Origin of the sequence: Bacillus cereus group sp. BfR-BA-01330 (assembly GCF_022663885.1) — a bacterium.
Taxonomy (GTDB): Bacteria; Bacillota; Bacilli; order Bacillales; family Bacillaceae_G; genus Bacillus_A; species Bacillus_A cereus.
In genome coordinates, this window is sequence record NZ_JAKUGK010000008.1 from 115344 (window position 1) to 346029 (window position 230686).

The following is a 230686-nucleotide window of genomic DNA, read 5'->3' on the forward strand; positions in this document are numbered from 1 at the left end:
AGATCTCTCTATTAAAGGCATTATTTTAGACATTCATAATTATACTTAGATTGCTTACAAATTAAATTTTTTAATCTTGTATAAAGAGGGGGGTCACTCTTTCTATCCATGTATGATTTTTTAAAACTTCTTTCCTTCCTTGATTAGCTATATATAATCTCTTCTCAGAATCATTAAGAAGATTCTCCAGAATCTTCTCTGTATGCTCTTGACCCGTTGTATAAACTACACCTACTTCATTCGGAAACATCTCCATCATTACAGGATGTGGATCAGAGACTAATACTTTTCCAATTGATAATGCATGAAAAACTCTATTTGTTACTAGTCCGTACTTTTCCATATAGGCTTTATTGTGTATACATAAAACTATTTTTGTCGATCGATATACATCTACCATATCATCAATATTGATGATACCCCTATAAAATGAAACATAGTCTTTATAACTTTCTTGATCCCAACCATTCCCATAAATATCTAAACTGAATTTTGTAGCTGGTTTTAGGTATTGTTCATAACAATTATCGCCTCGCATCTTAGTATTTCCGATAAATACTACATCAGATTTCAAAGATTCAACTACCTTGCCAGGAGAAAATAATTCTGCATCTACTGCTAAGGGAAAGTAATGTATATTTGCGTATTTTTGAGAAATACAATAACTATTAGTAATAACCAAATCATAATTATGAAAATCATTGAGTGCTCTTTGTATAAAAATATCCTCATAAAATTGTTGAAAAAAAAGTATATTTTTACAATTTTCAATGCGATAAGACGGCCAATCGAAGTGTATAGCAACACTAATTTTCTTTTCACTTAATCGATTAGTATCTTCTAGATATCTAATAATATTTGATGTTAAAATTTCACAATTATAACCATCTAAACTTTCAATAGCTTTTTTAATTCCTAGAGAATCAATATCTTCTCCCCAAACCTCTCCATGCACAAAAGATTGATATGCTTTTTCAGGAAGAATTAATGCAACATTCATTGTCATATCTCCTTTAAATAGATAATATTTTATTTGTTTGGAATAGCATATAAAATGGTTTCATACGGCAGATTACAATGGTGTCCTAAGTAAAAAGTATATTCCTGATTAAACTTATTAATCAGTAAAGGTATATCCCAAAGATGTTCTGCTTCATGATATAAACAAATAGCCAAAAGTGGATTATAGTTCTTTATAGCTACTTCACTTCCAAGTAAGGCCTCGTATTCAGCACCTTCAATATCTAATTTTATATAGTCTAATCTTTCTAATTTTTTCTTTTCAACAAACTCATCAATAGAAATTACTTCTATGACATTACGACCTACTCTAGAGATTTTTTGAGATCCTAAATCAAGGGTAGAGTCAAAAACTAGGTTATCCCTCTCTTTCCATAATCCTAAATTATATTCTTCCACTATTTCACTTAAATTCTTATTTACCACATTTTTGCTTAATCTATCGAATAAAATTGTAGAAGGCTCAAAAGAAAATATTCTTATATTACTACTATTAGACTTTGCAAATTTAACAGCAGTATCTCCGTCATATGCTCCACCATCTATAATATGATAGTTATCTTTAATACTTATTCTTTGATGAAAATATTGATCATAGTTTGATATTGGGAAAAAAGCGCCCCCTACCATTCGGTGGTATAAAATTTTAAGGTAGATAGACTTTGACTCCTCATCATTCAATAAATTATATACATTGAAAAACTTTTCAATCCCTTCTTTATTATTTCTCGCTATTAAAGTTTTTCCCTTATCATATTGAATGACTGGACAAAGTTCTAATACTATTAAAAAACCCAAAAGCGTATTTCTGGCACTTTGAATCAAATCACTAGTACTAGATAAAATCACTACATATTCTTTATAATTAGCTAGTTCTTCTTTAGTTATGATCTTAATATCATCGGGAATATTAGTAGTATTGTTATCTAAGCTAAAGTAATACGAGACCTTAAAACCTAGTTCATTTAAATAATTAATTGCAGTAATACCTTCTTCGTTGGTTCCAACAATTAATATTTTTCTTTTATTGTTCTCCTTTATATATTTCAAAAACTCTACATCTTTAATTAACTGTGAACTACTGGTTTTCTCTATAAACTCGTCCCATAATAAGTAATTATTCATACAATCTCATCCTCGATTTCTATTTTTTATTAAGATATTATATTTTAAATATATAACAATGTATCCTGCCTATATATTTTCTAATTTACAAGTAGAATAATCTGTATTAAGAGTTAAATGCCTTGTTTTTACTATATATTCCTTCAACAAATCCCTTATAGTGTAGGGTTCTAGTACAGGTTCACTCGAATTCCTAAGAGGGAATAACTTAGGATGACCAAAAGCTATAAAATCATTCGAAACGATACTGTATTTTTTATTATCATCCCAATCACCTTTATCTAATTCTAAATTAATAACTTTTGATCCATCATCTCTCGAAGAATCATATACAACCTTTAATCCTGCAAAACACATTGTACCTAACTTATGTTCGTAGTCTGTAATCCTTCTGTTTTGTACTTCTTGGGTTAAAAACAATTCAATAGCCTCTTTTAAATGCTCTCCTCTTACATTAATCACAGTAGGTTGGAGAGCATATGGGAGCATATCCCAAAGGTGCTGATCTTTAATTTCCCCTGTAGATAAACTAGTGAAAAGGAACCCTGTATTCATCATACCTATATCAACATTTGTTTTTTGCTTCATTAATTTTGCAATTAAATGTGCACATCCTTCTTTACTAGGATCGTCAGAATTACAATAACCCAGTTCATATGCTAATGATTCCGTTAACTGTATTTGGATATTTCTAATATTTTCTAAGGTAAAATAATCTGCATCTAATTCTTCAGTTGAGATTACTTTATTCTCAAACTTGAGTGTTTTTCCGCTTATATTATCTATCTCAACACTTAATACTCCAATATGCTTTAATTTTTCTCCCGCTTGAAGGATAAGAGTATCCTTCTTTTTCATTGGCGCTTCTAATAAATCATGAGTATGTCCACCAATTATTAAGTTGATATCTGGAAATTCCTCAGGTATTTTCAAATCCGTTGGTAATCCTAAATGCGATAAAAGAACTATAAATCCTATCCCCTGAGATTTGAGTTTTTTAATCTCTTCGTGCAATACAATTTTCCAATCTCTAATGTTTCCACCTAACGCTTTAAAAAGCCTTTCAGAGAAATTGTAGGATATTCCAATCACACCAATTTTCATCGAATCTAATTCGATTATTATAGAGGAGTTTACCCCATTAAGTAATGAATTGTTATCCGCACTATAGAGATTAGCCCCTAGTAAAGGAATATTTAATGCTTCTCTTAGTTTAGCGATATTATTTAACTGAGAAACACCTATATCATGATTCCCTAACGTAATTGCATCGTAAGGAATATTAGATAATATCTGTGCCATACTTAAACCATTTGTTGAGTAACATTCTAGAACTATATCATCCAAGAAATCCCCTGCGTCTAGTACTATGACCTTTTCGCCTTCTGTTTCCTCACTATACTTCACAGATTTTATAAAACTTGATAATAACGGTACATTTTTTATATTGGCATGGATATCATTTGTGTAGATAAATTTTACTTTAGATACTCCCTCTTTCATGGCTAAACACCTCTCTAAGCTATTAATTTAGAACTTATACATACCAGGATGATTGTGTACTATATAGAGAATAGTATTCTTTCTTTTTTCTTAGCAATTCTTCATGATTACCAGACTCTACAAGATTCCCTTCTTTCATCACTAAAATTCTATCTGCATATCTTGCCCACCCTAACCGATGGGAAATCAATAATACTAACTCATCACTTAAGAGTTTATTGTAATTATTGAAAATTTCAATTTCAGCTAGTGGATCTAATGAAGATGAAATTTCATCTAAGATGACTAAATCTGTTTTTTTTATAATTGTTCTAGCTAAAGCGAATAAACTCCATTGTCCTCCAGAAAGATCAAAAGAATTTTCTCCATAATTACCTAGTATCGTATCCCATCCTTTTGGAGAGTTATCTATAATATCGGCAAAACCTATTTCATTTATAAATTCATTTAATCGTTTCAAATTTATATTCTCCTGTCCCCTTGCAGAACCCACTTCTATATTTTCTTTAAAACTTAGGGGGAATTTAGTGAAGTTCTGTAAAACAACTGAGGCATTTTGATAAATAGACTCTAAATTTATATTATGTAATGGAATATTATTGATTAATATTTCTCCACTAGTAGGTTTATATATACCCAGAGCTAGCTTAACTAATGTCGTTTTTCCGCTACCGTTTTCACCAACTATTGCAACCTTTTCGCCTTTATTGAGAGTAAAATTAACATTATTAAGGATATTAGTCTTACCTTCTGAATATCTGAAGCTTACGTTTTTAAACTCGATGCACTGAATTCCTTCTATATTCACAAAATTATTCTCTACATCGCTTTTACTATAAGTATCTTCCACTTCTAAGAATTCTACTAAGTCCTGTGCATTTAAAGAAGAAATAGCGAAATTTTGAATAGGGGTAATTATCTGAAACATCATTCTCTGTATAGCTGCGATAGCCCATATGGTTATAGTAATGTTACCAATATTTGAAGCAGTATAACTTATATTGTGAACTAGTAAAAAAAGACTTACGGAAAAAGCAATAATGTTTATAATGCCTACAATAAAACCAATTTTGATCTCATTCCTTCTTAATTCTCCACGGGCAAATAAACTTTGATTAAGATATTCTCCCCATTGTTTAATTAAGAAAGGTGCATATTTAAAAATTCTTACTTCTTTCGCTGATTCTGGTAAAGTAAGTATACTACTAATGTAATTTGCTTTTCTTCCGCTGGTAGTAGTATTCCTATCAAGTTTTTTTACGGCTATCTCAGTCCTAATTTTAATTAATAATGCTGGGGCTGCAGCTACTATAAGGATGATAGCAATCCAATAGTTGATTGTGAATATTATTCCAAAAAGAGACAAGAGTGTAATAAGTATTCTAATCGTTTCTGTCTGGCTACTAATAAAGTTTAATAGTTGTTCTCCAACAAAATCAGTACCTCTTTTTAACTTATCCTGTACCTGTTTATTCTCCAGCAAGCTATATTTCATACTAAAAACTTTTTTCCAAATTTGAGTTTTTATTATAACATCTGCTTTATTCTTTAATGCTATCCCATGAACATTCATCACAAGGAGTAAAACATATTGGGAAATACCCGCAATGAATATTATTAGTAAAGTTGGATAAATCCCTGTCACAAAACTATTAAATGAAGAATCCATGTCAAGAAATTGTGCTGTAAAAGTTATTAAGTCTTTACGACTACTGTAGACAGGATACGTTAATAAACCACACATAATGGGTATTACTAGCCAACTTAAAGTAATAATAGGATGCTGCCTAAATATTAAAGTGAATATTTTGAAACTATTACGTGTGACCTTCCACATCATACTTAATCCCCTTATCGCTTTTTAATCTTATGATGTATACCATTGTGCTTGACTGTTAAACATCATATTATATTTACCATCAACTATACTAATTAACTCTTCGTGTTTACCTGTTTCAATAATCCCTCCTTTATCCATTACAATAATTACATCTGCACTTTTAGCAGCTGCTAGTCGGTGTGTTACTATAATTTTCGTTTTCTCTTTTGTAGCTTCTAAAAATTTATTTATTAATAATAACTCCGATTTGGCATCTAAAGCGGATGTGGGCTCGTCAAAAATAATAACATTTTGATCTTTCCACAGTCCTCGGGCGATAGCTAGTTTTTGCCACTGCCCTCCTGATAAATCTGTTCCCCCAAAGGTTGTTCCTAATTGTTGCTTTAAATCCATCGAAATATTAAAATCAAGAAAATTTAGCAACTCAAGTAGTTCTTGTTCATTACGTACTCTGTTTATATCTCCAAGTATAATATTGTTTTCTAAAGTAAATTGATAACGGAGGAAATCTTGAAAAACAACAGAACATTTATTTTCCTTAATATTAATAAACCCTTCTTCCGGATGAATTAAACCAGAAAGTACTTTTGCCAATGTAGATTTTCCACTACCAATTTCCCCAACTATAGCGATGGTTTGTCCATTTATTATTTTTAAATTAATGTCTTTTAGGGCGAATTGTGTGCTAGAAGGGTACTTATAACTAACACTTTTTAATTCCAGATAGTTACTATCTACAATAGCGTAGTCCTTGCTTGATGATGGAATATTTAAAAATTCATTTAGTTCACTAGCTAAATGAGAATCTCTAATAAAAGTATTAAGTTTGAAATTTATTCCCTGTAATAATTCATTAAATAAATTAAACAATGTCAAAAGCAATATAAAATCTCCTATTGATTTCCCTTCAACTATAGCCATCCAACCTATAAAGAAAGACATCAGCACTTGAATAGCGATATAGATTATAAATGGTATAGCTTTTTTTCTTGCAACTATTCCTTCTTGTTTGATTAGACCAGAAGATAAAATATTCATTTTTTGAACAAATTTATTTAATAAAAATTTGTTAGCAAGGAGAACTCGTATTTCCATATTAGCTTCTTTGTTAATCCCCTGTGAAAATATTGATTCTACTAACCTATATTCTCCCCCCTGTTTACTGATAAGTTTAGCAACCTTCTTATTCTGTTTAACTTGAATTATAAGTTGTATCCAAGCAAAAATTAGTGTTATTAATGCAATTGCAGGAGTACCAAACCAACAAAATAGTAAAACAATTGAAAATACAGAAACACTGTCAACGATTAGGCTATAAGCGTTGACCATTGCCTTCGACAAATTCAGATTTTTGCTTTTAAAGATTAAATCCTGAATTCTTGGGTTTTCAATTTGAGTAAGAGCTAAAGATAAAGCTTTATCAATTAATTTTTTTTCAAAAGTATATGGAATTGTATCTTGTAATTTAGTTCTTGCTAAAAGCTCTATAGTACCTACTATCTGTTTAAAAAACATAAGCAATAATAATATTGCAAGGGCCATATACAAGGAACTCATTTCTTTACTTGAAAAGCTATTAATTAAATTCCTTAGAGCAAAGGGTTCTAATAAACTAAGTAAACTAAAGGAAGTGAAAAAAATAAAGAAACTGTAAGCTTGAGATTTGTTTGCACAAATTATTATTTTAAGACATATACTTAATCTTTCCTGTAATGTTTTATAACGATTTAACAAGTGAAATCTCCTATCTTTATTTATATTTAAGAATATAAATTTTTATATTCTTAAAATTAATAAATATTTTCTTTACATAATTGACTTGGACGATTCATTTTAAAAACACGGTCTAAGATTTCATCATTCCATTCAAACTTGAGTTCTGTCCCCTTATAAACTTGTTGTAAATAGTTCAAGCTCGATGGCTTCAATTGCTCCAAAAATTCATGTGGGACAATATTTCCAAATATAGATTCAACATAATACAGTGCATAGTAAATTGCTTCTGTAAATCCATAACTTTTAGTACGATTCACAAATTCCTTCCAGTTTATTTTTATACTTGGACTAGTTAAAATATAATATAAATCGCAAATCTTATATAAAAGTAAGTCTTTATATTTTAGTACCTCAGATAAAATTGCAGCTTCTTTATAGAAATGAATACTAGTAAAAATAAGTAGATCTTCCCAATCTGTTGTATATAAAATACTGTCATTTATTTTCACCTTTTTTCTCCTTGCTAAAATTTCTTCTACTATAGAATCTGTTCTAACGTTCGTCATTAAGTCTACAGAAAACTGTATATCAACTTGATGGGATTTCAATACGTTATATTCATTTGTTACTTTTGTAAATGGATATACCTCGTGGGACACTAAGGTTGACATAACTATTTCTTTTCTCTCAGCAGGGACGAGCTTATTATTTACAAAATCATAATTACCTTGACTGTATCCCAATGATTTTAAAATACTCTGTACTTCCATAACATCATTCATATGGACAATAATATCTGTGTCATTCGATATTCTGGAAGCTATGTCTTGATAGGCAAAAGAAGACAAAATAATCCCTTTCTGAATCACGTATCTTATATTTACTTTCTCAAATGCAGTACAAACTTTTTCTATACAATGAAGTTGCTCTAGAGCTTTGACTTCTTGTGATGAGTAAATAAATTCTAAATAATTTATTAAGTGACCACATTTAAATCGTTGAGAGGCATCTGCTAAAATATATTTCTTTATATTCTTCCAAGCTACAGCCGAGATACGATGAAAACTTAATAACCCCATAACTTTACTCCAATCCATATGGGTATTCATCAAGTTTCTTAATAATTCAATTTCTACATCATTAAGTGGATTTTTAGATAAAAGCAATATAATTGAATGTTCTAAGTCATTTTTATCTATTAACTCATGCATTAGACTCTCACCTTCTCATGAGATGTTTTTTCTTGTAAATATTCATCATACCAATTAATAGTATTCGCCAATCCCTCTTCTATGGAATATTTAGGTTTCCAATTCAATAAATTTTCCGCTTTTTTTATATCTAAAAATTGATTATTTATTTCACATTTAGCTATATTTAGTATTTCAGGCTCAATGTGATCAATGTTAATAATTTCAATGATTTTATTCACTAAATCTAAAACACTAAGGGGCTTACCACTACTAAAATTAAAAGCCTCTCCCCATATCTCCTTGTTTATTTGCATATTTTCTGCAAGAGTGAGATAAGCGTCCACTGCATCAAGTACGTACAGATAGTCTCGAGTGGAACTACCATCGCCACGAATTAAGGGTTTCTCACCTTTTAAAACAGACATGGCACTACTAGGAACAATTCTTGTTAAGTTAAGGTCTCCTCCGCCGTATATATTTCCGCAACGTGTAACACATACCGGTAAACCATAAGTATGAAAATAGGTAGATGAAAGTAAATCAGTAACACTTTTCGAAACATCATAAGGAAATATGCCATTCATCTTAGTTTTTTCAGTATAAGGTAAATTTTCAACATCCCCATATGCTTTATCACTAGATGCTACTATTATTTGCTTAACAGTATCAAACTTCCTAGAACTTTCCAACAAATTGCAAGTTCCTAAAATATTTGTTCGAAATGTATCTACAGGATTTGCATGGGCAATTTTCACATCCGTTTGAGCTCCTAAATGAAATATTGTCTCAATTTGATATTTACACATTATACGGTCAATTAATGCGCTATCCTCTAAGTCCCCCTGAATCATCATAATTTTATTATGAACACCGGAGCGCACCAATTCTGAATCTTTATGAAGATTTCTATACAACCCTATTACCTCTGCATCTAAATCTATTAAACTTTTACATAAGTGTGATCCTAAAAAACCATTGCTACCTGTAACTAACACTTTGCGATTCTTCCACATACTTATCGTTCCTCCTATTATGTATTACCCAAGGCGCATTTCCTTGACTCCAAATTTTATTTAAACGCTCTACATCTTTAACTGTATCTATACTACTCCAAAAGTCATTATGTTTAAAAACAGCTAACTGTTTTTTTGAAGCTAGGAATGTAAGAGGCCCCTCCTCAAGGGAAACATGACTATTAAAATATTTTAATGCTTCTTTCTTAATCACCATAAATCCCCCATTAATTAATTCCCTCATTTTCGCTTTCTCTTTAAAATCAATCGCAAAACCATCTTTAACGTCAATTACACCATATGAAGATATTGGATGTACTCCTGTAATAGTTATTAAAGTTTCCTTAGTTCTATGGTATTTTAACAGGTTACATAAGTTTACATTACTAACTCCATCACCATAAGTTAGAAAGAATTCATCTTCTAGATGAGAAGCAACCTGCAAAATACGACTAGCTGACTCAGCTTCTTCACCTGTATCTAAAATTGTAACGTTCCAATTAGGATTACTTTCTTTACTAAAATACTCAAAAAAAGCATCCTTCTTATACCCAGTACACAAAATAAAATTGTTATATCCATAGCTTGAAAAATGGTTCATGATATGAACTACAATTGGTATTTCACCTACATTAATCAGGGGTTTAGGCATGTCTTTGGTTAAACTAGACATCCTTGTACCTTTACCACCACATAGTATTACAACCTGCATAACATTACCTCTCCTTTTGTCATTTATTACTGTCCAATAATCCTTTTACATAACCTATGCACATATAGTAGTAATGAATAATACAAAAAACAAAATAACCCGTTCCAAATTCACGTTTATACGGAAAAGGAGGTAAGTATTTTAGTAATTTTTTTTTTGACTTATCTTGATCCATCCAATATCTAAATCCATATCCTTTACCATAACCTATCCAACTTCTTTTTAACTTTTGAAAGTTTGTATCTTCTGTATGGATTACAACACTTTCATTTAGATGTAGCAAAGGAATGGACATATGCTTTTTAAGACGTTGAGATAAAATATAATCATCTTGTTCATCAATATTATCTTTAGTCCATCCACCATTCGTTTGCAAGAATGTTTTCTTTATAATAAGATTAGGTGTAAAAGTTTCATTGACAAATAATATATTGTCAGCAATATGTCTATAATAACTGTTCATAGTTCCTATCCAACTTGTCCCTTTTAGATACCGAACAGATCCCCTAATTACTTCGTGATGGTTTAGATGTGGTTTTAAAAAATTATAGTATTCTGAATCAAATACACAGTCACTATCTACAAAGCATACATAATCTGCCAATGAGTTAGCTACACCTATGTCTTTCCTCTCGCACCTAGTCTTACCTTTAGCCAGAATTATTTTAAACTTACCTTTAGCCTTCTCAATCAAATTATTTATAGCCTTAAAATAATTTTCAGACTGGATATCTAAAACTATAATACACTCTAGGTATTCTACACCTTGCATTTGTTCTATACTATGAATCAAGTTAAACAGACGTTCATCCTCATTCGATGTTACTACTATAGATAGCTTTATTTTTCTTCTCAATCCTAATCAACCTTTTAATTTTTATATTTGTAGCATTTTTTTATACAAATCTTCTACAAAGCCTATTATTTCTTTGTAGTTATAGTCTGTAAATATTTCAATAATTTCTTTAGATTTACATATGTGAAGCCGTGTTAAAGTAGGTACTAAAAAATGATGAACAAACACCCAAATATCCATCCTCTCATTAAAAACCCCATGATTATTAGGTATCATTCCTAAAAGATCAATAATTACAGGATCTTTTGTAGATCTTCGAACCATTACATTAAAATCCGTTAAATCTGTATGTATTAAGTTAAATGAATGTATTACACAAAGTGATTTAATAATGGTTTTTATAGAATTTAAAAGCTCTCTTTTACTACAAATGTCTAGGTAATCTAATTGATATGCTTTATCAAATAAAATATATGATGGTTTATGAGAATTAAAAATCCATCCATCAATATACTCCACCTCAACAGAACAATTACAATAACTATAGATTCTCATAATATTTTTATGATTGATCAAAGAAATTTGATCTAGCAACCAATTATCCCGTCTTAGTTTATCCCGGTTTATAGCAACACCATAAAGATGTTCTTCTGTCCAATCCTTTGCTTCTCTTTCTATAATAAGTGAATTATCATGGACGTATCCTATATTTTTATTTTTACTACTTCCTAACTTAATAACCTTATTACAATTTTCTTCGGGAAAATATTTGTGTAAGCAAGTGGATGAACAGTATTCCATAATGTTTACCTCTAATTTCTATTCTTGTTTTAATTAAGCTTTTATAATTTCATATATGCCATAATCAAAAGAATATTTAGGAAACCAGCCTGTTAATTTTTCCATGTTATTCATGGATAAAGTTAAATTTTGGCTGGACTTTCTTGTACCTAAATTATATACAGCATGTTCATTGTGTAACTGATTATACATCGTAACGATGGTATCTATTACTTTATGAGTGGTTATACCACACCCACCCCCTAAATTTAGCACTTGACCAATTATATCTGATTTACCTAATTGTACTAATTTTATTAGGTATACTATGCATTCTATGACGTCTTCTATATATATAAAATCTAATATACCCTCTCCGTTACTTAATATTGAAGGTACTTCATTGTCATATAAAGCTGTTAATATTGAAGGTACCAACCTAGATTTATTATGATCCCCTTTGCCAAAAACATTTGCAAAACGTAGAATCACCAAAGGAATATCGTAAGTGTTATAATACCTCCTACATATATCTTCGCAGCAAACTTTATATTTACCATATAGTGTAGATGGATTAACTTGATCGTGCTCACTAACCGGACCATCTTCCCGATCATCATAAACTTTAGAACTAGATGCTAGGATTAATAACGGTTTATTAGGAACATGTTTAATAGCACTTAGTAAATTATCTAAAATCGATATACCTTCAACAAAATCTATCTCTGTTAAATTAACATTACTAGGACCAGCTAGATGAATAATCGAACTTATCTGATAATTAACAATTAAAGATACTATCTCTTCTTTATCCATTAAATTACTAACATAAGGTATTACTCCTTGGCTTGTAATACCGCCAAATCGACTTTGTCCTACTACAGTATATCCCTCTCCTACAAGATATCCCACCATTTCTTTGCCAATAAAGCCATTAGCTCCTGTTACAAGTACAGTTTTCTTCATAAGCATTATTCAACATCCGAAACAATTAAATTAGGGCTTAAATGCTTAGTATCATTAAGTTTTGAGATAAGTATAGAATTATCTTCGTAAATTCTAATATTAGTAACTCCTGTTGGATAGACACCATAGTTTATCTTTATATCATAATGTTGTTGCAATAATTGTTTTAAAATTGTTTGTATTACCCTTCCATGAGTTACTACTAATATTGTTTTATCCTTGTATGTTCTAACTAATTTATCAAATGCATTCTTAATTCGATTTTGAAAATATTGATAGCTTTCTCCTTGATCTATGCAATACTGATTATCTTCCAAGTACTTATTTATATTTAACCTCTCAGCTTCCTCTTGTGTTTTTCCTATTAGAATTCCATTGTTTATAGTTCGAAAGTCGTCCTCATAATGCAGGGGTGAATTTAAATGATCTGCAATAATTTCAGCCGTCATCGAAGCCCTTTTCAAAGTACTCGTAATAATGCTATTTATTTCTAAATTGTTTTCTAGGTCATTAGCTAGAGCTAATGATTGGTATTCTCCTATTTTTGAAATAGTTGAATCAGTCCAACCTCCTGTTAGATGTTTATCATTAAAATCAGCATGACGTATAAGGTAAATATCTGTGTAATTTAAGCCTAAATAGTTATCTAACATTTTGTTCAGATTCCTCTTTACTCACATTATAAAATTTATAAAAACCACACCTTCTACACACAGAATCTTCCGATAAATTGTTTGTAATAAAATCCTTCCGAAATTCCCTATACGTTTCACCATTCCAAATTTCATCTAAAGAATTCACGTTAACATTCCCAAGATTGATTTCACCATTGTAATCCGAGCAGCAAGGTACCACTGTCCCATCCTTCATAATAGTCATAGATGTAAACGGGAATGTACACCCTTTAAAAAACACATCCTCATTTTCAATTTTAAATTCTTCATGATTAACATCCGGATATGGGAAAAAGTGTTTTATATAGACATTTACTCCTTTACTCTCCCAAAAGTCTTTAAATTCCTCAATACTTTCCCTAGTACGTGACATTGAAACCATTTGTAAATCAATAATAAGCGCGGGGTTAAGCTCATCACGCAATTTAATAAATGCTAAAATATTCGAAACCGCCTTTTCATAATTAACAGTTTTACCACGTATTTCTTTGTATTCTTCATCATTTGTTCCATCGAGTGCGATTAGTAGCCGCTTTATACCTGATTTTATCAAACGTTCAGATATCTTCGGTTTTAACTTAGTTGGATTTACTGAAAAATGAACATCCACATTTGAGTTTTCTCGTGAATATGTAACTCTCTCACATAACTTTGGATCTAATAATGGTTCACCAAAATGGTGTAACCTTATACCTGTAATTTCGTAATTACTACTAACCATTTCCTCTATCGGTTGAGACTGCTCCACGAATTCGGGAACATATCCATTTGGGAAAAATTCGTTCACTTCATTTATTATCTTCTCATATAGGTCCATAGACATTGGAGAAACAGCTCTATCCATTAATCCTATCCCTCTAGGACACATTACACAAGTGCAATCACAGGCATTGGTAGTCTCAATTTGTTCAACAAATGGCCTTCTAGAACGAATAGAGTCAAGATAATCAAATTGTTCTAAATGATCCATATTACTAATTTTAGATTTATCTATCTTCTTTAAAAAATCTGTATCCATCATATTTTTATTCTGTCCTCTCTAAATTCAGGTAAGTAACCTTTAATTTTTGTATATAATTCCTCGTATTGAATGTCTAACTCTCCTCTGATTTCTATAATATCTTTTATTTCAGTTACTTTCCTAGTATAGATATCCCAAAATATCTCTAACTTCTTTAAATCTAATTGCGAAAGCTTTTCAAGCCTCCACTTCTCATTAGGATTAGTATCTCCTAGAGTAATATTAGTTAACTGAACAGATATATCTAACAAATTTATACAATTTATATATGAACTATATAATTTTCTATCTAGTAAATTCCCTTTTAAATCCTCGTATGTATCTCGGTATTTAAGCTCTAAATCTTGAATCAAGAGCATTCTTAAATTTTCAAAATTTATATGGGAGATTAGAGAATTATACTGCTCAGAATTATAAAGTACATAACTATTAAGTAGACGATGTATAATACGTTTTTCTTTAATATTTAATACTCCTACAGCATTAACACGTTTTACATTTGCAATTTTTCTAATTATAGATAAAACATCATCTTTTAGCAGGTAATCTACGTCTATTAAAAAATCTTTTGATCCAATAATATCTACACATTCTTTAGGATTTGAAATGTCCATTGGAATGCTGTTGCATATTACATAGAAATCCAAATCAGATAATGAGTTTCCCACTCCTTCTATTAAAGAGCCACTTACATATACAGTGTCTTCACTTTTATATGATAAAAATTCAAGTTTTTCTTTTGCCTTCTCAATATATTTCTTATCCATTATTTTCACTAGCTCCTAACACTATGTGATCAAAATTATCAGTAATAAGTAGTTTTAACGTTTGCCTCTTTAATCATTTGCTTGATAGGATTTTCAAAGGATACGCATAATGAGCCCACAGGACAAGTTATTTTATATGAGGGTTCGAATTCTGAAATCGGACTTGCACCTTCTTTATATTGCTTTAAGCAAATACCACCCTCTTTAAAGCAATAACCCCTCCCTAAGTGCCATAGGACCTCGTTGATTTCAAATAAAGTGGCATATTCCCTCAGCTTATCACCAACTATAGCCATCTTATTTCTTATTAAATTATCTATTTCCGGGTCAATTTCTTGACCTGATTGCAACTTATCTAATAAGGATTCATCTTTAATCTCAAGTAAATTCAACCTAAACATCACACGCTCAACATGATAATCAATTGGTATTTTTACTAAAGAAAAATCTAGAAAATCAAACAAATTAGCTTGCTGTAAGTATATAGCTAATACACGTGATTTTTTTTGTTCACTATCACTAAATGAATTAATTCTCGAAAGAATATTAAACAGACCGTTATTTCCAAATATCCTAAATTCTGCGTTACATATGAGATTCCGCATACTACCACCGAAGTATTTTAGTAAATAATTTGCGGTTTCTATAAACTGACAAAACCTTTCATCAACCTTATCTAAGTTACAGTTACCTAGGTCGTCTCTAAATATTTCTTTAAAATCTTCAATCGTAATTCCACTAAGATGCAAACAATTTAATTCATCTGAATGTTTCATAAAATATAATTGCGAGGAAAGAAATAGATAATCAGTCCCTCGAACACAACGACCACTTATAGTGCCGTAAATACTTGAAGTGTTTTGACAACAAGATACCAGCAATAACCAGTACAAAGACCATTTTTCAGCATTATCTGGGTAACCTTCCTTTGGTATTATATTTAGTTTAGGTATTTTTCGATTTATATTTTTTATATTTTTACCGAATTTCCTGATTTCATATTCATTTATATGAATGGCAACATTTATACTCATAAGATAACCAGCTTACTATCAACCCATTCCAGATTAAGATCATGGTTTGGAATTAATTTTTCATGTACTTCTGAAAATATTTCTAAGGAAACGCCAAACCTTCCCACAGATGATACTCCTCCGCTTCCACCACTCATTGTAAGTCCTCTACCTTTGATTTGTTCACGTAAAAAATCTGTTTCTTTTAAAGAGTATCTAGGATGATAAACTACGCCGCCTTCCAATCCCTTTTCTTTCAGTTCTATAAAATATTCTTCATTGTAATCAAATAAATGGTTTGTTGGAGATAAAAAAGGAACACCATTTGACTCAACAATCATATCAATTAACTTGTCTACATCTTCATAAAACACATTTTGATGATTTTTTATTCCTTTTAATCTATTTTCAAGAGGATAATAACCGAGTAACTTGAAATCATAGCCCCTTAAATTAGTATAATATTCAGCTCCTAGGCATAAAAATGGACTTTCACCTTTGTTTTCTTCTGAATATTCCAATAAATAATCTTGTAGCATAAGAAAATTATCATTAGGAAGTACTAATGCCAGAGCATTACTATGACAATTACTAAAAATATGATTAACCTTTTGAACAAATTCAATTTTATTCTCCGGGAGCTGCTCTTTAACATACATATCACCAAAGAGATTAAAATTATTAACAAACATTTCAGGAAAACAAGCCTTAACTTGTAAGTCATATTCGTTTCCAGCTTCAGATGAATGAAGAATATTTTCAACGTCTTCTCCACCTAGATATTCCCTTATTAGAGGTTTTAAAACCCTTAATTTATGAAAAGCGTTATGTCCATAGAGTAACACAGCAGTTATCGGACCACGGGACATATAATTCAAAAATTCCTGATGGCTATGAATGAAAATATTCTTTACATCCAGTGGAGTAAGTTGTAAAGAGTTTCTTTTCACTTCTTTCAAACCATGATTTTCCAAAATCAACAGAATTCTTTCGAGTAATTCCCTTTGAACTCCATCTGGTTTTAGTACAAGTAGAGCATATTCGTGTGTATTTATATTTTTAAACATAATTCAACCACCTAAATCTTATATTTAGTAATAATAAGCATATCTATTTAAACATATGCCCAAATGCTTTTTTGGCTTCTAGATATTTAAAGTTATCTGAATTGGAAAACCCTTCAATCTTCTCGATAGCTGAGATTTTCAATCCATTCTCACTTAATTGTTTCATTTTATCTGGGTTATTAGTTAACAATTTAACCGAATTATAATTTCTTAAATAATTAATAACTTGAGCGGCTTCAGAAAAATCACGGACATCGTCCTTAAACCCCAAAACCCTGTTAGATGTATATGTATCTAATCCTAAGTCCTGTAACTGATTAGTCATTGCTTTTGCCAGTAATCCAATCCCTCTTCCCTCATGATTAGACATATAAACTATTGCTCCAGAACCGGAATGTGTAATTTTTTCTATAGCTATTTCTAGTTGCGGACCACAATCACAGCGACTAGATTTAAAGATATCACCAGTAAAACAACAAGAATGTACCCGGACTAACGGATCTTCAGAGGAACAGAAATTACCATAAGTTAATATACTATTGTAATTTTCGTTAATATACTCCTCTTGATATATGTTATTGATAAACTCTCTTGCATTCAGATGGTTTTCCGAAACTTTCCATACATACCAATTGTAAACATGCCTTGTTGAATCCTTATATGTAGGGAATAGAGTTGGTCCAAATAAGTACAAATATTTCCCATTACTTGTAGGTAATATATTTAAAGATTTCTCTAAGTGTTGTAAATACTTATCCGATTTTGATACTTGAATTACGTTCATCTAAATTATCCTTTCCTGCATAAAAACTATAATTAAATCTTAAAGTCTAAAACATTAAAGTCTACATTCTTTATATTAGAGTCAACGGTTATATTATTTTTTTCAAATAATAGGGAGTAGTTTAGACGATTAAATGGCTTAGTTTCTTAGTCACCATAGCAATGTAACTTTATATTGTTTATGGAATAACCTAGTTTACTATTTATTTCATATGGCTTCTCTAAAATAACTTTTGTTTTCTTTATTGCTGAAATATAATTAGGATGGTTAAGGTTAAAATTTAATTTCTCTTTAATGATAGAATATTCTTTATCGTAATAACTAGCGTTTTCATCTAACTTATTTCTGTGATTTATAAGGAGTATCACATACTTCTCATCTCTTTCAAGAACCTTATCCAACAATCTTCTTATCAACCCGAAACGTTTGAGGTCTTCAGTAATCGAGTCATCTTAAAATCTAGATAAAATAATAAAACATTTCTTATCTTATTACGTATATTACTTAATTCCTTGGACATTATTACAGAGTCAATACCCCCTGAATAATTTGAAACTTATCCTTTCCAAACCCTAATTTATTTAATCTGGCATTTTCTTGTACACCTCTTGAATACGCCCTATCGCCATAACCTAATCTATAAGAGGTCTCCATTTTTTGTAGTACATGTATAAAGAAGGTAAACTAAAATACGCAAAAGACCCAGTAACACTTACCCAATTTTATAATATTTTGTAAACTTCCCTTTTCATAGTTTCATTCTGTTCATTATTCTTAAAAAAAGTTTCCATGGATTTATCCTTTATCATCTTCATAGCACCCTTTAAATTTATTTACATCTGCCTGTTCTTCCTTATAAGCTGTCAGGTAAATTGATTGATCGAACTACGAACTTTATTTCAAGATCCCTGTAAACTTCTAAAGCCAATTCTTTTGAATCTTTCATAGTCTCACCTTTAGTTAAGATTCTAGCTATTATATCTCTGTTAGATTTTGGTAATTTTACATAAGAGTCATCATCAATATTCTTTATAATTTTAATATCCGGATTATTTACCCATTCTTTTTTTATGGATAATCCTTTAAAATACCCTTCTATAGGGGGGACAACTTCTAGACAAGTTGAATAACATTTTGGCCCTAAATTTAGTTCATTTATTTTCCCTGTAATATATAGTTCATTAATTAAGGAAAAAATATCACAGTTTAAAGTCTCATTAATCATCCAATAATTTGGCCATCCTACTAGTCTAGGATTGACTTCCAGTATATAAATTTCACCATTTTCATTGATAATATATTCTATGTGACATGGACCAAAATCATAGTTAAAGTCAGTTATAAATTTTTCAGTTGTTTCTATAACAAGTTTGTTGATATCCTTATCCATGTAAGGAAATGTATAACCTAATTCAATAAAATATGGTTTTGGACTAATAATCCTATTTGTTACACCTAATATCGTCAACTTGTCTTGATCTTTAATAAATTCACAACTATATATTTTACCCTCAATATATTCTTCGAGAATGTATGAACTACTATCAATTAGATTGTTAGTAAATCTAGATAACAGGGATAAGTTCCTATAGCTTTCTTTAAGCTCGTCTTCCGTAGAAACTAATTTTACCCCTAAAGATTCATTTCCATTAATGGGTTTGAATATATATTGTATTTCTTTGTTTTTTATAATCTCTAATCCCTGCTCCAAACCTGTTAGAACGTGGAAATCAGGATAGGGATAACCTAAATACCGCTGCTTCTCCCGAAAAACATGCTTCTTTGAAAAAGTATACGCCGATGTATCATTGAGATTATTTAAGTTGAATTCTACAGATAGTTTCGAAACATGATACACATAAAAATCACTCGTAGTAAACATAGTTAATATATTATATTTTTCAGCTATCCTTTTAACATGGTCCCGCAGTACTTCGTATCTTGTGATGTTTTTGTCCTCTATGTACTCTAATAAATTTACTTTATTATCTAAGTTAAAAGGTAAAATACCAGAACTTAAGTAAATTATCTTGTATCCTTTTTTAGCAATACTTATAATTTCTGAACCCAGGTTTCCTGATTCAATTAACAAAATCACCTCTGTTTTACTCATCCTTCAATAACCCCATAGTTTTCTAGTAATAAATTTGAAAGGCTTTCTACATTATCAAATATATCTAGCATTAAATGTTCATCATTGAAGGCTATACCTAAATCACCCTCTAAAGCTACAACCAATGATACAATCATTAAAGAGTCTAATCCATGCGAAGTAAGTTTTGTGTTCTCAGAGATATTAATCTCTCTTTCCAGTACAGAACATATCACGGACTTCAAATATTTTTTTAACAATTCTTTGTTTTCAAATCTCATTTTCACTAACACCTCTAAATTTTTTGTGATAATTTATAATTAAGATTAAATTCCATTTCCAGTAATTGATCATATATAGCTAATAGTTGTGTTATGTCACCACTATTTAATGAATACCTTATTAGGTAATTTGCTAATTTCAACCACATACCTTCCAGCTGTTTGAATTCTTCTTCTAATTGGTTAGATAGGTGATAACAAGTTTCAGACATGAGTCTTCGAGTCATGATAGTACCGTGAGGACCTCTTAATTCCCTAGATAATCCTATACATGCAATCTTCTTTATAGTTCCTTCACAACAATCTATATTCTCTAGTTCACTCCTGAAATTCTGCATATTTTTTATATCTTCTGATATGTATTTTTTAGCATTTAATAGGACTTGGCTCCTTATATTTTCTTTTAACATATCATCACTCAGAATGGCATCAGTATTTATACTAAAATATTGAAACTTACTTTGTAGAGTTTTGCTCCTAGCAAAAATTAGGTCATCCTTAGAAATTTTGCTTTTATGGATGGCATCAGAAACCCAAAAACTGTTATCAATATTATCAAATTCATGTATTATTATCATATGATTATCAGAGTTTTTTCGATAATTAACTGTATCATAGGGTAGGTGATAACAATTAGTCAAAACTAATTGATAGCCTTTTCTTGCTAGCTCAGAAAATGTATTATTTAGCGCATCTTCCTTGGTTTGTTCTTCAACTCTTCTAACGTCTACTCCCGTATTCTTGAAAAAAATATCAAAATTTATTGTATTGCCTCTAATAGCATAACTTGGGACAAAACTTTCATATTTAAAGAATTTAAAACCATATCCCCCAAGGCCATGAAAAATATAACATTCAGGTATACAATAATTTGTTTCAATATTAAATATCTCACTTAGACAGTAATATAAACAGTGTTTATTATTATCTATACCCATATATTAAACCTTACTCCTTAATAATTCTGGCCAATTATTATAATCTTTTCCAAACGTACTAATGATTAAATTTATCCAGCGATCCAATCCAAATGCTGTGCATCCTGAGAAAAGATACTCTCCTTGCAAACCTCTAATGTTATAATTCTCACATAATTTATCGCTACAAAAATTAAATGAAGCAATTGAAACTTCTTCTCCTCTTGGGGCTGATGCTACTAGTTCATACTTTGCATCTGTCATTAATTGGTAGGTTGATTTCTTCATATCATCATAAAAGAAGAAAGGATCATTGGCCGTTATAATTTTACCTGCCAATTTAATCTCTGTGAAGAAATCCCATATTTTTTTCATTAGTTTATCACGTACTGCTAGCACATACTCCTTCTCTCCAAAACATACTATTTCCCGCATATAAAATTCATTTTTACGAAATTTATTCTTTTTCCATTCAACTTCATGCCTAAAGCATTTTCCCTTAGCAGTTAGCACTTTACTTTCTAGGGTATTATTATGCAACTCCTCATAACAATGATAACAAATGCAAGGTTGTAGAAAGTAACCACTACTTCTAAACAATTCATCTTGTGTATTAGTATTATCCTCATTTCTAATCGCTTCTATTAGTTCATAATTATGTTCAATCTCAAAGACAGAATATATATTCTGAGGGAAATTTTTATGATATTTATTCTTTTCCATATTGTAATAACTCATTAATGTAGGGTATTCTCTGACTGTTGCTTTGCATTCTTTTGCAAAATCAACTAAATAACTATCAACAATATTTAATAGAGTAAGGTCCACCTCATTAAAATAATTCGACTCCATTTTGTCGCTTGATTTATTTTCTACTTGAAATGCTATAGAATTATCATTACTAAATAATATTTTTTGTTTGATTGATCTATGATTCTTTACGTTCTTCACTAATTCCATGAATACCTTATTAAAATAATCTAAATCAGCATCTGGTTTAAAAGACATTATTATTTTATCATTATTTAATGAGACAGATAAAATATCTTCACAAAGATACGGTATTCTGCTAATAAGTTCATCCAAGTTTTCTTCTTTTAGATTAATAGGCACTGTTAATTCTTTTATCATAAAAAACTCCTTACTACCATCTATTTCTTAATGAAATGATACCAAAATGTTGCTTAGCAATTATTTCGTATATAACATCCCTTTGAGGAGGATGAAATTCACCAGCTTTGACATCAGAGTACAAATTAGCTAGTAAATTATCCTTATCTAAACTTCTTATCCCTTGTATCTTCATAGCTGCATTAACAACTTCTTGAGCACTTTTTACTACATAATCCTTAGTTATTAAACTAGATATGTTTAACTCATTATTTTTATATAAATCCCCTTTATCTAAATATTCTTCTAATTTGGTACAATAATAATCAATTTGAGAATAAGAAGTATTTAGATTTATAAGCATTTCTGCTAATGAATATTGTACTCCTGGAAAAAATGCTAGTGGTTTATTAGTGTGAGGTACTTTGGCTGTCTTAGAATAATCCGTTATATAACTTAATGCTTTATGTGCCATGCCATAGGATACAGAACTTACACTTAATCTAAATAAATAACCTAATATCTCTGTTTGTTCGAGGCCCTTTCCCTCAGGACAAATCCTGCTCGCTTTGTCGACAAAAACATCTTTTAGTAAAATACTATTACTACTAGTATCAGCCATAGATATACTATTCCAATCATCTTCAACTATCACACCAGGAGAGTTTTTATCAACTATTACAACCGCTATTCCATTAGGTTCATTATTTTCAGATTCCACTAATACATACACCGGCAAAAAAGTAACATACGGTTCAAAGGAAACGAATTTTTTTCTTCCATTCAATATATAACCTTCATGAGTTTTTTTAGCAGTTATCGGAAAATCACTAGGATTGATTTGTTTAGGATTGACAAAATACAATCCAGGTTCATTCAGCGATGCAAAAAGTGCATTTTCATTACGAACACGGTTAAAATAAATATTTTTTTGCTCTTCACTCATTAAGTAATTTAATCCCCAAGTTGTATACAAATGCATTGAGATTCCAAGTGAAACAGAGGGATATTCTAATGCTAACTCTTTTAGTAAACTAAAATAATCCTTTGGCTTAAAACCTTTCCCCCCATACTTTTTTGGTAGAGTAGTTAAATGTATCTCTCTACTTATAATATCGCTTATAATATCCATTCCTATTTTTTTCTTCATTATATTGTCTCCTAAAATTAAGATCCTTAGAAAGTGTTGCTAGAGAAAGGTAATTTTAATATTTATTTAAAGATTCTCTTTTTTATATCTATTAATATGTTTTCATACGACGAATTTGACCAACTTTTTTAATAGTTAAACGTTTCATACAATCCCCTCCTTTATGTATGCAATCTACTCTAGTTTACGGTATCTATTAATATGTTTTCATACGACGAATCTGACCAACTTTTTTAATAGTTAAACGTTTCATACAATCCCCTCCTTTATGTATGCAATCTACTTTAGCTTACGATATCTATTAATATGTTTTCATACGACGAATTTGACCAACTTTTTTAATAGTTAAACGTTTCATACAATCCCCTCCTGTACTTCTTTCCCTAACTAACACTTTTTAAATACCCTATTATCCTTTTTTCACCAGAACATTTTTACTTATTAAATCACAAATAAATTCCTCTAATTCTTCTGATGTATATTCACCTGAATATATATTGTTAATATGTATAAACTGCTCCTTAGCACATTCAATAAGACTATATGCTTCATTATCAATGACATATCCTTCACCAGAATTCATTTCAATTAAAAGTTTTTCGTCTCCTAAATCTTCTACTACTACGTCTATATTAAAACGTACATACATATAACTCCTCCTTCAACAAATAAATCAAGTAAACTATTAATTTGATTAATCAGATTTTTTTGTACATTCTTTATTATATACAAAATTCCATTTTTTACAATCTTTTTTTGAATTATTCAGAAGTTTTTTTATATAAAGTCATTTAAGGGCAATCCCTTAAACTTGGGTACACTGATACTTCTACCTTTTATGCAGATTTCAAACAATTATAAGTCAACTCCATGTGGATAGCTGGTTGCTTTTAAATTATTCATACCTATTTTTGTGCTTAGCGATATTTATTTGTATTCTAATCACACAAGTTTTATATTTATTTTTCTCATATGTAAAGGTAACATTCTGGAAATTCTCAAAACACAAATAAAAATAATTTCAAATAACCTTATATAAATACTAAAGTCCATTTCAATTGAAATGGACTTTAGTATTTATATAAGAAATCTTCTAATCATTTTTTTGTTACAATATCTTTTGGATCGCCCTTTACTTTGTAATACTTAATGTTAAGACGAATAGCTACTACAGAGATTACAATAAACCCTATTACGTATACATGTCTCTCTTTCCCCATTTCTTATTGTTTAGCGAACTTATTATGTAAATACTTCACATGTTTCTTTTCAATATCCTTATCCATAATGTTCGCTCGTAATATTGTTTGGTAGATGTGCTGAACCTCATCATTTGTAAGTTGCGCTTCAGTATATGATTCAATACATTTTTGTAGATCGTTATAATACAGGACATGTTTATCTTTAGATTGAACATTTACTCTTTTTAGACTGCATTTTGGATGGAACGCTGCAATAGAGATGCACGGTAGCTGTTGTTCCATTACCCATTCGATTGCTTTTATATGTTTATAGTTTTGTCGAAATGGATTTTGAAAAGAGGATTTTTTTCTAAAAATACCCTGTATCCACCTTGCAGATTTCTCATTTCCATAGATCCATCCCTCGTAGTTTTTCGTCTCTATAACAAATACACCTGTTTCAGCGATAACAATATGGTCAATTTGCGTTGTATCACCGTACTCCGTATTAACCGTTACATTATGTAATACAAAGTAACTTTTTGGATCTAATTTACTTAGTATACGTTTCACCAGTTTCTCTCCAGCTTTTCCTTTCCATTTCGGTACATGTTTTTTCACAACACTATTCAACGGAATCAGGACCGCAATGAGAATTAATTCAAATATCAATATTTTCATGATAGAAGCCTCCTTTTCACACTCTTGCGTTTCTGCGCATTAGACGATAGATGTACGTTTCTAATCCTAAAATAAAATATGAGATACATAAGCCTTTTATCACCATCTCTACAAACCCTAAGGCTAATGAAACAATGAGCCCACCCCTAAACGGAAACGGTCTTGTCACTCTTCGATTTACTGGTTTTTCAATAACCCCAAAATTTGCCCAGGTAGGCAAACGTTTTTCCACATTCTTTACGGTACCCATTAATCCGTATTTTAACGATAGAATGAAACATCCGATTAATAAATAAACAACAGAAGAAAAATAGATAGATAGGCCTATTACGAAGCATGTCAGTAACCAGCCTATTAATATAGAATTTCGCAAAGCAATATATTCTCGATTTCTATTCAATACAAACAGTCCTTTCAAAATTAATAAGGTTATTTTAATTTGGAAAATATTTACATTCGTTTATAAACATGATATGATACGTCTATATTAATTTACGAATTAGCCTAAAAAGGATTGTGATAGACATGTTAAAACTTGTAATAAATAATACCGGAACAGAACCAGAAAGTGATTCAGCTTTTTCAAACTATTTCACTTGCAAAGACTGTGTATATTATCTTTCAAAATCAGATTCTTGCAGTCTGCAATTAGCAGCTGATTCAAATAATCCCCTTGTCCCTTATGAGTGTGGTAACTTTGAGGAAACCTATGAAATCGGAACGGAAGATCCATTGAATTCACACATACATCAGCAACTTCGTGAAGAGAAAGCGCAAATACTAGCTGAAAGCTATCCAGCACAACTTTCTATTGATCCAATTCATAAAGACGCTATATGGTATGGATCAGTAAACTATGGTTGTTGGATTATAAATGATTCGAAGAAACGTTTTGCACTTGCAGAACAAGTTCCTTTCGGTGATAATAATATGTCATCTAAAAAATACGCATCTCCTTTTCCTTTACATGACCATGGTGCAAAAGAAGGTATCCGACACTATATGTGTTGGTACGTAAATGAAAAAGGAATTGGCGAATACCATCTTCTTATTGGTGGTGTCATCATGAAAATTGCAGAAGGGGTTAAGAAACTTGGATTCAATTACTAATCGTATCTACAAGAAAAGAATGTTAGAACATACCATACTATTTAGTTTGGTACAGCTGGTACCACTGATCGTATCTACCGGTATCATATATATATTGCTAGAACTTACTGATACGGAGTGGAAAACCTGGTTTAGTTATGAAGGAATCTTTGTAATTATTTTTCTTATAACAAGGTTCCAGGTGTTTCCGAATAAGAAAAGTATTATCTCTTTAAATCAACACGAAAAATGGTTTTCAAAGTTAAATATCTTCTTGGTCTCTATATTTCTAGTATTATTTGCATCCATACCAACTCTATTAAAAATTGCTTTTATTCTACAAATGACTGTTATTCTATTTCTACTAGAGTACCTTTGTTTGTATATTGATCGTTTACCGATACATAATTTATATAGAGTAAAAGAGATCATTTGTGATAAAAAACAACTCAAAATTGAACGAATTATTCCAAACAATGAGGAACACGGTACTCATACAATTAAAACAAGGGATGAGCAATACTTTTTATATACCGCTGTGTATTTGAGCGGCATACTATCGCCAATTTCAGAAGAAGTATTTGAAGAATATGAAAGAAAGAACCTAATGGGTAGATAAAAGGTACTGAATGTAGATTCAGTACCTTTTCTATCTTTATATATAGTTCTTTACATATTAGCAAATAGCCATGGAGCGAGTACGGCTAACATACACAGCAAACAAGATCCTGTTATGACACGGTTAGACCAACGATAATACTCAGGCTGTTTCGTACTTTCATGAATCTTTCTTAAACGAATACCTGCAATTAACATAAATGGTGTGAAAATAAGTGCTGTTGCTTTAAACAGGTCTAAAAAATCTGTGAAGATGTTCATAAACGAAAATACATCGGAACTAAACAAGAAGTACACACTTAGTCTCATGGACATCATGCTAATAAACGAGAAAATCATACTTCCAGTTGCCCACTTCATCCATTGACCATTCTTTGTAATTAATGCCATAACCATAACAATAACGCCTAATACGAATGAAATAGAAAAGATATTTACTCCTACTTTAAAAGCCGGTGCATACATACCTTCAATCTTTTGTATGATTGATGAGCCGAATGAATCATCTTTCTCTGTTTTTTTCGCTCGATTATTCAATCCCTCTTGAAAGGATGACGAAAGGTCATTCCCGTTCGATTTATTAAAATCTACTTTTACAGAAGCCTGAGCTGCTTGTAAGGGCATAAGTAGTAAAATCATTAAAATGAGCGTACATAGGACTCCAATCATCCCTTTTTCTTGTTTCATCATACATCACCCGCTAATTTCGGTTTAACGCTTTTTAATTTGATTTGATTTCCTTCCGCAACATAATAAAGATCTGCTGCATAATAGATATTTGCCTTCGTATATGCTCCCATAATAGCATTCGCAATTTCTTCCTTCTCTACTGCAATGTATGTTTCATTTTCATTGTAAAATTCAATTTCAATTCGATTAATATTATTATTTAGTACTGTGATATGTAACTCTTTTAGGCTATCTAGACGATTTCCTAATCCACATACTAATTTAAATACTTTATTTGCAATTGTTGGTGGTTTAACATAAGTCGTATTAAAATGAAGAGTTTCATCATCTATCACACCATCTTCCTCAACTTCACACGTCATAATGAAAGAATGATTTTGCTTTTCGATTTCTTGTTGACTCAACTTACGGTCAATAACATACTTCACGCTTGTTGACAGGTTTTCTATATATTCATCCAGTTCGGCATTTGAAATTTTAACCTCTGAGAATTCCGGAAAAATCATGTAAGCATGTACATTTGAGCTACTTTTACTTACACGTAATACCTGAACTTGTTTCTTTTCATAGCGCACCGTTTGTTCTAATTTTTCTACTACATTGTTACTTAGGGAATTAATAATCATTTACATTCACCTTTCAAAATTGTTATTTTTTTAACTCATAAATATTTTTCACTTCATATAATCCTCATGTTTGGATTTAATCTATTTTAAGCATTGTAATATTGCGAAGAGTTCTCAGTTCTCCTGTATTAAGATTATAATCACTTAATCTTAATACATTTTAATATTACAATGACGTACAATGTCTCATTATAGTCGAATATTCTTATATGGTGAATCATTCTGTCCCACTCATTTGTACAAAAATAAAAAAATGTTTCATTCTTGTACAAATGAGTGAGAAAATGCTGTATATCATGCTATTTAACTAAGAAAATACAACTAGGAAATAAATTTATATATTTCCTAATTATCTATTACTCCATTCAACTAGTGTATAAGAATAAGGTGAATCGACCTCTAATTCCATATACAGTAATTGATTTTTCGGTAATATCTCTCCCTCTGTATGAATCCAATAGCGCTTCTTATTAGACATATTTATGACACGTGTCAGTCCTTGTTCTCGCCTTATTACTTTTGCAGTCCACCCGATCTAATGCATATCTTCTACCTCTGATACTCCTTGTAGAAAAGGTAGATTCTGTTCTGTTTCTAGTGGGAATGGCAACTGTTCCAGTTCCGAAAACGTCTCCTCATGTTCAAATACTTCCTCTGGTATATCCTCATCGCTCGGAAAAGGAATTTCATATTCTGCTTCAGAAGCAGGAGTATGATGAAATTCTTCAGCATACTCCACTTCTTTTGCAACTTCCTTGCTCTGTTCTAACGCTTTTTCTTCTTCACCTACATTTATTCGAATAGATGTAGCAACTAAATCGTATATATTTTCTACATCCTTTTCTAAGGTAATTTCTTTCGTTGGAACAGTAACTCGTTCTTGTTCCCTCCCAATAGGCTTATTTTCTCTCGGACACCAATAAACAGGTCTTTCCACTGGTTCTGATCTTTTTTCTTTTTTCTTCTCTTCTATCAACATGTTTCTTTTTGTTTTGCAAACTACATAAACCATATAGCAAATTAGTGCGATAAGAAGTTTCGTAAACATGACTTTCCCCTCTCGTTTAACCAAATAAAGCAAACTCAAATTGTCCTTAAATTACTTTACTTTTTCTTTTTCCTTTTCCTTTCTTTTGAGAACCATCTACTTCCACAATTAATTCATCTCAGAGTGTAATGTCTTGTTTTTGTACAAGCATACGCTTATCGGCATTCAATGTTGTTAAAGTACGTATGATATCTTCTACATTCCCGTCAATTTCAAGTTTATGTTGCTTTACTACAACGCCAGGAACTTTTTCTTCTTTGATATATTCAACGGCTTTTTGCACAAATTTTGCATCTTCCATATACGATACGTCAGATGTACTCGGTAATGTTTTCACCCAGTTTGTAAATTGGATCTCAATTGATTCAAACACTGGTGTAATTACTTTACCGATATTTGCAAGTACTCGCTTAGATTCTTCCGATGCTGCCTGTATCCACTCTTCTGTTGAACCATTTAATTGATTCCCACTTTTAATATTTTGAATTAATAACGTCTGAAGGTCTCCTGTATCACCAAGCATTGCATTAAGTCCATCACTTGTTGCATCACCATTCATTGCTTCAACAGCTGTATTCTTTTGGGCGATTAATTGCGCCATCTGCTGTTAGAACGTTTCTCGGTAGCGGAGGTAGAAGGTTCTACATTGCTTTGTTTGACCAATGCGCCAATGTCTTCTTGTAGCTTGGTTTAACGTAAATAAGCTAAATGATAGTTGGTAGAAAATTAATGTTGGCGTGGCCAGCAAGTCCAATCCTACCCTAACTAATTCTTGGGAACAGATGATCGCATTCACACCGCTACTTACTTGTTCTTCTAACCATTGACTACGTTTTGGCGTAGCAATTGTATTTGTAATAACTGTATTAAATGTGTCCCTTCTGTTAGTGGGGTTGGATAAAAAACCGCCGCTAAATCATTTCCTATACGCATAATAATTCCCTTCAAGTTCTTTTTTGCAATAAAAAAAGAAAGATCCAAGTATATGCATCACTTAGTTCTTCCTTTTACCCTCTATAAACTACCTCTTCTTTATTAAAATGGTAGCTCTTCATCTGTAATCTCCGATAGCTCATCCATCCCAGCAAAAATATCATCCAGCTCTAGGGATTGCTCCCTTATTTCCTGCTCTTTTGGCTCATCTAATACTGTCCAAATGTTATCTTTTTTCATTTTTATATCCCTCTTCCTGCTTATTTTTCATTTTCATATCTCCTCTAATTTGCAATTTGTTATGATTCATAACCCAACCTGCGAACTTGAAAACAACACAAAAAGGGCTTCTTCAAGTCGATTAAAAATGTGCATAGCAAAATAAGCTATATATACACTAATCGGCTCAAAGAAGCCCTTTCACAAATGAAACAAGACGCAACTTGCTTCTACAACTCAACCACAACACAAAAAAGGTGTGGGAATAAACGGAATCAAATAAGCTAACAATATACCTATATATTATATAATATCGTTATATATTTCAAGAAGGTTTTAATTAAAGTTAACGCATTACCAAAAGAATCCTTTTCCCACAAGATTGTGAAGGACGTTAGTCAAAAGTATTTGGGTAATGCGTTAAGGCTTAATAAAATGCTATCAAGTATCTTACCAATTTCAATCCAAACACCTACTAAAGGTGTTACGCCCATACAATTTCTTTAGATGTTTAGCACTAGTGATTTCAATTCACGCACCTATATATGGTGCGACTAAACTTCAATATTTTAAGCCACATGCTCTTAATATTTCAATCCACGCACCTACAAGAGGTGCGACCCCGATTTGTGTTCAAAATCACACACAAATACTTTAATTATTCTTCTCTTTATTTGTGTTCATCTTTTAATATATAACTTGATATTATTAAGGATTTCTTGATTTAGTATATCTATTGGCTTTTCTTCCATCTTGATGGGTAACGGTTCCATTTACTTATTTTTCTTAGTTATTAACTCTTCTTGTAATTTAACAAGTTCCCTTGCAGGAGAAATAATTACTTTTATTATTAAAGTGGCCCACCTTCAAAACCAATAGGCCATCCATCGTCTTTAAATTTTACTTTATACTGAAACTCAAAGTGACCATCATAAATAAAAGCTAAACTAAACCCAGAAAATATATAATCGTCAAAATTAACCATCTTTCCAAAACATATTGTGGATAGATAGTAGTTCTTCATTTCTTGATTAGGGAAGAATTTCTGTAAATATTTTAATGCACAGCTTATATATAGATGGAGTTCATCGAATGTTTTTTCTGCCATTTCGATAATCTCCACATCGGGATTTTCATTATTCCCTTGAATAATAATATCCACATCTTCCCATTCTCCAATATTAATACTATAAAACCACCGTTTTTGAATGAGATACTTCTCATTTTCGTATATAGGGGGATTAACTAGGTTTAATTTTTTCTCCTCATCTTTAGTTAACGGTTTATCAAGAATAAGCTTTTTATGCAAAATTTCTTTGATATTAGAGACAATATATTTAGATTTGTTTAATTCTAAAGAGTCCATTTTCCACCTCATAAATTATAGAATAAAGTAAATTCTCCCTTAAGTATATCATCTTCCTTATTCAACTATCCTGCACCGTTAGTTCAATAAGAATTAAACAACTATATTATTTTTCAATGGACTTTATTGTAAATTAAACAACTTTATTATCTCTTAACAACAACTCTATTCACATAAATTTCTTTATAAGCAAGGCTATATTCTTTGTCTGCATATACATATGATTTACAAATTTCTTACATAATGTATGTGTTCCTATTTCATCTAGTTCAAACTCTGTCGCAGTGTTACTAAGTAACTTATATGCTGTACTTCTTTCTATTCTTTCCCTACCTACTCTTAATTAGATACACATGGTCTTCCATATCTTCAATGTACCTATTTAAATCTCTTCTTAATGTCGCAGTAATCTAGATACATTACTGCTTACCGCTCTTCATTTCAAGCATTAAGATATAACTCCCTTTCAAGCTTGCAACCTTTAGTTTTAAGAGGTCACTAATACGTAAACCTATATTGTATAACAACTTTACTACATTATTTGGGACAAATTTTAATTTAAACCATATATTATCTATATTTATTAAACCTTTTCTGTTTTTGGGAAAGAGATACCAAAAACTGTTTTATTCCATGGACTACTTTCAACCCATATCCTGCCCTGGTTTTTTTCTACTAAGGATTTAGCAATAGCAAGCCCTAATCCGCTACCTCCATTAATAGAATTTCTTGATTGGTCACCACGATACATTCGTTCAAATACATGATCTAAATCATGTTCCGCGATTCCCTGTCCTTTATCCCAAACAAGCAATTGGAATTCTTGATTTGATTCCATGAGTTCTATTCCAAGTACTTTTCCTTCTTTCCCATATAAAATAGCATTTTTTATTAGGTTATCTATAATTCTTATAATACTTAGATAATCAGCCGTGATAAAACATTTTGTTTTTGGTAAACTAAGCTTTAACTCCAAATTATTCTTCTTGATTTCAGGCAAATACTCAATTAATACTTCTCTGGTAATTTCAGTTAACTCTAGAGATTCAGGATTTATTAAAACTTCATCTGCATCTAGCTTTGCCATATTAAATATTTCATTGATTAATTGCTTTAAGTTGCTGGATTTTTTTGAAATAATTTCAAGATACTCTTTTTTCTCTTCTCGAGAAACAGCTATATCATCTTTTAAAGCATCAATATATCCTATAATAGATGTAAGAGGAGTTCTGATATCATGAGAAATACTTGATAAGAGCCTTTTTCTCGCATTTTGAGCTTTAATGGATTCGATTTGAACTCTCTCTAACTGTTCAATTAATTCATTCACAGAAAATATCATTTTATTAAATACATTATCTTCATTTACAATTAACCTTGTTGTTAAATTCCCTTTAATTACACGTTGTAACTCCTCAATCATTATTTTCAAACGATTAATGAAGTGGAACCTTATAAGTAAGAGAAAAGTCGTAAAGAAAAATAGTACTATGTACAAAACAAGTTTATTTATTCCTAATAGCTGATTATTTAAATCTGTAAAAAAAAGTCCTATAATACATAATAATTGAAGAATATTAAGCAAGATAATTTTATCGCTATACATTTTGGTCACCTACAAACTTATATCCGATTCCCCAAACTGTTTGTATTAATTGAGGATTAGAGGGATCCACTTCTATTTTTTTTCTAAGTTTTCGAATATGGACCATGACAGTATTATCATCTTCTAAATAGTTGTCCCCCCAAACATTACGGAACAACTGAGATTTTGTAAACACTTGCTCCGGATTTAAAGCAAAAAACCTTAGTAGTTCCATCTCTTTTGCAGTTAAAGGAATCTCTTTCCCCTCTTTGAAAACAGTATATTTTTTCATATCAATTGAGATTTCTTTAAACTCTATACGTGTTTGTTCTCTATCCCCTGCTTCACTTCCTAAAACTAAAAATCTCCTCATAAGAGCTTTAACTCTAGCTACTACCTCATTTATACTAAAAGGTTTTGTAATATAATCATCTGCGCCCATACTTAAACCTAATATCTTATCAGTTTCATGATTTTTAGCAGTGAGCATTAGAATAGGAACATTCGTTTTTTCTCTTAATTTTCTGCAGACCTCAATCCCATCAATTTTTGGCATCATAAGATCTAATATAAACAGATCATATTTGTTTTTATTAAATAACGAAAGAGCGTGCTCGCCATCTATAGCAACATCAACCTTATATAATTCTCGCTCCATATATTTTTTTAATAAATCTCTAATTTCTTTTTCATCATCCGCTATAAGAATTCTAATTTCTCGCAAAATAACACCTGCTTTCATAACTTCTATTATACATGTCCAAAATTATTGCGCTTATTCTCTTTAATTTACAAGTCATCAAAATAAGAAAATTGGCATTTCTTTAAAGAAATGCCAATTCTCAAAAATTAAACTGTTTCAAACGCCAATATGTCGTTTATTATATTAGCATTCTTTTTAAGAATATCTAGCTTTGAATTTGATAACATTTCCATATGGGTTCCGTACCCTTGAATTATCCTGAAATTCTTCGTAGTAGCATTCTCCCACAGTAAATTATTTTCATCTTCTTTTTCTTTTACTGATTTTATATAACTTATATTTCCATCAATACTGCCATTTGTTGTTGTACTCTGTACATACATATAAGACTTCATAATTAATTCTATCAAATAATCACTAGCTAATTTTTCTAAATCTTTATATTTTTTCAGATTGAATTTTTCATGAAGTTCTCTTTTACACTCTTCCTCTGTATAAAGATTCTGTTCTACAATCGTACGGTATTTTGAATCAATAAGAATAAGATTTTCTACTTCTAAACCTTGTCTATTCAATTCTTTTGCCACATCGAAGGCAAGAATTCCACCAGCTGAATATCCCACTAATGTGTACGGTCCTTCTGATTGAATATCTTTTATTATTTTAACATATTGTGCAATTCTATTTTCAGATTTAATAAAATTAAAACTGTAAACCGAATATGACTCAATATGCTTTGCTAGCCCCATATATGCTATTCCTATTGAAGCAGCAGGTGGGAAACAAAATAGTTTTTTATTGGTGCTTGTTGAGCTACTAAGTTGAATACAATCCTCTGTATAATCCTTTAACATTTCTTTTGCGCCTTCTAAGAACGCTGAAAAACTTCGGACTGTAGGTTTATCAAATACATCTTTAAACGGTACTCTAAAGTTTAACTCTGCAACTATCCTTGAAACAAATGTCATAACGTTTAAAGAGTTCGCTCCGATATCAAATAAATTAGTATTCATACCTATTTTTTTGATATTTAAAATTTCTTCCCATATGCTAACAATTTTTTCTTCTAAATCATTTCTTGGCGGTTCGTATTCTAATTCATATTTGACATTTCCATCTGGTGCTGGTAATGAATTTACATCTATTTTACCATTTGTTGTCAACGGTAATTCCTTAAGCTGTGTAAAAAATGCCGGTATCATATAATTTGGAAGTTCTTTTGATAAATATCTTCGCATCTCTGTAACAGTAATTGCTTTTTCTTTATTCTCTAAAACAACATATGCACAAAGATACTGACTATTCTCACCGTCTATTCTTGCAACAACTTTTGTTTCTTTTATATTATCTAATTTTAGAATTTGATTCTCTATTTCTCCTAATTCAATTCTATAACCACGAATTTTTACTTGATGGTCAGTTCTTCCTATAAATTCGATATTTCCACTAGGCAACCATCTTGCAAGATCCCCTGTTCGATACATCTTTGCTCCAGGCACATATGGATTTGATATAAATTTTTCTGCTGTCAATTCAGGTCTATTTAAATAACCTGTAGCAACACCATCTCCACTTATATAAAGTTCTCCTTCTATTCCTACTGGTAATATCTTTTGATTATCATCCAATAAATAAATTTGAACATTATCAATTGGCTTCCCAATAGGTACCGATATGTGTTTATCGTCATTAAGGCTATATTTATAAATCATACAGCCAATTGTTGTTTCTGTCGGACCATACTCATTATAGATTTCAACATTATGATTGAAACTTTTTGAAATCTCTCTTGCTAACTCAGTCTTTAAATCTTCTCCACCCACTATTAATCGTTTTATACTTGAATTGCTGTTATCAATATCTCTTATCAACCTTAAATGGGATGGTGTCAATTTTACTATACCTACTCTATTATCCTTAAAAATTTTTCTTATAATTGGTTCATCCCCATCATTATTGTAAATAACTATTTTATTTCCAGAAATTAATGGTGTGAATAATGATGTAATTGTAAGGTCAAATGAGAAAGATGAATACAAGGCAAAATCTAAGGCCTCTCCTTTGACATATTCCTTATTTGCCCATGTTATATAATTGACTAGGCCTCGTTGCTTCAGCATAGTTCCCTTTGGCATACCTGTAGAACCCGAAGTATAAATCATATAAGCTAGATTGTTAGTATTACTTGTTACTTTTATATTTTCAGTAGAATAATGATTATACTCTTCATCTAAAAATACTATTTCTTTGCTTAACCTCACTGCATCTTTACCTTTTGTAAGTATTATATTTGTTCCACTATCCTCTACTATATACTTAATTCGCTCTTCAGGATATTCAGGATCTATTGGTAAATATGCTGCTCCAGATTTTAAAATCCCCATAATTCCTATAATCATCTCTAGAGAACGTTCAAGCATGATACCTACAACTGTGTCTGGTTGAACTCCTTTATTCTGGAGTATCCTAGCTATTTGGTTAGATTTTTCATTAAGTTCTTTATAAGTAAGTTGCTGCTTATCAAATACCACAGCTACCTTATTTGGAGTCCGTTCTACCTGTTCTTCAAATAAGCGATGAATTGTTTTTTCTTTTGGATACTCTGCCTTTGTTTCATTAAACTCATTCAAGAAATAATGCTTTTCTTCTTTTGAAAGGATTTCTAATTGATTCACATTTTTATGTTCATCCTGCACAACTTGGTCCGTAACATTTTTCAGATGATTTGCTATGTTCTGGATGAGTTTTTCTGAATAGAGATTTCCATCATATGATATTTTGAGAACAAGCTGTTCACCTGGAACGACAACTATTGTAAATCCATAGTTGGTTTGTTCAATCCCTTTAATATCCTTAAATACGAAACTACTCTTACTTTCTTCTTCCTGAAGTAAACGTTCATCAAGTGCATAATTCTCAAAAATCATTACATGATCAATTAAATCCCTTTTTAAATCACTAAGAGACTGTATATCTGAAAGATTCATATAGTTGTATGCTTGGCTTTCTATTGCTTGTTGCTGTACCTCTTTTAAAATATTTTTAAAGCTCTTCTGTTCTTTTATATTAATTCTCGTTGGAATTGCATTAATGAATAATCCAACCATTTTTTCAATTCCAGCTACTTTGGCATCTCTACCAGAAACGACAGAACCGAATACAACATCGTCTGTATGATTATACTTGGCTAAAATAATCCCCCATAAAGTTTGTAGCACAGTGTTTAACGTAACATTATTTTGATTAGCCAATTCAGTCATTTTTTTCGTAAGTTCCCTTGAAAATTCAATGAGCGTCTCTTGTCCATGGTACTCTCTTGTACTATCAATTTTGAACGATGGAACTTTCGCAGGTTTTTGATATCCTGCTAAATATTGTTTCCAATATTGAATTCCCTCTTCTTTTTCCTGTTCTCCTAACCATCTAATATAATCACTATATGGTCTTGGCTCTTCTAAATTAGGATACTGTCCTACTTGTTTGTTTCCATAGATATAGAACAATTCTCCCAAAATAATACCTCTGCCCCATCCATCGAACAAGATGTGATGATTACTCCATATAATTGTATAAGCCTTATCATCAGTTTGAATAAGTTCCAGTCTAATTAAGACATCTTTACTAAAATCAAAACCTTTTTCTCGATCTTGTTCAATGTAGGTTGTTATACTTTCTTTTTGCTGAACTATTCCTTGCTGTCTAATATCTCGGTATCTAAAGCCAATCTTTCGACCTTTTATAATTACATTTTTTGGTTTTTCTGTAATTTCATATTCAATTGCTGTCCGAAGGATTTCATGTCTTTTCATAATATCGTTCAAACTTTCCTCGAATAAGTTGACATCAATAAACCCTTTGACATCAATGACAAGTTGTTCAAAGTATGCACCTGATTGTGGATCTTCTAATGCATGGAATAGCATACCCTGCTGCATATTAGCTAATGGATAAATCTTTTCTATTTCTCCCCACCTATTTTTCGCCTTGATTTCCTCTAGTTGTTCGAAGCTTAATTCTTTGTCTCCATAGTCAAATGGTGTTTTTTCAGCCTGTTCCTTAGAAATGCAATGATGGATTACATCAAGAAGAGCAGCCTTGAAAGCTTCTGTAAACTCCACTACGACATCCTCTGCATATACTTTTGTATTATAAGTCGTATCAATAGTGAGCTTTCCATCTAAGACAATAGCATTCATTTCTATAGGTGTTTCTCTTGTATGTTTACCTCCAATCGACTCTCCTGTCGATATCCAAGAAGAAGAAAAGATTGTATTATTGAGATCTGCATCCATTTGACCTAAGTAATTAAACAAAATAGGTGGCTGTTCAATATTCCATAAATCTGGATCTCCACTCAATTGTTTTAAAACCCCATAGCCTATTCCCTTATTCGGAATTCTTCTAAGAGACTCTTTCACTGTTTTAATAGTCATTGAAAGGTCCTTTTCATCTCCTAAATTGATGTATACAGGATATTTGGTTGTAAACCATCCAACTGTTCGGCTAATATCTACATTTTTTATAATCCGTTCTCTACCATGGCCCTCTAGACTAATCCTAATTTTATTTTCACCAGTTACTCTCCTTGTAGCTATTAAAAGAGCACTAATCAGTAAATCATTGATTTCAGTATGATATGCTTGATTTGTTTCTCTTAACAATCGGCTTGTTTCCTCTATTCCGAGAGCGGTACTAAAAGTATCACTATCCTCATATCGGAATAGTCCAACTTCCTCTTTTTTCTCTAAAAAGTTAACATTATCCTTTAATGTGTTCACCCAATATTGCTTTTCTCTAAGGATTTTTGCACTCTTAGCATACTCGTTAAGCTGAGTAGCATACTCTTTATAAGAAGTCGTTTTTGGATAAAACGCTATTGGTTCGCCTTTCATTAGCTGGCTGTATCCAAGTGCAAAATCTTCAAATAGGATTCTCCAAGAGATTCCATCCACCACAAGGTGATGAATAATAAGTAACAGATGGTCTCCAACATTCGTCTTAAACTGTGCTACATTTACAAGAGGTCCTTCTTGTATATCAATTTTCTTCTGTAATATTGTCGCAAGTTCTTGAATTTTCACATCTGGATTATCTTCTCTCGAAACGTCATAAACATTAAAACCAAATTGATTTTTTTCCACTTCTCGATTGAATTGAAGTACTTCATTATTCTCCTCTTTATAAATCATTCGTAATGCGTCATGATGTACAAAAATTGCTTCCATAACTTCTTTTATCATTTCCTCACGGAATCCATCTTTCCTATACAACATAACTGCATGATTATAATGATTTACTTCTTCTTTTCCATTTATAAAATACGCTTTTTGAATTGGAGTGAGCAACACATCTCCTGTTTCAATTTCATAAGAGCCTTCTTGTATTGTCTCAATATTGACATAGTTGCTTAAAAACTTGATTTCCGGATAGGTAAATAGATCTTTCATCTCTAACGTGATACCTTCTCGTGATAAACGTGAGATAATTTGTAAAGCTTTAATAGAATCTCCACCCGAAGCAAAAAAGTTATGGCTAATCCCAATTGGCTTGACTCCTAATATATCTTCCCATACCTTCACAAGTTTTTCTTCCACCTGATTTCTTGGTTTTTCATAATCTACTCCCTTACTCACATCTGGCTCTGGTAAAGCTTTTTCGTCTACTTTTCCATTTGCCGTAAGTGGAATACGCTCCATCTGAACAAAATAAGATGGAATCATGTATTCAGGGATTTCTACTTTTAAGTACGCTCTTAATTCTTCAAATGATAGGTCCCTCTGGGACGTAATATATGCACATAGATATCTTCTTCCGTCCTGACCTTCTCGATCAATCACGAATGCTTCTTTAATTTGTTCGTGTTTAACTAAATGACGCTTAATCTCTTCTGTTTCAATTCGATAACCTCTTATTTTCACTTGACCGTCAATCCTACCTGCAAGCTCAATTCTACCATCTGATAGTCTTCGAGCAAGATCCCCTGTCCGATACATTTTTTTATTTGGTTCAAACGGATTTTGAACAAATTTTTCTTCTGTCAAATCTGCTCTGTTTAAATATCCACTTGCTACGCCATCTCCTGATAAGCATAATTCACCATAAACACCTTCTGGGACAAGTTTCATTTGTTGATCCACTACGTAAGCCTTCATATTCTGAATTGGTCTTCCAATCACAGGGCATTCTTTGAAAGCTGCCATTGTATCATATTCAATAACTTGATATACCGAACCAATTGTCGCCTCTGTAGGTCCATAGTGATTCATTACCGCATGATTTGGGTAATGTGTATAGAATTTTTCAACATCTATTGGATTGATTTTCTCTCCACCTAACACGACTAATCTCAAAGTTTTACAGCTCTGATTATTTGAGAAACTCGGATCATTCACCAAGACGTTAAAGAGAGACGGTGTTAATTTCAAATAAGAAATCCCTTGTTCTTCTATATACTGTAATGCCTTCTGAGCATTAGTATATACTTCTTTTGTAACGAGATGCAGTTCACATCCATTTAAAAGTGATGAATATAGACTTGTATAGCCCAAGTCAAATGCATAGGAAGATACTAACATTGCCTTATCTGTTTCTTTTAGATTCGCTTCCTTTGTAAACCAAGTCATATAGTTTACAACGTTGTTATGCTGAACACATACACCTTTAGGTGTACCAGTCGAACCTGATGTATAGATGATATACGCATTATGATTCCATTTATAATTGACTAATAAATTTGATGTATCCCTCTCTTTTATAGAATCATCTTCCATGGAGATTATTTCTCCATTAAATTGGAGAGTTTCTTTCCTTTCTCCTTTTACTATCAATAGGCTAGCATTACTATCCTTTAAAATGACATTCGTTCTTTTATCCAGTTGTTCAGGATCTATTGGTAAGTAAGTCGCTCCTGCTTTTAATACGGCCATAATTCCAATAATCATTTCAAGAGATTCTTCCACTAACATACCTACTGTTATCCCTGGCTTTGCTCCTTTTTCTTGAAGCAACCTTGCCATTTGATTCGCTCTTTCATTCAGTTCCAGATACGTAAGTTTCTGATTTTTAAATACCACGGCTACATGGTGAGGTGTTCGTTTCACCTGTTCCTCAAATAATTGTGAAATTGTTTTATCTTTCGGATAATCAGCTTTTGTATCTTTATCATCCTGCAATAGCATCTGCACTTCTTCTTCTGAAAGCAACATAATATCCTGAATGCTTTGTTCTGGCTTCTCAATAATTTCTTTAAAAACCTGGATTAAATGTTTAGCTAATCTTTCTACAGTTTCCTTCTTAAATAATTTAGTTCTGTAATTTAATACACATTTGATACTACGCTCTTCTTCAACAGCGGTAAGTGTTAAATCAAATTTAGAAACATGCGCCTTCATTTGATATGGTGAGAAAGTTAAACCTTGTATTTCAAAATCATCATAGTCAAAGTTTTGTAAGACGAGCATTGTATCAAACAAAGCACTTCTGCTCATATCTCTCTTTAAATCTAATTTTTCAACTAATTCATCAAATGGATAATCCTGATTTTCATAGGCTTTTAAAGCATTCTCTTTAACTTCTTTTAAATAATCTTGGAATGAAACGTCTCGTTTTGGATAATTTCTCATTGCAAGAGTATTAACAAAAATACCCATAATCTGTTTCAAATCATCATGAGGTCTTCCTGCGATTGGAGATCCCACTACGATTTCCTCTTGCCCCGTATATTTTGAAAGCAGTGTTGTGTATCCCGCTAACAGAAGCATATACAGCGTCACACCATGTTCCTTCGCCATCTTCTTAAGATTAACATATATGTCACTATCGATTTCAAAATGTACAAGGTCACCTTCTGTACTTTGAATTGGCGGTCTTTTATAATCTGTCGGCATATTTAGTACTGGTACTTCTTCTTTAAATACATGCATCCAATACTCTTCTTGTTTTTTCATTTCTTCTTGAGTAAACAATTCTCTTTGCCATACAGAATAATCTTTATATTGAATGCTTAATGGAGATAATTCTTTCCCGTTGTATAACTCAGCTAATTCCTGTGTAAAGATCCCCATTGATACACCATCTGATATAATATGGTGCATATCTAATACAATCACGTGCTCATCATCTGTAACATGTATGATTTCAACCCGTAAAAGAGGAGCCTTCTCCAAATCAAACGGTTTAACAAATCCATTGATCATATCATCTAGCTTATTGGTACCCATTTCTCTATACGTCACTTGGAAATCTATGTCTTTTTCAATCTTTTGAACTGGTTCACCATCTACCATTACAAAAGAAGTTCTTAAAGCTTCATGTCTTTCGATTAATTTATGGAAAGCCTTCTCAAGTTGCTGAACATCCAAATCACCTTTTATCTTCATGGCGAACGGTATATTGTAAGATACTCCGCTACCCTCTATTTTATTTAAAATATAGAGTCTTTTTTGTGCAGATGAAAGTGGATAATAATCTTGTTCTTCTACTTTTTTGATCGATGCATATACACTTTCTTTTGTAGAGTCAATAAATTCTCCAATCCCTTTTATAGTAGGTGTTTGGAAGATTTGTCGTAAAGGTATCTCCACCATAAGTTCCTTATGGATTTTAGAAACCATCGTAGTTGCTTTAAGAGAATGACCTCCTATTTCAAAAAAGTGCTGGTTGATACCGATTTTTTCTACTCCTAAAATTTCCTGCCAAATGGATACAAGTCTTTCTTCGACTTCATTCCTTGGTGCCTCATACTCTACTCCCACAACCGCACTTTCATCAGGTTCTGGTAAGGCCTTTCGGTCCACTTTTCCATTTGCTGTAAGTGGTAGTTTATCCAACTGAACGAAAAACGCAGGAATCATATACTCTGGAAGCTCTTGCGCCAAATCCTTCCGAATTTCTTGTAATTTGGATTCTTTCTTACGTGTTTCAGACGTAAAATAAGCACATAAATATGGTTGACCATTATTATCCTCTCTTGCGATGACAACGGCTTCTTTAATCTCTTTCTGTTTCAAAAGTTGATTCTCTACCTCACCAAGTTCAATCCTGAAACCTCGAATTTTCACTTGATGGTCAATTCTACCTAAAAATTCGATATTCCCATTAGGCAATAACCTTGCAAGATCTCCTGTCCGGTACATCCTTTCCCCTGGAATGAATGGATTTGGAACAAACTTCTCCGCTGTGAGCTCTGGTCTGTTTAAATAACCACGTGCCAAACCTTCCCCACTTACACAAAGTTCACCTGCAACTCCTAATGGCACTAAATTATTTTCCATATCAAGGATATAAACCCTGTTATTACTTATTGGTTTACCAATAAGTACCTTCTGATCTTCCTGTTTTAATTCACATATTGTAGAACAAACACTATTTTCTGTTGGACCATATTCATTAAACAATTTTACGTGAGGCATTTTCTGAAAATGTTTTGTAATTAGATTTTCATTAAAACCTTCACCTGCAATTGTCACAAATCTCAAATCTACTAAAGGCTTATCAATAGTGTTTAATAGATTATTATAATAACTTGGAACAGCTAACAAATTAGTTACTTTATTATTTTGAATAATATTTATAAATTTACTGAAATTCATTCTTATATCTTCTATTAAAATTAATTTACCTCCAGAAAGCAAAGTAGTAAAAATATCTTCAACAGAGCTGTCAAAAGAGAAAGAAGGCATCTGTAACGTAATATCACTTTCACTATATTGATATGATTCTATTCTCCAACATAACGTATTGAGAATAGATTTATGATTCACCATAACACCCTTTGGTTTTCCAGTTGAACCTGAAGTGTATATTATATAAGCCATGTCAGAGGACTTATTTAGACTAGGCAAGTTTTCTGTAAATCTATCCTTAATCTTTTGTACATTTATATCAATACAAGTTAAATCATAATCTACATGTTTATTTTCTTGTTTTAACAATATTTCTATACCACTGTCTTCTAACATATATCTTCTTCTATCCTCTGGATACTCAGGATCAATTGGAAGGTATGCCCCCCCGGCTTTTAATATCGCCATCATACCAACTATCATTTCAATCGAACGTTCAACCATAATACCAACCACAGTATTAGATTTCACACCTTTTTCTCTTAGCAGAGCAGCGACTTGATTAGATTTTTCGTTCAGTTCCCAATAAGTCAATTGTTTATTTTCAAACACAACTGCAATATTTTCAGGTGTCCTTTCTACCTGTTCTTGGAACAATTGATGGATCGTCTTCTCTTTTGGGTAATCTACTTTTGTATCATTAAATTCATACAATAAAGTTGTTCTTTCTTCTTCTGCAATTATGTCTATTTCATTTATTTTCTTATTCTCATCTGCAATCACTTGTTCAGTTACTTTTTTAATGTGCATTTCGATATTATCTATTATTTTGTCATCATAAATATTGCCATCATAAGTTAAAACTAAATTTAACTTCTCACCTGGAGTTGCAGCAATACTAAAACTATAATTGCTCTGCTCTTCTGCATGTATATCTTCTACCTCAAAACCTATATCCATTTTTTCATTTCCGGCAATACGTTTATCAACAGCATAGTTCTCAAACACAATTATATGATCAATAAGATCATTCTTTAATTTACTCATTGCTTGAACTTCAGCTAAATTCATATAGTTATAATTATTGCTAGCTATAGCTTCACTCTGTACAACCGTTAAAACCTCTTTAAACTTCTGATTCTTTCCAAGGTTTATTCTAGTTGGAATGGCATTAATAAATAAACCAATCATCTTTTCAATTCCGTCTACTGGTGCTTCCCTTCCCGATACAATAGTTCCAAATACTACTTCGTCTGTATTATTATACTTCGCCAAAATAATACCCCAAATACTCTGGAATACTGTATTAAAGGTTACGCTATTCCTATTAGCAAGCTGTGTAATTTTATTTGTTAGTTCGTTCGAAAATTCAATTACTTTTTCTCTTCTTAAATACTCACTATCATTCTTAGTAATCTGTAATTTTGGTATTTGCGCTTTCTCTTCATAACCATCTAAATATTGCTCCCAATAACTTTTACCTTCTTCTTTATCTTGCTCTTCCAGCCATTTTATATAATCGCTATAAGGTTTCGTTTCTTCTAACTCATATTCTTCACCATTTATTAATTTTCCATATACAGTGAATAACTCACCTAATACGATTCCAAGACACCAACCGTCCAATAAAATATGGTGATGACTCCATACCAATTTATATAAGTTTTCATCTGTTCTAATCAAACATACTCTCATTAAAGTATCTTTACTTAAGTTAAATCCCTTTTCTGTATCTTCTTCTCTATAATTTTTTATGAATAACTCTTTTTCTATAGTTCCTCTTTCACTTATATCGCAATATTGAAAACCTATTTCTCTATCAGCTATTATTATTTGTCTAGGCTCCTCAACTATTTCATATTCAAATGATGCTCTTAGTATTTCGTATCTTTGCATGATTTTATTAAAACTTGTTTTTAATATCTCTACATCAATGTATCCTGTTATATCCATGACAGTTTGTTCAAAATATGCTTTTGAATTTTTGTTTTCCAAAGCATGGAACAGCATTCCCTTTTGCATATTTGCTAACGGGTAAATCTTTTCAATTTCAAAATCTTTATACTTCTCTTTAATATCCTTAAGTTCACTTAGAGTTAATTTAGTATCCCCATAGTCATAAGGCGTCTTTTCCACCTCTATTTGACTAACACAATGATCAATTATAGTTTCAAGACTTTCTTTAAACTTATCATTTAATTTCCTGATTGTTAGTTCATCAAACTCTAGCTCATTAAAGGTAGTATTTATAACCAATTCATTATTAATAATTATCGAATTGATTTCTATCGAATTATTTCTTGAAATCTTTCCTCCAATTGTTTCCCCATAAGAAAATTTCGATTCAGAAAATTCATTTCTGTTAACATCATTATCCATTTCACCTAAATAGTTAAATGAAATTGGTGCTTTTTGTTCATTTAATAGATACTTCTCTTTTGATAAATATTTTAGTATACCAAATCCGATTCCCTTGTTAGGAATTTTCCTTAAAATTTCTTTTACCATTTTTATATTAGTAGCAAGATCGGTCTCATTGCCTAAATCTATAAGTACTGGATACATAGTTGTAAACCAACCTACAGTCCTACTAATATCTACATTTTCTAAGATATCTTCTCTTCCATGTCCCTCCATATTTATTTTTATACAATTTTCACTTGTTATCTCTCTAGCACCTAATAATAAGGAAGTTAACAATATGTCATTTATTTCTGTATTGTATGCTCTATTAGATTCTCTTAATAAACTTATAGTCTTTTCCTTATTTAAAGAAATACTAACTGTTTTACTATTTTCGAATGTGTCACTTTTGAGCTCTGTTTTTCTAGGTATAAATGCAACCTCAGTATTTGCTATTTCTTGCCAATACTCTTTTTCCTTTAATAATTTATTGCTACTAGCATACTCCCTCAGCTTAGAGGAAAATTCTTTAAAGGATTCAGTTTTGAATCCAACGTCTAACTTCTCACCTCTTAAATCCTGAGAATATAGAGTTTCAAAATCTTCTAATATTATTCTCCATGATACTCCATCTACTACAAGATGATGAATGGTAATAAGCAGATGATCACCTTGATTCGTTTTAAATAAACAAAGATTAACGAGTTTACCATTTTTGATGGAAGATTTCTTTTGGATATTTGTCGCTAATTCATATATTTTCTCTTCCTTATTCTCTACTCCCTCAACATCATGAACGTATAAATCAAAGAGGTTATCCTTATAGCCTCTATTATACTGAATGATCTCTCCATCATTTTCTCTATAAATCATTCTAAGGGCATCATGCTGCTCTAATATCTTATTAAAGACTCTCTCTATTCTCTTTCGATCAAATCCATCTTCCCTAAACAGCATAAATGATTGATTAAAATGATCTAGTTCTTCTTTATTTTTCTCAAAATACCATTTTTGAATTGGAGATAATATTACTTCTCCTGTAACTATTTCATAAGGTTTTAACTGTTTGTTTTGCTTTTTTACATACTTACTAAGATCTTTAATTTTAGGGTTTGCAAATAGATCTTTCACTTCTAACTTAAGATTTATTCTAGACAACCTGGACACAATTTGCAGAGCCTTAATAGAATCTCCACCTGATACAAAGAAATGATGATTTATCCCTATATCCTCTATGCCTAGGATATCCCTCCAAATCTCAACAAGATGTGTTTCAACTTCATTTCTTGGTGCCTCATATTCTACCCCTGATTGACTACTTCTATCTGGTTCTGGAAGTGCTTTTCGATCCACTTTATCGTTTGATGTAAGTGGTAACTGGTCAAGTTGAACAAAATAAGAGGGAATCATGTAATCAGGGAGTTCCTTTTCTAAAAATTCTCTTATCTTGGCTGAAGATATTGCTTTTTCAGACACAATATAAGCACTTATATACGTATGATTTTCCTTATCCTCTTTTGCTACTACTACGACCTCTTTTATATCTTGATGTTTTAACAACTGGCTCTCTATTTCACCAAGTTCTATTCTATACCCACGTATTTTTACTTGATGGTCAATTCTTCCTATGAATTCAACATTTCCATCAGGCATCCATCTTACAAGATCACCTGTACGATACATTTTTTCCCCACTGACGAAAGGATTTTCCACAAATTTCTCGGCAGTTAAGGCTGGATTATTTAAATAACCTCTTGCCAATCCAACTCCAGATATACATAACTCTCCTGTTACTCCAATTGGACAAAGCTGATTATACTTATTTACTATATAAACTTTAGTATTATACACCGGTTTTCCAATTGGAATATTATCATCATTTTTATTCATTAAGAAACTTGTAGTTACTACTGTATTTTCGGTTGGACCGTAGGCATTTACAAGCTGATAGCGGGTATTCTTATTTAAAATTAACTTTTCGCCACCGGATACTAACATTCTTAAAGAATGATTATCTTGTAATATAAATTGTTCACTTACCTTAGATGGGAATGTTGCAACTGTTATGTCTTTACTATTCATATATTCATTTAATTTATCTAGATCAAGCCTAATATCTTTTCCTAAAACATGCAAAGTAGCTCCGGTGATTAAACAAGGGAAAATTTCTCCAATAGATGCATCAAATGAGACTTTCAAATAGTTTGTAATTCGATCTCTTTCTGTTATTTTATGAAAATCTACATACCAATTACATAAATTGACTAAGGAATGATGTTCCACTAACACCCCTTTTGGTAAACCCGTGGAACCAGACGTATAAATGACATAGGCTAAATCATTTCTATTATTACGCTTTTCCATATTAATTTGCTCTTGATTTTTTATTGTTTCATCATTAATTGAGATTTTAGTTATACATTCATTATTGATAAAATGAAGTTTATCGTATAAATGAGTCTGCGTTAATACGAACTTTGTGTTACTATCTTCTACCATATATTTAATTCGCTCTTCAGGATATTCAGGGTCTATTGGTAAATACGCTGCCCCTGATTTTAATATCCCCATGATACCGACAATCATATCTAAAGAACGTTCCACCATAATTCCTACAATCATTTCTGGATGAACACCCTTATCATAAAGTACTCTAGCTACTTGATTGGATTTTTCATTGAGCTCCTTATAAGTAACTTGTTGCCCCTCAAATTCTACGGCAACCTTGTTTGGAGTTCTCTCTACCTGCTCCTCAAATAATTGATAAATGGTTTTATTCTTTGGATAATCCATATAAGTTTCATTAAATTCATTCAAAAGAATGTGCTTTTCTTCTCCCGAAAGCATATCTATTTGACCTAAACAAACTTCCTGATTATTAGTAATTTCTCTTAAAATACTAACAAAGTGCTCTGATATTTTAGCTATTGTCTCTTTCTTAAACAATTTTGTACAATATTCTAAATCAAATTTTATGATGTTATTAGTTTCTACTGCTGATAATGTCAAATCAAAATTTGCTATATTAAGTTCACTATCATATGTTTCAAAACTTAACCCTTTAATCTCTTCATTAGAGGTATCTAAGTTTTGTAGCACAAACATCGTATCAAATAATGCACTTCTACTCATATCTCTTTGTAAGTCCAGCTTTTCAACCAGTTCATCCAAAGGATAATCTTGATTTTCATACGCCTTTAATGCATTTTCTTTTACTTCTCTTAAATAATTACGAAATGTTTTATCTTCATTTGGATAATTTCTCATCGCAAGGGTATTCACAAACATTCCGACAATATTTTCAAAATCATGATGGCTTCTTCCTGCAATTGGAGATCCTACCACAATATCATCTTGACCCGTATATCTTGAAAGTAAAGTTGTATATCCAGCTAACAGAAGCATATACATGGTAACCCCATTTTCTTTTGCAATTCTATTAAGCTTCTTTGTCAACTCACTATCTATTTCAAAACTTCTTCGGGCCCCTTCAACACTTTGTGTCGGCGGCCTTTTATAATCTGTTGGCATATTTAAAATAGGTACTTCTTCTTTAAAAACATTTATCCAATATTCTTCTTGCTTCTTCATTTCCTCTTGAGTAAACAAGTCTTTTTGCCATACTGCATAATCTTTATACTGTAGGTCCAATGGGGATAACTCTTTCCCTTCATACAGTTTACAGAGCTCTCTATTTAAAATGTTCATTGAAACTCCATCTGAAATGATATGGTGCATATCTAGGACCATCACGTGCTCATCATCTGTGACATGTATAATTTCAACCCGTAAAAGAGGAGCTTTCTCCAAATCAAACGGTTTAACAAATCCATTAATCATATCATCTAGCTTATTGGTACCCATTTCTCTATACGTCACTTGGAAATCTATCTCTTTTTCAATCTTTTGAACTGGTTCACCATCTACCATTACGAAAGAAGTTCTTAAGGCCTCATGTCTTTCGATTAGTTTATAGAATGCATTCTCAAGCTGATGAACATCCAAATCACCTTTTATTTTCATAGCGAAAGGCATATTATAAGATACTCCGCTACCCTCTATTTTGTTTAAAATGTAGAGTCTTCTTTGGGCAGATGAGAGCGGATAATAATCCTGTTCTTCTACTTTTTTGATCGATGCATATACACTTTCTTTCGTAGAGTCAATATATTCTCCAATTCCTTTTATAGTAGGTGTTTGGAAGATTTGTCGTAAAGGTAGCTCCACCATAAGTTCCTTATGGATTCTAGAAACCATCGTAGTCGCTTTCAGTGAATGGCCTCCAATTTCAAAAAAGTTGTGTTGAATTCCTATGTTTTCTATATCTAAAATATCTTGCCAAATGGATACAAGCTTTTCTTCGACTGTATTCCTTGGTGCCTCATACTCTACTACTCCTGCAACCGAACTTTCATCAGGACTTGGTAAAGCCTTTCGATCCACTTTCCCATTTGTAGTAAGTGGTAGCTTGTCTAGCTGAACAAAAAAAGCAGGAATCATATACTCTGGTAACTCTTTTGCCAAAAACTTTCGAATTTCTTGAACCCTAGTCTCGCCCTTCGATGTTTCGGAAGTAAAGTACGCACATAAATATTGATGATTATTACTATCTTCTCTTGCGATAACAACAACTTCTTTTACTTCCTTATGTTTTAGAAGTTGACTCTCTATCTCACCCAGTTCAATCCTGAAACCACGAATTTTAACTTGATGGTCAATTCTTCCTAAAAACTCAATATTTCCATCAGGTAACATTCTCACAAGGTCTCCTGTTCGATACATTCTCTCTCCTAGAATGAACGGATTTGGAACGAATTTCTGAACTGTTAATCTCTCGTTATTTAAATACCCTTTACTTAATCCGTCTCCAGAAATACATAGTTCTCCAGGCACACCAAGTGGAAGCAGGTTAGAATTTTTATCTACTACAAAAACCGAAGTATTTGCTAACGGTTTTCCTATTGGGATAACCTCAGTTACTTCATTAACAAAATAATAAGTAGCATATACCGTGCTTTCAGTTGGACCATAAACATGAATAATTTTATCTTTGCCCAATTTCTCAAGGGCTTTGTTCACATGTGAAACTGAAACTCTTTCACCACCGAATAATATTTTTCTTATTTTATCTAAACAATCTATTTCTAAATCTACAAGCGCATTAAATAAAGCTGTGGTAATAAACATAATACTTATTTGTTCTTCCTTTATTAACTTAGCTAGTTTAACAAGACTTAATACAGTGTCCTTCTCAACCATTATTAACTTTGCACCATTTAGAAGCGCACCATAAATATCAAATATAGACCCATCAAAAGCATAATTCGAAAGTTGTAGTATCGTATCATTCTCATTAATTTCAATATAATTTGTATTCTTAACTACTCTAATTGCACTATAATGCGGAATAACTACTCCTTTTGGTGTTCCTGTTGATCCTGAAGTATAAATGATATAAGCTGTATCACTTGAATGATTTATCAAATTCAAATTATCTGTACTTAGCCTTAAAAAATTCTCTTGATCTAAATTAATTAACTCCACATTCAAATTAAGTTGACTTATACATCTATCTTGAGTCAATAAAACTTTTACATTACTATCTTGTAACATGTAGTCAATTCTCTCTTTAGGAGTCTCAGGATCAATTGGTAAATAAGCCGCTCCGGATTTTAAAATCCCCATAATTCCTATAATCATTTCTAAAGAACGATCGACCATGATTCCTACAATTGTGTTTGATTGAACACCTTTTTCTCGCAGTAGTCTAGCTATTTGATTTGATTTTTCATTTAATTCCCTATAAGTTAGGTTATTACTTTTAAAGCTAACTGCCACACGGTCAGGTGTCTTCTCAACCTGTTCCTCAAACAATTGATGTATCAACCTATCTTTAGGATATTCAACGGTTGTTTCATTAAATTTATAAAGAAGGATGTTTCTTTCCTCTTCTGAAATTAAATCTATATCGATCAATTTCTTAGCATCATTTTCGATAACTTGCTTCGTTACATTTTGAATATGACACTCTAGATTATTGATTAGTCTTTCTTCATATACATTTTCATCATATACAATTGTTAGTTTCAATTTCTCTCCTATTCCTACAGTAAGGCTTAGGCTATAATTACTTCTCTCTTCGTCGGTTACAGATACAACTTCGAACCCTAATCCACTTTCCTTTTCTTCCAATCCTTTTTCATCAATAGCATAATTTTCAAATACTAATATATGATCAATAAGATTACTTTTTAAGTTGCTAAGAGCTTGAACTTCGGCTAGATTAATATAATTATAATCATTACCCTCTATTGCATCATGTTGAGTTGCTTTTAAAACTTCTTTAAATGATTTTTCACTTTGCAGCTTTATTCTAGTTGGTATTGTATTTATAAATAAACCTAACATATTCTCTATACCTTCTACAGCTGCATCTCTGCCTGAGACAACTGTTCCAAAAACAACATCCTCACTATTGTTATACTTCGCTAGAATAAGCCCCCAAATACTCTGCATCACTGTATTTAAGGTGACGTTATTTTTATTTGCCAGTTGTGTAATCTTATCAGTTAACTCTTTTGAAAACTCTATCACTTTTTCTCTTCTCTGATACTTTCCAGCACTAGAGTTATTAAATTTAGGGAGGGTAGCATTTAACTCATACCCCTCCAGATACTTACTCCAATACTTCAATCCTTCTTCATTATCCTGATTATTTAGCCAATTTATATAATCACTATAGGGTCTAGGATCTTCTAATTGATGCTCTTCACCTTTCATTTTATGTGAATAGATAGTAAATAACTCATCTAATATAATCCCAATACACCAACCATCAAGTAATATATGATGAAAGCTCCAAATTACTTTATATGAGTTATCATTTGTTTTGATCAAACAAATTCTCATAAGGGTTTCTTTTGTTAGGTCAAAGCCCTTCACCTTATCATCTACTATATATTTTTCCACATATAAATCTTTAGTGTTTAAATCTAAATCACTTACATCATTATAGCTAAACTTAATTTTTCTATCCCTTAATATTACATGTAATGGCTCGTCCAATTTATAATTAAATGATGCTCTTAACACTTCGTGCCGTTTCATAATCTCGTTGAAACTTTCCTCAAAAATAGTTTCATCTACATAACCTTTTATATCCAATATAATTTGTTCAAAATATGCATCTGAATTTTTATCTTCAATAGCATGAAACAGTATCCCCTTTTGCATATTTGACAATGGATAGATTTTCTCAACTTTATTAACTTTCATAAATTTATCCCCCTAAATAGTTTCCGTCGGAAAAGGCACAAAAATTATAAATATGATTTGTACAATTAAGTAGTCGCTATGATTGTATTTTGCCTCCAGGCTTTAATTATCGATGAATTCATATTCACCTAGTAACTCATCAAGCTCTTCTAGTGACATTTTATTGTAACCATAATCGGAAGCTGTTTTTTCTGATTCCGTTTGATTAATACAATGATCGATTATCATTTCAAGATTCTCTTTATACTTTTGGTTAAAATCAGCGATTAAAAATTCAGAATATTCCCCTTCGTTGAAGGTAGTGTTTATTATTAATGTATCCTCTACAATTATTGAATTAATTTCTATAGAAGCATCTCTTGCATTTTCGCCACCTATACTTTCGCCAGGTGATAGCCACGATGCAGAAAATTCTTCATTGGTCGCTTTTTTACTCATTTCTCCCAAATAATTAAATAATATAGGTGCCGGCTCATCATTTAACAAATCTTGATCCTTTTTTAGGTATTTTAAAACCCCATATCCTATTCCGTTATTAGGGATTTTTCTTAAAGTCTCTTTTACCAATTTTATACTCATAGAAATTTCTTTTTCTTTACCTAAATCAAAATATACAGGGTATATTGTAGTAAACCACCCAATAGTCCTACTAACATCTATGTTTTCAATGACTTCTTCTCTTCCATGACCTTCCATGAGAATTTTCAGCCTGTTTTCTCCTGTTAAATCTCTTACTGTTACTAACAAAGCCGCTAAAAGAATATCATTTATTTGAGTATTATATGTTTTGTTTGTTTCTCCCAATAACTTTTGAGTGTTCTCCTTATTTAGTGAAATGGTTAAGGTCTTGCTATTTTTATAATCGGTCACATCTATTTCTTCATTTTTCGCTAAAAAATCTACTTTCATTTTAGATATGTCTGCCCAATATTTTTTTTCTTTTAGAAGTTTATTACCTACCGCATAATCCATTAACTTTTCTGAAAACTCCTTAAATGAATCCGTTTTAAAACCTATATCAAGTTTTTCATTGAGATATGCTTGTTTGTATAACATTTCGAAATCTTCGAATAATATTCGCCATGATACTCCATCTATTACAAGATGATGGATAGTAATAAGCAAATGATCACCCTCATTTGTTCTAAAAATGCAAAGTTTTAACATTTTACCGTCAGTAATCGAAATTTCTTTTTGTATATTTGTTGCTAGTTGACCTACTATCTCCTGTTGATTATCTTGATTCTTAATATCATGGACATATAAATCAAAGAAATCCCCATTCAAATCACGATTATATTGAATAATTTCACCATTTTCCTCTTTATAAATCATTCGTAAAGCATCGTGTTTTTCACAAATTTTACGAAACACCTTTTCTACAATCTGTTCTTCAAATCCATTTTTTCTATACAGCATAAATGATTGATTATAGTGATTTAGCTCTTTATTATTTAATGCTTCGTTTAATACAAAATGTCTTTTCTGTATTGGCATTAAAGGAACATTTCCCTGAATTATTTCATAGTTTTTCTTTACTCTCGATTCATTTTTTACATACTTACTAAGATTTTTAATTTTCGGGTTTTCAAATAAATCTTTAATTTTGAGTTTAAGATTCACTTTCGATAGTTTAGAAACTATTTGTAACGCTTTTATAGAATCTCCACCAACCTCAAAAAAACTATCGTTAATTCCAATTTCTTTAATACCCAAGACATCCTGCCAAGCTGATACAAGATGTTGTTCCACTTCATTTCGAGGCGCTTCATAATCTGTTCCCTTAGAAAGATCCCCCTCTTGTACAAGAGGCAATGCTTTTCTATCTATTTTTCCATTCGGTGTAAGAGGCATTTTATCTAATTGAATAAAAAATGAAGGGATCATATAATCTGGTAAATAATTTGACAAGTAGTCTCTTAATTCACTTGTAGTTAGCTCCTCTTTAGCTATTATGTATGCACATAAATAGGTAAAACCAGCATTATCTTTCCGATCAATTACTACCGCCTGATTTATATTTTGATTACCTAATAGTTTAGCTTCAATTTCTCCTATTTCTACCCTAAACCCTCGAACCTTTACTTGATTGTCTATTCTTCCTAAAAACTCAATATTTCCATCTGAAAGCCATCTTGCCAAATCTCCTGTTTTATACATTTTTTCACCAGGTATAAAGCCATTTGAAACAAACCTTTCATGAGTAAGGTCTGGTTTGTTTAAGTATCCTTTTGCAAGGCCTTTTCCACCAATGTACAATTCACCATACACCCCTATAGGTTGTGGTTCTAATAAAGAATTTAAAACATAATATTTTGTGTTATTTAATGGCTTTCCTATAGGAGTATTTACCATTTGTGGTATATAATCGTACTCTTCTTCATAATAGCTAGAATCAATAGTTGCTTCTGTAACTCCATAGCTATTAATTACTCTCATATTCTCCCCATATCTTTCAACCAAATTTTTGTACTCATGTATAGGGCAGCTATCAGAACCTAATATTAATAATCGTAATGTCGTGAGATCAAAATTATTTTCATATACATAATTCATAAAAGGTATAATAAGACTTGGAGTAGATTCAAAAATATTAATCTTATACTTCTTAATTGTCTTATATAATAAATCCAGTTCTAGCTTGATATGACTCGGTACTATATACATTGTCCCACCATTTAATAAACTTCTACATAAGTCCCCTGCAAATACATCAAACGACATACTAGCCATTTGTAGTAAATTGACTTCATACTTTGACAATTCATAGTGATCTCTCCAAGTGTAATGGGCATTAACCAAATTTTTATGCTCTACTAACACACCTTTAGGGTTTCCAGTTGTTCCTGATGTATATATGATATACACTAAATCATCTGGTGAATTGATATGATTTAAATTATCTTCATCAATATCATATATATCTATATGATTTATATTTACTACTTCACCGTAGGAACCATTTTTATCCATTAGATGCTCTTGGGTAATAATAATGTCCGCATTACTATCCTCAAGCATAAATTCTATTCTCTCTGTAGGGTATTCTGGATCTATCGGCAGATATGCTCCTCCAGCTTTTAGAACCCCCAATATTCCTACAATCATTTCTACTGATCTATCCACCATTATTGCAACTATGCTATTTTGTGCAACACCTTTTTCTCTCAAAGTTCTAGCTAGTTTATTTGCTTTTTTATTCAATTCCTCATAGGTCAACTGCTTTTCTTCGAACACTACAGCTATATGATTTGGTGTTTTTTTAACCTGCTCTTCAAAAAGTTCGTGTATAGTACCTACTGGATATTCAACAGCAGTATCATTAAACTTGTTTAATATCATTTCTCTTTCTTCTTGTGAAAGCAAATTTATTTCACTTAATTTTTGTTCAGGATTATTAACAATTTCTTTTAAGATATTAACTACATGATTTCCAATTCTTTCTATTGTTTCTTTTTTAAATAATTTTGTGCAATACTCTAAAATAAATTCTATATGATCTGTATTTTCAATTGCCGATAAACTTAAATCAAACTTTGCCGCTTTAAAATCAATGTCATACGGTTCGATTTTTAAGCCTTTTATATTCAACTCTAGATTATCTGAATTTTGAATAGAAAACATCGTATCAAACAATGCGTTTCTACTAATATCCCTTTTTAAGGCTAGCTTTTCAACTAACTCATCAAATTGATAATCTTGATTTTCATAAGCATTTAAGGTATTTTCTTTTACTTTCTTCAAATAATCAATGAATCTACTGTTTGCTTTAGGACGATTTCTCATTACAAGAGTATTAACAAACATACCAATAGTATTTTTTAAATCATCGTGCTGTCTTCCTGCAGTTGGCGAGCCAACTATAAGGTCTTCTTGTCCCGTATATTTTGAAAGTAGCGTTGTATATGCTGCTAAAAGTAGCATATACATAGTAACTCCATTTTCCCTTGCAAACATTTTAAGCTTGTTTGTTAGTTCAGAATCTATTTCAAAACTTAATCTATCTCCCTCGCTACTTTGTATTTGTGGTCTTGGAAAGTCAGTTGGCATATTCAGAACTGGTATCTCATCCTCAAATACTTTAAGCCAATATTCCTCCTGTTTCTTTATATTATCACCATCGCAAAACTTTTCTTTCCATTCTGAATAGTCTTTATATTGAATTTCTAATGGCGCTAATTTTTTTTCTCCAAATATATCTGTTAACTCTTTCATCAAGATGCTCATTGATACTCCGTCTGAAATAATATGATGCATATCAAGCATCATGATATGCACATCCTGACTAACTTGTACGATTTCTACCCTTAGAAGAGGAGCTACCTCTAGATTAAAGGGTCTTATGAATCGCGCCACTCGTTCTGATACATTCTCTTTCCCTAATTCACCATATTCAATTTTAAAATCTATTTCTTTTTCTATCTTTTGAACTGGTTCTCCATCAATCATTACAAAAGAAGTTCTTAATGCTTCATGTCTATCAATTAATGCTTTAAAGGCTTTTTCAAAAGTGTCCAATTGAAAGCGCCCCTTCATTTGTATAACAACTGGTAGATTGTAAGTAATTCCACTATCCTCTATTTGATTTAAAATATATAGCCTTTTTTGAGCCGATGAAAGATTATAAAATTGCTTTTCCTCAGCTTTCTTTATTTTTGAGTAAGTACTCGTTTCTTTCCCTTTTATATATTCACCAATGCCTTTGATAGTAGGAAAATTAAATATTTGTTTTAATGGTATTTCAACATTTAATTCTTTGTGTATCTTTGATACCAATGAAAAAGCTTTTAGTGAATGTCCTCCAGCTTCAAAGAAGTTATGATTTATTCCAATTTTCTCTATACCCAAAACGTCCTTCCACACTAAAGCCAACTTCTCTTCTACTAGATTTCGAGGTGCTTCATAATGATCTTCTATAAATTTATTGAAATCTGGTTCCGGTAATGCTTTCACATCCACTTTTCCATTAAGTGTAATCGGCAATTTTTCCATCTCTATGAAATGCAAAGGAATCATGTAACCAGGAAGCTCTTTGGCAAGCAACTCTCTCACTTTATCTATGTTCAGTTCTTCATTCAAATCATTAACTGTAATAAATGCGCAAAGATATCTGTTTCCATCTATCCCCTCTTTATCAATTACTTTAGCTTCTTTTATGTTCGATTGTCTTAATAAGTGATATTCAATTTCTTCCAGTTCAATTCTAAAACCGTGAATTTTCACCTGATTATCTATTCTACCTAAAAATTCAATATTTCCATCAGGTAGCCATCTTACTAAATCTCCAGTCCGATACACTCGTTCTCCAAAACTAAAAGCATTAGACTTGAATTTTTCTTCAGTTAATTCTTTTTTATTTTTGTATCCTCGTGCTACACCTTCTCCACCTATATATAATTCACCAGGTATTCCTATCGGCAGTAATTGAGCGTTATTATCCAAAACATATAATTTATAATTGCTTAGTGGTTTACCTATAGGTACACTCATTCCCATACAATCATTGAAACTGACCTTATAATATGTTGCGCAAACAGTTGTTTCTGTAGGACCATATGAATTATAAACATCGGCAATCTCAATAATATTTTTTATATATTCATACTTTAAAACATCTCCACCACTAATAAATTTCATATTTTTATTAAGTATTAAATGCTTATTTTTATCAATTTCATTGAGTAACAGTGGTGAACAGCTTACTAAAGTCACATTATATTTTTCAATATTTCTAACTAACTCATCTATGTTCAGATCACCAATTTTTTTACCAATGATTAATTTCCCTGAATTAGCCAAAATAGGAAATATTTCTTCCGTAAAAGCATCAAATGAAAATGAAACTACTTGTAATATAGAATCTTCTTCATTTAAAGGAATTTGTTTTGAAAATGCATAAATATAGTTAATAACGTTACGATGTGTAGTCATAACCCCTTTAGGCTTTCCACTAGAACCTGACGTATATATTAAATAAGCTAAATCAGATGAATGATTTAAATTTTCTAGGTTGTCCTTATTTAAAGAACTAATTTCTTCATCATTAAATAAAATACTTGGAACTGTTCTTACTTTGAATTGTAAGTGCTCCTGAGTAACAACTAATTTTGCTTCACTATCTTTTAGCATATATTCAATTCTTTCTTCAGGATACTCAGGGTCAATTGGTAAATATGCTGCTCCAGCTTTTAAAATCGCCAATATGCCTATTATCATTTCTGGGGATTTATCCGCCATAATTCCTATTACAGTATCCGGCTTTGCACCATTTTTTCTAAGCAACCTTGCCAGTCGATTTGCTTTTTCATTTAGTTGTGTATATGTTAATTGTTCCTCTTCAAATATAACTGCAATATGATTTGGTGTTTTTAGAACCTGCTCTTCAAATACATGGTTTAAGGTCTTATTTTTAGGAAATTCAGCCATAGTATCATTAAATTTGTGTAATATGATTTCCGTTTCTTCTTCTGAAAGTAAATTTATTTCTCCTAATTTAAGCCCCGGATTATCGGTAATTTCCTTTATTACATTTACTAAATGACCTGCAAGTCTTTTGATTGTTTCTTTTTTAAATAATTTTGTGCAATATTGCAAATCAAATTTCAAATGATCTGTATATTCTATCGCCGTAAGACTTAAATCAAATTTCGCCACATTAAAATCAATATCGCAAACCTCAGTGGTTACTCCATTTATATTAAACTCAAAATTATTTTGAGTTTGTATATCAAACATCGTATCAAACAATGCGCTTCTACTTGTTTCTTTTCTTAAATTTAGTTTCTCTACTAATGTATCAAATTGATATTCTTGATTCTCATAAGCATTTAATGTGTTTTCTTTTACTTGTTTTAAATAATCAATGAATTTAGTATCTGCTTTTGGATGACTTCTCATTGCAAGGGTATTGACAAACATGCCAATTGTATTTTTTAAATCATCATGTGTTCTTCCCGCAATTGGTGAACCAACTATTATGTCCTCTTGCCTTGTATATTTAGAAAGAAGCGTTTTATATACTGCTAAAAGAAGCATATACATAGTAACTCCATTTTCCCTTGCAAGAAATTTAAGTTTATTTGTTAGTTCAGAATCTATTTCAAAACCAAGCCTATCTCCCTCACTACTTTGTATTTGTGGTCTTGGAAAATCAGTTGGCATATTCAGAACTGGAATGTCACCCTCAAATACCTTGAGCCAATATTCCTCCTGCTGCTTTATGTTATCTCCTTTATAGTATTCTTTTTGCCATTCCGAATAGTCTTTATATTGAACTTTTAATGGTGCTAATTCTTTTTCTCTAACTAAATCAGCTAACTCCTTCATCAAAATGCCCATTGATACTCCATCTGAAATAATATGATGCATATCAAGCATCATGATATGCTCATTCTGATTAACACGTAAAATCTCTACCCTTAGAAGCGGCGCTATCTCTAAATCAAAAGGTCTTATAAATCGTGCCACTCGTTCTGATACGCTATCTTCTCCTAATTCACTATATTCAATTTTAAAATCTATTTCTTTTTCTATCTTTTGAACTGGTTCTCCATCAATCATTACAAAGGATGTTCTTAATGCTTCATGTCTATCAATTAGTACCTTAAAAGCATTCTCAAAAACTTGCATTTGGAAATCGCCCACGATTTTGATAACTAAAGGAATATTATATGTCGTACCTTTAGATTCCAAATTATTTAAAATAAGCATCCTTTTTTGTGCCATTGATAAGGTATAACAATCATTTTCTGATTGTTTCGCTTTTGGAATTTCATTCTTTTTTTCTATATCTTCATTTTTTAAAGCTATAATAATTTTTTCTTTATATAACTTTATTTTTCCCTTTAATTCAGCTGTTATTAGTTCACGAGGTCCAATAATTTTTATCTTCCCTTGATTCTGATATAAGAAAATGTTTGATTTTTTCAAATCATTTATAAACCCTTTAATATCCATAACTAGAATCATTCCCTTCGCGGTGCCCATTCAATTTCTCACACTGTTAGTAAATAACTAAAACAACTATCAAATTTCATATACATCTTTGAAATTTAAACCATTGGGCCTAGTTTAACTGCACAATCTATTCCTTTTTCTCTGCTGAGAAGAAGTATAGATTGTACAGTTTTCCTAGGATAAATCCCCTTTTCTTATAATTGAATCTTAAATCTCAAAACAATCAACATTATAGAAAATGTGCCTTTTTACACCTAGTACTAATATCTTTTACCTCCAAAAGAAATGAATTTCATTTTAAACCGTTATACCTCTTCCTCAACATAATCATAAGAACTATTTTGACGATCATGTTCAGTTGATAGGATATAATTTGCTAAACCCATTACACTTGGATTCTCAAAGAAATTGTGAATGCTTATATCTGTATTTAAAACTTTATTAATAGCAGCAACAGCACTCATTAACTTCAGTGAATTTCCTCCTATTTCAAAGAAGTTATGAGAAATTCCAATAGATTTGATGCCTAGGATTTCTTCCCAAATTGAAATAATAGTCTCTTCTACAAAATTACTTGGTGCCACGTACTCTACCTCAGTTGTTACGTTCCCATCAGGCTTTGGTAATGACTTTCGGTCTACTTTCCCATTTGTAGTTAGCGGTAGCTTATCAAGTTGAACAAAAAATGCAGGAATCATATACTCTGGAAGCTTTTTAGTTAGATACTTTCTAATTTCTTGAATTATTAATTCATCTTTCCATGTTTCAGAAGTAAAGTAAGCGCATATATATTTTTCACCATGAATATCATCTCTTACGATAACAATAGCTTCTTTTACTTTTTTATATTTAAGTAGCTGACTCTCTATCTCACCAAGTTCAATCCTGAAACCACGAACTTTCACTTGATGATCTATTCTACCTAAGAACTCAATATTTCCATCAGGCAACATCCTAACAAGATCCCCTGTTCGATACATTTTTTCTTCTGGTATAAATGGATTTGAGACAAACTTTTCTGCTGTCAAATCTGGTCGGTTTAAATATCCTTGAGCCAATCCTGCTCCACTTAAACAAAGTTCTCCAGCTACGCCGATTGGAAGTAGTCTCTGATTTCCATCTACTATAAATGCTGAAGTATTTGCTAATGGCTTCCCAATTGGTATTGTGTCGAATTCTTCCTTGATTTCATTTATACAATAATACGTAGCAAAAACAGTACTTTCTGTCGGACCGTATACATGAATCAGCTTATCTTTCCCTAGATACTCCAATGCTCGTTTTGTATGTGATACTGAAATTCTTTCACCACCAAAAAGGATTTTTCTTATATTAGATAAACACTCTATTTCTAAATCAACCACCGTATTAAATAAGGCTGTAGTTATAAACATAACACTAATTTTTTCTTCTTTTATTAATTTTGTTAGCTTACTTAAATTCAATACTGTATCTATTGATACCATCACTAATTTTGCACCATTTAACAATGCACCGTAGATGTCAAATACGGATCCATCAAAAGAATAATTTGAAAGCTGTAAAATAATATCATCTGCATCAATCTTAATATAGTTTGTGTCACGAACAACTCTTACTGCATTAGAGTGTGATGTAACCACACCTTTTGGTATTCCAGTAGAGCCCGATGTATATATGATATAAGCTATGTTCCCAGAATCATTGATAGGAGCTAAATTCTCTTTACTCAATTGAAAATTCTCACTCTTATCTAAACTAACCATCTCTACATCCAATGAGGAATCATTAATGAACTTCTCCTGCGTTAATAGAATTTGAATATCACTATCTTGTATCATAAATTTGATTCTATCCTGCGGAGATTTAGGATCTATCGGCAAATAAGCTGAACCTGATTTTAAGATACCCATTATTCCAATTATCATCTCAGGGGATCTCTCAACCATAATTCCCACAATTGTATTTGCAGTAATCCCTTTATCTCGTAACCATCTAGCAACTTGATTAGACTTTTCATTTAATTCTTGATACGTCATTTTAGTGCCTTCAAATTCAACGGCAATATGATTAGGCGTTTTCTCTACCTGTTCCTCAAACAACTGATGTATAGTCTTATCCTTCGGATAATTCGTCTTTGTATCATTAAATCCATACAATAATGCATTTCGCTCTTTCTCTGGGATTATATCTATCTCATTTAATTTCTTATCCTCATTTATAACAACTTGTTCGGTTACTTTTTTAAGATGCATTTCTATATTGTCTATTATTTTCTGTGGATAAATCTTTTCGTTATAAGTTAATTTTAATACTAACTGTTCTCCAGGAATTGCTACAATGTTGAATCCATAATTGGTTTGCTCTTCTCCCCTTATATTTTGACACATAAAACCTGTATTACTTTCTGCATGATTAAAACTACTATCATCCAGTGAATAATTTTGAAATACCATTACATGATCAATTAGATTTCTTTTTAGATCATGTAAAGATTGAATTTCAGCTAAATTTATATAGTTATATTTATTATTTTCTATTGATTCATCCTGGACATTTCTTAAAACCTCTTTAAAACTACTATCTTTTTCCAGTTTAACTCGAGTCGGAATTGTATTAATGAATAATCCTACCATCGCTTCAATTCCTTCTACTTTTGCCTCTCTTCCTGATACGACTGTTCCAAATACAACATCTTCTATATTATTGTACCTCGCTAAAAGAATGCCCCAAATTGTCTGCAGTACGGTATTAAAAGTAACTTGATTTCTATTTGCGAGTTGAATAATGTTACGAGTCATTTCTTTTGAAAATTCTATCATTTTTTCTTTTCTTTTATACTCATTAACTTTATTCAAGATTTTAGGAACCTGTGCTTGTTCTTCATATCCATCCAAATAGCTCTTCCAATGTGCTAATCCTTCTTCTTTATCCTGTTCTTCCAACCATCTTATATAATCACTATATGGTGTTGGCTCCGCTAAATGGCTATCTTCACCTTTCATCTTTCTTCCATAAATATCAAATAACTCACCTAATATAATCCCAAGACACCATCCATCTAACAATATGTGATGATGACTCCATACCAATTTATATGAATCCTGATTCATTTGAATTAAGCTAATTCTCATTAATGTGTCTACACTTAAATTAAAGCCTTTTTGTTTATCATTTTGTAAATAATTCTCTATAAACTTTGTTTTCTGCTCAATGCTTTCGTCTTGAATATCATAATATTTGAAACCTACTTTTCTATCTTGAAGTATGACGTGTCTTGGTTCCTCCACTAATTCATACTCAAATGCTGCTCTTAATATTTCGTGTCTCCTCATTATTGTATTAAATGATTTTTCTAAAATATCTACATCTACAGTCCCTTTTATATCCATTACAATTTGTTCGAAATACATACTTGAATTTTTATCTTCTAATGCGTGGAATAACATCCCTTTTTGCATATTTGCTAACGGATATATTTTCTCAATAATAAAACCATTGTATTTTTCTTTTATTTCTTCAAGTTCTTCTAATGTTATATTTATATCTCCATAATCAAAAGGTGTTTGATCTGGTTCTACTTTATTCGCACAGTGATTAATTATCATTTCAAGACTTTCTTTATATTTCTGATTTAAGTCCTTTATCATTTTTTCACTGTATTCTAATTTATTAAATGTTGTATGAATAACCAATTCACCATTTAAAACCATTGAATTCATTTCTATAGATGTATTCCTATTAATTTTCTTACCCACTGTTTCACCTATAGACCATTTCGATGCAGAGAATTCTCTCCTGTTAATATCTTGATCCAATTCACCTAAATAGTTAAATGAAATTGGTGCCTTTTCTTCATTCATAAATCCCTTATCTTTTGCTAAATGTTTTAATACTCCATAACCTATTCCTTTATTTGGTATTTTCCTCAAAATTTCTTTAACTGTCTTTATGTTGGTCGAAAGTTCATTTTCATTCCCTATATCTAAAAGCACTGGATACATCGTCGTGAACCATCCAACAGTCCTATTGATTTCGAAATTCTCTATTACGTCCTCTCTTCCATGCCCTTCCATATTTACTTTTAGCTTGTATTTCCCCGTCAATTCTCTGGTTCCAACTGCTAAAGCTGTTAATAAAATATCATTTATTTCTGTGTTATATGCCCTATTTGTATTTCTAAGTAAAGATGTAGTGAGTTCTTTATCTAATGTAATACTTACTGTACTACTATTTTCAAAGTTGTTTTTTGTGATTTCTTTCTTTTTAGGGATAAACTGTACATTCTCTTTTGATATACTTGTCCAATATTCCCTTTCTTTCATTAATTCCCTACTCACGCTATAAGCTTTTAACTTTGATGCAAATTCTTTATAGGAATCTGTTTTGAATCCTATTTCTAGCTTTTCACCCTTTTCTAGTTGTGAATATAAAGTCTCCAAATCTTCGAGTAGGATTCTCCATGATACTCCATCCACTACAAGGTGATGAATCGCAATCAGAAGATGATCTCCTTCATCCGATTTAAATAAACAAAGCTTTACAAGTTTACCTTCTTTAATATCCATCTCTTTTTGAATATTTGTAGCAATTTCATATACCTTCTCTTCCTTATTCTCAATGCCCTTAACATCATGAATATATAAATCAAATAGGTTCTTGTCATAACCCCTATTATATTGAATTATTTCTCCCTCTTTTTCTTTATATATCATGCGTAAAGCATCATGATGTTCCATAATTTTATTAAATACTTCTTCTATCTGTTTTTCATCAAATCCATTTTCTCTAAATAGCATGAACGATTGATTAAAATGATGTATCTCTTCTTGGTTTTTCTCAAAATACCAGCTTTGTATCGGGGTTAATTCTACTTCCCCCTTTACTATTTCATGAACCTTTTGTTCTTTCTTTTCTCGTTTTATATATTTTCCAAGATTTTTAATTTTTGGATTTGCAAATAAATCTTTCATTTCTAGTTTAAGACCAATTTTAGATAATCTAGATATAATTTGGATTGCCTTAATGGAATCTCCTCCAGATACAAAGAAATTATGATTAATCCCTATATCCTCTATCCCAATAATACTTCTCCAAATTTCAACGAGCTTTTCTTCCACTTCATTTCTCGGTTCCTCATACTCTACCCCAGTATTAATACTTCCATCTGGTTCAGGAAGTGCTTTTCTGTCTACTTTCCCGTTCGTTGTCAACGGAAGTTTATCTAATTTCACAAAATATCCAGGAATCATATAATCCGGAAGTTTCTGTTCTAAATATTCTCGAATTTCCCTTGCATGTAATTCTTTTTGTGAAACAATATACGCACATAAATATTGATTACTTTCCTTATCTTCTCTAGCTATAACAATCGTTTCTTCGATATCTTGATGAGTTGACAGTTGACTTTCTATTTCTCCAAGTTCAATTCGATAACCACGTATTTTCACCTGATGATCTATCCGTCCTAAAAATTCTATATTCCCATCAGGTAACCACCTTGCAAGATCTCCAGTTCGATACATAGATTTACCGTTATTAAATGGATTTTCAATAAACCTTTCAGCTGTTAATTCTAGATTATTCAAATATCCTCTTGCTATCCCCTCACCTGATACACACAGTTCTCCAGCTACTCCAATTGGCTGAAGATTATTTCCCTTGTCTAATATATATATATTAGTGTTTAAAATTGGTTTTCCAATCGGAATTACCTTATCACCGCTTATTTGATCAAACTCAATTCTATAACTTGTGGAATCTACACAACACTCTGTAGGCCCATAAACATTTGTGATATTAGGTTTAAAATCAGCAAATTTTTCAAATAAACCTTTGATTAAATAAGGCGTTAATGCCTCTCCTCCTACAATAAATTCTTTAATTTCTAATTCTTGTTCTATTTTATTTACATAGCTAAGCGTTGTTAAATGTGCCGGAGTAGCATCGGATACATGTATTTTATTTGCTGCATAATACTCAATTAAACTCATTGCATTCCAACTTACTTCCTTTGGCACAACAAATAAGGTATGTCCTAAAAGTAATGTTGCAAATATTTGTTTCACCGATGCATCAAATATAAATGGTGCTAGCAACGCGACATTAACATTAGTATTGAATCTTTTATAAATTACATCATTTAACCCATTGACTAAGTTATTTACACTATTTTGTTCTATCATTACACCTTTAGGATTCCCTGTAGAACCCGATGTATATATTACATAAGCTAAATTTCGGGGACTATTTATTTTACTGATATTCGTTCTATTTTCTTTATATTTTAATTTATCTAATTGTATAATTTGTCCATGAAAAGATATATCGCTATGAACCTCATTCGTTACGCATAGTATCTCTATATGGCTATTACGTAACATATATTCTTTTCTTGTCCTAGGATAAGTTGGATCAATCGGTAAATAAGCTCCTCCAGCTTTTAAAATCCCCATTATACCTACTATCATTTCAATAGAGCGTTCCACCATTATTCCCGTTACTACGTCAGGACCAACTCCTTTTTCGCGAAGTATATGCGCAAGGCTATTTGCCCTTTCGTTTAGCTCTTTATATGTTATACTTTGATTTTCAAAAACAAGTGCCACATTATTAGGTGTCTTCTCTACCTGTTCTTCAAAAAGCTCTGGAAGTGTTTTTTCTTTATCATATTTTCCTTTTGTATTATTAAATTCGTTTAATAACTTACTTTTTTCTTTCTCTGTTAATATATCTATTTCACTTAATTTCTGTTCTGGATTTTCTACTACTTCTCTTAAGATATTTATAAAATGCTCTAAAAACCTCTCTATTGTTTCCTTTTTATAGAGAGCCGTACAGTATTCAATTTCTAATCCTAATCCGTCCTCTAACTCACTTACATGTATAGTAATATCAAACTTAACTATTTTCCTCTGATCTTCTAACATGCTAACCTTTAGTCCATCCAAATTTAATAGCATATTATCAGTGTGTTGAAATACAAGCATCGTATCAAATAGTGGATTTCGTGAAATGTCTCTTCTCACATTTACCTTTTCTACCAATTCTTCAAATTGATAATCCTGATTTTCATATGCTTTCAATGTATTTTCTTTTACTTCTTTTAAGTACTCTCTAAAAGATCTATTGCCCTTTGGATAATTTCTCATCGCAAGGGTATTCACAAACATTCCCATTACATTATTTAAATCTACATGTTTTCTTCCTGCAATTGGTGATCCTACTACTATATCCTCTTGCCCTGAATATTTAGAAAGCAAAGTCGTGTATCCTGCTAACATCAGCATATACATAGTAACTTCATTTTCTGTAGCCAACTTGTTTAACTGATTATAAGTTTCACTATTGATTTTTAAATTGATTCTATCTCCAGCAAAACTTCTTCTTTTTGGCCTTTTATAGTCCGTTGGCATATTTAGTACGGGTACTTCTTCATTGAACACATTCATCCAATACTTTTCTTGCTTTGTGATTTCTTCTTGGGTAAACAAGCCTCTTTGCCACGCAGAATAATCTTTATATTGAATGCTTAATGGAGATAATTTTTGACCATTATATAATTCAGCTAATTCCTGCATGAAAATCCCCATTGATACACCATCTGATATGATATGATGCATATCTAATACCACCACGTGCTCATCATCTGTAACATGTATGATTTCAACCCGTAAAAGAGGAGCTTTCTCCAAATCAAACGGTTTAACAAATCCATTTATTATATCATCTAGCTTATTGGTACCCATTTCTCTATACGTCACTTGGAAATCTATCTCTTTTTCAATCTTTTGAACTGGTTCACCATCTACCATTACAAAAGAAGTTCTTAAAGCTTCATGTCTTTCGATTAATTTATGGAAAGCCTGTTCAAGCTGATGAACATCCAAATCACCTTTTATTTTCATAGCGAAAGGCATATTATAAGATACTCCGCTACCCTCTATTTTGTTTAAAATGTAGAGTCTTCTTTGGGCAGATGAAAGTGGATAATAATCTTGTTCTTCTACTTTTTTGATCGATGCATATACACTTTCTTTTGTAGAGTCAATAAATTCTCCAATCCCTTTTATAGTAGGTGTTTGGAAGACTTGTCCTAAAGGTATCTCCACCATAAGTTCCTTATGGATTCTAGAAACCATCGTAGTCGCTTTCAGTGAATGGCCTCCAATTTCAAAAAAGTTGTGTTGAATTCCTATGTTTTCTATATCTAAAATATCTTGCCAAATGGATACAAGCTTTTCTTCGACTGTATTCCTTGGTGCCTCATACTCTACTACTCCTGCAACCGAACTTTCATCAGGACTTGGTAAAGCCTTTCGATCCACTTTCCCATTTGTAGTAAGTGGTAGCTTGTCTAGCTGAACAAAAAAAGCAGGAATCATATACTCTGGTAACTCTTTTGCCAAAAACTTTCGAATTTCTTGAACCCTAGTCTCACCCTTCGATGTTTCGGAAGTAAAGTACGCACATAAATATTGATGATTATTACTATCTTCTCTTGCGATAACAACAGCTTCTTTTACTTCCTTATGTTTTAGAAGTTGACTCTCTATCTCACCCAGTTCAATCCTGAAACCACGAATTTTCACTTGATGGTCAATTCTTCCTAAAAACTCAATATTTCCATCAGGTAACATTCTCACAAGGTCTCCTGTTCGATACATTCTCTCTCCTGGAATGAACGGATTTGGAATGAATTTTTCTGCTGTGAGCTCTGGTCTATTTAAATAACCACGGGCCAAACCTTCTCCGCTGATACAAAGCTCGCCTGGCACTCCCAATGGACAAAGCCCATTAGATTCGTTTAAAATAAAGACTTTTGTATTACATATTGGTTTTCCTATCGGTATATTGTCATAAGAATTTTCTATAATAAAGCTTGTTGTTACTACTGAATTCTCTGTAGGACCATAGTTATTAACAATCTGGTAACTTTTATTTTCAAAATAATTTAGTTTATCTCCACCTGTTAATAATCTCCTTAAAGATGTATTCTCAAGCATTAAAAATTGTTCACATACTTGTGTAGGTAAAAAGCTTATTGAAATCTCTTTTTCAATAAAATATTTGTTTAATTTTGTAATATCTAATTTTAAATTATCATTTATAATATGAATCTCTGAACCCGCTATGATATAAGGAAATACTTCCCAAGCAAATGCATCAAAACTTATACTTGCATAACTAGCATTTTTATCAGTTTCACTTATTTTATTGAAGGAATTATGCCAATTACATAAGTTCACCAATGAATGATGCTCCACCATAACTCCTTTTGGCTTTCCAGTAGAACCAGATGTATAAATGACATAGACTAAATCTTTACTGCTGCTATCAATACGTAAGTTCTCGGTTCCGTATTTAAACAAATGCTCATTATGAATATTAATAATGCTAATATCATCAACTTCTGTACAATCAACCAAATTAATTAATTTATCCTGGGTCAATAATATTTCAGTTTGACTATCTTGAAGTATATATTTAATTCTATCTATAGGATATGTAGGATCAATTGGTAAATACGCACCACCAGCTTTTAAAATCCCCATAATTCCCACAATCACATCAACTGAACGTTCTAATAATATTCCTACTATTTTATCAGAACCAACACCATTTTCTCTTAACGCTCTTGCCAATTGATTAGATTTTTCATTTAACTCCCTATATGTCAACTTCTTATCTTCAAAAACAACTGCAATGCTATCTGGCGTTCGTTCTACTTGTTCTTCAAATAACTTGTGTATTAACTGGTTTTTAGAGAAATCTACATTTGTATCGTTATGTTCATACAATAAAAAGCGCTTTTCTTCTTGTGGGATCATATCTATTTTATTTACACTTATCGAAAGATTCCTTGATATTTCCCTCAGAATATTAATATAATTTTCTGTCATTCTTAATATTGTGTCTCTTTTGAATAATCCAGTACTATATTCGACATTTAACACGATCTCATCGTCATAATCTAAAATATTAAAAGTGATATCGAATTTTGCATTATCTAATTCAAATATTATTGGACTAAGATTTAAAGCACCTTGCTTCTTAGTAAATAATTTAGCGTCTTCCAATACAAACATGGTATCAAATAAAGGGTTTCTATTAGAGTCTCTTTCATAGTCTATACTGCGAATTAGTTCGTCAAACTGATACTCTGAGTTTTCAAATGCTGTAATTGTATTTTCTTTTACCTGTTCCAAAATTTCTTTAAAACTTTTTGTAGCATCTATATTGTTTCTTAAAGCAATAGTGTTGACGAACACACCAAAAATATTTTGTAAATCTTGATGTAACCTACCTGATGCTGCTGTTCCGACAACAATATCAGTTTTTCCAGTATATTTGTGAAGTAATATATGATAAGCGCTAAGCATAAGCATATATAAAGTTGACCCTGTATCCTTAGCTACCCTTCTTATCTGTTCAGATAACTCTTTTTCTATATGAAAGTATGCATTTTCTCCTGCAAAGGTATCAATATTTTCTTTTCTATAATCATAAGGTAATTCTAATTTAGATGGCAGATGACTGTATAAATTCAGCCAATATTGCTCTTGTTTTTTTATAGCATTAGATTGATTATACGTATTATTCCATTCTACATAATCCTTGTATTGTATATTTATCTTAGGTAGATCAAGATTGTTATATAAATCGAGTATTTCATTCATAAATATTCCTTGTGATACCCCATCTGCTATTATGTGATGGAAGTTAACAACCAATATATGCTTCTCTACTCCGATTTTAATTAGTTTAGCTCTCATTAATGATGGTTTACTTAAATCAAAAGGCTTTGTTGATTCCTTACACATTTTGCTAGTTAAATCTCTTAAACCTTCATCATCTGTTACGACTATATCTAAACATTGGTATTCCAAATCAAAATCAACTTTATCATAAACCCTTTGAACTAATTCATTATCTAATACTTCAAATCCTGTTCTCAGGATTTCATGTCTATCTATAAATTTTCTAAATGCATTTTCAAGTCTATTACATTCGATTTCACCTTCGACAAGTAACGCCATAGGAATATGATATGCTCCTCTATTATTTTCCATCATAGAAAGCATGTACATTCGTTTTTGAGAAGGTGATGTAGCATAATAATCCTTTTTCGATACCCTTTCAATCATATTTTCCCTATGATTGTCTTGGCTATTTTTCAAATATTGATCTAATACCTTTATAGTGTCATTTTTAAATATTTCTCCTATCGGCACCTCTATATTCATTCTCTTTTTAATTTCAGTAACAATCGATATCGCTTTTAATGAATCTCCGCCTATTTCATAGTAATTAGTATCTATTCCTATGTTTTCTATTCCAAATACGTCTTTCCATATATCTAATATTTGGGCTTGAGTTTCATTTTCTGCTTCTTCACATGTAGTTGCTGCAACTTCATCTAGTTCATGATTTTTTATTAATTCCCCCAAAATACTCTTATTTACTTTCCCATTTACAGTCAATGGTATTTCATCTATTTTGAAAAATCTTGATGGAATCATATAATTCGGGAGCTGATTTTGCAAATATTGTTTTAGTTCATTTGGGTTTATGTCTTCATCTGAAACTACAAAAGCATATAGGCTTTTCATTTTATTATCGTTTGTATAGTCAATTACTACTGTTTTATTTACACCTTTATATTTGATTATGCAATTTTCAATTTCCCCTAATTCTACCCTATATCCCCTTATCTTAACTTGACTGTCTTTTCTTCCTAAAAATTCGACATATCCGTCCTCTTTTAACACGCCATAATCACCAGTTTTGTAAATATATCCTAATTCATCGTGCAAAATAAATGACATCTTAGTTTTTTCAATATCATTTATATACCCACTTGCTACTCCCACTCCACCAATGTACAATTCTCCCTCTACATCTACGGGACACAATTGCTTATTTTGATTTAATACATAAATTTTCTGGTTAGCCAACGGCATTCCATATGGTATACTTTTCCAATCATCCTTAATTTCCTTAATAGGGTAATATATGGACCATATTGACCCCTCAGTTGCTCCACCTAAGCTAATAACTTCCGCATTTTTGAAAGTTTTCTTTATCTTCTGAGGAAGTTCCAGCGGTATCCAGTCCCCACTAAGCAATACAAGCCTTAGACTATCATCCTGTTCACTATCATTATATAAGTCCACTGTCAGTTCCATAATTGCTGGAACTGAGTTCCAAATTGTGATTCCTTCTTTCTTTACAACTTTTTTTAGGTTATATGCATCCCTTTGATCATCTATAATTACAAGGGCCGCTCCACAGCTCAATGCACCAAAAACATCATAAACTGACAAATCAAAGCACAGTGAAGAAATCCCCATAATTTTATCATTTTCTGTCACACAGAATTTTTCGTTAATATCTATAATTGTATTTGTTGCTGCACCATGAGTTATTTGAACTCCTTTAGGTTTTCCTGTACTACCAGAAGTAAAAATAACATATGCCATATCTGTTTCATCTACTTTAATATTGACTTCATCATCAGAATATTCCCTAATATTTTCATCTTTATAGGTAGAAGGTGTTATAAAGAACTTACAATTACTTTTCTTTTTTATATATTCTTTTCTTTCTTCAGGATAATCAGGATCAAGCGGTATATATGCTGCTCCAGCCTTTAAAACAGCAAACAAATTTATAATGGTATCTATACATCGCTTACCTATCACACCAATGTAATCACCTTTTCTAACTCCCTTATCCATTAAGTATCTTGCAATTTGATTTGATTTTTCATTTAGTTCTTTATAAGTTATCGAATCATCATGATGAATTACAGCTACCTTATCTGGTACTAGTTTTGCTCGATTCACAAACATTTCATGTAAAGTACACTTATCAAACTTTTTGTTTGTATCATTATAGGTTTCAATAACTTTTATGCTATTCTCACTAAGGTTAATACCTGACACTTGATCATTAAATATAACCTGATTTAATACATTTATATATTGTTCAAACATTGATTTAATAACATTGATCTCAAATAATTGTTCAACGTAATCCCATGTAATATATAAACCTCCATTTAATTCATAAACTTGGTTATCTATATAAACTTGGGATGTTCTTGTACTAAAAAATTTAATTTTTTCAAAATCTATCAAATGATTAAATGAATCATCTGAGTCCTCACTCAATACACTTGTAAATACAATAGGCATTATAGCTTGATTAACCATTCTATGTTTTTTCCCAATAGCTCTTATAAAATCCACACCATCATAATGTCTATGTTCAAGGGCTTCTAACAATGTATCCTGTACCTTCGTAGCAAATTTCCAAAATGACTCAATACTATCTTTCGCATTAATATCTAATAACATTAGAGTTGTGAAATCCCCAATGATTTTTTTTACGTCTTGATGGAACGGTATCCGATTAAAAACAGTTAAATTTACTGCAAATTGACTCTGATTACTCCAATATGCTAAGACGTAAGCATATGCAGCACATAAAACCGATGTAGGGGTAAGATTTTTTTCTCTTGCTTTTTGTTTTAATCTATTCCACGTTTCACGTTCTAAAAATTCCGAACATTTATTAAATGTAGGTTTTTCAATTTCTAATGGGTTGCATTTTAAAGGCAATGCTGGTGCACTTGGGAAATTATCCAATTTATTTAACCAGTACTTCTCATCTTTTTTATATCGATTAGATTGCCTAAATTCATTGGTTGCTAAAACATAGTCTCTAAAATTATACTCCAGCTCAGGCAGCTGCAGACTTGGCTGATTGTAAAACATTTTAAATTCCTTGATTAATATTTTCATGCTACTGTCATCACAAATTAGCGGATCTATATTTAAACAAAAATATTTTTGATTATTGGGTAATATAAATGCTTTTATCTCAAATAATGGCCAAGTACTTGGATCTATGATTTTAGCTATCATTTTTTGTCTTTGTTCCAATATACGTATCATTATATCTTCTTGATTTAAATGCCTTACATCTACTGTGTCTACAGAATAAAGAAGTTCTCCTTCTAAGATTCTTTGTGTTCCATTTTCAAAAACTATTGTTCTTAGTATTGGATGTCTATTAATTAATTTTTGTAATGCACTATTAAACCTATCTATATTAATATCTATTTCAAATTCAACCGTTAAATTTGTAGCTGCTCCACCAATTTCAAAAGCCGGATCTCTACCTATTAAATAGGCTAATTGTATACCTGTAAGTGGGAAAGGTTCATGTAAATTCTTTAAATCTGTAGTTTTTGTAAATTGTCGGTTCTCAATAATTTCTCCCTTGTTTGTTTCGATGTAAGCACTTATTTTCTTTATTGTGGATAATCTAAACAGTTCCTTTAATGGTAAATCAACACTTAACCTATCATTCATTTTAGATAAAAGCTCCATTGCGTTTATCGAATGTCCACCAAGAACTGCAAAACTGTCATTAATACCAACTTTATTTATATTCAAAGTTTCCTGCCACATTAAAACGAGCTGTTTTTCAATCTCATTTCTTGGTTCCTCATATTCAACCTCGGTATTAAAACTTCGATCTGGTTCAGGTAAAGACTTTTTATCTATTTTTCCATTTGCTGTTAACGGCATTTTATCTAACTTAAGAAAATAAGTAGGAATCATATAATCAGGTAACTTTTCACCTAAAAATTTTCTTAATTCTTCAACAGTAACTTCTCCTACTAATGTTAGATATGCACAAATATAATTGCTCTTGTCCTTTTCTTCTCTTGCTACAACTACAGTTTCTTTTACATTTGGATGCTTTAATAACTGACTCTCTATCTCTCCAAGTTCAATCCTAAATCCCCGAACCTTTACTTGATGGTCAATTCTTCCTATAAATTCAATATTCCCATCAGGTAACCACCTAGCCAAATCTCCTGTGTGGTATAAACGCTCTCCTTCTGCAAATGGGTTTTTAACGAATTTCTCTAATGTTAGCTGCTCATTATTTAAGTACCCTTTAGTTAATCCATCACCAGAAATACAAAGTTCTCCAGGTTCACCAATAGGAAGTAAATTTTTCTTTTCATCTACTATGTAAACTGAAGTATTTGCTAACGGTTTACCTATAGGTAGAGTGTCAACATCCTCATCTATTTCATTTATAAAGTAATATGTGGCAAAAACAGTACTTTCCGTTGGTCCGTATACATGAATGAGTTTATCTTTCCCCAGAAATTCTAATGCTTTTCTTGCATGGGAGACTGAAATTCTTTCTCCACCAAATAATATTTTTCTTATATTGATTAAACAATCTATTTTCATACCTACAAGCGCATTAAATAAAGCAGTTGTAATAAACATTACGTTTATGTTTTCTTGCTTAATTATATTTCCAAGCTTATTTATATCCGTGACTGTATCTTTTTCTATCACTACTAATTTCGCCCCATTTAACAGAGCTCCATATATATCAAAAATTGATCCATCAAAAGAATAATTCGAAAGCTGTAGAATGGTATCATTATTTTTTATTTCTATGTAATTTGTATTTCGAACGACTCTGATAGCACTATAATGCGAAATGATAACTCCCTTTGGTATTCCAGTAGAACCCGATGTATAAATAATATAAGCTGTATCATCAGAACGATTTACATGTTTCAGATTATCTGTACTTAAGTCACTTGAATCTAGCTCGTCCAAATTGATTATTTCTAAATCATATTCGATTTTCTTAATGAATTTCTCTTGAGTCAATAAAATCATGGTATGACTATCCCGTAACATATAATCAATTCTTGCTTTTGGAGTATCAGGATCAATTGGGAGGTAAGCTGCTCCAGATTTTAAAATACCCATTATTCCAATTATCATTTCAAGTGATCTATCAATCATTAATCCTATAATAGCATCTGTATTAACACCCTTATTCCTTAACATCCTTGCTAATTGATTGGATTTCTCGTTAAGTTCCCTGTATGTGAGTTGTTTATCTTTAAACACAACTGCAATATTTTCAGGTGTTCTCTCCACTTGTTCTTCAAATAGCTGGTTTATGGTCTTATTTCTTGGATATTCGGTTTTTGTGGAATTGAATTTATTTAATATCATATCTTGCTCTGCTACTGTAATCTCATCGTAAGTTCTTGTCCCATCCTTGTTTATTTCACCAGAATTCTTAATAGACATGTTGGATTTCCCCTTTTTTAGTAATTATCCATTACCAAAATTATTTATTATTTTATTACTGTTAAAAATATAGAGAATGAATTAAATAAAAAATTCATCGTTCATAACAAGGTATACAATCCCCCCTATTTAGAAGTTACTAAAAGGAATTCTATAAAAAAATTTAACTTACTACGAGAAAAATTTCCTTATTTTCATACAAAAAACATATGATAAAAATTTATCAAAAAAGTTAAAATAATCAGAAATTTTTACGGTAATTTAATTAAAGACAAATATTAAAACTCATATCAAGTTACAGATAACGCTACTACAGCACATAATTAAGAAAATGAGTAAGTAAGGATAACTATTGGTATATATCTGAGGAATCTAATTTAAAACCCCAGTTAACGTATCATTTATTATTGTTGTAATTTTTTCCACATTGTTATTTATAAAGAAATGATTTCCTTCCAAATTATAAATCTTAAAATTTCCACAAGTATGCTTCTTCCAACCAATTATGCCTTTTAGACTAATTAAATCTTCTGTTCCGTTTAATACAGTAATATCGCATGTGATTTTATCCGTTTTTTCTTTATATTCATATGTTTCAACTATTTTAAAATCATGTTTTAGTAAAGGGATGAAAAATTCGAACAATTCTTCGTTATGAATTAATTCTTCTGGTGTTCCCCCTAATTCTATAACTCTATTTTTAAACTCGTTATTTGGTAAATTATAAGTTATCTCCTTCTTTTCCCTTTCACTCGGTGCTTTGTATCCAGAAAAAAAGATATGCTTGGGTTTCTTGAATCCCATTTCTATTATTTTATAGTATAATTCATACGCTAATAGGCTCCCCATACTATGTCCATAAATTGCATAATCTTCCTCACCTATTTTATCCCGAATATTATCAAAGATGTCATCTACCGCTTCTTCTAAGCTATTATAAAATGGTTCATTGAATCTTTTCCCTCTTCCCTTTAACAGTACTGGACATAGATTTATAGATGGGGTTAGATAATCACCCCATTTATAATATAACGCTTCGGACCCTCCTGCATAAGGCAAACAAAATAACATCATTAAAATGCACCTCTATCTGATAAAAGTTTGTAAAAATCATTAATAATAATATCTTGGTTAATCACTGTTATATTACTAGAAATTTCTTCATTTAATGAACATACAGCCATTTTGTATTCTAACTCTATATCAAAAATCGCCATTGAATAAGAATTACTCTTTTCTCTATTATCGGAAAGTATACGAACAGCGTTGTGACTATCTATATTAATAGAAAATGATTTTAGTGACATTGATAATCCGCTTCCATAGCATTTAATATAACTCTCTTTCAATGTCCATACCTCATAAAACTTTCTCAATTGATAATTAACATCACCTTTTTGTATATAAGCATATTCACTATCACAGAAAAAACTTTTTGCTATTTCTTCGTATTCAATATGTTTTATTTGTTCAATGTCAATTCCAACAGGGTTATTACTAATTGCACATACTACAAATTCTCCCGAATGTGAAATGTTAAAGTAATAATTCGGATACCCCTTTAAATAAGGTTTTCCATAATGATTTTTCCCCCATACTATTCTTTCATTACCGATTTTAAGCTTTTTATTTGTTAGAGTCCTTACTAGTAATTCACCAATCAAGGTTCTAATTTTATCTTTTTTATTAATAAATTTTTTTATTCTATATCTTTTCTCTTCATCTATCCACGAACAAATTTTTTCTAATTTTCGATCATTTATATCTTTAATTTTGGTAACAAAAATTTCCATAAAACCCCTCACAAATCCTAGTTAAATTAATTGATCAACTACAATTATTCGAGCGTTATGCTAGCTGATTTTTCTACTTTCATTAATCGTGGAATGCTAATCATGTAAAAAACTCCTACAAATATTAAACATCCGCCAACTATCCAAAAAAGAGTTTCAACTGCAAGAATACCTGGGTAAAATCCAGCAATAAAAAGTAAGGTTAGTGACTGTGAGAGCATCATCAAAGGATTAATACACCCGTGTACTCTTCCCATCATTTTTGGATTTACTATTTTCGGAATCCAACCTCCAATAGCTACATTAATCATCGGAAGTGCTAGGGCAACTATGCCCGTACAAATAACATACAGCCAAACTGTATTGACTAATGAGCTCAAAATAGTCGCTCCTCCTCCAATAAACAAAGCTAAAATTAGTAAATGATAAAGCTTTATTTTTTGAGAAAGTATAGATGCTATAACACTACCAAGTAAAATCCCGATACCAAAGACTATACTTAATATAATTGAAACTTCTTCATAGTTTCTTGGGGCTAGTTTGTATTTTAAAATAAATACCTGCATCACTGAGAGCCCTCCATTTAAAATTCCGAAAACTATAAATCCGGAGATAAGTGTAAGTAACAAGTTGTGGTTCAAAATATAACGTATTCCCTTCACAAAATCCTTCATTACAATTGAAATGTTCAAATCCTTGATAGTATGTTTTCCGTTTGGCATACGAATTTCTTCTGACATTCTACAAGATTTTATAAGAAGAGCACTAATAAAAAAACTAATTGCATCAATTAAGATTGCACCATAAATACCGATTACCCAATAACAATAAATCCCGATACCACTACCAAAAAGCATAAACAAACTTGTAACCATCTGATTCAAACCAACTGCAGTAGCATAATCATCTCTTGTTAAAACACCTTGTACAAGGGATGATTGCGCGGGTGTAAAAAAGCTCTTTACCATACTTCTTAAAAATAACAGCGCAAATGCTACTGGCATCCAGTTTAGAAAAAGAGACCACAATAATAAAAGCGATAATATAGAACAAATCCAATCACAATTTTGAGCTATTTTTTGTCGATCAATCCTATCAGTAACTACACCAACAAGAAAAAATACTACTAATGTGGGCAAAGACAACATCAACTCCGTAATAGTAGCATATGCAGGTTGGTGCGAAAAACGATTTAAAAAATAAAACATAAGTGCAGTTAAACCAATTGTACTACCCATTTGTGAAGTAAAAGATGCAAAAAATAGCCTCGAGTAATTCCCATTTTGAAATATAACTAAAATTTTCTTCATAAGGACTCCCCATTTAATTTGACTTAATTCTAATTATTCAGATTTTAACACCTTTGCTATGTTTGAAACGTAGAATATCTAAATCCCTAACGTTCATGGCAGTTCCTGTGGTTAGAGCCTAACACACTACTTTAAGAAATAATTTGCCACTAGGATTTCTATCGCGAATTACACGTCCAAATGTACACTACCACTCATTAAATTGTATAGTTTTTTATTCTGATATTCATAATCCAAACATAACTATCCAAAATCATCCTCCTTTTGATATGCAGTTTATTTTCTCTAACTTTCCACGCTGCATTCTAATACTACCTTATATTGTAATCAAAATAATAAACGAATTATTTTCTCAAGTTGTCAAAATCACTAATAAATCATATTTATTAGTGATTTTGACAACTTGATTTCTCCTCTAAAAAACGTAATATTACTGTAAATTGTTTTCAAAAAAATAATTATGTATATCCACAATTATTACAAAAAGGAATGAACACCAATGTTATCCTATCCCTTATAACTGTTTTAACTTAAGTATGAAATTCATTTTTGGAGTGAAAATGATGTGGGGTATGTCTATGAGGTTTAGTCTTCCAAAAAAAATTGTAATGAGTAAATTCTTACCAAGAAAACGTTATTCGTATTTATGATACATATATAAACCATATTTTTACTCAGTTATTCTAGGGCAATTGAAGTGGCAAGTTTAAGCCACTTCAATTGTCCTAGAAATGTTACATTTTTATCTAACATCAAATTAACAATATAAGCAAAAAGCTACTTATAATTCAGATGTTTTTCCTTAAAAATTTTTTGATTTATCTTTTGCAGGTAAAATGTAGTTTTCCCCTTTTTCATATATAGAAAGTATTCTTTTCAAGAAAGTAACTTTTGGTACTAACCAATAAGCAATTATCGCTGAAACAATCCCTAATATAGCACCTGTTATAACATCGAAAGGATAATGAACTCCTACCCAAATACGAGAAATGGCTACACAGAATGCAAGTGTAATCCATAGCCAACCAATCTTTTTATGAACAAGCCAAAATGAAAAACAAATTGAAAAGAATAAAATTGTATGGTCACTTGGAAATGAATTATCAACAGCATGCTCTACCAATTTATTAACATTGGGTAACTCTGCAAATGGTTGATAATTTGAATGTAACTTTCCTGCTATTTTCCCGATAACCTCAGCAATCACAAAAGCAATCATCGCTTGAACAACCATCATTCGATTTTGGTTAGATCGAGTAAACCAATACACTACAATAATTAAAGCTAAGAAATATACCATATATTCTGCCACGAACGTCATAGTAGAATTGAGAAATGGGTACTGTTTACCTAAATCGTTAACGGCTCGAAAAGCATCAATATTGAACTGAGAAAAAGACATTTTCAAACTCCTCCTTACCATATATATAAATCAAACGCTAATTAAAATTTTTTAATCTACTTTTTGTTACTACCTAATAGTTTTAGATGGTCCCATTTTATTATTCTTAATGAATATCTACCTTTTTAAAATATGAAATCAATAATACTAATCCAATAATAGATGTTCCGAATATACCTATATAGGAGTACTCGGGAGGATAAGTGGGCTGAAGCGTATTTCTTGAGATATCACCTGCTGCTGCCCATGGAAACAATCCTCTATGTTCTGAATTTGCTGTCATTAAATTAATCATGGTTATTACAACTGTAAATACAATGGTCGGTACGTAATTCTTAAGTACAATTGTTAAAAGTATGATTGGTGTTGATAAAATAAAAAGCAATAATCCACCTATCAAAAACTGTACAAAAGATTCCCTTATTAAGGATGAACTTAGTCCATCAAATTGAAATATTATCCCTAATAATAATGTTAATCCCCATGCTACAAAAGTTAACATCATAATCCACGAAAATAGAAGTAGGAATTTACTTATAAGAAAATTCATACGTGATACAGGTATAGTTAATAAATTCTTTAATGTATCTTCTGTATATTCCCGAATAAATAGGTAGGCGGTTACTACCCCATATAGTGGTACTCCTATTATTAGAACAGTATATAAATTTACTTCACCAAACAATTGACTAAATACAATAGTAGGAGTAGGATGTTTAGTTTTTAAGCTTACAAATGATGCTACTACTACCATAAAAGGTACTACCGATGCACCGAGAATACTAATTAAGAACATATGGGATCGTTTTAACTTTAATAATTCTGTATATAACAGATTAACCAATTGTTCCACCTCCAACTAATTTTGTGAAGTAATCTTCTAATCTGTCTTCACTCATCAAGATTTTCAAAACCTGAATATCATTTTGTACAAATATTTTATTAATATCTCCTTGTTGCCCAAGTTTAGAATAAACGCGAATAATCCCCTCATTATGAACTTCATAATCAAAAATACCAAAGTTTTTCTCTAAGATTTTTGTAGCTTTATTGTCATTCGATACTTGAAACTCAATATATTTGCGATTCTTTTTTCTAAGGCTGTTAAATTCGATTTCCTCTAAGAGCTTACCTTCATGAATGATCCCCATATGATCTACTAACTGTTCTATTTCCGATAAAATGTGGCTGGATATTAATAAAGTAATTTTTCTTTCTTTAGCTAAATTTTGTATCAATCTTCTAATTTCCTTAATTCCTATTGGGTCCAAACCATTAGTAGGCTCATCTAATATTAATAATTCTGGGTAATGAAGAAGAGATCTAGCAATCCCTAATCTTTGCTTCATCCCTAAAGAATATTTACCCACAAGCTTTTTAGTTTCATGTTGCAATCCCACGATTTCTAACGCTTCATCAATTGCATTTTTTTTGTGTATCCCAATAATTTTTGCATTAATTAGTAGATTTTCCCGTGCTGTAAGATTCTCATAAAATCCAGGAACTTCAACAATAGACCCAATTCTTTTAAGGATTTCTTTTTGATTTTTTAATAAATCTTCTCCAAATATTTCAATCTTTCCATGGGTGGGCTTTATCAATCCTAATAACATCCTAATTGTAGTCGTCTTCCCTGCACCATTTCGACCTAAAAAGCCGTAAATTTCTCCTTGATTTACGGTTATATTAAGATTATCCACTGATTTCTGATTGCCATAAATCTTTGTTAAATTTGTAGTCTTTATTATTGCGCTCATGTAAGAACACCAACTTTCTTGTATGCTTATGTTTTTAGTATAGAAAGCAAATTTTAAACCGGGCTTAACTATTTCTTAACTATTTCTTAATTATGAAATTAACTATTCATCATTAACTCCATCTTGCTCCCTTGTACAATAAAGATAACCCCACTCTCCTTTGACTTTGATATAAGTCTCATCTATATGCCAAGTATAGTGTGCAAATTTGTTTTTCTTTTTCCAAATCTGATTAACATCAGGGTATGTTACAATTACTTGACCTTTATGTAATAAGTCTTCAAACACTACTATTTCTCTTTCTTGCTGTTTAGTACCAATGAAAGTAATAGCTAGCTTTACAAAACCTTTTTTCTTTTTCTTTTTCAGTAAACTTAGTCTCAACAGTTACTTCTTTACCCTCAATTAATAATTGAGGGTAATTAGTATACAATTGATAAATAGAAAAAAGAAGACGTGAAATTCAAAATTTAATGAATAAACTATTTGAATATTAATTCTTTAAACGAGAAGAGCCCTCCAAATAGGACGGCCCTTCTTTATTTCACATATAAATAGGCTTGCTTACAGTAATTTTTTGTATAGGACTTTTTCTTAACACATATACTATTTTTGAACCTGTTTACCAATACGCGTCCTGTTGGTATCTTGAATTCCTCCTAAAAGGGCGGCAGTTACGACTGCATGTCCTTTTTATTTATATTGGTGGCTTTTATCTACCAATATAGATACAGACTAACAAATGCAATATTACATATTAATCTCTTTCCAGATGATGTTAGAATTTCTTATGTTGTTTATTCCATAGTAGAGTTATGGTTTCTGATCTAATTCATCAATATGTGAGTGAGCTTTTTACCAACAAGAAAAGACACTCTGAAAAATTGACCTATAATCCTAAAATTTCTACAATCTGACGAGCTTTAGCATTCTCAATATAATAGTGCATCTCTAAACCTCTTCTATCTGCACGGAGTACGATTCCTTTTAATTTTGCTAAATGTTGTGAAACAGTGGACTGTGGAAGTCCTAATATTTCTGTTAACTGTGTAACATTACACATTTTATGATGCATTAATTCACTTATGATTTTTAATCGAACCGGATGCGACATTACCTTTAATACATCTACATCTTCTTCACGGATTTTAGCTAGATCACTATTAGATATTACTGTTAACATTTCGCATTCTCCTTTATCATTAATTTCTATTCTCCTATTATCCCTATAAGTAACACTTATAGATAATTACTATTTGTCCTGTTGAGAAAATATATTCTTTTTTTAATACAAAAAGGACATCTATCCTGAAAACATTTTTTCTGCTTCAATGAATGGATGTCCTCTAATTTTTAGCTAGAATATTTTTTGTTAATTTTATTAATGTTTATGATATTATTCTTTTACATAACTTTGAATAAGGCTTAATAAGCTTCATTAAGCAATTGTCTCCTTCTTTAAAGACAATTTTAAATTCAATATTTAACTTTTTATATTGAACACGTATAAGAATCTCTGTTCATCTCACCTTTTATAGATTTTCCGAACGAGAAAGCCCACTACGGTATGATAGCACCTTGAATGAGAGTGAGGTCAAATACGATGTACAAATAAAAAACCGAAGGTACATTCCGTACATCAAGAATTTGAAATGGTATCATTTTCATAATAGACAAGTAAAAGTGTCTAAAACAATCTTGTTCTCTGAAAACAGAATACATAGGAGGTTGGAGTAACAAATTCTTCTACTCCGTAAAAATGTATTGAGCCGTCAAGCACGAGACGCTAAAACACATTTGAGAACTTACAATCTGACTCGTTTGGTAATAGAATGAGTGCCGTATCTGCTATATGCACTGGATACGGAGTGGTGATGGCACACCGCAATCTTGCACGTCAGCGATACTAGAAATAGACTTCGCCTTTGGTAGCAAGAATCCCACTGACGTTAGTCAGCTTGTGTCTTTAGCCGCGGGAGTGTCAAAACATATATTATTTCTCAACATAACTAAATAGAATTAAAATTTCACGTTCGATTGTACAGTTCAAATTCCTTTTCTAACGAATACAAAATTTGTCAGGCATACAGCTAACAATCAATGTTCTTTTTTATTCGTATAGTAAATTCTTTGTAAATCCTCAATTTCATTTCACATCAGTATTAAGGTGAAATAAAATTGGAATAAAGAAAAAACCTTGCATTCCGACAAAATTGCAAGGTTTTTCGCTAAGTTCCAGTGCAGTCTTTCTATTAACCACCAGTGTTTCCATTTGAGTATTGCGTCACTTCTTGTGTTACTATTGAAGTTTCTTTTTGAATATTTGCACTCGCTAAACTAAAAATAGGAGTGCTCGTATTTATTTTCGTCTATTCCTTTTCTGGCCAAATTTTCGCGTTTGGTTCTAATAACCACTTGTGGTCTTCCTCCATGATACGATCATTCCATGGGTTATTCTCAAGGTGCCGAATCATCCAACAAAAATACATTGCATATCCAGGTGCAGTTGCTTGTGGGTGGTCTAGCTCACCTGGAATTGTAATAAAGCTATTATGTACAACGCGATAAGCGTCCTCACCTACCATTGCACATCCAAATCCCTGTGGCTTGTTAAAGCGATAATAATATACCTCTGGTTGGTCATGATGATGCGGTGGGTAACTGGACCATCGCCCTGGATAAGAAATAACTTCTCCTACTACCAGATTAGAATATGCTGCATTGTTATAGTCAAAAATCGTACGAATAACACGCTGCGCTGTTCCCTCCCATACGCCTTCTCCAGCTACAACACTTTGACACTCATTTGGATTATACAACTTGGACGCAAATTCTTGGTCATTATCTGTTTTTTGGACAAGCACTTCACTATCTGAAAGAGCAGTAATTGTAACCTTCACATTTTTAGCCACATGTAAACACCAAGGATTTTCTTCAAAAACAGACTGCCTTTGAATAACTTGTTCCATTCCATCCCACTCTAAACGTATTGCCCCTTCTAGTAAAAGTACTGCCGTTTCATTCTTATTATCAAATAACAGCTCTTCTTTTCCATTAGACATCTTATATATACCTATATCCATTAACATATCACTGCATTGACCGTTCATTTCTGTTAATACATTATACCCTTCATTTAATTTACCTAATTTACCTAACATGATGTTCTCCCCCTTTTTTTTATGGCTAATCTATCATTCTCTACCTTTGTCAGCTAACTAAATAATGAAGAAAGCTTTTCTGGTTGTGCTTTGTTTTCACTTCCGAAAATGAGCATATGATTTTTAACGTTTTCGTATGCGGACTCAATTACATCTTGATGATACGTAAAGTAATCTAAATAAGGAGTATTTAGGACAGCAGTGTTAACCGCAGAAACTATATTCTGAAACGTCGCTGTTGCTACATTAATTTTTCGAACACCATGTTGAATACATTGCTTGAAATCCTCTGGGCTAATGCCAGACCCACCATGTAATACTAAAGGAATATCGACTATCCCATTAATCTCCTGCAAGCGGTCTAATCGTAAATCAGGGTCTCCATTGTACATCCCGTGCGCATTTCCAATCGCAACAGCTAACGCATCAACATCTGTTTCTTCTGCAAATCTTTTTGCTTCTTTAGTACTTGTCAGCATCATTTCAATATCTTCTGATCCGTCCTCACTACCACCTACTCTGCCAATCTCAGCCTCTACTGTCGCTCCGTACTGTTTCGCAAGCTCCACAACTTCTTTTGTCCTTTGGATATTCTCTTCTAACGGATAGTGAGAGCCATCAAACATAACCGAACTAAAACCAATTTCTAATGTCTCTTTAATTTTTTCAAACGTCATACCGTGATCAAAGTGAACTGCTACTGGAACAGTTGCTTTTTTCGCTGCAGCTACCATCAAAGGGCCAATCATATGAATTGGCGAATGATTCAAACGAACTTCCGCAATTTGTAGAATAAGCGGCGAATGTAACTCTTCTGCTGCTTGAATAGCTCCCATTACCATTTCCATATTAGCGACACTGAAAGCTCCAACCCCATATTTCTCTTGATTTGCCTTTATTAAAATATCTTTCATTTGAACTAATGGCATTACATACTCACCTATTTCAATATTATTTATTAAATGTAAAATCAACCTTCTCGTCTTTTTATTCCTTTTGTAAAAAAGACCTGTTGATTGTCATATCATTAACTTAGGGATAATCTCAAAATGCGGAAATTAAAGACGTGCTTTTTCTTGTATAAATTTTCGGGCTTTTAATGCGTATTCAAAAGGATTCGCTAAAGCTGGGTCTTGCTCTGCTTCTACCACAAACCATCCTTTATACTCAGAGTTCGCAAGGGTAGTAAACACTTCATCAAATACAATTACGCCATCTCCAGGAACTGTAAATGCACCATTCTTCACTGCCTGCAAGAAGCTTAAATTGTTTTCCTTTACAGCATCTACTACTTCCTGGCGAATATCTTTTAAATGTACATGTTTAATACGAGGTAAATATTTTTTCAAAACATAAAGTGGCTCTTCTCCTGAAAAAACAAGATGACCTGTATCAAAAAGTAGGGATACAAGCTCTGGATTCGTCATATCCATTAACTTTTCAATTTCTGCCGTTGTTTGAACACCCGTACCCATATGGTGATGGTATACAATATGCAGCCCCTTTTCCTGAGCTAATTTACCGAGATGATGTAACCCATCCGCTAGCTTTTCCCACTCTTCTTCTGTAAAAACAGGCTTATTTTTAAATAGTGGTACATCTATTAAACCTTGAATACTATGCCCTTGCTCTGAAACAACGATGACTTTTGCACCCATGTCATGCAAGAAATCCCTATGCTTAATAAATTCTTCTACCGTCTCTTCAATCGGCTTCGTTGTTAAAAACGTACTAAACCATGCACTAGCAATCTCCAAGTTTCGTAATTCCAAAGATTTTTTTAATACAACTGTATTTCTCGGGTATTTATTCCCTACTTCACTTCCATTAAATCCAGCTAGTGCCATCTCACTAATACATTGTTCAAACGTATTTTCTGCTCCTAGCTCCGGCATATCATCATTTGTCCAAGCAATTGGTGCAATTCCAAGCTTAATTGTATTTTCTTTGAACATCCCCTTGTCTCTCCTCTTTACAAAATGTGATAGAAACTTGCCAACTTCTCTTATCTGATTGTTAAAAAGAGAGCTTCCTAGACAATATGCATGTAGATAAAAGCTCTCTTTGTGTCCTAATCTAATATGACCTTGCCTGTTGCAAGTTACTTACTTTACTCTCGTACGCAGCTTGTACACTATGACTTTTAGATACTTCTGCAACACCTACATGCCACCATGACTCGTATCCATTTGTCATTGTTTTTGGTAATACTTTAATATCAATTAATGTAGAAATTGTTTGTTTTTTCGCATCTATAAGTGCTTCCCGTAATTGTTCTATTGATGTAACATGATACGTTTTTACACCATATCCAGCCGCGCTAGCTGCAAAATCAATTTTCATAATAGCCCCGTTTAATTTACTAGTTTCCTGGTTTCGGTAGCGAAATTCTGTTCCAAAGCTGCCCATACCGTTTCCCATTTGTAAGTTATTAATGCAGCCAAATCCGGAGTTATCAAACAATAAGACGTTAATTTTTTTATTTTCTTGAAGACTTGTGACAAGCTCAGAATGAAGCATCTGGTAACTACCATCCCCTACCATTGCATATACTTCCTTCGATGGTTCAGCTATCTTTGCACCTAGTGCGCCCGCAACCTCATAACCCATGCAAGAGTATCCATACTCCATGTGATATGTATTTGGTTTTCTTGATGCCCACATTCTTTGTAAATCACCCGGAAGACTTCCTGCCGCGCCAACAATAATTGCATCTTCATCAAGTAATGTATTGATTTGTCCAATGACCGTAGTCTGTGTTAATTCTGTACCAAGTGCGTCTACATACTCATTTAAATTCTCATCGAAATGACCTTCAACTTCCGGCGTGAAACCTTGACCTGTAAAGCGAATATTATGTAGACGTGCTAATTCTGTTTCCCAAGCCTCTTTTGCATCAGTGATTTCTACTGTGTAACTAGATTGATACTCAATCGATTGCAGTTCATCTATTAGAGCAAGAAGTGTTTCTTTTGCATCTGCTATCACCTTCAATGCATCAAGCTTATTCGCATGGAATTCCGAAATGTTGATGTTTAAAAACTCAACCTCTTTATTCTGGAACAATTGCTTAGATGCCGTTGTAAAATCAGTAAATCTTGTCCCGATTCCAATAACAAGATCCGCTTCCTTTGCAATTGTATTAGCTGCTAAATTCCCAGTTACCCCAATGCCGCCAAGATTATATGGATGACAACTTTCAATCGCGCTTTTCCCTGCTTGCGTTTCTCCAAATGGAATGCGGAATGCCTCAGCAAACTGTTTCAGTTCCTCTGCCGCTTCTGCGTATCTTACTCCACCACCGCAAATCATAATTGGCTTTTTCTTTCTCTTAATCATTTCAACCGCATCCACTAAACTGGCTTTTGTAGGTAGACGACGCTCAATACGGTGAACGCGCTTTTGGAAGAAGTAACTTGGAAAATCCCACGCTTCCCCTTGGACATCTTGTGGTAAGCAAATTGTTACAGCTCCTGTATCTGCCGGATTCGTTAAAACACGCATGGCTTGAATCATAGCCGTCATCAATTGTTCAGGACGATTTACCCGGTCCCAGTACTTACTTACCGCACGAAAAGCATCATTTGTAGAAATAGATAAGTCATGTGTTTGTTCAATTTGTTGAAGAACAGGATCAGGTTGTCTTGTTGCAAATACATCACCTGGAAGTAGTAAAACGGGAATATTATTTGCAGAAGCTGTTGCAGCAGAGGTAATCATATTTGCTGATCCAGGACCAACAGAAGAAGTACATGCCATAATTTGTTTTCTGTGTTTTTGTTTTGCAAACGCCATCGCAGCATTTGCCATTCCTTGCTCATTTCTCCCTTGATATACTTCTAATTCCCCAGCGTCTTCTTCTAAAGCTTGACCAAGGCCTACTACATTCCCATGACCAAAAATCGTAAAGATTCCCTTAATAAACTTTTGTTGTTCTCCATCAAACTCTACGTATTGCTGATTCAAAAATTTCACCAAAGCTTGTGCCGTCGTCATTCTAACAGTTTGCATATTGTTTGCTCCTTTCTATCTCTATCAGTCATTCTACATATGAAAAAGGAGTATCAGGAATTTGATAGACTCCTAATACTTCCTTCTTATGTTTTACTACCTTCCTTACTTTCGCTTCCAAGCACCTAGAGAGATTCTACTTCTCTCTTCATGATTACTTTTCCCAACGAGATGTAAGCATTTTCTTTCTAGTATAAAACTCAACGCCGTCAGTACCGTTCGCATGAAGATCTCCATAGAAAGAATCTTTCCAGCCAGAGAACGGGAAGAATGCCATCGGTGCTGGAACCCCAACATTCACACCTAACATACCTGATTCAATTGTTTCACGGAATTGACGTACACTTGCCCCGCTATCGGTATAAATGCAAGCTCCATTTGCAAAACGAGACTCATTGGCAATTTCAATCGCTTCATCCAATGATTTCACACGAACAATAGATAAAACAGGAGCAAAAATCTCATCTTGCCAGATTTTCATTTCTTTTGTAACATGGTCAAAAATTGTTGGGCCAACGAAGTAGCCAGCTCCTTTTACAGCCGTATCTTCGCGTCCATCACGAACTAATGTAGCGCCCTGTTCTACACCTGAATCGATGTAACCAATTGTACGCTCTTTATGGTTATCACGAATAACTGGTCCTAAAAATACATCTTCATCAAGACCATTTCCGATGACAATTTTATTTGCTTCTTCTACGAGTCTTTCAACTAATTGATCTGCAATTTCTTCTTCTACTGTTACAACAGAAGCAGCCATACAACGCTCACCAGCTGAACCAAATGCAGCACTAATAATTTGCTTTGTTGCTAGTTCAAGATTCGCATCATTTAATACAATGGAATGGTTTTTCGCACCTGCTAATGCTTGCACGCGTTTTAAGTTTTCTGTTCCTTTTTTGTATACATATTCTGCCACAGGCTGAGAACCTACAAATGAAATTGCCTTCACTAATTTATGTTCCAGAAGACCGTTTACTACATCGTGAGCGCCATTTACGATATTTAATACACCTTTTGGTAAGCCTGCTTCTTCAGCTAATTCTGCTAATCTTGCTGCTAGAAGTGGTGTACGCTCTGAAGGTTTTAATACAAATGTATTACCACAAGCAATTGCAAGTGGGAACATCCAGCACGGAACCATCATTGGGAAGTTAAAAGGTGTAATCCCGCCTATAACACCAATTGGGTAACGATACATGCCAGACTCAATACCTGTTGCAATATCAGGAAGCTGTTTTCCCATCATTAATGTCGGAGCGCCTGCAGCAAACTCCACGCACTCAATACCACGAAGAACTTCACCGTAAGCCTCGTTATAGCTTTTTCCGTTTTCAATCGTAATTAGTTTCGCTAACTCTTCCCAGTTATCTACTAGTAATTGTTGATATTTAAATAGAATACGAGCGCGTTTTGGTACAGCAGTTTTAGACCAAGATTTGAACGCTTCGTTTGCTGCTAATACAGCTTGTTCAACATCTACTTTTGTTGAAAGTGGTACCTGGGCGATTACTTCCCCTGTTGCTGGATTGTATACAGCTTCCATCTTAGTTGAAATAGATTCTACCCATTCGCCGCCAATGTAGTTTTTTACAATTTGTGCTGTTTGTACTGTCATATTCATTCTCTCCCTTTTATGTAATGTAGAAGCGTCCAATAGGATACGCCCTTACTTAATTATTGGTTTATGATGTTTCTATACAATTTCTTCAGCCGTTTCCATGAATGCGGAAATCTCTGCCCTTGTTGGCATTGCATCCGAACAGCTATGTTTGGAAATAACAATGGAAGCAGAAGCGCCTCCTAATCGCATCGCTTGAGGAATCTCAAGCCCTTGCATTAAGCCGTAAATAAACGCAGAAGCATACGAGTCGCCCGCGCCAAACGTCTTTAATACCTTTGTTTTAAAGATACCGCCTCTGTGAGATTGACCGTCTCTCGTATAAGCGATTGACCCATCCCCGCCATGTTTAATTACAACGATTTTCGCATGATGAGAAAACCATCTTTCAGCCGTAACTTGGTCATTAGATTGTTCATAGTTTAATAGTTTTTCCATCATATCGAATTCTTCACGCGTTCCAATAATGACATCAGATTTTTCAGCTGCTAGATTGTAATACACAGCCGTTTCAGCTTCTGACTGCCATGTATAAGGGCGGTAATCCACATCAAAAAATACGACTACATCATGCTTACGCGCATATTCTAGCGCTAAAAATACCGCTTCGCGAGAAGGACTTTTCGCTAAAGCCGTTCCTGAAATTAAGAGAGCTTTTGATTGTTTAATATAGTCCTCAGAAACTTCTGTTGGATCAAGATTTAAATCTGCGACATTGTCGCGGTACATTAAAATACTGCAATCTTCAGGGCTTTTAATTTCTGTAAAAGCTAGACCTGTCACCGCACCTGTACGATCGATACGTATCCGATCTGTATTAATATTGTTATCCTTTAAGTATCCTGTAATAAAGCGGCCCATTTGATCATCGGAAACTTTACCGATAAATCCTGTCTGTAAGCCAAGACGCGCCGCACCAATTGCGATATTCGCAGGAGAACCTCCCACATACTTAGTAAATGTTCTTGTTTCTTCCATAGGACGTTGTGTTTCGTTGGCATTTAAATCAACGCATAAACGCCCAACTGCAATTAGGTCTAATGGACAATCTTCTTTAAAAATAAGTGGATTCATTGTTTCTACCTCCCATGCTTTATGAAAGAGTGAATGACATAGTTCATATTTTTATAAACTTACTATTCATTACTCTTTATCTATCTAGAAGTAAGCGTTCTCTTTATTGATTTAATACAGGCTGTTTATGTTCAATTTGAACAGGTTTTCCAGTTAGTAATGATTCCTTCGCAGCTTTCGCAATTCGTTCTGCTTGTAACCCATCATTACCACTGCAAATAACAGCTTGTCCTTCTATAATTGACTTTGTAAATTGCGTTACTTCCTCAATGTAAGCTTGCGTGTAGCGCTCTAAGAAGAAATAAAGCGGCTTGTCTTTTACAACACCTTCTGTTTTTGAAACTTGTACTGTTGTCGGACAGCAATTATCCGCAGCAACCGCGCCTTTTTCACCAAACACTTCAACACGCTGGTCATATCCATAAACAGCTTGGCGGCTATTATCAATGACCCCCAAAGCTCCATTCGCAAATTTTAATGTGACAATTGCTGTATCAACATCATTTACTTCCTGAATGGACGGATCAATTAATGTTGTGCCATATGCAAATACTTCAATGACTTCACTATTCATCACATAACGAGCCATATCAAAATCATGAATCATCATATCCATAAACAATCCACCTGAAGAGCGAACATACTCTATACTTGGTGGTTGTGGATCTCTAGACGTAATTTTTAAAATATGTGGGTGTCCCACTTCTCCTTGTTGAATAAGATCATAGACTTTCCTGAAGTTAGGATCGAAACGACGATTAAAACCTACTTGAAGAGATACCCCTTGTTCTTTTACTACTTCTAATGCATCTAATGTTTCTTCTACTGAGAAACTAACAGGCTTTTCGCAGAAAATATGTTTTTTCGCAAGAGCCGCTTCTTTTATAATTTGCGCATGTGTATTTGTTGGTGAACAAATAAAGACAGCATCAATTTCTGGATCTGCTAATAAATCCTGATAGTTTGTAGTCAGAGTGGAAATCCCTTTATCCTCGGCCCACTTTTCTAGATGACTAATCACAACATCTGAAACCGCTTTAATTTTTACTTGTGGCATCAGCTGCAAGTTATCTACATGCAGTTTCCCTATTCGTCCAGCACCAATAATTCCAATCGTTAAAACATTCATATGATTTCTCCCTCTTTATTTAAATTTAAGAAAAAAATGAAAGTCTATAAGGTTTAGCACATCAAATTTAGTTAAGCGCTTTCCCTATTTTTCTTCATTATACACACTTGATTCTAAATTGAAAACATTTTTATTTTTTTGAATACTCTTCTTTTCATCCGAATTTCAAATTTCGTAAGTAAACGTACTACGTCTATATACAAATTAATAATTAGAAACAAATAATCTAAACAACTACAAAAATAATCTTTTAAAATACTGATATAACAAAGAAAACGAAGCCTTTTAAAGGCCAAACTCCCATCTATAAGGTATTCCTTTCTTTTCATACTCACTATTATTTTATTGTCCGATAAGTAAATAGAATGCTCCTATAAAAGAAAGTTGTAAATTGTCAAAAAATTTCATTGACGGTCTTAAAATGTAAGCGTATACTTTTTTTATCAAAAATAATTAAGCGCTTAACCAAAAAATAACTTATCGGTGGTGGGAGAATGAACGCTATTAGTTCAAGCAAAACATTTATGGACAGGATTGGTATCCCCTCTAATTTAACTTGGGGATACATAGGAATTATTGTTTTTATGATTGGGGATGGTTTAGAACAAGGATGGTTATCCCCTTATCTCGTTGAGAGAGGCCTAACGCTAGAACATGCTGCATTTTTATTTACTATTTACGGTATTACTGTATCTGCTTCTTCTTGGTTTTCAGGGGTATTTGTACAAATGTGGGGACCAAGAAAAGTAATGACATTTGGTTTAGTATCATTTATTTTAGGATCAATCGGTTTTATCGGTATAGGAATTCAACATATGAATTATCCTGTAATATTACTTTGCTATGCCCTACGAGGGTTTGGTTATCCCTTATTTGCTTATTCTTTCCTAGTTTGGGTATCTTACAGTACACCTCAACAAATGCTTTCAAGAGCAGTTGGCTGGTTCTGGTTCGTATTCCAGCTTGGACTTAGTGTTATCGGAGCCTTCTATTCTAGCTATATGGTTCCTAAAATCGGGGAAATCGCTACTTTATGGAGTGCTTTAATTTTTGTTGTCGTCGGGGGATTGTTCTCAATTGTTGTAAATAAGGACAGATTTAAAGCACAAACCGTAAGCGCTAACAAATCAAGCGAATTACTAAAAGGCATTACCATCGCATTTGAAAATCCTAAAGTTGGTATAGGTGGTATTGTTAAAATTATAAACTCGGCCGCTCAGTTTGGATTTGTTGTTTTCCTGCCTACTTATATGATGAAATATAATTTTACGATGACTGAATGGCTTCAAATTTGGGGTACTCTATTCTTTGTAAATATGGTGTTTAATATTATTTTTGGTATTGTTGGAGACAAGTTTGGCTGGGTAAATACGATTAAATGGTTCGGAGGAGTCGGTTGCGGAATTGTAACTCTTGCACTCTATTATGTACCACAAATGGTAGGGCATAATTATTGGGCTATATTATTCGTTGCATGTTGCTACGGAGCAACACTTGCCGGTTATGTACCTCTTACAGCATTAGTCCCATCTTTATCTCCTGAAAACAAAGGAGCGGCAATGTCTGTCTTAAATTTAGGTTCAGGATTATCAGCATTTGTTGGACCATTAGTAGTAACTGCTTTCATCGGTCCATTAGGTGTAGGCGGCGTGATGTGGATCTTTGCTGGTTTGTATTTCTTTGGTGCATTTTTAACTCATTTCCTTACTATTCCAAAGGAAAATGAGATGGAACAGGATTTAAATACGAAAAGCGGTGAGCAATACTCTGTATAAACCCTATATACAAAAGAAGGTCATCCTAACTATACCTAGTTACGATGACCTTCTTTTGTTACATTCAAGTAACCTACAAAAATTATCATGTAATATTCTTTACTGAGGATCGTTCTACTAACTGTGGAATAATTGTAATTTTTTGTTTAGCATGCTCCTTCGTTTCCATCGTTTTTAAGAGTTGTTCAAACGTACAGGCTGCCATTTGTTTAATTGGCTGTTCAATCGTCGTTAACCCTGGATCTGCAATCTCAGCATAGATTGTATTATCAAATCCGATAATTGATACATCTTCCGGAATTGAAAGTCCTTGTTTTCTTGCTTCATTCATAAGGCATATAGCAATTAAATCAGTACAAGCGAAAACAGCTGTAGGTCTGTTAGGCAAATTAAGTAGTTCTTTACTTGCACGTTTGCTATCTTCCACTGTCGAATAGCAACTAATAATAGCATCGTCATCTAACGAAATTCCTGAATCCGTTAGAGCTTGTTTGAAACCAGTCAATCTCCCTAAGCTACTTTTTCTATCCTTCTCCATCATAATCGTTAAAGATGTATGGCCTTTCTGCGTTAGATAACTTCCAGCTAGATAGCCTCCCCTCATATCATCTGTTGTCACAACATGAGTCGTAATAGAAGGATGATCTACAGTGAATAATACAAGTGGCAAATCTCGATTCACGATTTTTTTTACAAGCTTATAATCATTTAGCTCCGTTGCAATAATAATACCATCTACTTGCTTCTTAAATAGTAAATCAATGTATTCATGCTCACGTTTTGTTTGATGGTCCGTACTACATAAAATGAGTGTATACCCTGATTCTCGTGCACTATTTTCAAAAGCTCTTGCTACTTCTGCAAAAAATGGATTTGAGATATCTGGGACAAGTACCCCAATCGTATATGTTTTTTTACCTGTTAACGCTGCTGCTACACTACTTGGCTGATAATCTAATTCGTCCATTACCTGATTTACTTTGTTTATTGTTTTTTCACTAATACGCCCTGTTTGATTAATTACCTTAGATACAGTCGCTATTGATACACCTGCTTTTTCCGCAACATCATAAATTGTTGGTTTCACTTTAATTGTCCCTTCTTAATCATCTTTTTCTATATTTTATCATAAATATATTTTGCTTCTTGGTACACAAATGGAATTCTTTTAAAATTTGTAAGTATTTCTATCTTATAGCGTAATGCTTCATATTTACGAATTAATCTACCTTTATGAAACACCTGTAGAAAAAATTTGACCAATTTACTTAATAGACATTTAATATCCACATGCAAGGCTCATTACAACCAGAGCATGCAGTAATACTTATGGTTCTTTCTCCTATTTACACCACCTCACGGTAATCTTTACTTCTTTATTGTAATTCCTAATATTAAGATGTAAAATAACATTATCTTATATGCGCTTAAGATAGATCGGAATAAGAAAAGGAGCCCTTCTGGGTTCCTTTTTCTATGCAAAATAAAAAAGCATCCCATTTAGATGCCCTCTGTACTTATTTTTCTATATAACACTAATTCCTATTGCCCTAAGGATACCTCATACAATACATACTAACCCTACTCATATATAAAACTCTAGTAACTCAAAATGTCCAAGTATCATACATAGAATTAAGCCTATAGGATATACAAAGACTTCTTTCCAATTTATCCATTCATATAGGGGAGATAGTTATACGATGATTAAAACTCCTAATACAATTAAAACAACACACTTTCTTCAAATTCAATCCTTTTTGCTTATCCTTTTATTGTCTCGATAATTGAAACTATTCATTTCCCCTAGAGCTAAGCAGTTAGTTCATTCTAACTGCTCTTTTTATTTTTTATCGTCACCCTTCCATTGTACCTCCATATGTTGTATAGAAATATCTCCTTCTAAATTGTCATTGATGCCTCTTTCAAGTCCTAATGCACATCTTAAAAAGAGCACTTTTAAAAAGTGCTCTTTTTACTTTGCATGTCACTCATCCTACAATGAATTAAGATTTTAACCTACGAATATTTTATGTAATTATTTCCAATACTAAGAGTAGATTGGTAACAGCCAATCTGTATCCATAATGAATCTCTAATTTTCTTGAAATCTCCCTGGGCAAGGCGGCTATTTTTAATAGCCGTCTTTCTTGTATAAATTATAAATATTTGCACATACTATTAGGGGAATGGTTGAATCATTGTCATTGAAAATGTTCAGCACTTCCGCTCCTTAAGAGAACAGTCTACGCAACTGTTCTCTTTCCTATTTCCTTTTTTCACGCATATAATCTGACAAGCATTATTAACTCTAACTCCCCTACAATCAATCGCATTGCAACATTCTCAATATTTCCTCAACAAATTCACAATATTTTTCATGGACAACAGCACACTTTCTCAACAGTTTTAATATCTTAATATTAAATACTGAAAGGAGATGTTGAAAAATGACTTGGTTCATTATTTTAGGGTTTATGCTTATTTTAATAATAAGCGGTTTTCATGCACATAGTATTCATATCATTTTCAAAATAGGTTCAGATACAAAAGCTGTGCCAAGTTGGTCTTTCGTTAATAAAATAAATTTCCAAACATTAAAAGAATTAATAAAAGGACTAAATAAGGATAAACTTAAAATCCTTACAATAGGAGAACTTGTTATTCCTTTAAGTTTCTTTAATAGATTATTTAGCAAAACATTAATTTTTCTATTCCTATTCTTTTACTCTCAATACTTAAACTAATGTAATATAAGATGAGTTAAAGAATAACAATTACTGAGCGTAGCAAGCCAACAATCGATCGCCTATGATGAACTGGACCTGAAGAATTAAACAAAAAATTAAGCGGCTGTTTGAATGTGAGTCCAGTATTATACTGGACTCATTCTTTTTAAATGAACTTTGATTTTTTTGCGATTGTAATGAACATTATACTTATCTAATACTATCTTAATAAGTTCCATACCTTCGAATTTTGTAAGATAAGTTACTTTTTCTTTGTCTTGTTCCGTAATTCCATCTCTTTTTGAACGAAGTCCTTTAACTTCTTTAAATAATCGACTTCCATACGTAAACATTCATTTTCATCTTTTAATGCCTCTATCATCCCTTCAATAGCTGCATTATCTAACTTTAATCTTGTATTTTTATTTCCCATAACTGGATCCCTTTCTTCTTTTATATAGGAAATCCATGTCTTTTAAAATCATATCTTTCCCTTCATCTACGAACTATTTCAATGAATTCCTTAACAAAAATTATTCATTTATTTCCTTTGTTTTTAATCCATTTCTAAACATTTCAGATATCCCCTTTGCCCCCCCCCTATTTTCATTCCATATTTCTCTCCTAAATGAATCGTAGTACATATTATCACCAACACATTTATAGGTTTTAATAGTATTCTTAACAAAATCTTCTTACATTTAAATAGACATACCACTTTATTCTGTCAACTCCATCTATATTGATAAATATAAAAGAATAAATTTATTTGACATTTCAATGACTTATAACAGGAAAATATATACATCAAATGAAACCTGATATATCTTTAATTTGTAAGTTGTAGTTAGTTGGCCAACTTTCCATACAATTTAATAATTTAAAATATGGGGGATCTAAAATGAATCAAGTATTTAGAAAAAGTAAGAAAAAAATGATGTATCTAGTTGGTTCACTTCTAATTTCTCTATCAATGTTTTCAACTACTAGTTTTGCAGCTACAGAAGGTGCTGTAAAAAGTGTTACAAATAGTAGTTATACCGGGATTGCAGCTGATATAAATCTACCAAAATCAGTTGTTGTTAAAGATGGATATGTGAATTGGTATTTAGGTATTGGAGCATCTAAAGTTGAGGGTGGTATTTCAAAAACACCAAGTGGATATAAAGTATTTCTTAATTCAGGATATAATGAATCAGGTCAAAACAGTAAGTATTGGAACACACAATATGATACATCAATTAAAGATGGTGATCGGGTAAACCTTAAAATAATTAATAACGGAAATGGTACGGTTACTATGTATGTAAATGGAAGCCCTAGATATGCAAATCAGCCTGTATATGGCTCATTTTCTCAATGCGAACCAGTAAAAATGGTTCAGGGTGTTGAAGATGCTGGACGTAATTCTTTTAGCCAGGCTAGCTTTTCAAATGTACTTCTAAGAGCAGATACATCTGGATCTACCTACAAAAGTTGGAACGGTTTAATTTCTTCCTCATTTTCAAGACACGGTACTTATGGTAACAATTTCACAGTTTATTCCCAAGTACCATTAAGCGCAAGTCTACGCTAAAGGTGTTATGTGCATAATAATGTTTTTGTGAAAAAAGTAGTTGCACTTGCAGCTACTTTTTTCTATAGAGTACATTGTATTAGATATCTGCGCCAATATAAATGACATCTTTAAACTTTTTCAAAAATAAGCTGTTTATTTAAATGTTATGTATCAAAAAGCGTAGAAATATTTCATTTCTACGCTTTCTATAGGCTAATCAATTCATTCACTTACTATTACAATGCCTCAAATTCATCAATTTCAGCTTTACGCTTTAAAAATAGTTCCATATCTTTACTCTCTCTTTCTATTAAACCAAGAGCATGTGTATCATCCAAGGCTAACTCTTTATATCCCCATATATAATCTATAGTAGTATCTTTGACATGTCTGTGTTCTGCACAATACCATTCTATAGGTTGTAACGCATCGGATATTTCAAATAATTCTGCTGGATACCAAGATGGCATATTTTCACGTTCTCCTAAAATTAAATATGTCAACTCACCACTTTATAACTTACATATGCCATAAACAATATACTCCTTCTTAATAACTAAGTTAAATATTTCCTCGGTTGCCTTTGTTAGATAATCTCCAGTGTTGTACAAACAAGTTACTTTCATAATAAACGCCCCTTATTTATTTTTTATCTCTAAATTTAAAATCATCAAATTCACCAGTTTTTCTATTTTTAACATAATTTAATTCCACACCATTTACACTATGGACCATTTTGACCTATCCATCTTCATTAGGCCATCTAGAATCGTTCATAGTTACAGTTACCCTTATTTTCTAATACTCTCTGGTGATTAAATTTTTACTTAATACTAAACAAACGTAGGAATCAATGATCCTACGTTTGTTTATAAAAATCTATTTATTTAACAATATTTTTTACGTCTCCAATACGTATATCACCATCATGATGATACTCAATGACATACCCCATATCTGGTGAATATATCCAGGTATCAAAACTAACAGCTGTAACATCATATATTACATTTAAAACTTGATGTAAATTTGTTTTGATTACTGGTACTCTAGCATTATCCCAAATAATATATACTGTCTGAGAATATGTTCCAAAACAGTTCTGTAGATATAATTTTATTTCATCCTCATTATATAAATCACCATAGTTTTCAATGTTGGACCAATCTACTCTCCCCCATTGTGTAATAGGGAATGCATTTTCAAAACTTTTTACTACCATTTTTCCTTGAGTATTCTCTAAAATTTCAATGTCTTCACCTAATGCTTCAATACACTCTTCCAACAATGTTGCCATTTTATTACCTCATTTATTTAGATATTTTAATAATGATTTAAAGGTTTCTTCGTCTCCTTCAAAAGGAATTGCATATTTAATTGCTTTATCTTTTTTTCCATTTCTAAAATCTTCTACATTTATATGCATCCCTTTACTAGGGTCATAATCTAATCGCCATCTTGCTTTATGATCAGCTGTCTCTCTGCCAACAATTTTACCATAACCAGCGCTTTTTTCCATTGTTCCTATAAATGGTTGTGAATCTGCCCCAAAATCCCCCAATAAGCTCATTGCTTTATTTCTTGCTTGTTCATATGATTGAACCTTATCAAGAACAATCTCTCCTGAACGACCACCTTTAGCAGCTGCTTCTAGTGCCTTTCCTTTCTTTTCAAGATCGCCAATCTTCCCTATAACTTTACCAACAACTCGTGTTGTACCACCAGATACGACGGCCAAGGTCCCCCATGCATAATCGTCTGGACTGTATTTTTGACCTGTTACTAAGTCTTCACCTTTGATAAGTTGTCCAATTTCTTTTCCTGTACCAATTATTGGTGTAATACCCAATACGAATGATAAATCTCCATCATTTGCACGATTATAAATGCGAGATGGATCTCCACCCAAATCATACAATGCACTGCTTAAATCAATATTACCAATATTTCTAGCTGCAGCAGATACATCAACTTTATGTCTTGCTATTTTATTGGCCGAGTCCATAAAGATATTTGCAAGATCTATTCCCATATTGAAATCTGTGTAGAATCCTGGGACTTTGGCATCTAATGCTTGTAAATCTTGCGCAATGATTGGAGCGTTTTTTCGTGTTACTTGTACAAGTTCCTCCATAGCAGGTTTCGCTATATCTACAGAATGTTTTAAGCGAATAGAACTATCTACAACTGGTCCTAAATCTTTAACAACACCAGAAAGCCCTTCAGCTAACTTACGATGATTTTCCTCGATTTGACGAAGTCCTTTATTAATCTCATTTTGTGTTTCAATTGCTTTTACTGCAACCACATCTAATGCTTGATAGTAACCAGCATAGACTTCTAAAAGTGATTCATAATGTTGAAGAATAGATACATATACATCAGCACTAAATACCATCCATTCTTTTCCGTAGGCTAGAGCATCTTTTCCCGTATTTCCAAGCAGTTTAAATAGCTCTTTTCTTTGAGTGACCGTTAAATTTTTAATGTCACCTTTCATTGCATTTACTAGTTCTTGCAATTTATCATGTGATTCTTTCATCAATTGCATTTTATACTGTGCATCTTGCTTTGCATTGTTTATGTTACTAGAAATACTTTCCCAGGTCTCTGCATCATCTAACCAACGCTGTTCTTCTTCTTCTAAAATTTTGATCGCGTTATTTATGACTGGTTCGTCACTTTTTAAATAATCTAATACTCCTTCAAATATCTTTACTTTTCCATCAAGCAAAGTAAGTGGACTTTTAGCCTCCTGATCGAAAATAATGGCATCATGAATACGTACATACCCTTTTTCTCCTTGATAATTAACCTCATACCAAGAGCCAATTTTCCCAGTTACTTCTATCACTTCACCATTATTTACACGTTTTGCACGCAATACTTTTCTTAAATCTGGCTCTGGATATACTTTTTTAACAAGGGATTCTAATGTAACCCACCCTTTAATCATTTCTCCGTCTTGATTAAAGGAAAATTTCTTGTCTTTATATGTAAAATCTCCTGTTTGTAATGCACCTGAAGGCTGTAGTAAGTACCAACTAAATTCTTGCTTCATCCAACCATTTTTTGACTCATGAGAAGCATCAAAATAATATGGTTTCCCATCAACATTTGTAAAACCTGATTGTACAGAACCTAATGGACTAAAGTAATAGATTTTCCCATCAATATGTTGGATACCGGTTTGTACTACACCATCTGTCCCCAGATAATAATCTGATCCATTTGTATGTACCCATCCCGTTTGCATATAACCATCGGTACCAAAATAATAACGTCTCCCATCAATCGCTTGGAAACCAGTTATTCTTTGCCCGTCTTTTTTATAATACGTCCATTTTCCTTCTTCTTGTACCCACCCTTGCTTATTATCTAAATAAAGTGCTTCTTTTAATTGATCAATCCATTTTAATCCATTCGCAAGAAGAGCTAAATCACTATCTAGTTGTTTATCAAATTTCTTTTGAATATTGGGCGGAAAGTATTTTTCAGGATCTTTATGATACTCAGTTATAATAAAATGAGACAAATTCGTTGCTTCCTTTGTTACATCCCATGAACGAACTGGTGATTCACCAATTACAACAGATTCAAATATCCGAACATAACCAACTTCTCCTTGATATTTTACCTGATACCATAAGCCCTGCTTTGAAATAACTTCTAAGACGTCCCCATCCTTTACAGGTTTAGATTTAAATAGAAATTTTGTTTCTGGCTTTGGATAGATTCTTTTAACAGCAGAACGAAGGGTAACCCATCCCTTTTCCATATCTCCGTACTTATTTATTTCAAATGGTTTTCCTTGGTAGGTAAATGTTCCTGTCACATACTTTCCATCTTTTAAATAGCTCCATGAGGTTGCAGAAAAACTCCATCCGGTCTTTAGTTTACCAGGTTCACTATAATATAAAGTGTCTTTCCCTGCTTGCTTTCTCCCTTCCACTAGCCTTCCATCTTTAAAAAAGGAGTACTCAACTCCATCTAAAGTAATGTTATCTCTTTGCTTACTTCCATCTTTTTGATAATAGTACCAATTCTCATTCTCTTTGACCCAGCCTACTTTATTTAAAACTTCGGCTGCTTCTGTAAATGTTGGTGCATAGGTAGAAAATAATAAAAATAATGAAACTATAAGTCCTATGACTTTCTTCATACTCGCATCTCCCTAACAATTTATTAAAAACTTTTTAATTATATATTAGATTTTATTACTATAAAAATAATAAATACGGATATGCATAATTGCATATCCGTATTCTCAACAGGACGTACGTTATTAAAAAGCAATCTTTTCCTTATTATTCTTAGTCTCATAAGCTCTCAATAATACTTATCAAAAATACTTATAGAAAGAGGATTAAATAATTCTAATTTATATCTCGAAAACAAATTCAAGAATATTCCAACTGGTCGCTATATATATTTCTAATAATATAAACTGAAAAGGAGGAGTCCGTACATAATGGAATATAGGTTATTAGGTAACACGGGATTAATAGTTTCAGAGATAGGATTTGGTTCTTGGGCGATTGGTGGAGATGAATGGGGCGCAGTAAAAGATAATGAATCAATTGATGCAATAAATAAAGCGATTGACCTAGGGGTTAATTTTATTGACACTGCTGATGTTTATGGACTAGGTCATAGTGAAACACTCGTTGCAAAAGCTATAAATAAACGTAGGCAGGATATCATTCTTTCTACAAAAGGTGGATTAATTGGTCATCATTATAATCCCAATCAACCAGCCGTTTATGGGGACCCTCAAAAAATCATTGATGCATTTGATGCTAGTTTACTGCGGCTTAAAACTGATTATATAGATGTGTACTTTTGTCATATTTGGTGGGATAAACCTGAAGAAACAGAAGCCTTTCTACAAGCTTTCCAAACCTTAAAACAGTCTGGTAAAGTGAGAGCTGTTGGTGTTTCTACTAATGATTTAGATTATATAAAACATTTTAATCAGAATAATGATTTAGATGTCGTACAATTCGATTATAGTATTTTGAATAAAGAACCTGAAAAAGACATCCTTCCTTATATTGAAAAACATAATTTAGGTGCTGTAATAAGAGGTCCACTTAAAATGGGAATTTTAACTGGGAAATTTAATCATGAAACTCAATTTTCAGACGATGATTTAAGAAAAGATTGGCCAAAAGAAAAATGGTTTAAAGATAGCTTAAACACAGTAGAGAAATTACGTTCACTTGTACGTTCAAATCGAAGTTTAGCGCAAGTTGCTTTACGTTATGTTTTAGGTCACCCAGCAGTTTCAGTTGCGATTCCTGGTGCAAAAAATTCTACTCAGGTTGAAGAAAATTCTTCACACTTAACTCGTCCATTATTATTAGATAATGAAATTGAATTCATTAAAAAACTTTAACAAGTCTTTTATTCTTCCATAAAAATCATACTAATTTAACTGCTAATTCATCCTCTATTCCATATGTCTATCTACTCTTTGTCAAAGAATCTAATATAAAATTTATAATATAAGTAAATAACCTTTTCATATGAAGATTTCTTAAGTGAAAGGAGTGTAATTTACTGGATTCTCCTTTCTTCTCATTATCTTTAAGGGATTTTTCAAGTATATTTCTACTACATTCCTGCTAGATAACATGTCCATTAATCATTAACAATTTATATAACTGTATAAAGACTCTACCAAATTACTAAAGGAATCTCCTTTCCCCTATCGAATTATTTGTAGAGGAAAGGAGAGGAATACATGGAAATTCTAGGATTAGATCCTCGCGCATTAGCGACTTTAGGTGCACTTGAATACACCAACCGTCGTAATAAATTAGTTGAAGACTCGGAGAATAACATATACGAGTGTAAAGAGATAAAAGAAATACTTCAATCACTCCCTAAAGAGAAGCAGATTGAGGTTCTTGAGAATCAAGCTTACTTTGAAGCAGTGGCAAAGATGATTGAACAAAACAATTTAATTCTTTTAGAACAGATGAAAGCTCTACAGCTAATTCAGAAATAACAAACTTATGATTAATTAATTCTACATATGCTTCCATATATAATGTCTTTTTATCTATACCATTAGCCTCTGTTTTGATAGGTGCTTTTATTATGCTTTGATTCATATTTTGAATTGTTTCTTTCACATGTATGAATAGATCTTCTAATAAACCTGGTGTAGACTCTACTATAAAGATAGCTCCATAAATAATACAGTAATCACATAATATCCCCTCATACATGTCTTTTTTTATTTTTTTGAGAAATGCTGCAACAAAATCTTTTAAACACTCAGGAATTAATGTTTTTTAAAAATTCATTTTCTAATTCTACTATCTTTTGTTTACGGGCTTTTATTTTTCTTACAGGCACCCCAGCATACATATACCAATCATCTAAACTTTCTTTTACCATACTCATCGCACCAACTGCCGCTCCTTCTCCTATTACTACATTTGGAAAGATAATAGAATGCGCACCAACAATGGCATGCTTTTTTAAAATAACTTTTCCAGCTTTCACATTTTTATATTGATGTGGAATAGTCGGTCCCATTAATGTATTTCCGCTAAAATCATCAATTGCTGCATATACAATTGTTTTTGATGAAATATTTGCAAAATCATGCATTTCAATCCCCATTTCTCCTCCAAATAACGCTGTATATGCCGCTATATGCGAATAACTTCCAATTGTAATTTTGCCGCTTAAAATGCAAAAGTCATCGATTCTTACATTATTTCCAACAGATATAGCACCTGGATTATATATGCTGGTTTTTTTACTTATTAATACATTTTCCCCGACAGATAGAAAGCCAATTTCGCTCAACTCTTCTTGACTATAAAAACTATTCATCTGTGAACACCACCTTCTGTATTAAACACATTATAATTTTCTCTACGATTTCTTTTGTCATTCCTTCCCATAAAGGTAGACTAATTATTCGTTTTTCTATTTTATTTGTATTTGTTAAATCTGTAGACTTATATTTTTTAAAAAAATCTTGTTGATGACAAGATGGTGAAAAATATGATCTAGCTTCTATCTTTTGCTTTTTCAACTCTTCTATTATCTGCATATTGTTAATTTTTTCTGAACAGAGGATAGGCATAAATTGATGAATAACTGCTTTTGTCTTTTGAACTTGCCAGCCTTTTTTTATTAATCCCGTACTTTGTAATAACTGTTTATACCATTCAGAGATACGAGTTCGTTCTTGCATTTTTTGATTCCATTTATTTATCGTTGTAATCCCAATAGCTGCTGCATATTCAGTCATTTTACAGTTAAACCCCATCATCGTACATTCACGATTATGATCAAATCCAAAATTACCCATTCTTTTAATTTGATTTATCTCTTCCTCATTATGGCTATATATCATACCACCTTCACCAATTCCGAAAGGCTTTGTTGCATGAAAGCTATATACAATCATACCACTAAAATTTTGACCGTAATGTACACCCTCATGCATTAATCCAAACCCTGGTGCCGCATCTACAACAACCGGAATACCCTTTTTCTCTAATTCTTCATAGTCTTTCAAGTCCATCCATGATCCGAATGTTGCATATGGAACAACAACTGCAACCTCTTCTTTTAATTCATCAATCTTATCCAAAAGTACCGTTTTATCCATACACCAATCATCTAATGAAATATCAATAAAATAAGGCTCCAAGCCACACCAAATAGCTGCCAATGGAGTAGCAGGGAATGTAAAACTAGGCATAAGAGCATACTTTCCTTTTTTTCTTTTCTTACATTGAATTGCCGCCATTAACCCTAGCGTTGCGTTTGCTACTGTTGTAACTGCTCCCCTGTTCTGAAAAAATTCCGACATAATTGTTTCTTCAAAACGTTGATTTATAGGTCCATAATTTGTATATATGTGGGATATATCAATTTGCTCTAATTTATCTAAGTACTCGTTTGCAGGTACAATTGACGCACGTAAAAAAGGAATATTCTCCATATGCATCTATTCCTTTCTATCATTTTCGGACAATATAGAGCATATCCGTTTCAGATAATCCGAATTTCCTAGCAATTTCTATTCCTTGTTTCTCAGCTATGTTATACAATTCTACTTTAAAGCCCGCATCTGTTAATCGTTGAATAAATCCCGATCGATTATAAATCCTAACATGATCTTCTTGACCAAAGGCTAATTTTCTCAATAATGGCGTTACAATAGATTTATCCTCTATAATAAAATCTACATTCATTACGATTGGCACTTGAATAATTCCCCATCCATTTGGCTTTAGTACCCTATATAATTCTCGCATTGCTTTTTCATCGTCAGGCACGTGTTCTAATACATGACTACATAAAATAACATCAAAGGTATTATCTTCGTATGCAATTCTCGTAATATCAATTTCCTCCATTAAAGAATCCTTTGGTTCTAAATCCCCACATGTATAAGTAATGTTTTTAAACTGGTTAAGCCACCCTCTTACCTTCTCTTCAGGTGCAATATGAAGCATAGTATAATTCCTACTTAACAAATCCGTCTCTGTTTCAATGTACGCACGATACAACCTGTCACGATCCATCGAATAGCAAACTGGACAGATACCTGTATCTTTATTCCACATCTCAAATTCATATTTTTGAAAATCATAATGTGCTGGCCAAGGAGAAAATTTTTCAAATTCTTGATTGCAATATTGGCAATAACAAATATTTTTCTCAAATATATGAGTAACTAGTTTAATTAACCCGTTTTTTATTTTTTCATTATAAATTTGATCTAGTTCTCCACTTCTTACTGCATCCTTAAGTATAAATCCCGCATTCTCCAAACAATAAGATAAGCTTTCTTTATAATCTTGTTCAGTTTTTAAAAACCCACTATTATGTGCATCTGTAATTAATTCAATCCATTCTTCAATTGTCATTAATATAAAGTACATTTGTTTTTGATTTTGTCCACTATGTTGTCTAAAGTAGCTAAGAGGTTCCTCTATATAAACTACTTTTCCTTTCCTCATCATATCTAACCAAGTTGCAATGTCATTAATAGAAGAATACGCTTTCCCCTTAAAATAACCAAATTTCCCTCCAAAAAAATTGCGATTAAACAAAACTGTTGTCGGTTCTCCAACTACGTTTTTCAAGTTTTTCAACATATAATTCCCTAGTGTTTCCCCTTCAAAAATTGTAGTTTCTATGGCAATTTTCATATTCAATGTCGAGGGGGGTAATACCTCTCCATTCTCATCAATCAGTTCACGGTACGACGTCACAAATGCAATGTTTTCTAATTCAAAAAAGTATTTCATCATTCTCTCAATCTTTTCAAGATGAAATAAATCATCATCTAATAAAAAATTTATATATTCACCAGTAGCAAGCTCTATACATTGATTAAAATTTTCAGCCACCAATGGATTTTCATTTTTAACATATGTTATACATTCATGTTCTTTTAAGTATGGCTGGATCATTGTTTTTACTTCATCATTTGTACTATCGTCAGAAATTATAATTTCAATATTTTCATAGGTTTGATTCAAAGCACTTTTGAGGGCTAATTCTAAGTAATGAGGTCTATTGTAGGCAGGAATTAGTATACTGACTTTTGGGAGGTGCGAGTTGATATTCATACGCTGTTTTTTCTTTTCAATATTTATTTTCTTTAGCTTGATTTGTTGATAGTAATCCAATGAATATAATATGGATGATGGAACAATTCTTCTTGCATAGTCTAGAAAATTTGTAATAGCTCTGTCTAACTCCTCTTCGGAGGATAAGAAACCATATTTTTCTCCAGCTATAATAATACTATGAGAAAAATCCTCTAACCCATCCATCATTTTATTAGATTCATTTAACTGCTGATTTGAATGTAATCGAAAGTAACTGAGTGTCTCCGCTATATATACTGCTTTCCCTTTACTCAGTAAGGATAACCATGAAGCTACATCTACGTTGCAAAGATACCGCCTTTTATCAAATACACCATACGGTTCTGTTAAATCACTTTTACGAAATAAAACCGTTGTCGGTTCTCCTATATAATTCTTTTGATTCATAATCACCATTTTTCCTAATTGTAGCCCATCTATAATCGTATCTGTAAAAAATAAACGCATCGTTGCATAAACATCTGGCAATAGGTTTCCTTCTGCATCCATTACTTGGCGATGGGATGTTACAAGCTTAATTTCATTATCTAGGTCATTTAAAAAGTATTTCATCATTTTTTCAATTTTATTTACATGAAATAAATCATCATCCATTAAGAAGTTTATATACTCACCTTTCGCTTTATGAAATAACATACGTGAGTTCTCAAATTGTCCAAGAGTTGACTTATTTTTTATATAAATAATATTTGAATGATCATACAAGTACTTTTGTAACACTTTCTCTGTTTCGTCGTTTGTACTATCATCCCCTATTATAATTTCTATATTAGGATACGTTTGTTCTAATACACTACATAAAGCTTTTTCAAAGTAGTGTGGACGATTATACGTAGGAATTAATACACTTACTAAAGGCGTTTGATTTATTTCCTTTTCATTTGTACCATTTTCCATTCTATTCCTCCGCCTTTTTATTTATTTTCACTTTTGAAATAGACATGCTACTACAAATCTACTTATTAGACGAACTAGATCTGAAAGGTGTTGCGAAAAACAAATAAATAGCTTTAAAAACAGCAGCTATGTTGACATAGTGTAGAATAAACCTGGATAACTTTTTTCGTCCCATTCTATTTATTTGTAAAATGCGGCATTCTTTTTTCAATAAATGCCTTTACCCCTTCCTTCACATCTTCTGTTTGAAATACTTTTCCAAAGTAACGCGCTTCAATCTCAAGCCCTTCTTGTAAAGGTACTGCTGCCCCTTCGCGAATTGCCAACTTCATATAGGCGAGAGCTGGAAGAGAAAATTTACTTATATCCCTTGCAATCTCTTTTGCTTTATTTAACGCCTCTCCTCGAGGGGTAATGTAGTTAACCAAGCCTATTTCTTTTGCTTCTTTAGCTGTAATCGATTTCCCTGTGAACATCATCTCTTTTGCTTTCCCTTCTCCAATTAATCTAGGTAAGCGTTGGGTTCCTCCAGCCCCAGGAAATAAACCTAACGTAATTTCCGGTAATCCAATTAAAGATTGTTCTTCTATTATCCTTAAGTCACAAGCAAGTGCTAATTCACATCCACCACCTAGTGCTAACCCATTAACAGCAGCTATAGTCGGTTTAGACAGATTCTCTAGTTGATTAAGAGGTTGTTGCAATTCTAATGATTTCATCTCGGCATATTTTTCACCTTTGCCCATCCAATCTGGAAATTCTTTTATATTCCCTCCTGCTACAAAGGCCTTTTCTCCACTTCCAGTTATAATTACGACTGAAATATCATTATCAATTTCTATTTCCTCTAATACATCTACTAATTGTTGAACTACTTCTAAACTTAAAGTGTTGACTGGTGGATTTTTAATTGTAACGACAGCAATACTTCCTTTTTTATTACAAGTTACTACTCGTTCATTCTTCATAAAAAATCCCCTTTTAAACTACCTAATTTTTCACAACACCAAGTATCTTTACTTCACTCACCATCAGCCTAAATTTCCGAATATGGTTCCGCTTTTAGAAATTCATCAATTTATTGTATGAACTGTAGAAGCATAAAATGAGCAATCCTTTCTTGGCATCACTTTATAATCTAAACATATTTTTAAATTATTCTTTTACTATATTAATTAGCTTCATGTTTCTTTGGTTTCCGTTACACAGTTTCTAAAGCTGGGATGACTATTAGAAAAAATGAGATAAGAAGACTGTTACATGAGGTACATTAAATGCGAACAATTTAAGAAAGGCACTATTTTAGTAACCACTTGTATTTAAGTCTTTCTTAACTAATTTGTTGTAATTACAATTGAATTACCCCCACTTTCACTTCGTTTAGAAGTGGGGGAATTCCTAAGTTAAGAGTTCTATCGAACTCTAAATAAAAAAGCTTATCCTTCAACACGTAATGATAAGCTTTTTATTATTCTTTTCATTTTTTGTTTTCGGAAGTATTTCTTTAAGTTGATAGCAATGCGGTGCTATCCCATCACTATAAAGCTAAAACTTTATAGTGCCCCCAAAACGGAAGCAACGGATTGCATTTATATAAATAGCTTTTGGAAAATTGATAATTTTGTTCAGGGATACTTTAAGTTTTTAGCTTGAAGGGCATATAGTGCTACCTCATACAGAGTAATTAGGATATTAAACTTAAACGTGTTATTTTTAGCATTCTAAATAATCGGGTTCAATGTATTTTTCTGTTTCAGGAGAGCTTTTAATTTCTATAGGATATTTCTTAAAAGCTACAACAGTAATCCTATCTTCTTGAACTAAACTTCTGGATTCATTTATAGAAGAGAAACCTGTACGCGTTAAAAAATTGTATAAAGAGGATTTTGTCATCCAAAAACTAGTAACGTTATCTAATGATGCCCATTTTGCTTTTAAACGTTCTTCTATTGATGAATTAGCAGAGTGTTCTAGCATTGTGTGTCCCTTATATTCATAATTTTTATAAAGTACTGATACATTAGGAGTAGAAGTGATATGAGTATCAATTATTACAAACCTTTTGCACACTTCATACACTTTTTCTAAAAAGGGGAATACATCTGAGCAGTCTAAATGATATAAAATACCCGAGCATAAAACAATATCAAATTGACCATATTTGTCAGCACTTAAATTTCTTACATCATCTTGATAAAAGGTTAAGTTTTCCAACCTTAATAAATCTTTAGCGAATATGGCTTTTTGTATGTTTGATTCTCTTCCTTCTATCCCTACAACAGTTGCTCCTTGCATAGCAAACTCAATAGCGTAATGCCCCTCTAAACAAGCTAAATCTAAGATTCGAAGATTTTTAAAATCACATTGTGTGATATCTTGAATCATTGTCACAATTTTTTTTAACGCAGGATTTGGTTGTCGAATATCTCTTGTATATAGAGTATCCGTTAATTTAATATCATAAGCGGTCCATTCACCATATTTACGAATAATGTTTTCTTTTTCGAGAACAAAATCTTTCATGATACAATTCGCCACCTTTAACATAATATTATGTGTAATATATACCTTTATAAGATCAATATATGTGTGTATAACTTGTATTTAGACGACGGTAAACATTTTAAGTCTAATTCTATTGTATTCCTGCTAAATAACATTCTTACTAATAAAAAATATGTTATATAACTATAAAAACTCTACCAAATTATTAAAGGAATCTCCTTCCCCCTATCGAATTATTGTAGAGGAAAGGAGAGGAATACATGGAAATTCTAGGATTAGACCCTCGCGCATTAGCGACTTTAGGTGCACTTGAATACACCAATCGTCGCAATAAATTAATCGAAAACTCGGAGAATAACATATACGAGTGTAAAGAAATAAAAGAAATACTTCAATCACTCCCTAAAGAGAAGCAGATTGAGGTTCTTGAGAATCAAGCTCATTTTGAAGCTGTGGCAAAGATGATTGAACAAAACAATTTAATTCTTTTAGAACAGATGAAAGCTCTACAGCTAATTCAGAAATAACAAACTTATGATTAATTAATTCTACATACGCTTCCATAAATAATGTATCTTTATCTTTATCTATACCATTAGCCTCTGTTTTTACAGGGGCTTTTGTTATGTGTTGATTCATATTTTGAATTTGGATGGTTTCTTTCACATGTATGAATAGATCTTCTAACAAACCTGGTGTAGACCCTAATTCCTGCTTTTCAATTTCCTCTGTGACGGCACTGATAAATTCCCATAGTACTTTTGCACCTAGTAATTCTGCTAATCGTTTTTCACGCATTTCAAATGTTTTCATGTTCATATTTAAACACTTCCCTTATTTCATATTTTCTTAAAAATAATTAATAAATTATTTCGTTTTAGGAAAACAATATAGAGATGAAATCCCCTTATTAATTACACGTATTGTGACATTACTCTTCAAAAAAAAGAGTCCAATCAAAATTTAGTACCTTAGCTATATTCTTTGCGACAGGAACACTTGGATTTCTTTCACCACTTTCAATCATTGCATACATACTTCTAGATATTCTTGCCTTATATGCAACATAATCTTGTGTTTTCTCTTTAATTTTACGTTTTTTCAATAACCAAAACCTCATTATTCCCCCTCTTCCTTTGTCACAAAATGTGTAACTAATGATTATATTACATAATAATAATTATGAAATCAATGTTTTTTACACATTTCGTGTACTTTGTTAAATGTTACAAATTGTGACGTTATAATTGATATAGAAAACACCTAAAAGGAGGTAGCATATGTTTGGCACTAGACTACACACTCTTCGAAAAGAACGCAAACTGCGTCAAGAAGACATGGCAAATCAACTAGGGATTGCTCGAACTACATATGCAATGTATGAACAAGGAAATCGAGAACCTGATTATAATACATTGATAAAATTAGCTGCTTTCTTTGAAGTATCAATTGATTACCTCCTCGGTACAACTGAAATAAGGGAAGTTACAGACTTACAAGACCCTGAGCTTCATCAATGGTTTAAAGATATCAAAAATGCTACTCCTCAAAAACGTGAGGAATTAAAAAAGTTTTGGGAGTTTATAATACAAAGAAAAGACTAGATTATTTAAAAGACCTCCACCTTGACAGGGTGGAGGTCGTGAGTTCGAGCCTCTCCGGGGTCATAATTGTAAAAACCGTGTCAAATTAACGTTTGATGCGGTTTTTATTTATTTACTTTCATACTTTAAAAAGCCATTGGTCACAGAATTGGTCACATTACCTACAAAATCTCTTCTATTTTGTTAACTGCATCTTCTTGCATCGTTGGCAATACATGCGAATAAGTATCTAATGTGATTTTGATATTACTATGTCCTAACCTCTCAGAAATCACCTTCACATTCACACCTTTCGCCAATAACAAAGTTGCATGTGTATGACGTAAATCGTGAAACCGAATCTTTGGTACAGCCGTTTTCTGAATCAAAGCGTTTAAACTTCGTCTAACATTAGCAGGATTAATCGGTGTTCCAGAAGGAGTACACATCACCAAGTCATTGTCTTGGTATTCCTCACCTTGACTCAACTTCTCTTTTAATACGACTGCTCTGTGTTTCTTTAGCTTTGCTATTGTGGATGCAGGTAATAGTATCTTTCTTAAACTTGATTTCGTCTTGCCTCCAAGCAAGAACGTCTTTCCATCATGGCTTAATGTTTGGCTAATGGTTAAATGTCCCTTTTCTAAATCAATATCTTTCCATCCCAAGCCTAACAATTCACCCTGCCTCATTCCAGTTACAAGAGCCATATGAAAGACGATAGAATGCCTACTATCTTGTGCAGATTTCAAAAATAACTGTACTTCCTGCTCGTTCCACACCGTTAACTCTTCCTTATCAGCTTTAGGCAATTTAGTCTTCGCTGCAACATTTTTAGTAATTAACTCCAAATCAATCGCATGTTCAAGAGAGTTCCTAATGATTTTGATTATCTTCTCAATTGTTCCTCTCTTTAAACCTTCGTCTCGCAGCGAATTGACGTAGTTTTGCATATGTAATGATGTTAACTTGGCTAATTTGATATTGCCTAGAGGCGGGATGATACGACTGTTCAAATAACCTTTCAGTACCTTCGCTGTTTGAATCCCAACACTATGCTTTTTTGTATTGAACCAGCTCTCAAGATATTCACCATAAGAGAGCTTGCTAGGCTCTACGTATGTTTCAGTATGAACTTCTGAAAGCAGCTTTGTTAAAGCATTTTCTGCCTCTTTCTTACTAGTAAATCCCCTCTTCTTCTTTTGCTTTCTTTTACCTGTTAAAGGGTCAATACCAATGTCTACAATATAAAAATACTTTCCTGTTTTCTTATCTTTTTTGACGCTTCCTTTCATTGTTAAGAGCCTCCTTAGAGTCCTTAACTGTTCTATATATGGTAATTTTATTATAGCGGGTAATTTAAGTATTATGGGATAGAAATTTGCGTTATATCAGCATAAAGACAACTGAATGTAACTTGGGTATGTTTTCTAACAAGTTAAAGAAAAATAACGAGAGATTTAATCCGCTGAATAAGTTATTAACCATGTAAGAGAAGCATCTCTCTAGATGAGTTTTTTGAGGCTAATAAACAAAGAAGACCCTATTTCTGTAAAGGCATTGCTTGCGGATTTTGGAGACCAAATTCATATTGCGAAAGTTATAGAAAAGACAGAGAGATTGTATGCTGCTCCCTGTCTTTTATTTAAAAACTCAACACCCAAGTTTAGGTGAAGATAGTTTAAGATTTTATGATTGGGAAGTAAACAAGTTTGGCAACGGAAGACCAGGGGCATATTTTTTTCTTTCACGGTATGTATTATATTTATGAGCCAATTCTAATCCTTCAGTAATAAGCTGCTCCCTCTGTACATCATAATTTTCTAGTTCATCTATCTTTAACCTTATTCGAATTATCGTTCCCGAATTCATACAGATAGAATGGTTCTCACTATCCCTTGCAAACATTAGCGATTCTCCATTAGAAGCGATTATAAAGTCTCCATTCCTTCTTCCCATCTCACTAATCATGTACAAGCCAAACCCAGAGTTATCTGCATGTTCTATATAATGAGTAGTAGGTTTACTACTACAACCAGGGACTATTGAGAATTTAAGTATATTCTCTTCATCTTCTCCCAGTTCTTGCCTTAAGGAGTCTTGAATTCCAATCCCCTCATCCATAATACATACTTCTACACAATTGTCCGAAGACCAGTACTGGGCAGCATACCATAGATAATTAGACTCACTATGCTCAGTGACGTTACGCAGAATCTCAATGACACAGTAGTTTATGTATTCAAACAATTGACCATTCCCTCTTGAGGCTACAGTTGCGATTTGTCTAGAGATATACTTAATATCCCTATATTCATCTACAGATTTCTTTACGGGAGAAATATCCATTTTCATTATTGGTATAAAGTTGGCCCCTGCAGAACCTATATAATCCATGTCTGGAGTTTGACCTATCGGTATTCCAAGGCTGCTATAGAACCTCAAACTCCTAGCATATGTGTTCCTTATTTCTTGCTCACTTAGATAATTAATACTAACTGTTCCACCACTTTGATGCATTTCACTAATAAATCCTCTAATACAGTTTATTATGAACAGTGCTCCAAATGGTTCTAGGCGTCCATTTCCCCTTGCAAAGTTTCGGAAATCTATCACTACTCTTCTATCTTCTGATAAACTAACTTGCTTTAGTTCATTGGAAAATTCTAAAGCTGTTGTATATGTTATATTTACTGGAACAAAAACTTCTCTCAAATTTGTCACCTACCTGTAATTTCTTAAATAACTAGATATGAAATTCACCTGGTATAGCTGTTTAATTCCCTAATCTCCTTCATACGACTTCAATATTAGTAACTGTGCTCCAATTTTACCTGGGTCACTACCAGAGAATTTCTACAATTGTTCACATGGTACTTATCATCAGAAGACTATACCAAAATATACTACGAATAGTCATATTCATTGGATTTCGGATGCATTGTTCGCTCAATCCCCTTAGTCACTAACTCTTCTTTTATCGCTCTATAAATTCTTGTAAAACTTGGAATTTCAATAAGACCTTTTTTACCATTAATTTTCTTATTTTTACACTCTTCTAGTAAGGTACTATCGTTTAGATTAAATGGGAATTGTCCAGAACGGTTATGTCCATGTCTTAACAGTAATCTATTTCTCTTCTTCAAGACATTTAGAATTGTAGACAATAACCATCTATTTAACTGTTCCATTTGCTTCTCATCATCAATCAGAGGATAGAAGTTCATAACACCTTTAAAATTCAAACGTTTATAAGAGCCACTTAAATAATTTCTTAACATCTGCTCATTTAAATTCCCATACAAATACCGTCTTATTTGCATAATGGCAGTAACAAAATCACTATCATTATTATTCGCTGGGATGCTCACAGACTGAAGAGGTACTTTATTTAAAGGCTGTATTAAATTTCTATAGAGGATATAACTGATGTGTTTTTTGATTTTACGTACTGTATCATCCTTAATACTGACATTGTCTCCTGATAATTCATATCCAAGAAATTCTATTGAAGTTTTATCTTCGCTAAATTCAGAAGGCATACCTTGTTTCGACAGAAGACTACTACCATTAGATTTATCAAAATTTATTTCAACTCCTGTTTCTCTTGAAAAATTTTGAATGATATCAAAAGAAGTACAAATCTTTAAGTAACTGTTTGTCCAAATAACTGTATCATCCGCATATCTTGCAAACCTAAGTCCCTCTGTTTCTATCTGTTTATCTAATTTCCAACATGCAACATTTGCCAAAAACAAAGAGAGAGATGTTCCTTGAGGAATCCCTTTTTCAAAGTGACTAAGGAAAGCAGAGATAATCCCCTTCTCAAAGTCACTTACTAGAAAACCATTTAAATTAAGTTGATTTATTAGATATTCATGTTGAATTGAACCGAAAAAGTCACGGAAATCAAATTCCGCTACAAACAGCCTTGGATTCTGCTTAACGTCAAGTGCAATGTCTTGTATGGCAAAGTGAACGTTCCTATCATTCCTATAGGCGTAAGAGAAAGAACTGAACCTATGCTTATTTTTATCTAACAATTTATTATAAAGATAATTAGATACTGCTTCATCTGGAATTTGAAACAGGTATACAGGTCTTGTTTTAGAACTATTTTTCTTTGGAATTCTTTTTAGATATGGTTCAAAAGGTCTATAACTTCCATTAATTAATTTGTTGAAGATAGACCTTGCAATCTGTTTCTGATGCTTAAGTACGTAGAATGGATTATGCTTCTTATCAGCTAACCATTCCTCAGGTATTTTAATTTCTTTTTTAGGAGGATTCTTTACTCTCCTTTTCTCACGCTGATACATGAGTTCTATCTGATTATGATATCTCTGAAATTCATATGCCTTTCTCTGAGCAACTTGATTTATATGCTTTTCAATTTCATGCAACAGCATCCTGGCTATCCCTCCCAAATAAAAAAGTCCTGCTTGAGCAGCAAGACCTTCACGCGGAAGCTATAAATAAAAGTAAGTTCTCAATTCGAACAACAGCTGGAGTAGAGTTGTTCTCCATCTTCGGATACCTTTGTACCCGAAATATATAGCTTCCACTCGTCACCTTATGACATAAATCTAGTTTATAATAACATTTCTTTCCTGTAAATACGTTTCATCTCATATTTATGATTTTTCAAGTCAATTCTTGTATTCTCTTAATATTTAAAGGGAAAAGACGACCTCCTTTATGTGCGAGGTTACGTAATAAAATCAATATAACAGTATCCTTAATTGTTCTTTAAAAAATCATTTTTTTCATAAGTCCTAAGTACCATGCTATCAATTAAATGAATAATTTTATGTAAATCATTTTCATTATTTTTAGAAACAATCTCATCCGTAAGCTTTTTATACTCGATTAATAATTGATTGTTTGTATTCGGTACACTAATATAATTGCAAAATTCGTTTATTTCACATCTCCCCCCATCTTTTAGCAATATTGCTCGATACTCACCCACCCCCCATATATTAACATATACTCCATATCTGTAATTTAATGGCTTCTTCATCCATTCCTCTATTATCTTATCTATATCGGATTGACTATCGTTTCTCGATTTTTTCAGTTCCACTACTAAAAAATTTAAAGCATTTGTCTTTCTCTTATGAAAAATAATATCTGGTCTCCTATTCCGATAATTACGTTTCGTAACATCTAAATCAACATTTAACCAAAAAATATACTTTGCAATTTCATTAGACAAATGATAATTAAGATTCCATTCGGTAAAATTCGTCTGGTCAGTATTTTCAAAGATATCAGGTTGATTTTGAAATAGATTTATAATAGCAGAGTACACTATATCCCTTATTAAATTATTCATATAAAAGTAATCCCCCCTTCACATCAAATTTATTGCAACAAACTGTACAAAAAAATAAAAAAAGATAAATAATTTGTCTGTTCATTTCTAAAACTTAATTTTGCATAACCTTGCTCTCAGATAAATCCACTACCCTATCTCTATGACACCTAACCCTTCAATTATTTTTTATCGAAATAAATTTTGAGTTGTGCATTTGAATTTTGAACGGCACTCCACGTTGACATAAGTAAATAATCTATTTGAATAATTTCTGGTTTTTGATTACTTCCTCTTTGTTTCTCATTTAAATATTTTTGTTTTGAAAACATGTTGCCCAGTAGTGCCCATACATATATATTTGCATTTTGTTTTATTGAAACCCTCTTAATTTTCTCCCAGATTTCTTGTGGACTTAAACTATCCTTATTCCTAATCATCCTATTCTTAACAACATTGTATTTCGAAACGTCCCATTCCCCATTCCATTTTTCAATATCCTTTGGAATTCTTGTACCTAATGGATTTACATAATCCAAGTTTTTAATAATTTGTCCACACACATCTTGAAATGCAGAAGCAGATAAAGATGTGTCGCTAGCTTTACAGTGAATGAAATATACACAATTGTTTTCTTCATCCAATCCAATGAAATCAGCTATTTCCTTCCCTAAATCGGTACAAATTAAATAATCCATTTGTTTAAGGGCTTTATAAATTTCTGCTGAGCCACTATTTTCCTTATCTAAATTCCCACCTAAACTTGATAATATATAGAATAACGAATTATCATCCCAATTGTCTTTCTGATTTTCAGGCTTATCAGCTTTTCCCTTTTCATTAATAATCTCTTTCAAAGACTTATACTCTATTAAAATTTCATCTAATCTATCGTCAAACGTGTCTATTCCTAATTTATAGAAATTACCTTTCAGATATACAGAGTCACAGTTTTTTGTTAACACTTGAAAATTTTGTTCTTGATTTAGATATTCCATTAAATCTTTGGTTCCAGATATACTCTCAATACCTAAGTACCTCTCATCAACTTTTTGTAAATTATACTTACCATTTACCGAATCATACGAAATTTTTATTTTATAGACTTGTTCATTAAAAGAAATTTCAAATTGGTTTTCTTTGATATCGTAAACAAGCTTCTCCCAATACATTCGTTCCCTTAAAGAACCAACAATGGATTCCCGTTGTTTCTTGTCTATATTAAATAATATGTTTATCGGGTCTGTCTCTGTTGGAACATTTGTTACAGGGGCATATCTATCAAAAATTCTATTCTTAGCATTTCCATTATTAAGCTGAAGAGATAAACGATTTAACCAAGACATGTAAGTGTTTAGCGTAAATAAATGTGATGAATCCGAAACCCTAGAATTAGAAAAGCCAACATACCTAGTCCTCTGAGGATTCTTATCCTCTTTAACAGTTCCATAAATTGTAGTACAAAATTTATATTTATCAGTAATTGAAGGTGCTACATTATTCATATCCTCAGTAAATACAACTTGCCTTCTAATATTATTATCAACTACATACCCACTATTAATGGTTAATTGCTTGAATTCACTTTTATCATCAAACAATTTTTGCAAAAATTCCGAGGAGATTTTCTCAGTATAAGCTGTGATTTCACTGCATACTATATTATTACTATCATAGTAAAAAAGAAAATCCCCCTCCAACTTTACAACTGTAATACCTAGCTTAGGCTCTATAAAATAATTATTTATTAAATAAGGTGAATTTTTATATATAGAATATATAACCACTAGATTAAATTCTTCATTACTTTGTAATTCATATATAATTTTTCCTTTTTCATTAACAATAATATTGTCAATAATATTTTTGCAAATCCTTTCAAATTCACGTAAACTAAATGTTACTTTAGTTGAATAAATATTTGTTTTTAGAGGTAACTGAAAACTATTTAATAATTCAACATCCAGCTCTTTTTTTAAATAGTCTACTCTCTCCAAGAACCTTTTATTTATATGTAATACAGGTGGGTGATTTGAGAGGACTTTGTTAAAAAATTCATCAAAATTAAATGTTATCAGATTAAGATTACCTTCTAACCTTTTTTCATAATATAGAAACTCTTTAAACATTTTTTCTTGGTCAATTCCATTCTTCCTATAGACAACTAAACTTTCATTAATTATTGAATTCTTTCTAACTATTCGTCCCACTTGTTGTACTAATGACCTTACATCAGAAAATGAGTTATATATAGCCAGTATAGAAAACTTTGTATCATCGATACCTTCTATTAATTTATTCTGATGCAACCAAAAAACAGCTGATATTTCTTGAGTATTTGGTACATTTTTGTATTTTTTCTGATTTATATCTGTTTTAAAAGTCTCATGTATTGCAACAACTTTATCTGTAAAAGCCTCTAGTATTTTTTTTGCCTCAATAATATCCTCGGCATTGTCAAATCTTATTATCACTCTAATCTCATCACTATACTTTTTTAAAAATTGATTATATACACAATATATAAATTGAATAAAATCTTCTAAATTGCCTTCACCATCATACACCTTGAAAGTAACTTCTCTTATCGCTTTATCCTCAATTGCTTTATGAAATGCATAATTATATATATATTTCTTTTCTAAGTTAAAATTGTTATCATCATTTCTAACAGGGGTAGCTGTGAGTAAGACAACTTTTTTATCAAAATCCCTAATCGTTTTTTGCCAAACTTTTGCTGGTTCCCTATGGCCTTCATCAAATATTAGAATATCAATTTTGTTTTTTAGTTTTTCAAAATAGATAGGCTTATTTTCTCTTATATCATTAATTGATTTGATTGTAGTTACAAATACTGTATTACCTTTAGTTTTTACTAAATCCTCAATATTACTTGGATAAATATGTTCAACCTCTTTAAATTGCATAGATAACTCTAACTTCTCTTTAATTCCTATATCTAGTTCTCTCTTTAATTGTTCCGTCACTCCTTTTGAAGGAGAAACAACTAAAATGTTCTTTAATTTCTTAAAGCAATTACAAATATAACTTATAACTACAGTTTTTCCAGTACCAGTAGGCAACTTTACTAATGCATGTTTTTTAGAAGTACTCTTAATATATTTTTCTAACATCTCTATCGCTTCAATTTGGTGCGGAAATAATTTACTGGTAAATTCCTTATGATTATCTATTCTCATTTTCATGCCACCCAATATCAATTATTTTTCTATAAAATATGACATTTCAATCTCTACTCTACATTAGTTAAAGATTCTTTATCCTCATTAACATTATCACTGCTATACTCCGACAGATTGAAATTCACTTAACTCTTACTCTACTTTTTAGCCATTCCCTTCAGTCTATTAATACTTTCTTAATCTGTATCTCATTACCCGTTATTATTTAATAACATATTCTAATCCTTTATAAAATAACGACTTAATACTATAACGCTTTACATCCAAAATTCCTTATCAATCATATATTTCTGGTTCAAAGTCATACTAATTAAGGCTGAAACTTCTTTTCTTATAAGAGTTCTTTAATGTTCATCATATAACATCTCTTTTATTTGCAATTGGACTTTATTGAATCCTAAAAGAAAATGAATATAAAGCGTTAATTGTATGTTCCTACATACGCACAATTCACTTCTACTTAAACCTAAATGAAAATAAATTCAAATACACTAGCAATAAAAAAACAGCCTAGGCTGTCTTTTTTTATTCCCATATCTATAAAGATATATCCATATCCTTATTTAAATCCACCCAAAACTGTTCTATGCACCTATCAAATGTTACCCTTACTTATCTTTAAATAGTAAAGAATAATTTGTATAATTATTAAATAACGAAAGCAGTTCCTCTACAAATTCAGAGTTAACATCGTAAAAATCAAGTATGCTATATCTTTCAACATTAGACATAGAGTCTTTAATTATTCTTTCTTCATTTTCTTCTATAACAAAGGAATTAGTGATGTATTCCAAACCTAAATCATCCATTATTTCCATATTGATTGATTCCACCACATGCATAGTCATGTACATAAATATATTAAATTCATCTCCTCTAAAATATTTACGTACAATGTTTTCGAAACTTGTTTTTTTCCCAGTCCAACAAATCATCCCATTATAGATATGTGTTTGTGAGTATTCATCATCAGTAATATCTACTATTAATTCATAATATGGTAGAGTCGCACCTTCAGTATAAATCGCAGTGTACAAACTTTCTAATATATTATGTGGGTTATTTATAAATAAACTTATTTTTGCATTTTCACTCTCATAAGTTCTTAATATTTTTATTATATCTTCTTCCCATTTCTCGTTAAATTTTAATGTATAACTAACATTTTCCATAATTTCTTTGTACTTTGCTTTAAATTTAGTTTCACAAATATCAAAAAACAAGTTACTATTTCCACCATCTACACCCATTATTTCTTTTATAATTTGATTGTCACTTAACCTTATGTCATCTTTTATGAAACCAAATCTATTTATCCTCACTATATCCCAATCATCAATAGAAGCTGCAAATCCTTCAGGTTTTCCAAATTCAATAAAATAGCCATTTTTCTCTTTAATTATTTCCTTAAGTGCCTCTGAAATAATTTCCTGCTCTAAATAATAAGCTTCACTTCCTTTGTCACCAAACTCAATATCCTCCTCTATTTTTTCTACTAGATGAGGTTCATCATAAGCAGTATCCATATGATTTAAAATTTCCCAGTACCGTTCCTTACTTTCTTTTAAAAGAACACAATATGCACAATAGGGATTGGGATATTTATCAGCAATAGATGCTTTCATTTCTAATAATAAAAAATTCTCAATACCACTTTTACTTAATTTCCTAGGTAAAGAATTAACTAGCGAATTAAGTACTTGTTTATCTTGACAATAAAATCCAATATGCTGTCGGAAAAATCCCCTTTTTTCCGACTTACTAACTGGAACAATTTTAGTTTTTGATACAGGGCGATAGTTATTATCAATTTCTATTTGGTATCCTTCAATATAATATGTAGTCTGTGCAATTAATTCAGAGAAAGGAACTAGTAATTCTTCCCAATGAGTCGAAATAATCATTATCCTTATTTCACTATCTTTAATTTTATGTTTTTGTTTTAACAGTGCCGTATATTTAATTATTTCATGAATAGCTTGTCTAGAAGCTTGAACAGACCTTTTTATTTCAATAACAACATAATTTTCGTAATTATCCTTCGCTAAAATATCTATGTATCCTTTTGACCCATGCAAATTATTTAATTTATACTCTTTTTCTATTAATTGTAACCCATTCTCAATAAAACTTAAATTATCTGCTAAATAGTCTCTTATTTTCTCCTCTACTCTCCCCAAAAAAAACACCTCTCTCGAAACTATAATATGGATTGAAGAACTAATTTTTAAAAGAATTTTTTATTAATATGTTTTGGTTCTTATCTCTTTCCAATTTATAGTACCACTAACCTTTTCCGTTGTTTCAAGTTAATTCTATATAGTACTTGATAAAACATAATACCATTCAAATCCCTTTAAATATTAAACATTTAAAATCTAAATATACTTTTTCAACTCTTACTAAGACACGAAATATGTCTACTTTGGTAACTTAAACACTATTACCCTTTACTTTTAATGTTATTTGATGACATTTCTTATATATACATATACAGACTTCCTTATATCTCCATTATAGTTTGGTTTTATTAATGGATTAATTGATAAAATTTTCAAGCATATCAACAATGCTTTTCTTATCACTGGTTTCAGTATTATTAATTTTTTCTTTTTCCCTTTGAATTACTAACTGAATTGGGATTGGTAGTTCATTTATTCCTATTTCACTCTCTACTTGTTTAATAATTCTACTTTTTAATTCATTAAAAATTGATACCGGTGCTGGCGAGTTTATATCGTTCTTTAAGTTGAAAATTTCACTCAATATTAAATTTTGTTTAACTTTTTCTATGCCCTTCCATATGCTAGGCTTAATAAACCAATAGTCAGAACCATACAACATCCATTGTTCAATCATGCATAAAATGAATAAATCATTTTGCAAATTAAATTCCATGTATTCCTCAACGTTACGTTTATATCTAATTGGGCATGAAATTATTAAGATAGTATTATCCTCCGATGGTATTACATTAAGGATTAAAGGTACATAATCTATTGCATTTCCTTTTTTTACATAAAAGTTTCCAAATCCAGATAAAGCAACTGGATAGGCTTTAGTTAGTTTAACTGAATAATTATATATTCTATTACTTTGTTTTTTATCTATATCTATTATAATTTTTTCATATAAACTTTTAGCTTGACCTAGTGCCTCTTTAGCAGTTTGAATCATGGAGTTTGTGAGATTAATTCTTATATCTATGCTTGAATTCATTAAAGTTTGAACATAGTGTTCAATGTTACTTTCAATTCATTTTTTTATAAGTTTATCCCTAAAATAGGCTCTTTTGATATCATTATAATTATCCAACATGTCGGTGTAATTTTTCATACCATGCTCTAAAGAATAAATTTGACGGCATATTGTTCTAAATACTTGCAGTCTTACATGTTCTTCCTTTCAAAGGTATCAAAAATTTTCTCATGCTTTTCACAAAATCCAGGAAAAGTAGAAGCAGTTTCTATATGCTTTTTCTCCATTTTCATCTCGTCTTTATAGCTATTAGGATGATAAACAAAATTATTATCCGCTATGACTTTTAGAGGACCTGATTTTTGTATTGTATGTGAGCCAGTAATTGTTTTAGATTTACACCCTTTATACATACATCTTTTAGTATCATTCCAACTTTTGATTCTCTCACTATTAAATGTGTAATAATGACTAGAAAAGTGAGGTACATTTTCAATTAAAACATTAATATCATTCTTAAAATCTTCTAAAATACTTTCTATTATTTTTTTAAGCATTTCCCTTACTGTTCGATTCAAAGATAAATAGTCAAAATATTAAAATATTTACCATTATACTATCTTCTTTTTATTCTTAATAATTATTGGAAATTACTCTTATTTCTCAAAAATATTTTCTTTCTGTTTGCTTTTACTTTATTGCAACTAAATAAAGCAGCACTCATAAATAACCTGTTCTCCTGTAAATTAACACATAGGAAAATCATACCATGCTGATACAAAAAAAGCAGTGTCTTTTTAACGCTACTCTAAAAATTCAGAATGCGTGACTATACCTACTATAGAAGCGTAGAAAATGCTAAAAATCTCCCTCTCGTATAAACATACCGATAATATTGTATCCAACAATATAAAAGACGGGTTTTATTAGTTATTGTGTAACCAATGTAGTGAATTTCAATGCCATGTTCAATCATCTATTCCAATATAAAAAAGAGCCTCAATTAAGAGACTCCTTCAAAGTGTCATATATTACTATATTCTTTTAAGGTTATATAAATCGAATAACTGTTCCATACGCTCCATATACAGCTTCTTAAGATGTAACTGCTTGTATTCTAGGTCAAATCCTGCAAGAATACCCTCAAGTTCTTGCTGTGTGTAAAAATGTCTAATTATCTCTTCTTCTGCATCTACAAACTCAATCTTTTTGCTGTATTTCTTAAGCATCTGCAAATGGCATTTTTCAGCTTTCTTCATAATGTTAACTTTACGCTTAACCTTGTATTCCACTCCACTTTCATTTATGAAAACGTCTTTATTATTCATATAGGCTTCTAATGCGTCAACACAATACGTTTCAAGGTATCGATGCACTGCTTTACTGGTAGCTTTCAATATCACAGCGTGTTCTTTCCAGTAATACTTAATTCCCAGGCTATTACCATCTTCATCCTTAACTTCTGCCAACATCTGTTTCCATTCACACTTGAAGCTTTTAACCTTTTTAGCATTACGATGGGCAACTAGATTGAACTCAACAACATCATACTTTTTCATCAATTCACGTCTAGTCTTTTGAATCTGCTTCATTATTCCAGGACTTATACTAATCTTTCCACCTTCGCCATATCCCATCCAGTTCTCATAGAATAAGATTATACCGCATTTCTTCATATGCTCTAAGGTTCTAGCTAATTGTCTATATATCTCTAAACAGTGAGCCATGAATTCATCTAGTAGCTTAGTTTGTCCTTCTTTAATGATGCCACGTTCGATTACCATATTAATATGCTTTTGATATTCCTTACTGCTGTGCCTAGAACGCAATAGGTCATATTCAAGCCTAGTGATGAGTCCAAATTCAACTGCCCATTTTCCTAGGCTCATACTTGCTTGTTCGGTCATATTATTTTCCAAGTGAGCAGCAACAATTACATCCATTGGCATACGATGCTCAACCTGTTCTCTACCGCTTCTAACACGTCCATCCTTTTTCACAGCTTTAACTTCACGTTTTCCACTGCAAATAATTTTACGTTTTGAGCCTCTTCCTTCAACTTTGATGAATTCCCAATCTTGCTCAACTGATTTGATTATTGAATCAAATGAACGTTTATTTAGATTCCCATTCTTCTTGAATGATTGCTTTTGAACAATTGTTCCGTACTCCTTAACCAATCCTGCTAATGTAAATACTTTTTCCACTATACATCTTCCTTTTCAATAGAGGTGGTGCATCAGATACACCACATTTAATTCACTCCTTTCATACTTTAGTTAGATTGTTACTAATGATTTAAACCGATTAAAAACGTGCAACTTTTATCATAATATAATTAATTTCATATAAATATATTATACCAAAAGTTGCACGTTTTTCCCAACCCTTAATAACCTTTATATTACACGTGTTTCAATTCTTTTAACGTCTAAAAGTTTGAGACTAATAGGGGCGACACCTTTAGGTGGCGAAGTGACCACAGGGAGTGCCCCACCAACAACCGTAGGGAGGCGGTAGCAGTGAGCGAAGCGAATCCCCTTTGTTTCAATTCTTTCACAAATAAAATAGAAATTTTAAAAAATCAAACTGAACAAATATATACGCTTCGAAATTCATATTATAAATACTTGCAGATGAGGGGTTTGTGGCAAACAAAAAGTACCAAATATCCGTCTCGTCTCGAAAATTTTCTGCACACCGTATCGTGTGAGATGAGGTATTGCTTAGGCTCTCTATGATAAGGAGACTGAAAAATCCGGGAAATTACCCTCATTTTAATTTCCAATCTTATATGGTACAAATCCCATCCTGTCAGCATCCTCAGTTGCCATAATACATACACAGCGTCTAGTAAAAATTACAATTGCAGTTACCACGATACACTTCCTTAAAATTATGAAATACATATCTATTATTGTTAAGTAGATGAAAAGCACTCGGCTCATAGCCTTTAAAGATATTACTGACGAGAAAATCGAGGGGAGGTGTACGAAAGAACGCACCTACTATCCTACAGAACTTAAAAGAGATTAACGAGATAAAAACAAATGCACCTTTGCCAAAAGAATTAATTAACGATGGAAAATTTGCACATTTAGGACTGAACTACCCATTAAAAGTATATAGAGAAAATGACTGGTTTAGCTTTGATAAGATTAGAAAGGCAGTAATTGATGAAGCTGTTCAAGACTTGACATCTTGAACACGGAAAAGTGAAAGTACAGTCATGTTTAAAAACTGGATTGTACTAAGATGGATGTTACACCCAAGTGCAACTGAATAGGTAAAAAATGCGTTGGAGTACTTGCAAACTTAAAGGCAATATCTATTTAAATTGGCTAATTATCATGTTACTAATGTTTATTGTAGGCTATATACTCGTGCATGAGCTGGAACATTTAAAGTATATGAGTCCTAGTAATAATCATTGGAAGTTTGCGAGCTCTATCTTGCTCGACTACGAACAACATAAAAAGTGGTTACGAAGAAACATACTAAAATTATCTCTGTAAATAAGACATACAAGCATAGAAATATACTTCACTAACCTTTGTAGAGAGCGTGACTTTTAGATACCCTAACATTAATTAATATTAGGGTATCATATTCTTTTTTAGAATCATAAAAATTGATTAAACTACGAAATTTCCATTCGTAAATTTCAGAAAAAACATAACATTCCTTAAAAAGGCTAATTCAATATTTTTGTTATAGACTTCTTGTATAGCAAAATACATCTGAACTCAATCTATGATTCCCTGTTCTCTTAGGTACTCTGTCTTGGGCCAATTATTTTTAGCATTAATAAGCTGGTCTTTTTCACGGGAAGACCATTGAGACATTTTAGGTGAATTAGATAGAATTTCAATATAATCATCTGCCGTTATAATTCCTTGTGTATACAAATTATGTGCAGGTTTTAATAAAGAAATTAAACACTGTTCAAGAAATAATCTATTATGTACGTCCGCTATGTCTAACTGATAAACTTCAACTGTACGAAAACGAAGGTAGAGTCCAAATATCCTTTTCTTTCCCATTGAATCTTCTAACTTAACTTTTGATGTATTTGTCCTCAAATTATAGTTATGTTGAGAAAAGCGTTCCCAAAATGTCTTTGATTGTCCTACGTAAAGAATTTCTCCATTAGTATCACGAAATACATAGCAACATGGAAGTTTACTAAACTTCACAATTTCTTCTACTTCCCAAACGTCAAACTTTATAATATCTTTTATAAGTAAAGAGCCTGTCATGATTGATGGTCGACCGCTTTTCTGTCCATCATGCTCAACACTCCTATTTAAAGAAACCGTCAGACTATCACTCCATGATTTTGTTATTAATTGTTCAAGTGCTCCAAATATTTTATCCATCATTAATATTTCCTCTTTTCTTTATTAATTACGAGTTAAATGTCAACAAATTTAGTTAATCCTAACAACAAAGAGCAGTACACTATCAACTATTCCCAGTAATCAATTGTTGTATCAGACTCTCCAGTCGGTCTTTTGGACAAGAATTTACACCCAACTGCTTTTCACATATCCCATTTACATCTTCTGCATCACTATATGGAGTGATTTCCCCCCATAACATCTAATAAAAAGAGTACTTGCTCACAAGAAAAGCTGTCCTATTAACACTTTTTTGCTCTATATTTTGCATGTTATTCACCACATCATTTTGCAATAGATAACAAATATTCTCTATCATAGATATTGGTATCTTTCCTTGACTTAGCACTACATTGTATTCTCCTAAAAATCTCTTTCAATAAAATGCATTAAATTACTACTCTTTCATTTCTTCATAATCAATTTCTTGAACGTCATCAAGAGTAAGCTGATAGACGTCTTGTCTCATTTTTTGTATTCGCTTAATTTTATCCGCATAAACAAGTTTAAATTTATCCTTAAAATCATCTTTATTAGAGGAAAGCTTCATGACAGAAACAAGTCCTTCTAAATGACTTCGAAGATATTGAATCCCTTCATTCGACAGATGTTGAAATAAGCGATGTTTTCTGTCAGCACGGCCTTTCTGACTATTGTAGATAAGAGGATTCATTTCATCTAACTTCTCAAAAACATTTGGCGGAAGCATATCATACACATATGTCCTAGTAAACCATGCAAAAAATTTAGGTCTTTTCTGTGTAGTTGGGTCATATTGCCAACCATAAATGCGAAAAATTTGTTCGAAATACTCACTATGAAATTCTTTAGAATAAGCTCTTAATTCTTCAGATATAAATTCCTCTAATAAAATTTGCAGTTCATCTTTTCCTCTGACACTCTGATAGTTTGTCGCCTCATCAATAAGAGCAGTAATGCCCACCCTTGCAAGAGAACGAAGTAATATTTTGGCTTTATCTAATACATGTTGTTGCGATGCAGTGATTATTCCTCTTTTCTCTGCCTCCATATATATATCACAGATAATTGGAATAGTATTTGCGTCGTACCACTTGCCAGTCTTACCATTAAATTGAGCAACTTCAAATGGTGTAATGGTAGATAGATGCTCTGGATACATATCTATTAAAAGTGCTGCTAATGATTTAGAACCAATAATCGGAGGAAATCCCTCTATTCTTGTTTCCCCTTTTCTTTTACGGTCAAGGGCTGCAAACAAACTAGTATCTTTAATAACACGTCGACCATCATTTAATACCGAGCACTGCAGTTTCGTTTCACCAATATACAAATCTGATTCAACAACCACAGCCCTTGAGAGTTCAACAAAATTATTAAAATTCAAATTGCTAATATATCGCTCGACAACATCCTGTTGCTCCCTATTGAAATAGCAATCTCCATTCTCATGAATAGCAACATAAAGTTTTTCATCATTCGCCACGAAATAACCCACTGATTTGGCATGAGGCATCTTTAAACATTTTTCAACATAACTATACTTTATCAAGCCCACACTAATTCCTCCTTTTTAAGCCTATTTTTTCAAATAACTCTACCTACAGACCATATTACTCAATCTGATAAATTAAATCAATATTCAGATAATTAAACTTGCATAACAGATATCACTTGCAAGATTGAGCGTGTTTCTATATATTTCTCAATTTCTAACGCCCCTAAATATTCCTCATTACTTTTTGACATAAGAATCACCTCCTAAATTCATGGTAATATCAAGATATATCACTGATGACAATTAGATTCTTTATCAATATGTAAATGTTTTAATAGTTCCTCCACATTACTGAAGTTTTTTGTGCACCCTTCTTTAATATCCCCTTCACTTCTCTTAATCGCTTCTTGGCACTCTTTTGTCCAAATGTAATCTTGACTCAAAAAATTACCTTCTTAGGTTTTATTTTCATACTTCTGCTTTTAATAATATCTTTAACTTGTATCCATTCTACTTTTGAGAACGAATCTGTCGTTTGGTCATTATAACTCAACGAATTTTCATTTCCCAGTAATTAGGTGACACACCATCACACTAGTTAGCTATATTGATATGATTAAAATACAAATCAACCATTAAAAATTCCATATAAATAAGAAACAAACCCAAAACTAAGTTATTTAAAAATAATTTAAAAATATTTTCCGACAAACATCTTATTATAAGTGGATAAAAAATCCGTATCGATATATCCTTTATTTTGATGTTCTGCGTATAATACCCATATCTTTCCGACTTTACGCTGTACGGCTAATCGATGTAGTAGGGAATTTTACTTACGCGCTGTCATTCCTAAATCATTGGCAATTTCAGTGATAGTGAATGAATTCGTACTATCCAACACATCATCATGATATTGTGCTTTTGGTTCAAGTACCGCAATCTTTTCGTTTTGTTTACGTACAGTTTCTAATGTTGATTTAAATAACATCTTCGTAGTGTCATCTGCATGAGCAAGATAAGTATCAACAAATAATTCTTCGCTATTTACGTAACCGCCAGTCTTTCTAATCATCGGTAGAACCTCGTCAAACACCCATGCCTCGAATTGCTCCGCTTGCGGTAGTTTTGATTTAACGATTAATCGATACAAGTTACCTTCATTAATAAACTTCTTTTCTTGCTTTCTTCCTAGTGAATCGATGACTCCGTAAAACGTGGTACCCATCACTGTACAGTGTCTTGTAATCGCATCGTGCGGTTTTGAGTATCCTAAAGCTTTTGCAACTTCTGTTGCAGGAAAGTATTCCTTCCCATCTTTAATAAGAATTTCTAAGCTCCCAAACATGCTGTGGGAAAAGTTTTGTAATTCGTTCATATAGAACCTCCTGTGTTTTTTGATAGAAAGTAGCACCTCATTTATAACCCACTTCTGAAACGCTTTTATTTGAGGATTCTTCGATATAAAGACTACCCTGTACTGAACGTACTCGTTAATGTGTAACAATTTCTACCTTCCTCCAAGGATATCATTTGAAATGACACCCTTTTCGTTACTGTCCAGTTTTGTAACTCCTCGGCAATACTTCTGAAGTTACCCATTTCTTAAATGCTCTTAGCTCTTAGCGCTTTGCAATTTACCTTCCAAGATTAAAGCATATACACCAGACTCATTAATTAATGTAATCTCACAATTTTGAACTGCTACGTCTAATGTGTGCTGCAGGTCAAATCTATTAAATCATTACCTATCCAAAGTTGGTTTCTTCTATACTTTGCACTTTCCATCATCAGTGAGTACAGACCACTCTCGTTAACGATAGGTATACCTTGATTTCTAACCCGTAGTATCTGTGACTTTACTATTAGAAAACTCATCCTTTTCCAATATAGAAAATGACTTTATAATCTCTCCAATCCCGTACTTTAAGCAGAATTGGTTACCGCCATTAATAGTGACATCAACTTTTTTGTTACCATCTAAACTAGTCAGTTCTTGTCTTTAATTAGTCCAACTCTGTCTTTTTAATCCCTATCACTAGTAGATAAAAGCAATCTCATTAATAATATCGTTGATTTCTTCCAAGGGTGTCGATTAAAACTACCCCCTTATAGTATGAAGTTCCTCCCTAATCAAGTCATTTCCTATCTTGAGTTGTTTTCCACATCATCAGTTGCTAGGAATCACTCTCATTAATACTAGACATTTTCTATGTCTCCACCAAGGGTATTTATTAAACAAATATCCTTTTCACTCTCCTCTAACTTGCTTGTTCGTAACATCTCAACTATTCTTGACGACCTAAGTTCAACTTAGTCACCTCATCTGCATCTAATTTTTAATAGCAACAGTTGTAGTTTTGATTCCCAACACTTCACAGATATCTTTTGTTATAATCTAAAGTACTCTATTAGTAATCCACTTCTTAAATGTTTTTGTTTGTGGTTATTGGTTTGTCAGTATTTACGAGTAAAAACCGCTTTCGTTAACAACTGCTACATTTTGGTTTCCTCTTTTTCCGTCGGTTAAAATGACACTATTCTTTTCATAGCTTTCCAGAATACTCGTAATTAATTTATTAAAATAAACATCCATCAAAATACACCAAGAATATTCTATGCAGTATGAACCAAGACACTTTGCCATATGTTTTTCTTCAAAGCAAAAAAGAGCCGCTATATACAGTTGTTGAAAAATTGAATACCTATGTTTCAAAGCACATAATACAGTAAATAAAAAGAAGACAGATGCTCATCTTATAGGCATTTGTCTTCCTTTGTGAAAATAAGTGTTTGTCAATGTCTCTATTATTACCTTACTTCTAATTACAAACGTATAACTTTAAAAGAATGTGACTGCAAGTACTCCATCATCCCTGCAATGTCAATTTCATTAGCGATATGTAATTCACTCTGTAAATCCCGAGGCAGATACGGAGAATATTTTGATACAAAGAACTCTTGTTCAAGTGTAGCATCCATCAATTTTTTAGCAGTCCATTTCATTTCCTTAACTTGATTGATTACCTCATTAAAATCACCAAAAAACCCTTCAATGGTGATTCTTCCCACTCCATCCATTGATTTAACAGGCAGACCTAACGAACGAAGTGCCCAAACTAAGTTTCGAGAAATATTAGAACTTGTATAAGTTTCAAACACAATTTCCCCGCTACTATCCCAAATTACTCGCTCGTTTGGATGAATTTTATATGCATGATAAGGCTTTCTGACATCAGAAATCGTCTCATATGCATCTTCATTTACATAACTAAATTCATTATTGGCACATAAAATCTCCATCATTTTTTCGCCAATCCGTTTATGTATTTTAATCCCTCCGCCCGAATATCTAGGAGGTTTCCCGTTTACAGCCTTTTGTACATATATCTTATTTTTATCAAAATCAACATCTTTAATAGTCCATAACTTACCTGCCAGTATAATATTATCTCCTACATTTACCACCATCATTTTATCTAGCATACCTATTTTTTTAATTCCTTCTAAAACAGTAAATTCTTCTGGAGTCAAAAATACAGCGTAAAAGTCTTTACTTCTAAGAATTCTCTCTCCTTCAATTCCAACAATTAGTTCATTTCTTCCTTTTATCCTTTCAAGATACTCATGCTCAATCATATGAAGAATGATTTTTTCTGTTATATATTCCTCAATACTGTGAAATACATGGTTTGCTTTAATCTTGGCAATGAGGCTTTCTAACGTAATTCCATTGGTCTCTTGGCAAATAGAGATAATTTGATGAAACAAAATATCATACAAGGCTGAGTATCCTTTGGCTGGTTCAATCCATTTATCCAATATAAGTTCCATTACGGCTAGGGATTGAATTAAACTATCCGTTTCAGTAGAATACAGTTGAAGCATTTGATTGGCATCTTTTTTTCTACCAGAACGACCTAATCGTTGTTTTAAGGAGGATACCGTAAATGTGCTATCAATCTGAATGACTATATCTACATCACCAATATCAATTCCAAGTTCAAGTGAGCTTGTTGCAATTATGCTTTTCGGTATGTTTGATTCAATCATTTTTTTTTCAACATATTCCCGCTCTTTTTTATCAATTGATGAGTGATGAGCATAATAGGTTTCCCCCATGCCGTCTCTCTCAGCTAAACGATTTAGAAAAACAGTTGCTTCTTCTACCTCTCCCCTACTATTACAAAATATAATTGCTTTTTGGTTTTTCGTTAACTCTCTTATATCTTCAAACAATTCAACAGGTTTCTTGCGGTCCTCCTCTGTTTGAAAGTGCATTAGATAATAGAGAAGCTCCTTACTATTCCCCTTTACCTCAATAATTTCTACATTATCACTATCCTTATAATTCACCCACTGTTTAACTAAATTGAAATTATCTATTGTAGCTGACAGTCCAATGATTCTCGGTCTTTGTTCTGTGTATTGTTCTATACGAGACATTAGTGAACGTAGTTGAACTCCCCGCTCCGTATCTATAAATGAATGAATCTCATCAATTACAATGAATTCCAGTCCTTTGAACAAATGTCTGATATGTTCAGTACGATTAATAAATAAACTTTCAACCGATTCTGGCGTAATTTGCAAGATGCCCCCAGGGTTCTTAATAAATTTTTTTTTTCGACTTTGACTAACATCTCCATGCCACTTGTGGATTGGAATATGGCTATGTTCACACAGCTTTTCAATACGTTCAAATTGATTATTAATAAGAGCTTTTAAGGGTGAGATATAAAGCACCTTCAACTGCGTCTCTGCCCCTTCTTCTATTAAAGAAAGAATAGGTAAAAAAGCTGCTTCTGTTTTACCAGAAGCAGTCCCAGATGAAACAATTACATCTTTTGTACTTTCCATAATGGCAGGAATAGTTTTGTTTTGAACAGGTGTGAACTTTTCCCATTTCATGTCCCAAATTTTTTTTTGCATGGTTTTAGAAAGCATTTGAAATGAACTACTCATTCCCTTTACCTACCCTTCCACTCTAGAAAATCGAGAACGAACATCTGTTAATGGCTTTTCTGCTTCCTTTTCACCGAATAATTCTGCTCGATTGAATCCCGGATTTTGATGAAGAATATTTAGGGCACTAATAAAGTTCTTAATGACATCACCAACAGTCAGATGTTCTTCCGCACCAGGTCTAGCGTACTCTTCCCGAATAAAATTCATGATTTCATTATCTGTTATATCACTCTCATACCCATAATGAACAGCATGTATATCCCTCGTTTTTTGCAGTAATACAAACGTTTCATCATGCTTTAATGGTGTTAATCTAATTACAGGTTGTGATAAATCACGGTGCTCTATTGTTTCAAAACGATTTGGTTGGAGTCTCCGTTTCAATGCACCATAACTAAATAACCCCCGACGCTCATCCTCTAGAAACTCGGGTGTTCCACCAAGAGTAATATATAATCCTTCCACATTTCCTTGTAACGTGTCATTGTAAATTTTTAAAATAGTTTCATAGTTTTTATCTCTTGTTTGAGGATGTGTAATTTTGTATAAATTAATAGCCTCATCCAGATTAATAACTAGGCCAGCATAGCCAATTTGCTTTACAAATTGCGACAACACTTTAATATATTCGTAGTAATTGCTATCGGATATGATATCACGAACCCCTAAATCAGAACGAGCCTCTGTTTTTGTATTGTATTCACCTCGAAGCCAGCGCAGGGCACAACGTTGAAGCTCGCTATTATCTTCAACGAATCCTTTGAAGTATAACGATAACACCCTAGCGAAATCGTAACCTCCCACTAATTCATCCATTTTTGAAACAACACTTGTAATTTTTTTTTCTACATCTTTGATGAAGCTTGGATTATCAAATTCAATAGAGCCATAACCGTTCTCTTTTACTACACTCATTTGAACCTCACTAATCCACTTATCTAAAATAGTTGGTAAAGCTCCGCCCTCTGGAACAGTGGAAGTAGCTAAATTCTTCATCAATTCGGTGTAAGTTGCTACTGCTTTTCCTTCACTTCCATATAACCTTCTTTCTGGTGTGAAATCTGCTTTCGCTACAACAAACTTTTCATTAAAAGCAATTTGTTGAATGAGCGCTTGAATAAAGCTTTTCCCACTTCCGAACGGTCCAATAAATATTTTCATGAAAGATGACCCTTTTTTTATATTATCTAAATCACTAAGGATTTGTTTCGCTTCATCAGAGCGCCCTACCATAATATATTGTAATCCCCGACTTGGAACAACCCCGCCTGCAAGAGAGTTTAGAATTGCCGAGGAGTCTCTTTTTTTAATATTCATGTACTTGTAACTCCTTTACCTTTTCCATAATATGCTCGTATTCTTCGTAAACAACAATTTCATCACCTTGATTTTCAAGAAAATTGTCACCTAAATATTCATTTGCTTTTTCGTTAAGTTCGTTTAGGAACATTCCAATCATGATACCTCTTTGCTTTAGAAACTGTATCGCTTCTTCATGTCGATATTGACCATTTTCAAACCGACTTAAAAACTCAATTTCAATATCCGTTAGGGATTCGATGAATTCATCTTCCCCCTCAACATCAATGTTTCCTCCTAGTGCCGACAATAAATTTGTCTCCAAACTAGATTCATCCTTCTCTGCAATTACCTGTACATCCAAATCACATTCCGTGTCCAAACGAACCGCTTCTTTCGTTTCAGATTCCATAACCCCTTTTATTGGCTCATCCTCTGTTTCATTTCTTGAATCGATTGTATTAATAAGTTCGTCTGTTTCATTTTGTAGTTGTATAATTTTCTCTACATTAAATTCTATTGTAGGTTTAGTCGATTCTACTTGTTTTTCAACCGTCTCTTGAGGGGATAATGGTATCTCACCATCTTTCTCTTGATGTTCGGCATTTTGAACCACCTTGAATCTCTTATTAGTCTCTTTAGCTGCTCTAGAAAAATGCTCCATCATCATATTTTTAAACCCTTCCGGCAGAAATCCCTCTTCAACTTTTATCTCCCGCTTCTCGCCATTCAAAATTCTCGCTACATTTTCAGATAGACGGAACAAAGCCGTTACTTCATTATATAGTTCTTCAGTTGGTCTTATTCGCTCCACACCAATATGAATTTCATTATAGCCACGTCCTACTACAGCAGAAGAAAATAAACGTCTAATTTCTCTTTCCTTTTTTGTTTGAAACCATCGGCTAATTAAATCGTTCCTTTCTTCTTTATATATTCGTTGAAGTAAAGGTATACTTTCTTTAAATATCTTGAATACTTTATTTTTATGTTCTTTATAAAAGACAGTTTCTCTATAGTTTCTAACATACGGCTTCCATGATGTAATCGATATTTTTGAAAGTTGGTCTACTTTTTCTTTTAATTGGTTATATAACGGGGGAATATCCCCTCTTTCTACAGACCACTCTTCAGCTAATGCTTGTTCTCCCAACTCATATAACATGTCTGCTATCCACTGTTTTAAATAACGTTCTAATTTCGGAAGTCTTTCTACATAATTTTCATAAAGCCTCACCAACATACTGACATTAAATGACGCATTTGGGTTAAATGAATAGTTTAATAATTCATAGGTAAACAAAAACACATAACTTAAGTCAACCTCTATGTAATTCCCTTTTAATACTTGGTCCCTCCAGTAAAAATACCAGTCTCTTTGTTTTGAATTTAGCATATCAAATGTCGTCCAATACGCTTGCAATGGGACTTCCTGACATATCCCCCCACTCTCTCCTGCATATCTTAATGAATCCTGCACAAAACTTTCACGAGAATGAGAAAAAGTGACTTCGATAGAAATTCCATTTCTTGAATGAACCTCTCTCTTTGGATGTTTTATCCGTTCGATATCCGCCAAAATTTCTTTTGAGGTCAGCAGGTGCCCATATTTAGGGAGTACAATATCTTCTTCATTGTAAAATATTAAATTATTTCTAGCATTATCAATCACTGGTTTTATTGCTTGTGTCACCTCTTGTTCTATCACTTCTGATAAAGTTGGCGAAAGCTCTGTGTTACTACTTATATCTTGATTATCTTCTAGTTGTTTATGCCATTTTTTTATAAAAAACATATCAAACCACCCTAAGAAAACAGGGATATACGTCCAACAAAAAAGGAGATATAAAGTTCCTCTGATATATTTCTTGTAATAAAATGCATGCGCACCCAGTCCCCCTAGAAAGAAAGCTAACATATAACCGACTGATTTTGATTTATGCTTCACTTCTTCCCCTCCTTTTCTTTTTAATTATGAAATTTATGTTTATATCCTTATTATATAATGCTTAAGAGTTCAAAAGAAGAATAGAGAATTATTTTATCTTCTTTTAGATTTCATTAAAGACTTTTTATAACAAGCTCCCAATCCCAAAATTCATTCGTATCGAATATGAATTATACATAATATCGTGTGAATTAGGGAGCTATGTATCCCTTCTTTAATAAGAGGGCTGTAAAATGTGAAAAATAGCCCCCACTACACAAAAAAAGGAATGAGTTACCTCATTCCCTTTACCATTATACAGACAGTTAAGGACATAAATTTTGTGGTCACAAATGGTCACATAACGTGCAATAACCATTTCTTTTTTAATAGAATTTCGTTTATATAAAATAACGAGAATACCTCTACATGCATAATTTCTCTGTAGCTCAGCAGGGAGAGCGCCACCTTGACAGGGTGGAGGTCGTGAGTTCGAGCCTCTCCGGGGTCATACTGATAGAAACCGTGTCAAATTAACGTTTGATGCGGTTTTTTATTTTCCGGTGACTTAACGGTGACTTGACACAGGGTGGCGGTCAGCTACAACGGGTAGTTATACGCCTTTTGTCTTGTTTTCAATAACGACATAGGAGGCGTTTTTTTATGACATCTAATATGGAACATTATCTCTTATATTTTTCATTCCTACTACTACTTATGTTATTTCTAAATTAATATGGTCATAATTAAAAAAGAGGGTGCTCGCAGCTCCCTCTTTTTTTAGATAATTAAATATGCTCTCCATGATCCATAAACACTTCAATAGTTTCATTTTTTGATACGTCTTTTACATTAGTAAGACCAAAAGTAAAAACAGCGGATAACATCATCATTAATAAGATTGCTTTTTTCATTTTAGCGCCCTTCTTTCTATACTCTTTTTGTCTGCATCTAAAGCGATGTGTAAATACTTGCTGGCTTTTTCGTGATTTTCTGAACCATAGAATATATTACCTAAAAGATAAGCATATTCTTTTACCCAATCATATAATTCTTCTTTTTCAAAATACGAAATACCTTCCATGACCACCTTTTCTAATTCTTCTTGTGGTGCACAGTTATGTAATGCTTTTAAAATTTGAAAATGATGACGATAACATAAGTCACTAATCTTATAGCCATTCTCAATATATTCATTAGCATTATGATTGTGACCTAACTTAAAATGTTCTCTTGCTAAAAGAAACATCGTTTTAGCGTTGTTTTCTAGTGATTCCTCTAAATGTTTAATTGCTAACTCTGACATGTTTTGACTTGCATATAAAAGTCCTAAATTGTGCTTTACACGTTTAGTAAGACTTTCGTCATGAGATTTTTGGAAAGTACCCAATGCTGAAAGTAAATATTCTTCTGCACTTTCGAAATCACTTAAGCGAGTGTGTGCCATCCCTAAAGTATTCAAACAAGCAGCAGTTTTTAATTCATACCCTGGACTAATTGAAAATACTTCAATTGCCTTCGTAGCAAATTGAACTGCTAGGATTGGTTTCAATATGTGATAGTAATGAACTGCAAGCCAATAATTAAATTCAGCTTTTTCGATTTCATCATGCATGTACTCTAAATACTTTTCAGCTTCTTCAAATTGCATTCTTGCTTCACTATGGTTTGCTGTATTAGTAGCATAAATTGCTTTAAATAAATGATGATAGTACTCTAAAAATGTTTCTGTAGGCTCTTGTAATGGCTCAATTTTATCCAAAATATCTTTTGAACTATCCATATCACGAATTAGCAGATTATACCGTGCATTCAATAATGCATAGTATACTAATATTGTTTGGTCTTCCTTAATATTATTGATTTTATCTGCAATCTCTTCTTTTATTTTATTAGACTGTAATACACGTTGTGAAATTATAGCTTGATACCAGTCGTTTAATAATTTTGTGATTTCTTCTTTAGAAATAATTTCAACATTCATATACGTTACCCCCTTTTGTTAAATGTTACCACAACATACTTGTTTATATAAATGATTTTTTGAATATTAAAACTTGATAAACTTTTTTGAACACTTATATTAAACAATGTTAATTTCAGATTTATTGAACTACCCCCACTTTAAATAATTATCTGTTAATCTTATCAATCCAATTAGTACAACAGTTAACATGATACACAGGGAAGCTTTAATTGAATAGAAAATATATTTCGAATAACTTTCCTTAAGTTTAGTATCAGTATCCCTCATTCCCTCGTCTACCGATTTTAATATCCATATTTCTTTAAGTGCACGTATATTTGATTTGATTTTATACGAAAAACCATGAATTATTAAAAATTTAGTTTCAGATAGAATACGTAGACCATAGGAGTTGGTGTTTCTTAATCCAGAATACATTACTGGGTCTTTTTTTATTAGTACAAGATATAAATCGTCAGTTTGAATTATATAGTTGAGAAGGAATGCTTAATAAAGAAGGAGGATCATGATGAAATATCAAACAATATTTCTCTCATTAAAAAAATCGCTTTTTATCTTTATCCTTTCTTTCAGTATGTTAATTTTCACACTCCCTGCCTCTACCTTTGCACAATCCAATAGCAATGCAAATCCTGTTACAAATTACTATGTATCTCCAGCAGGAAATGACCTCAATCCCGGTACATTAGATCAACCTTTCGCTACCATTCAAAAAGCTGCTAATGTCGCAAAAGAAGGAAGTACAATCTACATAAGAGGCGGAGTTTATAACCAAAAAGTTCGTGTCGCTCATTCTGGTGCCTCAGGCGCACCCATTACTTTTCAAAATTATCAAGATGAAAAAGTCATTCTCGATGGTTCTAAAGTCAAGTTAGAAGATGATGGGTTATTTACAATAGAAGACAAAAACTATATTCAAGTAAAAGGATTAGAATTTCGTAACTTAAAGTCAACGAAAGTTAACGAAACCCCTATTGGTATTTATATCAATGGAACAGGAAGTTACATTGATATTAGAAATAATTATATTCACCACATTGAAGCAAATGTTAAGGATGGAAATGCACACGGTATTGCTGTATACGGTACTTCATCTAGTGCTCAAAATAATTTAAATCATATTGTCATCGATAATAACGAAGTAGCAAATTTGAAGTTAGGACTGAGTGAAGCAATTGCTGTGAATGGAAATGTAGATTCCTTTGAAGTTATCAATAATAAAGTACATGATAACAACAACATCGGAATTGTCCTGATTGGACATGAAGGCGTATCACCAGTAGCTTCTTTAGATCAGGCACGAAATGGAGTTGTTCGTAATAACATTGTCCATCACAATTCATCCATCAATAATACTAGTTATAATGAATATTCAGCTGATGGTATTTACGTGGATGGTGGGAAGGAAATTGTCATTGAGCAAAATCAAAGCTATGAAAATGATCTCGGTATTGAAGTAGCTAGCGAACATGCAGGAAAAAGTGCAAGCCAAATTACCGTTAGAGACAATACGATATCCAATAATATTATGAGTGGCATTGCAATTGGTGGATATGATAGTCAGCAAGGGTATGCGGAAAATAATACGATTACGAACAATGTGATTTATAAAAATGATACAAAAGATCAAGAGAGTGGCCAAATCGAATTAAATTACGATACCCGGAACAATGTAATTACCAATAACCAAATCTATGCTAGTAACAGCCGTATTTTTATCAGCAATAATTTTAATAAAAACACTGGGAACAAATTGGATTACAATCATTACTATGGTGAATTTGATCAAAGTAATGGCTTATGGCAATGGAAAAGAAAAACGTATAAAGGATTTACATCTTATCAGACAGGTATGAATCAAGAAGGAAATGAACAACATAGTGTATTTAGCAAATTGTCTCCTTCATTCAAACTTATTTTAAAATGAAGCAAATTTACTAAAATGACTTTGTCTTAGCACACCTCAAATCCCCTCCCCTATATTGGCAAGGAAGAATTAAAAATTGCAGTTTCAATTGAAACTGCAATTTTTCCATGCTTATAAAAACTCTGTATTTATTCTTTAAGTACATAGGCGTATCTATAATTCTATTTGTAGGCTGCGGCTAATTTCTCTTAATATTAAGTACTAATACCTCCGCAGAAATTGATCTATTATTAATTGAGGAACAAGTATATTAAAAATATGAACCTTATTTTTAGTATTTCTTTTTATATTTAATAGCTCCTTCTCCAATATGAATAAACAACTTTTATTATCCCTAAAGAAATAAAGAAATATAAGAGGATATTCACAAATTGTTCTGCTGTAATATACTGAAGTATGTTAAGGAAAAATAATATAAATATTCCTAGATAAAGAGTATTATATAAAAAATTAGTAGTTTTATACTGAATTTCTAAACCTCTCTCATCTCTTGCCTCTGGGCTTTTTTGAAATTTAAACATATATAATTCACTTAAGCATGATAAAACTATAATAATAATTACAGCATACTTTATAAATTCCATTTGTTTATTCCTCCTTAAATTCAAAAACTTCCTCTAATGGTTTTCCAAAAGCTTGGGCTATTTTAAATGCAAGAATTAAAGAGGGATTATATTTATTCCTTTCCATAGAAGCGATAGTCTGTCTACTAGCACCTACTCTCTCTCCTAAATCTTGCTGTGTCCAACCTTTTTCGGCACGACAAACAACTATCCGGTTGTTTAACAACTACCTCCACCTCCCATAAATATTTTATCCTATTTTTAACATTTTGCATATAATCTTTAACATATTGTGTACTATTTTTTACATTTTATTAAAAATACCATATGAGGAACATTGAATATTCGCAAGAATTTGTCTCTTCAAACAACTAATATTCTAGGAAATTGCAACTAAAGAAGTTGCTGTTTCTTTTATTCCCCTAAAAACTTAATCGCTTTGCGGTACTTCTCCAATCGTTTTAGGTCTCTCTCTGTTATCCTAGCAAGTCTTGAGCGATCAGAATTATGTTTTAAGTCTGCAAGTTTAACTGTACGGGCAAGAGAATTTTCTTTCACTCTGCTCAGATACTCAAAATAAGGTGTGTATTTCTCTTTTGTCAGTACCTGCACTGCCTCAACTACGTTATGAGGTATACCAGCATTTAATAAATCAGCAGCTGATATCTCAGTATCTTCAAGAACATCATGCAAATAAGCAGTAGCCTTCTCTTCGGTCGTATTTACAAAGCTAGCAACTGCCTCAGGGTGTTTGATATAATCCATACCTGCTTTATCTACTTGCCCAGCATGGGCTTTTTTGGCTATCTCGTGAGCTATTTTTATATAATTAGGTAACATCGCAAAGGCTCCCTTTCTTTAAACAAAATCCCCCCTCTAGCAATCTGTTCTAAAAGTGAAGGAGGAAAATATTGATATAATCCCTCAGCAAATCATTTTAGTTCATCTTGAAACAAAAAATTCATAAAAAATGCCATCCTCTCTGTATATTTCTACAAAAAGAATAGCGTTTTTTCGGTTATATGGATACAATTTTATTTTAATTTGAATTACGCCCTTTTCCCTTACGAGTATTCACTATATTAATGAGGAAAATTAGTCCGAAGATAAGGAATAAAAATGGGTGCACCCATGTTCTAAAATTAACTAGACTTATAATAAGCATTATAATGCAAAGGATACAACCTATAATATCAATGCTAAAAGATAACTTCCCCTTTATTGTTTTCATTTATAACTATTCCCTTCCAGATGACACCTTTAATTTATAATTCTCAATATAATAATAACATACGTTTCGACTTTTAACTTTTTTACATTTAATTACTTTTTTAGTTATAGTGCAACAAATACCTGTATTGTGTGCACCAAGGTAGCAAGATAGCAATAACCCCTGAAATTAAAATTAAATCTGAACAGATTGAAGAATTCACTACAAAAAAGCTAACGAAGCAAAAATAAACAAAATATAGATTTGAATTATATTTCTCAACAACCAAAATTACTTAATGTGGTAAAAAATAATCAGGTTGGCACCCAATACCATATTACGATGGTTCCAGTCGCAGGAAGGCACCTTTGGGTGTCTTTTCTTTTGTTTGAAACATATTCTGGCAAAATACCTGTATCTTTGTTAATTTACGACTCACATAAAACAACAAACTTCGTATATATAATTTGTTACCCTAAATGGGTTGAAAATACGAACAGTTATAGGAGGATTTTGTGAATGGTAAAAACAGCTTGTGTAAGTATTATTACTGGAATTCTTTTAATATGTTCAACAGGATGTGCCAATCAAACTGATTCTATTATAGCTAAAACTCAATCAATAGATGATGGCACATATACAACAAAAGAGATCACAGACGCATTTCCTGTAGGAACACCCATAACTACTTACATTCAAAAAGAAGAAAAACTGAACGTAAAACATCTCACCAATATTTCACTTACAGATGGTGGCGTCGGTAGAGTTCTGGAAGCAACAGATGGTTTTGTTGTCGTATGTGGGAATGAAAAAGGAGTTTTTGATGTGTTAATATTTAAAACCATGGAAGATGTAAAGAAATATGAACAGAGTTTAAAGCGATAATTAATATTCTTCTTATGCCTTTTACACAGACATTGTCCTCTTGCTCTTGCTATGGCTTTTTCTAAGTACAGTATAATTGCGTCATGAATACACACACGTTATAATGGTCACCTAATTACATATGAAGAGGTACAGAAAATGAATAAAACAGAATTAACAAAAGTAGTAGCTGAAAAAGCTGAACTTACACAAAAAGATGCTGCAGCAGCAACACAAGCTTTATTAGATACAATAACAAATGCACTAGCAAATGGAGAGAAAGTACAGATTCTTGGTTTTGGTACATTTGAAGTACGCGAAAGATCTGCACGTACAGGACGTAACCCACAAACAGGTGAAGAAATGCAAATCGCAGCTTCAAAAGCACCTGCTTTTAAAGCTGGAAAAGAATTAAAAGAGGCAGTAAAATAATTTTACATATTGAAAAGATCTTGATATGAATATCAAGATCTTTTCAATATCCTTTTTGTTTTATTCTAAGGACACATCTTGCAAAGTCTATATAAAATAGATCCCAAAAAGAATGTAACCAACTTGTGTTATGATGAACATTTTAAGTTCGAAACCAGTGAGTGTTCTTTCCCTTTTTATTTTTCGAAAATATAGAAGCATTATATATTCTCTTTATTTATATACAGCTAGCTTTTGTAAAAGTTGTTCTTTTATAACCGGCCATTCGCTTGCAATAATACTATATACAACTGCATCCCGTACATAACCATTTGGCAATTGTCTTTCGTTTCGCAATACACCTTCTTTTACAGCACCTAGCCTTTCAATTGCGCTTTGTGCTTTTTCATTTCGTAAATCCGTTTTTATTTGCACACGTAACATGTGTAACTCTTCAAAAGCATATTGCAATAACATATACTTACACTCAGTATTTATACTTGTACGATGTACACTTGGATGATACCACGTTTGCCCAAGTTCAACCGTTTTGTTCTCTTTTGAAATACTGTACAAACGTGTACTGCCTACATTTTCATTCGTTTTCTGATCTACAACAACAAATGGTAAATCAGTTTCCCCTTCAAAACCTTTTATTGCTACTTGAACGTACTGCTCCATATCTTGATAGCTATCCATTTTAGCTATTAAATACTTCCATATTTCTTTATTTCCTTCCACTATGGTAAATAAGCTTTCGATATCATTTACATGCATTAATCGTAACATGGCTCTATCATTTACTAATTCCATAAACTATTCCCCTTTTCAATAGATGCTCCAATAGTTGGCATTTCATAATCATTTCTTCAAATGGTTATGAAATTGGATATAAATCAGATTATTTGCTACAAGCTTATAATCATTAAACATTTCCTTGCCCTTCTTACTATAATTTTCACGGAATTATATCTATTTTAAAAGGTCCGCCATATATATATTCTCTTTAACTAGTGGTATGGTTTTACACACCATTCCAACAGTTTTTTATAAACAGCATAATGTTATTTTAAACCTACATTGCTGGCTGTACTCCATCACTATCAAGCTAACAAAAATGAGAGTTATCCCAAAACAATAAATACGAACAACACACAAAAAATTTTCGTTCTGGGGGTATTATAATTTCTTAACTTGATGGGCATGTGTGGTAGGCACCCTATTTTGAAAACCAACGCTTATAATCAAAAAAAGCGCATAAGTATTTATTATTGGAAAGTGGTATACTTCACCACCGGATGGTATTACAATATTGTTGGAAAGTCCTTCTTGGCTAAAATGATAAACAGAAATACCTCAAAACCGATAAAATACCTACACATTCAATTTAGGCAAAGAAATACAAAAATTTGTATGTTTCTTTGCACTCTCTAAACTGATCTTCCCTCCATGTTTCTCCACTATATGCTTAGCAATAGTTAATCCAAGACCTGATCCCCCATTATTTTCTCGAGAATCATCTACTCGAACAAATGCATCAAAAATACTTTGTTTCATATCCTCAGGTATTCCAATTCCATTATCTATGATGTTTATATAGACTTTGCTTTCATCCTCAATTAACGAAACAAACACGGTCGTACCTGCCGTATTATACTGTAGAGCATTAGATATTATGTTAGAGATAGCACGGGATAGTAACCTGTTGTTAATTGGAGCAATCACTTCTTTAAAGGGAATTTGATATTGAAGGATTAAGCGCTTCGCTTGAAATAAATCATAATATTCTACAAGCAATTCACGAATAAACTCAGATACATCAGTTGGATGTATTTCAAAAGGGTAATCAGAATGCTCTAATTTAGACAGTTCAAAAATATCTTCAGTTAATACCGCAATGATTCGAATCTTATTATATATTACATTCAAAGTTCTTTCTCTTTCACTTTTTTCAGTAATGATCCCTAGTTGTAATGCTTCAACATAACCTTGAACGGTTGTAATTGGTGTCCTTAAATCATGAGACAAATCTACAAGCATCTTCTGCTTGGTTTCTTCCAACCTCTTCTTCTCTTTCTCTATTTTATCGAGTTTTTCCGACATAACATTAAACGAATGTTGTATTTGCATTAACTCAAAATATGTTTCATAGTTTAACCTTTTGTCATATTTCCCACTAGCAATTTCCTCAAATCCAGTTGCTAGCTTATCCAATGGCCTAGTTATTTTCCTAGCAATTTGCCTACTAAATATATATACATTCATAGAGAAAAATATAAAAAATAAAACAATTGTAGAAAAAAATATCCTATAAAAAACATATACGTATTCCTCATTTTTATCAGAAAACGTATATTCATACTTTATTGCTTTTTTAGGAACCTTAACAAGGCAATATAATGTTTCACCTTTTTTCGTTACAAATGTTGCTACAGATGAATAATAAGGGAGCTTATCATTATCAAAAAATAAAGTAGCAAATTCTCTTTGTGGATATGATAAAAGCTGATCCTTCTTTTCCCCTTTGGTATAGATAACTTGTAAATTTTCATTAAGAATTTCTACCCAACCACCAAATGATTCTATTGATTCTGAATTAATAGTTTCAAAGTTTTCACGCACTACTTCACTTGCTTTTAAATTATTTAGCTTTCCTAGTTGCTTCTCTGTTTGGTACATCAAAAATATAAATAAAATTATCACCGTGAAACCTATTGCTAGTGCAAATATAACGTAATTTTTAATTAAGATATATAAAACTTTATTTTTCATAAAGTTCTTCCTTCCTAGCAAATCTATACCCAAGCCCCCGGATCGTTTTTATATAAACTGGATTCTTAGGAGAATCCTCTAATTTTTCTCGTAGTCTACTAATATGAACCATAATTGTATTATCATCTGCACAGTAATAATCAGACCATACACTTTCAAAAATTTGTTTTTTAGTAAATATTCTCCCTGGATCCCCCATAAAAAGTGTTAAGATTTTATATTCCGTAGCACTGAGAGTAATGGTTTCGCTTGATTTATAGAGTGTACAAGAATGATGATCTAATATTAAATCACCCATATGAATTTGCTTCTCCTTACCTTCCACAGCCTTATCATTAAATTCATAGGACCTTCTAAGGTGAGCTTGAACTCTAGCTATAATTTCTAAAGCACTAAATGGCTTTGTAATGAAGTCATCTGCTCCAATCCCTAAACCTATAATTTTATCTACTTCTTGAGATTTAGCTGACAATATAAGTATTGGGAATTGTAGCGTTTCACGAATCTTTTTAATTAATTGATAACCATCCATTTTAGGCATCATAATATCAACAATAGCTAAATCAATATGATTTTCTTCTAGACACTTTAAAGCACCTTCACCATTTGAAGCCTCTACAACAAAAAAATTCTCCATTTCTAAAAAAAGCTTTAAAAGATCAACAATATCTTTGTCATCATCAACAATTAATATATTTTTTTTCATACTCTCCCTCGCATCAGTCAGAATTTTCAAAAATACATTTAAGGTTATTGTAAGGTAAATGAAAGTGACATGAAAGACTAACCGTTTAATATACAGGTATGAATTAAAAAAGGAGGTATTATCACATGAAAAAATTTGTTGGAATTGCGTTAGCTACTACCATTGGAATTGGAAGCTTAGGAACTTTTGCTACTACTAAAACTTACGCTGCAGTAAACAATCCAGAATCAACAAAATTGGTTTATCAAGTATCTGATGTGCAAGGTGAATTTATGCACATTAAAGTGGGGAAACCTTGGTCAATGACGCCAAGCGGAAATCAATACAAATATGTCTTATTTAGTAAAAATAAAATTTATGTCAACCCTAAAACTGGTGTTGTAACAGCATATGAAGAAGGAGCAGCTGAAGGCAGAGTACTCGATAAAAATGGAAATGTAATTGCTATTTGGTATATTACAGCTTTTAAATGATGAAAGGAAACTTTCACAAAATTAAAAAGGCGTTTTTAAGAGTAGTTAACAATTTAATATGTTAGTTTTTTGTTTTATTTATAGAAAAAACAAGTTAATTTTAAAATTTTTTTAAATCAAAGGAGATGTAAATATGTTCAAAAAAATAGTAGTCGGTGTATTAACCACAGGCATTTTATTCTCTGGATCAGTTGGAGTATTTGCAGCAGATAATAGCCAACAATTACCCACAAGTAAATTAGCTAAAAAAGAAGCATGTCCAAATAATACCGTTTGTTATCGAATAAAGGAATTTCAGTATTATAATTTACCTGTAAAATATAATAAAAATACAGGTAGTAACGAATATTACTATAAATTATCTGGTGAAACCGGACATTGGGAAGTTGATTCTCATAAAGGGAGATTAACTAATTTAAGTGCTGGAAAAATAAAAGTTAAAGTGTATGAAGGCGGTGTATTATTAAAAGAGTTTATGGTAATAGCTGATAGCTATAATTAATTTAAAAGGAATAATATAACTAGATGGAACGCTGCTAAATAGCAGCGTTCCATCTAGTTATATTATTAAAGTAAGGAATTGATAAATTATAAAAGGACAGCTATCCTTAGATAACTGTCCTTTTATTAAATATGCAATAAATATATTATTCTTATCGTATATTAATTATTCAAACTTAATGTTTATTAAAATGGTAAATATGGTTTTGGATCTACTTGTCCACCTATATACTGATTCTTAATTTCGAAGTGCAAATGGTTCCCAGTAGAGTCACCTGTACTACCTACTTTTCCTATTACTTGACCTTGTTGTACATGTGCCCCTACAGTAGTTAAAATTGAGTCCATATGACCGTATAATGTCCAAAGTCCGTCTTCATGCCTAATAACCACCGCATTTCCATATCCACCAAATCCTTGACCTCTTACACCAAAACCAGCAAGTTCTACAGTTCCCGATTTAGATGCCATTATTGGTGTACCCTTTGCCGCTGATAAATCAATACCTTTATGCACTGTCCCCCAACGACTTCCATACCATGAGCTAACATTTGGATTTTGGATAGGCATTTGATATTTAGAAGAACCCGAATCTGTTTCATGCGGATTCATCCACTTGTCGCCTTCCCACGTCTTAATTTTCAGCCAACCATCTGTTGTTCCATCTACTATTCTAAAAGATTGTCTTCCATACTTCGCTCCAGCATTCGCAACCTTTGATGAGAAAGAAGGTTCATCATATGCATAGAAATCTCCCATGACACGTTCTTCCCCATTTAAGTTAATCTAAACTGGACCTTCCCATGTTTCAATCTTCCACCAACCATTATCTCTTTTTTCCACGACCCCTACATTTTGACCACCATACTCTGATCCGCTATTTGTTTTAGCTGAAGTAAATGACGGTTCTTTATACCCATAGAATGATTGATTCACGTACTCAGAACTATTAGCAACGTGAGTTACCATACTAAATGTCGAGATAGATAGAATAAAGAATAATAACATTACACCCTTCTTTAACATATACTCCCCTCACTCCTTTTCGAATAATAATATATCGCGGTTATTACATTAACATATTTTTCTTTTTTCTATATTTTTACTAATAAAGACCTATTTGATATTTCTATAATAAGAAAATAGTTTTTTACTTTAATATAAATATTTAAATTTTAATAAAAATAAAAAATCCCCGATTTAACAAAAGGGATTTTGATATTATTTCCAATTTACATATTTAAAACTCCGACGATTTAACGGGCTTTAGAATTCTCAATATAATAATGTATTTCTAATCCTTTTCTTTCTGCACGAAGTACGGTTCCTCTCAATTTTGATAAATGTTGTGAGACCGTAGATTGCGGAAGATTTAAAATCTCTATTAACTGTGTAATATTACATGTCTTATGGTACATTAACTCATTAACAATTTGTAACCGTATTGGATGTACCTTCGCCTTTAATACCTCTACATCTTCTTCCAAGATTTCTTTTCTCTCTTGATTTTCTTTTAACTCTAACAATTCAAATTCCCCTTTATTATTTATTTCTATTTTTCTATTATCGCTATACATAATTAATTAGGTATGGTTCCCTTTTCGCCTGTTGAGGAAATATATTTTGATTAAATCTTTAAATGAAAAAAGGTTATTTTTACAGGAATTACAATAATACATACTACTTGAATCTCAATAAATATAAATTAATAGAATATTCCGCCTTATATTGATAAATGCTATTAAGTAGATTTTGATAGAGGAAAATTCTGATATGATACTAATTGCTGAATAATATCTTTGGAGAGGATGAAATTGAACAATGAATGTTCATATACAGGGGAACGAGCAAATAACTCATTTATTAAATGAATGGTATCAAGAAATTAGGGCTAGGCATGTAGACGCCGCTCAATTACTTAAACAAGAAATTGAAAACAGAATCCATAATATAGAAGAAAATCAAACGATATTATTATACTACTCACTACTAGATTTTAGACATCAATATTTAATTGATAGCTTAAGTATTTCTAAAGATAGCTTTAAACAAAGTGATGCTTACAAAACTCCTACAGACGATTTCCTTTCATACTATTATCACTTCTTTAAAGCCATTCATTCCAATGTTACCGGCAATCATAGCCTTGCAAAAATACATTACGATAAAGCTGAATACCTATTAGAAACAATTCCTGATGAGATTGAACATGCTGAATTCCATTATGAGTTGGCCATTTTCTATTGTCATACACATAAATCGATTTTATGTATTAATCATGTAATGAAGGCGAAAGATATATTTTCAAAACATCCTGGGTATGAATTGAAAGTTGCCTTCTGTAATAACCTATATGGATTAGCCTGTACTCATTTAAAGGAGTGGGAATTAGCTGAGGAACACTTTATCTCGGCCATGAATACATTCCAAAAAGAAAATTTAGAATACAATATTTTGATTGTTCGTCACAATCTAGGATTTATGTATGCTACACAGAATTTATCCGAGGTAGCATTACGTTATTTATCTGAAGTTAATCAGAAGCTACCTAGCGATTATAAAGCTGTTTTTATTGAAGCTAGGGAACATTATAAATTAGGAGAACATCAAATTGCTCAAGAATTAATAAAAAAAGGCCTGCAGCTTTCTACTCAATTGGGAATTGAAGGCTATATACATCACTTTAAGATTTTAGAAAAAATGAATCTAAATAGTTGTGCTACTGATATAGAAAAAACTGTTTTAGAAGGAATTTCCTATTTTGAACACGAAGAACTATATGAGTATATAAATGAATATACCGAAAAGCTAGCAACCCAATTTTACAAAGAAAATAATCATAAAAAAGCCAGCTATTACTTTTATGAAGCTAGTAAAGCCAGTGAAAAAAACTTTAAAAAAGGAGCATTAAAATGAAAAAATTAGCGGTTAGCTTACTGGGTATCTTAATTGTTGTAACAGTAACTTTTGGATCAAATTCTTCAACAGGCTCTCAAAGTACCATAAATGTTATTAAATATTCACATGGACATACTGGATGATGAAAGGAAGGATTATACCTTCCTTTTTCTTATATTTTAGAATTCAATACGTATCTCCTCCTACATTTATCTATACAAATTTAAGAATAAATAATTCAAAAGATAAAATAAAAATACTATAATTAAAAACTTCCATTTGTTTCTTTTCGTTGGTTTTCCAGCATGTTGTATATAAAAAAATAAAGAAATACCTGCCATGGTAATTAAAAATATCTGATAGTAATCAATCATCTGTAATAACCCCTCCATACAAAAATAAGAAGTCTCTTTTTAAGAGACTTCTTATTTCTAATACAAACGACATACATAGGATAAATATACACAATATTATCAGGATGGTTTGCTTTGTAGCTCTTTTAGCATAACACACAATATCTCATTTTTGTTCAATAATCCCAATTCGTAAAACTTTATCAACATGAAAATATTTCATTTAAAGTAAACGAACAAAAATAAACTCAACGAAATATTCACTTATAAAACCAACGTATATAAAAAAACAGCTACAATTCCATTCATAGTTTTAAAAATTTGTCCTCCTCTTCTTCTAAGAATATTCTAAATCTCAGATAGATTATCTTATAGCGCCACCTTATGTATGCAGAATTACATATCAAACCATATTGAAAATCATTCTCATTGTAACTATAATGGTTTCAAGAAGTGGTATTTTCACTTCCTTTTCAAATCTCAAAATATATTAAAGGAGGAACTAGCATTATGAAAAAAGTTATTTTAGCAGGGGCACTAGGAATTGCAGTACTATCAGGTATGAATTTACCAGGAGTAGAGGCACCAAAAGCGAGTGCGGCAACTACGAATTTAGAAATTCAAGAAGTTACAAAATATTACTCTATGAATTCCTATGAAGTTTCTCAAAAAGAATCATTTAATCTTAGTAAAGGGGAAGAACTTACAGTCTTTGTACAAAATTCCGGGTTCCCAATTTCTTATACAGTCTTTGATGCAGATAATCAAGTAATTGGCACATACAATGCTAATTCACCATATGGTCGCGTATTCAAAGCACAAAAAGACGGTAATATTTCTGTTCAATTTCAAGCAGGAGTAAATTCTTCTTACATGAAGAAAATGAATTTCACAGCTAAATTTGCAGTTTCTAAACTTAACCAACAATAAAAAATGTAACGATTCTCTTTAAAAGCAAATTAAAAAGGTATATCCCTTCAATGGGATATACCTTTAACTTTAGTGAATTTTATATTGACCAGATAACTGCTCTTGCGCCATACGAACTAAACGTTTCGTAATCTCTCCACCTACTGAACCATTTGCTCGTGATGTTGAATCTGGTCCAAGTGTAACGCCAAACTCCTGAGCAATTTCATACTTCATTTGCTCAATTGCACTTGCTGCAGCTGCTATTAAGATTTCGTTTGAATTATTATTTTCGCGAATTTGCATTTTTTAAACACCTCCGTTGAATTTGGTAATATCATGCTCTATTTCCAACAAAATATGCAAAAAAATTATTCGTTTAGCTATTTTTCATATATACCTAAGCTTTCATCTCTGATGTGGGAATAAATAAAGGTATAGGTCATACTCTATACCTACACCTTCTCCTATCCTACTTACTATTGAATTCCCCTATTAACCCCTGTAACTCTTGCGACAGCCAATTTAAAGAATTTGCTAACTCTGCAATATCTTGTACATATAGTTCTTGCTCTTTCATACTTGTTTCCACATTACTACTGCTATTCACATATGTATTTGCAATGTGTGATAATTCATTTACAAACTGAACAATTGTTTGATTATCTTTTAGAATGTCACTTGAATTATTCGAATTCGCTTTAATTTGATTTGTAACAGATTGTGCAGATTCTGAAATCTTTTCAAAGAAAGCACCACTACTTTGAACAAGTGTTATTCCTGATTCAACTTCCTTTGAACTCTTCTGTATGGATTTTACAGCTCTCTCTGCTTCAGCCTGGGTTTCACCAATTAATTTAGCTACATCCCTTGCAGATGCCTCGGTTCTTTCCGCTAATATACGTACCTCGTCCGCAACACCTGAAAATTCTTCTCCCAACTCTCCAGCACATGAGGATTCAGTAGAAGCATTTAAAGCTAATGAATTTGTTTGATTTGAAATGGTTGTAATTACAGTAAGAATTTCATGAATTTCCTTAGATCGTACTTCTAATGCATAAATACTAGAAGATACATCCTGAACTGTATCTCTGATTCTTTTCATTTGATTCACGATTTGCTTAATCAAATCTTTTCCCTCTACAGAATGCTGGTCCATGTCTTCCAAAGCATTGCCAACTTGTTTTGCAGCTCCTTTAATTTCTTTCATCTTACTTTCCATTTCTTGAACAATCCCTAAACATTTTTGCACTACATATTCATGAGAATGTGCTCCTAAATTTAATCCTGTAATAGCACTTGCAATTTCTTTAAAGGCTATGCTATTCTCTTTTGTACTTACCGACAATTCCTGTGAAGATGTCGACACCTGTTCAGCAGTCTGCCTTACTTTATCTATAATACTATTAAACTTTTTAATAGTATTATTAAAATAGATATTAGTTATTCCTATATCATCAGATCTTTCATTCAATTTAATACTCAAATCCCCTTCACCAACTTTACGTAACCCTTCTTGTAAATCCTTTAAAGGCGATAGAGAGTTTCGTGAGATAAATATTTGAATTGTAATTGCGATTGTTAATGAAATTATAATAAATAGTAAACCTTGTATCATAAATTGTTTCTTTGTAAGAGGAATAATAGAAGCATCCAAATCCGCTGCAACAATTGCAATTATATTTTTATTTTCATCTGTAACTGGCTCTAAAATTGTTACCCAGAACCCTAATTCATCTTCATACACTTCTGTCATTTGTGCCTGTTTTGTTTGTATTACTTTATCATATGTTTTCATCCAATAAGTAGGCTGCTTATAGTATTCACCTGGTTTTACAGAAACAGTATTTGCTAATTGTGTATCCAAAGCTACTATTTGTAATTCAGCTTTATCATTTAGCTTGGCTCCTGTAACATATGTTTGCCCAACACTTTTCATATCTTTTATAGCTTTATCTAATTGCTCTGTCAATTTTTCTTTCTTCACTCTTTGTGCTGTGGGGTCTTTTGCTACATCTTTTACTATTTCTAGATCTAATTGATTTAATACCGAATCACCTGTTTCAAAAGACTGCCTCTCAAATATAGACATCATACTACTTTGAAACATATTAAAACTTAACGCTCCCATACTTCCAACAAGGGTCAGAATTACTAATACCGTTAGTAATACATTTTTTTGAAGCAACGATAGCTTATGCCAATATTTTTTCATTAACATCACCTTTCTTAATTTCTGGAATAAAGCTAAAGCAAGTAGCAATATCTTTTAAAAACTTTTTTCTTTTATCTTGATTGTTTCACTATATTCATAGCAATATTTAAGGACTCCAAACGTTTATGTACGTATAAACAAAAACATGCAATTGTTATAAGCATTAAAATACAGCTAATTTTTAGCTCTCCCTTATATAACAATACTAAAGATATGATAGCCATCACATCTATAAATAATAATGCTAAAGTTTTTATATTTCCTCTCCTTAATACAATAACACTTTATAGAATTTAATATTAAGCGGTACAATATTTCTGTAATTATTAGGTCTTCTGCTTATATTTTTTAAATCGATGACATCAAAGTTGTAGCCTACCAGAACAACTATAATAATTAATAGACTACTAAACATGATTTTTAAACTAGATTCGTTACTATTTATTTTAATGTGTTTATTGGTGAAGAATGGAGACTGGTTTTATTTAATGTTTTTCGAAATTAAAAAAGAGACCTATTTATTAGATCTCTTTTTTAATTTATCTTAACTTAATTATTCTATTCTTTTACCTAAAATTCTAATATCCCCATAACTTCTTTTGTAAATAGTTTAAAATCAGTTAAATGTTTTTCAATAATTTGCCGAACAATATCTAAATTTACACTTTGATAATCATGTACAGCAATATTACGAAATCCAACCATCGCCTTTAACTTATTTGCCAGCTCTGCGCTAAGTAGTCCTGCTGTAACTAATAAATCAAAGGCCTCTCGGCTAGATTGGGGTAGTCCTAATTTTTTCCCTGCAACAATATGCATTGCTAAATCAATACTCGCTTCACAAGCTCTTTGTATGTTCAATATTATTGAATCTTGTTTTGTAAAGTCCTCTAAATTTTCAGGGTCATTTCCATATACATCTTGGATTCTTTTTATACAACGCTCTATTGTAGAAATTTTATTTAAAATAACCTCATTCTTCATATATAGAACCTCTTTTCTTTATATCATCAAATACTATCTGTCGTTCTTCATTCAACTTTGAATACATTTTTAAGGTTTTCATTTCAAAAATAACCTTACGTTTTTCATCCGAACAAAATATTGTCTTTCCTGTATGTATAATCTGAGCTTGAAAAACTGTAGAAGCTTCGGATAAATCAACTAAATCAACATCTCTATGAACAATGTTAGCTAACTCCTGTGCTAATAAAAAACGTTCATAGTTCCCTAAAGTTGTGTCACTTAAATAAGCTATATCAATATCACTATCTTCTCGTTCTCTGTTCTCAGCCATTGATCCAAACACAATTATCCAATAGGGATTCACCGTCTCTTGTAATTTTTCTATAATAGCTGTTATCATGCTTTGAAAAATCATCTCATTAATCCCCCTTAGTATACTTGAATTTTATTATATCATAACCAATCATCAAGCCTTTAAACTAATACAAATACAAATACTTAAACAAAACTAGAAGCTTATTTCTGGCCTAAAATTATTATAGTTCAGGAATAGGTATGTTGTAGCTTTGAATCTTAAATAATCGTTTATAATCCAACACTTCGCCTGTTAAATGTCTTTTATATTTTCTTCTTGCAAAAGTAAAAGACTGACAATAACTGTCAGCCTCTTACTTTTATAACTCTGAAGAACTTTAGCCTATTTTAATATACATTCTAATAATTTGAGGATATATTGCTCTAACAAAGACTTATATATATTAATCCACCTTTAATTTTTCTTTTACTTTTGTAGGGAGTTCGTCTTTCTTAACCTCTTCCCAAGATTTCACGCCTTTTTTCTCAGAGTAATATATACGTAAAAATGCTTCTTTACGAAGGTTTTTTAACGCTGTAAACTCCATTTCTTTCTCTTTACCATCCTTATCAAATCCAGGTAATTTATATTCGTAAGTCGTATCCCCATTTACATTTTTCTCTTTTAATTTTTCACCATCTTTGGTAATTTGCACATAATATGTATCTGTACCAAGACGGTTTAGGTTACAACCTGTTAATATTACTGTAAAGAAAACAAAAACACTACACATAAGCACTATTCGTTTCATATTACTCACCTCATATCTTTTCTCACAAAAATTATATCCTAATCTATTTGCTGCCAAAATTCATTTCCATTACGCTAACATTACGTTTTTGTAAGGTAGTAAAAACAGCATAAAATTAAAAGGATATGAATTCATATTTCTACTGAATCCATATCCTTTGTTCTTATTGAGTAAACTATTTTACCTCATTCTAAATAGGAGGTATTTTTATTATTCTGGGAAAATGAAATTAGAGTTCCCTTCACTATTATCGGAATCCTCTTTCGGGAACGTAATAGTAGAACCTTGATTTCCTTTATTTATTTCTTGTTCTTCAGGAAATACAATGGAAGAATCATTGCTTAAGTTTGGTGAAAAACCAAGTTTAGATAAAATGGCTTTTAAGTCGGGTAAAACACCAATTTTATCAGAAGTTGGATCATTAGATTTCGTTCCAGTACTAGAATCACTTAAAATATCCCTCAGCTGTCTTGGTGTATATACTCTCCCCAGATTATTTTTTGCAATTCCTTGAATTGATGCAGCAGCACCAGCAATAATAGGCGATGCACTAGATGTTCCAGCAAAACTAGATGTATATAGATTTGTTATAAATTCACTTGGTTTAGCATCTGTAGTATCTACTGCATTCCCCCATCCATACACATCCACTCTACTACCGTAATTAGAGAAATATGAACGTTTATGAGGAACCCTTGCAGAAGCTGCCCCAACCATAATTGCCCCTGAATCTTTAAAATCAGGACTATTACGATTTAAAACTTGTTTACCATTACGGTCTCTAAATTGATCCAAGTCATTTCCACCGTTTGCACCTGCTTCAATAATAATAATTCCCTTATTTGTTCCCATACGAATTGCATCGAATATGTCTGGTTTTACTTCCACAGGAAAATAGTTCTTATCTCCATATCCATCGTAAGTTGCTTGTGCCTCTAGTAAAAGAATATCTCCAGCTTGCATATTGTTAACGGCACTTAAAATAGCATCAGCTGTATTATAATTTCCGTTATCCCTAATCTGGGATACAACCTTTACCTTAGCCTTTGGTGCAATCCCAATTCCACCTATGTTATTATCCTCTGCAGAAACAATTCCCAATACTGAGGTACCATGATCATGGTGTTCACTCTTATTCTGTCCGGACATCAATTCAATCTTTTGATTCACTAAATCTTCATGACTTAATAACCAACCATACTCCATATCTACAAAAGTTGTTCCTTTTCCGTCTCCACCATTTATACCCCAAGCATAAGGTGCATTAATTCCTAATGGTGCTGGTTCAAGGTAACCTTGTCTTGTAAGTCTAGGCTCATCATATGGATTAACAGATAAATTTGGTAAACGCTCTTCAGGTGGCGTTTCTTCTTCCTGTAGATATGCCGTTTCAATAAGAGATGATTTCTCAAACTTTGCAAGTAAGGCTTGTACATCCATATCACCTTGATTTTCTACAATATAATAGTTTAGCAAATTGGAAGAAATATGTTCGGAGTCGCTTATTTCTCTACCTAAATTTTTAATTTCTTTAGGATTTAAAGAACTAAAAAGTCGATTTATAGTTACATTTGGGTATTCGTTTAAAATTCCAATTAATTCAGGATCTTGTTTTTCTTCTTTAATGAATTTTTCTATTCTATCCTGATAGGGCAAATTTGCCTCATTTTTAAATTTCAAAATTAATTGTTTCGTAACTTGCTTATGTACATTAGAATTTAATTGCTTATTTGAATAATTGTAACTAGCTGCATAGGCAACTTCTGATTTATCACTTGGAAGTAGTCCACCCACCCCATTAAATGCGGTTAACGCAATTGAAGAAACTATAATTCCCTTAAAAATTTTCAAAATGTGCACCTCTTTTAATTTATATATGATTATAAAATGCTTTATATGGCCTTAATTCTTTTTATATAAGCTTCTTATATTTCCAACTCCGTTCATTTTTTAATATTTGCTTAAACATCATTAATACAACTACTTCATACCATCAAACCTATTAATTTAGCTGCATAACTGTAACCATTATAGTTACACCTATAGCAAATAGTCAATCTAATTTTTTATGCAATTTCGCATTTTAAAGAAAGAATGTCTAATTACATCCACTTAGTCTTAAATATTTTAATAGAAGTTAGGCTTCTATCATTATAGGTAATTGCATATATGTAATATAAAACATATAAAGGGGGCAAAACGTGGTAAGCTCAAGACAAGATTCCTGGACTAACGATAACGATTTACTTCTCGCATCAACAGTACTCCAGAATATTCGTAACGGTGGAACACAGTTAGCTGCATTCAAAGAAGTAGCAAAATTACTAAATCGGACACCTGCGGCTTGTGGATTTCGTTGGAATTCATACGTGAGAAAACAATACCAAGAGGAAATACAACAAGCAAAACAAAATCGAAAAGTGGGAAACAATATTTCTCTCTCTGAACAAAAAAAAGAAACAAATTCTTTATCTATGACATTAGATGATATTATTCTCTTTCTAAAAAATTATAAAAAAACAAATGAATTTACAAAGTTACAAAACCAAATAGAAAATTTAGAGGCAGAAAATCAGTCCATTCTACAACGTGTAACTATGTACGAAGAAGAGTATCGTATGTTACTTAATCATATTGATAGATCAAGGAGTTTAGTTGTAATTGATTAACAGAAGCAGTAACTTACTTTTATATACTTAGGTTGTAACCTAAAAAATTACTATATATGAATTAACTTTAAATACTAATAAGTAAAGTGCACGTTTACTATTAATAAACGTGCACTTTACTTATTTCTTAAAACATAAAATTTAATTTTCAACTCATTAATAATATTAAAATTAAGATGTTTGTTTTATAGGTATTTCTTTACTTCTATTCTCAATAAGTCTATCTAATAATAAGTAAACAAATCCAGAAATAATACAACCCACACCTAAGATTGTAAATAATATATGCCCTAAAAGCTGATCCAGTAATACACCACCTAGAAGAGGTCCAAATACATTACCTGTAATCCATTGCAAATTAGCCGCTCCCATATAAGTCCCCCTCAAATGTTCTGGAGCTATATTAGCAACAAATGTCATTTGAACAGGTGACATAATCATTTCCCCTACTGTATAAACTGTATAAGCTATTAATAATGAGCTTAGGATCCCTAAATCATTTGCGTCTATTACATGAAACCACTTTGGTAACCACCCTATTGCTAAAAGACCGACGCCAAAAAGAATGGCACCATATAGCATTGATTTACCAATTGATTTGTGAGTTAACCACTTTGAAATAGGAAATTGAAAACATACAACCAATAAGCCATTTAAAGTCATTAAATATGGAAATGGATTACTATTTCCAAAAATCATTGTATCCTCATTACTAAAATGAAGTGGTAACATACCTTCCGATTGTGAGAATCCCATAAATATAATGATTCCCGTCACTATATAAAATAGAAATATTCTATCTCTTATAACAACTCTTAACGTAAATCTTATTGACTGTTTATGTGTTTCCTCATGTATTATGATATTTTTAGGTTTTGTTTCCTTTAAAAACAATAACATTAATATTGTATAAAACAGCATGGTTCCAGAAGTAATCAAAAATATGACATCTTTTGATACAACCACAACCGCTGCACCAATTATAGGGCCTATCGCAGCTCCTATATTATGAGCCATTCTAAGTAATCCATATGCCTCAGTTCTTTTTTCGGGTTCTGTTACATCGGTAACCATTGCAGATGCCGCTGGTTCAAAGAAAGAATTACATAGTCCTAAACCAATAGATAAAATGGCATATGCTATAAAACCATCAATAAACAAAAAAACAAGCATTAGTAGCCCATTACTCGCCATAGAGAGCACCATAGTTGGTTTCCGACCATAAGTATCTGCTATATGCCCTCCAATTAATGAACCAATACTTGCTGCAATTGGAGATAAGGCTATAATTATACCTACCTCAAGTAGAGAATCCACTTTGTCCTTCAAATATAATGCAAAAAATGGCATTAACATCATCATTGCAATACCGTTTAAAGCTTCCCCGATAAAGCGGATCCAGACATTAAGGTCCATCCCCCTTAATTCTTTCCATGTACTCCTCATATAGTTACCTCGCCTATGCTCAAAGTATATTTTTATCCCAACAAAAGTTTTACTATATTATTATTAAAACCTAAATTTAGCCGGCTATGCTGAAACCTTCGAAAAACCTATCTTTTGATAAAGTAATACAAACTTGTCCCTATAATTTCTAGTGCCTCCTGCATACGTTGAGGAGAAATATTTTCTAAAACGGTATCTTGAGGTGTATGGAATACCTTTTCAACATGATAAATTAGGGGATTCCAACTCTCTACATCCATCCAAATAAATAGTGCCGAGGAAATTCCAGCTTCGTAAAATGGCACATGATCACTAGAATCAAACTTTCCAGTTAATACAACCGATTTCCCTAATGCCTTACTAGTAGCTACCGCAGTATTTGTTACTTCATTTTGAGAACCATCTAGTGTCATTGCATATAAGTCCTTAGCCTGTTTGTAACTTGTCGCTATCATATCTGCATTAAAAACCCCTAGAATATGTTTCTTATCTGTTGTAGATAATTGATTAACATAATGGTAAGCACCTAAAGATTCATTTTCTTCTGCTCCAAAGGCTATGAATTGAATTTCTTTATTAGTCTCTATATCTTTAAAATTGTATGCTAACTCTAATAAAAGTCCTACGCCGGAAGCATTGTCATTTGCTCCAGGTGCTCCGATAACACTATCATAATGAGCACTCATTATTGCTACATCCTCATTATCTGTCTTGTATTTGGGCTTTTTTGTCGCAATAACATTTAATGAACTCAAATTCATTTCGTGTTTTGCCTTTAAACTAACTATATTTTTATTATGCACTATCTTATCTTTCATTCTTATTCCCTGATTATAAGCAAGCCCAAATACAGGTATTTCTTGTTTCTTTTTTAAAACTGGGTTAAAGGCTTCTCCATAGTTGCCCCTATCCCCAATCGTACTATATAACAATACAGCTTTTGCTCCCTTTTCTGCTGCATACTCAACTTGTTCATTATATTTCTCATACGTATCAGCTTGTTCCAATAATACTATTTTCCCATGAATTGATTCAGTTGAATTTTTAATATCATTCTCTTTTCCTATAGAAACTACCTTCCCCACGACAGGATCTTTAGGTATAGATGCATTAGATGCTGCTCCAACTTGCCATTCTTTTTCTCCATACATACTAAAAGAGATACTTCCAATATATTGATCTGGTACAGGAAATGCCTGATACTCAACTTCATACCCTAATTTTTTTAATGTATCTCCAATGTATATAGCTGCTTTATGTTCTTCCTTAGTCCCGCTGGGACGTGGACCAATTTTCTCAGACAGAAAACGTGTATGTTCAATAGCTCGACTAGCACGAACTTTATCTGCCATGAGAGAACTTTGGTCGTTCTTAGTCATAGCATGTACTGGTATTACTTTTCCAGATAAATTACTAAAAAGGAAAAGCAATAAAACCCAAAAAGTTACAATAGTCTTCTTTGTCAGAATTAGTTTCTTCATTTGTCCTCCCTATAATTAAAAAAGATTAATAGTAAAACCTTCCCTCCTAACACACTTACTTAGAAGAAAAGGTTCATTAAAATAATCTCTAACTCAAATTGCATGTAAAAATAAATAAACCGATAGTGCTTTTTATATCTCCAAAAAATTCATTTTTGTTTGCATACCAACAATATTCTTTTGAAACCAATTAAGAGTCTCCCATGACCTCTTTCTATTCGTATAATCCGTTTCCTGAACCTCAAATACAATACCTATGTTTTTATCCAAAGTATTTTTCTTCAATTTTAATAAAGTTTCATGTAATATACTCTCATCAATAGATCCATTAACTGGATTCTCTCCCTCAAAGCAACGTACCTCACTATAAGGAATCGTTAAATGTTTAAAAGAACTAAAATGAAAATGTTTAATATGTTCCATTAAGCTTAAATACTTATGAAAATCCTTATATTCAATTTCCTCTTGCCTTAATAATTTAGAAATACCTAAACGTGTAAGATAGGTTATAGACCAATGACATATATCCCATGTTATTCCAACGTTAGATAACTCCAAATTAACCAAATCAGTAAAATCTTCGGGATATATAAATATAGGATCAAAATCATCGCCCAAGTTTCCAATAATGGGTAGGTTTTCAACGCCAATCCATATATCAGTTCCTTTTATTTCTTCATCTAGCATGTTAAAGAACTCTATAATCCTTTTTCTATTATCAAGAAGATTATAGTTTTGAAATTCCGCGACATTCATAAATTGATTAGCATGCACTGTTATACCTGATGCATTATACTTTATAGCAAGGTCAATAAATTCATATAGTTGCTTTTTAATAAATTCATCATTGAGATAATCTGCATTATCAGTAGGAAAATGCAGCGTTAACAAGGATGGATTAAGGGTTTGAACAAAAGAAAGGACCTCAGAAAACCTTTTTGTATATGAGTTATCAAATAAAGATTTCCCATCAAAAATATTTGCTTCTAATCCATAGCCTTTTTCAACCCATTTTAAATCAATCTGTTTACTATCTAAACCAAAGAACGGGACCTGTGGTATTAACATATTCTCTTCACCTACCATGTCCCCCTTACTAACATAAATGCCTCAGCCGCTTGGTATCCAGATTTGGCACCCCATACAAATGCGTTATGTCTCATTGCTTCTATAGAGCGTGGATGAGGAAATTCCCTTAACTCAGATTCATAATGTTTCATCGCACTTAATTTCTCCTCCAAATGATCTTCAATATTCACAAAATAATTAGGAAGAAACTTATCTTTTTCATTATAATTCCACTCTGTAGAAGATAAAGTTTCATATGCAAATACCCATTTGATATTAGTATCTGGCAGAGGGCGTGTCGCTGTCATTACTGCTCTGTAAACAACAGTATGATCAATATTTATATCTCCACCATATTGAGTATAAATAATTGTAGGATTTACTTTTTCAATGTGATTTTCAATCTCTTTCACTACATCAAGTAAGGGTAATGTATCAAGACGATTATCAGGGAAATCTAGTCTTGCAAAACTCTTTACACCAAGTGTAGTACATGCCCCCTCTGTTTCTTTATAAGATAAGTTCTTAACCTCTAAATCTAGCTCTTTATATTCTTTAGCTCTAGAAGATTTTCCCTCTGCAAGTATTACAACATGTACATCATCACCTTGTTTCACGTGTTTCGCTATTGTTCCACCAACACCAATTATTTCATCATCCGGATGAGCGGCAAATACAAGTACATTCATAGAATTTTAGACTCCTTTAATTAATTTTTCTGTTTCCTTTGGCCCACAATTTAGTAAAATATCTAAAATAGATAAATGTGGTATAAATTCTCCAAATAATTGCTTGTAGGAATAATCTCTTATTCTTTGGTAGATAATTTCTATATTCTCATTCTCAAAGTCATTTTCGTTTAAATAATCTTGCCCTAAACTTCCAGAATAATAAGTACTGGCATTAAATTTCTGACACAATTCTAATACAAAATCACTTTTCTTACCTGTAATCCCTTCTAGATCTGATACATAATATAGCTCCGTATCAATGTTTAATTCACGGATAATAAAATGAATAAAATTCATGTTCATATCATTTAAATTAATCCAATCTTCTGAATAAAAACCCTCTAAATAATCCTTATATACATTAAAATAAGGTGCATTAGAATAATTAATTCTTATCGTTTTCCAATGCTTCCGTTCCCAATCTTGAGTATTGTCTATCTTTAACTCATTAAATGGAATTTCTTTATAATTCTTCGTTTGTATTGGAACCGTTAGCCAAGACGCTCCTTGTGAAGTCTTAATACGATTCCTATTTAAAAAACCTTTTTTTTCAAATTGTGCTATATCATGAAATACAAACACATCTGATTTATGAATTTTTTCAAAAAAACCATACCAAGGTAAATAACTTGGTTGGTGGCCACTAATAATCATAGTTTAAATCCTTTCTTTTAAACAAAAACATTTTTTCAAAGCTGCCCCCCAGTATACCTTAGGTCTAGCAATCCCTTTATTATGTGAATATCCTAAATCCGCATACTTTAATTTATTATGAATTGCTAATTCAAACGCATCATTTAGTAGTAAATATGAAGATTGTGAATTTTTCCCTTCAGTATTATTAATATTAATCCAATAATATAAAACCTTTTTATCCATTATAAAAATGCTGGAACTAATTAATTCTTCTTCTAAGAATGCCCCTAAGAAAAGGATTTTTTCTTGTAAATTAAGCACTAAATGATAAAAAAACTCTCTACTAAATGAATAACTCGCCCCTATACTTGTATTATGTTCTTGATATAATTGGTAAAACTCATCTAATTCCGCTACAGTTATAGGGCGAACTTCAACATTCTGTTTACGTGCATATCTAACACTTGTCCTAGCTTTCCCAGAACACGATGTCCATAAATCCTCAAACCTATTTGGTAGGTCTAACATATAAGTTTCTTTATAATCCCACTTTTCTTTACAATAACTTTGAAAAGGATTTATCGTTATAGGTAATAAAAGCTTTTGAATTTTATTTTCAAACTTCTTATTTATTATGGATTCATAAACTGAAAAATCTATTTTATCTTGGCCAATTATTATTGGACCTCCATAACCAATTAAACTTCCCAAAAGCCTACCATTCTGTACATACATAGGAGTTAAAACTACTGTATCCCGTGTTTCTATTAGTACTGGGAAAAATTGAACACCAGGTAATAATTCCATTAACTTTCCCCATTCGTAACTATGAAATACAGAACCATTGTATTCTTCCATACAGGCATCCCAATATTGGGCGTCAGTACATATTTCGATTTCCATATAATCACCTTTTAATTCTTATTATCTAAATATTTCAGAATTTGACTACATATATACTTAAGGTCCTTATTCACTAAAGGATATTTAAAAGGTATTGATAATACCCTTGGCCATAAATAATCTATATTTTCTGACTCAGTTGCGTACTTCGAAAAAATAGGGATCTCACTCAGGGGTAAGTAATTCCAACAAGTTTGTATACCTTTTTCCGCTAAATGTACAGAACACTCATATCTATCAGATGATTCTTTGAATATAATGGTAAAATAGTTTAAATAAACATTCTGAGCTGAAAATATAATCTTAACGCCATACTTTGCTTCAATTTCCTGCAGCATTGTATAACACAGACTAGCGTTGTATATATTTATTTCTAAAATCTTCTTTGTTTTCTGTAGGTGTTTATCAATTAACAATGAACGTACTATAGACATTCTTTTTGGATTTATAACTTCCGTTTTCTCCGGTAGAGAATCTAATTTACTATTATTATAGGAGGGCAGAATCTCTAATTTTCTCCAATAATTAGTAAATAAACTCAGTACTCTACTCTTTTTTATTTTTATAGCTAATTGTGTTTTTAAATGATTCTTATAATCTAAAATCACTTCTTCCTTCTTTTCTTCATCCATGTCACATAATTCACTTATTGTACGATTAAGAAGTAACGCTCCTCCCCCAATACTTGGGATTGGTTTCGTTCCCCCAAAACTTAAAATACCAATGTCGCCTAAACTACCAACTGGCTTTCCATTTTGATAAGAAAACATTGCTTGTGCAGCATCATCGATGATATAAATATTATTTTCTCTAGCCCAGTCAATAATTTCTAAATCGTCATGACATCCATACAAGTGCGTAAGAATAATTGCCTTTGTATTAGCATTCAAATGTTTTTTTATTTTATTAAGAGAAATTGAATGATTAGTGTTTAAATCAATTAATACAGGTTTTGCTCCCACCGTTAATATTGCTTCTATCACATTAGGACAATTAAAGTTTGATAGAATTACTTCATCTCCCTTTGCCACTTTTAGGTACTTTAAACCAACTACTAATGCAGATGTACCGCTATTAGTTAATACAATTTCTGCATCCGGATAAAGAGCTTGAAGACTTTTTTTAAGTTTAGAATCATTAGGTCTATATACACTTTTCAAAAAAAATACATGATCAGATATACTCCAAAGAGAAGAATATATGGGATACTTAATTTTCTTTGGATTCTTAGGATATAGATACTGTGTTTCCATACTTCTCCCCTATTATTATCTCTAGTCCTTTATCTAATGAAATAATTGGTTGATAGTTTAAAAATAATTTAGCTTTCTCTATTGAAGGGATTCTTCTAAAGATTTCAATGCTAGAATTTCGGACTCCCTCTTCACCTAAATCAAGAAATTTAATTTTACTTTTATTGCCCATTAATTCATTAATTTTTATTGCTAGTTCTTCCATAGATATAGGTTTATTATTGCCAATATTAAAATCTGCAAAGTTTTCTCCTTCATATTCAAAGGCTAGTATAGTTCCGTTAACAATATCACTTATATAACTAAAACATCTAATTTGCTGTCCATCTCCATAAATAGTAATATCTTCACCACTATGAGCTTGTTTTAAAAACTTAGAAATTACAAAGTTATCATTTTGTTGTGAACCGTATACATTAAAATAACGTACCACTCTAATTTTCAAACTATTACTAGCGTATTCTTTCAAATAATCTTCGGACATTAATTTAGCTTTTCCATAAGCTGATTTTGGGATTTTAATATCATTTTCTTTAAACGGAACACTCACTCCATCCCCATATACCTCCGAACTGGAAGAAAACAATAATTTTTCTATGCCATTTTCGTTGCAAACCTGTACAATATTTTTCGTACCTTCAAAGTTCACCCTCACTACATCTTCTTCATTTAAACGACAATTATCAACACCCACTAATGCAGCTAAATGGATTACCCCATCGACATTAATAAGATTTTCTCTTAATGTTGCAATATCTAAAATATCAATTTCCTTAAAAGGAACATCAATACTCGGTTTAAATTTATCAAATATAACTACTTCATACCCCCTTGCTAGTAACTCCTTTGTAACATGCTTACCAATAAATCCGCTGCCACCAATAACCCCAATTTTCATAAATATTTACCTCCCTATTTTTAATTGATATAGACTTTTTAAAGACGTTATAATATGTTCAACTTCATTGTCTGTAAGAGCACTATACAGTGGTAATGAAATAATTTGATTAAATATCTCTTCCGTTTTAGGTAAATATACGTTAAATCTCTCTTCATAATACGGATGCATATGAACAGGAATAAAGTGAACACTAAGCCCAATATTTCTCTTTTTCATTTCTTGAATTACCTGATCTCTACTAACAGGAGAATTAGAATTAATTTTTATAACAAATAAATGCCATGCATGTTTTACACTTGGATCGTTAGTATAATTAGGTAACGTTATATACTCTTGAACCTCTTTTAATTCCTCTTGGTACCTTTCAGCTATTCTCTTACGTTTTTCAATCATTTCATCAGCTCTTTTTAACTGACTAATACCCAAGCTAGCTTGTAGATCCATCATGTTATATTTAAACCCAGGTAATAGAACATCATAACGCCAGCTTCCTTCTTCGCCATAACGATTCCATGCATTTTTGGTGATACCATGCCAACCATATAATCTAGCTTTTTCAGCAATCGATTCATTTTTAGTGACTAACGCTCCACCTTCACCTGTTGTTATATTTTTTGTGGCATAAAAACTGAAACAAATAACATCTCCATGTGTACCAATTAAAGTATTATCATATTTTGTTCCTAATGCATGCGCTGCATCCTCTATCAAAAACAGTCCATATTCTTTACATAATTTTTGAAGTTCTTTTAATTTAGCCGGATATCCAGCAAAGTGAACTGCAATAATTGCTTTCGTTTTTTTAGTAATTTTTCTTTTAACATCTTGAAGATCAAGACATAAATTCTCTTCATCTATGTCTACAAATACAGGTTTTGCACCTACATGCATAATAACGTTTACACTTGAACAAAAAGTAAAACTTGGAACTATTACTTCGTCTTCTAATCCAACTCCCAGAGACAGTAATGCTAAATGTAATGCGGCAGTCCCTGAATTACAACTTACTACATGTTCAGTATTCAGATATTCTTTTAAATTCTCTTCAAACTCTATCACTTTTGGCCCCTTTGAAAGCCATCCAGATTTAAGGGCAGAAACTACCCTCTCTATATCTTCATCATTGATTTCCGGTCGATAAAAAGGAATAAACTCTACCATGTAATCACCTACAAACTTATAATATTTTTTTTATATACTGATTCATCTTTAAATATGTTTCTTGTGTCTAAAATTAAACAATTTACCTCATTAAGCAATTTAAAATTAATGCAATCATGATCCGTATGAACAATAATTAAAGTGTATTTGTCTAATTGACTTAGGTTTAAATCTATAGATTTTTTCAATGTGTTATCGCCCACAATGAGTTCCTCTATAAACGGATCGTAATAATCCACGTTATAGTCTTCTATCATTAAATCATTCATAATATCCAAAGCTGGCGATTCCCTAGCATCATTAACATTCTTTTTATATGCAACACCAACCATAAGAATATCCTTACCATCTTTATCATCTAGTAACTGTAGTGCTCTATTAAGAACGTACTTAGGCATGTTTTCATTAATTTCTCTTGCCACATCAATCATTTTTGTTGCTAAATCCTTATTATTTGCAATCCACTTAAAATAAATAGGATCAATCGGAATACAGTGTCCTCCTACGCCAGGGCCAGGATAGAATTTTTGAAATCCAAATGGCTTAGTTCCTGAGGCATCAATTACTTCCCAGATATTTATGTTTAACTCATTACAAATTTGTGTCATTTCATTAATAAAAGCGATATTTATAAAACGATACGTATTTTCTAATAACTTAGCTGTCTCTGCTACTTCTGGACTGCTTACCTTATGAATATCCTTAATTAAGTTACTATAGAAAGCTGCTGCACAATCGGTACAATTAGATGTAACTCCACCTACGATTTTTATAATATCTTGAATTGAAAACGATTGATTTGCAGGATCGATTCGCTCTGGAGAGTATGCTACAAATATATCTACACCAATTTTAAAATTAGTTTTCTGTTCTAATTTGTATAAAACTTCTTCTCTTGTAGTACCTGGATAAGTAGTACTTTCTAAGATAATTAATGTACCTTTTTTAATGTATTTAACTATTTCATCAACTGCTGAATGAATATATGTTAAATCTGGTTGTTTACTAGTTCTTTCTAATGGTGTAGGAACACATATAACTACAACATCACATTCGTTTATATCATTCATTTCTGTACTAACAAAAAATTTGTTTGTATGTAAAGCATCTTGGATTTCAGTATCTTGAATATCACTGATATAACTTATTCCACGTTCTAGTTTTCTTATTTTTGCTGAATTTTTATCAAAACCTCTTACCGCATAACCTACTTCTAAACATTTAAGAGCCGATGGTAGTCCAACATAACCTAGGCCTACATATCCAATACACGCATTTTTATTTGCAATTTTTTCAACTAATAAACTTTTAGTTTCATTATTTAATACTGTGACCATTACTTATCACTTCCCCAAAAGATTTGATATTAAAATGCATACTAGCAAATAATAACTGTGCGTTCTAAAATCCCATGGATGCATATAAAATACTGAATTAGCAACAAACTACATTTTTAGCACTATCAATCCTCCTAATTCAATAAACATCTAAATTTGTAGAAAACTCATCTGAAATATCAAGGTGTTATTTATATCTATAATATTCACACGTAATTTTTTGGGATTCAATTGATATTTTTCTATTTTTTTACTTTCTCAATATATAATAATATTTATTATTCCGAAAATTCTCTCTTTGAAAAATCAAATATTTTTATATCATTAAAACAACATAATAGTTGTTATATCTACATTTAGTACAATTTTCATCCTTAAATAAAGAAAAAATCACGCATATAATCATCCGGTAAATTCCATTTGTTGGATATTTAAATGAACATTTAACCATAACTAAAATGGATAAATTTTATGTTTTTTACTTTTCATTAAAATTAATGGAAAAAGATCTATCTGAATTATAAAAAACAATTTGAAATATATTCAAATTGTTGACATAACAGATAAATATATTAACACTTGTTGATTTTGTAATAATTCTTAAATACATATACTCACTAATGCTACCCACAAAGCATAATGACGCATTACATCAAAAAAAATCGCAACTCTCCATATTTAATGGGTGTTGCGATTTTTATGTACAGATAATTTTTATAAATTTTGCGTTAACCTAATCATATCCATACATTGAATACCATTTTCATATATTTCTTCATTGTAATTTCGTAAGAAAAAATCCTTATCCACACTGGTTATTCTAAAACCACATTTTTGATAAAGGCCTAATTGCATTAAACTAGAATTTCCCGTGCCTATTTCTATAGTTTTATATTCTTCTTTTTTAGCATAGTCTATAGCAAATTTAAGTAAATATTTCCCATATCCTTTTCCTTGCTCTTTTTCGGAAACTGCTATATTTATAATCTCAATTGTTTCAGGGCAAGTAGGAATTAAAATCATAATACCTACAGTAACCGTATCTTTTTTTAAAACAAAGCATTCTCCCTTTTTTAGGTATCCATTAACTACTTCTATTGAAGGATCAGCTAGTAATAACAACTCCATTTCTTCCTTGTTAACATTTGTACTTTTTTCAATACTAATTCCATCCCAATTATTTAATTCCATCTCTAACATCCTCCCAATTAATATTTTCAATTAATATCTTAATTGAATTCATTCTCACAAAACAATATTAATAACAATTTTAATATTTAGTAGGTAGTTACTATTCTTTATTAGAAAAAAACACATACAAATTGTATGTGTTTTTTCTAATAGAGATTTTTAGCTCATGTTACATCTTCTCTAATATTTCTTGTCTTTCACACCATTTCGTTAGCTTTTCTAATGCCTTTTTAGATAAACGTTTTGTTTTATAATTACAAAACCTAGATAATGTAGACGGAGAAATACTAATTTCATCTGCTATTTCACGTATGCTTACTTTTTTTTCATTGTGTACCTTCAGTATTTGGTCACGGATCTTCTTCTCTATTTGTTCAACTGATTCTACAGTCTTCTTTACCTCTTTAACAACTGTTACTTCAGGTAATTGTTCTTGAGGTTCTTCTATACTTTTCTTTTCAATTACCCTATCCATTGATTGTAGCATTTCCTCAGGTGGTAAAATCGTTATTCCTAAGTTTGCATAATAATTTTTAAACCAGTTACGTTTTCCAATTTGTTGTTCATCAAGCGGATCACTATACTCCCAATGAGAGATTACTTTTTCATTTTCTAAATCCATTAGAACATTTTCTAATTGTTCTCTAATACGATTTGGCTTCCAATCTTTTGGGATATCCATTACTGATAGTAATCCCTTATCCCCTCCTATAGAATATGGCTTTTTCAATGATGAATACATTTGTCTAATTCTCCACTGCCATGTTAAGTATCGAATTAACCTTTTATGATATTTGTGTCTATAACTATTGTATTCAAGTGCTTTTTTAGACAATAATGCCGTTGTATTATTTGATCCGTATAAATAATTGGTTAAAAAGCTACCTGGTTTAATACGACAAGATTCAATGCCCATATATTCATTTGTAACACTATGCCTCCACAATACAACCGAATCTAATACAAATAATCGTTTAACAACCTCACGCTTTAATTCTAGTCGCTCCCCATCGTCTTCACGGTCATTTAATACTACGACTTCATTATCATCATTTAAATAGATAAAAATACTTGCTAAAGCCGCAATTCTCTTTGCTATTTTAATTTTATCTTCCGCTCTGTAGTATTCTTTATTTTTAACTACTGTTTTTGGAATGTTACACATCTCTAAAACTTGCTCATAAGAAAAATCAATGAATTCGTCTGGAGATTTTGCTTCGTTTATCCATTGTATTGTAATTGCATCTAAACAATCTGCCGTTAAATCATCCATATTACTCATTACATCATCGACAAGAGTATTCCACCGAGCAGCTTCTTCTATATTTGTAAGTCTTAAATCTTCATCTTTGTGTGAAGAAAGCTGTGCTACACCATTAGAAGATTTTGTATCAATAGGATATTGTAAAACCTTACTTAACTCATCTTCTTCAAATTGATTTTTTGCAATCCCATCTCTTAGCTTATAATAAACAGCAGAGTTATTTACCTCATAATAATCCTCATGGTTTACTACGTTTGTCTTGTCTATATTTTGATCATTTTCTAATATTTTTGAACTTGAAGGTGCTACATTTTGAAATTCTTTTTCTATAAATCCTTCAATTTCTTTATATATTTCTTCCTTATAGGAATCAATTTTCGCATAAATTTGTACTAATGTAATACCGGATTCTTGCTTTTTTTCTAACCAAGACACTAATGCAGTAAATGATGAAGAAGCATGGGGTGAGGTTAATACTTTATTATTGTTGTTTTCAACATCTTTAAAGTATGCATTCCACTTCTCCCATACTAGCTCATTCGTTTTATAAATTGGCTCAGAGATTAGTAATGCATCTCGAAACATTTGTATTAAGTTATCCACTTTATATTCCTCCCTAAACCATGGATCACAACAAAGTAGTTTTCATTATAAGGTTTCTTACTACTATTATATTTAATTTATTGTAACAGATATTTACAAGATTTTGCGTCTTTCTTTCCTTAACCCCTTAACTTGCAACAGATTGCTCTTTCTTTTACCTATTTTTCTTTACTTGCATTCCTTTTGCGCTTTGCTTTCCTTAAATCCTTAACTTGCAACACGTTGCTCTTTCTTTTACCTATTTTTCTTTACTTGCATTCTTTTTGCGCTTTGCTTTCCTTAAATCCTCAACTTGCAACACGTTGCTCTTTCTTTTACCTATTTTTCTTTACTTGCATTCCTTTTGCGCTTTACTTTCCTTAAATCCTTAACTTGCAACACGTTGCTCTTTCTTTTACCTATTCTTCTTTACTTGCATTCTTTTTGCGCTTTGCTTTCCTTAAATCCTCAACTTGCAACAGATTACTCTTTCTTTTACCTATTCTTCTTTACTTGCATTCCTTTTGCGCTTTACTTTCCTTAAATCCTTAACTTGCAACACGTTGCTCTTTCTCTTACCTATTTCTTCTTTACTTGCATTTCTTTTGCGCTTTACTTTCCTTAAATCCTTAACTTGCAACACGTTGCTCTTTCTTTTACCTATTCTTCTTTACTTGCATTTCTTTTGCGCTTTGCTTTCCTTAAATCCTCAACTTGCAACACGTTGCTCTTTCTCTTACCTATTTCTTCTTTACTTGCATTTCTTTTGCGCTTTACTTTCCTTAAATCCTCAACTTGCAACATGGTTGCTCTTTCTTTTACCTATTTCATTCAACTTGCAACACGTTTGCGGTATCCTTTACCTATTTCATTCAACTTGCAACAGTATATTTTATTTCTCAACCTAGTAATTTTAAAATTTTTAAGCCACTTTTCTTATATTTTGAGTAAGTTACATACATAAAATGCAACATGTTTGCGGTATCCTTTCCCTAACTCCCTACCACTTTTCACTCCAACCCCATATATATCAAGCTTTTAAAGGTTTTTTATTTAATTCTTTATGTATCATTTAACTTGCAACACGTTTGCGGTATTCTTTCCCTTATTTTTCACCCAAGATGCAACACTGTTTGCGGTATCTTTCCCCTATTTCCAATCTATAAATACCAACAAATCCTTTTACATCAAGGATAATCATTGTAATTTATTTTAAATGATTATCCTCACCAACTTGCAACATGTTTGCGGTATCCTTTCCCTAACTCCACTACCATTTCTACTCTAATCCTTTATATATCAAGGGCTTAAGTGTTTTTCTGCTCATTCATATACATATCATCAAACTTGCAACACGTTTGCGGTATCCTTAACACAAAAAAAAATTAAGAAATTCTCTTAACCCTTGATACGACTAGCTTCATAAGCTGTTGCAAGTTGCTATTTTTCTTCTTAAAGGAGCACGTTTCAGCATTTTTCATTTTGCTATAATCAAAATTGGTATATTTTATAGTATTTTGACATATATTTCTGAATTTGTAGAACGGAGGTGAAAAAGATGGGGAAATCATTTGTGATACGTAATCAACGTAGCTTAAATGGGAAAACAACAAACGCAGTTTTAGTAACACTAAAATCTTGGCAAAAGTTTGTGGAAACATTTGAGGAGAAGTACTACAGCTATAAAGATACATATTTAGAAGATATTCTGCAGCACATGACATACGAAGAACGTATTGCTGACGAAGAAGGCTTTGTCGAAAAAGCCAAACCATCTTTTTCACGTCGCGCATTGTCTGCACTTGCAGAAAAAACGGGAAGAAAACATAAATTATACGGCATTACGAATGCTGATCTCGAAGTTTTCTTATATCTACATAAGAAATGCTTTACTAATGGTGTCATTCCAAATGTAACAATACATATGATGTGGGAAGATTACAAGCAATACAAAGAAGAATTTGCTTATATCCAACACTCTCAATTCTATATTGCATTAAAGAAATTAAACTTACATAACATTATCTCCATTGAAAACGGAGTAGATGGCCGATATACAATCAAGCTGACTCATTTTATGAATGAGGAATCAGAAAAAGCAAATCCATACGTATATATTAGTCCTGTTGTATTTACCAAGGCTTTCTTTAAGTTATCTGTAGCGTCTAAGAAACTATTCTTAGACATCGCCATGCAACAACATACAGAAACAACGTTAAAGCGTTCATTAGACAAGCAGGACGAAAGAGGCAACAAAACTCACTTCGGTGGGATGTATCGTTTCTTACATAAAAAATATCCACATCAAATCCGTGCCGTTATCGACGAATTAACAACGGCATTACCATGTACGGGGAATCCCCTGTTCAAAATTTGCAAAATGCAAAAAGGTGTAAAGCATACAAAACGATATACGACATTATATCTGTCTATCCATTCAGACTTCTTATGTTCGAAAGAAGCTGGAGAAGAACAACATAGGGATCCATTTACACCAAAAACTACCTATGCTCGTAAAGCGAAATTTATCGAAGCAGTTCTACAAGAAATGAATATCGGTGAACTGTCTGCAGACATGAATAAATTCATTCATGTATTAAAACATACTTGTCATCGTCAAATCCGCAGTGTAATTCGCGGACTTCGTGACATGATTGATCGAAAAGAAGGATATCCAACGAAAATTGTATATACATTGAAAAAACTATTACATCAAACATCTCAATATCAAATTCTTGATGCAGCTGCGAAAGAAGGTATCTATCCTCTTATTGCGCAACATATACCAAAAGAGAGAAATAGTGACCGTGAACAAGCTGTCTTTAATTTCGGTTTACATTATTCTATGTACTCTCTTCACAATATTAAGAAGATGTTTAAGAATGTGCATGCACTACTGAAGCAGAAGTTTGCGGTACCAGTGACGGAAGAGTCTTATCACCGTAATTATCTAAAATACCAGGAAGAAACGTTATTTAGAAAATATGCGTATGATCAGGGTGTTAATCTCCATGCATATATCGCTTTAGAAATTGAAATGCGTGAAAAATTAAAAGTACGTGGCCATAAAGAACGCATAATTCCAAGTGATGTACGTGAATGGTTTATTGAAGAAATTGATAAGTTACCACAAGAGCAGCTGCGTGTGATTGAGCTACCAAAACAGTTTAATTTACTAGAGTTTATGCGTAACTTCGAACGTTTAGCACGTGCTGGTGTAACAATAACATCTCCAGATCAGGTACTAACCGCAATGGAAATAAAATAATAGCAACGAGCTCTCTATTTTTGAAAAAAACAAAAGTGGAGGGCTATTCGTGTTTATTTGATTAGTAACACCTTCCTAATAATCTATTTATAAATACTAATTCGAAAGAACTTCATGTAAAATGGAGTCTTTTTTTATGCACTTCTATACAAATTTGATTCTATCAATACATAACTCTCCACATAATACGAGAGTGTATTCCTCTAATGTATTAAAACCTATCTCATAATACCTACAAAAAATCAAAAGGAAAATTATAAAAATAGTGGATATGAGGACAAAAAGGATCCAATGTGGATATAATTTTTCTAAAATCATTGTAATTACTAATGTTGTTGTATTTATCTAATAAAAATCATCAATAATAATGTGAGTTATGTGTAAATACTGAGTAATGTTAACAAATAGCTCCCTAATCTGAATGAAATGTGGATAATTAGAGGATTAATACCAACTTGATCACCAAAATAAGTAAAACAACTTCTATTTACAAGGTTGAATATATATAATGCGATTGGTATCAAATTCTTTCCGATTTCATGTAGAAATATAGTATTTTCTTTCTGCTTTTTTGTAGAATTAAAAGTCTAATAATCCTTGAATCTATGGATACTTTTTCTGTCATTTATGATTTTTTATGTTCTTATATCAAATTTCCCCTTGTAGGAGTAAGTCTACCCTCTATTTTGACTAACCTATAAAAGTTTTATCTTTATTTCTTTTTAATATATAAGATATATATTTATAATAGATTTTTAATATAACTAGTGTGCTTGTTAATAAGATGTCTGACCTAATTGAAAATATTTGTAAATCGCGTTATAATAATGGCAATTAAACATATCATTACCCACATAAAAAAAAGGCAAACCTAAGTATCCCTATCAGGATGAGGTTTGTCCTTTTTTCATTTCTTCTTTAATTTGTGTATAAATGTTCGTCATTATATTATTAGCTCCTCTTTTTTAGATAGAAAAAGAGAGTCCCTCTTTATAGGCACTCTCTCTTATGTATACCCTCTATTTTTAATCAATTACGATTTCATGTATATTTAGCTTGTTTAATTTTTCGTTATAGAAATTCATTACCTTTTTAGCATGTTGTATAGCCATTAACCCATCTTGAACGGTAAGAGCTTCGAAATACGGATAACGAATGTCTGTAGCATAACCATTCAGCTGCACGCATTGTTCTAAAATCAATGAGAACTCCTCATCTAATCTACAACAAGATTTGTGCAGCATTAAAAGGTTATGAGTTTTTGGGACTGTCCTATCGTTTAGTGCAAGAAATCCTTTTAGAAGTTTTTCCACACATTGTTGACTATGATAACAAATAATTGCAGTGGGGAAAGGTTTCATATGAGATAAGTAACTAGCAGAATCTAAATCAGATTTTGCGATAATTACCCACTCTTTTAGATCCTCAGTATTTCTCATATAGGACCTTCCCTTCTAGTGCAATCTTATGTTCCATAGTTACGGTACGGTTAGCACGTTCTAGAAACTCTTCTGGCCCATACACTAAAATATCAACTGGTGTTTCCATAACATCGTAAATACCCCAATTGATACAATTAATGACTTCCCTTTTTCTTTCTCCTACACCTTCCACAACAATACAGAGATCAAAATCACTATCTTCATTTGGTGTGCCATATGCATGAGAGCCAAAAAGGATGATTTTTTGGACAGAAGACACAGTTTCACGAATCTTTTGCACCAATAGATCCAATTCCCTTTGTACCTCTTCGTTAATCCGAATCACCCCTCGGATAATGTAATTAAATAGACGTTTAAGTATATTATACATGCGTTTCTCTTCTCCTTGCTATTACATATTTATTTTTATATTTTTCTCTTGTTTCCCAACGTTCTGCAATGCTTGATAACATTCGTATATCTGCTTGAAATCTTGTAAAAATCCATGGTCAGAGATACTATGAAATCCTTTAAAGTTCTTTCTACACCAATATAAGATGCTAGATTCATCCTTCGCTAAAAAAGAATCCGGATTGAAATAAATCAAAGTCTCTGCTAAACAAGCCAGAAGCAATGGTATCATTTCGGAATCTTTCTTTGATAAATCAAGTACAGATACAACGGTATATTGCTTATATTGGTAGTATTGTAGAACACCATTACACATGTTTGTTGGTGTTAAACTGTGTTGTAATTGAGTGGAATCTAATTGATACACTCTCATCTTGTCCCCTCCTACATCATTACTCCTCAATTGGTGCAGCTTTCATAAAAGCCTTTTGAGCTTGGAAAATGATATAGTGATTCGATACGGTACCTTTATCAAAGAGTTCGTTGACGAATTGAGCAACTGTCATGGCAGCGAACTTATTGGTAATAACGCGCTGTGGTTCTGAAGCAGCTGACGGATTATAATTTCATAATAAGAAAGTACCCATTCATCAAATGAGTACTGTTCATAACCATCTTCTAGAAATTCAATCAAAATATGACTGGGATACGCTTCACTTTGATAGGTGTTAAACGAAAATTCATGTAACACGAATTGAAAATCAGATTGTGTTATATGTTCCGAGCCTATACATAAATAGTAACCAGCTGTATCGAAGTAACATCCTTCCGCAACCATAGAACTAATATCCGAAGCAAAATTCGAATACATGTCTTCTGAGCTAAATAACGTGCCATCTAACAGGTCTTCTTCAGTTCCAAAGGCAAAGTGACAAAATATACGTGTTTGCTCGTTAAAACGCGCAAGCGACTCGAATAATAGTTCACTTGTGATATGCAACTTGTCCCTGTGAAAATCATTGATATTGATTAAGAATGGGATGTTATATTTACGAATTAATTTTTGTATGCGTAGTATCCGAATGTATACTTTCATCTCATTTCCTTGATTAAATAAATATCTCATCTTCTAGCCCCTGCTTTTCTACATTTTCTAGTTGTTCAGTGAAAAGATGTAAATGTAGCATTTCTTTTAATTCACAATCTGGACCATTTATACGAAATGAATTACCACTATAAAACGTGACATAATGTTGTAGCTGCTCAAATTGCTTTTCAAATTCATCTATATGTTCTAATGGTATGTTTTCTAAATCAGGCATTTCGTTCGCAATAAATCCATTTATAATCGATTCAAAGAATTGACGAAGTTCATGATTATTAGGAAGGACTTCTTTTGACTGTAAAAAGTCAAAGAAGTCACTGTGATTCATATTCATTTGGATACCCCCTTACACGAGAACCGGTAGAATTAACTGCAGATTAGAGTGAGTTGTATCCTCTGCTCCCACTACCACGATAGGTCTCTGATTACTAATCATTTTTATCGCGATTGTTTCAGAAGTTATCGTTTGTAGTGCTTGTAGCAGATATTCCACATTACAAGCCAATGTAAATGCTTCTACTTGATTACATGGAATTTCTACACTTGCAGTACCTACTTGAGAATTTTGTGGTTTAAGATGGATGCTTTCTTTTCCTTCTGACGTAAGCACGATTAAAGAGCTTAAGAGCTGTTTTAAGAGACTTAATTGGTAACACGACTTCACCATCTTTTGCGATAGTGATCTGCGTACAATCAAAATGTAAACGGGCTAAACGGTGAGCATCAGTTGCTATACTAAAGAACTTATCATCAACTGATTTTAAGTTCACACCTGTTAGGATCTTACGTGTATCCATTGCGGGAATAGCATGTAATGTTCCGTTGGCCATCGATACAAATTGTTCTTGTGAAAGTGAAATCCAATCTTCCCCTGCTTCAATTTTAATTTTAGGATATTCTTCATGATCCATGGTACAACAGCTAAATTGTTTCTTCTTACTTTCTACGATTTTTAGCTCATTATTTTTATGTTCAAGACCGATGAATTCACTTTTGAATTTCTTAATCGTTTTAAGTACCGGAGCAGCTGAAAAAAGCACCTTCCCCGGTTCAGTACAATCCCCACTGTTTACATTAAAGCGAGTTACTAATGTTACTGTTTCTGTACCGTCTGAACCCATTAAAATCATTCCCTTTGAATTACAATCTAATAAAACACCTTGTAATGCCGGCATTGGGTTTTTAACGTCTACAGTAGCACTAGCTTTCTCTAATTTTTCGATAAATAATGTACGGTTAATAGTAAATTTCATAATAAACCCTTCCAAAAAAGTAATAAAAAAAGAACAGACCTCATATCCTGTTCATTCGTTTCCCTGCTATAAAACAAAGCTTTACGCGCTTTGTTGTTTTTTTAACTGTTCTATGAGTTGATGAATGGCTTCTGTATGATCATGAAGTAACCATTCTCTAAAGGACGTAATATCTCCAGGTATAAAAGTCGATAACCAACGGCTAAGCTGTTCTTCATTCCCATGGCTTATATTTATGGCCTCATGAATCAACTGCAAACGAGTTATAATGTCCTCTAATCCACCAATTGTTGTATCTTCGAATGTTCTAACCTGTGCATTATGATTGTGATTATAGGCACGCAAAATATCCGTAGATGTAATTCCTAACGGCTTTACTAGCTTTTGTATGTCTTTAATTAATAATTCCAGACTTCGCTGTACATTCGATGGTTCCTTCTGTGAACTTCCTTGTTTATTTTTTTGCTGTAACATAGTAGGTGGTGTAAAATAATATCCATTCCTTTGATAAGAAACATAGATATCATTTTTCCCCTTACCCTGTGTAGTAAGCTCTACTTTATGTGGTTTTATATTATATAAATATCTTCCCACGCCCCAAAGGACTGCGGCCCTTTTTAAGCTATTGGAAAATCCACATTTTACAGCATTGTAATCAGATTCTTCACTGCCATCCTCTTTTGATATCCAACGTTCATTCAAAAACACTGAAATGGTACATTTTGTAGCCTTCTCACCCCATTTTTCATACGACACTTGCCAATTATCAATACCGAATACTTCATCAAATCGGTCCTGAATGGCGCGTGCGTCAACAAATGGAGCTACATACGCAAAAAAACGACCTTGGCTTTCAAATGTATGTGTAATTTTCCAACCTAATTGTTCGAACGGAAATTCAGCTTGTAAACTTTCCATTATATTCGTCATAATAATCCTCCTGTATTACTTTTTATTTCGAATCTGGGTGTTTCCACTCTTTCTTTCGAAATTCATCAATCATTTCACATATAATTCCTCTGTTTTCATGAAGCAACCAATCCTCATAGGAAGTAATATCTTTTCCTGATTGAATGGATAGACGCTTATTCAAATCCTCTATACTTTTACAACTGATATTCCTTGCTGCATAAATGAGACTTAAACTTACTTTCAAATCTCTTAAATCAGAAATGGTAATATCCTTAAATGTCGTAGCTTTCGTATTGAAGTTTTGATTGTGCGCTTGCAACATTGATACAGAACTGATCCATAAAGGATTAGCTAGTTCTTTAATTTCTTTAATAATGTCATGTAAATGAGCATCATTTTGTAATTTCCTTTGTGATTTTTCCATGACTAAATTCATGATGTTTCCCCCTAATTAATAAAATCATTGCCTAAAGTGCTGGCTATACAATAACTCCAAACTTGAAGACAACACAAAAAGGGCTTCTTCAAGTCGATTAAAAATGTGTATAGCAAAATAAGCTATAGATACACTAATCGGCTCAAAGAAGCCCTTTCATAAATGAAACAAGACGCAACTTGCTTCTACAACTCAACCACAACACAAAAAAGGTGTGGGAATAAACGGAATCAATTAAACAATAAATATATCTGTATATTAAGCTATCTTTATTTTTAATGCAAGTAAAAAAGAGTGAAACAACCGTAACACTCTTTCATCCATAGTATATTATTTGCTCCAAAACTCATTATAATACCAAGCTCGATAAGAAATATGTTCTGATACATCCATTATTTTCATACGTCTTCTATGATTTTTAGGATGAACAGGTATACTATATATCTTCGCATCGTCTGGTTTCGTCAAATCATCTACTTCAATTTTTACAACTTTTTGTCCAGTGATAATATAGATATTTAATTTCCACTGGATAAACCAGCATTTCTACACCATATAATGTTACTCAAGTGAAAATAAAGTGGTTTAAAATACTATGTTAAATCTTTACAATATATCATTAACTTATGAGATACTAAAAATAAACCGTAATAAAAGAAGTGTTAAAAATTTTGAAATCAATTAAAAGTTGGAAACTAAGAGAATTTAGACAAAGTAAATCATTAACAATACCTCAATTTTCGAACGAACTAAACTATAACCCTACTCTGATAGGAATGTATGAAAGGGGTATAAAACGTCCTGATAATTCCTTCTGGGATAAGTTGAATAACACTTATAATATGTCTCCTGATTATTTTATGCAATAATACCTGACAATAAAGTCGTTTAATTACTTCTGTAAATTAAACGACTTTATTATGTTTTAAAGAACTTTATTATTTATATACATAATGCGTCTTTTGCTTCATTATGATTATATAAATGTATATAAATTGTAAGTTATATGTCCAATTTTTTCTGTACTTATTTCGTTTTAGCTTCCATAATTTATGTATGTAGTGCATTCTTATCAATTTTCCCCATTACTTTAACTCGTAGGGGCATTAACTTTAGAACTCTACTAATGGATAAGCAAGTTAATAATTGTACTTGAAAATGGAGTGATACGATGAATAAGACGTATGATGTCATTATTACTGGTGCTAGATGTGCCGGCTCTACCCTGGCAATTTATCTTGCTAAGGCAGGTTTCCATGTGTTGTTAGTGGACCGAGCGAATTTTCCAAGAGACACATTATCAACCCATACCTTTTTCAATAATACTGTCGCTCTTCTTCGAGAAATCGGTGTCATGGACAAGTTATTGGAAACAAAAGCACCGCCGGTACGGGATATTAAATTTCAATTTGAGGATACCGTGATAGAAGGTCTCATGCCCGAGGTTTACGGAGAGGAAAGTTGTTATTGTATTAGAAGAACTTATCTCGATCATATTCTACTTGAACAAGCCAAATCCCAAATGAATGTAACTGTTTTAGAAGGATTTCGTGTGACGGATGTCATCCGTGATGACGAAACAGTGATAGGCGTGAAAGGTTTAGACGGCGACAACGAGAAACAAGAATTTTTAGCTCGCCTGGTAGTCGGGGCAGACGGCCGATCCTCTATTATTCGCAAGCTGGTAAAAAGTGAACTCAAAATAAGTATTCCGGCAACAGTCGGCATCTATTTCGGGTATTTCTCTGGATTTCGCCACGATAATGTCCCTAAATTTGAAGTATACAAGATAAAAGATAATACAGCCATTCTCTTTCCGACGAATGATGATTTATATGTAATTGTCGGCATTTTTCCATTAGAAAATAAGGAATTGATAGAACAGTTAAAATTAAATCCGGAAAGCTGTCTACTCAATTTCTTTACAGAAAACTTTCCAAATACAACAATTGGGGAGCGCTTGAAAAATGCAGAACTAGTAGAACCGGTCAAAGGCATTCTCGGATATGATAATTACTGGTATAAAGGAATGGGAAAAGGATGGGCGTTGGTTGGAGATGCAGTTTGTTTTAAAGATCCTGGCATGGTGCAGGGTATCCATGATGCTATATATGGAGCACGTATATTATCCAATATTCTATCAAAATATAAGGCACAATCCGATCAATCAAATCAAATGTCTGAAGAATATCAAAAGGCAATAGAAGATGAGTTTATGGTTCGGTTTCACATGGGATGCCAAATTTCGAAGAATGAACGCATATCTGAACAACAGGATGCTGTCAATAAGCTAATCAGTTCCCATCCAGAGGCTATAGAGAAGTTTTTAGGGATTTACAATTATGCAAACGAGCCCGCTGCTTTAGAAAAAGAACTCGCACGAATTATGCAATCGATCTAACAATGTGTTCAGTGACAATAAAGTTGTTTAATTTTAAGTCTAAGAAATGTAATAACCACCTACTAAATTAACTTGTAGGTGGTTTTAAAGTTATTTAAAATTAAATTTAATTGTTGTAGCCTGTAATTTATAAAAATAATAAAGTTGGTTAATTCTTCTTCAACTAATGCCTCTTATTGAAAAAAGTAGCTTGCTCCATTTACTAAATTTTCATCCTATTTTACATATCTTAATCTGCCTCAACATCTTTTTCACCTAAATTTTGAACAAATCTTAATAGATAACCATCAGGGTCCATAATTAAAAATTCTTTTTGCCCCTTTAATTTAGTATCAGCTCTATACCAATTCTCTTGAATACCAAATTTAATTGGATACTCGTTCTTTTTCAAACTATTATATAGTGGATCAATATCATTTATGATAATTTGAAAGTTAATTCCTCTTCCGTAGGGATAAGATAACTCCCCAGTACTCCAATGATCATTTACTTCTTCAATCATAATCTGGCAGTCATTTAAAGACAGTAAAGCAAACTTATCCTCTGGTCTTTGATATTCAATTTTAAACAGGAGAATTTCCGAATAGAAATTTAAACTTTGCTCTATATCTGAAACTGATAGCTCTGGTATTAATGCATTGAGTTTGTGCAAAAATGCTTCCCCCTTTGTTTAAGTTATTGATTATTATAACACTTACTATAAATTCTTCTTCCATTAAACTACTTCGTTAATCCTAAAAGAAGTAAACAACTTAATTATTTTTTAAAGGACTTTATTATAAATTAAACAACTTTATTATCTCTACACACTTTTAGATGGTACGGCATACGACCATTGCTAAAAATATCCCCTACACAAATTGTCCAAAGACTTGTTTCTATTTCAGTTACGATATTCATTTTATATTCTCCTCTATAAATTAATAAAAAAGACATTGAACAAATACGTCCAATGTCTTTTTTCCCTCTTATATACTAGTTAACTCAAAGTATAATTTTTCTGGTTTTCCATACATGTTAATTTCATTTTGATATACGATAGCTAATTGCTGAGACATCTCAACGCTTTCCACATAGGATAATGAAGTAGCTGCTTCTATTTTTTCTTTAATCTCATTAGGAATGGCTGAGTAAGATAAGCTATCCATTTTACTTCCTAATTTAGTATCTGTAGCAGCTTCATAATAAATTTCGGTAATTAAGACCTCATTATCATCTGGATCATACATATATCCTCGGTTAACTGTAATCATATTGTAGTACTCCTCTCAGGTTTACATTTTCTAATTCCTTGTGCTTTTAGCATTGCAACAAGTTCTTTATGTATATATAAATCTCATATTTTCTATAACTTCATTCCATTCTATCTTTACTGTACTATGTCTCTTTTATGAATTGTTCTTAAAAGTGGAGAGTTCAGAAATTCTTAACAAAATTAGGATATGATAAGGTCCTGGATTTGGTTGTAATTTCATACCGCTTTTAATATTCGATATTCTCTAAATTCTCTTTTTTACAGTGTAATAGCGTAGACCCAGGAGCCTTTTTCAAACCTGAATGTATCAAGAGCTTTATCTATACGATAGAAAACATTCGGTTCATGCTCTGAAACTACTGCAAAATACATATAAACTGTCCCTTTACCTATATATTTAATTCCCTCAATTGATAAAGAGAACATACCCCTCATAAGTTGTTTACAATATAAAATCTCTTTTAAATTTTTTTCAACATCCATAATATACACCTACTTTATTAAATTTATGGTAGTAAATTTGCTATAACACAAGGAAAATATACTATTTTTTGACGATGATAAATTCCCTCTACGGTTTCATAGATTGCCATATGCCCATAATCTACCTTTACCCGCTCACGCAAACCTAATAGTTGAATATTAACGTACTCCACTTCACCATATTCACTTTGCGCTTCCATTAAATAAAATCCTACTGCTTCATATGGACTATTTGCTGCAATAATTTTTATAGCAAGATTTAATCCATAACTAACCTGAAAAAAATTCATTTGTAATTCCACCTTCAATATAGAAAAAAGCACCTTGAAAATGTGCTTAAATTCCTCTAATTATTCTTTTATCCCAAATGGTCTAATACATATAGTTCCTAACTTAAAGACAACACAAAAAGGGCTTCTTTAAGTCGATTAAAAATGTGCATAGCAAAATAAGCTATATATACACTAATCGGCTCAAAGAAGCCCTTTCACAATTGAAACAAGACACAACTTGCTTCTACAACTCAACCACAACACAATAAGGTGTGGGAATAAACGGAATCAATTAAACAATAAATATACGTTTATATTAATCTATTTTTATATGATATTCAATTGTTTTTACTAGAATGAAGATAAGAAGGGACCTTCTATGCGGTTGTTATATGTATTAATAATAGCTCCCTTGTTTCTCCTGCTGAAAATCCCCTCTTATTTTCAGTTCTTGCTATTAGTCCATGTACTGCATTTCAAAATAAAGTTTTTCTGGCTTTTGATTTTGCTCTAAATAATAAAAAATATCTTGAATAGTTTCTTCTTTTACTTCCATACTTTCCATATAAGACATACTTGCGTTTTCTTGGATCTTTTCAAAAATAGAAGTAGGTAGCTTGTCTGCAGTAAAAACGCCCATTTTACTTCCTAGTTTTTGTTCCGATGCAGCGTTGTAGAAAATTTCGTTCACAATGACCTCATTATCATTTGGATCATACATGTACCCTCGTTGTATACGTAGCAATGTGTTACCCCTTTCAAATATATTCCTTTACACAAATAGCTATATTTTTATATATTGTTTTTTCTGTATAAAGGTGTCAAAGAATATTATTTCGTAAAATCCGTAATTTGTATAGGGGCAGATACAGGATAATTAATTTTCTAAAGTGTTTTTAATGAGAAGACTGTTTGCTACCAATTTGAAATGGTAATTATGACATTCTATTTTCTTTTTATTTGTATATGTTAAAATAATGAATATAAATAATATTTTATGTAAGTATAGGAGGATTTATGAAATTATACAAAATTATTACTGCTATTATGTGTTTTGTAGTATTAGCAGCGTGTTCAGTATCTAAAGAAGAATATATTGAAGCAATAGCAAAGGTAGGACATGAATCTGGTGAAGAGATGGAGAAGGCGAGTGACAAATCTCTATCATTTAATGAGAGAAAAGAACATGCTGAAAAAGCTATTTCCCTCATTAATAAAATTCAAAAAATAAATGCTCCTTCTGAATTTAAAGAAGCACATGAAGACTATAAAAAGTACTCTAAAATGTTAATTAATGAAATTAATAAAATGCCAGAATTAACCAGTAAATCAACCAATATGTTTGATAACACTAGCGAAAAAGATTTAGATGAAATGTCTAACTACTCAAATTCCTTCGAGGAAAAATTAGGTGAAAATGCACGAAACAAACTTCATGAAAAAAATAGAGATTATAGACGTATTACTAAAGAAGAATATATATCGATTGTCTCTAAGGAATTAAAAGCATTTCTTGCTTGCTTTAAAGATGATAAACCATTTGCGAAAGATAAAAAATCTGTACAAGCTCTTATGAGGCAAGCCCAGGAGCATCTTGATAAAGTGTTAACTGCAATTCCGCCTAAAGAATTAGAAGAAGAAGAAAAAATATTTAGAAAAGCTGGGGCGAAATTAAGGGATGCTACAGATATACTTTATTTTGATCCTACTATGGAAGAAGAAGATACACTAGATAAGTTTAATAGTCTATATCACGAGGGTATACAGTTACATAATGAATTTATGGAAAAACTACTTAAAAAGGTTTAGCCTACATTACGAAATTCTAAAGCTTATATAAGAAAACTAGCCACCCCTTAAGAGTGCAGGGGTGGCTTAGTTTGTTATGAATAACTTTGTATTTAATTGTTTAATCTCCCCTTCTGCAAGGGGCTCATAAAATGCATGTTGCAATCCTTGTATGTGCAAGGTTTCTCCTATACATAACAATACTTTACCAGGGAGCAGGTCGAGTAATAGTTCATTATTAATTTGCTTTGCTTGGTTTTCAGTAGAAACATATATAACTAACACTGTAGGGGTGTTTCCTAAATCTTGCATAATAACATCTTTTCCTGATTCTACGAAATCTTTCCATCGAGCAATAATTTGTTTTAAACGATCCTTTTTATCTGTTAGTAGAGTGGAGTATACAACGAAATTAAATATGTGATTTACTCCGCCTTGCACTGCAAAACTTAAAGGAGGGGTAAAAACCCCTTTACTAATAGAAGGATGCATGATATGACCTAAAAACGATGGAGCATAACGCAGATGGCAGATTAAATCTATATCGTGCCAATAACGTAGGTGAACATATTTACCGTGATTATCAATTCGTTCTGGAGCAAAGAAGAACATATTTCCTTGCCAGTATTTTAAGAGTTTATAACCATTACCGGATAACGTATACGTTTCTTCAAAGATCTCCATATCAAAACTCTCCACTTGCCATTTTTCAATTAAACGGTAGTAAAGTAATCCTTGAAGTGCATCATTTATTTTCTTACGTGAATATTTATTCTTAAATAAATATAATAAATGATTAAATCGAACGGATGTATGAACACCGATGAAAGCAAGTACGGTATACTGTTCTTCTGTTAAACGCTGCTTAAACTTAACCAATTCGTCAAAAGAATGGAATACATAGGTTTTATCCAGTTCATGTATTCGATATATTTTAAGTCCCTGTACATCCTCACTTGATAAATGAGGAATAGAAGGGACATAAGTAGGCAATTGTTTCTCTATTGTACGCATAGTCATCCATTAAAATTGGAAAATTGACGAATTAGTTTTTATACTTTGTCCCTGCGGATAATTTAGGATACGGACTGTACCTTTTCTATTTTTGGCGTCGATATTAAGCAGCTCACATGTAACAATCGTTTGATTTTTTGCATCTTCTACAGTTGGATTGGCAAGATTACGGCTCTTAAGTCCTTTAAACTGAATTCCTGGTGCAACCTCTACGAAAATACCCGCAATAGCGTCTACCCCTACAATTTTACCTACAAATCGGTCACGGCGTTTCTTTAGTTCTAACAATTTTTCAATTGGATCTGTTTCTAGTTTCTTTTTATTTCCTCTAAATTCATAACGGCCATTCTTTTCCCCTACTTTATCGATGATAAGTTCAACAACATCACCAATGACAATATCCTCCGGACGAACGAATGTATAGGACCAGTGTGAGTATCTTACACCTATTGTTACACCATGCACTTCAACTAAGACCGTTTGTGCAGATGGGATATGTCCTGAAACGGTTCCTGTGTATACCTTGTTGCCCTCTTGTGCTGTTACTTCTTCATATAATCTTTTTTGAAGTGCCAATTCCCCTGCTGTGATAGATACAACAGCAAAGTTGCCTTCCTCCGTTTTCTGGAAGTGTTCAATGATTAAAGGCTTTGTTCTACCAACTAGCCATTGAGGATTTTTAGGAACATTTATACCTGCCTCTGTAATGGGACAATATGCTGTTGTATGAGTACCAATTTGCATTGTAAGTACTTGTATACGCTCAGACTTTCCGTTTTTAGTTGGGAATAGCTTTTCAGATACGACTGTAATCAAGCCTTTTCCTACAGTACGCTCACGTTTCATACGGGCTAATTCCTCTAGTTCATGATCACGTACTCGCTTAAATTGATTAAAGTTTGTTTCTAACAACGTGTCACCTTGTGGATTCTCTGTTTCAAAAGCCATTCCAAGTTCTTCTACAGTTTGAGTGTTTGTCTTATCTTCTGCCATTATATTTTCCTCCTAGAACGTAAAAAAGGACACACCTGTACCGTTGGGATGGTACGTAAGGTGTGTCCTTCACGTAAATTATAATTTATTTATATAGTTAATAATACAAATATAATGGTATCGCGTGATTTTTGCAAGTATAAAATTAGTTTGAGTTTAATAGAAAAATTGTTAGCAGAAATATTATTAAATCTATAATACAAGTTACAGTTACATTAAGTGGAGAAATAAAAAACAGTAATAATCCTTGGTATCCCAATATTTGCCTTTCGATCTTTATATATAAAGTTTTAACAAAATGTTCCATTTTTGATATAAATATGTTATTTTTTGGTTGAATAATAATAAAGGAGGATGATTTATTTGTTAAAGAAAAGCGTAATAACGAGTCTATCAGCTTCATTATTGGCAATACCTATTTTAGTAGGGTTTACTCCCTCTGCTTCAGCTGAAACAAAACCTCAAAACTCATATGAAATTGAAATTTTAGATGAAAATGCTGTATTAAATCCAGCAAATTTCGGTATCCAAGATCCAAAACCTTTATGTGCTACTTGTAATCAGTATAAAAGTAGTATTGTTTCTCAATCCTTAGTTTCTAGAACGTATAAGGGAACTGTTACATTAAGTAGTACTTCGTCAGTTACAGGAGAGATATCATTTTCGTATAAAGGAGCTACAATTAAAATTGGAGGCTCTAAAGTGTATTCATCAAGTCGTCAATTCAAAGATTATACTGTAGTAAAAGATTATCGTATAAGAGTTAAAACATATAATCCAATTGGACAGCTTATTTCTGACGAAACAGTGAATAAGAGAATTACTACTCTTGATAGAGTACCAGTTTAAAAGAGAGCCCTTTGTAAAAAGGGCTCTTTCAAATAATACTGGTTAAGTTCCATAGACAGTGGATAAAAAAGGGTGCTAATAATGAATTTGTTTTTTTATATATAAAGCTAGTTACAACACTCAAGATAAATGGGAAAATACGATATTCCATTGGGATGCTATGTAATGATGCAAAAATAATGGATACTATGCAGACACTAAGCCAAAATGGTATGTAACAATCTAATGTATCTAATACGATTCTTTTAAAAAACATTTCTTCCCAAAAGGGTGTCATAATAGCCACCCCTAAAATAAATACTGCTATGTGGGACATGGATGTAATCTGTATTGTTTCGGAATCTATTGTTTGATTTATTATAGAGATCAAACTCCCTAACTGTGATAAAACAAATACAATGATATATCCCCCAAATACATATAAGTAATTTTTAAGGTCAGTAAAAAATGACCAATGAATTTTTTTTAGCATATACTGTCTTACTTTTGTAGGGAGAAAAAACATTATCAAAAAAATCAGGGTTATTATAAAAGAATCATTCATTTGAGTATATATTGTAATATTAAACAAGTATTCAAAAAATCTCAAAAGGAAAACTACGCCTATAAACATTAGGGTACAGTGCAATAAATTATTAGATTTTTTGATATTTATCAGCCTCTATTCTATTAATTTCTATTTGTGTATATTTTTTACATAACAATTGATTTTATTTTATCATATTTTAAGTAGATGGGTCTTCTAAAAATTATATAAGTTAATCGAGATGTAGGATTTGAATATTAAAGAGTTAGCTTTCGATATTACCAAATATATCATCCAGGCTTTTACTCATAACATTTGATGCCTTGGTTTTTGGTTCCTCATTTTTATTAAGTAGTGATTGTGTATTGTTGTTCTTGTTATTTTGTTGAGCTTTTAAATGCTCTTGGCGCTCTTTATAACTCATACGCTTATATTTATGCTGTTCTTCGTTACCTTCAGTGTTCTCTATTTACTCAAATGCAAGAATAATTTTTAAATCATAATTTTGCTATAGGTTAATTCAAAATCTAGAATGCAGCCTTACTAGGGGGACCGCTAGTATTTCGGAAAAAACCACGCTAAGAGTATGCAAAATTTTATACAATTTTTCGAGTAATCCAGTAACAAACGAGAAACCTAAAACCGTGCCATAATAGGAATGTATAAAAAGATGAATAGCTTTATAGAAAATAAAACAGGGGATTCCTTCTGAGAGTAAGGATTCCCCTGTTTCCTTGCTACCAATAATGAGACGTTATGTTAACCAACCATGTATAGTGTATACAACCAAAAAGGCACAATACATAGTTTCTCCTAAATGGTATAATATGGTTAAAAACTTAGAGTATCTTGAAGAAGGGATAGGAACAAATGATTACTGAAACATCTTTACGTAAAAAAGAAAAACCATTAGGTGTACATACTCTCCTGCTTTATCTTGTCTTATTTTATATTGCTTGGTCATTAAAAGAACTTTGGTTAGTACAGTATATTCAATTATTTAACGATAACATTGCTGCCTTTTTGAGTGCTTTTGTAAAAATATCAGTTTGGATTGTCCCTGTTTGGCTTTATATTAAATACTATCATTATCGGAACCCTATAAGTTACATGAAGCTAGATGTAAATCTTCGTCGGGGTGTTGTGTGGGGAATCCTCCTTTCTTTGTTAGTTGGTATACGTTTTACTATAGAGATTTATTTAATCAATCATCAATCCTTTCATTTCATTTTACCTCTGAATAGTTATTTAAATGTCTTCTTACTGGCAGGATTAACAGAGGAAATTGTATTCCGTGGTTTTATTCTAAATGAGTTACAAAAGCGTTTTTTGTTTTGGAGAGCCAATGGAATTACGGCTGTTCTTTTTTTAGTCGTTCATTATCCAGTTTGGCTTTATCGCGGGGAATTTTGGGATTTATGGTCTCATTGCTATGTGTTATTACTTGGATTGATTTTTGGTTACGTGTATAAAAAGACTAACTCTTTATGGTCCGTCATTATCTTGCATTCATTTCATAATTTATTTGTGATTATAAGTTATTGAATAACTTCCGACTTCGATAATTATGTAAAACACAAAAGTCCTCCAGTTAAACAATCCAGAGGACTTTCAATAGTTTTCTAAGTTATCTTCCAAATACACTCAATCCTAAATAAATCAAACTATAACTAATTAAAGCACTTGCAAGCATCAAACTTATTTTTAATAATTTATCTTTTATATTAGGCTTTACTTCACTTATAGGTTTTCCCTCTATAAAATCAACTATTTGACGATAAGTTTTTAAATTATGCTCTTTTTTTATGTTTTCAACTTGCTGTAATGAAAACATAAGCAAAACCGTAAGTACCACAGGTATTATAAGACCATAATAACCAAAAAAGTAAAATACAGGTGCAATAGAAATAGGAAGTATAATCATTAATGCTAACATGATGTAACTCCACTTAAAGAAAGTTGATTTTTGAAGTTCTTCTTTCATGATCTTTACATCTCCTTTAACTAAATCATCCAGGGAGACATTAAAGAGAATACTCATCATTAGTAAATTATGAATATCTGGATAGTTCCTTTCATTTTCCCAGTTAGAAATAGATTGCCTGGAAACATGAATTTTTTCTGCTAACTTCTCTTGGGACATGTTATCCCGTTTACGAAAGTATTGTATCTGTTTACCGATGTTCATTTATACATCTCCCCTAAATTTGAGGTTAAGTTAAAGGCTAATTAAATACTACCAAATATCTTTATAATAAAGGGATTTTAAGATGTAAAAATGTTTTATCATGCGAATTTCCCTTTATTTTCAGGTACAATTACTGATCCGAATTAAGAAACTGCTTAAAAAATAAGCCTCTTTTGGATAGAAAAAGTTTGCTTTTACTTCCTAAGCCAAAAATAAAATAAGCTGCCTATAGGGGTAGCTTATTTTATTTTTGGCTTAGCGTGATTTTTCTGAAATGCTGACTATACCAATACTAGATTTAATTTGAGGTTTACAAACTATTAATCAAAGAAATTATTTAATTCCTTACTCATTACGTTCGATGTTTTTTGCTTAGGTTTCTCAATTTTATTAAGTAGCGACTGCGAAGTGTTATTCTTATTTTTTTGCTGAGATTTTAAGTGCTCTTGGCGTTCTTTGTAACTCATAGGTTTATATTCGGGTTGCTTCTCATTATTTTTCGAATGATCTTCTCTATTTTTTTCTAAGTTTTCTTGAACTGTAATACTAATAGATTCGTAAACTTTTGCTACATCTTCATCTAGCTTGTTTTCTTCGGTTTGATTAAGCGTTTCTTCAATTTGAACCGTGTTGATTTCTACATGTGTTTCTTCTGGTTCTATTATTGTAACGGGAAGTCCATCAGATGGGAATTCTTCAAACAGCGGTTCAATCTCATCAGGAATCTCGGAATGAATAATAGAATCTTTATTCCAATCTTGCTCTAACATAGTAATAGATAATTCTTTTTTTAGTTCTGCTACCTCCATGTTTATTTCATAGCATTCTTCCATAGGAGGTAATTCTATATCTATGGTTTCTTTAATATCTTCTTTCACGACCGGTTCTTTTATTTCAGAGCTTATACTTTCTACATGTGTTTCTTCCGCTATTACTGGCAATTCACCATTTCGTTGTAGGGCTTCTATTAATCTCGATGCACGTGTATAACTAATTTTAAACGTGTCTTGTAGTACAGAAATAGAGATACTTCCCGATTCCTTCACAAAACTTAAAACATCGTCGTATAGAATATCCTTAAAGGAGCTAGTTTCCTCTTGTTCGATTCCTTCGCCTTCAATTGGAATTGCTACTTCCGGTGAAATAGTATTGTCAGATGAATGAGTAGTAATAACACTTGTTTCTTCTGATGTACTACTATTATTTGAAATTAATACTTTACGAGGACCATCCCCTGTGTAAGAACTTACAACTAGATTTTGTTCTAACTTCTCAATATATTGCATAGATTTCATGTAGCTAATCTTGAATTTTCTTTGCAGAAGAGATGGCGAGACTTGTTGTGATTCGATAATAAATTCCTTAATATCTTCATACAACTTATTTTCAATTTCATCACCGACATTTCCCTGCTGGCTCATTTCTGCAGGATCATTAGGTAGAGTTTCATTTTGAGACTTGTTTTCCTTATAATCTTCCAATGATACAATGTGTTGTTGCTCCCCATTTATTTCTATAGAGTTATCTTGCTCCATCATAATCTCTTGCATAGATGACAAAGGTTGTATTTTCTTCATGTTCTCTGCGTCTACATGCTTCATAGGATTTGCTTTTGCAATAGATTCATTAATAAGACGAAGACGTTCATTTTCCCAATATCGGCCCATCCCTTCATCTACCTGTGTAATAGCTTGAGCAAATTCTTCTTTTGGTACAAAGTTACTCGTAATTTGTTGTACGGGTTGGACATGATTGTCTTGTACAATACGAGCAGCACAGATGAATGCACCTTGTGCCATGATATCTCCTGGTGACATAACAACTTCTTTCGTTTTTTGATAGGTTGATCCTAATCGACTAACTGGATTCTCTTGCATAGGAGAAATGCCCTGTTCGGATTCCGCCTCTTTAAATTCCTCTTTCTCACCAAACATGTCAGAGAAGATTTTTGCATCATATGGTGTCACATCGCCAAATATCATTTTGTTACGGAATGAACCTAATAAGGTAAACATGTATTGTTCTGTGAAGTCGAGAGCTAATTGGGACAGTGTTTGGCTAGCGATTGTTAGAATTACTTTATATTTACGAGATTGGGCAGGGAATTCTTTAAACGGCCGCACAACATAATCCGGGAACTCATCAACAATTATATGATGGTAAGGTGAGACGTTTGGTTCTCTACGGAATACCGCATTCTGCATACTCAGCAATACAAATTTTCCTAATACGTTAGAAAGGTCTGCTAATTCCCCTTTTGCAGTATTAACAAGTAGAATGCCACCCTGCTCTAAATGGACATCGAAATCAAAATCAGATTTTCCAAATAAAACACGTCGTATTAAAACGTTTGAAGCTAAATCTTTTAATATGTTGCGTAAACCTTTTACATATTCTTCTTCTCTGTCATAATGCATTGGTTGTCCGCGGTATTTTCCTGATTTATAAACCGCTGCTTCACCTTGAAAATCCATTTTTTCACGAATGGTATTATCAAACCATTCATCAATACCTTTTATAATTTTATATTCATTTTTTTGGTCACGTGAAGCAGCGCCACTTTGAACAAAATCATATAACTTTTCGACCTGTACTTTTAATAGTTTTTGCATACGGTGAACACGTTCTACATCGTCATACATCTCAATCAAATCGTCGAAGGTAACATCTTTTTGTGGATTGTGAAGCTTTAATAAATAGATATGTTGTTTAAGGTGGTTACGCTGCGCTTGTTCAAAGAATGCATTATTAGATTCAGACAAACCTTGAATAACCATTGCGAAAACCTCTGCAACTTTATCAACTGGTCCCCGCAAAATGTTTATATTCTTGGTATCAGGATTAGTTGGATCAATGTAATAAACTGAGCTTGCTGGGATCTTATGTGCTTGTACTAACTTAAATACTTTTTGACATAAATCATTACTAGGTTCAATAACAGTGACACCATTTAAAAATGTTCCTTTTACTTCTTCTGTATCATAATCATTCTTTTTATACGCAGTTTTAAACTTATTTATGAAACGTACCATCCAGTGTAAATCTTGATTTATCATAGGAATAATTAAACTAGATGTTTTACCAGAACCAATTGGACCAATAATGATACCATTTAACGTTCTATCTTTTCCTTTAATCCGGACCATTTCTTTATGTTCAATATGCGGTCCAATTTCTACATCAGGATATATTTGTTCTTCTTGGTTATTAAACCATTTTTGTAATTTGTGATTCTTATATTCGTATTTTTGTAACCACTTTAATATCTCTTCTCGGTAACGAACAATATGCCCACTATACCAAAGTGTAAACAAAATCATAAATACTGTTGGTAAAAATACAAAAATCATAGTGAGTGTGTGGAAATTGCCTGTTAAGACATGACCTAAGGCTTCATACTCACCAAAATTAAGATGTTTTGATTTATCCGTTAGATAAGGAACAACCTTTGCATGGATTGGAGCAGTTGCAAACCATAAAAATTGAATATCGACCGCAATATGAGAAGCAATCAAAATTATTAATTTACCATTCTCTACATGCAAAGCTGGAATACGGCTGTAAAACCTAAAGCTAAATTCTCCTAGTAGTAAAGAGAAGAACATTAAAATAAGAGGTACATATGTAATTTCTATAGGATAAGACGGTGGTTCAAATGCATAGTAGAGTAACTTGATGTAGTTTACTAAACCGAATCCAAATGAAAGAATAAATCCGCTAAATAAGCCGATTGTAGTAAATAACGGTAATCGTTGTTTAAATGTCTCCATATAGGCTCACCTACTTCTTACAGATATAGTTGAGCTTTATGCTTAAACTGGAATCGATTATTGAATTCTGGTTGGAATAGTTCTTTTGATTTTTCGAGAAAGAATTTTGCTGCATCTTCAGTTTGTTTTAAATATAAATCAATACTCTCTCTTTCACAGAGTTGATTGTATTCTTCCTGTGAAAGTACCGCGATATTTACCTCGATTTTTTTATCAGTTGCTGTTTCAATTATGACATCGTACCAATAGAAATTTGGTTTCCCTGGAATTTGGATATCTTGTAGAGAAACACTAAACGTTGCTCCCTCTTTTGTAATATGATTAAGGACTAGTTCCGGGTTTTTAAATGCTTCTCTAGCAGAGAGCACTTCCCCAGTAGTAGTTGCATATTGTAAATCCATTTTGATTTTCCACCTTTCTCCATATAAAAAAAGGCAAGCGACACCCACTGTAAAAACAGCGTGTGTCGCTTGCCTTAATTTCATATGTTCTGATTTGATTGTAGTTTTTAGTGTTTAGTTCAAACGTAATTCTATCACCTTAAATAATAAAAATCAATAAAATTGTATAAGAGTATATAAAAAATAAACAATTAATATAATTCAACAAGTTTGCGTCTTTTCGGGTGTATGTTATTTGCAGTACGCGCCATGATCTGTTCATCCGCGTCGATAGTAACACCTTCATTTTGGAGGGATAGCAGTAATACGTTGTCATAAGTGTCCATTAAAAGTATATCTCTAGCCTTTTTGCGCTTTGGATAGATTACAACAAGTGGTACCCCTTCATCACCTTCTCTTCTTGAAAACACAACATCGTCTAATCTAGCAATCATTCGGTAATCATTTTCATTCCCAAAAATAAAGAAGAAATCTTGCATAACATCTTTATCTCTCCTATACGTTCGTCTAAGACCACCATCTATTGTTTCCGTAAATGTTTGAACTTTTTCAACAAATGCATAACGCCAATCGACATCTCCTACTGTGCGTTGAGATAAAGGCAAAAGAATATCTTGTTCAAAGTTTTGGTTATCATCTATTCCTAGAATGATATCTGAAATAACATCTCCAGCTTCTTTCAAAGAGCAGATGTGCATATTTAGGTTTGGTAGATTCATTAAATGTTCATGATATTCTCGCATAGAAAATAAGAGATTTTTCATACGTACGTATGGTGGTTCTACATCTTGCGCAAGGAACATCGACTTGTCATAAAGAACAAAAACAACCGTTACATTTTTATCAGTTTTTTGCGCGTAATCTATGTACTTCCCTACTTTTTCAACTAAGGTAGCGTTAGTTTCTTTACACATATCCATCTCTATATAAATATTTTTATTATGATATGAAATGTGTTCATCAGGAATCAAAGGTAACTGAGTCTCTTGAATTGTCATGTTTTTCTTTAGGTAATAGGAACGGATATCTAACTCATTTAATATTTCATTACTAAATGTCTTTTTAGTAATAGCTAGTAGAGTACGTACAAAAACTTCACGTGCACATAAAGTATGAAGTGTAATTACACGTGAATATCTTTTTTTAGAAACATTCGGTGGAAGTTTTCCTATTTTTTGTAAGAATTCAATAGCTTTTTCTTTTAAAGAGAATGAAGCTCGTTTTGTTATACTATCCTCTCTTTTATCAATCTTTTTAGTTAGGATAGCGCCGTATTGTGAGTATCGATCTAGCTTTGTGAATATGCTAGCTTCTGAACATTCTCTTCTCTCAAATGCACTATATAACGTTGTGATTTGTCTTGTTGTAAGAGCTCTTTTGTAATATAAAACTGTAAAAACAAATATGTCTGCTTCTTTTAGATGAAAATATTTCTGGGTACCTGCCCTTTTATATTTATACACTTTCTGCGGCACTATATACACCTCTTATTTATAATTAAATTTAAACAAAATCAGTAGTATTTTATATACTATTACATCTAAATATTGATTGTAAAATAAGAAAAAATGAATTTGAGAATTTCTTTTCTAGAGATACCTATTCTTGTACCCCAAAGTTGTGGTGGTAATGATCTTTAAAAATCTATAGTAAATCATTAGCCTCATGGGGTTTATTAGATTCCCCTCATTGTTAGGGCGAAGTACTACTAGGTAACTAACAGTTACTCAGGAAAAAGTTACTAATAAAGTGATACTATGCCGTCCTAACACGAAGCCGATTAAGATATTAAAATTTTGATGGATTACAATTATTCAAAAATTATAAAAGGATTTTGGGAATCAAGGATGATTTTCTTTATTTATTATTTGATTGGATGTTTATTTTTAATACTGGTTTATCTTGGGGATTTAGTTTTTAGTTTCCCTCACCCGTGTTGAAACGGCGATTTAGTAAGAGGAAAATTAATGTTATTTCTATCTTATCAACGGTACATTTCAAGTACATTCATAGGTTTTGTATATTAATCTAAGTTCTATAGAATTCTCATTCACTAAATTGTAAACCTATGTAACAAACTTGAGGAACCGTTTTTTGTTTATATGAAATTGATAGAGTAAGAATGTTAGAAAGATCTAAGCAAAGTTTCAATTATTCTAATCTATAAAGTATTTAACTAAATAACCTAGTGATTTTGTGGATATGAAATTAACAATCATCCTTAATAAACTTTTAAAAGTTACTGAAATTGATAAGAAATCGGGTTCGTATATAGACCGTCTTTTTTTCATTACACATATATTTAGGTGGATCAGTAACACAATTAACATAACATTAACAATCTCTAATTTAACAAGAAGTGAACTGTGTAAAAAATGTAAGCATTTATCAACATAAATACATGAGTGTAGTGCAAATTATTAAAATGCAGGCGTGTTTCATCATTTATATGTAAAGTGTATATACAAAACTTATATATAAGCTTTGTATATACACTTTATTATATTTTGTTTATATATAAATGACAATTAAGAAGGTATTAGTTATTGAAATATATAGTGTTAAATATACAGTGTATATGTAAGTCGTATATATAAGGTTTATAAAGTTATAATTAGGTGATATATAGGTTTTTTGATGATGAAATAAAAACTTTTTTTATATTTTTATTTCATGTAATCATAATGGTAAAAAAAATATTATGAAAATGTAAATTACATGAAGTGTCAAATTGACATATCATATGTACGCTTTATATATACGTCGCATAGAAGAGGCTATGGGAAATATAGATTGTTTCTATTTGATGATATATAAAACTTATATATACACATTCTATATAAGTTTTATATAGAATGACTTGATATACGGCGTATAATGATGTACTATGTTTCTAGGAATAATTAACCAATGTTTTAGGGGGGGACAACTTGAACGAAATATTAAGTGAAAAATATCAAACAATTAAGTTTACAGATGAAGTAGTAAACATGTTTGCTGATATTCTTGAACAAGACGAGATACTATATAGTGTATTTCTATACATAGGAAACGTAGTAAATAAACAATTCCAAGAGACAAAATACATGAGGGGCATATCCATTAATGAAATAGTGGAAAATGTAGTTATAGACAGGCGAGTAAAGAAAAAAAAAGGGAAATCTTATTCACTAGAGGTTGAACGTACAAATATATCAAGACGTTCAGCTGAAATAAGTGTAAGTACATTATCATCAATGTCTTTAATTTATGAAAAGACTATGCATCCATATAAATTTTTAATCTCAACTTATAGAGGACAACAAGTACTTATTGAGTTAGGGAAAAGAAAAAAAAGTGAATAAGGAGAGATAAAATAATGGCGAAAAACTTCTTGAAGAATGAAGTGGCAGTTAAAATGACGATGGTTGGTTTTGGTCAAGCTGGTACTAGAATGGTAGACAAGTTTGCGGAGTATAAGCATACAGATGGGACAGCAGTATATAACTGCTTAGCACTAAATAGTAATGATGGAGATCTAGCTGAATTAAAAAATGTGCCCAAAAGCAATCAGGTTTCACTTAAATTAGGTGGCTTAGGTAAAAACCCAGAGCGCGCGGTTAAAGTTCTAGATTCAAATGAAGAAGCAAAAGAAAAATTAAAAGACTTTATCACTGAACGTGTAAGACCATCGGATGAACTTGTTCTATTTTTTGCTGGATTAGGTGGAGGAACAGGAACTTCTACAATAATTAAGGCTATTGAAGAATTTTCGGCATTTCATAACAAGCCGATAATTAGGAAGGAGTTACAAAAGGTTGCACAACAATATCCAATGGCTGAGATTAAAGCAAATCAAGCAAAATTTGCAAGAATAGCCTTTGAAAATGCTATTGAGCGTAAAGATTTTATTAAAATGGGAATTGTGGTGACACTTCCTGTCCGAGCTGATGGGCCAGATGTACTACGACAAGTAAATAAATTTTCACAAGAGATTTGGAAACTAGCAAATGACAAATCTAAAGGTGTAGCATTTGTAGTATTTGCTGATAACCAGCACTTTTATGATGAATTTAAGGAATTAAATGAAAATGAGAAAAAAGGTATTGCTAATTCAAGAGACTATGCAAATCAACGGATTAGTGAGATTATTCATGAGTTAAACACTGCTGCTAATGGTTCTGGTACTTCTGTAATACTGGACTCTCAAGACTTTAAACGTATTTTACTTGAAAAAACGGGCTGCTTAGTAATTAATAAAGTTTCTCGTAATATGAACCAAATAGAAAATAGTCATGCGATTATAGAGATGTTCCAAGAGTCATTAAGAGGAAGTTCATTCCACCATCCAATTGATTTAATGAAAAGAAATAATGATGGTTCTGTTGAAGCATCAAAAGTACATCATTTTGGTATGTTGGCTATTTTGGATGAGCAAAAAAACATTGATGATTCCTTTATGGATGACGCTAAAGTAGAAGTTTCAAATAATCTACCTATCAATGGTACTGTATTTAATGGATATCTAATAAGTAAAAATGATTTCTTAGGAAGCGTGTATACGTTCTATAAAACTGATGCGTTACCATCAAGGTTATCTAAAGGATTAGTAGAAGAATTTAATGAGTTTAAGGAAAGACAAAGTCAAATTCAATATACAAAGTCCCAAATTAGTACAATAGAGAGTATAGATGAGGATGAAGATTTAGGGTTTGCGTTTGGAGATTTTATTGACATGGGCAATGATGAAGATGAAAATTCTGGGATAAATGAAGATAATGAATTAGCAGATTTTCTAGATCCAGATAAGATGTTTGGTACTACAAAATAATAAAAAAGTCTGGATGTTTATCCAGACTTTTTTATTATTCTACAGCATTCATAAGAGTTTTTATATAATCAATAATATTATCTTGTATGTACTGCTCAATGAAGAGTTGCTTTTTACTCAAATCTTCCTCTTTTTTAAACCAACCTGCTTTCCTAGTACGTTCCTCTTCAGGTTTACTATTCCACAGATTTTCTGCTTGTTTTCTTAATTCTTGTCGTGCTCTGTGCTCAATAATAAAGTTATCCAGTCTATCTTGGCGTTGACGCAATTTTATGGTTTCTTCATCCTCTGGCTGTGGCAATTGTTTAAGTATACTCTCCACTCTCTCTTCATAACGAGACTCAATATGTTTTATTTTCTCTTCTAACTGTTTAGATACCATTTTTTCAATGATTTCTGCAGTAGCCTGAAGGTTTAATTCAGTAGATACCTCATTTGATTGATTCTCTGGTGATACAGGTCTTAAATCAAATTGGTGTGGTAAAAGGTCAATAATTGCATCTAAAGACCATTTTTCATCCCTTTTTAGCTTAATAAATAGAGCGATTTCAAGATCTAATGTATTATAGAGTTTTTCATTGGTATTTTGGGTTCTTAACGTTTCGTGAAGTCCTTTTTCCTCTAGAATATTGAACCAATTATAAACGGTATTATGATGACGTCCAACTAGTTTAGAGAATTCAGTTATTCGCCATGCTTTTTCAAAAACATTATCAGTTAATATATCATCATCGTTAATTTGATGGTCTTGTGATTCGTTTTTTTGTTCAATCATTGTAACTACCTCCTTAAAAATCAATGCATGAACACCCAATATGAAATTAACATGTGAACTGAAATTAACATGTTAGGCAGTATTGTGGTGATATTCATACAAATCCCTGTATATCCAGTGACTCATATGAAATGTGAAATTAACATGTTAGCATGTTCTTGTTGACAGAACATTAACTATAAATGCAAGAATATACTTGGTTTATTAATGTTATTATTAACTTCAAGTATATAAATGGCAATGTGCTATCAACGGAAATCTCGATCCTTTACATTAGCGAGACCAATGATAGTTGCTATGAGATTAACAAAATACGTTACTTAATACTAATGATAAGGAAATATAGTTGTTTTGTAAACAAGTTATAAGGAGATAATCATTGATATTGAGGAAAAAAGTAGACTTAATTTAGGGGATTTAAATTATAGTGTATAATTACTAGAAATAAAGATAATAATATTACTAAATTAGTAGTATGTTATGAGGTCAAATATAGTTAGAGTATAGGATCGTCATCAACATAAATAAACTATGAGATTCAATACCCACTCCATGCTGCATGGAATATTTGAGATGGTTTTATGTGGTTACGGTAATACTGGTGTTTTATAAACGTCCTAAAGACATCATTCATCTAATTTCAAACAACATGTTCCATATTATAGTAGTGCCTTCCTGTTTAGAGGTAATTTCAACTCATTGTTGACATTAACATGAAATTTAACATTAACATAGAAAGTACAATAAGGAAATGAATTCGTTTAGGTGTTAATGTCTTGTTAACTAAAAATCATTTTAGTCCCACAATATTTGTTGTTTGTTTCACAATATGTATCCTAGCGTATTGTGTGTGTGAATAAAGGGTATGAAATTGATCTATCTATCAGCTATTAGATGATACCATTAAGAAGACTTATAGTGTTATCATTAACATAAGATTGATATTTTTAAAATTCGCTATATCTATTATCAATTTTATATCAACCGAAATTATTAAATATTAACATTATAGTTTTTAAAAAATATTAATAGATGGAACTTTGTATTTCATTAGAAGTTTTATGTTTTTTTAGTAATTCATTCGTTGTAGTTTCAAGTTGCTGGTTCTCTAGCTATTTATAATATGTTCTACTAAGAAGTATTACTTTAAAAGGATAACAATTATATCAAATGGTAGCATGCATACAAAACACCTAAAAATATTGATATGACATTAACATTTTTCTTGTGAATTCCGATGACATGTTAATGTTAATCGATATGTCAATGTGACTGACTCTTTAAAAAACCTAAATTGTTTACATAACATTAATATCGCTTTTGATATTGTTTGGTTTTGAAAATTTGATTGAACATATATATTTTAAGTTTTTTGTATAAAAATCACACGATTGTATTTAATTAACTTCTTATATAGCAATATATAGAAAACTTATTTAAATGAAGATGAGGAAAATTCGAATCTATATTTTTTAATAGGATGTTAATGATATTGAGTGAATGTATGTACTTGCTGCTTAGAAAATATTGATATGACATTGATATTTTCTGTTAAGTTTTTGATTACATGTTAATGTCAGTTGATATATTAATGTGAGTCGGCTTTATAAAACGTAATTTCGCTGTTTACATAACATTAATATGGAGGATTATATGTTAATTTTATGTGAATTCGAATGTATATAATGATTGTAAGATTTTTATGTGAAAACTTCGGATCTTTTGTAAGTAACTTTCTAGACATATTATGTTTCTGAAAATTAAGGCTATCCTAGGGGGTTATCTAAATGAAAGAGAGAAGAACTTAAATGCATATTATTAATTATAAAAGTTATCTATGGTGCAAATCCAATTGTTATTTAGAATTATTATGGGATTATTTTATAAAAATTAAACATGAAGAGGTATTGACATTTAATTTTTATAAAGATAATCTTGTACATGAATATTAATTGTAAAAGAGTTATATGCGAATAAATAAAATTAAAATTCTTGCTAAACGGACACACCGAAGGCACATAACCTGCCAATGGTGTGTCTTTTTTATTTTTGGGAGAGGAGTAAAAGGAAACTATGAATACGCACTTAAAATTTTCTGAACAAAGTCTTAATATTCATGGGGTTAAATTTTTTGATGGGCTATTAAACATCGTAAAACTAGAAAATGAAAGAAAAGAGTTACCATCTTCAGCTTTAGCTACTTACATCTTGCTTCACTTTGAATGCAATGATATAGGAATGCTACCACGTGAATTTCAAATAATGGATCTTGCTAAGAAAAGTGGGATTCCCTACACAACAATTTATACAGGTTTTCAAGTTTGTTTGGAGCGTAGACTCGTAAAAGAAACACCTGTTGGAAATCGTACTGTATATGAAATTGTAGATTATGCGTTGTATAACCACACTACTGCAGAAACTGTAAATATGACAGGTACATCGTTATCGTATTTCCGTATTCCATTTCACCTAACTCAAACAACGATAATGAGTAGTCTAGTAAAGGCTCGTGATAATAGAGGAATTATATTCCTGTTAGATTTAATCAATACATTTTCAAGAAAAGTGGGTATGGAGCATTATAAACATAAAATTGATGAGTTTCAGATTACAAGAAAGATGTCTTTCTTAAAAAAGAGATTAAATCGTAATGCAAAGAAAGTAAGACACTACATAGAAATTATTAACCCCATTGTGCAATTTACTGCAATTGATTCTAAAGAGAAGAAATCTAATAAAACAAGAATTACAAGTGTAAGAAAACAGGTAAAACAAATCATCATTGAGAAATTCAACGTGGTATTTTCTTTGAACTGCGTAATTGAGAATGATAAAAAAGAATTACATAGACCAGTAGCAAAGTGCAGAAAAGAAGCGGTGTCTCGTTTAAAACACATGGGACAGGCCTTACGAAAAAAAGATAAAGAAAATATAATGACCGCATTTAGACAAGAGATTGTTGATATTGCGATCTATTTACCAACAAAACAAAAACAAAGTGAATTACTAATTTACGCAATGACTTATGCATTAGATCAAGTTGAAAGTTGTATGAAACAGCAAGAAATATTCTCTATTCCAGCATTTATGCGTGTACAGTTTAGGGAAACCTGGATGTATTTTAAGGAAAAAAGCTTGTCTGTAGAAGAAAGGCACGATGCAATGATAACTTATTTTAAACAAAATGGTGTCTATCCGGACTTCATGTGATTTAAAAAAAATATATATAGCAACCCTTTTAAAAAATCACTTAATAACAAGGGTTATTTGGCATGTTCTTTAATTTGAAGACATGCTTTTTTATTTAGGAAAATATATCTATTAGCATTTTTACGGAAGTATATAATCGATTTATGCCATGTTTGGTTACGATTCAGCATGTTTATAATTCGATTCAATACTTGTGGTTATCTTAGTAATATTATTCTAAACTTGTGAATTCTGAGTAATATGGTATTTAACTTCTTAATTTGTGATTTCTATGATGTAGAACTTGTATGTAATGGGGATATTACGATAGTGAATTTAGCTTAATATCCAGGAACGTATGTAATACAAGGCTTTAAAGGTGTTTGCTGAATCTCTTTATAATTAATAATTGAGTTTAGTTATATATATTTCTTGTTGTTTTTATATAAAATACTTGTGATTATTTATATTTAATTACTTGTATTTTTTTAGATTAAATACATAGAAAAATAGAAAGAAGGAATAAATATAGGTTTCCAACGAGGTAATTAATCTATTGACTTTTAAAATTCATAGAGTTATTCTTGTACGTGAACAACAATTAACTAAGAGAAATATACAAATTAATAGATTTGATTTCTAGCTAAACGGACACACCGAAGGCACATAACCTGCCATCGGTGTGTCTTTTTTTTGTATAAATAACAATAAAAAGGGAGAATTTGAAACTATGAACGAAATTGTGAACATGAGTAAAGAACGATTTACAAAGTATTGTGAGGACAATGCAGCATTTGAGGAGAATATTAGTCGAATTATTAATCACTATTTTTTATTACTAGGGAATAAAGCAAATATCTTACAAGAAAGAGAATTTAATAACGAAATTGAAGAAAAAACGTTTAAAAATAATGTAAAGCGTTTTGAAACTCTATTCCCTGCAGCTGTTAAGAATGCATTTTTAAAAGGGTATCAATTATGCCTTGAATTTATACATCATCCTGAAACACAAATTCCTGAGAATCTATATACTGATCCTAATTTTATAAAAGATATTCCTTTTGCCTTAGCAAATGCATCTGAATATGAATTGTACGAAATCATTCGTACAGATGAAACACAGGAATTTAGTGTGTTTGCTATTCGAACATATGAGGGGATTCGTCCATTACTAGAACAAGTATTTTGCGAAGTTGCATTTACTGGTGCTGAATATGCTTTTGAACATGAGCGATTAGAAAAAGGACTTGAATTAAAGAAAGGTAATATTACCTCGTTAACCAAAGTTCCTGTAGATCGTCTTTTTGCAATTACGCCTTCTGTAAATGGAGTTGTTGTACATGCGGAACAACATTGCGAGATTTGGAATTTAAATTGGAATAGCAAAGTAACAATTGATAATCCTTTTATTGAGCTTGCTGAGGTTACATTTATTCATCAAACAAAAGATAGGATTCAACAAAATATTGAAGCTGGTGTTTTATACTACAGCATTCTTTATCTTGGTACACCTTTACATGAGATACAAAATCGATTAGAAATACGAGTAAAGCTAAATTCTGATTTTGGAGCTCCACGTACAATGGAACAAGTTGAAATTGAGTATATTTTGAATGAGATTATTGGGAGGGTTCATCTTGAGGCACAAATTCCAATTGAAAACATGATTTTAATTCAACGTTAGATTTTGTAGGAGGTTAACTATGGTGAAAAAAATCGTTTTAGCTATTAGCGATACTGTATATACGGCATATTTACGTGAGGATTTTATTGGTGCGGGATTTGAAGTAGCTGATAGTGATGTGATGCATATCAAGTATCTAGATGAAATTCTAGATACAGAACAGCCCGATATTCTATGTATTAATGACAAACGATTAAATATTGATGCGGGGCATGAAGAGAAACGTGAATTGATTATCTTACAGAAACTAAGAGATATTCGCTTTAATCGAGATATTCGTATTGTGGTATTTACAGAGCGCGAAAATGATGATGAGTTTTTGGCGAAACTGATTTATCTAGGTATCTATGACATTTTTAATTCTCGTAAAATTGATATTGATAATAAAGTCATCCCACAGCTGCTACAGGAGTCGGATATTAAAAATGTAGCAGAAATTGTAGGCGCAAGTCAGGCACCACAACAAACAAAGTTGACCGAAGTTCCTGTGGATGAGGAAGAAGAGGAAGTATCAAGTGAATTAGAGGAAGGTGGCAACAATGAAGCTTCCTCTAACTCCAACAAACTATTTAAAAAAAAGCAAAAGCGTAAGTTTGTTCCAGATGAGACACCAAAAGCACCTATTATAAAAAAACAATATAAATTGGCTTTTGAGCCGGTATATGAAAAACAAATAGGTATTGCTATTCCGAGAAGAACAATTGTTGTGGCCAGCATGAATAAAAGAAGTGGTGCAACTTTTGTTTCACATCTTTTAGCTGCTTACTTAAATGAACTACAGATTGATGTGAACTATATAGAGAATCTATATGATGATGGATATACGTATCCTTTATTAAAGGGATATACAGAAGCACCGGAAAACTATCGTAGTGAATTTATGTTGCAGCGATATAAGGAGATGCTACAGAAGGAATCTGATATATTATCAATTCCAAAATGGAAGCAAGGAAGAATAAATTATATCGTAAAGAATCCTATAGTGGACCAAGAGCTGAAAAACAAAACAAAGCAGGACTTTGACCATTTTATTAAGGTATTATTGGTTAACCAAGAAGCGCCTATATCTATTATTGATGCGGGGTACGATTGGGATGAAGATTTATACCATGAAATATGTGAAATGGCAGATTTTATTTTCTTTGTAGCAGAACCAGATCTGCATCAATTGCTAAAGATAGCGCATCCTCTTACACAAAAGGAGAGAAAGCTCGTTTCTTACTTAGCTTTAGAGAAAACGAGAATCATTGGGAATAAGTTTTCTCCTGCACTTTTAAAGCATGAAGTAGTAGAAGAATGTTTTGGAGATAAGGTATTAACTGCCTTATCACCATATGAGATAGAGGATGTATTTGAATCTCAATTAAAAAGTAGTACGTTACTATCTAGTCGGAACTATTATAAAGAGCTTGAAGGAATAATGAAGGAAATAGCAGATTTATTGCTGCCAAACCAATTGTTGAATCAAAAGAAAAGTTCCATTTTAAGTGGATTTCGATTTCGGAAGTCTGAAAATTAAGGAGGGGTGAAGAAGATGCAAAAATTTATTATAGGGGCCGCTTCAATATTATTATTTATTGGTTGTTTATTCTTAATAACAGATATGATTATTGGAGATACAACACACACAGATAATAAGTCTGCATTAGAACGTGCTGGAAGTACAGCAATGGATAAAGCCGTAAAAGTAGGTGTTTTACGAGCACAAGAAGAAATTGCTATTGAACCAGATATCGCAAAGAAAGAATTTGAAAAGTCTTATAAACAAAATGCAACATTTAAGGATCCTGCCTCAAAACGAGAGTTTTCTGTACATGCTGTACAAGAGCAACCTGCAATGATTGCGGTTGAAGGAGAGGCGGAAGCTGCTAGTTATACTAAACAATTTGATGAAAAGAAAGGCAACATTAAGAGTAACGCCAAACACATATTTATTTATGAAGCAGATTCTGACAACAAGAAAGCTGGAGGAAATGTGAAATAAATAAGAAAAAGTAGGTGTGTAAGAAATGCAAAATACAGTAACAACAGCGCTTTTTCTAACGCTTTCTTTATTATTGATAACTCTTATACCAGAAGGGGTACTGTATGGAATGCAGTTAGTAAAGGCACATGATTTTGCTTCCAGTACAGTAGAGTTAGCAGAACAAACAGGTGGTTTTCAGTACACATATGAAGGAAAAAACGTAAATCTAATTCCTGATATAGAAAAGAAATTGAAAGAGCAGAATATGGATGGATGGAAATATGAATATACTAAAGGGCGCGTAGATCATAATCAGCCATTAAATTTTAAGATAAAAGCTGAACATCACTTCTTTATTTTTAAAATGATAGGGATTGATAGTGTGAAAGCGCCAATATGGGCTAACAAAGATGGAATGGGACAAATCTATTTCCGTTGAAAATATCAATATGCATAAAAAAGGGGAAAAACTATACTGAAAAGTGTAGTTTTTTTACTAGAAATATATATTTATAAATAAATATATAAAAATACTTTACAAACCTATTTCTATATGGTGATATTTTCCATGTAGAAATAGGTTATAAAAAACAAATTTATAAATTTATATGTTAAATTATCTGGATTTTATATTTAAATTCGGTACAATAAAGGAATCTATGAAAAAACTAATATATTTGGAGGAACAAACAATGGCAAACAAATTTTTAAAAACAGCAACAGCATTAACAATTATGGGTACATCATTACTAGGAGCAGGAGCATTTACTGCTAAGGCTGATAACACAGACTCATTAAAATTCAATGATGTTCCAGCAAATCACTGGTCTACAAAAGCAATTTATGATTTAACAAACCGTAAAGTAGTGCAAGGGTACGGAAATAATATCTTTGGCTTTGGTGACAATGTAACTCGTGGGCAAGTTGCTCGTATGATTTATATGTACGTAAAACCAGCAGATGCAGATGCTAGCTTCAAAAATCCGTTTACTGATATTAGAGGACATTTGTTTGAAAAAGAAATCTTAGCACTTGCTAAAGCAGGACTTGTGAATGGCTTTGGTGATGGGAAGTATGGCCCAGATGATATTTTAACTCGTGAACAAATGGCACAAGTACTTACAAATGCTTTTAAATTTAAGGCAACGAAAACAACAAAATTTGCAGATGTTGATAAAAATTCATGGTCTTACGGTGCAATTAGTGCATTAGAGGAAAATGGAGTTACTATTGGTACAGGAGGTAATATGTATTCTCCAAAAATGTTTGTAACACGTGAAGCGTATAGTCAGTTCTTATATAACTCTATTAATGCAGTTGAAAAAGAAACAAAACCAGAAGTAAAACCAGACCCGAAACCTGAAACAAAACCAGAGGAAAAACCAGAAGTAAAACCAGACCCGAAACCTGAAACAAAACCAGAGGAAAAACCAGAAGTGAAGCCAGACCCAAAACCTGAAACAAAACCAGAAGAAAAACCAGATCCGAAACCTGAAACAAAACCAGAGGAAAAACCAGAAGTGAAGCCAGACCCGAAACCTGAAACAAAACCAGAAGAAAAACCAGATACAAATTTACCATCAAGTATAGATAAAGCTTTAGTTACAGAGGAAGTTACGTATAATCCAAACGCTATGAAAAATCCAATGGCTCAAAAATCAATTTCTACAGAAGCGCAAAATCTTATCAAGAGTGTGAATGCTAAATATGGCACTAACCTTAAGTATGCAGATTTAAATGGAACTATTAGAATAATTGACAAAAACATGTATTTACCAGAAGGTACAATTGGGGCACAAGTCTACGTTAATGCAACTAGTGAGAATGATTTTAAAATTATTTTCTTAGATAATAACGAAGCAACTATTGAATTAGCTAAAAAGTGGACTACGATGTTAAATTCTGATTTAGTTCTAGATAAAGAAATTCAAGAAACTGTAGATGCTCAAGAAATTAATAACTATGAAAAAGGAAACTATAAGATTCGTGTAGGGCATTCTACAGCTGACCACATGATGTACATTCAAGTGCGTGTATAATATCATTGCAATTAAATGTTTCATTTGATATATTGAAATATGTAATATAACAATTAATGAATAAATTTGATTTATTTACGTAAAGGACACACCTTACGTACCTCCCAAGGTACAGGTGTGTCCTTTTTTATGTTTAAAGGAGGGATTTTATGAAACTGAGAAAAAAAATATTATTAACCTGTACTTCTTTAATTTTGTTATTACCGTCAGTAGCAAGTGCGGGAAATAGTGATGTACCATTTTATGATGGAAATGAAACTACGATTTTAGCATCAGATGAATTACAATTAAAGGGAAAACTACTTAGGTCTGGCAGTAGCTATAAGCCAAAAGAGTTTGCATATAAAGCTGATATACATTTTCCTGCTGTTTATAATGGTTCTTTTAATTGGGGGAATCCAAGGGAAAACCTTATCCAAAATGAAGACCATTCAGACCCTTATGTGCGTATATCAAATGACGGCTACATTAATCCTTTAGTTGTAGTGGGAGATAGAATGGTAACTGAAGTGGAGAGAATTACAAATAGCATAATTACAGATAAATATTGGGGTAACTCTCAGTTTGTTTTAAAATATTTAATTCCACATAAGATTACAAATCAAGAATCCTATGAATCTTATGGTCATTTCTATTGGATTAGGGACATTGCCTATCTTTCTGGCGGATATGCAGGGGCTGGTGGTGTAAATGATGTGAATAGGTATAGCCTGTGGTATGTACGCACAAGTAAACCTCAAATAAAAGATTTTAAAGCTACGAGTGGGAAAAAAGATATGCCCGTAAAATTAACATTTAATGGTTTTGAATATGTAAGTAAAAATAAAGGATACAATGACCGGGATCCTAATGGAACAACAATAAACCCTTATCAAAAAGCTGCTGGAGAACGAAACCGAGTTAAATGGATGTTAGATATTACAAAAGATGGTGAAACTGTGTACCATCAAGAAAATTACCTGCGTTCAACTCCGCAAAAAGATAATCAAAAACCAAATGAGGGTGATGCAGGGCAATTTAAGTCAGAAGAACTCAAGTGGCAGCCACAACTGTGTGGCCGATATACTGCGAAAATTAAAGTTCTTGATGCTGTTCAGAGGGAATCAAACGAGAAAACTGTTGATTTCAATATAGATGGTAACTGTGGTACTGAAGTAACGCCTAACCCAGATCCAGGCGATGAAGATGACTTTAAATATAAAATTGACTTTTCTAGTGACAGAATCGAAGGAGAAACAGCAAGAGAAGGAAAAAATATAAAAACAAGAATAGATGTCTCGCGTGATAATTTTAAACCAGAACGTGACCAATATAGAGAAAAGGTAAATAACAATATTAATAAGTCCCAGCAAGAAGTAAATAGTTCTGAATCCGATAGAGATAGTGCGCAGTCTAGTCTTAGTTATTGCCGTCGTAATCCAATTCATGAGGTAGATGCCGACGGGAAGGATCACTACTATGATAGGGACTGCTCTTGGGAAGAAAATAGACTGGACAGTGCAGCAAGTAGGCTAGATACAGCAAGGCAGAAGTTAGAAAAAGAGAAAAACAAAATTAAAAAGTTAGATGCACTAGAAGCAAAATATGCAAATTCTGAAACAATAGTTGTGCTCAAGCATAACGGACAACAAGTAGCATCAGAAAAGGTAAGATTAACTGAGGGGGAAAAGAAAACTTTGAACCTTGGCTGGCAACATAAGGGGAAAGGAACAATTCAGGCAGAAATTAACCCTGTTGGTAATCGGCTAGATATAGAAGAAACCACATACAAAAATAATCCTATTAAAACAGCTATCTATGCACCATCTCATGAAAAAGGGATGTGCGGAGTAACGAGTGTAAAAGGTGTGGTAGAAACAGTAAGTGAACGTGTGTTTAAAGAAGATACAATTGGAGAAATGTACTATGAAACATTGAGTGGAAGTATGGATAGTTTAGCACCATCTAAGCTCCATGCTGGGTATGGTTTTTCTTATGAAGTAAACGGAAAATACAAAAATGATTGGGATGCCAATTATCCAGGTGTATTTACAAAAGCAACTACACAATATCCATTTGCAGACGAAGGACTAAAAACAACACAGGATTTAGAGAGTGTTTCTAATAATGGCTTAACATCAAAATTTCTACCTAAAAATATGTATTTGTCTGAAGTAACAGGACATGTCTTCGATAGTAAAAGACCAACTAAGTCTTTATATTGGGATGGGCAAGAAAAAATTATTGATGGCCAACGTAAATGGTATGCGCCATTAAAAACGAAAGATGGAAAATATACGTTCAATGTTGAAACAAACCCAGCAGGTGTGAATGAAATGAGTTTGTGCCTGACAAATGAAGTGGAAATTAAAGGTGTTGCGTACGATGATTTCAAAAAGAGAAGGGTACTTGCGGATCTTCCATTCCCTGTGCAAACACCAGGTTGGAATTGGGTTGGAAAGGAAAATATTATTACTGATTTGTCAAATTGGTACTATATGAAGAATAGAAATTAGTTAAATAGTATTGTATAATGACTTGAATCGACAAAAGTATATAATCCTTCTTAAACTAGTAGCTGAATGGATAAACCAAAGGCACACCCCTTAATGGGGTGTGCCTTTTTTCATAGAAAGGGGAAATTTGAGTGGATAAAAAGAAAAAGCAGTGTGTGAGACGAGTGATTTTTCTTGGAGTAATGGCAATGATAGTATCTTTATATATTGGAAATGAATTTCAGGATCGAAATGGGACAAGTTATGCTCCTGCAAAGTATTTTGAAACAGGAACAAAATTGATTTCGTTTTAATAATAATGTCTTTTTGATCAACTATCGCGGATAAATCTGCATGACATGTACAATAGTTGATGTTATAATAAGTGTAGAAGTATTATAACAATAGTTTTAGCATAAACTAAAGAAGATGAGATGCTCCAACATCTCGCCTTATGTAACTGTTACCGCAAGGTGGCTAGTTGCTAAAAAAGTTTATTTTTTCTTAGAACCGCCCTTCACACGCTTGTAGGCATTGTGGGTGGTTTTTTTCGTTTTTTGTCGCTTTTTTTGTGTTTTCTTCCAAGACTTTGAGAGGTATTTACCTACTCGTTTTGCAAAAAACACAGCGACTTCTCTAGCAATTACTTTTAAAATTTCAATTGCTATTATGAAAAGTATTTCCATGCGATCACCTCCTTTCTCCATAAAATGAAAGAGAAAGGATAGCAACCGACCACCCTGAAATATGCAGTTAAGTTAGACTAATTTCACAATATTTATGAGCTGATTAATAGCTTAAAAACCTTGATATGACAACCTTTTTAAGGTTTTTTAAGTTTTGGAATCAGAGATTTAAAATGGTAAAAATAATATTTTTTTTAGAAATGATTGACATGAAACTCTATATATCATAATATTGAAATTGTAATATTAAAGAAAACAAATCCAACATTTTCATATAGACTTTAGATTAGCTAAAAGGACACACCTAAGGCGCATTATGCCATAGGTGTGTCCTTTTTTTGCGTTTAAAGGCTACATAAGGAGGAATACAAACATTGAAGCCATCTAAGTTTCAAAAGAAGCAGATTGTTGCGGTAGGTCTAGCCGCTGCAACAGTAGCGGGTATCTATGGATACAATCATTTCGCAGTAGAAAATGCTGTAAAACCAACAAAGATTGTTGTAGCCGCAAAGGATATACCTGCGCATACAGAAATTAAAGAAGATATGCTAGTGGAACGAACTTTACCTGGTGATGCGATTCCCCCAAATGCATTACGTGTAAATAAAAAAGAGGTTGTAGGTAAGTGGACAAATGATGGGCAGCCAATTACAGAAAATAGTTATCTTTTTAAAAATAAAGTAGTAAAGAAAGAGGAGTTACCGGACTCTGCTATTTTAAATTTGAAAGATGGAGAAGTTGCTTTCCCGTTACTCGTTGATTTGGAAACAAGTTCAGGGAATAGTATTATCCCAAATACGTATGTGGACTTGTATTTCAAACAAGTTGTGAAAGAAGGAGACAATGAGAAGGTTGTCTTTGGTGGTCTGTTCCAACGTGTACGCGTGACGGCTGCAAAAGATAGCAACACAGAAGATGCATTTGTGCTAGAAAAGAAAGAGTCAAAAGAGGAACAAGAAGGAAAACAAAAGCCGAAAGTAACGCGATTATACACACTGGCGGTTTCACCTGAACAACTTCAATACTTAAATCGTGCAAAAACACTTGGAGATGTCATTCCTGTTGCAGTTGGGCAAAAGGTGGAACAAACAGGGAAAGAATTAGAACCAGCTGAAGGATTCTCACAAATATCTGATCAAAAGAACATTTTAGACTATGTAGAGAAGCATTCGACTAATCCAATTTCTAAAAATGTAAAAGAGTATGTAGCACAGTATCTGAACGAATCCAAGTAAGAAAGGGGTTATTAAGATGGAGCGGCAAGGAAGAATCATTGCCTTTTATGCAACAAACGAAAATGTAGGGAAAAGCACATTAAGTATTGCAATGGCAAATGAATTAGCTCATTTAGGGAAAAAGGTGCTTTATGTTGAAGCAGACCAAGTAAGACCAAGCTTTGCAGTTGGAACTGGTCTGAGCCACGATAGTAAAAATATCTTAGAGCTTGTGAGAAAAGAAAATGAATACAATCTCTCACAGTATATTTGTACCAAGCAAGATTTATTAGAGAAAAAAGTGAATCCAAGGTTGATGCAAAAATTGCATGATAAGATGGATTTTCTGGTGTTTCCATCAGGTTATAACTTAGCTCAATTGCCAGAGATTCAAAACAAAGAACTGTTTGTAACTACATTTATAGAATCACTTGTAGGTACAGAATACGATTTTATCATTCTATCAGTACCAACTGAATTATCTGAGGTTCTGAGTTATCCAATCCTATACCAATCAGACCTTGTTGTTCATGTGTTAAACGGCAACCCTCGTGGTGCAATAGCGATTAAAAGAGAATTACAACTACTAGAAGAAGCAAAGCTAACATTGCCTCGTATGATTCATGTTTTAAATATGGGAGATGAGGATTATGTAGAAGATATTGAAAAGCTTTCTTCACAAAAAATTGCGGTGACAATTCCGTATGACGGGGATCGTACGAGTTATGAATGGGGGATGCAGTTTGGTTCCCCGCAAATTAATACAAAGGTCCATCACATTATGGAAGCAGCTGGTCTTGATATTCCAACCAAGCATACATCCTCTATGAAAAAGGGTCTCTTTGGTTTACGAAATTAAAAAGGGAGGCAGTAGTATGTGGGGCTATTTACAGGGAAAACAAGTCGCCTTAAAGCGAAATCGAGTTGATTTATATCATTTTGGTTATATGATTCGTTCCAAATCAGCTCGAAAGTTAGGAACAACTACAGCTCAACAAATTAAAGATATAACAGATGAAATTCGTGCATTTTTAGTTAAAGAACATCGTGATATCTTAAGTGAATCTTTTATGAATAAGGAAAAAAAAGCAGCTGTAGAGCAAATCATCAAAAGTTTTTTATTAAGTAATCAAGTCGTCATTTCAGAAGTACCTTCTGAACAGTTACTGAACATGGTGTGTGACGATATTGTGGGATTTGGAATTATTCAACCTCTGATTGATGATAAAGATGTAACAGATATTTATATTAATGGCGTAAAAGAGATTATATACGAAAAAATTGGTGAGGGAGAATGCAACTACAAGTATCGATATGAAGCTGAAGAAGATGTAAAAGCCTTAGCTTATAAGATGGTAAACAGTACGTCAGAATCACTTAATACAGCAAAGCCATCTGTCGACTGCGTGTTCCCTTATATTCGTATCAATATCGCCTTAGATGAGATTGCTGGACTTGGTACAACAATTACTATTCGTAAGAATGCAGATCATCTTCGTGCCTCAGAAGAACGTATGTTATCTACAAATCAAGCATCGAAAGAGATGCTGGACTTTTTGGCAGCAGCTGTGAAAGCCAAAATGAATATTTTAATTGCTGGAGCAACAGGAACAGGGAAAACCGAGTTTATGAAGTACCTCGCTTCTCATATACCAAAGAATGAACGTACTCTTGTAGTGGAAGATAATCCTGAACTCTATTTACATCGCATATTTCCAGAGCATCATTTTGTTCCGATGCAATGTAGGGCATCCGAAGTTGAAGAAAATGCAATTGATTTTGATAGATTGTTAACAAATGCTTTACGTCAAGGACTAAAGAGATTACTTGTAGGGGAATCGAGGGGGGGAGAAGCCCTGAAAATGATTAACTTCTTCCAAACGGGACACTCTGGTTCTACCTCTGTCCATGCAAGAAGTGCAAAGGAAGCAGTAAGACGTTTAATGCTTATGTGTCTACAAAGCGGTGCGAATATTGGTGCTCAGTATTTATATGAATTAATTTCACAGACATTTGATGTGATTGTCTTTTTCGAAAAGAAAGATGATGGGAATCGTTATATTACAGAGATGATCGAATTATTGGATTATCAAGGTGATATACAATTTAATCAACTTTCTCAGTTTATTCCGACATACGAGGAACATGATGAAATGAATGAAAGAGTAGGAAAGATTCATGGCCAGCATAAAATTACAGCAAGAATGTCAGCCGAAATGGAGAGGAAATTCCGTTCTTCTTCTGTAAACCCAGCTCTTTATGCACCATTCCTTTCACAACAGGAGGTGCAGTATGCATAGTTTGTTAGCTTATGGATGTATATTATTAATCTTTATTAGTGTAGTATTGCTTGTTTTACTTTTTGCGAAATCTAAAGGTTCTGCTCTTTCACAATTTGTACAAGAAAATGAGAAAGAAGAAAGGCGCTTGGAATTAAGAAATATTAAAGGCATACGAATATATCTGCCACAATCTGTTATCCAAGAAGCCCAAAAGTACGAGTGGAAATTGACGAAAAGCATGTACTGGGTATATACGATTCTTTCCGGAATGAGTATAGCAGCAATATTCTACTTTTCCTTTGGAAGAGATTCTTTTACGCTGATTTCTGCTTTATGTGGATTTTTAGTTCCAAGATTTCTTCTCTATCGAAGAAAAAAACGTTACTACTTGGTTGTCATTGACCGTCTCTCTATTTATATGAAGGCAATAGCGAATGCGCTTCAAATTAGTAATAACGCTAAACGCGTGTTAGTACAAGTAAAGCCAATGATGCATGAGAGTATTCAAGAAGAAATAGAAAAAGTTTCTCTTTTATTAGAAGGTGGAACTACAATGCACCGTGCATTTAAAGGATTCAATGAAACTTTTAATTTTAGAGAATTGGTTTTCTTCCATGAAATGTTGGAAGTGTGTAGTCAAGAAGGCGGGGCGAATTCAGTACAAGTCTTATTAGATATTGCAGAAGATTTCGAAAAACAAAAGCTATATCTGGCAAGATTACGTTCTAGTTTGTCACAAGCACAACGTGCGTTTGTACAGAACTGCTTAATCGTGATTGCCATGCCGATTGTGATTATGTTGATGTCAAAAGAAGCATATGGATTTTTAGCAGGTTCTATGATGGGGAAAATTGCATTAGCGGTAAATATGTTCATTGTATTTTTCTTAGCAACCCGTGTAGAAAAGATTGCAAATTATAATCCAACAGAAAGAGGGGAATAAAGTGGCTACGATTTTAGCTTTAGTGGTATTCGTTGTCATGTACTGGGTATTCTCTACCTTTCTACAAAGTAAAAAAGACAGCGGTAGCCTACTTACAAACTATGTAGAAAATGCAAAACGAATTGAAAAAAAGAATTTAAATCAAATGATGCTCGCTCCCTTCCAGTCGTTATCACATAAGTATCTGACAGAAGAAAAGAAAGAGCAGATTCAGAAGAAATTAGAAGAAGCTGGTTTGGATACGAAACCAGAAGAATATTTGAAAATGAAGGTTGCGTATCCCGTCATTTTCACCTCGGTTTTCTTGATATGTACGGTATTTCATGATTACTACTTATTTAAAGTGGGTGTTTTGATTTCACCACTGCTCTATTTCTATCCTGATTATCTATTAAAGAAAAGAATCAAGCAGGCGATAGAAGCTAGGAAGTTCGAATTACCAGAGTATCTAATTCCACTGCTGCAGTTGTTAAAAACACATACAACATTAGAAGCAGTAAAAAAGGCGCAGATATATGCTGGAAGACATCTTCGACCGTATGTATCTACACTTACAGCGGAATTAGAAATGTATGCGGGTTCGGATCAACCATTTAGAAACTTTGCAGCAGCCTTAAATGGTCCAGAAGTAAATACCTTTACCATTGCATTGCAACAAGCACAAAAAACGGACAAGGTACAGAGTCTTCGTATTATGGATGCACAGATTAAAATGATGCGTGAGTTAAAACATGAGAACTATAACCGTCTCATTCAAAATAAGCCAATGGAAATGAATAAATTTAACGTAGCTGTTATTGGATGTATTGTGATTTATCCAATGGTTATTGTTATTCAATCTTTAATGCAAGGATTTGCAAGTATATAGAAAAACATTATTCAAAATGGAATAGGTAAAGGAGCAAAATATATGTTAACGAAAATGAAGAATTGGTTAAAAAATGAAGACTCACAATTATCATCAGAAAATGGTATGTTAATCGCCTTGGCGGTAATTATTGTGCTAGTAATTGGACCATTTGTATGGAAAGCAATCCAAGGTGGCTATGATACAATTCTAGCTCGATTCACAAAAGCATCAAGCAATGCAGATGTGAATACTTGGAACAAGTAATAAAAGTTTTAGGTTAATGATGTTTATTATGTATAGCTCAAATAAATGGATAAGGGAGATTCAGTCATGTTAGCAAAAATGAAAAATTGGTTAAAAAATGAAGATTCACAGTTATCATCAGAAAATGGTATGTTAATTGCCTTGGCGGTCATTATCGTATTAGTAATTGGACCGTTTGTATGGAAAGCAATCCAAGGTGGTTATGATACGATTCTGGCACGATTTACAAAAGCATCAAGCAATGCAGACGTAAATTCTTGGAATAAGTAATAAAAGATTTAAATAGTTAAGTTCTTATTTTAGTAAATTCTTAAAATTGATATATAAAGGAGACGAAATGCGATGTTAGCAAAAATGAAGAATTGGTTAAAAAATGAGGATTCACAGTTATCATCAGAAAACGGTATGTTAATCGCTTTAGCGGTAATTATTGTATTAGTAATTGGGCCATTTGTATGGAAAGCAATCCAAGGTGGTTATGATACAATTCTAGCTCGATTCACAAAAGCATCAAGCAATGCAGATATAGATTCTTGGAATAAAAAATAAATATAAAAATAAACGAGGGGGCTACTCTAAAAGTGGTTCCCTTTTTTACACAGTATTTTTATATGAAATTAAGAGGGGAGTAAAGAAAATGAGCCTGTATATCATGGGATTATTTCTAAGTTATATGGTACTTAATGTATTTACCGACTTAAAGTATAGAAAAACAAAAAATATATGGCATATTATTTTTTTAATAGTAGGTTTAGGTATCACGTATTTTGCAGGAATACGAACGGGAAAAGAGATTGTAATTGTACTAACTATGGCCTTAGTATGTGGCTTATTGTTAGAGACATTTAAATTTTCTTCACCCGGTGATACGAAAATGCTGGTGGTGGTAGCCTTATATGTTAGCAATGTAGTAGAAGAATCGGCTATGCTTACCGCAATTACATTAACAGCTTTCCATTTACTATTCTTTTGGATTGCTAGTGTTTATCGAATAATTAAAATTTTAGGGTTTGTAGGAGCGATTAAAGACCAATTGGAGCATGCTGCGTCTATATTTGGTGTGAAACTACCTAAGAAAGAAATAAAGCTAATACAGAGTTTTCCTGGGGCTTGTTCTATTTTACTAGGGGCGATGGTTTATATTGCGTTTACTATCTATCAAAATGGAGGTATCTTGGCTTGAACAGTAGAATCATTCATCAAAGAGAAACCTATATTTACTTTACAATTTTTGCGCTAATAGGCGTTATTATTTTAAACATGTTTATTAATATATTGTTTGTATTAGAATATCCTTTACTAATAGGATTAATTGTGCAGGTTATCTTGTTGCAGAAGATAAAGAAGCCATTTTATCGGAGCGGGAAAGAATTAACAGAACAGTTAAAACTAAAAAATATGTTTCTAGTAGAATCAAATATTTTAGGAGATGAAGAAGGAACAGTTTATGAGGTGCATCAAATGCCTTTTACAATCTCTAATGGATTAATTAATAAAGATAAGACTTATAAAGTGATAAAACAAGAGTATGAGAGAAAAGTAAAAGAGGATTTAACGAAAATTTCTAAATGGCAAGTTACAACAAAAGCTAGACTTGTTACGACAACTCATTTTCGTTTATATACAATTTGGCAGAAAAATAGTACAGGCTATCAGCTAAAGAAGTTAGAAGATTGTATAGATCCATATGCCAAGATGAACTTTATTCAATGGATAATTGCTTCATTCTGTACGACTGGCCGTTTAAAGTATGATAAGAAGCCTAAAGAATGGGAAAGTTACGAATGGATAACTTTAAAATAAAAAGACAAAAGTTATAATACTTTTGTCTTTTTTTCTTGTTATTTCTTCTAACAGTTTCGTGAACTATACATGATTTTTAGCGAGTTCTATAAATGCATGATATTTTGTTACATCACTAATATCAAGTCCGAAATCGAAAGCATCTATTTCTGCATGATAAGCGTAAGATACTAAACCAAAATCTTTATGTGACTCAGGGAAGTAAATAAGTACTTTTGCATTTTTATAGTCTTTTAAATTTAATAATCCATAAATTTTAATGATTAGATATTTGCCAATTCTATTAATTGCACTTGTTCCGCTTGTGACGTTAGAAATCTCATCATAAATGTGTAATGTATGATTTTCACTGTCGACGAATAATAAAAAATGATTGCAACCCATATTGTGGAATTTTTCTGTAACTAGGTGATATTGGTTTTCAAGGCTTCCCTTGCTTCTTTAACATATATGGAAGAACAGGGTTTACAATTAAGAGAAGACCTTTGGAGCAATTCACGATACTTAAATGATAAATTACAGGAGAATGGTTTCAATTTATCATTTTAGCCATGAAGACTCCTTCCTCAAGGAGCGTGAAGGATCACAGCCCAGTGAGTAGGTGGGAGATGAATTGACTTCGAACAAGAGGTGGCAGGAAGCCATCTTCATTGTTCGATATACATAAAGTGTTACTTCACTATCCACCGAATTTACGTTCGGTATATAATAGTCATATACCGAAATGGAGGTGAATCAAATGATAATTAATAAAGCCTATAAGTTTCGTATCTATCCAAATCAGGCACAAGCAATTCTAATTAACAAAACGATAGGTTGTTCTCGCTTTGTATTCAATCATTTCCTTTTCCTATGGGATCACGCATACAAAGAGACTGGAAAAGGTTTAACATATGGTACATGCTCTGCCAAACTTCCTGCCATGAAGAAAGAGTTTGTTTGGCTCAAAGAAGTGGATAGTATTGCGATTCAGTCTTCTGTTCGCAATCTTGCGGATGCGTATACACGATTTTTCAAAAAACAAAATAGTGCCCCGCGTTTCAAATCCAAGAAGAACAACGTACAATCTTACACTACAAAACAAACAAATGAAAACATTGCCATCGTAGGAAATAAAGTGAAATTGCCAAAACTAGGTCTTGTTCGATTTGCCAAAAGTCGCGAAGTAAAGGGACGTATTGTAAATGCTACGGTTAGACGCAACCCTTCTGGTAGATATTTTGTGTCACTATTAGTTGAAACAGAAGTACAAGAACTTCCGAAAACACATTCTTACATTGGGATAGATGTAGGACTAAAAGATTTCGCCATTTTGTCAGATGGAACACCCTATGAAAATCCGAAGTTTTTCCGATCATTAGAAGATAAGTTGGCGAAAGCACAGCGTATTCTTTCTAGAAGAATGAAAGGATCTTCTGGCTGGAATAAACAACGAGTAAAAGTAGCTAGAATTCATGAATACATATCAAATGCTAGAAAAGATTACTTGGACAAAATCTCAACTGAAATCATCAAAAACCACGATGTGATCGGTATAGAGGATTTGCAAGTATCAAATATGTTAAAGAATCATAAGTTAGCAAAAGCGATTAGTGAAGTATCTTGGTCACAGTTTCGAACCATGTTGGAATATAAAGCAAAATGGTATGGCAAACAAGTCATTGTCGTATCGAAAACATTTGCTTCCAGCCAATTATGTTCTTGTTGTGGATATCAAAATAAAGACGTTAAAAATCTAAACCTACGTGAATGGGACTGTCCTTCTTGTCGTACACACCATGATAGGGATATTAACGCAAGTATCAATATAAAGAATGAAGCAATAAGGCTTCTAACCGCAAGGACTGCGGGGTTAGCCTAACCAATTAGAGTTCGATAGAACTCTTTACTTAGGAATCCCTCACTTCTAAACGAAGTGAAAGTGGGGGTAGTTCAATAGATACTGTAAGCCAAATTGTCCCTGTTCTAGTTGGAGATGATAAAAAAACAGCAAGCGTCATTTCATGGTTGATGGAAAAAGGATTGTTTACCGCAGCTTTCATTTCTCCAGGTGTTCCTGTAAATAAGGGCCGATTACGTATTGGTGTTACAAGTAGCCACTCGATTGAAGAATGTCAAAAAGTAGTTGATTTATTAATAGAGGCTAAAGAAATCTTTGAATTTTAATTCCTATATTTTCTAACTATCGTTGTAAAAGATGATATACTTATACATACAGATAGTTATGATACCATCAGTAATATTAGCTCATTTACCTCAAACTGATGGTATCATTATAAATATATTAATTAAAAAGGATGCGAATCATGGAGAATTACGAATGCAAAAACAGAGAAAACATTCTCGAACAATTTAATTTGGCGACTCCCATTTTCCAAGCATTGGGCGATGTAAATCGGCAGCAAATTATTATGATTTTACTTAAAACAGATGGATTAAATGTAACTCAAATAACAGAGCAAATGTCAATTTCTAGACCTGCAGTATCTCATCATCTAAAAATACTAAAACAGGCAGAATTGGTTAGACCAAAGAAACATGGAAAAGAAGTATATTATTCTTTGACAACCAGCAATTTTGTAATTTATATGAAAGAATTAGTATCTGCGATTGAAGCAGGATATTAATTTTTTTAATTAACATGTTTATAAGTTTGAACATATGAACATGTTGTGTACGCTATTAACAAATAGGAGGTACAAAGATGCAAAACCAAAATCATTCAAACAAAATTTATTTCTTACTTTTATTAGTTCCTTTGTTTTGGGGTGGTTCATTCTCAACAGCTGAACATGTCGTAACAGAAATTCCACCTCTAGTTGCGGCTACACTTCGTTTCGGTATCGCGGGTGTCATCCTTATGGTGTATTTAACACTTAAAGCAGAATGGGGTATGGGATCTATTAAGAAAAGATGGAAAGGATTATTATTAGTCGCGTTAACTGGTATTTTCGGGTATAATGCTCTTTTCTTTTTAGGTGTACACTATACATCTGCAATCAATGGTTCATTAATCATTGCAACAATGCCAATATTCGTTACACTAGGTTCTATTCTCTTTTTAAATGAAAAATGGAACAGTAAGGTTGGAATCAGTTTATCGTTATCTTTAATCGGTGTGATTATTGTTATTACAAAAGGATCACTTGATATGTTACTTTCCTTAGCATTTAATGTGGGAGAT

Annotated in this window: 174 protein-coding genes and 10 pseudogenes (1 of these 184 running past the window's edge); 48 read left to right on the forward strand and 136 right to left on the reverse strand. The window is 32.1% G+C overall.

Translation table 11 applies throughout. The features are described 5' to 3' along the window. Window positions 1-70: 70 nt before the first annotated feature. The 25 genes from MR112_RS22430 to MR112_RS22550 form a co-directional block, all read right to left on the reverse strand. Window positions 71-1000, reverse strand: a complete 930-nt coding sequence (locus MR112_RS22430) for a glycosyltransferase family protein (protein WP_242245374.1) — start codon at window positions 998-1000, stop codon at window positions 71-73. Between the two features lie 29 nt (window positions 1001-1029). Beyond that, on the reverse strand, window positions 1030-2145 hold the full coding sequence (locus MR112_RS22435) for an FkbM family methyltransferase (protein ID WP_242245375.1): 1116 nt from the start codon (window positions 2143-2145) through the stop codon (window positions 1030-1032). Between the two features lie 69 nt (window positions 2146-2214). Next, window positions 2215-3648, reverse strand: coding sequence for a bifunctional metallophosphatase/5'-nucleotidase (locus tag MR112_RS22440; RefSeq protein ID WP_242245376.1), 1434 nt, complete (start codon window positions 3646-3648; stop codon window positions 2215-2217). A 34-nt stretch (window positions 3649-3682) separates the two neighbouring features. Then, a complete protein-coding gene (locus tag MR112_RS22445; RefSeq protein WP_242245377.1) occupies window positions 3683-5488 on the reverse strand; it encodes an ABC transporter ATP-binding protein in 1806 nt (601 codons plus the stop codon). 27 nt (window positions 5489-5515) lie between these two features. After that, window positions 5516-7222, reverse strand: a complete 1707-nt coding sequence (locus MR112_RS22450) for an ATP-binding cassette domain-containing protein (RefSeq protein ID WP_242245378.1) — start codon at window positions 7220-7222, stop codon at window positions 5516-5518. A 56-nt stretch (window positions 7223-7278) separates the two neighbouring features. Beyond that, window positions 7279-8415 (reverse strand): nucleotidyltransferase family protein, encoded by a 1137-nt coding sequence (locus MR112_RS22455; protein ID WP_242245379.1) that lies wholly within the window; start codon window positions 8413-8415, stop codon window positions 7279-7281. Next, the gene (locus tag MR112_RS22460) at window positions 8415-9416 is read right to left on the reverse strand and encodes a GDP-mannose 4,6-dehydratase (protein ID WP_242245499.1); all 1002 of its coding nucleotides are present in this window, start codon (window positions 9414-9416) and stop codon (window positions 8415-8417) included. Before MR112_RS22460 ends, MR112_RS22455 begins: the two co-directional genes overlap by 1 nt. Then, window positions 9376-10122 carry a sugar phosphate nucleotidyltransferase gene (locus tag MR112_RS22465; protein WP_242245380.1) on the reverse strand — a complete coding sequence of 249 codons (747 nt, stop codon included), beginning with the start codon at window positions 10120-10122 and terminating at the stop codon, window positions 9376-9378. The genes MR112_RS22460 and MR112_RS22465 overlap by 41 nt, the downstream gene beginning before the upstream one ends. Window positions 10123-10141: 19 nt before the next feature. Further along, window positions 10142-10978: a glycosyltransferase family 2 protein gene (locus MR112_RS22470; protein ID WP_242245381.1), complete on the reverse strand. Its 837-nt coding sequence runs from the start codon at window positions 10976-10978 to the stop codon at window positions 10142-10144. Between the two features lie 21 nt (window positions 10979-10999). Further along, window positions 11000-11719 (reverse strand): RIO1 family regulatory kinase/ATPase domain-containing protein, encoded by a 720-nt coding sequence (locus MR112_RS22475; protein WP_242245382.1) that lies wholly within the window; start codon window positions 11717-11719, stop codon window positions 11000-11002. Between the two features lie 33 nt (window positions 11720-11752). Then, complete coding sequence (locus MR112_RS22480) at window positions 11753-12670, reverse strand: NAD-dependent epimerase/dehydratase family protein (RefSeq protein ID WP_242245383.1); 918 nt, start codon at window positions 12668-12670, stop codon at window positions 11753-11755. Further along, window positions 12670-13317: a histidine phosphatase family protein gene (locus tag MR112_RS22485; protein WP_242245384.1), complete on the reverse strand. Its 648-nt coding sequence runs from the start codon at window positions 13315-13317 to the stop codon at window positions 12670-12672. Before MR112_RS22485 ends, MR112_RS22480 begins: the two co-directional genes overlap by 1 nt. After that, on the reverse strand, window positions 13307-14359 hold the full coding sequence (locus tag MR112_RS22490; protein ID WP_242245385.1) for a radical SAM/SPASM domain-containing protein: 1053 nt from the start codon (window positions 14357-14359) through the stop codon (window positions 13307-13309). Before MR112_RS22490 ends, MR112_RS22485 begins: the two co-directional genes overlap by 11 nt. Then, window positions 14356-15126 carry a hypothetical protein gene (locus MR112_RS22495; RefSeq protein WP_242245386.1) on the reverse strand — a complete coding sequence of 257 codons (771 nt, stop codon included), beginning with the start codon at window positions 15124-15126 and terminating at the stop codon, window positions 14356-14358. Before MR112_RS22495 ends, MR112_RS22490 begins: the two co-directional genes overlap by 4 nt. 38 nt (window positions 15127-15164) lie before the next feature. After that, window positions 15165-16160: a hypothetical protein gene (locus MR112_RS22500; RefSeq protein ID WP_242245387.1), complete on the reverse strand. Its 996-nt coding sequence runs from the start codon at window positions 16158-16160 to the stop codon at window positions 15165-15167. Further along, on the reverse strand, window positions 16157-17206 hold the full coding sequence (locus MR112_RS22505) for a nucleoside-diphosphate kinase (protein WP_242245388.1): 1050 nt from the start codon (window positions 17204-17206) through the stop codon (window positions 16157-16159). Before MR112_RS22505 ends, MR112_RS22500 begins: the two co-directional genes overlap by 4 nt. A gap of 43 nt (window positions 17207-17249) precedes the next feature. Then, the gene (locus tag MR112_RS22510) at window positions 17250-17990 is read right to left on the reverse strand and encodes a GTP cyclohydrolase II (protein ID WP_242245389.1); all 741 of its coding nucleotides are present in this window, start codon (window positions 17988-17990) and stop codon (window positions 17250-17252) included. An 853-nt stretch (window positions 17991-18843) separates the two neighbouring features. Beyond that, the gene (locus MR112_RS22515; RefSeq protein ID WP_242245390.1) at window positions 18844-20103 is read right to left on the reverse strand and encodes an ATP-grasp domain-containing protein; all 1260 of its coding nucleotides are present in this window, start codon (window positions 20101-20103) and stop codon (window positions 18844-18846) included. After that, window positions 20100-20363 carry an acyl carrier protein gene (locus tag MR112_RS22520; RefSeq protein WP_242245391.1) on the reverse strand — a complete coding sequence of 88 codons (264 nt, stop codon included), beginning with the start codon at window positions 20361-20363 and terminating at the stop codon, window positions 20100-20102. The genes MR112_RS22515 and MR112_RS22520 overlap by 4 nt, the downstream gene beginning before the upstream one ends. A 14-nt stretch (window positions 20364-20377) precedes the next feature. After that, on the reverse strand, window positions 20378-21301 hold the full coding sequence (locus MR112_RS22525; RefSeq protein ID WP_242245392.1) for a BtrH N-terminal domain-containing protein: 924 nt from the start codon (window positions 21299-21301) through the stop codon (window positions 20378-20380). A 3-nt stretch (window positions 21302-21304) separates the two neighbouring features. Beyond that, window positions 21305-22411 (reverse strand): aminoacyl--tRNA ligase-related protein, encoded by a 1107-nt coding sequence (locus MR112_RS22530; RefSeq protein ID WP_242245393.1) that lies wholly within the window; start codon window positions 22409-22411, stop codon window positions 21305-21307. Window positions 22412-22424: 13 nt separating this feature from the next. Further along, complete coding sequence (locus MR112_RS22535; protein ID WP_242245394.1) at window positions 22425-23540, reverse strand: acyl-CoA dehydrogenase family protein; 1116 nt, start codon at window positions 23538-23540, stop codon at window positions 22425-22427. Between the two features lie 409 nt (window positions 23541-23949). After that, window positions 23950-24189: a hypothetical protein gene (locus tag MR112_RS22540; protein WP_242245395.1), complete on the reverse strand. Its 240-nt coding sequence runs from the start codon at window positions 24187-24189 to the stop codon at window positions 23950-23952. 574 nt (window positions 24190-24763) lie between these two features. After that, entirely contained in the window at window positions 24764-25402 is a 639-nt protein-coding gene (locus MR112_RS22545) for a nuclease-related domain-containing protein (protein ID WP_242245396.1), read from the reverse strand. A 16-nt stretch (window positions 25403-25418) separates the two neighbouring features. Further along, window positions 25419-25802 (reverse strand): hypothetical protein, encoded by a 384-nt coding sequence (locus tag MR112_RS22550; RefSeq protein WP_242245397.1) that lies wholly within the window; start codon window positions 25800-25802, stop codon window positions 25419-25421. Window positions 25803-25927: 125 nt separating this feature from the next. Here MR112_RS22550 and MR112_RS22555 point away from each other — a divergent pair, with 125 nt between their 5' ends. Together MR112_RS22555 and MR112_RS22560 are read left to right on the forward strand one after the other, a co-directional pair. Next, window positions 25928-26512 carry a hypothetical protein gene (locus MR112_RS22555; protein WP_242245398.1) on the forward strand — a complete coding sequence of 195 codons (585 nt, stop codon included), beginning with the start codon at window positions 25928-25930 and terminating at the stop codon, window positions 26510-26512. Window positions 26513-26531: 19 nt separating this feature from the next. Then, a complete protein-coding gene (locus MR112_RS22560) occupies window positions 26532-27110 on the forward strand; it encodes a hypothetical protein (RefSeq protein ID WP_080450259.1) in 579 nt (192 codons plus the stop codon). A gap of 50 nt (window positions 27111-27160) precedes the next feature. Here MR112_RS22560 and MR112_RS22565 read toward each other — a convergent pair whose 3' ends face one another. The 28 genes and pseudogenes from MR112_RS22565 to iolG all read right to left on the reverse strand — a co-directional run bounded on the left by MR112_RS22565 (window position 27161) and on the right by iolG (window position 94861). Continuing rightward, window positions 27161-27796, reverse strand: coding sequence for a hypothetical protein (locus tag MR112_RS22565; RefSeq protein WP_242245500.1), 636 nt, complete (start codon window positions 27794-27796; stop codon window positions 27161-27163). Next, a complete protein-coding gene (locus MR112_RS22570) occupies window positions 27796-28425 on the reverse strand; it encodes a hypothetical protein (protein WP_242245399.1) in 630 nt (209 codons plus the stop codon). The genes MR112_RS22565 and MR112_RS22570 overlap by 1 nt, the downstream gene beginning before the upstream one ends. Window positions 28426-28774: 349 nt before the next feature. Continuing rightward, window positions 28775-29473: pseudogene (locus tag MR112_RS22575) on the reverse strand (transposase). 46 nt (window positions 29474-29519) lie between these two features. Then, window positions 29520-30329: pseudogene (locus MR112_RS22580) on the reverse strand (helicase); the annotation flags it as partial. A 179-nt stretch (window positions 30330-30508) separates the two neighbouring features. After that, a complete protein-coding gene (locus tag MR112_RS22590) occupies window positions 30509-30646 on the reverse strand; it encodes a hypothetical protein (protein WP_242245400.1) in 138 nt (45 codons plus the stop codon). 829 nt (window positions 30647-31475) lie between these two features. Continuing rightward, complete coding sequence (locus tag MR112_RS22595) at window positions 31476-31991, reverse strand: hypothetical protein (protein WP_242245401.1); 516 nt, start codon at window positions 31989-31991, stop codon at window positions 31476-31478. Window positions 31992-32166: 175 nt separating this feature from the next. After that, a pseudogene (locus tag MR112_RS22600) lies at window positions 32167-32509 on the reverse strand (tyrosine-type recombinase/integrase); the annotation flags it as partial. Window positions 32510-32574: 65 nt separating this feature from the next. Beyond that, window positions 32575-33597, reverse strand: coding sequence for a sensor histidine kinase (locus tag MR112_RS22605; protein ID WP_204312308.1), 1023 nt, complete (start codon window positions 33595-33597; stop codon window positions 32575-32577). After that, window positions 33590-34300 carry a response regulator transcription factor gene (locus MR112_RS22610; protein ID WP_001206988.1) on the reverse strand — a complete coding sequence of 237 codons (711 nt, stop codon included), beginning with the start codon at window positions 34298-34300 and terminating at the stop codon, window positions 33590-33592. Before MR112_RS22610 ends, MR112_RS22605 begins: the two co-directional genes overlap by 8 nt. Before the next feature lie 125 nt (window positions 34301-34425). Further along, complete coding sequence (locus MR112_RS22615; RefSeq protein WP_242245402.1) at window positions 34426-53520, reverse strand: non-ribosomal peptide synthetase; 19095 nt, start codon at window positions 53518-53520, stop codon at window positions 34426-34428. A gap of 102 nt (window positions 53521-53622) precedes the next feature. Further along, the gene (locus MR112_RS22620; protein ID WP_242245403.1) at window positions 53623-61476 is read right to left on the reverse strand and encodes a non-ribosomal peptide synthetase; all 7854 of its coding nucleotides are present in this window, start codon (window positions 61474-61476) and stop codon (window positions 53623-53625) included. A gap of 305 nt (window positions 61477-61781) precedes the next feature. Further along, on the reverse strand, window positions 61782-77603 hold the full coding sequence (locus tag MR112_RS22625; RefSeq protein WP_242245404.1) for a non-ribosomal peptide synthetase: 15822 nt from the start codon (window positions 77601-77603) through the stop codon (window positions 61782-61784). Window positions 77604-77975: 372 nt separating this feature from the next. Beyond that, window positions 77976-78677, reverse strand: a complete 702-nt coding sequence (locus MR112_RS22630) for a thioesterase II family protein (RefSeq protein WP_242245405.1) — start codon at window positions 78675-78677, stop codon at window positions 77976-77978. After that, window positions 78677-79396 carry a 4'-phosphopantetheinyl transferase family protein gene (locus MR112_RS22635; protein ID WP_242245406.1) on the reverse strand — a complete coding sequence of 240 codons (720 nt, stop codon included), beginning with the start codon at window positions 79394-79396 and terminating at the stop codon, window positions 78677-78679. Before MR112_RS22635 ends, MR112_RS22630 begins: the two co-directional genes overlap by 1 nt. Window positions 79397-79440: 44 nt before the next feature. Next, entirely contained in the window at window positions 79441-80706 is a 1266-nt protein-coding gene (locus tag MR112_RS22640; protein ID WP_242245407.1) for an MFS transporter, read from the reverse strand. Window positions 80707-81508: 802 nt separating this feature from the next. Then, complete coding sequence (locus tag MR112_RS22645) at window positions 81509-82108, reverse strand: undecaprenyl-diphosphatase (protein WP_088362860.1); 600 nt, start codon at window positions 82106-82108, stop codon at window positions 81509-81511. A gap of 106 nt (window positions 82109-82214) precedes the next feature. Continuing rightward, a complete protein-coding gene (locus MR112_RS22650; RefSeq protein WP_000247702.1) occupies window positions 82215-82952 on the reverse strand; it encodes an ABC transporter permease in 738 nt (245 codons plus the stop codon). Beyond that, window positions 82945-83865: an ABC transporter ATP-binding protein gene (locus tag MR112_RS22655; protein ID WP_001273092.1), complete on the reverse strand. Its 921-nt coding sequence runs from the start codon at window positions 83863-83865 to the stop codon at window positions 82945-82947. The genes MR112_RS22650 and MR112_RS22655 overlap by 8 nt, the downstream gene beginning before the upstream one ends. Window positions 83866-83979: 114 nt before the next feature. Further along, window positions 83980-84096: pseudogene (locus tag MR112_RS22660) on the reverse strand (DDE-type integrase/transposase/recombinase); the annotation flags it as partial. Beyond that, window positions 84091-84277, reverse strand: a pseudogene (locus MR112_RS22665) (VaFE repeat-containing surface-anchored protein); the annotation flags it as partial. The pseudogenes MR112_RS22665 and MR112_RS22660, both read right to left, overlap by 6 nt. A gap of 477 nt (window positions 84278-84754) precedes the next feature. Further along, complete coding sequence (locus MR112_RS22670; RefSeq protein ID WP_048535942.1) at window positions 84755-85048, reverse strand: ArsR/SmtB family transcription factor; 294 nt, start codon at window positions 85046-85048, stop codon at window positions 84755-84757. Between the two features lie 1186 nt (window positions 85049-86234). Continuing rightward, window positions 86235-87026, reverse strand: coding sequence for a 5-deoxy-glucuronate isomerase (locus MR112_RS22675; RefSeq protein ID WP_149214864.1), 792 nt, complete (start codon window positions 87024-87026; stop codon window positions 86235-86237). Between the two features lie 53 nt (window positions 87027-87079). Then, complete coding sequence (locus tag MR112_RS22680) at window positions 87080-87955, reverse strand: class II fructose-bisphosphate aldolase (RefSeq protein ID WP_242245408.1); 876 nt, start codon at window positions 87953-87955, stop codon at window positions 87080-87082. 129 nt (window positions 87956-88084) lie between these two features. Continuing rightward, complete coding sequence (gene iolE, locus MR112_RS22685; RefSeq protein WP_242245409.1) at window positions 88085-88981, reverse strand: myo-inosose-2 dehydratase; 897 nt, start codon at window positions 88979-88981, stop codon at window positions 88085-88087. A gap of 121 nt (window positions 88982-89102) precedes the next feature. After that, the gene (gene iolD, locus MR112_RS22690; protein WP_242245410.1) at window positions 89103-91037 is read right to left on the reverse strand and encodes a 3D-(3,5/4)-trihydroxycyclohexane-1,2-dione acylhydrolase (decyclizing); all 1935 of its coding nucleotides are present in this window, start codon (window positions 91035-91037) and stop codon (window positions 89103-89105) included. A gap of 154 nt (window positions 91038-91191) precedes the next feature. Beyond that, window positions 91192-92655, reverse strand: a complete 1464-nt coding sequence (locus MR112_RS22695; protein ID WP_000218125.1) for a CoA-acylating methylmalonate-semialdehyde dehydrogenase — start codon at window positions 92653-92655, stop codon at window positions 91192-91194. A gap of 78 nt (window positions 92656-92733) precedes the next feature. Beyond that, window positions 92734-93732 (reverse strand): 5-dehydro-2-deoxygluconokinase, encoded by a 999-nt coding sequence (iolC, locus tag MR112_RS22700; protein ID WP_098670947.1) that lies wholly within the window; start codon window positions 93730-93732, stop codon window positions 92734-92736. 103 nt (window positions 93733-93835) lie between these two features. Beyond that, entirely contained in the window at window positions 93836-94861 is a 1026-nt protein-coding gene (iolG, locus tag MR112_RS22705) for an inositol 2-dehydrogenase (RefSeq protein WP_242245411.1), read from the reverse strand. A gap of 494 nt (window positions 94862-95355) precedes the next feature. On the opposite strand from iolG, the gene MR112_RS22710 reads away from it, so the two are divergent. Then, window positions 95356-96636 (forward strand): MFS transporter, encoded by a 1281-nt coding sequence (locus tag MR112_RS22710; RefSeq protein ID WP_242245412.1) that lies wholly within the window; start codon window positions 95356-95358, stop codon window positions 96634-96636. Between the two features lie 85 nt (window positions 96637-96721). Here the strand turns inward: MR112_RS22710 and MR112_RS22715 are convergent, their stop codons facing one another. After that, complete coding sequence (locus MR112_RS22715; RefSeq protein ID WP_242245413.1) at window positions 96722-97723, reverse strand: LacI family DNA-binding transcriptional regulator; 1002 nt, start codon at window positions 97721-97723, stop codon at window positions 96722-96724. Between the two features lie 1363 nt (window positions 97724-99086). Here MR112_RS22715 and MR112_RS22720 point away from each other — a divergent pair. Then, window positions 99087-99383 carry a hypothetical protein gene (locus MR112_RS22720; protein ID WP_000219733.1) on the forward strand — a complete coding sequence of 99 codons (297 nt, stop codon included), beginning with the start codon at window positions 99087-99089 and terminating at the stop codon, window positions 99381-99383. 244 nt (window positions 99384-99627) lie between these two features. On the opposite strand, the gene MR112_RS22725 is transcribed toward MR112_RS22720, so the two are convergent. Beyond that, on the reverse strand, window positions 99628-99798 hold the full coding sequence (locus MR112_RS22725; RefSeq protein ID WP_017657691.1) for a hypothetical protein: 171 nt from the start codon (window positions 99796-99798) through the stop codon (window positions 99628-99630). 468 nt (window positions 99799-100266) lie between these two features. On the opposite strand from MR112_RS22725, the gene MR112_RS22730 reads away from it, so the two are divergent. Beyond that, window positions 100267-100941, forward strand: coding sequence for a hypothetical protein (locus tag MR112_RS22730; protein ID WP_242245414.1), 675 nt, complete (start codon window positions 100267-100269; stop codon window positions 100939-100941). Between the two features lie 218 nt (window positions 100942-101159). Here MR112_RS22730 and MR112_RS22735 read toward each other — a convergent pair. The 3 genes and pseudogenes from MR112_RS22735 to MR112_RS22745 all read right to left on the reverse strand — a co-directional run bounded on the left by MR112_RS22735 (window position 101160) and on the right by MR112_RS22745 (window position 105085). Then, a pseudogene (locus MR112_RS22735) lies at window positions 101160-101549 on the reverse strand (hypothetical protein). A 257-nt stretch (window positions 101550-101806) separates the two neighbouring features. Next, entirely contained in the window at window positions 101807-102220 is a 414-nt protein-coding gene (locus MR112_RS22740; RefSeq protein WP_000212604.1) for a CDI toxin immunity protein, read from the reverse strand. A gap of 9 nt (window positions 102221-102229) precedes the next feature. Beyond that, window positions 102230-105085, reverse strand: coding sequence for a pre-toxin TG domain-containing protein (locus MR112_RS22745; RefSeq protein WP_242245415.1), 2856 nt, complete (start codon window positions 105083-105085; stop codon window positions 102230-102232). Between the two features lie 309 nt (window positions 105086-105394). Here MR112_RS22745 and MR112_RS22750 point away from each other — a divergent pair, with 309 nt between their 5' ends. Continuing rightward, window positions 105395-106321, forward strand: coding sequence for an aldo/keto reductase (locus MR112_RS22750; RefSeq protein WP_242245416.1), 927 nt, complete (start codon window positions 105395-105397; stop codon window positions 106319-106321). 490 nt (window positions 106322-106811) lie between these two features. On the opposite strand, the gene MR112_RS28970 is transcribed toward MR112_RS22750, so the two are convergent. From MR112_RS28970 to MR112_RS22790, 8 genes are all read right to left on the reverse strand, one after another. After that, entirely contained in the window at window positions 106812-107159 is a 348-nt protein-coding gene (locus tag MR112_RS28970; RefSeq protein ID WP_370658494.1) for a hypothetical protein, read from the reverse strand. A gap of 49 nt (window positions 107160-107208) precedes the next feature. Continuing rightward, window positions 107209-107775 (reverse strand): acyltransferase, encoded by a 567-nt coding sequence (locus MR112_RS22760; RefSeq protein WP_242245418.1) that lies wholly within the window; start codon window positions 107773-107775, stop codon window positions 107209-107211. Continuing rightward, on the reverse strand, window positions 107768-108898 hold the full coding sequence (locus MR112_RS22765) for an aminotransferase class I/II-fold pyridoxal phosphate-dependent enzyme (protein WP_242245419.1): 1131 nt from the start codon (window positions 108896-108898) through the stop codon (window positions 107768-107770). Before MR112_RS22765 ends, MR112_RS22760 begins: the two co-directional genes overlap by 8 nt. A 19-nt stretch (window positions 108899-108917) precedes the next feature. Further along, window positions 108918-111476, reverse strand: coding sequence for a glycosyltransferase (locus MR112_RS22770; RefSeq protein WP_242245420.1), 2559 nt, complete (start codon window positions 111474-111476; stop codon window positions 108918-108920). Window positions 111477-111652: 176 nt separating this feature from the next. Continuing rightward, window positions 111653-112444, reverse strand: coding sequence for an enoyl-CoA hydratase (locus MR112_RS22775; RefSeq protein WP_139848439.1), 792 nt, complete (start codon window positions 112442-112444; stop codon window positions 111653-111655). Window positions 112445-113189: 745 nt separating this feature from the next. Beyond that, window positions 113190-113999, reverse strand: a complete 810-nt coding sequence (locus MR112_RS22780; protein ID WP_139848437.1) for a class I SAM-dependent methyltransferase — start codon at window positions 113997-113999, stop codon at window positions 113190-113192. Between the two features lie 384 nt (window positions 114000-114383). Further along, a complete protein-coding gene (locus MR112_RS22785; RefSeq protein WP_242245421.1) occupies window positions 114384-114800 on the reverse strand; it encodes a hypothetical protein in 417 nt (138 codons plus the stop codon). A 112-nt stretch (window positions 114801-114912) separates the two neighbouring features. After that, window positions 114913-115101: a helix-turn-helix transcriptional regulator gene (locus MR112_RS22790; RefSeq protein ID WP_242245422.1), complete on the reverse strand. Its 189-nt coding sequence runs from the start codon at window positions 115099-115101 to the stop codon at window positions 114913-114915. Between the two features lie 160 nt (window positions 115102-115261). On the opposite strand from MR112_RS22790, the gene MR112_RS22795 reads away from it, so the two are divergent. After that, the gene (locus MR112_RS22795) at window positions 115262-115585 is read left to right on the forward strand and encodes a helix-turn-helix domain-containing protein (protein WP_088338129.1); all 324 of its coding nucleotides are present in this window, start codon (window positions 115262-115264) and stop codon (window positions 115583-115585) included. A gap of 161 nt (window positions 115586-115746) precedes the next feature. Here MR112_RS22795 and MR112_RS22800 read toward each other — a convergent pair whose 3' ends face one another. Next, on the reverse strand, window positions 115747-116859 hold the full coding sequence (locus tag MR112_RS22800; RefSeq protein ID WP_242245423.1) for a tyrosine-type recombinase/integrase: 1113 nt from the start codon (window positions 116857-116859) through the stop codon (window positions 115747-115749). 238 nt (window positions 116860-117097) lie between these two features. Here MR112_RS22800 and MR112_RS28975 point away from each other — a divergent pair. Beyond that, window positions 117098-117170 (forward strand): annotated as a pseudogene (locus MR112_RS28975) (DUF3898 domain-containing protein); the annotation flags it as partial. An 83-nt stretch (window positions 117171-117253) separates the two neighbouring features. Here MR112_RS28975 and MR112_RS22810 read toward each other — a convergent pair. The 8 genes from MR112_RS22810 to MR112_RS22845 form a co-directional block, all read right to left on the reverse strand. Continuing rightward, on the reverse strand, window positions 117254-118279 hold the full coding sequence (locus MR112_RS22810) for a hypothetical protein (protein ID WP_242245424.1): 1026 nt from the start codon (window positions 118277-118279) through the stop codon (window positions 117254-117256). Between the two features lie 191 nt (window positions 118280-118470). Further along, window positions 118471-119973 carry a reverse transcriptase domain-containing protein gene (locus tag MR112_RS22815; RefSeq protein WP_242245425.1) on the reverse strand — a complete coding sequence of 501 codons (1503 nt, stop codon included), beginning with the start codon at window positions 119971-119973 and terminating at the stop codon, window positions 118471-118473. 329 nt (window positions 119974-120302) lie between these two features. Beyond that, window positions 120303-120902 (reverse strand): hypothetical protein, encoded by a 600-nt coding sequence (locus tag MR112_RS22820; protein ID WP_242245426.1) that lies wholly within the window; start codon window positions 120900-120902, stop codon window positions 120303-120305. Window positions 120903-121063: 161 nt separating this feature from the next. After that, on the reverse strand, window positions 121064-124081 hold the full coding sequence (locus tag MR112_RS22825) for a DEAD/DEAH box helicase (protein ID WP_242245427.1): 3018 nt from the start codon (window positions 124079-124081) through the stop codon (window positions 121064-121066). Between the two features lie 611 nt (window positions 124082-124692). Continuing rightward, window positions 124693-126264, reverse strand: coding sequence for an endonuclease NucS domain-containing protein (locus tag MR112_RS22830; RefSeq protein ID WP_242245428.1), 1572 nt, complete (start codon window positions 126262-126264; stop codon window positions 124693-124695). Window positions 126265-126622: 358 nt separating this feature from the next. Further along, entirely contained in the window at window positions 126623-127303 is a 681-nt protein-coding gene (locus MR112_RS22835) for a hypothetical protein (RefSeq protein ID WP_242245429.1), read from the reverse strand. Window positions 127304-127473: 170 nt separating this feature from the next. Further along, a complete protein-coding gene (locus MR112_RS22840; RefSeq protein WP_242245430.1) occupies window positions 127474-127839 on the reverse strand; it encodes a hypothetical protein in 366 nt (121 codons plus the stop codon). A 477-nt stretch (window positions 127840-128316) separates the two neighbouring features. Next, window positions 128317-129489: a hypothetical protein gene (locus MR112_RS22845; protein ID WP_242245431.1), complete on the reverse strand. Its 1173-nt coding sequence runs from the start codon at window positions 129487-129489 to the stop codon at window positions 128317-128319. Between the two features lie 1143 nt (window positions 129490-130632). Between MR112_RS22845 and MR112_RS28980 the strand changes: the two genes are divergently transcribed. After that, on the forward strand, window positions 130633-130797 hold the full coding sequence (locus tag MR112_RS28980) for a YgjP-like metallopeptidase domain-containing protein (RefSeq protein WP_370658495.1): 165 nt from the start codon (window positions 130633-130635) through the stop codon (window positions 130795-130797). A 231-nt stretch (window positions 130798-131028) separates the two neighbouring features. On the opposite strand, the gene MR112_RS22850 is transcribed toward MR112_RS28980, so the two are convergent. From MR112_RS22850 to MR112_RS22890, 9 genes are all read right to left on the reverse strand, one after another. After that, window positions 131029-131664 carry a GIY-YIG nuclease family protein gene (locus MR112_RS22850; protein WP_242245432.1) on the reverse strand — a complete coding sequence of 212 codons (636 nt, stop codon included), beginning with the start codon at window positions 131662-131664 and terminating at the stop codon, window positions 131029-131031. A gap of 415 nt (window positions 131665-132079) precedes the next feature. Further along, window positions 132080-133219 (reverse strand): P63C domain-containing protein, encoded by a 1140-nt coding sequence (locus MR112_RS22855; RefSeq protein WP_242245433.1) that lies wholly within the window; start codon window positions 133217-133219, stop codon window positions 132080-132082. Between the two features lie 230 nt (window positions 133220-133449). Then, window positions 133450-133602 carry a hypothetical protein gene (locus MR112_RS22860; protein WP_242245434.1) on the reverse strand — a complete coding sequence of 51 codons (153 nt, stop codon included), beginning with the start codon at window positions 133600-133602 and terminating at the stop codon, window positions 133450-133452. 389 nt (window positions 133603-133991) lie between these two features. After that, entirely contained in the window at window positions 133992-134537 is a 546-nt protein-coding gene (locus tag MR112_RS22865; RefSeq protein ID WP_242245435.1) for a BRO family protein, read from the reverse strand. A gap of 1448 nt (window positions 134538-135985) precedes the next feature. Further along, entirely contained in the window at window positions 135986-138124 is a 2139-nt protein-coding gene (locus MR112_RS22870) for a DEAD/DEAH box helicase (RefSeq protein ID WP_242245436.1), read from the reverse strand. Window positions 138125-138133: 9 nt separating this feature from the next. Next, complete coding sequence (locus tag MR112_RS22875; protein WP_071739794.1) at window positions 138134-139444, reverse strand: ATP-binding protein; 1311 nt, start codon at window positions 139442-139444, stop codon at window positions 138134-138136. Continuing rightward, entirely contained in the window at window positions 139434-141374 is a 1941-nt protein-coding gene (locus MR112_RS22880; protein WP_242245437.1) for a TerB N-terminal domain-containing protein, read from the reverse strand. The genes MR112_RS22875 and MR112_RS22880 overlap by 11 nt, the downstream gene beginning before the upstream one ends. A gap of 767 nt (window positions 141375-142141) precedes the next feature. Continuing rightward, window positions 142142-142267 carry an aspartate phosphatase gene (locus MR112_RS22885; RefSeq protein WP_242245438.1) on the reverse strand — a complete coding sequence of 42 codons (126 nt, stop codon included), beginning with the start codon at window positions 142265-142267 and terminating at the stop codon, window positions 142142-142144. Next, entirely contained in the window at window positions 142264-143337 is a 1074-nt protein-coding gene (locus MR112_RS22890) for a response regulator aspartate phosphatase (protein WP_242245439.1), read from the reverse strand. Before MR112_RS22890 ends, MR112_RS22885 begins: the two co-directional genes overlap by 4 nt. Before the next feature lie 511 nt (window positions 143338-143848). Here MR112_RS22890 and MR112_RS22895 point away from each other — a divergent pair. Next, a complete protein-coding gene (locus MR112_RS22895) occupies window positions 143849-145267 on the forward strand; it encodes a right-handed parallel beta-helix repeat-containing protein (protein WP_242245440.1) in 1419 nt (472 codons plus the stop codon). Between the two features lie 290 nt (window positions 145268-145557). Here MR112_RS22895 and MR112_RS22900 read toward each other — a convergent pair whose 3' ends face one another. The 3 genes from MR112_RS22900 to MR112_RS22910 all read right to left on the reverse strand — a co-directional run bounded on the left by MR112_RS22900 (window position 145558) and on the right by MR112_RS22910 (window position 146670). Continuing rightward, the gene (locus MR112_RS22900) at window positions 145558-145851 is read right to left on the reverse strand and encodes a hypothetical protein (protein WP_242245441.1); all 294 of its coding nucleotides are present in this window, start codon (window positions 145849-145851) and stop codon (window positions 145558-145560) included. Window positions 145852-145855: 4 nt separating this feature from the next. Beyond that, window positions 145856-146056, reverse strand: a complete 201-nt coding sequence (locus MR112_RS22905; RefSeq protein ID WP_000933886.1) for a helix-turn-helix transcriptional regulator — start codon at window positions 146054-146056, stop codon at window positions 145856-145858. Window positions 146057-146244: 188 nt separating this feature from the next. Then, window positions 146245-146670: an HD domain-containing protein gene (locus MR112_RS22910; protein WP_098620123.1), complete on the reverse strand. Its 426-nt coding sequence runs from the start codon at window positions 146668-146670 to the stop codon at window positions 146245-146247. 889 nt (window positions 146671-147559) lie between these two features. Here MR112_RS22910 and MR112_RS22915 point away from each other — a divergent pair. Both MR112_RS22915 and MR112_RS22920 read left to right on the forward strand, forming a co-directional pair. Beyond that, the gene (locus MR112_RS22915; RefSeq protein WP_214632099.1) at window positions 147560-147925 is read left to right on the forward strand and encodes a hypothetical protein; all 366 of its coding nucleotides are present in this window, start codon (window positions 147560-147562) and stop codon (window positions 147923-147925) included. A gap of 138 nt (window positions 147926-148063) precedes the next feature. Further along, window positions 148064-148336 (forward strand): HU family DNA-binding protein, encoded by a 273-nt coding sequence (locus MR112_RS22920; RefSeq protein ID WP_001043941.1) that lies wholly within the window; start codon window positions 148064-148066, stop codon window positions 148334-148336. A gap of 213 nt (window positions 148337-148549) precedes the next feature. Here MR112_RS22920 and MR112_RS22925 read toward each other — a convergent pair whose 3' ends face one another. The 3 genes from MR112_RS22925 to MR112_RS22935 form a co-directional block, all read right to left on the reverse strand. Further along, window positions 148550-149128: a GNAT family N-acetyltransferase gene (locus MR112_RS22925; protein WP_242245442.1), complete on the reverse strand. Its 579-nt coding sequence runs from the start codon at window positions 149126-149128 to the stop codon at window positions 148550-148552. Window positions 149129-149689: 561 nt separating this feature from the next. Continuing rightward, entirely contained in the window at window positions 149690-151087 is a 1398-nt protein-coding gene (locus tag MR112_RS22930; protein ID WP_242245443.1) for a sensor histidine kinase, read from the reverse strand. Then, on the reverse strand, window positions 151077-151793 hold the full coding sequence (locus MR112_RS22935; RefSeq protein ID WP_242245444.1) for a response regulator transcription factor: 717 nt from the start codon (window positions 151791-151793) through the stop codon (window positions 151077-151079). The genes MR112_RS22930 and MR112_RS22935 overlap by 11 nt, the downstream gene beginning before the upstream one ends. Before the next feature lie 125 nt (window positions 151794-151918). Between MR112_RS22935 and MR112_RS22940 the strand changes: the two genes are divergently transcribed. Both MR112_RS22940 and MR112_RS22945 read left to right on the forward strand, forming a co-directional pair. Beyond that, window positions 151919-152266, forward strand: coding sequence for a hypothetical protein (locus MR112_RS22940; RefSeq protein ID WP_242245445.1), 348 nt, complete (start codon window positions 151919-151921; stop codon window positions 152264-152266). 133 nt (window positions 152267-152399) lie between these two features. Next, window positions 152400-152768 (forward strand): hypothetical protein, encoded by a 369-nt coding sequence (locus MR112_RS22945; protein WP_000473547.1) that lies wholly within the window; start codon window positions 152400-152402, stop codon window positions 152766-152768. 185 nt (window positions 152769-152953) lie between these two features. On the opposite strand, the gene MR112_RS22950 is transcribed toward MR112_RS22945, so the two are convergent. The 3 genes and pseudogenes from MR112_RS22950 to MR112_RS22960 form a co-directional block, all read right to left on the reverse strand. Continuing rightward, the gene (locus MR112_RS22950) at window positions 152954-153379 is read right to left on the reverse strand and encodes a M23 family metallopeptidase (RefSeq protein WP_370658499.1); all 426 of its coding nucleotides are present in this window, start codon (window positions 153377-153379) and stop codon (window positions 152954-152956) included. Continuing rightward, window positions 153367-153793, reverse strand: a pseudogene (locus MR112_RS28985) (hypothetical protein); the annotation flags it as partial. The gene MR112_RS22950 and the pseudogene MR112_RS28985, both read right to left, overlap by 13 nt. Window positions 153794-154023: 230 nt before the next feature. Continuing rightward, window positions 154024-154293 carry an ArsR/SmtB family transcription factor gene (locus MR112_RS22960; protein WP_242245448.1) on the reverse strand — a complete coding sequence of 90 codons (270 nt, stop codon included), beginning with the start codon at window positions 154291-154293 and terminating at the stop codon, window positions 154024-154026. A 295-nt stretch (window positions 154294-154588) separates the two neighbouring features. Between MR112_RS22960 and MR112_RS22965 the strand changes: the two genes are divergently transcribed. From MR112_RS22965 to MR112_RS22970, 3 genes are all read left to right on the forward strand, one after another. Further along, window positions 154589-155683, forward strand: coding sequence for a Rap family tetratricopeptide repeat protein (locus MR112_RS22965; RefSeq protein WP_088339004.1), 1095 nt, complete (start codon window positions 154589-154591; stop codon window positions 155681-155683). Next, entirely contained in the window at window positions 155680-155808 is a 129-nt protein-coding gene (locus MR112_RS28825; protein ID WP_000732002.1) for a hypothetical protein, read from the forward strand. Before MR112_RS22965 ends, MR112_RS28825 begins: the two co-directional genes overlap by 4 nt. Window positions 155809-156528: 720 nt before the next feature. After that, on the forward strand, window positions 156529-156948 hold the full coding sequence (locus MR112_RS22970; RefSeq protein WP_084065910.1) for a hypothetical protein: 420 nt from the start codon (window positions 156529-156531) through the stop codon (window positions 156946-156948). Between the two features lie 69 nt (window positions 156949-157017). Here the strand turns inward: MR112_RS22970 and MR112_RS22975 are convergent, their stop codons facing one another. From MR112_RS22975 to MR112_RS23000, 6 genes are all read right to left on the reverse strand, one after another. Continuing rightward, window positions 157018-157233 (reverse strand): alpha/beta-type small acid-soluble spore protein, encoded by a 216-nt coding sequence (locus tag MR112_RS22975; RefSeq protein ID WP_001167049.1) that lies wholly within the window; start codon window positions 157231-157233, stop codon window positions 157018-157020. A 166-nt stretch (window positions 157234-157399) separates the two neighbouring features. Then, on the reverse strand, window positions 157400-159142 hold the full coding sequence (locus tag MR112_RS22980) for a methyl-accepting chemotaxis protein (protein ID WP_242245449.1): 1743 nt from the start codon (window positions 159140-159142) through the stop codon (window positions 157400-157402). 570 nt (window positions 159143-159712) lie between these two features. Next, window positions 159713-160126 (reverse strand): type VII toxin-antitoxin system HepT family RNase toxin, encoded by a 414-nt coding sequence (gene hepT, locus MR112_RS22985; protein WP_061139844.1) that lies wholly within the window; start codon window positions 160124-160126, stop codon window positions 159713-159715. Then, complete coding sequence (mntA, locus tag MR112_RS22990; RefSeq protein WP_061139845.1) at window positions 160116-160523, reverse strand: type VII toxin-antitoxin system MntA family adenylyltransferase antitoxin; 408 nt, start codon at window positions 160521-160523, stop codon at window positions 160116-160118. Before mntA ends, hepT begins: the two co-directional genes overlap by 11 nt. Before the next feature lie 343 nt (window positions 160524-160866). Further along, window positions 160867-161214 (reverse strand): YxeA family protein, encoded by a 348-nt coding sequence (locus MR112_RS22995; RefSeq protein WP_071741273.1) that lies wholly within the window; start codon window positions 161212-161214, stop codon window positions 160867-160869. A 210-nt stretch (window positions 161215-161424) separates the two neighbouring features. After that, window positions 161425-163065, reverse strand: coding sequence for a S8 family peptidase (locus tag MR112_RS23000; RefSeq protein WP_242245450.1), 1641 nt, complete (start codon window positions 163063-163065; stop codon window positions 161425-161427). A gap of 350 nt (window positions 163066-163415) precedes the next feature. Here MR112_RS23000 and MR112_RS23005 point away from each other — a divergent pair, with 350 nt between their 5' ends. Next, complete coding sequence (locus MR112_RS23005; protein WP_242245451.1) at window positions 163416-163883, forward strand: RsfA family transcriptional regulator; 468 nt, start codon at window positions 163416-163418, stop codon at window positions 163881-163883. A 171-nt stretch (window positions 163884-164054) separates the two neighbouring features. On the opposite strand, the gene MR112_RS23010 is transcribed toward MR112_RS23005, so the two are convergent. The 13 genes from MR112_RS23010 to MR112_RS23070 form a co-directional block, all read right to left on the reverse strand. Next, entirely contained in the window at window positions 164055-165329 is a 1275-nt protein-coding gene (locus tag MR112_RS23010; protein ID WP_071741275.1) for an MDR family MFS transporter, read from the reverse strand. 107 nt (window positions 165330-165436) lie between these two features. Beyond that, a complete protein-coding gene (locus tag MR112_RS23015; RefSeq protein WP_242245452.1) occupies window positions 165437-166810 on the reverse strand; it encodes a M28 family metallopeptidase in 1374 nt (457 codons plus the stop codon). A gap of 132 nt (window positions 166811-166942) precedes the next feature. Then, window positions 166943-167878, reverse strand: a complete 936-nt coding sequence (locus MR112_RS23020; protein WP_242245501.1) for a sugar phosphate isomerase/epimerase — start codon at window positions 167876-167878, stop codon at window positions 166943-166945. An 11-nt stretch (window positions 167879-167889) separates the two neighbouring features. Continuing rightward, window positions 167890-168567 carry a PIG-L deacetylase family protein gene (locus MR112_RS23025; RefSeq protein WP_242245453.1) on the reverse strand — a complete coding sequence of 226 codons (678 nt, stop codon included), beginning with the start codon at window positions 168565-168567 and terminating at the stop codon, window positions 167890-167892. Window positions 168568-168573: 6 nt separating this feature from the next. Further along, a complete protein-coding gene (locus tag MR112_RS23030; protein ID WP_071731707.1) occupies window positions 168574-169263 on the reverse strand; it encodes a WbqC family protein in 690 nt (229 codons plus the stop codon). Window positions 169264-169266: 3 nt separating this feature from the next. After that, window positions 169267-170148 carry a GNAT family N-acetyltransferase gene (locus MR112_RS23035; RefSeq protein ID WP_071741277.1) on the reverse strand — a complete coding sequence of 294 codons (882 nt, stop codon included), beginning with the start codon at window positions 170146-170148 and terminating at the stop codon, window positions 169267-169269. Between the two features lie 11 nt (window positions 170149-170159). After that, window positions 170160-171401 (reverse strand): aminotransferase class V-fold PLP-dependent enzyme, encoded by a 1242-nt coding sequence (locus MR112_RS23040; RefSeq protein WP_071741278.1) that lies wholly within the window; start codon window positions 171399-171401, stop codon window positions 170160-170162. Further along, complete coding sequence (locus tag MR112_RS23045) at window positions 171376-172299, reverse strand: NAD-dependent epimerase/dehydratase family protein (RefSeq protein ID WP_061655871.1); 924 nt, start codon at window positions 172297-172299, stop codon at window positions 171376-171378. Before MR112_RS23045 ends, MR112_RS23040 begins: the two co-directional genes overlap by 26 nt. Before the next feature lie 6 nt (window positions 172300-172305). After that, complete coding sequence (locus MR112_RS23050) at window positions 172306-173463, reverse strand: DegT/DnrJ/EryC1/StrS family aminotransferase (protein ID WP_000229114.1); 1158 nt, start codon at window positions 173461-173463, stop codon at window positions 172306-172308. An 8-nt stretch (window positions 173464-173471) separates the two neighbouring features. Further along, entirely contained in the window at window positions 173472-174800 is a 1329-nt protein-coding gene (locus MR112_RS23055) for a nucleotide sugar dehydrogenase (RefSeq protein WP_242245454.1), read from the reverse strand. Between the two features lie 714 nt (window positions 174801-175514). Then, the gene (locus tag MR112_RS23060; RefSeq protein WP_080450849.1) at window positions 175515-175991 is read right to left on the reverse strand and encodes a GNAT family N-acetyltransferase; all 477 of its coding nucleotides are present in this window, start codon (window positions 175989-175991) and stop codon (window positions 175515-175517) included. Between the two features lie 169 nt (window positions 175992-176160). Beyond that, window positions 176161-177858 (reverse strand): helix-turn-helix domain-containing protein, encoded by a 1698-nt coding sequence (locus MR112_RS23065; RefSeq protein ID WP_061654766.1) that lies wholly within the window; start codon window positions 177856-177858, stop codon window positions 176161-176163. Between the two features lie 639 nt (window positions 177859-178497). Then, the gene (locus MR112_RS23070; protein ID WP_242245455.1) at window positions 178498-178641 is read right to left on the reverse strand and encodes a hypothetical protein; all 144 of its coding nucleotides are present in this window, start codon (window positions 178639-178641) and stop codon (window positions 178498-178500) included. 754 nt (window positions 178642-179395) lie between these two features. On the opposite strand from MR112_RS23070, the gene MR112_RS23075 reads away from it, so the two are divergent. Continuing rightward, entirely contained in the window at window positions 179396-181105 is a 1710-nt protein-coding gene (locus MR112_RS23075) for a hypothetical protein (protein ID WP_061655362.1), read from the forward strand. A gap of 1025 nt (window positions 181106-182130) precedes the next feature. On the opposite strand, the gene MR112_RS23080 is transcribed toward MR112_RS23075, so the two are convergent. From MR112_RS23080 to MR112_RS23115, 9 genes and pseudogenes are all read right to left on the reverse strand, one after another. Then, window positions 182131-182544 carry a HEPN domain-containing protein gene (locus tag MR112_RS23080; protein WP_242245456.1) on the reverse strand — a complete coding sequence of 138 codons (414 nt, stop codon included), beginning with the start codon at window positions 182542-182544 and terminating at the stop codon, window positions 182131-182133. After that, window positions 182531-182917 carry a nucleotidyltransferase domain-containing protein gene (locus tag MR112_RS23085; protein WP_061655364.1) on the reverse strand — a complete coding sequence of 129 codons (387 nt, stop codon included), beginning with the start codon at window positions 182915-182917 and terminating at the stop codon, window positions 182531-182533. The genes MR112_RS23080 and MR112_RS23085 overlap by 14 nt, the downstream gene beginning before the upstream one ends. A gap of 21 nt (window positions 182918-182938) precedes the next feature. Beyond that, window positions 182939-183310, reverse strand: coding sequence for a hypothetical protein (locus MR112_RS23090; RefSeq protein ID WP_242245457.1), 372 nt, complete (start codon window positions 183308-183310; stop codon window positions 182939-182941). A 19-nt stretch (window positions 183311-183329) separates the two neighbouring features. After that, a pseudogene (locus MR112_RS29085) lies at window positions 183330-183488 on the reverse strand (ThiF family adenylyltransferase); the annotation flags it as partial. Then, window positions 183440-184003, reverse strand: coding sequence for a hypothetical protein (locus tag MR112_RS23095; protein WP_242245458.1), 564 nt, complete (start codon window positions 184001-184003; stop codon window positions 183440-183442). The pseudogene MR112_RS29085 and the gene MR112_RS23095, both read right to left, overlap by 49 nt. Then, entirely contained in the window at window positions 183987-184316 is a 330-nt protein-coding gene (locus MR112_RS23100) for a hypothetical protein (RefSeq protein WP_242245459.1), read from the reverse strand. Before MR112_RS23100 ends, MR112_RS23095 begins: the two co-directional genes overlap by 17 nt. Window positions 184317-184328: 12 nt before the next feature. Beyond that, window positions 184329-185235 (reverse strand): annotated as a pseudogene (locus MR112_RS23105) (DNA polymerase III subunit beta). Between the two features lie 81 nt (window positions 185236-185316). Continuing rightward, window positions 185317-186165 carry a Rad52/Rad22 family DNA repair protein gene (locus MR112_RS23110; RefSeq protein WP_242245460.1) on the reverse strand — a complete coding sequence of 283 codons (849 nt, stop codon included), beginning with the start codon at window positions 186163-186165 and terminating at the stop codon, window positions 185317-185319. Window positions 186166-186187: 22 nt separating this feature from the next. Then, window positions 186188-186583, reverse strand: coding sequence for a hypothetical protein (locus MR112_RS23115; RefSeq protein WP_048534068.1), 396 nt, complete (start codon window positions 186581-186583; stop codon window positions 186188-186190). A gap of 659 nt (window positions 186584-187242) precedes the next feature. On the opposite strand from MR112_RS23115, the gene MR112_RS23120 reads away from it, so the two are divergent. Next, on the forward strand, window positions 187243-187452 hold the full coding sequence (locus tag MR112_RS23120) for a helix-turn-helix domain-containing protein (protein ID WP_229196313.1): 210 nt from the start codon (window positions 187243-187245) through the stop codon (window positions 187450-187452). A 302-nt stretch (window positions 187453-187754) separates the two neighbouring features. Beyond that, on the forward strand, window positions 187755-188984 hold the full coding sequence (locus MR112_RS23125; protein WP_061655368.1) for an NAD(P)/FAD-dependent oxidoreductase: 1230 nt from the start codon (window positions 187755-187757) through the stop codon (window positions 188982-188984). A 229-nt stretch (window positions 188985-189213) separates the two neighbouring features. On the opposite strand, the gene MR112_RS23130 is transcribed toward MR112_RS23125, so the two are convergent. The 5 genes from MR112_RS23130 to MR112_RS23150 form a co-directional block, all read right to left on the reverse strand. Further along, window positions 189214-189636, reverse strand: a complete 423-nt coding sequence (locus tag MR112_RS23130) for a bleomycin resistance protein (RefSeq protein ID WP_242245461.1) — start codon at window positions 189634-189636, stop codon at window positions 189214-189216. Window positions 189637-189952: 316 nt separating this feature from the next. Next, window positions 189953-190237: a hypothetical protein gene (locus tag MR112_RS23135; RefSeq protein WP_242245462.1), complete on the reverse strand. Its 285-nt coding sequence runs from the start codon at window positions 190235-190237 to the stop codon at window positions 189953-189955. A 260-nt stretch (window positions 190238-190497) separates the two neighbouring features. Next, window positions 190498-190722, reverse strand: a complete 225-nt coding sequence (locus tag MR112_RS23140) for a hypothetical protein (RefSeq protein WP_242245463.1) — start codon at window positions 190720-190722, stop codon at window positions 190498-190500. Between the two features lie 23 nt (window positions 190723-190745). Beyond that, on the reverse strand, window positions 190746-191012 hold the full coding sequence (locus tag MR112_RS23145; RefSeq protein WP_098481788.1) for a hypothetical protein: 267 nt from the start codon (window positions 191010-191012) through the stop codon (window positions 190746-190748). 439 nt (window positions 191013-191451) lie between these two features. Further along, window positions 191452-191715, reverse strand: coding sequence for a hypothetical protein (locus tag MR112_RS23150; protein WP_149215799.1), 264 nt, complete (start codon window positions 191713-191715; stop codon window positions 191452-191454). Window positions 191716-192011: 296 nt separating this feature from the next. On the opposite strand from MR112_RS23150, the gene MR112_RS23155 reads away from it, so the two are divergent. Next, window positions 192012-192803, forward strand: a complete 792-nt coding sequence (locus MR112_RS23155) for a hypothetical protein (RefSeq protein WP_098925041.1) — start codon at window positions 192012-192014, stop codon at window positions 192801-192803. Window positions 192804-192869: 66 nt separating this feature from the next. On the opposite strand, the gene MR112_RS23160 is transcribed toward MR112_RS23155, so the two are convergent. Further along, a complete protein-coding gene (locus MR112_RS23160; RefSeq protein WP_242245464.1) occupies window positions 192870-193796 on the reverse strand; it encodes a hypothetical protein in 927 nt (308 codons plus the stop codon). 9 nt (window positions 193797-193805) lie between these two features. Then, on the reverse strand, window positions 193806-194789 hold the full coding sequence (locus MR112_RS23165) for an RNA-binding protein (protein ID WP_242245465.1): 984 nt from the start codon (window positions 194787-194789) through the stop codon (window positions 193806-193808). A gap of 354 nt (window positions 194790-195143) precedes the next feature. Between MR112_RS23165 and MR112_RS23170 the strand changes: the two genes are divergently transcribed. After that, a complete protein-coding gene (locus tag MR112_RS23170) occupies window positions 195144-195638 on the forward strand; it encodes an LMxysn_1693 family intestinal colonization protein (protein WP_242245466.1) in 495 nt (164 codons plus the stop codon). 28 nt (window positions 195639-195666) lie between these two features. Here the strand turns inward: MR112_RS23170 and MR112_RS28990 are convergent, their stop codons facing one another. Beyond that, complete coding sequence (locus MR112_RS28990) at window positions 195667-196251, reverse strand: CPBP family intramembrane glutamic endopeptidase (protein WP_370658496.1); 585 nt, start codon at window positions 196249-196251, stop codon at window positions 195667-195669. 783 nt (window positions 196252-197034) lie between these two features. Here MR112_RS28990 and MR112_RS23185 point away from each other — a divergent pair. Then, window positions 197035-197709 carry a CPBP family intramembrane glutamic endopeptidase gene (locus MR112_RS23185; protein ID WP_242245467.1) on the forward strand — a complete coding sequence of 225 codons (675 nt, stop codon included), beginning with the start codon at window positions 197035-197037 and terminating at the stop codon, window positions 197707-197709. Window positions 197710-197791: 82 nt separating this feature from the next. Here the strand turns inward: MR112_RS23185 and MR112_RS23190 are convergent, their stop codons facing one another. The 4 genes from MR112_RS23190 to MR112_RS23205 form a co-directional block, all read right to left on the reverse strand. Next, window positions 197792-198352, reverse strand: a complete 561-nt coding sequence (locus tag MR112_RS23190) for a helix-turn-helix domain-containing protein (protein ID WP_044307473.1) — start codon at window positions 198350-198352, stop codon at window positions 197792-197794. A 320-nt stretch (window positions 198353-198672) separates the two neighbouring features. Then, the gene (locus MR112_RS23195) at window positions 198673-202122 is read right to left on the reverse strand and encodes a DNA translocase FtsK (protein ID WP_242245468.1); all 3450 of its coding nucleotides are present in this window, start codon (window positions 202120-202122) and stop codon (window positions 198673-198675) included. Between the two features lie 17 nt (window positions 202123-202139). Continuing rightward, window positions 202140-202607 (reverse strand): hypothetical protein, encoded by a 468-nt coding sequence (locus MR112_RS23200; protein WP_242245469.1) that lies wholly within the window; start codon window positions 202605-202607, stop codon window positions 202140-202142. Between the two features lie 107 nt (window positions 202608-202714). Next, window positions 202715-203998: a replication-relaxation family protein gene (locus MR112_RS23205; protein WP_242245470.1), complete on the reverse strand. Its 1284-nt coding sequence runs from the start codon at window positions 203996-203998 to the stop codon at window positions 202715-202717. A 1455-nt stretch (window positions 203999-205453) separates the two neighbouring features. On the opposite strand from MR112_RS23205, the gene MR112_RS23210 reads away from it, so the two are divergent. Further along, window positions 205454-205867 carry a hypothetical protein gene (locus MR112_RS23210; protein WP_061655383.1) on the forward strand — a complete coding sequence of 138 codons (414 nt, stop codon included), beginning with the start codon at window positions 205454-205456 and terminating at the stop codon, window positions 205865-205867. A 14-nt stretch (window positions 205868-205881) separates the two neighbouring features. Continuing rightward, window positions 205882-207333 carry an FtsZ/tubulin family protein gene (locus MR112_RS23215; RefSeq protein ID WP_061655384.1) on the forward strand — a complete coding sequence of 484 codons (1452 nt, stop codon included), beginning with the start codon at window positions 205882-205884 and terminating at the stop codon, window positions 207331-207333. Window positions 207334-207367: 34 nt separating this feature from the next. Here MR112_RS23215 and MR112_RS23220 read toward each other — a convergent pair whose 3' ends face one another. Further along, window positions 207368-208108: a MerR family transcriptional regulator gene (locus MR112_RS23220; protein WP_048535743.1), complete on the reverse strand. Its 741-nt coding sequence runs from the start codon at window positions 208106-208108 to the stop codon at window positions 207368-207370. Window positions 208109-210181: 2073 nt separating this feature from the next. Here MR112_RS23220 and MR112_RS23225 point away from each other — a divergent pair. From MR112_RS23225 to MR112_RS23260, 8 genes are all read left to right on the forward strand, one after another. After that, window positions 210182-211318: a hypothetical protein gene (locus tag MR112_RS23225; protein WP_242245471.1), complete on the forward strand. Its 1137-nt coding sequence runs from the start codon at window positions 210182-210184 to the stop codon at window positions 211316-211318. A gap of 709 nt (window positions 211319-212027) precedes the next feature. Then, window positions 212028-212981 (forward strand): hypothetical protein, encoded by a 954-nt coding sequence (locus MR112_RS23230; RefSeq protein ID WP_242245472.1) that lies wholly within the window; start codon window positions 212028-212030, stop codon window positions 212979-212981. Window positions 212982-213000: 19 nt separating this feature from the next. Next, complete coding sequence (locus MR112_RS23235; RefSeq protein WP_242245473.1) at window positions 213001-214500, forward strand: hypothetical protein; 1500 nt, start codon at window positions 213001-213003, stop codon at window positions 214498-214500. Between the two features lie 15 nt (window positions 214501-214515). Next, window positions 214516-214965 carry a hypothetical protein gene (locus tag MR112_RS23240; protein WP_242245474.1) on the forward strand — a complete coding sequence of 150 codons (450 nt, stop codon included), beginning with the start codon at window positions 214516-214518 and terminating at the stop codon, window positions 214963-214965. 25 nt (window positions 214966-214990) lie between these two features. Beyond that, a complete protein-coding gene (locus MR112_RS23245; protein WP_084065966.1) occupies window positions 214991-215386 on the forward strand; it encodes a DUF4320 family protein in 396 nt (131 codons plus the stop codon). A 253-nt stretch (window positions 215387-215639) separates the two neighbouring features. Further along, window positions 215640-216986, forward strand: coding sequence for an S-layer homology domain-containing protein (locus tag MR112_RS23250; protein WP_242245475.1), 1347 nt, complete (start codon window positions 215640-215642; stop codon window positions 216984-216986). A 149-nt stretch (window positions 216987-217135) separates the two neighbouring features. Beyond that, on the forward strand, window positions 217136-219481 hold the full coding sequence (locus tag MR112_RS23255; protein ID WP_242245476.1) for a hypothetical protein: 2346 nt from the start codon (window positions 217136-217138) through the stop codon (window positions 219479-219481). Between the two features lie 131 nt (window positions 219482-219612). Further along, window positions 219613-219774 (forward strand): hypothetical protein, encoded by a 162-nt coding sequence (locus MR112_RS23260; RefSeq protein ID WP_242245477.1) that lies wholly within the window; start codon window positions 219613-219615, stop codon window positions 219772-219774. 180 nt (window positions 219775-219954) lie between these two features. Here the strand turns inward: MR112_RS23260 and MR112_RS23265 are convergent, their stop codons facing one another. Beyond that, window positions 219955-220146: a hypothetical protein gene (locus MR112_RS23265; RefSeq protein ID WP_242245478.1), complete on the reverse strand. Its 192-nt coding sequence runs from the start codon at window positions 220144-220146 to the stop codon at window positions 219955-219957. Between the two features lie 374 nt (window positions 220147-220520). Here MR112_RS23265 and cpaB point away from each other — a divergent pair, with 374 nt between their 5' ends. The 10 genes from cpaB (at window position 220521) to MR112_RS23315 (ending at window position 227502) form a co-directional block, all read left to right on the forward strand. Next, window positions 220521-221381, forward strand: coding sequence for a Flp pilus assembly protein CpaB (cpaB, locus tag MR112_RS23270; protein ID WP_000804792.1), 861 nt, complete (start codon window positions 220521-220523; stop codon window positions 221379-221381). Window positions 221382-221397: 16 nt separating this feature from the next. Next, window positions 221398-222219, forward strand: a complete 822-nt coding sequence (locus MR112_RS23275) for a CpaE/TadZ family protein (protein ID WP_242245479.1) — start codon at window positions 221398-221400, stop codon at window positions 222217-222219. 16 nt (window positions 222220-222235) lie between these two features. Further along, window positions 222236-223660: a TadA family conjugal transfer-associated ATPase gene (locus tag MR112_RS23280; RefSeq protein ID WP_242245480.1), complete on the forward strand. Its 1425-nt coding sequence runs from the start codon at window positions 222236-222238 to the stop codon at window positions 223658-223660. Continuing rightward, window positions 223653-224585, forward strand: coding sequence for a hypothetical protein (locus MR112_RS23285; RefSeq protein WP_242245481.1), 933 nt, complete (start codon window positions 223653-223655; stop codon window positions 224583-224585). The genes MR112_RS23280 and MR112_RS23285 overlap by 8 nt, the downstream gene beginning before the upstream one ends. 1 nt (window position 224586) lies before the next feature. Then, window positions 224587-225453, forward strand: a complete 867-nt coding sequence (locus tag MR112_RS23290) for a hypothetical protein (RefSeq protein ID WP_242245482.1) — start codon at window positions 224587-224589, stop codon at window positions 225451-225453. A gap of 42 nt (window positions 225454-225495) precedes the next feature. Next, the gene (locus MR112_RS23295; protein WP_000956355.1) at window positions 225496-225699 is read left to right on the forward strand and encodes a hypothetical protein; all 204 of its coding nucleotides are present in this window, start codon (window positions 225496-225498) and stop codon (window positions 225697-225699) included. Window positions 225700-225765: 66 nt separating this feature from the next. Then, window positions 225766-225969: a hypothetical protein gene (locus MR112_RS23300; protein ID WP_000879955.1), complete on the forward strand. Its 204-nt coding sequence runs from the start codon at window positions 225766-225768 to the stop codon at window positions 225967-225969. 72 nt (window positions 225970-226041) lie between these two features. Next, window positions 226042-226248: a hypothetical protein gene (locus MR112_RS23305; RefSeq protein WP_000879952.1), complete on the forward strand. Its 207-nt coding sequence runs from the start codon at window positions 226042-226044 to the stop codon at window positions 226246-226248. A gap of 88 nt (window positions 226249-226336) precedes the next feature. Then, a complete protein-coding gene (locus tag MR112_RS23310; protein ID WP_242245483.1) occupies window positions 226337-226882 on the forward strand; it encodes a hypothetical protein in 546 nt (181 codons plus the stop codon). Then, window positions 226879-227502 (forward strand): hypothetical protein, encoded by a 624-nt coding sequence (locus tag MR112_RS23315; RefSeq protein WP_242245484.1) that lies wholly within the window; start codon window positions 226879-226881, stop codon window positions 227500-227502. Before MR112_RS23310 ends, MR112_RS23315 begins: the two co-directional genes overlap by 4 nt. Window positions 227503-227565: 63 nt before the next feature. Here MR112_RS23315 and MR112_RS23320 read toward each other — a convergent pair whose 3' ends face one another. Continuing rightward, the gene (locus MR112_RS23320) at window positions 227566-227886 is read right to left on the reverse strand and encodes a hypothetical protein (RefSeq protein WP_242245485.1); all 321 of its coding nucleotides are present in this window, start codon (window positions 227884-227886) and stop codon (window positions 227566-227568) included. A gap of 355 nt (window positions 227887-228241) precedes the next feature. Here MR112_RS23320 and tnpB point away from each other — a divergent pair, with 355 nt between their 5' ends. From tnpB to MR112_RS23340, 4 genes are all read left to right on the forward strand, one after another. Beyond that, the gene (gene tnpB / locus MR112_RS23325; RefSeq protein ID WP_242245486.1) at window positions 228242-229363 is read left to right on the forward strand and encodes an IS200/IS605 family element RNA-guided endonuclease TnpB; all 1122 of its coding nucleotides are present in this window, start codon (window positions 228242-228244) and stop codon (window positions 229361-229363) included. 149 nt (window positions 229364-229512) lie between these two features. Further along, a complete protein-coding gene (locus tag MR112_RS23330; protein ID WP_242245487.1) occupies window positions 229513-229668 on the forward strand; it encodes a hypothetical protein in 156 nt (51 codons plus the stop codon). A 140-nt stretch (window positions 229669-229808) separates the two neighbouring features. After that, entirely contained in the window at window positions 229809-230129 is a 321-nt protein-coding gene (locus tag MR112_RS23335) for an ArsR/SmtB family transcription factor (RefSeq protein WP_044306992.1), read from the forward strand. Window positions 230130-230206: 77 nt separating this feature from the next. Further along, window positions 230207-230686, forward strand: the 5' portion of a protein-coding gene (locus tag MR112_RS23340; RefSeq protein WP_044306991.1) for a DMT family transporter. 447 nt of this gene lie beyond the right edge of the window; only the first 480 of its 927 coding nucleotides appear in the window; the start codon lies at window positions 230207-230209; its stop codon lies off the right edge, out of view.

What these genes read in the sequence shown, in the direction of transcription:
- MR112_RS22970 (WP_084065910.1), top strand. Translation starts at nt 156,529, where the DNA reads ATGAAAAAAGTTATTTTAGCAGGGGCACTAGGAATTGCAGTACTATCA.
- MR112_RS22590 (WP_242245400.1), bottom strand. Translation starts at nt 30,646, where the DNA reads ATGAAAAAAGATAACATTTGGACAGTATTAGATGAGCCAAAAGAGCAG.
- MR112_RS23310 (WP_242245483.1), top strand. Translation starts at nt 226,337, where the DNA reads ATGAGCCTGTATATCATGGGATTATTTCTAAGTTATATGGTACTTAAT.
- MR112_RS22725 (WP_017657691.1), bottom strand. Translation starts at nt 99,798, where the DNA reads ATGGGAAATAAAAATACAAGATTAAAGTTAGATAATGCAGCTATTGAA.
- MR112_RS23225 (WP_242245471.1), top strand. Translation starts at nt 210,182, where the DNA reads ATGAATACGCACTTAAAATTTTCTGAACAAAGTCTTAATATTCATGGG.
- MR112_RS22915 (WP_214632099.1), top strand. Translation starts at nt 147,560, where the DNA reads ATGGTAAAAACAGCTTGTGTAAGTATTATTACTGGAATTCTTTTAATA.
- MR112_RS22815 (WP_242245425.1), bottom strand. Translation starts at nt 119,973, where the DNA reads ATGCTGTTGCATGAAATTGAAAAGCATATAAATCAAGTTGCTCAGAGA.
- MR112_RS22780 (WP_139848437.1), bottom strand. Translation starts at nt 113,999, where the DNA reads ATGAAAGATTTTGTTCTCGAAAAAGAAAACATTATTCGTAAATATGGT.
- MR112_RS22640 (WP_242245407.1), bottom strand. Translation starts at nt 80,706, where the DNA reads ATGAAGAAAATTTTAGTTATATTTCAAAATGGGAATTACTCGAGGCTA.
- MR112_RS22465 (WP_242245380.1), bottom strand. Translation starts at nt 10,122, where the DNA reads ATGCAGGTTGTAATACTATGTGGTGGTAAAGGTACAAGGATGTCTAGT.
- MR112_RS23245 (WP_084065966.1), top strand. Translation starts at nt 214,991, where the DNA reads ATGCAAAATACAGTAACAACAGCGCTTTTTCTAACGCTTTCTTTATTA.
- MR112_RS28970 (WP_370658494.1), bottom strand. Translation starts at nt 107,159, where the DNA reads ATGTATGAGGGGATATTATGTGATTACTGTATTATTTATGGAGCTATC.
- MR112_RS23240 (WP_242245474.1), top strand. Translation starts at nt 214,516, where the DNA reads ATGCAAAAATTTATTATAGGGGCCGCTTCAATATTATTATTTATTGGT.
- MR112_RS23085 (WP_061655364.1), bottom strand. Translation starts at nt 182,917, where the DNA reads ATGTATAATATACTTAAACGTCTATTTAATTACATTATCCGAGGGGTG.
- MR112_RS23040 (WP_071741278.1), bottom strand. Translation starts at nt 171,401, where the DNA reads ATGGAAACACAGTATCTATATCCTAAGAATCCAAAGAAAATTAAGTAT.
- MR112_RS22825 (WP_242245427.1), bottom strand. Translation starts at nt 124,081, where the DNA reads ATGAGAATAGATAATCATAAGGAATTTACCAGTAAATTATTTCCGCAC.
- MR112_RS23140 (WP_242245463.1), bottom strand. Translation starts at nt 190,722, where the DNA reads ATGGATGTTGAAAAAAATTTAAAAGAGATTTTATATTGTAAACAACTT.
- MR112_RS22710 (WP_242245412.1), top strand. Translation starts at nt 95,356, where the DNA reads ATGAACGCTATTAGTTCAAGCAAAACATTTATGGACAGGATTGGTATC.
- MR112_RS22475 (WP_242245382.1), bottom strand. Translation starts at nt 11,719, where the DNA reads ATGGAATACTGTTCATCCACTTGCTTACACAAATATTTTCCCGAAGAA.
- MR112_RS22505 (WP_242245388.1), bottom strand. Translation starts at nt 17,206, where the DNA reads ATGTTTAAAAATATAAATACACACGAATATGCTCTACTTGTACTAAAA.
- MR112_RS23050 (WP_000229114.1), bottom strand. Translation starts at nt 173,463, where the DNA reads ATGGTAGAGTTTATTCCTTTTTATCGACCGGAAATCAATGATGAAGAT.
- MR112_RS22895 (WP_242245440.1), top strand. Translation starts at nt 143,849, where the DNA reads ATGAAATATCAAACAATATTTCTCTCATTAAAAAAATCGCTTTTTATC.
- MR112_RS23190 (WP_044307473.1), bottom strand. Translation starts at nt 198,352, where the DNA reads ATGAACATCGGTAAACAGATACAATACTTTCGTAAACGGGATAACATG.
- MR112_RS22455 (WP_242245379.1), bottom strand. Translation starts at nt 8,415, where the DNA reads ATGCATGAGTTAATAGATAAAAATGACTTAGAACATTCAATTATATTG.
- iolC (WP_098670947.1), bottom strand. Translation starts at nt 93,732, where the DNA reads ATGAATCCACTTATTTTTAAAGAAGATTGTCCATTAGACCTAATTGCA.
- MR112_RS23010 (WP_071741275.1), bottom strand. Translation starts at nt 165,329, where the DNA reads ATGAGGAGTACATGGAAAGAATTAAGGGGGATGGACCTTAATGTCTGG.
- MR112_RS22790 (WP_242245422.1), bottom strand. Translation starts at nt 115,101, where the DNA reads ATGAGGTTTTGGTTATTGAAAAAACGTAAAATTAAAGAGAAAACACAA.
- MR112_RS23335 (WP_044306992.1), top strand. Translation starts at nt 229,809, where the DNA reads ATGGAGAATTACGAATGCAAAAACAGAGAAAACATTCTCGAACAATTT.
- MR112_RS23030 (WP_071731707.1), bottom strand. Translation starts at nt 169,263, where the DNA reads ATGATTATTAGTGGCCACCAACCAAGTTATTTACCTTGGTATGGTTTT.
- MR112_RS22775 (WP_139848439.1), bottom strand. Translation starts at nt 112,444, where the DNA reads ATGAAGAATGAACGAGTAGTAACTTGTAATAAAAAAGGAAGTATTGCT.
- MR112_RS22675 (WP_149214864.1), bottom strand. Translation starts at nt 87,026, where the DNA reads ATGTTAGGTAAATTAGGTAAATTAAATGAAGGGTATAATGTATTAACA.
- MR112_RS22910 (WP_098620123.1), bottom strand. Translation starts at nt 146,670, where the DNA reads ATGTTACCTAATTATATAAAAATAGCTCACGAGATAGCCAAAAAAGCC.
- MR112_RS23075 (WP_061655362.1), top strand. Translation starts at nt 179,396, where the DNA reads ATGGGGAAATCATTTGTGATACGTAATCAACGTAGCTTAAATGGGAAA.
- MR112_RS23060 (WP_080450849.1), bottom strand. Translation starts at nt 175,991, where the DNA reads ATGGAATTAAATAATTGGGATGGAATTAGTATTGAAAAAAGTACAAAT.
- MR112_RS23155 (WP_098925041.1), top strand. Translation starts at nt 192,012, where the DNA reads ATGAAATTATACAAAATTATTACTGCTATTATGTGTTTTGTAGTATTA.
- MR112_RS23255 (WP_242245476.1), top strand. Translation starts at nt 217,136, where the DNA reads ATGAAACTGAGAAAAAAAATATTATTAACCTGTACTTCTTTAATTTTG.
- MR112_RS22890 (WP_242245439.1), bottom strand. Translation starts at nt 143,337, where the DNA reads ATGAATGTTGAAATTATTTCTAAAGAAGAAATCACAAAATTATTAAAC.
- MR112_RS23330 (WP_242245487.1), top strand. Translation starts at nt 229,513, where the DNA reads ATGGAAAAAGGATTGTTTACCGCAGCTTTCATTTCTCCAGGTGTTCCT.
- MR112_RS22440 (WP_242245376.1), bottom strand. Translation starts at nt 3,648, where the DNA reads ATGAAAGAGGGAGTATCTAAAGTAAAATTTATCTACACAAATGATATC.
- MR112_RS22680 (WP_242245408.1), bottom strand. Translation starts at nt 87,955, where the DNA reads ATGCCATTAGTTCAAATGAAAGATATTTTAATAAAGGCAAATCAAGAG.
- MR112_RS22525 (WP_242245392.1), bottom strand. Translation starts at nt 21,301, where the DNA reads ATGGGTATAGATAATAATAAACACTGTTTATATTACTGTCTAAGTGAG.
- MR112_RS22975 (WP_001167049.1), bottom strand. Translation starts at nt 157,233, where the DNA reads ATGCAAATTCGCGAAAATAATAATTCAAACGAAATCTTAATAGCAGCT.
- MR112_RS23265 (WP_242245478.1), bottom strand. Translation starts at nt 220,146, where the DNA reads ATGGAAATACTTTTCATAATAGCAATTGAAATTTTAAAAGTAATTGCT.
- MR112_RS22520 (WP_242245391.1), bottom strand. Translation starts at nt 20,363, where the DNA reads ATGAGATTTGAAAACAAAGAATTGTTAAAAAAATATTTGAAGTCCGTG.
- MR112_RS22655 (WP_001273092.1), bottom strand. Translation starts at nt 83,865, where the DNA reads ATGAGCGCAATAATAAAGACTACAAATTTAACAAAGATTTATGGCAAT.
- MR112_RS23025 (WP_242245453.1), bottom strand. Translation starts at nt 168,567, where the DNA reads ATGAATGTACTTGTATTTGCCGCTCATCCGGATGATGAAATAATTGGT.
- tnpB (WP_242245486.1), top strand. Translation starts at nt 228,242, where the DNA reads ATGATAATTAATAAAGCCTATAAGTTTCGTATCTATCCAAATCAGGCA.
- MR112_RS23080 (WP_242245456.1), bottom strand. Translation starts at nt 182,544, where the DNA reads ATGAGAAATACTGAGGATCTAAAAGAGTGGGTAATTATCGCAAAATCT.
- MR112_RS22645 (WP_088362860.1), bottom strand. Translation starts at nt 82,108, where the DNA reads ATGTCTTTTTCTCAGTTCAATATTGATGCTTTTCGAGCCGTTAACGAT.
- MR112_RS22615 (WP_242245402.1), bottom strand. Translation starts at nt 53,520, where the DNA reads ATGAAAGTTAATAAAGTTGAGAAAATCTATCCATTGTCAAATATGCAA.
- MR112_RS22605 (WP_204312308.1), bottom strand. Translation starts at nt 33,597, where the DNA reads ATGTATAGCGATAAAATTATCTTGCTTAATATTCTTCAATTATTATGT.
- MR112_RS22630 (WP_242245405.1), bottom strand. Translation starts at nt 78,677, where the DNA reads ATGATGTTATTTTGTTTGCCTTATGCAGGAGGGTCCGAAGCGTTATAT.
- MR112_RS22940 (WP_242245445.1), top strand. Translation starts at nt 151,919, where the DNA reads ATGAAAAAATTTGTTGGAATTGCGTTAGCTACTACCATTGGAATTGGA.
- MR112_RS23045 (WP_061655871.1), bottom strand. Translation starts at nt 172,299, where the DNA reads ATGAAAATTGGGGTTATTGGTGGCAGCGGATTTATTGGTAAGCATGTT.
- MR112_RS23285 (WP_242245481.1), top strand. Translation starts at nt 223,653, where the DNA reads ATGCATAGTTTGTTAGCTTATGGATGTATATTATTAATCTTTATTAGT.
- MR112_RS23235 (WP_242245473.1), top strand. Translation starts at nt 213,001, where the DNA reads ATGGTGAAAAAAATCGTTTTAGCTATTAGCGATACTGTATATACGGCA.
- MR112_RS22565 (WP_242245500.1), bottom strand. Translation starts at nt 27,796, where the DNA reads ATGAAACAAGAAAAAGGGATGATTGGAGTCCTATGTACGCTCATTTTA.
- MR112_RS22800 (WP_242245423.1), bottom strand. Translation starts at nt 116,859, where the DNA reads ATGAAAGGAAGCGTCAAAAAAGATAAGAAAACAGGAAAGTATTTTTAT.
- MR112_RS22875 (WP_071739794.1), bottom strand. Translation starts at nt 139,444, where the DNA reads ATGAATATTAAAAAAAGAGACTCCTCGGCAATTCTAAACTCTCTTGCA.
- MR112_RS22510 (WP_242245389.1), bottom strand. Translation starts at nt 17,990, where the DNA reads ATGAACGTAATTCAAGTATCAAAATCGGATAAGTATTTACAACACTTA.
- MR112_RS23320 (WP_242245485.1), bottom strand. Translation starts at nt 227,886, where the DNA reads ATGGGTTGCAATCATTTTTTATTATTCGTCGACAGTGAAAATCATACA.
- MR112_RS22570 (WP_242245399.1), bottom strand. Translation starts at nt 28,425, where the DNA reads ATGATTATTAATTCCCTAAGTAACAATGTAGTAGAAAAATTAGAACAA.
- MR112_RS22885 (WP_242245438.1), bottom strand. Translation starts at nt 142,267, where the DNA reads ATGAAAAAAGCAATCTTATTAATGATGATGTTATCCGCTGTTTTTACT.
- MR112_RS22540 (WP_242245395.1), bottom strand. Translation starts at nt 24,189, where the DNA reads ATGTATGTACGTTTTAATATAGACGTAGTAGTAGAAGATTTAGGAGAC.
- MR112_RS22670 (WP_048535942.1), bottom strand. Translation starts at nt 85,048, where the DNA reads ATGTTAACAGTAATATCTAATAGTGATCTAGCTAAAATCCGTGAAGAA.
- MR112_RS22545 (WP_242245396.1), bottom strand. Translation starts at nt 25,402, where the DNA reads ATGAAAATATTGATATTTGAATTAATTCTCATTGCGGTCCTGATTCCG.
- MR112_RS28980 (WP_370658495.1), top strand. Translation starts at nt 130,633, where the DNA reads ATGTTACTAATGTTTATTGTAGGCTATATACTCGTGCATGAGCTGGAA.
- iolE (WP_242245409.1), bottom strand. Translation starts at nt 88,981, where the DNA reads ATGTTCAAAGAAAATACAATTAAGCTTGGAATTGCACCAATTGCTTGG.
- MR112_RS22445 (WP_242245377.1), bottom strand. Translation starts at nt 5,488, where the DNA reads ATGATGTGGAAGGTCACACGTAATAGTTTCAAAATATTCACTTTAATA.
- MR112_RS23300 (WP_000879955.1), top strand. Translation starts at nt 225,766, where the DNA reads ATGTTAGCAAAAATGAAAAATTGGTTAAAAAATGAAGATTCACAGTTA.
- MR112_RS23275 (WP_242245479.1), top strand. Translation starts at nt 221,398, where the DNA reads ATGGAGCGGCAAGGAAGAATCATTGCCTTTTATGCAACAAACGAAAAT.
- MR112_RS22485 (WP_242245384.1), bottom strand. Translation starts at nt 13,317, where the DNA reads ATGTTAGATAACTATTTAGGCTTAAATTACACAGATATTTACCTTATA.
- MR112_RS23250 (WP_242245475.1), top strand. Translation starts at nt 215,640, where the DNA reads ATGGCAAACAAATTTTTAAAAACAGCAACAGCATTAACAATTATGGGT.
- MR112_RS22495 (WP_242245386.1), bottom strand. Translation starts at nt 15,126, where the DNA reads ATGGATAAGAAATATATTGAGAAGGCAAAAGAAAAACTTGAATTTTTA.
- MR112_RS22850 (WP_242245432.1), bottom strand. Translation starts at nt 131,664, where the DNA reads ATGATGGATAAAATATTTGGAGCACTTGAACAATTAATAACAAAATCA.
- MR112_RS22500 (WP_242245387.1), bottom strand. Translation starts at nt 16,160, where the DNA reads ATGAGTATAAATGTTGCCATTCATATAAATGAATATGAAATCAGGAAA.
- MR112_RS22785 (WP_242245421.1), bottom strand. Translation starts at nt 114,800, where the DNA reads ATGAACATGAAAACATTTGAAATGCGTGAAAAACGATTAGCAGAATTA.
- MR112_RS22770 (WP_242245420.1), bottom strand. Translation starts at nt 111,476, where the DNA reads ATGGAAAATGGTACAAATGAAAAGGAAATAAATCAAACGCCTTTAGTA.
- MR112_RS23020 (WP_242245501.1), bottom strand. Translation starts at nt 167,878, where the DNA reads ATGTTAATACCACAGGTCCCGTTCTTTGGTTTAGATAGTAAACAGATT.
- MR112_RS23110 (WP_242245460.1), bottom strand. Translation starts at nt 186,165, where the DNA reads ATGACGAATATAATGGAAAGTTTACAAGCTGAATTTCCGTTCGAACAA.
- MR112_RS23015 (WP_242245452.1), bottom strand. Translation starts at nt 166,810, where the DNA reads ATGAAGAAACTAATTCTGACAAAGAAGACTATTGTAACTTTTTGGGTT.
- MR112_RS22945 (WP_000473547.1), top strand. Translation starts at nt 152,400, where the DNA reads ATGTTCAAAAAAATAGTAGTCGGTGTATTAACCACAGGCATTTTATTC.
- MR112_RS23115 (WP_048534068.1), bottom strand. Translation starts at nt 186,583, where the DNA reads ATGAATTTAGTCATGGAAAAATCACAAAGGAAATTACAAAATGATGCT.
- MR112_RS22555 (WP_242245398.1), top strand. Translation starts at nt 25,928, where the DNA reads ATGTTAAAACTTGTAATAAATAATACCGGAACAGAACCAGAAAGTGAT.
- MR112_RS22900 (WP_242245441.1), bottom strand. Translation starts at nt 145,851, where the DNA reads ATGGAATTTATAAAGTATGCTGTAATTATTATTATAGTTTTATCATGC.
- MR112_RS23135 (WP_242245462.1), bottom strand. Translation starts at nt 190,237, where the DNA reads ATGATTACAGTTAACCGAGGATATATGTATGATCCAGATGATAATGAG.
- MR112_RS23090 (WP_242245457.1), bottom strand. Translation starts at nt 183,310, where the DNA reads ATGAGAGTGTATCAATTAGATTCCACTCAATTACAACACAGTTTAACA.
- MR112_RS22930 (WP_242245443.1), bottom strand. Translation starts at nt 151,087, where the DNA reads ATGAAAAATAAAGTTTTATATATCTTAATTAAAAATTACGTTATATTT.
- MR112_RS22490 (WP_242245385.1), bottom strand. Translation starts at nt 14,359, where the DNA reads ATGATGGATACAGATTTTTTAAAGAAGATAGATAAATCTAAAATTAGT.
- MR112_RS28990 (WP_370658496.1), bottom strand. Translation starts at nt 196,251, where the DNA reads ATGTTTATAGGCGTAGTTTTCCTTTTGAGATTTTTTGAATACTTGTTT.
- MR112_RS22435 (WP_242245375.1), bottom strand. Translation starts at nt 2,145, where the DNA reads ATGAATAATTACTTATTATGGGACGAGTTTATAGAGAAAACCAGTAGT.
- MR112_RS22430 (WP_242245374.1), bottom strand. Translation starts at nt 1,000, where the DNA reads ATGAATGTTGCATTAATTCTTCCTGAAAAAGCATATCAATCTTTTGTG.
- MR112_RS22560 (WP_080450259.1), top strand. Translation starts at nt 26,532, where the DNA reads ATGTTAGAACATACCATACTATTTAGTTTGGTACAGCTGGTACCACTG.
- iolD (WP_242245410.1), bottom strand. Translation starts at nt 91,037, where the DNA reads ATGCAAACTGTTAGAATGACGACGGCACAAGCTTTGGTGAAATTTTTG.
- MR112_RS23100 (WP_242245459.1), bottom strand. Translation starts at nt 184,316, where the DNA reads ATGAATATGAATCACAGTGACTTCTTTGACTTTTTACAGTCAAAAGAA.
- MR112_RS22535 (WP_242245394.1), bottom strand. Translation starts at nt 23,540, where the DNA reads ATGAAGAAAAAAATAGGAATGGATATTATAAGCGATATTATAAGTAGA.
- MR112_RS22625 (WP_242245404.1), bottom strand. Translation starts at nt 77,603, where the DNA reads ATGTCTATTAAGAATTCTGGTGAAATAAACAAGGATGGGACAAGAACT.
- MR112_RS22835 (WP_242245429.1), bottom strand. Translation starts at nt 127,303, where the DNA reads ATGAATTCAAGCATAGATATAAGAATTAATCTCACAAACTCCATGATT.
- MR112_RS23280 (WP_242245480.1), top strand. Translation starts at nt 222,236, where the DNA reads ATGTGGGGCTATTTACAGGGAAAACAAGTCGCCTTAAAGCGAAATCGA.
- MR112_RS22720 (WP_000219733.1), top strand. Translation starts at nt 99,087, where the DNA reads ATGACTTGGTTCATTATTTTAGGGTTTATGCTTATTTTAATAATAAGC.
- MR112_RS22865 (WP_242245435.1), bottom strand. Translation starts at nt 134,537, where the DNA reads ATGAACGAATTACAAAACTTTTCCCACAGCATGTTTGGGAGCTTAGAA.
- MR112_RS22745 (WP_242245415.1), bottom strand. Translation starts at nt 105,085, where the DNA reads ATGAAGAAAGTCATAGGACTTATAGTTTCATTATTTTTATTATTTTCT.
- MR112_RS23230 (WP_242245472.1), top strand. Translation starts at nt 212,028, where the DNA reads ATGAACGAAATTGTGAACATGAGTAAAGAACGATTTACAAAGTATTGT.
- MR112_RS23305 (WP_000879952.1), top strand. Translation starts at nt 226,042, where the DNA reads ATGTTAGCAAAAATGAAGAATTGGTTAAAAAATGAGGATTCACAGTTA.
- MR112_RS22840 (WP_242245430.1), bottom strand. Translation starts at nt 127,839, where the DNA reads ATGCTTAAAAAAATAATAGAAAGTATTTTAGAAGATTTTAAGAATGAT.
- MR112_RS23145 (WP_098481788.1), bottom strand. Translation starts at nt 191,012, where the DNA reads ATGAATTTTTTTCAGGTTAGTTATGGATTAAATCTTGCTATAAAAATT.
- MR112_RS22515 (WP_242245390.1), bottom strand. Translation starts at nt 20,103, where the DNA reads ATGAGTAAAACAGAGGTGATTTTGTTAATTGAATCAGGAAACCTGGGT.
- MR112_RS23055 (WP_242245454.1), bottom strand. Translation starts at nt 174,800, where the DNA reads ATGGTCACAGTATTAAATAATGAAACTAAAAGTTTATTAGTTGAAAAA.
- MR112_RS23150 (WP_149215799.1), bottom strand. Translation starts at nt 191,715, where the DNA reads ATGTATGATCCAAATGATAATGAGGTCATTGTGAACGAAATTTTCTAC.
- MR112_RS22695 (WP_000218125.1), bottom strand. Translation starts at nt 92,655, where the DNA reads ATGACAGTACAAACAGCACAAATTGTAAAAAACTACATTGGCGGCGAA.
- MR112_RS23295 (WP_000956355.1), top strand. Translation starts at nt 225,496, where the DNA reads ATGTTAACGAAAATGAAGAATTGGTTAAAAAATGAAGACTCACAATTA.
- MR112_RS22995 (WP_071741273.1), bottom strand. Translation starts at nt 161,214, where the DNA reads ATGAAACGAATAGTGCTTATGTGTAGTGTTTTTGTTTTCTTTACAGTA.
- MR112_RS22620 (WP_242245403.1), bottom strand. Translation starts at nt 61,476, where the DNA reads ATGGATATTAAAGGGTTTATAAATGATTTGAAAAAATCAAACATTTTC.
- MR112_RS22480 (WP_242245383.1), bottom strand. Translation starts at nt 12,670, where the DNA reads ATGCTTATGAAGAAAACTGTACTTGTAACAGGAGCTAATGGCTTTATT.
- MR112_RS28825 (WP_000732002.1), top strand. Translation starts at nt 155,680, where the DNA reads ATGAAAAAATTAGCGGTTAGCTTACTGGGTATCTTAATTGTTGTAACA.
- MR112_RS22925 (WP_242245442.1), bottom strand. Translation starts at nt 149,128, where the DNA reads ATGGAATTAGTAAATGATAGAGCCATGTTACGATTAATGCATGTAAAT.
- MR112_RS22760 (WP_242245418.1), bottom strand. Translation starts at nt 107,775, where the DNA reads ATGAATAGTTTTTATAGTCAAGAAGAGTTGAGCGAAATTGGCTTTCTA.
- MR112_RS22765 (WP_242245419.1), bottom strand. Translation starts at nt 108,898, where the DNA reads ATGGAGAATATTCCTTTTTTACGTGCGTCAATTGTACCTGCAAACGAG.
- MR112_RS22920 (WP_001043941.1), top strand. Translation starts at nt 148,064, where the DNA reads ATGAATAAAACAGAATTAACAAAAGTAGTAGCTGAAAAAGCTGAACTT.
- MR112_RS22950 (WP_370658499.1), bottom strand. Translation starts at nt 153,379, where the DNA reads ATGAATCCGCATGAAACAGATTCGGGTTCTTCTAAATATCAAATGCCT.
- MR112_RS23195 (WP_242245468.1), bottom strand. Translation starts at nt 202,122, where the DNA reads ATGGAGACATTTAAACAACGATTACCGTTATTTACTACAATCGGCTTA.
- MR112_RS22530 (WP_242245393.1), bottom strand. Translation starts at nt 22,411, where the DNA reads ATGATAAAAGAATTAACAGTGCCTATTAATCTAAAAGAAGAAAACTTG.
- MR112_RS22750 (WP_242245416.1), top strand. Translation starts at nt 105,395, where the DNA reads ATGGAATATAGGTTATTAGGTAACACGGGATTAATAGTTTCAGAGATA.
- MR112_RS23125 (WP_061655368.1), top strand. Translation starts at nt 187,755, where the DNA reads ATGAATAAGACGTATGATGTCATTATTACTGGTGCTAGATGTGCCGGC.
- hepT (WP_061139844.1), bottom strand. Translation starts at nt 160,126, where the DNA reads ATGAAGAATGAGGTTATTTTAAATAAAATTTCTACAATAGAGCGTTGT.
- MR112_RS22740 (WP_000212604.1), bottom strand. Translation starts at nt 102,220, where the DNA reads ATGGCAACATTGTTGGAAGAGTGTATTGAAGCATTAGGTGAAGACATT.
- MR112_RS23160 (WP_242245464.1), bottom strand. Translation starts at nt 193,796, where the DNA reads ATGCGTACAATAGAGAAACAATTGCCTACTTATGTCCCTTCTATTCCT.
- MR112_RS22635 (WP_242245406.1), bottom strand. Translation starts at nt 79,396, where the DNA reads ATGGAAATTTTTGTTACCAAAATTAAAGATATAAATGATCGAAAATTA.
- MR112_RS22820 (WP_242245426.1), bottom strand. Translation starts at nt 120,902, where the DNA reads ATGAATAATTTAATAAGGGATATAGTGTACTCTGCTATTATAAATCTA.
- MR112_RS22870 (WP_242245436.1), bottom strand. Translation starts at nt 138,124, where the DNA reads ATGAGTAGTTCATTTCAAATGCTTTCTAAAACCATGCAAAAAAAAATT.
- MR112_RS23170 (WP_242245466.1), top strand. Translation starts at nt 195,144, where the DNA reads ATGATTTATTTGTTAAAGAAAAGCGTAATAACGAGTCTATCAGCTTCA.
- MR112_RS23095 (WP_242245458.1), bottom strand. Translation starts at nt 184,003, where the DNA reads ATGAGATATTTATTTAATCAAGGAAATGAGATGAAAGTATACATTCGG.
- MR112_RS22730 (WP_242245414.1), top strand. Translation starts at nt 100,267, where the DNA reads ATGAATCAAGTATTTAGAAAAAGTAAGAAAAAAATGATGTATCTAGTT.
- MR112_RS22795 (WP_088338129.1), top strand. Translation starts at nt 115,262, where the DNA reads ATGTTTGGCACTAGACTACACACTCTTCGAAAAGAACGCAAACTGCGT.
- MR112_RS22935 (WP_242245444.1), bottom strand. Translation starts at nt 151,793, where the DNA reads ATGAAAAAAAATATATTAATTGTTGATGATGACAAAGATATTGTTGAT.
- MR112_RS22595 (WP_242245401.1), bottom strand. Translation starts at nt 31,991, where the DNA reads ATGGACTCTTTAGAATTAAACAAATCTAAATATATTGTCTCTAATATC.
- MR112_RS23185 (WP_242245467.1), top strand. Translation starts at nt 197,035, where the DNA reads ATGATTACTGAAACATCTTTACGTAAAAAAGAAAAACCATTAGGTGTA.
- MR112_RS23165 (WP_242245465.1), bottom strand. Translation starts at nt 194,789, where the DNA reads ATGGCAGAAGATAAGACAAACACTCAAACTGTAGAAGAACTTGGAATG.
- MR112_RS23220 (WP_048535743.1), bottom strand. Translation starts at nt 208,108, where the DNA reads ATGATTGAACAAAAAAACGAATCACAAGACCATCAAATTAACGATGAT.
- MR112_RS23215 (WP_061655384.1), top strand. Translation starts at nt 205,882, where the DNA reads ATGGCGAAAAACTTCTTGAAGAATGAAGTGGCAGTTAAAATGACGATG.
- MR112_RS23200 (WP_242245469.1), bottom strand. Translation starts at nt 202,607, where the DNA reads ATGAAATTAAGGCAAGCGACACACGCTGTTTTTACAGTGGGTGTCGCT.
- MR112_RS23070 (WP_242245455.1), bottom strand. Translation starts at nt 178,641, where the DNA reads ATGTTGCAAGTTGAGGATTTAAGGAAAGTAAAGCGCAAAAGAAATGCA.
- MR112_RS23035 (WP_071741277.1), bottom strand. Translation starts at nt 170,148, where the DNA reads ATGGAAATCGAAATATGTACTGACGCCCAATATTGGGATGCCTGTATG.
- MR112_RS22980 (WP_242245449.1), bottom strand. Translation starts at nt 159,142, where the DNA reads ATGAAAAAATATTGGCATAAGCTATCGTTGCTTCAAAAAAATGTATTA.
- iolG (WP_242245411.1), bottom strand. Translation starts at nt 94,861, where the DNA reads ATGAATGTTTTAACGATTGGAATTATTGGTGCTGGACGAATAGGGAAA.
- MR112_RS22965 (WP_088339004.1), top strand. Translation starts at nt 154,589, where the DNA reads ATGAATGTTCATATACAGGGGAACGAGCAAATAACTCATTTATTAAAT.
- mntA (WP_061139845.1), bottom strand. Translation starts at nt 160,523, where the DNA reads ATGATTTTTCAAAGCATGATAACAGCTATTATAGAAAAATTACAAGAG.